The following is a 230,686-nucleotide window of genomic DNA, read 5'->3' on the forward strand; positions in this document are numbered from 1 at the left end:
AGGCCGGGACGGCGCAAGGGCTGCGACGCGGCGCACGTGCGGCGGCGACCGGACTGGCTGCGCGCGGGTGCTGGCCTGACGGGCCGGGGCGGCGCTAGGCCGGACGGTCTGTCGGCGACCCTGTCAGGGGGCTGCGTCACCCTGCCCGCCCCTCCCCCGCGGTCATCCCGCGACCGGAGACTCCGCGGTGCAGCCGCCGGCGTTCACCAGGCCCTCGGCACTCTGCTCCTCGATCACCTTGCCCTTGTGGATGATCTTGCAGGTGATCCGGGAACCTTCGGGGTCGGCGGCGACCGGCATGACCGCCGCGGGCATGATGCCGCGCAGCGTGACCGTCTTCTTCCAGGGCAGTTCGGGCTTCGACACCGACTCGATCTTCGGGTCCATGGCCTTGCCCCCGCCGCCGTGGAATTCGATCGAGTCGATGTTCTTCCCCGTCACCTCGTAGGTGACCTCGTACGTCTCGTCGACGGCCTTGTCGACCTGGTCGACCGCCTCGGAGCAGGCGGTGAGGCCGAGCGCGAGACCGGTGACGGCGACGGAACAGACGGCGGCGCGAAGGCTGCGCTTCAAAGGGATTCCCCCGGATCATGACGGTCGAGTCCCGCAGCCAACCGCAAAGGGAAGGCAAAGTCAACTCGCCTTGTCCACGGGCCTGTCGGGCGACCGCCGGTGACGTCCGGCCGTCACACCCGTGCCGTCGCCGGCGGAGGCGTTCCGGCACATCGCCAGGGACATCCGGCCCAGACCCCTGCCCCTGAGCCGTTTACATCTGTGCCGCCGGGCGCTAACTTCCGCAACAGCGGGGTGGGAGCGCTCCCATCACGGTGGACCGGAACCCGCCCTCGAGCCGCCCCCACCCCGCGCTTCCGCACCCGCGCATCCGCAGGTCCGTACCCCCACGAACGGATGGTGCTGTCATGATCGCGACAAACAGGCCGGGGGGATCCGCGATGCCCCGACCGGCGCTCCCCTCCAGGGCCAGAGCCCTCTTCCTCGTGCTGCTCTCCCTCCTCGTGACCGTCCCGGCCATCGGCCTGGTCATGACCTCCGGCGGCGAGGCGGAGGCGCACGGCACCCCCATGAAGCCCGGCAGCCGTACCTTCCTGTGCTGGCAGGACGGCCTGACGGACACCGGCGAGATCAAGCCGGTCAATCCCGCCTGCCGAGGCGCGCAGCAGGTCAGCGGCACCACGCCGTTCTACAACTGGTTCTCGGTGCTCCGCTCGGACGGCGCCGGCCGCACCCGGGGCTTCGTACCGGACGGCGAGCTGTGCAGCGGCGGCAACCCCAACTTCACCGGGTTCAACACGCCCAGCAAGGACTGGCCGCTCACCCATCTCACCTCGGGCGCGACTGTCGACTTCTCGTACAACGCCTGGGCGGCGCACCCGGGTTGGTTCTACGTCTACATCACCAAGGACGGCTTCGACCCGACCAGGACGCTCACCTGGAACGACATGGAGGAGCGGCCGTTCCTGAGTGTCGACCACCCGCCGCTGAAGGGCTCCCCGGGCACGGTCGAGGCCAACTACTCCTGGACGGGCAAGCTTCCCGCCGGCAAGTCGGGACGGCACATCATCTACATGGTCTGGCAGCGCTCCGACAGCCAGGAGACCTTCTACTCCTGCTCCGACGTCGTCTTCGACGGCGGCAACGGCGAGGTGACCGGCATCAAGGAGCCGGGCAACCCGACCGAGCCGGTGCCCGGCACCTGCACGGCGACCCGCAAGACCACGGGCACCTGGAACGGCGGCCACCAGTCCGAGGTGACCGTCACCAACACCGGCACGGTCCCGATGCTCGGCTGGATGGTCGACTGGCGGCTCCCGGCGGGCCAGAAGGTCGACAGCCTGTGGAGCGGCAACGCGACCTACAACGGCCAGGCGGTGATGGTCCACAACGCCGGCTGGAACGGCTCCCTCGCACCGGGCAAGAGCACGACGTTCGGATACGTCGTCTCCGGGGCGGGAGGTGACAGTACGAGCAGCCTGCCCTGCAGGGTGGGCTGAACCGCCGGACGGGCGGGCCCGGTGACCGGGGCGACGGTGACCGGGCCCGTCGCCACGGCACGCTCCGGGCGGGCCGGGCGGACGGCCGGTTCCCGCAACGGGTACCCGGCGGCGTAGGTTGGCGCCATGGTGGAGGGGGCGAAGGCCGCGAGCGACTCGGCGGCCACGGGCGGGCAAGCCGGAGAGCGACGGCCGGGGGCAGGCGGCCGGGGGAAGCGGGGCGGAGCGGCCCGCTCGTCCCTGCTGATGGCACTGGGCACGATGGCGTCCCGGGCAACAGGGCTGGTCCGGCAGGTGCTTCAGGCGGCGGCACTGGGCACGGGACTGCTGGCGAGCACGTACAACACGGCCAATACCGTGCCGACGAGTCTGTACACCTTGTTCATCGGCGGGGCGCTCAACGCCGTGCTGGTGCCGCAACTGGTCCGGGCGCGGGCCACCGAGGCCGACGGCGGCAGGGCCTACGAGCAGCGGCTCGTGACGCTCGTGGTGTGCGTCCTGGCCGTGGGGACGGTGCTGGCGGTGTGGGCCGCACCGCAGATCGTGGGCCTGTACATGCGCGACACCGCCGACGGCCACGAGGCGTTCGAACTGACCGTGGTCTTCGCCCGGTTCCTGCTGCCTCAGATCTTCTTCTACGGCCTGTTCGGCATCCTGGGGCAAGTGCTGAACGCCCGGGAGAGGTTCGGCGCGATGATGTGGACGCCGGTGCTGAACAACGTCGTGCTGATCGGCATGTTCGCCGCGTACCTGGGGCTGATGACGGTCCCGGACCGGGTGGCGGACATCACCGCGACACAGGTGCGGCTGCTGGGATGGGGCACGACGGCCGGCATCGCCCTCCAGGCCCTTGCGCTGATCCCCTTCGTGCGCGCCGCGGGTTTCCGGTTCCGGCCGCGGTTCGACTGGCGGGGCGCGGGCCTGGGCAAGAGCGTCCATGCGGCGAAGTGGACGTTGCTGTTCGTCCTGGTCAACCAGGTCGCGCTGACCGTGGTGACGAACTTCGCCAACGCGGCCGACCAGGAGCTGCCGGATGCCGGTGCCGGCTACTCGGCCTACATGTACGCGCAGACCATCTGGATGCTGCCGCAGTCGATCGTGACCGTGTCCCTGGTGACCGCGCTGCTGCCGCGGATGAGCAGGGCGGCCGCTGAGGGCCGGATCCCCGAGCTGCGTGCCGACCTGTCGCGGGCGCTGCGTGTCACCGGGGTCGTCGTCGTGCCGGCCGGGTTCCTCTTCCTGGCTCTGGGCCCTCGGATCTCGGCGCTGCTGTTCGCCCACGGTGCGGCCGACGCCGCGACCGCCCAGCCGCTCGGGCAGATGCTCCAGGCGTTCGGACTCGGGCTGATCCCGTTCTCGGCGCAGTACCTCCTCCTGCGGGGCTTCTACGCCTTCGGGGACACCCGCACCCCGTTCTTCATGGCGACGTGGATCGCCGCGGTGAACATCGCGCTGGTCAGCTGCTGCCACCTGCTGCTCCCCGCGCGCTGGGCGGTGACCGGCATGGCCGGCGCCTACACCGTGTCGTACCTGGCCGGGCTGGTGATCACGGCGCGGCGGTTGCGCGGCAGGCTCGGCGGCCGGCTCGACGACGGGGAGGTGCGCCGGACGTACACGAAACTGGTGTGCGCCGCCGCCCTCGCCGCGGCGCCGGGCTGGGGGGCCGCCCGCGCCTGCGCCGCGTCGCTGGGCGACGGCACCTTTCCCACCGCGCTGGGCCTGGCTGCCGGAACGGCCGTGATGGCGGCCGCGTACCTCGCCCTGTCCCGTGTGATGAGGATCGACGAGGTCCGCGGCCTCGCCCTGCGACGGTGACGGCAGCGGGATCGGTCGTGCGGCGCTGCGTCAGCCGAGCGGCGGCCCGGGCCCCGGTGACCGAACCGGCCGGGCCTGCGGAACGTACCAGGCCGGGCGCCCCATATGTCTCGGTTATCCAGGTGTGCGATTCTGTGTGTGGGTGCCCTGCCGCTCGTGTGCGGCGTGGATCCGCCATGGGAGGCGCGACCCCGCGCCGCCGCTCCCGTGCCCGCGTCGTCGTCGCCTGAGTTCCGGGGACTCCCACCTGCCGGTGGCTGCGGCATGGACGGGAGGTGGATGCGGACATGCCCCACTACGGCGATGCCCGGGCCGCGATCCCCGGTCTTCGGGCGCCGGGGGACGGGGGCGCCGGTCCGCCTCGCCCCGCTCCGGAACCGGCCGCGCGAGCGCGGCTCCTGGCGTTCGCGGGGGTGACGCTGGCGGCGGTGTACGTACGCGGCGAGGACGGGGCCGAGCTGCGGCTGGTGGAGGCTGTCGGCGCCGGGTCGGAGCAGCGGTACCGGTTGCCGGGGCGGGTGGCGGTCCCGCTCCCCGGGGGATCTCCTGGCGCGGGATCCGCCTCGCCGCACGTCGGACCCGGGCATCGCGCCCGAAGCGGTTCCGGCGGGCCGGCATCGAGCGGTCACAGCGGGCCGGCGCCGGACACCGACGCCCCCGGCGCCCCTTCCCCCGCCCCCTCCACCCGTGCCGGTCCCGGAGGCAGCCCTCCAGGCCCGGGGACGGAAGGCGGCGGCCCGGCCGTCGCCGAGGCCTATCTGCGGGGGCGGCCCGTGTGGCTCGCGGGTGTGGTGCTCCCCGGAGGGGAGGACGGTGTGCCCGCCTCCGCCCCGCTCGGAGCCCTGCCGCTGGGGGCCGCGGGCGGCTGGCTGGGGTGTCTCGTCGTGGTGGGAGAGGCCGGGGAGGGGTTCGGCTCCGAGCAGCGGGAGTTCCTGGAGCAGTACGCCGAGGCCGTCGCCGAGCGGCTGCGCGGCGAGGCCGACCGGACGGCGCCCTCACCGCTGCTGGATTCGGCCCTGCGCGCCATGGGAGTCGGGTCCTTCGCCCTGTCGCCCGGGACCGGGCTGGTCGAGACGGACCCGGCGCTGCTCGAACTCGTCGGCATCCCCGAGGGCGGTTTCGACGGCAAGACCGACACCCTGCTCTCGGTCAGCGTGCCGGAGGACGTCCCCGCGCTGATGTCGGTCATCGAGCCGTCCGCGCAGGCCCCGGGCCGCCGTGAGCTGGAATTCCGTATCCGCAGGCCCACCGGTGAACTGTGCTGGCTGCGGCTGAACTGCCGGGTGCTGAAAGGGCCCGACGGCGCTCCCGAACGGGTGCTGGGCGTGGTGAGCGCGGCGCCCGTGCTGCGCCGCAGTGCCAGCGACGTCGCCCGGATCCAGTGGCTCACGGCAGCGCTCGACGACGCCACGACCGTACGGGACGTCAGCCGGGTCGTCGTCGCCGCGTTGCGCGAGCCGCTGGGTGCCGACCGGGTGGCGCTCGCCGAACTGCTGGAGGACCGGCTGGCGGTCACCGTGCTCGACCCGCCGGGTGCCGGTGCCTGGCCGGAGCTGTGGCGGCGTGAGTGGCGCTCGGAGTGGCCCGACGCACCGGTGTCCGCCCTGCCCACGCTCCAGGCGGCACTGCGGGACGGGCGGATGAGCCTGTGGCCGGCGGGGTCCGCCCTCGAACCGGGGCTCGCCGGGGTCGGCCCCGGCGGGCTCGCGGTGCTGCCGCTGCCGGCCAGGAGCGGGGTGGCCGGGGTGTGCCTGGTCGGCTGGGACACCCCGCACGAGTTCGCCCCCGAGGAGCGGGCTCTGCTGACCGCCACCGCCGGCCTGGTCGGGCAGGCCCTCAAGCGCGCGCACGCCTACGACGCCGAGCAGGAGCTCGCGACGATGCTCCAGCGCAGTCTGCTGCCGCGCCGGCTCCCCAAGCTGCCCGGGGGCACGGCCGTGGCCCGCTATCTGCCCGCCCGGCGCGGTCTCCAGGTGGGCGGCGACTGGTACGACGTGATCGCGCTGTCGGAGAGCAAGGTGGCCCTGGTGATCGGGGATGTGCAGGGACACAGTGCCGGGGCCGCGACGATCATGGGCCAGATGCGTACGGCGGTCCGCGCCTACGCCGTGGAGGGTCATCCTCCCGACGTGGTCGTCGCCCACGCCAACCGGCTGCTCGTCGGCATGGAGACCGACCTGTTCGCCACCTGCTGCTACGTCGAGCTGGACATGGAGGAGGGCAACGCCCTGTTCGTCCGGGCCGGGCACCTGGCCCCACTGGCGCGGCACCCCGACGGCGGCACCGAGGAGATCGCGGTCGAGGGCGGACTCCCGCTGGGTGTCCTCGCGGAGGCGGAGTTCCCGCTGACGGCCCTCGCACTCGCGCCGGGATCGGTGCTCGCGCTGGTGACGGACGGTCTGGTCGAATCGGCGGACCTGCAGGTGGACGAGGGGATGCGGCTCGTGCGCCAGGCGCTCGCCGCGGCCGATCCCACCGACCCGGGGCGGATGGCCGACGAACTGCTCGGCGAGGCCGGGCGGCGTGAGGACGACGTGGCGGTGCTGCTGCTGCGCTACGACGGGATGCGAATACGGCCGGTGCGTGCGGGCTGGGTGGTGTGGCGGCTGCCGGACGCGGTGATGCACGCCCGCCGGTTCACCGCGCGCACGCTGCGTTCGTGGGGCATCGCCGCCGAGGCCGACACCGTCCTGCTGGTGGTGTCGGAGCTGGTCACCAACGCGCTGGTGCACACGCAGGGCGCGGTCCGGGTGGAGCTGACCCTGGCGGCGGACCGGCTGCGGGTGACCGTGAACGACTCCTCACCCCGGGCGCCGGCCAAACCGGTGGTCGTGGACTGGGAGTCGACGGGCGGGCGCGGGCTCTTCCTGGTCGAGGCCATGTCGGCGGCCTGGGGTTCGGTGCCGGTGGGCGGCGGCAAGCAGGTATGGAGCGAGATCGTCGTCACGCGCCGGGAGAGCGAGCCCGGTGAGGAGCCCGACGAGGAGCCGGAGAGCGAGCCGGAGGAGGAGCGCAGGCCTGGCCGCGGCTGGGGCCTGGGCCGCGACCGGACCTGGGGCCTGGGCCGCAACCGGGACCGCCGCAAGGCCCGTGACCAGGGCCCGCGGGGCACCGGGGAGCAGGCCGCGAACCGTACCGCCGAAAGGGCCGTCCGCGACCCCGGAACCCACCACGGAGGCCCCTGATGCGCGGTCTGGGTCTGCGCGGTGCCGCCGCGCTGCTGGCGGTCCTGCTGGCCGTGTCCCTCAGCTCGTGCGCGGACAGCGGCGGCGAGGGCGAGGGCGAGCTGACCATCGGGCTGTTGCTGCCGAGCCGGGCCGTGCCCCGCTGGGAGAAGTGGGACCGGCCCCTGATCGAGAAGCGGGTCGGGGAGCTGTGCTCCGGGTGCAGGGTCGTGTACGCCAACGCCGAGAACGACGCGGCCAGCCAGCGGCAGCAGATGACCTCCATGGTCACCCGGGGCGTCTCGGCCCTGCTCCTGGACGTCGTCGACCCCAAGGCCCTGCGCTCCTCGGTGCACGCGGCGCAGCGCGAGGGCATCCCGGTCGTCGCCTACGACCGCCTCGCCGAGGGCCCGATCTCGGGTTTCGTCAGTTTCGACGGCGCCGAGGTCGGCAGGCTCCAGGGCCAGGAGCTTCTGAAGGGCATGGGCGCCAGGGCCGACGGTGGCGGTGTCGTCATGGTGAACGGCGACCCCTCCAGCCCCAACGCCGCCTGGTACGAGGGCGGGGCGCGGGCCGTTCTGAAGGACGAGGTGCGGATCCTGAAGTCGTACGACACCGTGGGATGGCGTACGGAGAACGCGCACGACCACATGTCCGCCGCGATCAGCGCGCTCGGCCCGAGCGCGATCGACGGGGTGCTCGCGGCCAACGACTCCATCGCGGCCGGTGTCATCTCGGCCCTCAAGAGCGCCCGTGTCGCGCCGCTGCCCCCGGTCACCGGGCAGGACGCCGACCTCGACGCCGTGCAGCGCATCGTCAAGGGCGAGCAGTACATGACCGTCTACAAACCGTTCCGGCAGGAGGCCGAGGCGGCGGCCGCGATGGCCGTCGCCCTGGCGCGCGGCAACGACGTCGACTCGCTGGTCACGACGAAGGTGGACAGTCCCACGACCGAGGACGTCCCGGCGATCCTGCTCACGCCGACCGCCGTGACGCGCGAGACGATCGGCCGGACGCTCGTCCGCAACGGTGTCTACACACTCGACCAGATCTGCACCCCGAAAGACCGCTCGGCCTGTGTCCGCGCCGGGCTCACCCGGTGAGCGAGGTGGTCCCCGTGGCCCATCCCCCCGTCCTGGCCCTGCGTGGCATCACCAAACGGTTCGGCGGCGTGCAGGCGCTGGTGGACGTCGACCTGCAGGTCCGGGCCGGTGAGGTGGTGGCCCTGGCGGGCGACAACGGAGCGGGCAAGTCCACGCTGGTCAAGGTGATCTCCGGGGTCAGCCCGGCCGACCGGGGGGTCATCGAGTGGGAGGGGCGCCTCGTGCAGATCAAGCGCCCGCACGACGCTCACGCCCTCGGCATCGCGACCGTCTACCAGGACCTCGCCATGTGCGACAACCTGGACGTCGTCGGCAACCTCTTCCTCGGCCGTGAGATCGACCGGGTGGGCGTCCTCGACGAGGTGGAGATGGAGCGCCGCGCCCGTGACCTGATGCGCGCGCTGTCGATCCGCATCCCCGACGTGCGGGTGCCGGTCGCCACGCTGTCGGCCGGGCAGCGGCAGGCCGTCGCGATCTCCCGCTCGCTGATGGGCGCCCCCAAGGTGCTGCTGCTCGACGAGCCCACCGCCGCCCTCGGCGTGGAGCAGACCAGTCATCTGCTCGACCTGATCGAGGAGGTCCGCGACCGCGGTATGGCGATCATCCTCATCAGTCACAACATGGGCGACATCAAGGCCGTCGCGGACCGGGTCGCGGTGCTGCGGCTGGGCCGCAACAACGGTCTGTTCGACGTGAGCACCGTGACCCAGGAGCAGATCATCTCCTCCGTCACGGGGGCGGCTGACAACGCCGTGGCCCATCGAACCAAGGGCGACGAAGGGGCGTGGCCGTGAGCCGCGGCGGGCCGCACCCGGACGGCGGACCGGCCGGGGCGGGCAGCGCCGGGCCGGTCACCACCGATCGCGAACAGGCCGCCGCCCGCGGGTGGCGGGACGGTGTGCGCCAGTACGCGCTGGAGGTCCGCGGCAGCGTGCGGGGCGGGGAGCGGGGGCCGCTGCTGGTCCTGGCCGGGCTGCTCGTGATCTGGATCGTGTTCCAGGGTCTGGACGACAAGTTCCTCTCGCCGCGCAACCTGTCCAACCTCAGCGTGGACATCGTCGGGACCGGGCTGGTGGCCGTCGGGATCGTTTTCGTGCTGCTGATCCGGGAGATCGATCTGTCGGTCGGTTCGGTCAGCGGCCTGGCGGGGGCGGCGTTCGCCGTGCTGAACGTGAACCACGGGGTGCCGGAGTGGCTGGCCGTGGTCGTGGCGGTGGCCGCGGGGACGGCCGTGGGTGCCTTCCACGGGTTCTTCCACGCCTGGCTCGGCGTCCCCGCGTTCGTGGTGACGCTGGCCGGACTGCTGATCTGGAACGGCCTGACGCTCTACCTGCTGGGGGCGAGCGGCACCATCAACATCGACGAGGAGGGCCTGGTCGCCTCCCTGACCAGCCGGCACTTCGGCAACGACCTGGTGGCGTACGCGGTCGCCGCGCTCGGCACGGCCGGGTACTTCCTGGCCGCCCACCGCCGGCGCAGCCGCCACCGGGCGGCCGGGATGCCCTACCGGACGGAGGGCGACATCGGGATGCGCACCGGTCTCCTCGCGGTGGTCGCCTTCGCCGGTGCCCACACCCTCAACCGGTTCCAGGGGCTGCCGCTGGCGCTGCTGATCTTCCTGGTGGTCCTGGTCGTCTCGGACTACCTGTTGCGCCGTACCCGCTACGGGCGGCGGGTGTACGCGCTCGGCGGCGGGGTCGAGGCGGCGCGGCGGGCCGGTATCGGGGTGGAGCGGGTGCGGGTCGCGATGTTCATGGTGTCGGGGACGCTGGCCGCGTTCGGCGGGCTGTTCGTGGCGTCGGGACTGACCTCGGCGAGTCCCACGACGGCCCGGGCCGCCGGTTCGGGGATGCTGCTGATCAACGCCATCGCGGCGGCCGTCATCGGCGGGACCAGTCTGTTCGGCGGGCGGGGCTCGCCCTGGTCGGTGCTGCTGGGTGTGGTGGTGATCCAGTCGATCGCCTCGGGGATGGGGCTGCTGGGGGTCCAGGACGCGGTGCAGTTCATGATCACCGGTGGGGTGCTGCTGGCCGCCGTGGCGGCCGACGCGCTGTCCAGACGCGCTCAGGCGCGAGGAGGCCGACCGTGACCGCGGCCCGCGCAAGCCGACCTTTCCTGACCTTTACTAACCTTTCCTCCCTTTTCCCACGTAATGCCTAAGAAAGGGTAAAGGTGGGTAGGGGCGGAGGTGTCATGAAACGCAGCCGCCTCGCCCGGGCGGCCGTGGCCGTCGCGGTCGCGGCCGGTCTGGCTCTCGCCGGATGCGGGGACACCGATCTGCCCGGCGAGGAGGAGCGGGCCGACCTCAGCGTGCTCGCGACGGACGTGCCGCAGATCCAGACCCTGAAGAAGCTCACCAAGAGGCATTTCACGGCGGAGACCGGCATCACCGTCGATTACACGGTGCTCCCGGAGAACGAGGCCCGGGAGAAGATGAACCGCGAGTTCGCGACCCAGGCCGGCACCTACGACGTGGCGAGCGTGAGCGCGTACGAGGTCCCGATCTACGCGGACAACGGCTGGCTCGCCCCGCTCGATGCCTATGTGAGGGCCGACGAGGACTTCGACCAGGACGACGTCTTCGAGAACCTGGTGTCCTCGCTGACCGGCGAGGACGGCAAGCTCTACGCCGAGCCGTTCTACGGCGAGGGCTCCTTCCTGATGTACCGCAAGGACCTGTTCCGCAAGGACGGGCTGACCATGCCGGCGAACCCGACCTGGAAGCAGGTCGCCGACCTCGCCGCCCGGGTCGACGGAACCGACGGCGCGAGCGGCATCTGCCTGCGCGGCCTGCCCGGCTGGGGCCAGAACCTCGCCCCGATCAACACGGTCGTCAACACCTTCGGCGGCGCCTGGTACGACATGGACTGGAACGCCCGGCTGACCTCGCCCGAGTTCAAGGAGGCCGTCGCGTTCTACGTCGGCCTGCTCCGCTCCCACGGCCAGCCCGACCCCGAGCGGATGGGCGTACTGGAGATCCTGGACAGTTTCGTCGAGGGCGAGTGCGCCATGATGTACGACGCCACGTCGCTGGCCTCGTCGATCGAGGCCGACAGCTCCCCGGTCAAGGGCAAGGTGGGCTACGTCCCGGCCCCGCACGAGAAGACCGACAAGGCCGGCTGGGTGTGGACCTGGGCCTGGGGCATCCAGCAGGCGTCCGAGCACAAGGACGCCGCCTGGGAGTTCATCTCCTGGGCCTCCTCCAAGCAGTTCCAGGAACTGGTCGGCCGGGAGATGGGCTGGACCGCGGCCCCCGCGGGGAACCGCAAGTCGCTGTACGAGAAGCCCGAGTACCAGCAGGCGGCCGGTGCCTGGTACCGGCAGGAGTACACGGCGGCGACGGACTCCGCCGACCCGAAGGACCCGGGCGTGGGCCCCCGCCCGTACACGGGCATCGGCTTCCTCGGCATCCCCGAGTTCGCCGTGCTGGGCACGGCGGTCTCCGAGCAGATCGCGGCCGCCATCGCCGGCCGGCAGTCCGTGGACGCGGCCCTCGACAAGGCGCAGGACCTCGCGCAGGCCGCGGCGGCGAAGTACCGCGGCGAGTGAAGCGGCTTGCGCGGTGGATCCGGCGAACGGCGCGGGCCGCGCCCCCGGTCACCCGGGGACGCGGCCCTCGAACTGCCGTAGCGGTCCGCTTACTTGCGGATCAGGCTGCGCAGCACGTACTGCATGATGCCGCCGTTGCGGTAGTAGTCCGCCTCGCCGGGGGTGTCGATGCGGACGACCGCGTCGAACTCGACGCCGGTGTCGGTGGTGACCTTCACCGTGCGCGGGGTGGTGCCGTTGTTGAGCTCCTCGACGCCGGTGAAGTCGAAGGTCTCCTCACCGGTGAGACCGAGGGACGCGGCGGTCTGGCCCTCCGGGAACTGCAGCGGCAGGACGCCCATGCCGATGAGGTTCGAGCGGTGGATGCGCTCGTAGGACTCGGCGATGACGGCCTTGACGCCCAGGAGCGCGGTGCCCTTGGCGGCCCAGTCACGGGACGAGCCGGAACCGTACTCCTTGCCCGCGAGCACGACGAGCGGGATGCCCTGCTCGATGTAGTTGCGCGAGGCGTCGTAGATGAAGGAGACGGGGCCGCCGTCCTGGGTGAAGTCGCGGGTGTAGCCGCCCTCGGTGCCCGGCGCGATCTGGTTGCGCAGGCGGATGTTGGCGAACGTGCCGCGGATCATGACCTCGTGGTTGCCGCGGCGCGAGCCGTAGCTGTTGAAGTCGCGGCGCTCGACGCCGTGCTCCGTGAGGTACTGGCCGGCCGGGGTGTCGGCCTTGATGGCGCCGGCCGGGGAGATGTGGTCGGTGGTGACCGAGTCGCCCAGCTTGGCGAGCACCCGGGCACCGGAGATGTTCTCCACCGGGGCCGGCTCGTGGGCCATGCCCTCGAAGTACGGGGGCTTGCGCACGTAGGTGGACTCGGCGTCCCACTCGAAGGTGTTGCCGGTCGGGATCGGCAGCGCCTGCCACTGGGCGTCGCCCGCGAAGACGTCGCTGTAGGACTTGGAGAACATGTCCTCGCCGATGGCGTTGGCGACGACGTCGTTCACCTCGGCCTCGGAGGGCCAGATGTCCTTCAGGAAGACCGGGTTGCCGTCCTGGTCGGCGCCCAGGGCGTCCCGGGTGATGTCGACCTTCATGGAGCCGGCGAGCGCGTAGGCCACGACCAGCGGCGGGGAGGCCAGGTAGTTCATCTTGACGTCGGGGTTGATCCGGCCCTCGAAGTTCCGGTTGCCGGAGAGGACCGAGGTGACCGCGAGGTCGTGGTCGTTGACGGCCTTGGAGACCTCCTCCGGCAGCGGGCCGGAGTTGCCGATGCAGGTGGTGCAGCCGTAGCCGACGAGGTTGAAGCCGACCTTGTCGAGGTAGGGGGTCAGGCCCGCCTTCTCGAAGTAGTCGGTGACGACCTTGGAGCCCGGGGCGAGGGTGGTCTTGACCCACGGCTTGCGGGTCAGGCCCTTCTCCACCGCCTTCTTGGCCACCAGCGCGGCGGCGACCATGACGTACGGGTTGGAGGTGTTGGTGCAGGAGGTGATGGCCGCGACCGTCACCGCCCCGTGGTCGATCTCGTACGACGTGCCGTCGGGGGCGGTCACGGTGACCGGGTTGGACGGAACGGCGGCACCGGTGCCGTCGGCGTGCTGCGGCGCGCCGGCGCCGTTCTCCTGGCTGCCGTAGGCCGGGGCGTCGGAGGCCGGGAAGGACTCGGCGCTGGCCTCGTCGACCGGGGAGGCCGCGGTCTGCTGAGCGGCGGGCGCCTCGACGTAGTTGAGGACGTCCTTGGCGAACTGCTGGGCGGCCTCGGCGAGGACGATGCGGTCCTGCGGGCGCTTCGGGCCGGCGATGGACGGCACGACGGTCGACAGGTCGAGTTCGAGCTTCTCGGAGAAGTCGGGCTCGGCGGCCGGGTCGAGCCAGAGGCCCTGCTCCTTGGCGTACGCCTCGACCAGGGCGAGCTGCTGCTCGCTGCGGCCGGTGAGCCGCATGTAGTTGATGGTCTCGTCGTCGATCGGGAAGATCGCGGCGGTGGAGCCGAACTCCGGCGACATGTTGCCGATGGTGGCGCGGTTGGCCAGCGAGGTGGCGGCGACGCCCTCGCCGTAGAACTCGACGAACTTGCCGACGACGCCGTGCTTGCGCAGCATCTCGGTGATGGTCAGCACGAGGTCCGTGGCGGTGGTGCCCGGCTGCAGCTCACCGGTGAGCTTGAAGCCGACGACGCGCGGGATGAGCATGGAGACCGGCTGGCCGAGCATGGCGGCCTCGGCCTCGATGCCGCCGACGCCCCAGCCGAGGACGCCGAGGCCGTTGACCATGGTGGTGTGCGAGTCGGTGCCGACCAGGGTGTCCGGGTAGGCCTTGCCCTCGCGGACCATGACGACACGGGCCAGGTGCTCGATGTTCACCTGGTGGACGATGCCGGTGCCCGGCGGGACGACCTTGAACTCGTCGAAGGCGGTCTGGCCCCAGCGCAGGAACTGGTAGCGCTCCTTGTTGCGGCCGTACTCCAGGTCGACGTTCTGCTTGAAGGCGTCGTTGGTGCCGAACTTGTCGGCGATGACGGAGTGGTCGATGACCAGCTCGGCCGGCGCCAGCGGGTTGATCTTCGCCGGGTCGCCGCCCAGCTCCTTGACGGCCTCACGCATGGTCGCGAGGTCCACGACACAGGGAACGCCGGTGAAGTCCTGCATGATCACGCGGGCCGGCGTGAACTGGATCTCCTGGCTGGGCTGGGCCTGCGAGTCCCATCCGCCGAGGGCACGGATGTGGTCGGCGGTGATGTTCGCGCCGTCCTCGGTGCGGAGCAGGTTCTCCAGCAGGACCTTGAGGCTGTAGGGAAGGCGGGCCGAGCCCTCCACCTTGTCCAGCCGGAAGATCTCGTACGACTCGTCGCCCACCTGCAGCGTGCTGCGGGCGTCGAAGCTGTTCGCCGACACGACAGTCTCCTTCATTGATGTGCGCGTACCACCACGATCCTGCCGCCACGGCATCTCGGCCGATCCGCTAAGGTAAGGCTAAGTTAGGTATGCCTTACCGAGGGTGGCGGCTTGCGGTGCTCTCTCGGCAGATATCTCGATGTCGAGATAACTCTAGTACACGAGCGCCGGATGGTCATGCCCCGGCGCCCCTCGCGCGGTCATGCGCGCCCTTTTCCCGGGTATGCGAACGAGGTCCGCACACGACGGACCGGGTATCCACGCATGACGGAGAGGAGACAGGCATGCCGCTCACGTTCCGCAAGAGTTTCCGGATCCTTCCGGGGGTGCGACTGAACATCAACAAGCGCTCCTGGTCGATCACCACCGGCGGCGGAAAGAACGGCCCCCGTTACACCCGCAGCAGCACAGGACGCCGCACGACCTCGATGGATCTGCCCGGACCCTTCGGATGGCGGCGCACCACGAGGTCGCGTCGACACTGAGCGCGCCGGGCGGGGTTGACATCCCGTCACCCGTTCGGACCCCCCGGTCGGGGCGCATCTCATATCTGAGATAACCTCAGCCTCATGGCAGACGACTATCTCGTACGCATCGGCAAGCTCATCCGTGACGCTCGGCAGCACCGTGGCTGGACACAGTCACAACTGGCCGAGGCGCTGGGAACCAGCCAGAGCGCCGTCAACCGGATCGAGCGCGGCAACCAGAACATCAGCCTTGAGATGATCGCGCGCATCGGGGAGGCCCTCGACAGTGAGATCGTGTCACTCGGCTACGCCGGTCCGATGCATCTGCGGGTGGTCGGTGGACGCCGGCTGTCCGGCGCCATCGACGTGAAGACGAGCAAGAACGCGTGCGTGGCACTGCTGTGCGCCTCACTGCTCAACGAGGGGCGCACGGTGCTGCGCCGCGTCGCCCGGATCGAGGAGGTGTACCGCCTCCTCGAGGTGCTGAGCTCCATCGGCGTGCGCACCCGGTGGATCAACGACGGTGTCGACCTGGAGATCGTGCCGCCGGCCGAGCTGAACCTGGCGGCGATCGACGCGGACGCGGCCCGCCGCACCCGCTCCATCATCATGTTCCTCGGCCCGCTGCTGCACCGCGTGGACGCCTTCAAGCTGCCCTACGCCGGCGGCTGCGACCTCGGCACCCGCACGATCGAGCCGCACATGATCGCACTGCGCCGCTTCGGTCTGGACATCGCCGCCACCGAGGGCCAGTACCACGCCCGGGTGGACCGCGCGGTCAGTCCGGACCGCCCGATCGTCCTGACCGAACGCGGCGACACGGTCACCGAGAACGCCCTGCTCGCGGCCGCCCGGCACGACGGCATCACCGTCATCCGCAACGCCTCCTCCAACTACATGGTCCAGGACCTCTGCTTCTTCCTGGAGGCCCTCGGCGTCAAGGTCGACGGCATCGGCACGACCACGCTCACCGTGCACGGCGTGCCCACCATCGACGTCGACGTCGACTACTCCCCCTCCGAGGACCCGGTCGAGGCGATGAGCCTGGTGGCCGCGGCCGTGGTGACGGAGTCGCAGCTGACGGTCCGCCGCGTGCCCATCGAGTTCCTGGAGATCGAGCTCGCGGTCCTGGAGGAGATGGGCCTCGACCACGACCGCACGCCCGAGTACTTCGCCGACAACGGCCGCACCCGGCTGGTGGACCTCACCGTCCGGCCCTCCAAGCTGGAGGCGCCGATCGACAAGATCCACCCCATGCCGTTCCCCGGCCTGAACATCGACAACGTCCCGTTCTTCGCGGCCATCGCGGCCGTCGCCCAGGGCAAGACCCTCATCCACGACTGGGTCTACGACAACCGGGCGATCTACCTGACCGACCTGAACCGCCTCGGCGGCAGGCTCCAGCTCCTGGACCCCCACCGCGTCCTGGTCGAGGGCCCGACCCGCTGGCGCGCCGCCGAGATGATGTGCCCGCCGGCCCTGCGCCCCGCCGTGGTCGTCCTGCTGGCGATGATGGCGGCCGAGGGCACGTCGGTGCTGCGCAACGTGTACGTCATCAACCGGGGTTACGAGGACCTCGCGGAGCGGCTGAACTCGGTCGGGGCGCAGATCGAGACGTTCCGGGACATCTGAGCGACGTATACCGCCGCACCCTGTCTGTCCTGCGCTGACGCAGGCCTGAAGGGGGTGCGGTGGCACCTCTGGGACTTCTCTGGGACTTCGGGCCGGGACCGGGCTCCTGCCGGCCGTCGGGCTGTGCGAAGACCGCGTCGATGGCGGCGCTGCCGCGCGCACCGCGGGAGGGCTCACAGACACGGGGATCCGTCCGGAGCGCTCTCTTCCAGCGAGGCGACCGCCCCGGCCTCGGCCAAGGCGGGCTTCCAGACGCGGAGTTGAAGTAGTTCCGGTTGATCGCCTTGCGTGATGCCGCGCCGGGAACGGAACGGGAACGGACTCCGGGACAGTCGAGGCGTTCCTGGCCCGCGACGCGGGCCACCGCAGGAGTACACCATGTGAGGAGACAGTGCCGTGCCGGTGGTGACCGTGGACTGGTGGAAAGGCAACGACCGACAGAAACGAGCCGATCTCGTGAGCGAGTTGACCTCGACTCTGGCGCGAATCGCGGGATGCCCGAGGGAGGCTGTGACGGTCCTCGTGCGGGATGTGGAGCAGGATCACTGGGGCCGCGGCGGAACCCTCGCCGACGAACCGCAGGAGACGCCGGCGGTCGTGGCGAAGCCGCTCGCGCAGGCCGGCTCCGGGGCCCCGGACAGCCGTTGACAGGACCGCGGTGGGACACGGTCGGCGCCCCGCCGCACGACCGGTCCACCCGCGTCCGCGGACTGGGCACCGCGCGGCGCGGTGCCTCCTTCCGGGGGCCCGGGGCCGCACCCGCAAGCCCGGCCGGGTCCGCCGCGGAGCGGGACGACAACGCCGTGCTCCGGGGCGTGATCCCCACGGCGCGGGCACGCACGTCGGCGCCCTGGCGGGCCGGCGCGCGGCTCGCCGACGCCCCTCACACGTGCCATCGGCCACGCGCACACCCGACCTCCTTGTGTGAGGAACGACAGCTTCGTCTCCGCCGCGAGACCATGTCCGATGTCGGGCATCGCTTCCCGTCCGGCACCCTATGAAGACACGCCACACCGCAACGGTCCGTACACATCCGTGCTGCCAGAATGTGAGTGTTGCTCACGGCCGCCCCGATGCCGTTCCCTGTATGAGGTGAAGATGAAGACGGCCGCGGCCGGTCCGCCGTGCGGTCGTCTCATGCAGGCTCCCGGTTTTCGGAGCTGCCGCCCCGGAACCGGAGAGAGGACAGGTGTCAATGCCTCAGCCCCCGCCGATAGGCTTCCGTATCCTCGGCTCCGTCGAATGTTGGGACGCGGACGAGCGTGTGCCCCTCGGCGGTCCGGTCAACGAACGCGTCCTGGTGACACTGCTCCTCGAACCCCAACGCGTCCTGCCGGTGCACCGCCTCGTCGAGTCCGTCTGGGACGAGGACGCTCCCGCGACCGCTGCCCACCAGGTACGGAAGGCCGTCGCCGAACTGCGTCAGCGCATCCCCGGCGGGCGGGACCTGATCGTCACCGACGGACCCGGATACCGCGCCGCCGTCACACCCGAACAGCTCGACCTGCTGCGGTTCACCGAGGCGCTGCGCGGGGCCCGCGAACGCCAGGCCGCCGGCCAGTCCGCGGACGCCGCCGCGCTCCTGCGCGAGGCCATCGCGTTGTGGCGGGGACCGGTACTGTCCGGCAACGGTGGCGCGGTCGTCGACGCGGCCTCCGCCGCGCTGGAGGAACGGCGCATCACCGCCGTCGAGCAGCTCTTCGACCTCAGGCTGGAAGCCGGAGAAGGCGCCGAACTGGTCGCCGAGATCCGCGAGGCCATGGGCAGCAGCCCCCTGAGGGAAACGTTACGGGGTCAGCTCATGCTCGCCCTGTACCGCTCGGGCCGCCAGGCCGAGGCACTCGCCGAGTACAGCGCGATCCGCGCCGTACTCGACGAGGAACTCGGCATAGACCCCGGCGACGCCCTGCGCGACCTGCACCAGGCCATCCTGTGCAACGACCCGGCGCTGGCCGCTCCCGCCGAGCTCCCTGCCGTCCCGCCGGTGGTGACGGACAGCCGCTCCACCCTGCCGTACGACCTGCAGGACTTCACCGGCCGTGAGGAGGAACTGAACAAGCTCATCGGCTTCGTCGAAGGCGCCACCGGCCCCGGACCGCTCATCGTCGCCATCGACGGTATGGGCGGCAGCGGCAAGACCTCCCTCGCGGTACGCGCCGCGCACCGCCTCGCCGACCGGTACCCGGACGCCCAGCTCCACCTCGACCTGCGCGGCTACACCCCGGGAGAGGAACCCCTCACCCCGGCCGCCGCCGCCGAGGTGCTGCTGCGCATGCTCGGCGTGCCGAGTGAACGTATTCCCGACGACGCGGAGAGCCGTATCGCGTTATGGCGCTCGACCATGACCCGGCACAGGATGATCCTCCTCCTTGACAACGTAGTCGACGAGGGACAGGTGAAACCGCTGCTGGCCTCGCCGACCGGCACGGTCGTCCTGGTCACCAGCCGCGCCCTGCTCGTGGACCTCGACGCGGCGCACTCCGTCTCCCTGGGCACCATGGCACCACCGGACAGCGTCGCCCTGATCGTCAGCGTGATCGGGGAGCGGCGGGCGCAGGCCGAGGCGGAGGCCGTCGCTGAACTGGCCGACCTCAGCGGCCACTTGCCGCTGGCCCTGCGCATCGCTGCGGCCCGGCTGCGCAAACGCCCCCGCTGGACCGTGCGCTACCTCGTCGACCGGCTCCGCGACGACACCCAGCGCCTCGCCGAACTCAGCGCCGGAGAACGCAGCGTGGAAGTGACGCTGCGGCTCTCCTACGAGGGACTGGGCGCGGGGTACCGCAAGGCGTTCCGGCATCTGGGCCAGTACCCCGGCACCGACCTCGACGTCTACACGGCGGCAGCCCTCCTGGACACGGACGTCAGAGAGTCGGAGGAGGTCCTCGAGTACCTCCTCGACATGCACCTCGTCCAGCAGCACGAGCCGGGCCGTTACGCCTTCCACGACCTCGTGCGCAGCTTCGCCCACATGCTGTCGAGGGCCCGGAACTCCGGCGGCACCGGTGAGTTCAGCGACGAGGCGGCGGGCGCGGTGCGGCGGCTGCTGGAGTTCTCCCTCGCGGCCTCGGACGCCGCCTGTGACCTGATCTTCCCGGGCCGGGTGCGGATGGCGCGCCCGGAGTCGTCGTTCCGGCCGGGGCTCGCGCCGCTGTCGGGGCCGCAGGACGCCCGCGACTGGTTCGAACGTGAACAGGACAGCCTCCTCGCGGCGATCGCCCTCGCCTTCCGGCGAGGTCTCGACCGCGAGGTCGCCCTGCTCGCGGCGAACGTCGTGTTCCACCTGGACCTGCGGGGCCGGCTCGACGAGTTCCTCGGGCTGTGCCGCACCGCCGTCGCCGCGGCCCGCCGGCTGGACGAGCCCGTGCTGCTGCGGCTGAGCCTGTCCAACCTGGCGGTGGCCTGCTGGAAGCGTGGACAGTTCGAGGACGGCGTCACCGCCGCGGTGGAGGCCCACGGGCTGGCCGTCGACCTCGGCGACCGGCGCGGTCAGGCCAAGGACACCGGCATCCTCGGCCTGCTGCTCGCCACCACGGGCCGCTTCGACGAGGCGCTGCTCCGGCTGGAGAGGTCGATCGCCCTCAAGCGCGAACTGGGGGCCGAGCGCGCGGAGGCGGAGTCGCTGTCGAACATCAGCGGCGTCCACATGGAGCGGGGCGATTTCGAGGAGGCGGTGCGGGCGGCGACCCGTTCCGTGGAACTCGCCCGCAACATCGGCGCGGTGGAGAAGGAGCTGGTGGGGCTGAGCGACCTCGCGCAGATCCAGTTGGCGATGGGGGAGGTCGCGGCAGCGGCCGCGACGCTGGCAGAGGCCCGCGAGCGGGCTCCCGGGGTTCTCCCTCCGGCCGAACGGGCGCTGCAGCTGATCCTCTCCGCGGAGGCCGAGGGCCGGCTCGGCCGGCGGGAACGGGCCCTGCAGTGGGCGGAGGAGGCCCTCGCCACCAAGGGCCTGGAGGACGCTCCGGTGCGCGAGGCCATGGTCTGGAACATCGCCGGACGCTCCTTCCATCGCAACGGCGACCACCAGCGGGCCCTGAGCCTGCACCGGCAGGCCCACGGCTCCGCGGCCCGGCTGGGCCACCATGTGGAGGAGGCCTACGCCCTGGACGGCATGGCGGGCGCCCTGGCCGCACTGGATGACGCCGAGGGGGCCGCCGAGCAGGGCGCGGCCGCGGACGCCGCCTTCCGGGCCATGGGGATCCCCGGCCGGTACCGCCGCTGACCCCCGTCCCGCCGCCGTTGCTCCGTCGTGTCGATGCCCGCCGTGAGCGACGGCGGGCATCGGGAGCCCCGACGAGGGAGCAGGGCTCTCCTTACGGTCAGACAGTGGCGAAGTTCGGGCCTTCATCACCGTACGTCCCGGCGGTGACGGCGTTCGGGCCCTCATCGCCGTACGTCCCAGCAGCCACGATGTTCGGGCCTTCATCACCGTACGTCCCAGCAGCCACGATGTTCGGTCCCTCATCGCCATACGTCCCAGCAGCCACGATGTTCGGGCCTTCATCACCGTACGTCCCGGCGGTGACGGCGTTGGGGCCCTCGTCGGAGACGAGCGTGAGGCTCGAGATGCGGTTCGGGCCCTCGTCCAGAGTGGGAGCCGCGGTGGCCGTCCCGGAAGCGAGACCGACTCCCATCGCCAGGGCGAGCACAGAGGAAGCGAGGAAGCCCGTCGTCGTCCCGATGACCTTGCTGCTCATGATGTCTGCCTTCTGTCGTCGCGTCTGCGGTGCTGACAGGAAGAAGGTCGCGCCGAGCGCTCCCGCGCTGTTCCGCTTCCGTTACCGGCCGGCCGGGAGCGGAAGGGAATCGCTCGGGAACCCGATCCGCTCCACCGCGTCCCGCCCACGCCAACCGCCCGTACGGACACCTGCGGTCCGTACGGGCGGTTGGCGGCACGCAGGGGCGTGTGAGCCGCCGGATGGGCTCCGGTCTCAGATGGTCTCCGGTCGGCGGCTCACCTCGGCGCGCAGCAGCCGACCCGCCGCGGCGACGGTCCGCGCGGCGTCCTGAGCCGACTCCGCGGTCAGCGTCACGTAGCCCTCCGCTCCGTGCCCGGGGCGGGGGATGTCGTCTCCCGATGCGTAGGGGAAGTGGACCTTGTGCACGCCGGGCAGCTCGGAGACCGCTTCCAGCCCCGACACCGACAGCAGCCGTCCTGCCGGCAACCGGTAGGAGGCCGCGGCCGCGCACCGGTGGGCCGTGGGCGGCTGCACGGGTTTCCCGGCCAGCGCCTGGAAGAGTTCCGCCTCCGCGCGGAAGCCCGTGGCGAGCTCGATCAGTGAGGGCAGCGGTTCGTCCGGATACCGCGCCTGGGAACGCACCACGCGCGGCCCGTCCGCCGTCAGCACGACCACGGTGTAGGCGAAGCCGAACTCGTACCCGGCGAGGTCGAGGAGTTCCGTCGTGATCGCCCGCGCCTCCGCCTCTTCCCGTTCCCCGAGGGGCGCCGGGAACAGACAGCTGCTCCCCGGACACCAGGCACCGCCCAGCGCCGCGATGCCCACCACCCGGTGCATGCCGTCGACCGTGAGTGTGACGACGCCGAACTCGGGCCCCACCAAATGCTCCTCCACCAGATAGGAGTGCTCACCGACCGTTCCCCTCGGACGGAGGGCGGAGCCCTGGGAGAGGGGCGGCAACGGGCGCACGGTGACGGCGGTGCCGATCTGCTCGACGGCGGCCGGCAGTTCCTGCGCGGTGCGGACCCGGGCGGCCGCCACGTACGAGTGCCGGCTGCCGTTGAGCAGGGCGCGCATCGCCGCCCGCTCGCCCAACAGGCGTGCCGCGTCAGCGGGGTTGGGGCACAACCCCAGCCGGGTCGCGGTCTCCGCGACGGCGGGCAGCTCGGCCGAGCCCGCGAAGGCCAGCAGTCGCTCCGTACGGTGCGTCCGCGCCGACGTTTCGATCGCCTCGGTCAGGGCGGCGGCGTCCGTGAAGTCGACGAGCTCCACCGGCGCCTCGGACAGGATGCCTCCAGGGGGCCGGCGGGCATCGGCGAGTACCCGTACGGCGAATCCCGCCGCGACGGCCTCGTGCGCCAGCCGTGGCGAGGGACATACCAGCAGCAGCCGGTGCGGAGCACTGTCCGGAGAAGGGAGCTCTTGGGGCCGCTGGTCTGTCTCGCTCATGGGGGCTCCTCGTGTTGTCGGCGGTGGGCGGGGTCCGGTATGCGGCGCGCTGCCGGCCTGGCCCACGTGGCCCGGGCGGTTGTCGATGCCTAGGTGCTGTGGATGTCGCTCGTGTGTCACCGGATCGCTCCCGCGGATTCGCTTCCGCGAGCGCGCTCCTGCGGACGCGGTCCTACGGACTCGTTCCGGCGAGCGGAACCGCGGGTTGAGCCCCGCGGGTCCGCTCGCGCGGAGCGTTCTCGCGGAACCCTGTTGTGGAACGCGCCCGCGCGCGTCGGACCGGTGCTCGCCGGAATCGTCCTGCCGGCCGTTCCCGAATTCCTCCCCACGCGTTCCCGGCACCGGGGAACGGGCTCCCGGCCCCCATCGATGGCCGGGGAACCGTGGGGGAAGGGAACGGGAACGGGCTCCGCGAGGCTCTCTTCGAACCGCACCACGCCGGCGACCGTCAGGCTCTCCTTCCCGCAGGACGGCCTCGTCCGCCGGCTGCCACCTCCCCGCCGACTGGAGCAGCCATGAACGACACTTCCAAGGAGTCCGCCTCTGTCCTGCCCTTCAGGCCGTCCACGGGGGCCGGCGCGCGCCCGGCGACACCGACCGCCACCCCGCCCGACGCCACCCGTATCGGTCTGCTTCGCCTGATGCGCGAAGACCTGGACGTCGTCGTCGAGCGTGATCCCTCCGTCCGCAGCTGTCTGGAAGCGGCGCTGCACCCAGCGCTCACCGCCCTGTGGACGCACCGGGTCGCGCACCGCCTGCACGCCGCCGGCCGACGGCTCCCGGCCCGCGTGCTGTCCCGCTGGGCCCGGCGGCTCACCGCCGTGGAGATCCACCCGGGAGCGGTACTGGGCCGCCGTGTGTTCATCGACCACGGGGCCGCCGTCGTCATCGGCGAGACCTGCACGATCGGTGACGACGTGACCATCTACCACCAGGTGACGCTCGGCGCGGTCGGCTGGTGGAGCGACAACCGCAGGCCGGAGGGGGCACGCCGGCACCCGGTGGTGGGCCGCAACGTCGTCCTCGGCACCAACGCCACCGTGCTGGGCCCCGTGACCGTCGGCGACGACGCGGTCATCGGCGCCCAGGCGCTGGTCAACAAGGACGTACCCGAGGGGATGCGGATGCTGGCGGCGACCGCTTCCGGGCTCCCGCCGGGCCGCCGGGCCGACGACGTCATGGCGAGCATCGCCTCGGCAGGCTCCTGGTAGCCCGCCCCGCCCGGCATCCCCCACCCACCAGCACCGCTCACGACGAGGAATCAGGCCATGCGCACCCTTTCACCGCGTACGACCCGCCCCCTGCCGACCCGGCCGGCCGTCGCCGACGGCATCGACGACCTGGTGGGCGCCACCCCACTGGTCCGGCTGCGACTCGACGGTCTCGCACCGGGCGCCGAGGTACTGGCCAAGCTGGAGGCGGCCAACCCCATGTCCAGCAGCAAGGACCGGGCAGCGCTGTACATGCTCAAGGCGGCCGAGGGTCGGGGCGACCTGGTCCCGGGCGGCACGATCGTCGAAGCCACCTCCGGCAACACCGGCATCTCGCTGGCCGCGCTGGCGGCCGCACGCGGCTACCGCTGCGTCATCGTGCTGCCCGACAACGCCACCACCGAGCGGGTGCGTCTGCTGACGGCGCTGGGCGCCGAGGTGGTGCAGACCCCCGCCGACCTGGGGTATCCGGGAGCCATCGAGAAGGCCGAGGAGATCCACGCGGCCACCGACGGCTCCTGGTTCCCCTGCCAGCACGAGAACCAGGACAACGTCGAGGCGCACTACGCCACCACGGGTCCCGAAATCACAGCGGCCCTGGAAGCCACCGGGCGCCGCGCCGCCACCCTCGTGTGCGCGGTGGGCACCGGGGGGACCCTCACCGGCATAGCACGCCATCTGCGGGACCACGACGCGTCGTTGCGGGTCGTCGCGGTCGAGCCGGAGGGATCACCGATCCTCTCGCGCGGTCAGGCCGGCCGCCACCGCATCCCCGGGCTCAACGGAGGCTTCGTCGCCCCGACCACCGACGTCTCCCTGATCGACGAGGTCGTCGCCGTCTCCGACGAGGACGCCCTGCACACGGCCCGCCGACTCGCCTCCGGCCAGGGCCTGTTCGTCGGCGTCTCGGCCGGCGCGGCCGTCCACGCGGCACGCCAGGTGGCCGCCCGCCCCGAGTACCGGGACCGGACCGTCGTCACCGTCCTGCCGGACACCGGCGAGCGCTACCTGAGCATGTGGGACGGCGCGTCATGACCCTGCTGCACTCGACCCTGCGGACGTTCGGCGAGGCCGTCAAGGTCCGCATCGGAGAGACGACGACCACGCGGTTCATCGCGCTCGCCGACACCACCGACGGCCGGCTCGGCCTGTTCCACCACCACATGCTCCCGGGCGCCGCAGGCGCGGCCCCGCACTACCACACCCGCATCTCGGAGTCGTTCTACGTCATCTCCGGCGAGGTCACCCTCCACGACGGAACCGGCTGGCGCACGGCCCACACCGGAGACTTCCTGCACGTGCCTGAGAACGCCGTGCACGGCTTCCGCAACGACAGCGACGCCCCGGCGGAGATGCTGATCATCTTCACGCCCGCGGAGAACCGCGAAGAGTACTTCACGGGCCTGGCCGAGCTCCTGGCCGACGGCAACACCCCGACCCGGGCCGAACTGGTGGCCCTCATGGAGAAGTACGACCAGTTCGAGATCGACGAGCCCTGATCCCCGGACCCCCTGATCCACACGGGCTCGCCCGCCCCATCCGCTTTCGCTCCGTCCCCCGTTCGACAACTCCCGGAGGTACACCGACATGAATCCCGTCAACTGGGCCCGCTTCGTGCTGCTGGCCGCTCTGTGGGGGTGCAGCTTCGCCTTCATCAAGGTGTCGCTGGACGCCTTCGCCCCCCTCCAACTCGCCTTCGGGCGCCTCCTCGTGGGCGCGCTGGTCGTCGTGCTGATCGTCGCCGTGACCAAGGCCGGGCTCCCCAACCGCAAGGCCTGGGGTCACATCGTCGTCGCCTCGGTGTTCGGCAACGTCGTGCCGTTCACCCTCTTCGCCATCGGCGAGCAGCACACCACCGCCACCGTCGCCGGCGTCATCCAGGGCGCCACACCGCTGGTCACCCTGGGGCTCGCGGCCCTGGCGATCAGCACGGAGAAGCCCACGGCCCGCAAGGTGACCGGCCTCCTCATCGGCTTCATCGGCCTGGTCGTCGTGGTCGGGCCCTGGCGGACCGACGGTTTCGGTTCCGTCGGCGGCCAACTGGCCTGTGTCGGAGCCGCCGTCAGCTACGCGATCAGCTTCGTCTATCTGCGCCGCTTCATCGCGCCGTACAAGATCCCGGCCCTGGCCGTGACCGCCGGGCAGCTCACCTCCGCCACGGTCATCACCGGTCTGATCACCACCTTCACCATCGGCTGGGACCTGCCGGGCGAACTGACGGCCGGCCCGCTGCTGTCCCTCCTGGTGCTCGGAGGCGCCTCCACCGGTGTCGCCTTCGTCCTGATGAACCAGCTCATCGCGGACGCCGGCCCGACGACCGCCTCCGGCGTCAACTACCTCGTCCCGGTGTTCTCCGTGATCGTCGGCGCGGTCGCCCTGCGCGAGGCCGTCACATGGAACGTGCCGGTGGGCGGCGTCATCGTCATCGCCGCGCTCGCCCTGGCGGAGGGACGGCTGTCCCGGCCTGCGCGCCGTACCGAGGTACCGCCCGCGTCGGCGCCGCCCGCCGCCGGCCCCACGCCGGCCACGGCCGGCCGCAAGGCCTGCTGAGCGGCCCGTTCTGGCATCCGAGCGGCCCGTTCGAGGCCCGCGTACAAGTCCGTCCGCCGCCCTTCACGGTGCGTCCCGTTCCCGGGGACGCACCGTGCGGCGTTTCCAGGGGGAGGGGCCGAGAACAGAAGTCCTGTTCCGGCCCCTCCCCCAGACGCCGTCACCGTCCCTCCTCGCCGCCCCGCCTCGCGAGCGGCGTTCTCCGTTCCCGCTGCCTCCCTCGTCCCGGGAGCGACGCGGGATACAACCGGGAACGGCGCGAGCGAGCCTTGCGGAGCACGGGGAAAGACCACAGCGCTACCGGAAGACCCCGGCAGCGAGGCGGCCACAGCGCGCCCCGCCACCGCGAAAGCGGCCGGTTCACGGCTCGTGCGGGGCGGCAGCGCAGCTCGGCGCCGGCCTGGTCTTCCGTGCGACGGACCGCGCGGTGCGCGCCCGCCGCCCGCGGTCGGCCAGGTTGTCCGGTCTTCATGACCGAAGCCCACCGCCCGCCCGCCGCACAACGAACTCCCCTCCGCCAGCGATTCGCCAACCGGACCGACAGGCCGCACCGCGCGGCGGCCTTCGCACACAGAAAGAGCAACCGGCATGCCCCCCATCACCGCAGCCACCGCCCTCGGCGACGCCCGCATCATCACCGCGGCCGAGCTGGAGTTCCGTCCCCTCGAGGGCACCGGCCCCGCCGCCCGCACCACACTGGCGACCCCCGTCAGCCCGGCGGCGGGCTCCACCCACGTCACCCTCCATGTCGTCCGCATCGCCGGCGGCGAGTCCTTCACTCCCGACAACAGCTCGGCCGAGGAGAACACGGTCGTCGTCTTCGCGGGCTCCGGCACCGCCGCGGTCGGCGACCTCGGCCGCCCTGTGGAGCGCGGCTCCGCCGCCTACGCACCGACCGGCCGCACGCTCACGCTCACCGCCGACGAGGCCGGGATGACGGCGTACGTCTGGCGCACCCCGCTCGCCGGAGCCACCCCCGGCAGCGCCCCCGTCCTGCACTCCTCGCTGTGGGACGAGACCACCCAGCTGCGCGGCTTCAACGGAACCGGCCAGGTCGAGGCCGCCGAATCCCGCGCCACCATGAACTTCGTCTTCTGGCCCGGCAACGGCAGCAGCCGCCTGTGCCTGCACTGCGGCATCCAGCAGCCCGGCGAGACGTTCAACGTCCACATCCACCCCGACAGCGACGAGGCGTTCATCGCCTTCGAAGGCATCGGCCAGATGTACCTGCGCGACCGCTGGATCGACGTCGCGGCGGGAGACGTGCTGTACGCGGCCCCCGGGGTCCTGCACGGAGCCCGCAACCCGCACACCGGTCCCACCGCCCGCCGCTTCGTGACCTGCGGCGGCCCCAGCCCCTACGACCCCGCGCTCTACTCCGCCGCCGGTTACTCCTCCCAGGTCAGGTGAACGCCCCGTGTGCCGTATCTACGGAACCTTCAACGTCCATTCCGACGAGGCCGAACTGCGCCGGGTCGCCGACCTGCTGGAGCACGGCGGCCCCGACGCCCGGGGCGTCGCACACCAGCCCGACTGGGCGCTCGGCAACAACCGCCTGTCGATCATGGACCCCGAGGGCGGTGCCCAGCCGTACCGCCTCGGTCCCGTCACCGTCGTCTTCAACGGCGAGATCTACAACCACCGGGAACTGCGCGAGCGTCTCACCGGACTCGGCTTCCACTTCGCCGACCACTGCGACGGCTCCATCCTGCCGGCGCTCTACATCACCTACGGGGAACGGTTCGCCGAGCACCTGGACGGCATGTACTCGGTCGCGGTCATGGACCTGCGCGGCACCCCGCGCCTGGTCCTGGCCACCGACGACTCGGGCATGAAGCCGCTCTACTACCACTGGGAGCGCACCACCGGACGGTTCCACTTCGCCTCCGAGCTGCCCGCGCTCCTCGGCTTCCCCGACGTGCGCGCGGAGGAGGACGAGACGGGCCTGGACGCCTACCTCACCTCCAAGACACCGTTCGGCGACCGGACCATGTTCCGCGGCGTCCGCGTGCTGCCGGCGGCCGCCACCGCCGTCGTCAGCCACCGGGACGGACTGCGTGTCAAGCGCCGTCCGATGGCCCACGAGCAGGGCCTGCGCCCCGACCACGGGCGCACCCTGGACGAGGCCGGCGCGCAGTTGCGCGACCTGCTGTCCCATGAGGTGTCCCGGCTGCTGGTGGCGGACGCCCCCGTCGCCGCGGTCACCTCCGGCGGGCTCGACTCCAGCCTCGTCACGGCGCTCGCGGCCGAGGCGCGCCGCACCGGCGGCGGCGCGCTGCACACCTTCAACATCGCCTACACCGGCACCTGGCCCAGCGACGAACGCGCCTACGCCGCCGAGGTCGCCCGCAGTGTCGGCGCCCGGCACCATCAGGTCGAGATCGACCCGGCCACCTTCCCGGACCTGATGACCGACGTGGTGCGTCACCTGGGGCAGCCCAACGCCGACCCCATCACCCTCTCCACGTTCTCCCTGTTCCGCGCGGTCCGCGACGCGGGCTTCAAGGTCGCCCTCACCGGCGACGCGGCCGACGAACTCTTCAGCGGCTACAGCCGTATGACGCAGGCGGTGGGGGCCCACCACGGATCCGACTGGGCCGACGACTACCTCGACCACCTCGCCGCCGTCCCGCGGGCCCTGCGCGAGAGCCTCTACACCGACGCGTACGCCTTCGCCGTGAATGGCGCGGGCCCCGCTCTGCCGGCCGGTATCGGGCGCACCCTGCGGCGCGGGCCGGGCAGCCGGCTGGAGCGCATCACCGCGGTGGAGCAGCGCTACCGCCTGCCCGCCTACCACCTGCGCCGCGTCGACCACCTGTCGATGGCGAGCTCGGTGGAGGTGCGGCTGCCGTTCTGCCAGCCGTCGGTCGTCCGCTTCGCCGCCACTCTCACCGACAGCCACAGGCTCGTACCGGGCGTGGGCGTCAAACGCGCCCTCTACCGGGCCGCTGAGGGGCTGGTACCGCGCAGTGTGCTGGAGAGGCCCAAGCAGCCCTTCACCCTCCCGGTCACCGCGATGCTGGCCCCCGGTCAGCGGCTGTGGGCGATGGCCCGCGACGTACTGGCCCCCGAGACGCTGCGTGCCGACGGCCGTATCCGGCCCGAGCGGGTCGAGGCGCTCTTCGAGGAGCAGGCCGTCCGGCCCAGCGACACCGTCTCCCTGGCCCTGTGGTCGCTGATGTCACACCAGTTGTGGCGGCAGGAGTTCTTCACGGCCGCCGGTGGTCCGCTCCCCCTGGCCGCGCCGGCCCCGGTCCTCCAGGCGGCGGCATGACTGTCACCCTCGCCAGGGCGCACGGCACGCCCTGCCCCACCGCCGTTCTGGACGCGCGCACGCTGCCCGAGGCCGAGCCCGAACTGCTCGCCCGGCTCACCGAGTTGCGGTCGACCCTCGTCGAGCACGGGGCCGGAGACGTTCTGAAGAACGCGCTCGTCCAGCCCTCCCGGCACCCGCTGTTCGACCTGGACTACCGGTTCGTACAGTCCCTGCCGGACCGCATCGACAGCTTCGACCTGCGCGGCTCCTGCGGGCACTCCATCCTGGCCGCCGTGGAGGCCGCCGCCCGCACCGGCATGATCCAGCCGCTCGTGCCGGGCTGCCGGGTGCGGGTCAACGTCCTCAACAACGGCGACAACGTCGTGTGCGAGACCGAGGAGACCTCCGACGGGGGCACGCGCTTCACCGCGCACTTCCTGTGCTCCCCGCCCCGGCCGGTGCGGGAGCTGCTCATCACGGGCGACCCGGTCACCGGCATCCCCTTCGAGGGGCGGACGGTGCCCGTCTCCCTGGTCTCGATGGGCAATCCGTACATCTTCGTGCACGCTGTCGAGCTCGGAGCCCCCACCGTCGAGGACCTCTTCGCCGACGACGCCGCCCTCTTCGACCGGATGACCCGGCTGCGCCGCGCGGTCTGCGAGGCACAGGGCTGGGACACCGCGGGCGCCTTCCCGAAGGTCGCCGCGCTGCTCCCGGACGCCGCCGGCACGCTCGCGGTCCGGGCCGTCTCCGTGCCGTCCTGGCACCCCACGGTGGCGCTCACCGGCGCGACCTGTCTCGCCGCGGGCGCCGCCGTCGAGGGCACGGTGCCCCATCTGCTCTCCGGACACACGGAGCAGTCGCAGAGCGGCATGCTCGCGCTGCGCACGCCGGGGGCCACGATCCGCGTCTCGGCCCGCATGTCCGGCGGCCGGCAGGACCGTCGGCTCGCCTGGATCTCCGTGGCCGAGAAACAGGTCGACTACCGCGGCCACTTCCTGCCCGTCCGAACCTCCGAGGAGTTGTCTTGGCTTCCGCTGACAGCCTGACCGTGCCCGAATCGCCGGCCCTCTCGGACGCGCTGCTCGCCGTCCCGGGCCCCACGCTGACCGCGGCGGTCCGTGAGCGTCTCGCGGCCTGTGCCCAGGCCGCCGACGCGAGCGGCGAACCCGACCGGGATGCTGTGGCCCTGCTGCGCGAGAGCGGAATGCTCGGCCTGGCCCTGCCCTACGAGTACGGCGGCACGGCCGCCGACGCCGAGGGCCTGAACACCGCCGTCGAACAGGTGGCGCAGGTCAACGCCTCCGCCGCGATCATGCTCTTCCAGCACTACGCGGTCAGCAGGCGCGTCCTGGAGCACGGCAGCCCCGCCCTGCGCCGCCGGCTGCTTCCCCGGCTCGCGCGCGGCGACTGGCTCGCCGCCTCCGCGTGGAGCGAGACCGGCGCGGGCGCGAACAAGAAGCAGCTGTCCACCACGGCCCGCCGCACGCCCGACGGCGGCTGGGTCCTGGACGGTGCCAAGGCCTTCACCACCAGCGCCGGTCTGGCGGACGTCTACCTGGTGCTGGCCCAGACGGAGGAACCGGCGGCGGACAGCCGCGCCGGCGGCGGCTCCGACACCGGTTACGGTGCCGTGGGTCAGACCTTCTTCCTGGTAGCGGCGGACACGCCCGGTCTGGTACCTGACACGTCGCTACGGCTGACCGGCATGCGTGGTTCGGCGACCGGCTTCGTCTCCGTCCACGACTGCCAGGTGTCCGACGCGACCCGGCTGGGCCCGGTCGGCGCGGCCGCCTCGATCATCGCCGGCGTCCGGGACAGCGGCGCCACGCTCGGTGCCGTCTCCGTCGGTGTGGCCCAGGCGGCCCTCGATCTCGCCCACCGGCACGCCGAGCGGCGCGGACTGACGGCACTGCAGGCCGTCCGCCACCAACTGGTCGACCTGGCCACCGAGGTGGAGGCCGCCCGCGCGGTCGTCGAGCGCGCGGGACGGCGGAGTGCCGCCGACCCCGGCATCGCCACGCTGCACTCCAAGCTCTTCGCCTCCTCGGCCGCCGAACGGGTCGTCGCCGCCGTCGAACGGCTGCTCGGCTCAGCCGGCTACGTCGCCTCGCACGAGATCAACCGCTACGACCGCGACGCCCGCGCCGTCGCCCTGATGGGACCGACCAACGACCTCTGCAAGGAACTGGTGAGCCTGACATGGAACCGCTGAGCACCCTGCCTCCCGTACCCGCCGAGCCGACGGCCGACGGCGGTCCCGCCGAGCTGGTCGTCGAGGGCGGACGCCTCGTCACCCCCGATGGCGTCCGGAACGGAACCGTCGTGATCCGTGACGGCCGCGTGGCGGCCGTACTCGCGGCCGGGGAGCCCCTGCCGGCGGGCCCGCGCCTCGACGCCCGCGGCCGCTACGTCCTGCCCGGCCTGATCGACTCCCACGTCCACTTCCGCACCCCCGGCCTGGAGTACAAGGAGACGTGGGAGCACGGCAGTCGTGCCGCCCTCGCCGGGGGCGTGACCACCGTCATCGACATGCCCAACACCCGTCCGGCGTCCCTGGACGAGGCAGGGATCCTCGCCAAGGCCGACATGATCGAGGGCCGTTCCTGGGCGGACTACCGCTTCCACATCGGCGCCGATCCCGACCACCCGGAACTTCTGGCGGACATCGATCCGCGGATCGCCACCTCCGCGAAGGTGTTCATGGCGGGCCACCACACCGCGCCGGTCGTCTTCCGCGACGGCGAGCAGCTGCGGCGGGCCTTCGCCGCCGCCGCCCGCGGAGGTGTCCGGCTGGTCCTGCACGCCGAGGACCAGCACGTCTTCGACCTCCTCGACGCGGGATCGGGCACCCCCGACTCGTACGGCGGGTACGAGCCGCACCGGCCCCGCTCCGGCGGCATCGTCGCCGTCGCCCAGGTCGTCCGCCTGGTGCGCGACTACGGGACGAAGGCGCATATCCTGCACGTGTCCTCGGCGGAGGAGGCCGACCTGTTGTCGGCGGCGGCCGCCGAGGGACTGCCCCTCACCTTCGAAGTGACCGGCCACCACCTGTCGTTCACCCACGAGGACACCACCCGGCGCGGTCCGCGCACCCGGCTCTCCCCCGCCATCCGCGACGGCCGTGACCAGCGGCGCCTGTGGCGGGCCGTGCTGCACGGCCAGGCCGTCACCCTCGGCAGCGACCACGCCCCGCACACGGTGGAGGAGAAGAACCGCCCGCCCGCCGAGGCGCCCCCCGGCCTGCCCGGAGTCCAGGAGCTGGCCACGGCCGTCTGGACCGGACTGCGCGCACAGGACATCGCCCCCGACGAGGCGGCCGCGCACCTGGCCCGGCTCATGGGGGACGGGCCCGCCCGCCTCTTCGACCTGCCCGGCAAGGGCCGGCTCGAACCGGGCGCGGATGCCGACCTGACGCTGCTGGACCCGTCCGAGCGCTGGCAGTTCTCCGGGCGCGACGTGCTGTCGCTGTGCGGCTGGTCGGCGTACGAGGGCTGGACCTTCACGGGCCGCTTCACCACCACGGTGAAGGCGGGACGCGTCTGCTGGGACCTGCGTGCCGGGTTCGCGGGCCGGCCGCAGGGGCGTTGGCTGCGGGGCTCCGCCCGCCCGCTGGAGGTGGCACGATGACCGGGACCCTCCTCGCGTCCCAGCCCGCTCGCGGCACGGCGACCGAACTGGCAGACGCCTTCCGGGCGGCGATGTCCGCCCTGGCGGCACCCGTCACCCTCGTCACGTGCTACGACGACCGGGGCACACCGCGCGGTCTGACGGCCAGCGCCGTCACGTCCCTGTCGCTGAGCCCGCCGCTGTTCCTCGTCTGCCTCGACCGGGGCTCGCGTACGCACGACGCGCTGGTCGGTGCCGAGGCCTTCGCCGTCCACCTGCTCGGCACGGGCGACGAGCACCTCGTCAGGCGGTTCATGCGGCCGGCCGAGCAGCGCTTCGACGACCTCGCGCTGGTGCCGGACGCGCATCCGGCACCCGTCCTCCAGGACGTCGCCCTGACCCTCCGGTGCACGCGGCACGACGTGCTGGAGGGAGGGGACCACACGATTCTGGTGGGCCGGGTCACCGGTGTGGACGGCGAACCCGCCGACGGCGGCGGCCTGGTATGGCACCGGCGGGGTTTCGCACACGCGCGACGCCCGTGAACCAGCGCCCATGATCCGACGCCCGACCCGACGTTCGGCTGCCGCCGGCTCCACGGCGGCAGCCCGTCCGTCCTGGGGCCCGTCCCCGCGGCTGCCCGGACCGGCAGTGTTCCGCACACCCCCAGGAGAACCCTCATGGCGAAGCGCCCACGTCAGGTCTTCGACGATCTCGCGCGGCTCGGGACGCTGCTGTCGAGCAGCATCGACGCGCGTCTGCGCCGGGAGTGCGGCCTGCCCCTGAGCAGTCTCAGGGTGCTCCTGGCCGCCGCCGATCACACCCCCGCCTGCCGCGTGCAGGACATCGCCGACGCCCTCGTGATCACCGTGGGCGGAGCGAGTCAGGCCGTCGACCGCCTGGAGCAGCGAGGTTTGTGCGTACGCCGCTGCAACCCCGCGGACCGCCGTTCCTCCCTGGTCGACCTCACCCCGGCAGGCAGGAACCTGCTCGACGAGGCTGCCCCGGTGTACGACCAGGAACTCGACACCCTCCTGAGCGTCTCCCTGCCGGAAGCCTCCTTCACCGAACTCGCCCACGCACTGGCCGCCTTGCGCGGCGCGGTCGCCGTCGGCGTCCCCTCGAAGGGCGGCAGCCCCGACAGGGTCGGTCTCGGCTCAGCGGCGGGCTGAAGGGGAGGGGACGCAGAGGCTCCCGGACCGGGCGAGCAGGTAGCGGAAGGGCGGGTGGTGAGCCGACGCGGTGGCGCGGACAGGCCCCTCGGACGAGCGGCTCGTCGGGCGACATCACGTTGTCCGGACCCGCCTGGGAACGGAGGCGCTCGTGCGAGACTGCGCGACCGGGAAGTGATCGCCCTGGTCCGGAGAGGTGCTGAACAGCAAGATGCCCGTGAGGCGACCACGGGCGGACAAGAGCCGGCGTGCCGGCCCGCAGCGGCCCGTCGCGGCAGGTCACGGAGCCACCAGGTCTCTTCCGGGACATCTGACGAGCGGATGCCGCCGAACCCCGGCCGGCCCACCGGGGTGTCACGCGACGCGCGCCCCGTGGCGTTCCGAGTGGCGGGCACGGCGCCGTGCACGCGGTTCCTCCAGGGTGCCGGTGGCCTCGACCACGAGGCGGACGCCGCAGGAGAAGGCCGTGAGGAGCGCCGACGCGAGGAACGCCCCGTCCCAGACCACAGTGGTCATCACGAGGAGTGCCGCCGCCCACACCGCCGCGGCGGCGGCCCCCGCCCGGCGGTGCATCGGGAACAGCAGCCAGGGGACGACCGGGGCGAAGAAGAACATGGCGAAGCCTATGAGCAGTGCTGCGGCTGCCATGACGGGCACCTCGCTCGTCTCTACAAGGAGGGGTGACCCCCTGTCCACCTCGACTCTATCCGTCCTCCGCAGGTCACAGCGCCTGCCGGCTCCGCCGGGAGGTGTGGGCACGCCGAAACGGGAAAGTCCGCCCCTGTGGACGCGCTCCTGGTGACCTTCGGGCACAGCACCGCCGGCCGGGACCAGATCGGCGAGCTGCTGCGTGATGCCGGTGTGACGGCCGTCGTGGACGTGCGGACCGCTCCCGGGAGCCGCCGGAACGCCGATCTGCTGCGGGAGCGGCTCGCCGAGTGGATGCCGGCGGCCGGCATCGCCTACCGGTGGGAACGCGACCTCGGCGGGTTCCGCCCGCTGCCCGCGGACAGTCCGGACGTCGTCTGGCGCAACGAGTCCTTCCGCGGGTACGCCGCCCACACCCGCTCCCCCGAGTTCGTCACCGCCATGGACCGGCTGCTGCGGGAGGCGGCCGGCGCACGAACCGCCGTGATGTGCAGCGAGGCGGTCTGGTGGCGCTGTCACCGCCGTCTCATCGCCGACTTCGCGGTGCTGGCCCGCGGCGTCCCCGCCCGGCACCTCATGCACGACGGGCGGCTGAGTGCGCATGCGCCGACACCGGGAGCCCGTCTGCGCGACGACGGGCTCCTCGTGTACGACGCCCCCGTCGGGCCGCCCAGGGGCTGAGCCGTCAGTACAGCTTGTTCACCGCCGTCACCGTCGCCGCCTTGAAGTCCGCCACCTGGGCGTGCTGGAAGGTGCCCATCTGGCCCCAGCGGACGATCGTCACGGTCGCGCCGTCACGGCCGACCGAGAAGAGGCCGATGTCGGAGGAGCCCCAGGCGGAGACGGTGTGGATGCCGTAGACGTCGGCGCCCTCCTCGACGTTCAGCCGGCCGTAGTACTTCTGGGTGGCCGTGAGGTCGGGGTCCTGCTGCATCAGCTTCTTCGCGCAGCCGGCGAGGTCCTTGCGCAGCAGTGCCGCGAAGTCCTTCGCCCACTGCTCGCTGCGCCCCTCGACCGTGAGCTGCTGGGCGTTCGTGTCGTACTCCGTCCAGTACTCCCGGTGGGTGGTGATGGACGGCAGCGCGTCGCCCACGCACATCGGCAGCGGGTCGGGCCGGCCGGCGGTGACCGGACCGGCGTACCAGGCAGAGGCCGGGTGCGACGGCAGCTCGGCCGGCTCCAGGAACCGGGGCGTGTCGGAGGCCGGTGCGGTGGCCGCGACGGCCGGCACGGCGGCCGCGGCGACACCGGCGACGGCCGCCAGCGCGGCCACGGTGGTACGGATGCCTCGGTTACGGATCTTCATGGTCTCCCCCATTGGTTTCCCCCGGCGTTCCCGGTCGGATGCGCGGGCCTTTGCCCTTGCCCCCCGTATGACCCGCCACCCGCCGCGACCGTTGCCCTGTCGGCCTGCCACGGATCCGTCCCGATTGTCACCGGCCCGCTACACGCCGTCAGAGCCCCTCCCCGAGGGCGGCGACGGCGGCGGGGCCGTGGCCGGCGGCGAGGAGGGGGGCGCGGATGTCGTCCTCCGGGTCGGGCACGTAGCCGATCAGGACGTCGGCGGGGCCCTGGATGCGGACCTCACCGACGACGGCGGGCAGCAGAAGGGTGCGGGCGCGGTCCAGCAGGCCCGTCCAGGAGCCGGCGGTGACGGTGACGGGGGCGCCCGCGTTGGTGAGGATCCGCACGGTGGAGAAGCGGTACGACAGGGGCGCAGCCGGGCTGGCGGACCAGCGTTCGAGGGCGAAGTACGGGCCGGCGCAGAGCACGGTGCGTACGACGCCGTCGCCCTGACGGATACTCAGGCCGGGATGGAACTCGGGCCGGGGGCCTGGCCTCCACTCCTCGAGGAGACGGCCGAGGTTGCCGTGCCACTCGTGGTCGGGGACGGGCGAGCCGTCCTCCATGCGGTGGCGCATGGCGTGCTGCTGGATGTCGGACGTCTGCTCGATCTCGTACACGAGGGTGTCCGGGCCGAAGCTGTGCAGGGTGCCGCCGGGGACGTAGACGGTCTGGCCGGCGCGGACCGGCAGGCGGCGCATGACGGCGTCGAAGTCCTGGGCCAGCAGCGCCCGGTGCAGGGTGTCGCGGTCCACGCCGGTACGGACGCCGACCAGGGCGGTGGCTCCCGGTGCGGCGTCCAGGACGTGCCAGGCCTCCGTCTTGCCGTGGGGTTCGCCCTCCAGGCGGCGGGCGGTGGTGTCGTCGGCGTGCAGATGCACCGGGAGCGCCCCGCGGCCGTCGATGAACTTGGTGAGCAGCGGGAAACGGGGTCCGGGCGGGAGCCGTGGACCGAGCAGTTCGACCGGGTGTTCGGCCATGATCTGCCGGAGCGTGCGTCCGGCGAGGGGGCCGTCCAGGACGATCGAGGCATCGCCCTCGACGTCGCTGACCTCCCAGGTCTCGGCGACCGGCCCGTCGGGCAGCCCGGAGCGCCCCAGCCGCCCGGCGATGGCCCGGCCGCCGAAGACGTGCTGCTTGACGGGGGTGGTGAGCCGCAGCGGATGCCAGTCCACGTCCCTCCTCGGACGGGTCGGTTGCCGTTCCCGGCCCGGAGTACCCCCGGGGCGAGAGACACATGCGTGCGGCACCCGGCGCCCGTGACGAGCCTCCGACCGCGGATGCCGCCGCCTCGCGCCCGGCGCGCGCCGCTCCCCCGTCCGTGATCCGCTTCACACCGACCGAGGCCCGGGCCCTGGCCTTACAGGGCGTAAAGCGACCGAAGAATGGATAGGGGTCATACGGCGATACGCGAGGAGTGTCCGACGTGCCCGGATGCCGGGCGCTGCGGCTTCAGGGGAGGGAGCGCGCATGGACGGCCGGCCCTTGCACGTCGGACCGCAGCCGGAACCCTTGTACCTCGAACCGCGGCTGGAGCCCCGGCTGAGGTCGCTCATGGCGGCGCACGGCACGCTGCACTCGCTCGTCGACGCGCTGGGCTCACCTCTGCACGTCGTGGTGCCGGACCAGATCGCCGAGAACCTGGAGCGGTTCCGGTCGGTGTACCGGGCGCACCATCTGCCCGGGCAGGTCTTCTACGCCCACAAGGCCAACCGGTCCAGTGCGCTGCTGCGGCGGCTCGCCGCGACGGACGCGGGCGTGGACGTGGCGTCCCTGGGCGAGTTGCAGCACGCGCTGGGTGCCGGGTTCGACGCCGGCCGGATCACGGCCACCGGTCCGAAGAACCCCGAGTTCCTGTGGCTGGCGGCCCGTACGGGGGTCACGGTCAGCGTCGACGCCGCCGCCGAACTGGACCAGCTCGCCGCCCTGGTGCGCAAGCACGCGCTCGCGCCGGTACGGGTGCTGCTGCGGCTGTCGGGCTTCGAGACGGCGGGGGTGAAGGTGCTGAGCCGGCGCAGCCGCTTCGGCACTCCCGTACGGGAGTTGGAGCTGCTGCTGGAGGCGGTCGAGCGGCATGCCGACGCCGTCGATCCGGCGGGGGTGGCCTTCCATCTGGACACGACGAGTGTCTCGGAGAAGGCAACCGCCCTCGAAGGGTGTCTGGCCGCGCTGGAGTCGTGCCGGAGCCGGGGGCTGCGGCCGCGGGCCGTGGACGTCGGCGGCGGGTTCGGCGTGAGCTATCTCGCCGAGCGGGAGCAGTGGGAGGCGTACACGAGCGGGCTCACCGCGGCCGTGCTCGGCCGGCGTCCGCCGCTGACGTGGGGCGGGCACGGCTACGGGCTGCGCAACGAGTCCGGCACCCTGCGCGGCACGCTCGGCCTCTACCCGGCCCACCGGCCCGTCGCCGGCGCCGCCTATCTGGACGAGCTGCTGGCCCAGCCCGCCGCCTCACTGGGCGGACGCCCGCTGGCCGCGCTGTTGCTGGAGCATCTGTACGACCTGTACACCGAGCCCGGCCGGGCTCTGCTGGACCAGTGCGGCCTGTCGCTGGCGCGGGTCCTGGAGGTCCGCGGCCGGGAGACCGAAGGGCCCCTGCTCGTACGGCTGGCGGCGAAGGCGGACGACATCGCCCTGGAGGACCACGGAGTGCTGATGGACCCGGTCGTCCTCCCCCGCGGCGGAGCCGGGCCGGGCGGGGGGCCCGTGGCCGTGCACCTCTTCGGCAGTCTCTGTCTGGAGAGCGACCTGATCACCCGGCGCACGGTGTTCCTGCCGCGCCGCCCGGAACCCGGCGACCTGCTGGCCTTCGCCAACACCGCGGGCTACGCCATGGACTTCCACGCCACACGCGCCCAGCACCAGCCCGCCGCCCGCCAGGTCGCGGCCTGGCAGGACGGCGACGCCTGGCGCTGGTGCCTGGACGACCAGTTCTGGCCGATCACGCCCTCGAGGGGAGCTCAGTGAGGTACGACAGCATCACCGAGGCGATAGGCAACACCCCTCTGGTGCGGATAGACCCGGCCGTGCACGGCCTGCGCAACATCGACCTGTACGCCAAGCTGGAGATGCTCAACCCGTTCGGCTCGGTCAAGGACCGGGCCGCCTGGAGCATGGCGGGGCCCCTGCTCGCGGAGGCGGTCGAACACGGCAGCCAGGTGGTCGAGTTGTCCAGCGGCAACACGGCCAAGGCCCTCGCGGTCATCGCGGGCATGCACGGTCTGGGCTTCAAGAGCGTCACCAACCGGATGCGGGTGCCGGAGATCAAGGACCTCCTGCTGCTGCTCGGCGCGGAGATCGAGGAGCTGCCCGGGCAGAGCGAGTGCCTGGACCCGACCGCCACGGACGATCCGCTGACCCTGTTCCACCGGACGCTGTCCGCCTCCGGCAGCGCCTATCTGCACACCGACCAGTACTTCAACCCGCGCAACACCGAGGCTCATCTCACCGGCACCGGGCCGGAGATCGTCAAGGACCTGGACGGCCGGGTCCCGGACTGGTTCGTCGCCTGTGTGGGCACCGCCGGTTCCTCCACGGGCGTCGCCCGCGCCCTGCGCGAGGAGGACCCGTCGGTGCGGGTGGTCGGCCTCGTGGCGGCCAAGTCGGACTTCATCCCGGGGATCCGCACCATCGACGAGGTGCAGGAGGTCGGCCTGTTCGACCCGGACACGTACGACACGCTGGAGTCGGTCGGCGCGGACGAGGCGATCGAGGGGATGCTGACGCTGAACCGCCGTTGCGGCATCCTCGGCGGGCCCACCGGAGGGGCGGCCTACTTCGGTGCGGTCCGTCATCTGCGGGCGCTGGACGAGCAGTCGGAGGAGCGGCGGACCGCCGTCTTCATCGTCTGCGACCGGGTGGAGAGCTATCTGAGCTACGTCCGGCAGCGGCGCCCCGATCTGCTGGGCCGGCCGCCCCGGAAGAACTCGCCCGCCGACCTGTCCGACGCCGAGGTCGCCGGGGCGCCGTCGGTCACCGTGACGGAGGCCCGGCGCTGGATCGGCACCGGCCGGCCGCTCGTGGTCGACCTGCGCAGTCCGTACGCGTACGCGGCGCTGCACATCGACGGGTCGGTCAACATCGCCGACGAGCTGTTCGCCGAACTCGTCCGGGGCGGCCTGCCGTTCAGCAGGAGCCGGCCGGTGCTGCTGGCCTGCCCGGTCGGCGAGCAGTCGGCGCGGTACGCGGCACTGCTGACCCGGATGGGCCACCCCGACGTGCGCAGCCTGGCCGGCGGCGTCATCGCCTGGCGGGACGCGGGCGCGCCCCTGGTGCGGGACTGACCGGCATGACCGCACCGCTCACCCGCGAGGATCTGCGTCCGTGGCAGCGGGCGCTGCGCGCCCAGTTCCCCATCGTCACCGGGCATCCGGAGCTGGCGTACCTGGACAGCGCGGCCACGGCGCAGAAGCCGCAGGCCGTGCTGGAGGCCGTGCAGAGGTACCTGACGACGTCCAACGCCAACTCCGGGCGCGGCACCTACACCTGGGCCAACCGCACCACGGAGCTCGTCGAGCGGACCCGTGAGCGCGTCGCCCGGTTCCTCGGGGACGCGCGGCCGGAGCGCTCCGCCGTCCACTTCACCGCCGGCACCACCGAGGGGCTGCGGACCGTCGCCCGCGACTGGCTGCCGGGTTTCCTGCGCGACGGCGACGAGATCGTCGTCCCGGACGCCGACCACCAGGCCAACATCGTGCCGTGGCTGGAGGCCCAGCGGCTGCTCGCCCGCGAGGGCGTGCACGTGCGGGTGGTGCCGATGCCGTACCAGAGCGGCTCGGGGGACTACGACCACCGGGCGCTGGCGCAGCGGGCCGGGCCGCGCACGCGGTTCGTGGCCACCACCCATGTGCACCACGTCTACGGCGGCGACATGAACGTGCACCGCATCCGTGAGGCCGTCGGCCCGGACGCGGTCATCTGCCTGGACGCCGCGCAGAGCGTCGGCCATCTGCCCGTCTCCGTGGCCGAACTGGACGTGGACTTCGTCGTGTTCTCGGGCCACAAGGCGCTGGCCCTGCCCGGTTCCGGGGCGGTGTGGGCCCGGCAGGCGCGGGGGCCGGCGTTCGTGCCCGGCGGGTGGAGCGGCACCCCGAACACGGTGGGCATCGCCTCGCTCGAAGCGGCCCTGGACTGGCTGGAGGCGGCCGGTGTCGACCGGATCGAGCGCTGGACGGCCGACTTGGCGGTCCGGCTCACCGAGGGGCTGCGCCGGCTGGACGCCTACGAGATCCTCGGCTGCCCGCTCAGTCTCGCCGCCGACTCGACCGTGCAGCGCCGCCAGGGCATCGTGACGCTGCGGCACCACGCCATCGACTCCGGCGACCTGGGGTTCATCCTGTTCAGCCACGGGTTCATGGTGCGCTCCGACCATCACTGCCAGGGTGACGCGGGCGAGAAGACCGGTTCGGTGCGGGTGAGTCTGCACGTGTACAACACCGTTGAGGAGATCGACCGGCTGCTGTCGGTTCTCGCCTCGCTCTCCTGACACCCACCGTCTATGCGTAATGGGAACCGTTTCCACCTGTAGGCTCTGACCGTCGGGAGTCAGGTGCGATACGGCGAGGTGGCGCGACCGGATGGGGCTGAGTCTGGCGACGGCGGAGCGGTGGGTGGAGCGCTGGGAGCTCCAGCAGCAGCGGTACGCCGTCGACCGCGAGGAGCGGTTCACGGTGATCGCCGATGTCGTCGAGCACGTCATGGCGGGGCGCGCGACCCCGCCCCTCGTCGTGGACCTGGGCTGCGGGCCCGGGTCCCTCGCGGCCCGGCTGATCCGGCGGCTGCCGGACGCCGAGATCGTGGCCGTGGACCGGGACCCCGTCCTGCTGGAGCTGGGCCGCACCCACCACCCGGACGCGGCCCGCTACGTCGACGCCGAGATCGGCGCGCCCGGCTGGACGTGGGCCCTTGATCTGGACCGGCCCCTGGACGCGGCGGTCTCCACCACGGCCCTGCACTACCTCGACCGCGACACCCTGCTGGCGACCTACCGGCAGCTCGCCGTGCTGCTGCGCCCCGGGGGCGTCTTCGTCAACGGCGACCACTTTCCCCAGGGCCAGACGGGCCCGGCCGGGATCGCCGCCCACGTCGGGCGGTGCCGCGCCGAGCGGCAGCGCGTGTTCGCCCACGAGGACTGGAGCTCCTGGTGGGCGGCGGCCGGCGACGACCCGGAGCTGACCGACCTCCTCGCCGAGCGCCGCCGCCGCGAAGCCGCCCTCGGCACGGCGCGCCCCGCCGAACTCCCCCTCTCCGCCCACCTGGAGCTCGTGCGGCAGGCCGGCTTCGCCCAGGCCGGCCCGGTGTGGCAGTACGGCGACAGCTGCGTGGTCGTGGCGGTGCGCTAGACCGGGCGTTCACCCGTGCGCCCCGCCCCGGATGGCGGGTCGCGGCGGGTCCCCCGACAATACATGCAGGAATCGCTATATGTTAATGTCGCCACGTCCGGCCCGGGTCGCCAAGTCGCGGCCGGCACGTCGCGGCCGGCACGTCGCGGCCGGCACCAGCACACGCAAGGAGCTCCCCCATGACCACCGCCCAGCACATCACCCACGAGGACCACGCGCACGCCCACGGCGACGACTGCGGACACCTCGCCTTCACCCACGGCGACCACACCGACTACGCCCACGACGGCCACATCCACCGGACGCACGACGGCCACACCGACGAGTGCGCGACCGACGGCCACGCGGTGCACCAGAACCACGACCACGAACACGGCGACGACTGCGGCCACCTGGCCGTGCGGCACGACGACCACACGGACTACGTGCACGACGGCCACCGGCACGCCGCCCACGAGGGACACTGGGACGACCACTGACGGCAGTCGCCCCGGCAGGGCGAAGAGCAAACTGGGAATCGTTGTCATATGCTAATGTATGCATATGACAACGACGCCCTCTCCCTCGACGGACGAGCCGGATCCGACTCTGCAGGCGGCCGGCGAGCTGCTGCGCGCCCTGGCCTCGCCCGTTCGGCTGGGCATCGTGCGGGAGCTGTCCGGCGGCGGGAAGTACGTCCATGAACTGGTGACCGCCCTGGGCGTCAGCCAGCCGCTGGTCTCCCAGCACCTGAGGGTGCTGCGCACCTCCCGGATCGTCACCGCCCGGCGTCAGGCCCGCGAGACGCGGTACACCCTCACCGACGACCATGTGGCGCACATCGTCCTGGACGCCATCCGGCACGTGCAGGAGTAGCGCCTCAGGTCAGGCTGTCCCACTGGACGGTGCGGTCGCACCAGCGCCGGAGCAGGGCGCGGTCGTGGCCGACGGCCAGCAGGGCGGCGCCCGTCGAGGCCCGGTAGTCCTCGACGGCCGCGACCAGAGCGGCGGCCGTCGAGGCGTCGAGCATCGCGGTCATCTCGTCGCACACCAGCAGGCGCGGGCGCAGCACCAGGGCCCGGGCCAGGCAGGCGCGCTGCAGCTGGCCGTCACTGACCTCGTGCGGCCGCCTGGTGAGCAGATCGGGGGTGAGGCCGACGGCGGGGGCCAACTCGGCCACCCGCTTGGGGACTTCCCTGCCCCGGCCGGTGGCCCGCAGAGGCTCGGCGATCAGGTCGCTGAGCGGCAGCCGCGGGTCCGCGGAGAGCCTGGCCTGCTGGAAGACGACCCCGAACGCGGTGCGCAGGGCGCGTGGGGCGCGGTGGCGCCAGCGCCCTACGGGCTCGCCGTCGAGGAGGAGGGTGCCGGAGTCGGGGCGGTGCAGCAGGGCCGCCACCCGCGCGAGGGTGGACTTGCCGCAGCCGCTCGGGCCGAGCAGGCCGACGGACTCGCCCGGTGCGACGGTCAGGGAGACGTCCCGTATCACCGGGGCGTTCCTGGCGTATCCGGCGGTGATGGAACGCAGTTCAAGCACGGAGGTCCTCCGGCACATGCGGGTGGTGGCAGGCGACCGTGCCGGTGGGCGGCGGGGCGGCGCAGGTGGCGGTGGCCCGGTCGCAGCGGGCGGCGAAGGCACAGCCGGCCGGGAAATCCCCGAGTTCGGGCGGCATGCCCGGGATGGCGGTGAAGGCGCGGCCGGGCAGGGCCTGGAGCAGGCCGCGGCTGTAGGGGTGGCGGGGCCCGGCCGGGCCGAAGAAGGCGGCGGCGTCGGCGAGTTCGACGATACGCCCCGCGTACATGACCGCGACCCGGTCGGCGATGCGCTCGGCGGCCGCCAGGTCGTGGGTGATCATCAGCAGGGCCCGTCGGCGTCCGCCGCCCGGGTCGTCCACGTGCCGGCGCAGTTCGTCGACCGTGCGGTCCACCAGGTCGCGGTCGAGTCCGGTGGTCGGTTCGTCGGCGAGCAGCAGGGGTGCGTCGCCGACCAGGGCGAGGGCGGTGGCGGCGCGTTCTGCGAGGCCGCCGGAGAGCTGGTGGGGATGGCGGTCGAGGTGGTCGACGGGGAACGCGGCCCGTTCGGCGGCGGCCTCGGCGGCGGCCCGCAGGGCGGCGCGCCCCCGGGTCGCGGTCAACGCGGCGACCGTCTCCTCCAGCTGGGAGCGGACGGTGCGGACCGGGGTGAGGTGGGCGGCCGGGCTCTGCGGTACGAGGCCGATGAGCCGTCCGCGCACGGTGCGGGCGAGGGTCCGCTCGTCGGCCGCGAGCAGGTCCAGGTCGCCGAGCAGGGCCGAGCCGGCGGTCTGCGCGTTGCCGGGGAGCAGTCCGAGCAGGGCGGAGGCCAGCACGGACTTGCCGCAGCCGCTCTCCCCGATCAGGGCCAGGCACTCGCCGGGCCTCACGTCGAACCGGGCGTCGGTGACGGCGGCCACGCGGCGCCCGCCGGGCAGGAGGAACCGCACGGACAGTCCCCGGACGGACAGCACGGGGGTCACGGGGTCCATACCGGCGCTCACAGCATCAGCTCCGATCGGCGTCGGGGGTTGATCCGCTCCCGCCAGGCCCCGGCGAGACCGGCGAGGGCGAGAGTCGGGACGATGAGGAAGAGGCCCGGGAAGAGGGTCGGCCACCACTGGCCGGCGAGGAGGGAGCCGCGGGCGCTCTGGATCAGGGTGCCGAGGCTCGCCGTGTGGGTGGGCAGCCCGAGTCCGAGGAAGGACAGCGCCGACTCGTGCCACATGGCGTGCGGCACCATCAGCACGGCGGCGAGCGCGGCCTGGGGAAGGACGGCGGGCAGCAGGTGCCGTACGGCCACCCGCCACCGGGACGCCCCGCCGGAGACGGCCGCGTCGATGTACGGCCGCGACCGCAGCGACAGCACCTCGGCACGCACGATCCGGGCCGTGGAAAGCCAGTGGGTCAGCGCGACCGAGATCACCACCGGCCACACCCCGGGCCGGAACATGGCGACGATGAAGATGCCGAGCAGCAGGTGCGGCACCGACGAGAACGTGTCGACCACCCGCATCAGCGCCCGGTCGGCCCAGCCGCCGAGCGCCCCGGCGGCGGCGCCCACGGTCGTACCGACGACGGTCGCGGCCAGTGCCGCCGCGACTCCGACGAGCAGCGAGACGCGCAGGCCGTAGACGCAGCGCAGCAGCAGGTCACGACCGACGTCGTCGGTGCCGAACGGGTGGGACCAGGACGGTGGTTGCAGCTTGGCGGCGAGGTCGACGGCCTGCTGGTCGAGCTGCACCAGCGGCGGCACGAGCAGCACGGCGAGGACGGTCGCGGCCACCAGCACGGCGGAGGTGCGCACGCGCAGGGCACGGGTGGAGCGGCGTTTCGGGCCGTGCGACCGCCACGCCGGCTCGGCCGGGGTGCCGGCGGGCGCCGGTGCGTCACATGTCACTGAGTTTCACCCTCGGGTCGAACAGTCCGTAGAGCAGATCGGCGAGCAGGTTCCCGGCGAGTACGGCGGCGGTGGCCAGCGTCGTCAGGGCGGCGAGCAGCGGGAAGTCGACGGCGGTGGCGGCCTCGACGGTGGCGGCGGCGATGCCGGGCCAGCTGAAGACGCTCTCCACCAGCAGGGCTCCGGTGATGAGTTCGGGGACGCGGGAGCCGATGAGCGTGAGCACCGGAAGGAGCCCGGAGCGCAGGGCGTGGCCGAGCAGGACGGTGCGTTCGCTCAGGCCTCGCGCCCGGGCGCCGCGCACGGGGTCCTCCGCCAGGGCATCGCCGACGCCCTGGCGCACGTACAGGGTGAACCACGGCAGTTGGGACACGGCGAGGACACCGGCGGGCAGCACGAGGTGGGTCGTGACCTGGCCGGGTGTGACCTGTTCGCTGCCGGTGTCGGTCAGGCCGCCCGCCGGCAGGACGTCCCACTGGAGGGCGAAGAGCCAGACGGCGAGCAACGCGATCCAGAAGACCGGCGCCGCCTCCAGGGTGTAGGCGACGGAGGTGACGGTCCGGTCGGTGAACGAGCCGGGACGGCGGGCGGCGAGCACACCGAGGAGCGTGCCCACCAGCACGGCGACGGCGAAGGCGACGGCGCAGAGCAGCGCGGACCACACGAGCCGTTCGCCGATGACCTGGGCGACCGGCTGCCGCATGACGCTGGAGTGGCCGAGGTCGCCGGTGAGCGCGGAGGTCAGCCAGTGCCACCAGCGGGCGGTGAAGGGCTGGTCCACGCCGAGGTTCTCGCGCAGCCGGTCCAGGGTCTGCCGGTCGGCGCCGAGCGCGGCGGTGCCGGCGTAGGCCTTGACGGGGTCGAAGGGGGAGGCGGCGGCGATGGCGAACACACCGAAGGTGACGACGAGCAGGACGGGGACGGCGAACAGGGCCCGCCGGCCCGCCAGCCGCGCCATCGCTCCCCAGGGGAGGCGGGTCACCGCTTCGGCTGCCAGTCCTCGATGTTCCACCAGGGGCCGCTGGCGAAGCCGTGCTCGTGCGGCTCCAGTTGGGTGGTCAGTCCGTCCCAGCGGTCGGCCAGGACGTACAGGTGGTCGATGTGGGTGAGGAAGGTGTAGCCGGGGTCCTGCACCAGGGCCCGCTGGAGCTTGTCGTAGGCGGCCCGGCGGGTCTGCGGGTCCTGGCTGCGGCGGCCGTCGTCGAGGGCGCGGTCCACGGCCGGGTTGTCGTAGCGGGCCATGTTGTTGAAGCCGTCGCCGGCGAGGGAGGAGTGCAGCAGGGTGTAGAGGCCGAAGTCGGGGTCGCCGGTGCTGCCGAAGCCCGCGAGGACGGCCGTGTCCTTCATGCGGGGCTCGATGACCTCCCAGGTGGCGCTCTCCGCCTTCACTTCGATGCCGGCCTTCTTGGCGTCGGAGGCGTAGGCGAGGGCGTGGTCCTGGCGGACCTTGTCGCCGGAGGGGTAGAGCAGGGTGAAGGACGCCCGTTGTCCGTCCTTGGTGCGGATGCCGCCCTCGCCGGGCTTCCAGCCGGCCTCGTCCAGGATCTTGCCGGCCTCGCCGAGGTTCCTGGTGCGCTCGATGTCCTTGGTGAACGCCGGGTCGTCGACGGGCAGCGGCCCGTAGGCCGGGCGGCCCGCGCCGTCGAGGATCTTGTCGACCATGGCCTCGCGGTCCACGGCGGCGTCGAGGGCCCGGCGGATCGCGCGGTCGCCGGTGACCCGGTTCGCGGTGGGGAGGGTGACGGCCCGGAAGTCGTAGGACCGGGCCTCGTAGCTGCGCTTGGCGTCGTCGTTCTCGAACGTGGCGGCGAGGTTGGGCGGGAGGACCGCGCCGTCGAGGTCGCCGGAACGCAGGCGGGTGGCGCGCACGTTGTCGTCGCCGATGACCGCCATGGTGAAGGCCTTCACCTTCGGCTCGCCGCCCCAGTAGCGGGGGTTGGCCTTGAAGGTGAGCTTCTCGCCCTTGCTCCAGCGGCTGAGGACGTACGGCCCGGTGCCGACCGGCTTGGTGTTGAAGGAGCCGGTGTTGGGGTCCTGCTTCCCCGCCACGTGCTCGGGGACGATGGGCAGGACGGTGCGGGCGGCGAAGGGGGCGTAGGGGTACTTCAGCGTGAAGACGACCTGGTCGTCGCCGCTCGCCTCGACCCTCTTGACCGCGTCCAGCTCGCTCTTGAAGGTGTTGTTGGTCTTCGCGTCGAGGATCGTCCGGTACGTGTAGACGACGTCGGCGGCCGTCAGCGGTTCGCCGTCGCTGAACTCGACGCCGTCGCGCAGGGTGTAGGTGTACGTCCGGCCACCCTCGGTGATCTTCGGCAGTTCCGCCGCCAGCGCGGGCTTCAGCTCCAGGTCGGCGTCGCGGGCGAGCAGCCCGTCGAAGATCTTGGAGTTTCCGTCCTTGCCGTAGCCGAGCAGCGGGCTGAGGGTGTCGGGCTCGGAGGCCACCCCGAGCACGACCGGCCCTCCGGCCTTGCCGTCGCCCGAGTCGCCGCCTCCGGGGGCCGAGCAGGCGGTGACCGCCGCGGCCAGCGCCGCCGTGACGGCGGCCCCTCGTATCCGACGGGTCGACATGTGACCTCACACCCCTTGTTGCGCTGATCCTGTTGTTGCAAAGACTTCGCAATTTAACAGGATCGGCGGGCGCCCCGGAATCGGGACGCCCGCCGAACGGTTCACCGCCGCGCCGGGGCCTGCTGCAGGGTGACGTCCTGGTCCTTGACCGCGTGGAAGACGGGCAGCGGCAGGCCCCCGAAGCCGCGCAGCTCCATCACGGTGGCCTGGACATGGGCAGCCCCGGCCACCAGCGCGCCGGACCTGACCCGGCCCGAGTTCACCCAGCGGTGCTCGGCGCCGTCGCACACGGCCCGGGTGCCGCCGATGCCGTAGCGGGTCGTGGAGGAGCCCTGGCTCACGGAGGAGCTGACGAAGACCGGGCCGCTGGAGCCGGCGCAGCGGTAGGTGCCGGACAGGGTGACGGTGCCGTCGGCGGTGATCCGGCCCACGGCGTCGACCGTGACGGAGTCGGTGGGGGCGAGGGCGGACGCGGTGGCGGGCGCCGCGCCCGCGCCCGTGAGCAGGAGCAGCGCGGCACTGGCCGCCGCGCCGAGCAGGGGACGTACACGCATGGGGGAAACCTCCGGGAAGGCATGGAATCGGGGCTTCCACTCGTACCGGTCACACGGGCCGGGCGCCCGTCATGCTCACCCCTTCGGTGGCGAGTCCGCGCCGGCCGTCGTGGAACCGTCCTGGGAATGTCCGGGGCGTGTCACGCTTACCGCCGACCCGTTCCGCTGCAGCCGGGACGGGAGGATGGTCTGTCTGTACGCGTCATTCGAACCCTTCGGATGGCCCTGCCGACGTGGAGGTGCGCCATGTGTGCCCACCAGCCCCAGTGCCCCGCGACCGAGTCCCCCTCCCCCGCCGCGCACATCGTGGCGGCCCGTCCCGAGCAGGGCTGGAGCCTGCTGTGCGACGGGACGGTCGTCTTCGACGACACCGGCGAACTGCTTCCCGACGGGCGCGTGGTGCAGCCCCACCGGGCGACGGCGCAGGGACTGGCCGTCGCGGCCTGACCCGAGGCCGCCGCACGGCGGCCCGACATTCCGCTACGGCAGGACCGCGAAGCCGTCCAGTTCCACCATCGCCTCCGGGTCCCACAGCCGGACGACCTGGACGACCGCCATGGCGGGATAGTCGCGTCCGGCCACCTCACGCCACAGGCGGCCGAGTTCGCGGGCGTGCGCGCGGTACGCCTCGACGTCCGTGGCGTAGACGGTGACTCGGGCCAGGTCCGAGGGGGTGCCGCCGGCTGCGGCCAGGGCGGTCAGCAGGTTGGCGAGGGCCCTTCCGAACTGCTCGGGCAGCGTGCGGCCGACCACCTTGCCGTCGGCGTCGAGGGCGGTCTGGCCGGCCAGGAACACCACCCGTGACCCGGAGGCCACCACGGCGTGGGAGAAGCCGGCCGGCGGGGACAGCTCGGGCGGGTTGACGCGCTCGGTGCTCACCGGGCCTCCTGACGGGCGTACAACTCCTTGGCGATGATGCCGCGTTGCACCTCGCTCGCCCCTTCGTAGATGCGCGGGGCGCGCACCTCGCGGTAGAGGTGTTCGAGCAGATGGCCCCGTTGCAGGGCCCGGGCGCCGTGCAGCTGGACGGCCGCGTCGACGACGTACTGCGCGGTTTCGGTGGCGAGCAGTTTCGCCATGGCGGAGCGCCGGGGCACGTCGGGGGCGTCCGCGTCGTACGCCGACGCCGCCGCGTGGACCATCAGCCGGGCCGCCTCCGTGCGCAGGGCCATCTCGGCGACCTGGTGCGCGACGGCTTGCAGGTCCTTCAGCCTGCCCCCGAAGGCGTCCCGCCCGGCGGTGTGGGCGAGGGTCGCGTCGAGGGCCGCCTGCGCCATGCCGACGGCGAACGCGCCGACGCTGGGCCGGAACAGATTGAGTGTCCCCATGGCGACCCGGAAGCCGCGGTCGGCCTCGCCGAGCACGTCGTCGGCGGTCACCGGCACGGCGTCGAAGTCGAGTGCGCCGATCGGGTGCGGCGAGAGCATGTCGAGACCGCGGCCGGTCAGGCCCGGGCGGTCGGCGGGCACGAGGAAGGCCGTGACACCGCGGGCCCCGGCGCCCGGGGTGGTGCGGGCGAAGACGGTGTAGAAGTCGGCCTCGGGGGCGTTGGAGATCCAGCACTTCTCACCGGTGAGCCGCCAGCGGGCGGGGCCGTCGGGGACGCCGGTGAGGACAGCACCCTCGGCCGACCACCCTTCCCGCGAAGCACCCTCTGCCGACCGCCCGTCCCCCGCAGCACCCTGAGCCGGCCACCCCTCCCCCGAAGCGCCGTCCGCCGCCACCCGCGGCCCCCGCGCCACCGCGTCCATCGCCCCGCCACCCCGCAGGTCGCCGTCCGCCGCCACCCGCGGCCCCCGCGCCACCGCGTCCATCGCCCCGCCACCCCGCAGGTCGCCGTCCGCCTCCGCCCGAGGCGCCTGCGCCACCGCATCCGGCGACCCGCCACCTTGCAGGCCCCCGTCCGCCTCCGCCCGCGGCTCCCGCGCCGCCGCGTCCGTCGCCCCGCCACCCCGCAGGTCGCCGTCCGCCGCCACCCGCAGCCCCCGCGCCACCGCGTCCATCGCCCCGCCACCCCGCAGGTCGCCGTCCGCCGCCACCCGCGGCCCCCGCGCCACCGCGTCCGACGAGCGGCCACCGCGGCCGCCGGGGTCCGCCTCCGCCCGGAGTTCCAGCGCCGCCGCGTCCGATCCCGCGCCGGGCTCGCTCAGGGCGAAGGCCGCGATCGCCGTGCCGGCGGTCACCCGGGGGAGCCAGTGGTCGCGTTGGGCCTGTGTGCCGTACGCGTGGACCGGATGGGCGCCGAGGCCCTGGAGGGCCAGGGCCGTCTCGGCTTCCGTGCAGGCGTAGGCCAGGGACTCGCGCATCAGGCACAGGTCGAGCGCGCCTGCGGTGAACAGCCGTCCGAGCAGGCCGAGGCTGCCCAGTTCGGCCACCAGGGCGCGGTTCACCCGCCCCGGTTCGCCCTTGTCGGCCAGCGGGCGGAGCCGCTCCGCGGCCAGGGCGCGCAGTTCGGCACACCAGGCGAGTTGTGACGGTTCGAGTGAGAATGCGGTCATCGCCGGTCCCTTCTCCGCCACCCTGCGTTCCGGCGGGGCCACTGAGAGGCTATCGCGGACCGTTGACTGCCGTCACCAACACGATACGCTCCAGAGGCGAGCCCACCACGCCAAGGGGGCGAACCGTATGAATCCACGGGGCACGGCCCACGTCGACACCTTCGCCCGGGACCACCTCCCACCCCCGGACCAATGGCCCGAGCTCCGCTTCGACTTGCCGGAGCTGCACTACCCCGAACGGCTCAACTGCGCCGCCGAGCTGCTGAACGGCCCGCCCGACGAGCGCCCGGCGTTCCTCACCGGCACCGGCGAGCCGTGGACGTACGGCGACCTGCGCGCCCGGGTGGACCGCATCGCCCATCTGCTCACCGGCGAACTCGGCGTCGTCCCCGGCAACCGGGTGCTGCTGCGCGGCCCCACCACCCCGTGGCTCGCGGCCTGCTGGCTGGCGGTGCTGAAGGCGGGGGCCGTGGCGGTCACGGTGCTGGCCCAGCAGCGCCCCCACGAGCTGAGCACGATGTGCGAGATCGCCCGGGTGCGGCACGCCCTGTGCGACATCCGGGCCGTCGACGACCTCGCCAAGGCGGAGGTCCCGGGCCTGCGGATCACGACCTACGGCGGCGACGCCCCGGACGACCTCCTGAAGCGCCCTGCGCCCGGCACCCCGTACGAGACCGTCGCGACCGCGGCCGACGACGTGGCGCTGATCGCCTTCACCTCCGGCACCACCGGCCGCCCCAAGGGCTGTCTGCACGTCCACCGGGACGTCCTGGCGATCGCCGACACCTTCTCGCGGCACGTCCTGAGGCCGGTGCCCGACGACGTGTTCACGGGCAGTCCCCCCTTGGGCTTCACCTTCGGCCTCGGCGGGCTGGTGGTCTTCCCGCTGCGGGCCGGGGCGAGCGCGCTGCTGCTCGAACAGGCCGGGCCCCGGCACCTGCTGCCCGCCATCGCCCGGCACCGGGTCTCCGTGCTGTTCACCGCCCCGACGGCGTACCGCGCGATGCTCGACGAGCTCGACGGGCACGACCTGTCGTCCCTGCGCCGCTGCGTCTCCGCCGGCGAGAACCTGCCCGCGGCGACCTGGCAGGCCTGGCACGAGCGCACGGGCCTGCGCGTCATCAACGGCATCGGCGCCACCGAGCTGCTGCACATCTTCATCTCCGCGGCCGACGACCGGATCCGGCCGGGGACCACGGGCGTTCCGGTGCCGGGCTGGCACGCGCGCGTGCAGGACGAGGACGGCGAACCCGTGCCCGACGGGCAGCCGGGACTGCTCGCCGTGCGCGGACCGGTCGGCTGCCGCTACCTCGCCGACCCTCGGCAGCGGGACTACGTGCGCGGCGGCTGGAACGTCACCGGCGACACCTACGTCCGCGATCCCGACGGCTACTTCCGCTACGTCGCCCGCGCCGACGACATGATCATCTCCGCCGGGTACAACATCGCCGGCCCCGAGGTGGAGGAGGCGTTGCTGCGGCACCCGGACGTGGTCGAGGCGGCGGTCGTGGGCCGGCCCGACGAGGCCCGCGGACAGGTCGTGCTGGCCTTCGCCGTCCTCAAGGAGGGCGCGGAACGCGACGCCGAGGCGCTGCGCGCCTTCGTGAAGGGCGAGCTGGCGCCGTACAAGTGCCCGCGGGAGATCGTCTTCCTGGACGCGCTGCCGCGCACGGCCACCGGCAAACTGCAGCGGTTCAGACTGCGCGCCCCGGGGGTACCGGAACGCGACCGCGAATGATCCGTACGACCTAAGATGATCAACGTGTCCGACCAGCATGCACCACGGTCTCTCATCGTCACGCTCTACGGCGCGTACGGCCGCTTCGTGCCGGGCCCCGTGCCGGTGGCCGAACTCATCCGGCTGCTGGCCGCGGCCGGCGTGGACGCCCCGTCCGTACGCTCCTCGGTGTCGCGGCTGAAGAGACGCGGACTGCTCGTTCCGGCCCGCACCGCCCAGGGTGCGGCCGGTTACGAACTGTCGCCGGACGCACGCCAGTTGCTCGACGACGGCGACCGCCGCATCTACGCCTCGGCCCCGCCCGAGGACGAGGGCTGGGTGCTCGCGGTGTTCTCCGTGCCGGAGTCGGAGCGGCAGAAGCGGCACGTGCTGCGCTCCCGGCTGGCCGGGCTCGGTTTCGGCACGGCCGCCCCGGGGGTGTGGATCGCGCCGGCGCGGCTGTACGAGGAGACCCGGCACACGCTGCAGCGGCTGCGGCTCGACGGGTACGTCGACTTCTTCCGCGGTGACCACCTCGGTTTCGCCCCGACCGCGGAGGCCGTCGCCCGGTGGTGGGACCTGGCGGCCATCGCCAAGGAGCACGAGGCGTTCCTCGACCGCCACGCGCGCGTGCTGCGCGACTGGCAGAAGCGTGAGGACACTCCGGCCGAGGAGGCCTACCGGGACTACCTCCTCGCGCTCGACTCCTGGCGCCACCTCCCCTACACCGATCCGGGCCTGCCGTCCGAGCTGCTTCCCGCCGACTGGCCGGGGGTCCGCTCGGCGGCCGTGTTCCGGGGGCTGCACGAGCGGCTGCGGGACGCGGGCGCGGCGTTCGTGGGGCTCTGACCCGCGCGGGCGCCGCCCGGTTCGCCGGGTTTGCTCCGTCGCGGAACGGTCAACGATGTCCGCGAGCGGACGGAGCACGGAGCGGGAGGCGGACCGAGGCATGACCGTCACCACACCACCGGGCACGGCGGGCGCCCGCGCGGACCGGCTCCGGTGAGGCGGCTGGGCCGCTCGGTGCACGGCGGGTGGAGGCGGGCCGGTGCGCACACCCTGGTGCGGCGGGGCCGCGACCTGGAGCTGATGCACCGGGCCACGGGGTTCGCCACGCTCGCGCTGGTCACACTGGCGCCGCTGCTGATCGTGGTGGCCGCCGCCGACCCTCTGGGGCGGGGCGGCTTCGCCTCGTGGCTGGCCGACGGCATGGGGCTGTCCGGGCGGTCCGCACGGCTGCTCACGGACATCATCAGCCCGCCGCGCAAGGTCATCGGCACCACGAGCGTGCTCGGCGGGGTGGCGCTGGCCGTCTTCGGTGTCGCCTTCGGCGGGAGTGTGCAGAACGGCTACGAGCGGATCTGGGGCCTGCTCTCCGGACCGTGGCACCGCATCTGGCGGCAGGCCGTGTGGATGATCGCGATGACCGCGTACCTCTACCAGGAGGTGCAGACGCGCAGCCTCGTCTCGGGAGCCGAGCGGATCGCGCTGAGTTCGGCGTCCGGGGTGCTGTTCTTCTGGTGGGGGCAGCACTTCCTGCTGGGCGGGCAGGTCCGCTGGCGTGATCTGCTCCCGGGGGCGCTGGCCACCATGCTGGGGCTGGGCGGCCTGCGCATGTTCTCCTACTTCGTCTTCAGCCCCCTCATCGTCACCAACGCGATCAGCTACGGAGCGGTGGGTGTCGTCCTCGTGGTGGAGTCCTGGCTCATCGGCGTGGGATTCGTCGTCTACGGCGGGGCGCTCCTCGGCCGCTGGGCCCTGGAGCACCACGGACGCCGGAACCACATCGAATAGACCGGCGCCTGCCGTAGAAACGCACATGCCGCCCGAGCGGATCAAAGTCCTGGCTCATGCGAATCGACAGGGGCTCTCCCCCTTGCATCTGCGGCATTATCATCGGCGCATACCCACCAGAGGGAGAAGACCCGTGATGACCCGTACAGCGCGCCGGATCCGCCGCCCGCTCCAGGTGGCCGCCGCTGGAGCCGCCGCCCTGCTGGCCCTGAGTGCCTGCTCGTCGTCCGGCTCGGATTCCTCGGCGAAGCCGGACGCGCGACGGTCGGGCAAGCTCTCCGGTGAGGTGACCGTGTTCGCCGCGGCCTCGCTGAAGGAGAGCTTCACGGCGCTGGGCGAGCGGTTCGAGAAGGAGCACCCGGACACGAAGGTCACCTTCAGCTTCGGCGGCAGCGACTCCCTCGCCGCGAGCATCACCGGCGGCGCCCCGGCCGACGTCTTCGCGGCGGCGAGCCCCAGGACGATGAAGATCGTCACGGGCGCCGGGGACGCCTCGGGGGCGCCCGCGACCTTCGTCCGCAACAGGCTGGAGATCGCCACCCTGCCGGGCAACCCGCACAAGATCACCAGCCTGGAGGACCTCACCGGGCCGGACCTGAAGGTCGTGCTCTGCGACAAGGAGGTGCCGTGCGGCGCGGCCGCCGAGAAGGCCCTCGGCGCGAGCCGGCTGAAGCTCACCCCCGTCTCCTACGAGCAGGACGTCAAGGCCGCGCTGACCAAGGTCGAGCTGAAGGAGGCCGACGCCGCCGTCGTCTACCGGACGGACGTGCGCGCGGCGGGTGACAAGGTGGCGGGAGTGGAGTTGCCCGAGTCGGCCGACGCCGTCAACGACTACCCGATCGCCCTGCTCAAGGACGCGCGGAACGCCGAGGCCGCCAAGGCGTTCATCGCGCTGGTGCGATCCGCCGAGGGCCGGAAGGTCCTGAGCAAGGCCGGATTCCTCAAGCCGTGAGCCACCAGACCGACCGGCCCCGCGCCACGGACGGCACCCTCCGGGGCGGTCCGCGGCGCCGCCGCGTCCGCACGGGCGTCCCGCTGCCGCTGCTGATCCCCGCGCTGACCGGCCTGGCCTTCCTGACCGTGCCACTGGTCGCCCTGCTCGTGCGGACCCCGTGGCAGAGCCTGCCCGGGCAGCTGACCAGCCCGGATGTGTGGCAGGCGCTCAGGCTGTCCCTGCTCTGCGCCACGGCGGCGACCGCGGTGAGCCTGGTCGTCGGCGTGCCGCTGGCCTGGCTGCTGGCCCGCGTCGACTTCCCCGGCCGCGGACTTGTACGCGCCCTCGTCACCCTGCCCCTCGTCCTGCCCCCGGTCGTCGGCGGTGTGGCGCTGCTGATGGCGCTCGGCCGCAACGGCATCGTCGGGCGGTGGCTGGACTCGTGGTTCGGGATCACACTGCCCTTCACCACGACCGGGGTCGTGATCGCGGAGGCGTTCGTGGCGATGCCGTTCCTCGTCATCAGCGTCGAGGGCACCCTGCGGGCCGCCGACCCCCGCTACGAGGAGGCCGCCACCACGCTGGGCGCGTCCCGCTTCACCGCGTTCCGCCGGGTCACGCTGCCGCTGATCGCACCGGGCATCGCGGCGGGCGCGGTGCTGGCCTGGGCCCGGGCGCTGGGCGAGTTCGGCGCGACGATCACCTTCGCCGGCAACTTCCCCGGCCGTACCCAGACCATGCCCCTGGCCGTCTACCTGGCCCTGCAGAGCGACCCGGAGGCCGCGATCGCCCTCAGCCTGGTGCTGCTGGCCGTGTCGATCGCGGTGCTGGCGGGGTTGCGCGACCGTTGGCTGCGTGGTGCCGGATGACCGGGACCCACGCCCAGGACACGCACGCCGGCACGGCGGCGGACGGGCTCGACGCCCGGCTCGTCGTGGACCGCGGCGGCTTCCGCCTCGACGTGGCGCTGACCGTCGCGCCCGGCGAGGTCGTCGCCCTGCTCGGGCCGAACGGCGCCGGCAAGACCACCGCGCTGCGGGCCCTGGCCGGTCTGACCCCGCTCACCGACGGCCATCTGCGGCTGGACGGCACGGAGCTGGACCGTACGCCGCCGGAGGCCCGCCCGGTCGGGGTGGTCTTCCAGGACTATCTGCTCTTCCCGCACCTCACGGCCCTCGACAACGTGGCCTTCGGGCCGCGCTGCCAGGGCGCGACCAAGGCCGATGCCCGGGCGCAGGCCGCCGAGTGGCTGGACCGCCTGGGCCTCGCGGCGCACAGCGGTGCCAAGCCGCGCAGGCTCTCCGGCGGACAGGCCCAGCGCGTCGCCCTCGCCCGCGCCCTGGCGACCCGGCCCCGGCTGCTGCTGCTCGACGAGCCGCTGGCAGCGCTGGACGCCCGTACCCGCCTGGAGGTGCGCGCCGGGCTCCGGCGGCATCTGGCCGAGTTCGAGGCGGTGGCCGTGCTCGTCACCCACGATCCGCTCGACGCGATGGTGCTGGCCGACCGGCTGGTGGTGGTGGAACACGGCCGGGTCGTGCAGGAGGGCACCCCGGCCGACATCGCCCGCCACCCCCGCACGGACTACATCGCGCGGCTGGTCGGCCTGAACCTCTACCGGGGCGAGGCGGACGGCCACGCCGTCCGGCTGGCCTACGGGCCGTCCCTCACCACCACCGAGGTCCTGTCCGGCCCGGTCTTCGTGGCGTTCCCGCCGAGCGCGGTCACCCTCCACCGCGAGCGGCCCTCCGGCTCCAGCGCCCGCAACCTGTGGCGCTGCGAGGTGGCCGGTCTGGAGACCCACGGCGACCAGATCCGGGCCGACCTCACCGGTGAACTGCCCCTCGCGGCCGACCTCACGACCGTCGCCGCGGCCGAGCTCGGCCTCCAGCCGGGCGCGGAAGTCTGGGCCACCGTGAAGGCGGCGCAGACCCACGCGTACCCGGTCTGAGACGGCCGGCCTCCCCACGGGTCAGGCCGCCGTCCCGACCGGCGCGCCCTCCGGTGCGACGGCGGTCTCCCGCACGACGCGGCGGCGCCGCACCGGCAGGACCGTCGGATGGGCGACACCCCAGGCCGCGCCCTTGCAGATGATCTCCTTGTAGAGGGCGGCGAGCCGGCCGGTCAGGGCCGCGGGCTTCGCGCGGTCGTCGGCGGTGACGAACTGGATCAGGCCGTCCTTGCGGCCCAGCGAGATGCACTGGTTGAAATAGCGCACCGGCACGTTCGGGACCTTCCGGCCGGTCAGGCGGGCCGCGATGGCGTCGGCGGCCTGCCAGGCGGTGGGGACGCCCGAGGCGCACGACATCCGCAGCGGCTTGTCCCCGGGGCCCGTCGCCAGGGCCGCGTCGCCGACGGCGTACACGTCCGGATGCGACACCGAGCGCATGGTCCGGTCGACGACGATCTGGCCGGTGCCGGAGACCTCGAGAGCGGTGGCCCGCGCGATCGGGTGGACCGCGAAGCCCGTGGTCCACACGGTGACGGCGGCCGGGAGGACCGTGCCGTCGGCGGTGGTGACGCGGTCGGCGTCGACGGCGGTCACGGCGGTGTGCTCGTGGACGGTGATGCCGAGCCGCTCGAAGGTCTTCCGCAGGTGCCCGCCGCCCTTGGGCGAGAGCCAGTCGCCGAAGCCGCCGCGGACGGCGAGGGCGACGTCGAGGTCCGGCCGGGCCTCGGCGATCTCGGTCGCCGCCTCCACCCCGGTGAGGCCGCCGCCGACCACGACCACGGACTCCCCGGCGGCCAGGCCGGAAAGGCGCTCACGCAGCCGGAGCGCTCCGGGGCGGCCGGCGATGTCGTGGGCGTGCTCGGCGCTACCGGGCACGCCCTGGTCGTTCCAGCGGCTGCCGAGGGCGTAGACCAGGGTGTCGTACGGCAGGACCTCGTCCTCCCGCCGCCCCGCGCCTTCCGGGGCGGCGACGGTGACGGTCCTGCGGTCCACGTCGACGGCGGTGACCTTCCCCTGCTCGACTGCGACGCCGGTGCCCTCGAACATCTCGCCGAAGGGCCGGGGCGCGAGGTCCTGGCCGGCGGCGAGCTGGTGCATCCGGACGCGCTCGACGAAGTCGGGCTCGGCGTTCACCAGGGTGATGGCGACGTCTTCTCGGTGCAGTCGCCTGGCGAGGCGCCCGGCGGCGGTGGCTCCGGTGTAGCCGGCTCCGAGGACGACGATGCGGTGCTGCATGGCGTGGCTCCTGTCATGACGGCTGTCTTCAGCGGGTTCGCCTCTTGAACCGGACGGCCCGCCGTTTCCTGACAGGAGTGCGATGTGATCCACGTCACATCACGGGAGGCCGGGTCAGAAGACCCTGAGCAGGGGCTCCCCGTGGTCGCCTGCGGCCCACAGCCGCGTCGCGCGTTCGAGCTTGTCGGGGTTGACCTGGTTGCGGAAGGCGGCGATGCCGTCCGCGGCGACCTCCAGGCACATGACGCCGACGACCCGGCCGTCGACGACCACCACGAGGGCGGGGTCGCCGTTGGCGCTCCAGGCGTAGACGTCGGGCGAACCGCCGACCAGGGCGCGCTTGGCCGCGCTCGGCTTGAACAGGCCCCGCATGAACTTCGCGACCGCGAGGGCGCCCTCGAACGCCTTGGCACGGGCCGGGACCTTCCCGCCGCCGTCGCCGATCGCGACTGCGTCCCCGGTGAGCAGCTGGACGAGCGGCTCGGTCCGGCCACTGGAGGCGGCCGCGAGGAACTCGTCGATGATCCGCCGGGCCGCGGTCTCGTCGATCTCGGTGCGGGTGCGGGCCCTGCCGTCCGCGACGTGCTTCTTCGCGCGGTGGAAGATCTGCTGGCTGGATGCCTCGGTGATGTCGAGGATCTCCGCGATCTCGCGGTGCGGATAGTCGAAGGCCTCTCGCAGGACGTAGACCGCCCGCTCGTTCGGGGAGAGCCGCTCCAGCAGGACGAGCACCGCGTACGAGACCGACTCGCGCTGCTCGGCGGTGTCGGCGGGCCCGAGCATCGGGTCCCCGGCGAGCAGCGGCTCGGGCAGCCACTGCCCCACGTACGTCTCGCGCCGCGCCCGGGCCGAGGTGAGCTGGTTGAGGCACAGGTTGGTGAGCACCTTCGTCAGCCAGGCCTCGGGGACCTCGATGCGGTCGGTGTCGGCGGCCTGCCAGCGCAGGAACGTCTCCTGGACGGCGTCCTCGGCCTCACTCGCCGACCCGAGCATCCGATAGGCCACGGCCTCCAGGCGCGGTCGGGAGGCTTCGAACCGGTCGACGTCGTCCAGCGTCAGGGGCATGCCACGGATCCTAACGGCCGCGGGCGTCACCGGCTCCGAGATCGAGCCGCGGTTTGGGGGCGTCCAGGCGGCCCGTCCGGGGGCGGCGGCTGCCCGCGCGGTACGGGGCCGGCCAGGGCGCGCCGGGGCCCGTGTAACCCTGTTCGGCCGCGGCGTGCAGGGTCCAGTTCGGGTCGTAGAGGTGGGGGCGGGCGAGGGCGCACAGGTCGGTGCGGCCCGCGAGGATCAGGGAGTTCACGTCGTCCCAGCTGGAGATCGCGCCGACCGCGATCACCGGGATGCCGGTGGCGTGGCGGATGCGGTCCGCGAACGGCGTCTGGTACGACCGCCCGTACTCCGGCCGTTCGTCCGCCACGACCTGCCCCGTCGACACGTCGATGGCGTCGGCGCCGTGCGCGGCGAAGGCCCGGGCGATCTCGACGGCGTCCTCGGCGCTCGTGCCGCCCTCGGCCCAGTCGGTGGCGGAGACACGGACGGTCATGGGCCGCTCCCCCGGCCACACGTTCCGTACGGCGTCGAAGACCTCCAGGGGGAAGCGCAGCCGCTTCTCCAGGGAGCCGCCGTAGGCGTCGGTGCGCCGGTTGGTCAGCGGGGAGAGGAAGCCTGACAGCAGGTAGCCGTGCGCGCAGTGCAGTTCGAGCAGGTCGAAGCCGGCCCGGGCGGCGCGGACCGCGGACGCCGTGAACTGCTCGCGGATGTCCGTCAATTGGGCGCGGGACAACTCGCGCGGCGTCTGGCTGAACGGCTTGTACGGGAGCGCCGAGGGGGCCACGAGTGGCCAGTTGCCCTCCTCCAGCGGCTCGTCCATGCCCTCCCACATCGGTTTCGTGGAGCCCTTGCGGCCGCTGTGGCCGAGCTGCACGCCGATCGCGGTGCCGGGCGCCTGGGTGTGCACGAAGTTCGTGATCCGCTTCCATGCCTCGGCCTGCCGGCCGGTGTAGAGGCCGGCGCAGCCGGGCGTGATGCGGCCCTCCTCGCTGACGCACACCATCTCGGTCATCACCAGTCCGGCCCCGCCCAGCGCCCGGGCCCCCAGGTGGACGAGGTGGAAGTCACCGGGGACACCGTCGAGGGCCGAGTACATGTCCATGGGCGAGACGACGACCCGGTTGCGCAGGGTCAGGCCGCGCAGCCGGAACGGCATGAACATGGGGGGCGTGCCGGGCGGGCAGCCGAACTCGTCTTCCACCTTCCGCGTGAAGCGGGGGTCGCGCAGCCGCAGGTTGTCGTGCGTGACGCGGCGGCTGCGGGTGAGCAGGTTGAAGGCGAACTGACGGGGCGGCCGGTCCACGTACAGGGGGAGGTTCTCGAACCACTCCAGGCTGGCCCGGGCCGCGCGCTGCGTGGAGGCGACGACCGGTCGCCGCTCCGCCTCGTAGGCGGCCAGGGCCTCGGGCAGCGAGCCCTGCTCCTCCAGGCAGGCGGCCAGGGCGAGCGCGTCCTCGACGGCGAGCTTGGTGCCGGAGCCGATGGAGAAGTGGGCGGTGTGGGCGGCGTCCCCGAGGAGGGCGACGTTGCCGTGCGACCAGCGGTCGTTGACCACCGTGCGGAATGTCGTCCAGGTGGAGTTGTTCGACGTCAGGGGACGGCCGTGGAGCGCCTCCGCGAAGATCTTGGCGCAGCGCCCGATCGACTCCGCCTCGCCGAGCTCGTCGAATCCCGCCGCGTGCCAGACCTCTTCGCGCATCTCGATGATCACCGTCGAGGCGTCGGGTGCGTAGGGGTAGCCGTGCAGCTGCATCACGCCGTGCTCGGTCTCGGCGATCTCGAAGCGGAAGGAGTCGAAGGGGAAGTCGGCGGCGAGCCAGATGTAGCGGCAGCGGTGGGTCGTCACCCGGGGGCGGAAGACGTCCGCGTGCCTCTCGCGGGTGGTGCTGTGGACGCCGTCGGCGGCGATGACCAGGTCGTGGGTGTGCGGCAGGTCCTGCGGGGCCTCGGTGTGGAAGCGGAGGTCGACGCCGAGGTCGCGACAGCGGGTGTGGAGGATCTCGAGCAGCCGTTTGCGCCCCAGGGCCGCGAAGCCGTGTCCTGAGGAGGTGTGGCGGTTGCCGCGGTGGACGATGTCGATGTCGTCCCAGCGTACGAAGTCGTGTCGGAGGGCCTCGTAGACCTCCGGATCGGCGTGTTCGATGCCGCCGAGGGTCTCGTCGGAGAGGACCACGCCGAAGCCGAAGGTGTCGTCGGGGGCGTTGCGTTCCCAGACGGTGATCTCCCGTGCCGGGTCGAGGCGTTTGAGCAGGGCGGCGGCGTAGAGCCCTCCCGGGCCGCCGCCGATGATGGCGACGCGTAGTGGTTCATCGGGCTCGGTGTGCGGGTGCGGGTTGCCGGTGGCTGTTCGCGCCCGCGCGGCGGTAGCCGCAAATTCAGCACAGCCCCGCGCCCCTGAGGGCGTGGCCGTCACCGTCCGCTCCATTTGGGAGGCCGCTTCTCCGTGAACGCCGCGTGGAACTCGGCGTAGTCCTCGCCCGTCATCAGCAGGGCCTGGGTCGAGGCGTCGAGTTCGATCGACGCCGCCAGGGGCATGTCCAGCTCGGCCGTCAGGAGTGCCTTGGTCTGGGCGTACGCCAGGGCCGGGCCCTGCGCCAGGCGGTGGGCCAGTTGCCGGGCCGTCTCGTCCGCCCGGCCCTCCTCCGTCAGTTCGCTGATCAGGCCGATGCGCTCCGCCTCCAGGGCGCGGACCGGGTCGCCCAGCATCAGCAGGCGGGTCGCGTGACCCAGGCCGACGACCCGGGGCAGGAGGTAGGCCGCGCCCATGTCACCGCCGGAGAGGCCGACGCGTGTGAAGAGGAACGCGAAGCGGGTGGTGGGGTCGGCGATCCGGAAGTCCGCGGCCAGGGCAAGGACCGCTCCGGCGCCCGCCGCCACACCGTGCAGTGACGCGATCACCGGGAACGGGCACTCCCGGATCGCGCGGACCACCTGGCCGGTCATGCGGTTGAAGTCCAGCAGCCGCGCGGTGTCCATGCCGAGTGTCGCGCCGATGATCTCGTCGACGTCGCCGCCGGAACAGAAGCCGCGGCCCTCGCCGGCCAGCACCAGAGCCCGTACGGACCGCTCCCGTGACAGTTCCGCGAGCAGGTCGCGCAGGTCGGCGTAGGCACCGAAGGTGAGCGCGTTGAGCTTCTCGGGGCGGGCGAGGGTGACGGTCGCGACGCCGTCGTCGGTCTCGACGCGCAGATGCTCCCAGCCGGGGGTGCGGGCGGCGGAGCCGGTGAAGGGACTCATGACGTGCGGCCTCCTCGGGCGGGCACTGCCTCACTGAGCTCTACCCCATGAAGCTATCACCCATTCGTGACTGTCGTCATGAGTGCGCGATAGGCCGTACGGGTAGGACTTCGGTGACCGGCCCTGCGCGATCCGGCCCGGTCACATCCGTCACAGGTCGTCCACACCGGCGTAACGGCGGGAGCAGCGGTGCGCGGCGGCGCGTTCACCTGGGTAAGCCGTCCGGCACGGAGGCAAGGGCGCCTCCGACGGTGCCCCTCGGACGCCTCCGGAGAGCGGCGCCGTACCATTCATCAGGTTGAAAGCAGGATGTCCTGCTCCATGAACGGACCCGCCTTGTACGAACTCCCCTCAGCCCCCGCCTCCTGGCGCATCGCGCTGCCCCACACCGCAGCGGCGGTGCCCGTGGCCCGTGCCCTGGTCCGTACGGCGCTGACCGAGCTGGACCACGGGGCGGACTGCGACACCGCGGAGCTGCTGACGGCGGAGCTCGTGGCCAACGCCGTGGAGCACACCACGGGCGGGACGCCGATAGAGCTGGTCGTGGAGCTTATGCCGTCGGGCTGCCAGGTCGAGGTGCACGACACCGACCCGGCCCCGCCCGGCGACCTCACGTGTCCGGCCGGCGGACCGCCCGACCCCTGGCAGGAGCACGGGCGCGGGCTGCTGCTGATCCGCACCCTGAGCTCCTCCTGCGGGCACCGGCCGACCGAGTCGGGCAAGGCGGTCTGGTTCAGGCTGTCCGCGGTGCCGGCTCAGCGGCGCCGGACGGTGTGACGCTCGGCGCCGGGCCCGTTCAGGCCAGGGTCGCCACCATGACCGCCTTGATGGTGTGCATCCGGTTCTCCGCCTCGTCGAAGACGACCGAGTGGGCCGACTCGAAGACCTCGTCGGAGACCTCCAGGTACTCCAGCCCGTAGGCCGCGTGGATCTCCTGCCCGACCCTGGTGCCGAGGTCGTGGAAGGCGGGCAGGCAGTGCAGGAACTTCACGTCCGGGTTGCCGGTGGCGCGCAGGACGTCCATGGTCACGGCGTACGGGGCGAGAGCGGTGATGCGCTCGGCCCAGACCTCCTTCGGCTCCCCCATGGAGACCCAGACGTCCGTGGCGACGAAGTCGGCGCCACGGACGCCCTCGTCCACGGTCTCGGTGAGCGTGATGCGGGCACCGCTGGTCACGGCGAGCGCGCGGGCCCGGTCGACGATCTCCTCGGCCGGCCAGTACTCCTTCGGCGCGACGAGCCGTACGTCCATGCCGAGCAGGGCGCCGGTGACCAGGTAGGAGTTGCCCATGTTGAAACGGGCGTCACCGAGGTAGGCGAAGGAGACCTCGCCCAGCGGCTTGGCGCAGTGCTCGGTCATGGTCAGGACGTCGGCGAGCATCTGGGTGGGGTGCCAGTCGTCGGTGAGCCCGTTGTAGACGGGGACACCGGCGTGCGCCGCCAGCTCCTCCACCTTCTGCTGACTGTCGCCCCGGTACTCGATCGCGTCGTACATCCGGCCCAGCACCCGCGCGGTGTCCTTGACCGACTCCTTGTGCCCGATCTGGGAGCCGAAGGGGTCGAGGTACGTGGTCGAGGCGCCCTGGTCGGCGGCCGCGACCTCGAACGCGCAGCGGGTGCGGGTGGAGGTCTTCTCGAAGATCAGCGCGATGTTCCGGCCCTGGAGGTACCGGGGTTCGATCCCGCCCTTCTTGGCGGCCTTGAGGTCGGCGGCCAGCTCGACGAGAGCGCGGAACTCGTCCTCGGTGAAGTCCAGCTCTTTGAGGAGATGGCGGCCGGCGAGGGCGGTCGGGACAGTCGCCATGGGGGCGCTCCAGGGATACGGGGACACGAAACTGCTGGAATACTATACGAACCTCGGCATGTATATACGAGGGCCTGGCGGGGCAGGGTTCAGGGCACTGGCCCCGGGGCCCTGCTACACGGGGTCACGTTCGACCGGGCAGCTCATGCACCGCGGCCCACCCCGGCCCCGGCCCAGCTCGCTCCCGGGGATCTCTATCACCTCGATGCCCTGTTTGCGCAGGTGGGTGTTGGTGGTGGAATTCCGCTCGTAGGCGACCACGACCCCGGGTTCGACGGCGAGCACGTTGCAGCCGTCGTCCCACTGCTCGCGTTCGGCCGCGTGCACGTCCTGGGTGGCGGTCAGCACACGGATCTCGTTCAGGCCGAGGGCTGCGGCGATCGCGCGGTGCATGTGCTCCGGCGGGTGGTCGGTGACCTTCAGCTCCTTCTCGCCGACCCCCGGCTCGATGGTGTACGAGCGGAGCATCCCGAGGCCCGCGTACTGGGTGAAGGTGTCGCCGTCGACCATCGTCATCACGGTGTCGAGGTGCATGAAGGCACGCCGCTTGGGCATGTCGAGGGCCACGATCGTCTCGGCGGACCCGGCGGCGAACAGCTTGTGCGCGAGCATCTCCACGGCCTGCGGGGTGGTGCGCTCGCTCATGCCGATGAGCACGGCCCCGTTGCCGATGACCAGCACGTCCCCGCCCTCGATGGTCGACGGGTAGTCGGCCTGGCCCTTCGACCACTCGTGGAACGTCTCGTCGCGGAACAGCGGGTGGTGCCGGTAGATCGCCTCGAAGTGCACGGTCTCGCGCTGCCGGGCCGGCCAGCGCATCGCGTTGATGGACACCCCGTCGTAGATCCAGGCGGAGGTGTCCCGGGTGAAGAGGTGGTTGGGCAGCGGGCCCAGCAGGAAGTCGTCCAGCTCCATGACGTGGAAGCGCACCGAGGTCGGCTCGGGGTTCACGTCCAGGAACTCGCGTTTGGTCATGCCGCCGATCAGGACCTCGGCCAGGTCGGGCGCGGGCAGGTTCTCGAAGGCGGCTCTGAGCGGGTCGGTGGCCAGCGGGCCGTACTCCTTCTCGTCGAAGACCCTGTCCAGGACGAGGGATCTGGCCGCCGGGACCTCGAGCGTCTCGGCCAGCAGGTCACCGAAGAGGTGGACGGCGACACCGCGGTCGCGCAGCACGTCGGCGAACCCGTCGTGCTCGGCGCGGGCCCTGCGCACCCACAGCACGTCGTCGAAGAGCAGCGAGGTCTTGTTGCTGGGGGTGAGCCTTTTGAGCTCGAGATCGGGCCGGTGCAGGATGACGCGGCGCAGCCGCCCGGCCTCGGAGTGGACGTGGTATGCCATGCCTCCATCCTGACCGCCCGGGCCCGGGTTGACGCGCACCCCGCATGTTTCGGCGCACTTCTGTTCGTGTCCGGATGACGACAACGGGCGGGGTGGGGTGCGCGGTGACAAGCGGGAGTGGGCGACGGCCACACCGTCGCCCACCCGTTCACAGCCGCGGGTCCACCGGCTCCGACTCCAGTGCCAGCACCCCGAACACCGCCTCGTGCACCCGCCACAGCGGCTCGCCCCCGGCCAGCCGGTCCAGGGCCTCCAGGCCCAGGGCGTACTCGCGGATCGCCAGGGACCGCTTGTGGTTGAGGAACCGCGAGCGCAGCCGGGCGAGGTTCTCCGGGCGCGTGTACTCCGGGCCGTAGATGATCCGCAGGTACTCGCGGCCGCGGCACTTGATGCCCGGCTGCACCAGCCGGCCCTGGCTGTCGCGGACCACCGCGCCGACGGGCTTGACGACCATGCCCTCGCCGCCGCGGCCGGTCATCTCCAGCCACCAGTCGATGCCGGCCCGGACCGACTCCGGGTCGGCGGTGTCGACGTAGAGCCTGCGGGGGGTCTGCAGCAGGCCGCTGCCGTCGTGCTCGACGAGCCGGTCGAGCAGGGCGAGCTGCTCGTCGTGCGGCAGGCCGGCGAGGTTGCGCCCCTGCACGGCGAGGATCTGGAACGGCGCCAGGCGCACGCCGTCCAGGCCGTCGGTGGTCCAGCAGTAGCGGCGGTAGGCCTCGGTGAACGCGGCGGCGTCCGTGGCGCGTTCACCGGTGCGGGACAGGAGGTCTGCCACGTCCACGCCGCGCGCCGCCGCACCCCGGAGGGCGGCCAGCGCCTGCGGGAGCACCGCGCCGGACGCGGCGCCCACCGCGGCGTACTGCGACCGCAGCAGCCCGGAAGCCTTCAGCGACCAGGGCATCAGCTCGGCGTCCAGCAGCAGCCAGTCCGTCTCCAGCTCCTCCCACAGACCGGCCTCGCCGATCGCCGCGCGCACCCGGTCCAGGATCTCCTCGGTGAGGGCCTCGTCGTCGAGGAAGGGGCGGCCGGTGCGGGTGTAGAGGGACCCCGCGGGGCCGTCCACGCCGAAGCGCTTGCGCGCCGCCTCCGCGTCGCGGCACACCAGGGCCACCGCCCGCGAGCCCATGTGCTTCTCCTCGCACACGACCCGCGCGACGCCGTCCTCCTTGTACTGGGCGAACGCCTCCGCCGGGTGCTCCAGGTAGCCCTCCACGTGCGACGTGGCGGTCGGGGCCATGGTCGGCGGCAGGTACGGCAGCAGACGGGGGTCCACCGCGAAGCGGCTCATGACCTCCAGGGCCGCCGCCGCGTTCTCCTCGCGGATCGCGACGCGTCCCTGGTGCCGGGTCTCCACGACCCTGCGGCCCCGCACGTCCGCCAGGTCCAGCGGGCGGCCGTCCTGCCCTCCGGGTGCCTCGGAGCGCAGCGGCTTCGTCGGCTCGTACCAGACCTGCTCCGCCGGGACGTCGGCCAGCTCGCGCTCCGGCCAGCGCAGCGCGGTGAGCTTGCCGCCGAAGACCGCGCCGGTGTCCAGGCAGATGGTGTTGTTGAGCCAGGTGGCCTCCGGTACGGGCGTGTGGCCGTAGACGACCGCGGCCCGGCCCCGGTAGTCCTCCGCCCACGGGTAGCGCACCGGCAGCCCGAACTCGTCGGTCTCCCCGGTGGTGTCGCCGTACAGGGCGTGGCTGCGGACCCGGCCGGAGGTGCGGCCGTGGTACTTCTCGGGCAGACCGGCGTGGCAGACGACCAGCCGGCCGCCGTCGAGGACGTAGTGGCTGACCAGACCGTCGAGGAACTCCCGTACCTCGGCGACGAACTCCTCGCTCTCGCCCGCCATCTGCTCGATGGTCTCGGCGAGGCCGTGGGTGTGCTGGACCTTGCGGCCGCGCAGGTGGCGGCCGTACTTGTTCTCGTGGTTGCCGGGCACGCACAGTGCGTTGCCGGACTTCACCATCGCCATCACGCGGCGCAGCACGCCGGGGCTGTCCGGGCCGCGGTCGACCAGGTCGCCGACGAAGACGGCCGTGCGGCCCTCGGGGTGGACGCCGTCGGCGTAGCCCAGCTTGGCCAGCAGCGCCTCCAGCTCGGCGGCGCAGCCGTGGATGTCGCCGATGATGTCGAACGGGCCGGTGAGGTGGGTGAGGTCGTTGAAGCGCTTCTCGGTGACGACCGTGGCGTGCTCGACCTCCTCCACGCCCCGCAGGATGTGCACCTTGCGGAAGCCCTCGCGCTCCAGGTGCCTGAGGGAGCGGCGCAGTTCGCGGGTGTGGCGGTGGATGACCCGGCGGGGCATGTCGGCGCGGTCCGTGCGGGCCGCGTTGCGTTCGGCGCACACCTCCTCGGGCACGTCGAGCACGATCGCGATCGGCAGCACGTCGTACTGCTTGGCCAGGTCGATCAGCTGACGGCGGGCGTCGGACTGCACACTGGTCGCGTCCACGACGGTGCGGCGGCCGGCGGCCAGGCGCTTGCCCGCGATGTAGTGCAGGACGTCGAAGGCGTCCTTGGTGGCGCTCTGGTCGTTCTCGTCGTCCGAGACCAGACCGCGGCAGAAGTCGGAGGAGATGACCTCGGTGGGCTTGAAGTGCCTGCGGGCGAAGGTGGACTTGCCGGAGCCGGACGCCCCGATCAGCACCACCAGGGACAGGTCGGTGACGGGCAGCACGCGCCCCTGCGTCTCGTCGGTCATGCCGCCTTCGCCTCCTTCGGGGTGGTCATCGTGAACACGGCCATCTGGGTGGGCGGGCCCACCTCGGGGTCGTCGGGGCCCACGGCGACGAACTCGACGCCGTAGCCGTGCCGTTCGGCCACCGCCTCGGCCCAGGCGCGGAATTCGGCGCGGGTCCACTCGAAGCGGTGGTCGCCGTGCCGGACGTGGCCGGCCGGGAGGGATTCCCAGCGCACGTTGTACTCGACGTTCGGGGTGGTCACGAGGACCGTCCTCGGACGCGCCGAGCCGAACACCGCGTACTCCAGAGCGGGCAGCCGGGGCAGGTCGAGGTGCTCGATCACCTCGCTGAGCACGGCGGCGTCGTATCCCTTGAGCCGGACGTCGGTGTAGGCGAGCGAGCCCTGGAAGAGCCGGACGCGGGACGCCATCCGCTCGCCCATGCGGTCCAGCTTGAGGCGCCGGGAGGCGAGGGTGAGCGCCCGCATCGACACGTCCACGCCCACGATCTCGGTGAACGCCGGGTCCTTGAGCAGCGTCTGCACCAACTGGCCCTGGCCGCAGCCGAGGTCGAGGACCCGGGCGGCTCCGGACTGCCTCAGCGCCATGACGATCGCCTCGCGGCGCCGCACGGCCAACGGGGTCGGCTTCTCCTCGGCCTCGGTCTCCGCCTCGACGGCGTTGTCGATCTCCTCGACCTCGCTGTCGTCGGTCTCCGCGAGACGCACCAGCTCCAGGCGCTCGGTGGCCTGCCGGGTCAGCGACCAGCGGCGCGAGAGGTAGCGACTGGTGATCAGCCGCTGCTCCGGGTGGCCGGGCAGCCAGCCCTCTCCGACGCGCAGCAGCTTGTCGACCTCGTCGGGGGCGACCCAGTAGTGCTTGGCGTCGTCCAGGACGGGGAGCAGGACGTAGAGGTGGCGCAGCGCCTCGGCGACGGTGTGCGTGTCCGCTTCCAGGACGAGGCTCACGTACCGGGAGTCGCCCCAGTCGGGGAACTCGGTGTCCAGTGCCACCGGTTCGGCGGTGACGGTCCAGCCGAGCGGCTCGAAGAGCTTCGCTACGAGGTCCGGGCCGCCCCGGGCGGGCAGCGCGGGCACCTCGACGCGCAGCGGCCTGGCCTGGCCGGGCAGCTCCGGCCGGGCGTTGCAGACGCCCTTCATCGCGCTGGAGAAGACGCTGCTCAGCGCCACGGCGAGCAGGGAGGAGGCCGCGTAGGGACGGTCGTTGACGTACTGCGCGAGTGCCGCGTCCGGGGCGCCGCCGCGGCCCTTGCCCTTGCCGCGCCTGACCAGTGCCACCGCGTCGACCTCCAGCAGCAGCGCCGCCGTGCAGCGCCCGGCCTCGGCCTCGGGGTAGAGGACGTGGGCCGTGCCGTAGGAGGTGGAGAACGCCTGCGCCTTGTCGGGATGCTTGTGCAGCAGGTAGCCGAGGTCGGTGGCGGGGCGTTCCGGCGTGCCGGTGGTCGTGATCGTCAGGAACATGCGGAGGGCCTCTCCGGCTGGGTGGACGGTGTCGGCGCCGTACGCGCGAGAGCCCCCAGGAAGGGTGATCCTGGGGGCTCGGCAGGACGACGTCCACAGCTTCGCACACCTGTGCCCACCAGCGCCTTCGGTTATCGAGGGCGGCTCGGCGGGGCCGGTTACGCCAGCTGCGACTGAACCTGAGCGGAGATCAGCTCCAGGTGGTCGAGGTCGTCGAGGTCGAGGACCTGGAGGTAGATGCGGCTCGAGCCGATCTCGGCGTAGCGGCCGATCTTGTCGACGACCTCGGCCGGGGAACCGGCCAGGCCGTTGAGCTTCAGCTCGTCGACCTCACGGCCGATCGCGGCGGCCCGGCGGGCGACCTCCGCGTCGTCCCTGCCGACGCAGACGACGAGGGCGTTGGAGTACGTCAGCTCGTCACCGCTGCGGCCCGCCTCCTCGGCGGCGGCGCGGACCCGGCCGAACTGGCGCTCGCTGTCCTCGACGGACCCGAAGGGCATGTTGAACTCGTCGGCGTACTTGGCGGCCAGCCGCGGGGTGCGGGACGGGCCGTGGCCGCCGACGAGCACGGGGATCTTCTGCTGGGCGGGCTTGGGCAGGGCGGGAGAGTCCGCCAGGTCGTAGTAGGTGCCGTGGAAGTCGAAGGTCTTGCCGGGGGCCGTCCCCCACAGGCCGGTGACGACCTCCAGCTGTTCCTCGAGCCGGGCGAACTTCTCCTTGGGGAAGGGGATGCCGTAGGCCTTGTGCTCCTCCTCGAACCAGCCGGCGCCGAGGCCGAGTTCGACGCGGCCGCCGGACATCTGGTCGACCTGGGCGACCTGGATGGCGAGCACGCCGGGCAGCCGGAAGGTGCCGGCGGTCATCAGGGTGCCGAGGCGGATGCGCTTGGTCTCGCGGGCGAGTCCGGCCAGGGTGATCCAGGCGTCGGTGGGGCCGGGCAGGCCGTCCACGTTGCCCATGCGGAGGTAGTGGTCGGAACGGAAGAAGGCGTCGAAGCCGAGGTCCTCGGTGGCCTTGGCGACGGTGAGCAGAGTGTCGTAGGTGGCCCCCTGCTGGGGCTCGGTGAAGATGCGCAGATCCATGCTTCCATCCTGCACGCCGGGGTGTGCGATCACGCCCTCGGTCCCCCTACCGTCCGGTCCCCGGTCGGGTGAAATTACGTCCGTACCGCGGGGCGCGGGTGGCCGGGCCAGTGACCGGCCCCGATGGTGATCGTTGGCTCGGGCGGAGCCGGAGCCCCCGGCTTCCGCACCGGGGGGTGGACCGCCGGGGCGTCACCCGCGTCGGCCTCCCCGGGGGCCGGGGGCCGAGGAGGCCGTCATGTCCGAAGAGACCGTGCCGCAGCAGGGCGGGGCCGGGCAGCCGAAAGGGCTGCTGCAGCAGATGGAGGAGCTGATGGCGGCGTTGAACGCGGATCTGTCGGCGTTGGACGCGGACCTTCAGGCGGCGGGCCATGCCGAACGGCATGTCGTCGAGGAGGGGCCGGCGGGTTAGGGTCTCGCGCGCGGCCGGCCGCCCCCCGCGCTCGGGGCGGTCCTCGCGCGTCCCCCGCCTGCCTGACCCGTCCCCCTATCCCGCTTCCCTCTCCGGCAGCGCCAGTTCCCGGTCGGCGAGTCTGCGGAGCATCTCCAGGACGCGGTCGCGGGACTCGTCCGCCGCGTCGATGGCCTCCATGCACTGCCAGTACGTGCCCTCGTCGTCGGCGGCGCTGGCCAGGGCGACCAGGGCGATGCCGACCTCGCCGAGGAGGCCGCCGAGGTACATCAGGGTGTGGCGGGCGTCGCCCAACTCGGTGAGCTGACCCGCCAGCAGCTCGCCGGGGGCCAGCACCGGTGGGTCGAGGACACCGCAACCCCGGCCCGCCAGCTCCGTCAACCCCAGTGCCTCACCGCGCAGTTCCGGTGGTCCGGCGACCGCGAGGCGGCTGCCGATGGCTTGCGCGAGGGCCTGGGCCTGCCACACCTCTGCCAGGGTCTCCCGCGCGTCGCCGCCCGCCGCCAGGGACCGCCTGCTCGTCACGATGAGCCGCACCGCGTCCATGCGCTGCCCCCGTCTTGTCCGACGCGCTGCGCGCGTCCGTCCGCCCACACTCCCTTGTTCACTACCCAGCGTGAGGGGGTGTGAGACGAAAAGCCAGAGGAAGGCGGAAAATTGCGGACAACGATTCGGATTCGGGCCGCTATTCGATTACTCAGAGTACAAGTGGACTTTTTCCCTCCAGCCGACTGGGCGTACGTCAGATCGGGAACCTCCGCTCGTTCCGGTCGATCTTGGCGTTCAGCGCGGCGAGCGGATCGATACCGAGCACCTCGCACAGCTGGAGCAGATACGCGAGCACGTCGGCGACCTCGTCGGTGACGCGGTGCGCGGTGTCCGGATCGGCCATGACCCGGGCCGACTCCTCGGGTGTCAACCACTGGAAGATCTCGACCAGTTCGGAGGCCTCCACGCTGAGCGCGGCGACCAGGTTCTTGGGGGTGTGGTACGGCTGCCAGTTCCTCGCGGCTGCGAAATCGGCCAGGCGACGTTGCAGTGCCGCCACATCGAGGGGTTCGCCGTGGGGGCCGGGCTGCGATGCGTCCAGTGGATCAGTCACGGTCCAGATGTACCACCGTGGCCCCCTCCGTCCCGGTGGCCCACGAACCGTCGCTGACCGCGCCGACCAGCCGGATGTGCCCCCGCTCGCACATCCGGGCCGCGAGGCTCAGCAGTTCCCGCCGTTGCCGCGGGTCCAGGCCCCGGTCGAAGCCGTCGGCGAGGATCGTGAGCGACTGCAGGGCGGCGGGCACCTCGCCGGCCGGGTCGACCTCCAGCACACCGGGTCCGGTGAGGAGGACCAACGCGAAGGCGAGGTAGCGCAGTTCGCCGTGACCGAGCCGGCCCAGGTCCGTGTGCAGGCCGTCGCCCCGGTCGACGGCGGCGGCGACCCTTCCGTCGCCCTCCAGCCGGGCGACCACGTCCGCCACCGGCCCGCTGCAACCGGCCCGCACCGCCGCCACGAGCTGCGCGTGCCGGCGCCCGCACTCGGCCCGCGTACGCCACAGGACGTCGGCGAGATTGCCGCAGCCGCCCCGGAGGCGGCCGGAGCCGGCCGCCACGGGGTCGCGCATACGGGCGGGTTCGGGGTCGCAGGCGAAGGCCGAGCGCAGGGCGACGACCATCTGCTCGGCCGCCGCCAGCACCCTGCGCTGCCCCGGTGTCCTGCCGGCGACGCGCAGGGGCAGCAGGGCGGTGCCGAGCCGGTCGTCCGGGAGCGGGCCGCGGGTCACGGGCGTCGGCCCGGCCGTGTGCCAGGCGGCCTGCACGGCGCGCTTGCCCGGGTCGCGCAGGGCGGTCTCCAGGAGGACCAGCCCGCCGGACGTCAACCGCTCGCCCACGACACGCAGTTCCGGCTCGGCCTGCACGGCCACGTCGAGACGGACCGGGCCGTAGGGGCCGTCGGCGGTACAGCCGATGCGGAAGCCGCGGCGGCGCTGCGCGTCGGGCCGGGCACGCTCCGGCACACAGGCGACCGGGTCGGGGAACGCCTCACCGAGCTCGGCGCCGCCCCCGAGCCGGGCGAGGGCCTCGTACGCCCGCAGCACGCTGGTCTTGCCGCAGCCGCTTCGGCCGGCGAGCAGGGTGAGGGGCCCGAGCGGGAACGCGGCGCGGCGGTGGATGGTGAAGGCGGCCAGGCGCAGCTCGGTGACGCTCGGGCGGTCGTGGTGGACGGGGCGAGCGGATGCGCCGGGGGCGGCGGACTGGTCGGGGGGAGCCTGCCGGCCGGAAGAAGCGGGCCGGCCGGACGAGGCGGGCCGGCCGGAGGGAGCCTGCCGGCCGGGAGGGTCGGACCGGGAGGGAGCCGGCCGGCCGGAAGGGGCGGGCCGACCGGAAGGACCGGGCCGGTCGGGGAGGGTGGGCTGGGTCATAGCCGGACGGTAGGCCTCCGCCAAGGGGACGAACCGTTCCGTCTTCGAGGGCTTCCTACGAACGGGCTACTGTCACACCCCGGGGAGCCCCGCGCCTTCCATCAGCCCCGTCACCTCGGTCCCCGCCGGGGTCAGCAGGAACACGTTGCGGTCCACCCGGTGCATCCCGCTCGCCAGCCCGAAGACCACACCCGTACTGAAGTCGAGGACCCGCTTGGCGACCTCCGTCTCCGCCCCGGTGAGGTCGAGGAGGACGGGGACGCCCGCCATCAGCCGCTCGGCGACGTCCCGCGCGTCGGCGAAGACGTTCACGCGCAGGACGACGAAACGGCGGCGGGTCTCCGTCTCGGCCTCGGGTATGGACCGGTGGCCGACGGCGGACGGCCAGGCGTCCCGGCCCCGCAGCGGCACGACCTGGGCGAGCCCCTCCCACTGTTCGTCGGTGACATCGTGGCTGTTCACCGGCATGCTCCGTCCTGGCTCGCGCTCGCTGTCTGCATCGGGCAATTCTTGCGCAGAGTCACCCGTTCGGCCCAATGCGACACGCTCCGCGACCTCATTGCACCTCACAACGGCCGGAAGGCGGCTGTGTGACGGGCGTAACCCCCGATGATCAAGCCGTGTGACAGAGGCGTAACGGGCGATTCGTACCGTCGGGGGTATGACCACGACCCCCTCGGACCGGCCGGACACGCGGCAGGTGCGCACCGTCTGCTCGTACTGCGGTGTCGGCTGCGGCCTCGTGCTCGATGTGGGGACCGGCCCGGACGGGCGGCGCACGGTGCTGAAGGCGTCCGGCGACAAGGCGCATCCGGCGAACGCGGGGCGGCTGTGCACCAAGGGTGCGACCACGGCCGACCTGCTCGCCGCGCCCGGGCGGCTGACCGGCGCGCTGGTGCGGGACGTCCGGGGCGAGGAGGCGGTGCCGGCACCCGTGGCCGACGCGATCGCCGAGACGGCGGCGCGGCTGCGGGCGATCGTCGACGAGCACGGGCCGGACGCGGTCGCCTTCTACGTGTCCGGGCAGATGAGCCTGGAGGCGCAGTATCTGGCGAACAAGCTGGCCAAGGGCTTCGTGGGCACGAACCTCATCGAGTCGAACTCGCGGCTGTGCATGGCGAGCGCGGGCACCGGCTACAAGCTGTCGCTGGGCGCGGACGGGCCGCCCGGGTCGTACGAGGACTTCGACCGGGCGGACGCCTTCCTGGTCATCGGGTCCAACATGGCCGACTGCCATCCGATCCTGTTCCTGCGGATGATGGAGCGGGTCAAGGCGGGCGCCAAGCTGATCGTCGTCGATCCCCGCAGGACCGCGACCGCCGCCAAGGCGGATCTGTTTTTGCAGGTCAGGCCGGGGACCGACCTCGCGTTGCTGAACGGCCTGCTGCATCTGCTGCATGAGGGAGGGCACACCGACCCGGAGTTCGTGGCCGGCCACACCGAGGGCTGGGAGGCGATGCCCGGGTTCCTCGCCGACTACCACCCGGCGGCCGTCGCCGGGATCACCGGCCTGGCCGAGGACGACCTGCGCGAGGCGGCCCGGATCATCGGTGCGGCGGGCACGCGGTGGATGAGCTGCTGGACCATGGGGCTGAACCAGTCCACGCACGGCACCTGGAACACCAACGCCCTGGTCAATCTGCATCTGGCCACGGGGGCGATCTGCCGTCCGGGCGCCGGGCCGTTCTCCCTGACCGGGCAGCCCAACGCCATGGGCGGGCGCGAGATGGGCTACATGGGGCCGGGGCTGCCGGGGCAGCGGTCGGTGCTCGTCGACGAGGAGCGGGCGTTCACCGAGGAGGTGTGGGAGCTGCCGCCGGGCACCCTGCGCGCCGACGGGGCCGGGCAGGGCACCGTCGACATGTTCCGGCGGATGGCCGAGGGAGAGATCAAGGCCTGCTGGATCATCTGCACCAACCCGGTCGCCTCGGTCGCCAACCGCCGCACGGTCATCGAGGGTCTGGAAGCCGCCGAGTTCGTCGTCACGCAGGACGTGTTCACGGACACCGAGACCAACGCGTACGCCGACGTCGTCCTGCCCGGCGCGATGTGGACCGAGGCGGAGGGGGTGTTCGTCAACAGCGAGCGCAACCTCACCCTGACCCGGCAGGCGGCGGACCCGCCCGGGGAGGCGATGGCCGACTGGCGCATCATCGCCGAGGTGGCGTGCGCGATGGGGTACGAAAAGGGGTTCTCCTACGACAGCGCCGAGCAGGTCTTCGAGGAGATCCGGCGGTTCTGGAACCCGAAGACCGGCTGGGACCTGCGCGGGGTGACCTACGAGCGGCTGCGCGAGACGCCCGTGCAGTGGCCGGCCGCGCGGGAGGACGGGCCGCAGCGCAATCCGATCCGCTACGTGGGTGAGGAGGGGCTGCGCTTCCCCACGGCTTCCGGGCGGGCCGTGTTCTTCGCGCGGCCGCATCTGCCCGCCGCCGAACTCCCCGACGACGACTATCCGTTCGTGCTCAACACCGGACGGGTGCAGCACCAGTGGCACACCCTCACCAAGACCGGGAAGGTCGCCAAGCTCAACAAGCTGAATCCGGGGCCGTTCGTGGAACTGCACCCGGAAGACGCCGCGGCGCTCGGGGTGGCCGAGGACGACCTCGTCGAGGTGGCCTCCCGGCGCGGGCGGGCCGTGCTGCCGGCCGTGGTGACGGACCGGGTGCGGCCGGGGTGCTGCTTCGCGCCGTTCCACTGGAACGACCTGTTCGGCGAGTACCTGAGCATCAACGCGGTGACGAGCGACGCGGTGGATCCGCTGTCGTACCAGCCGGAGTTCAAGGCGTGTGCGGTGTCGCTGGCGAAGGTGGCGGCGCCGGCACGTCAGGCAGCGGCGCCCGCAGCGGAGGCACCGCCCCTGGTACCCACGGCGGTCACGCCGGGCCCCGCGAACCCCTTCGGCCTGGAGCCCTCCCCTCCCCCGGTGCTCTCCGCCCAGGAGCGGCAGTACCTCACCGGTTTCCTCGCCGGGCTCGGCTCGGGCGCCCCCGGGGTGCCGGTGCTGCCGGCCGACGCGCCCTTCTCGCCCGAGCACGCGCTGTGGGTCAACGGGGTGCTGGCCGGGATGTACTCACGCACCGGGGAGGCCGCGCCGCAGGACCGCCCCGGGCGCGAGGTCGTCGTGCTGTGGGCCTCGCAGACCGGGAACGCGGAGGAGTTCGCCACCGCCACCGCCGAGCGGCTGACCTCGACGGGGCACCGTACGACTCTCGTCGGCATGGACGACGCCGACGTCGGCACGCTCGCCCGCACGGCCGACCTGCTGTTCATCACCAGCACCTTCGGGGACGGCGACGCGCCCGACAACGGCTCCGGCTTCTGGGACGCGCTCTCCGGCGAGCTGGCCCCGCGGCTGGACGGGGTGCGGTACGCGGTGCTGGCCTTCGGCGACTCCTCGTACGACGACTTCTGCGGCCACGGGCGGCGGCTGGACGCGCGCCTCGGTGAACTGGGCGGGGTGCGGCTCGCCCCGCGCACGGACTGCGAGCCGGATTTCGAGCCGTCCGCCGGGCAGTGGCTCGACCAGGTGCTCTCGGCGCTGGGGCAGCAGTCCGCGGCGCCGGCTGAGGAGTCCGCGGCCCCGGCCGCGAAGCCCACGGCCACGTGCAAGCCGGTCACCACGGCCCGGCTCGTCGGCAACCGGCTGCTCAGCCGGGCCGGGGCGGGCAAGGAGGTACGGCGGTTCACCTTCGACACGAGCGGGACGGACCTGGCGTACGAGGCCGGGGACGCCCTCGGTGTGCGGCCGGTCAACGCGCCCTCGCTGGTGGAGGAATGGCTGGCGGTGACCGGGGTGGACGCCGGGGCGGCCGTGACGGTCGACGGTGTCGGCGAGGTGCCGTTCGGGGAGGCGCTGCACCGGCATCTCGACATCACCCGCATCACCCCCGACCTGCTCCGCTTCGTCGCCGAACGCGCGCGGGACAAGCACGAGTTGCGCAGGCTGCTGCGGCCGGACAACAAGGACGGGCTGGCGCAGTGGAGCTGGGGGCGGCAGGCCGTGGACGTGCTCGCCGAGTACGCGGTGCGGGCGGGCGCCGAGGAGTGGGCCGGGGTGCTGCGCAGGCTCCAGCCGCGGCTGTACTCCATATCGTCGAGCCCGCTGGCCGACCCGCACCGGGTGTCGCTGACGGTGTCCGTGGTGCGGTACGAGAACCTGCACGGCCGGGCGCGCGGCGGGGTCTGCTCGCCGTACCTCGCGGACGCCGAACCGGACACGGAGGTACCGGTGTTCGTGCAGCGCTCACCGCACTTCCGGCCCCCCGCCGACGCCTCGACCCCGATGATCATGGTCGGTCCGGGGACCGGTGTGGCGCCCTTCGTCGGCTTCCTCGAGGAGCGGCGGGCGCTCGGCCACCGGGCCCCCTCCTGGCTGTTCTTCGGCGAGCAGCACCGGGCGACGGACTTCTACTACGAGGAGGAGCTGACGGCGCTGCTCGACGAGGGCAGCCTCACGCGGCTGGACACCGCCTTCTCCCGGGACCAGCGCAACAAGGTGTACGTGCAGGACCGGATGCGCGAGCACGGGCCGGAGCTGTGGCACTGGCTGCGCGACGGGGCCCGCTTCTACGTCTGCGGCGACGCCTCCCGGATGGCGAAGGACGTGGACCGGGCGCTGCGGGACATCGCGATGGCGCACGGCGGGCTGGGCGAGTCCGAGGCCGCCGCGTACGTGAAGCAGCTCGCGGCGGACAAGCGGTACGTGCGGGACGTGTACTGAGCCGTGTTCCGAACCGAGCCGTGTACGGAACCGAGCCGTGTGCCGGCCGAACAGGGCCCTTACCCGGAGCACACCGGAATCTTCACCTCCCTCCGGGCCCCGCTCACCGGCGGCGATTAGCGTCCGGCGGCGTGTATTCGGCAGAAACGACGCTGCTGGTGCCCGGCCCGCGCACCCAGTCGGCGCTCTCCGCACCGCCGGCTCCCCCGGCCCAGTGGCACCGCGTCCTGACCCTGCTCGCCGACATCGGGTTGCTGATCGGCACGCGCGCGGTGTGGACGTCGGCGGCCGGTCACCGTCCTGCGGTGGCCGCCGTGATCTCGCTGTGCTACGCGTCGATCCTGACGTGCGGGGTGCTGGCCCTGGTCGTCCGACGGGTCCGGTCGCTGGCCCGGGTGGACCTGTGCGTGCTGGTGACCGGCGTGACGCTCACCCTGTGCGCGTGGATCATGATGCACAACGGCTCCGACGAGGCCCTGCTCACCACCCAGGCGGCGCGGGAACTGGCCGCGGGGCGCCCCGTGTACGGGCAGCCGTGGCCCTGGCTCTTCGGCCACGGGGTGGCCCTGACCCCGACGGTGACCGGCGGCTACGACTTCACCTACGGTTACCCGCCGCTCGCCCCGCTGCTGACGGTGCCGCTGCTGTGGCTGGGCCACGGCGGCACTCCGGCGACGGCGGTGAGCACCGGCGCGCTGATCACCGGGACGGTCGTGCTGTGGCGGATGCTGCCGGCGCCGTGGCGGTCGGCGGTGACCCTGGTGTGCCTGGGCTTCGGGATGCTGCCGTCGTACGGGCGGCTCGGCTACCCGGCGGTCGTGGCGCTGGCGCTGCTGGTGCCGGTGGTGGTGCGCTGGCCCCGTACCGGGGAGGGCGGGCGGCTCGGGGCCGCGGGACTGGGACGGGCGGTGTGTCTCGGTGTGGCGTGCGCGGCCCAGCAACTCCCTTGGTTCCTGGCGCCGTTCCTGCTGGCCGGGATCTTCGCGGTGCGGCGCGGTGAGCTGGGCGGCCGGGCGGCGGCGCTGGTGGTGCTGCGGTTCGCCGGAGCCGCGGCCGGCGGGTGGCTGCTGATCAACGCCTACTTCGCCGTGAGCGAGCCGGGGCGCTGGCTCACGGGGATCGCCCTGCCGCTCACCCAGGGGGCGGTGCTGCACGGCCAGGGCGTGGTCGGCATCTCGCTGTACCTCACCGGCGGCAGCGACCGGATCGGCTGGTACTCCCATGCGAGCCTGCTGCTCTTCGCCGGGCTGCTCGCGTTGTTCACGCTGTTCGTGCGGCGGCTGGGGCCTGCCGCGACCGTGCTGCCGTGGTGCGTCTTCTACCTGGCGACCCGGTCGCAGGACGGCTACTACCTGCTGATGACGCCGCTGTGGCTGGCGGCGGTGGTGACCGCTCCGGCGTCGGCGTTCGTCCGCGCCTGGCAGCCCCGTCCGGGCCTCCTGGCCGGGGCGCACGGGCGTCCGGCGCGGGTCACCGCGACGATCCTGCTGCTGGCACCGGCCCTTGCCTGCGCCGCCGTGGCGGCGACGGGCACACCGCCCCTGCGGATGCGGGTCACGGCGGTCCGCCACCCCACCGCGGCGACCGTCTCCCGCCTCGCCCTGCAGGTCACCAACACCGGCGACAGCCCGCTCACCCCGCACTTCATGCTGACCACCGGCCAGGGCATGGCCGCGTACTGGCGGGTCGTCCGGGGCCCGCGCACCCTGCCCGCGCACGACACTGCCCCGTACGAACTCCGGCCGCCCACGGGCCGCTTCCCGCTGCCCCGCCCGGGGGTCCGCATCCGTCTGCGCGCGTTCACGGCGTCGCCGCAGACGCTGTCGAGCGCGGACGTGCAGGAGGTCGTGCGCCCCGGCTGACAGGACAGCCCCTGGCGAACCGCACGGTCCGCGGCCGTTTCATCTACACGGCCGTAGAATCCGGGAACACCGGGGCGACGGCGAGCGTTGAACCGGATGACACACCACCCGTCCAAGGAGCACCTTCTTGTCCGCCAGACCGACGGACCCTCCGGGGCACAGTCCCCGACCATCCCGCCTCGGAACCAGTGATCGCGGCACACGGCGGGGTGGTGTCGGATGAGTGCCGCGGAGGCCCTGCTGGGCCTGCTCGCCGTGTTCGTGCTGACCGCCGGCACCGGCTACTTCGTCGCCCAGGAGTTCGCCTACGTCTCCGCCGACCGGCTCACCCTCGCGCGTGAGGCCGAGGCCGGGGACCGCGGGGCCGCCCGGGCCCTCACGGTGCTGGAGCGGCTGTCCTTCATGCTGTCCGGCGCGCAGCTCGGCATCACCGTCACCGGCCTGGTGGTCGGCTTCATCGCCGAGCCGTCGGTGTCCGCGCTGCTCAGGCCGGCCCTGTCGGGTCTCGGCCTGCCCGGCGCGGCCGTCGGCACCGTCGCCGTCGTGCTCGCCTTCGTGCTGGCCACGGTCGTGCAGATGGTGCTGGGCGAACTGGCCCCGAAGAACCTCGCCATCGCCGTGCCCGAGCGGCTGGCGAAGGCGCTGGCCCCGTCCACCCTGGCGTATCTGAGGGTCGTCGGCCCCGTCGTGCGGGTCTTCGACGGCGCGGCCGACCGGCTGCTGCGCAAGGCGGGGATCGAGCCCGTCGAGGAGCTGCACCACGGCGCCACCCTGGAGGAGCTGGGCCATCTGATCGGCGAGTTCCACGAGCGGGGGGAGCTGCCGGAGGACACCGCCGCGCTGCTGGACCACGCGCTGGAGTTCTCCGAGCGCACCCTGCACGAGGTGATGGTGCCGCGCGCCGACGCCGTGTTCGTCCGCAAGGACGCCGGTGCCGAGGAGGCGATCGGCCTGATCGCCCGGCACGGCCACTCGAACTACCCGGTGCTCGGCGACCACCCGGACGACATCGCGGGCGTGCTGGGCGTGCGCGAGCTGATGGCGCTGCCCGCCGCCCGACTGGCCGGGGCACGTGCCGCAGAGGTGGCCCGGCAACCGCTGCTGCTGCCGGACACGCTGCCGCTGCCCGACGCGGTGACGCGGATGCGGGAGCACGACGACGAGTTCGCGGTCGTCCTGGACGAGCACGGCGGTGTGGCGGGCGTCGTCACGTACGAGGACATCGCCGAGGAGCTGGTCGGTGACATCGCCGACGAGTCCGACAAGGTCACCGTGCTCGCCCTCGCGGACGGCGACGGCTGGCTGGTGGACGCCGGCCGCCGGGTGGACGAGGTGGCCGAGGCGACCGGTGTCCGGCTTCCGGAGGACGACGACTACGACACCGTGGCCGGACTGGTCGTGGACCGGCTCGGCCGCTTCCCGACGGTCGGCGACCGGGTCACGGTCGAGCTGCCCGAGGGCGGCCGGGCCGTGATCGACGTCCGCACGCTGGACCGGCACGTGGCCGACCGCGTCCGGATCGGCCTGCTCGTGGAGGCCGCGGAAGCCGAGGAGATGGCGTGAGTTTCCCCATGGCGGTCTTCGTGACCGTGCTGCTGCTGATCGGCAGTGGCTTCTTCGTCGCCGCCGAGTTCGCCCTCGTCGCCGCCAAACGGCACCGCATGGAGAAGGCGGCCGCGCAGGGGCGGCGCGGCGCCGGGGCCGCGCTGGCCGGGATGCGCGAGCTGTCGCTGATGCTGGCCGGCGCCCAGCTGGGCATCACGGTGTGCACCCTGGGCCTGGGCTCGGTGTCCAAGCCGGCGATCTCGCACGAACTCGACCCGCTGCTGCACACCCTGGGCCTGCCCAGCGCTGTGAGCTACGGCGTGGCCTTCGCCGTGGCGATGGTCGTGGTGGTGTTCCTGCACATGGTGGTCGGCGAGATGGCGCCCAAGTCGTGGGCGATCGCCCACCCCGAGCGTTCGGCGATGCTGCTGTCCCCGCCCTTCCGGGCCGTGGTGCGGGCCGTACGTCCGCTGATCCGGCTGCTCAACCGGGTGAGCAACGCCCTGGTACGGCTGTGCCGGGTGGCCCCGCGCGACGAGCTGGCCTCGGTGCACAACCGGGAGCAGCTGACGCACCTGGTGGAGGAGTCGGAGCGGCTGGGTCTGATCAGCGCGACCGACTCGGAGCTGCTGACCCGCTCGCTGACCGAGCCGGAGACGCCGGTCGCCGCGCTGCGGATCCCGGCCGCCGAGATCACCTGGGTCGAGGGGGCCGCCGGCCTCGACGCGCTGCTGCGCTTCGCCGCCGAGCACGACCGCACCCGGCTGCTCGTCCGGGAGAACGGCACGGTCCTCGGCTCGGTGCACGCCCGGGACGCCCTGGTGGCCCGGGCCCGCGGCCGGGCCACGACCGCGCGGGACCTCGCCCGTCCGGTGCCCGAGCTTGCGGAGACCGCCACGGTCGCCGACGCCATCGAGGTACTGCGCCGCCGCCGCTCTTCCCTGGCCGTGGTCCGCGACGACGCCGGCGGGCTCTCCGGCCTGGTCACCCTGGACGACCTGCTGGCCCGGCTGCTGCAGCCGACGGGGGTGACCTGAGGGGGCGGGGCCTGCTGCTGAGGGGCGGCCCCGTGGTCGCGAGGGGGCGACGCTCGCGGTGGGGCAGGGTCCGTGGCCCGGCACAAGGCGGAGCCCGCGCCTCCAGGAGGCAGGCTCGTCGCCCGACACGAGGGAGAGCCCGCGGCCCAGGGGGCCCGTGGCCGCGGGCTGCCCCGGGGACCGAGCCCGTCGCCTTACGCGTACCGGGTCCGAACATCCAGCACATCTGCACACCGTGCGCCGGGAGGTCGCGCGGCGCCCGGGGTGTGGCCGCGCCCCGGCCGCGACCTGGGGATTTGGGGGTGAAGTGCCCGCTTCGGAAATCGGGGCGCAAGAGTCCCGCGCGCGGCCGGGCGACGGGCTGTGTGAAGGAATGGGCGCATCCCGTGACCCGGAGGTCACAGCGGTGAAGGCGGTGGCCGCGAGGAGGTACGCGGCGCCGGCGGGCGGTTGGATCTCTGCTCCGGGGGGTGCTTTGATCCTGCGCACGGCGGGAGCGGCCGGGGCGGAATCCCGAACTCCGGATCCCGCGGGCACCCGCGCTCACCGCCACTGCGAGACATTCACGCGAAGGGAAACACCCCCATGAACCTCACCTCTCGGGTCGACACCGCCGAGCTCACCGACGCCGACCTGGACGCCGTCGCCGGCGGCAACGCGGGCGGCGTCGATGTCTCCGCGGGCCTCGTGGGCGGCCTCTCCGCCGGCCTGGTCGGCCCCCTGGCCGGCGAGGCCTGCGCCGCCGTGCAGGCGGCCGTCTCGCCGCAGGGCGCGGCCGCGGGCGGCCACGCGGGCATCCACACGACGTCTCTCTGACGCCATCCGCGCGAAGGGCCCCGGGAAGCGATTCCCGGGGCCCTTTCGCATGCGCAGCGCACGCGGCCACGGCATCCCGCTTCGCGCGGAAGCACGGAAGCAAACGTGAGGAATTCGCGAAACACGTGACGGAAATCTGGACATCCCGGGGGTGAGTAACACGGTGAGAGGGCGTGACGCAGACTTACTCGGACCCCCCGGATCCCGTCTGCAAAGCGAGAGGAACAGCACCGTGACACCTGACGCGACATCGACCGGAGAGCTGCCGATCTACGAGAGCCTCATACGCGAACGCGGTGACGTCGTGGAGGAGGCCCGTGTGGTCGCCGAAGAGACCCAGCACCAGATGAGCCAGGCGCTGAACGGGGTCGCGGTGGCCCCGCAGGAGACCGGCGCGGCGTGACTCCCGGGGGGCATCGCGCCTCCTGGGGATCCGCGCGGGCGCTCCCGCGCCGGGCCGTCACCCCTCGAGCGGGTCGTGGCCCCAGTTCATCAGGGAGTACCGCCATCGTGAGTCCCGTACGTCCCCGGAGGGCCGCTGAGCCAGGTGACGGCGGACATAGCCGACGACCTTGCGCATGTGCCGGTAGTCGTCGTCCGTGAGGTCGCCCTTCCTGGTCCGCAGGATCTCCACGATCCGACGGCCGGAGGCGTGTCCGGTGGACTCGCCCCCGTCCTGGTGCTGCCCCGCGTTCTGCGAGTCGTCGGACTCCAGCCACTTCTCCAGACCGGCCGGGGTCATGTTCACCAGCTCACGGAAGTCGTTCCAGGTCTCCTCGCGTTCCCCGCCGTCCACGGCGCCTCACTTCTTCTTCTTGAGCGCGGACGGCTTGTGCACCGCGGTCCTGCCGGACTTGTCACTGCGCACCTCGTACTGCGGGTCGTCCGGCGAGGCGTCGACCGTGCGGCCGGACGCCTCTGTCCGTTCGGTGATCTCCCGCTCCACCTCGCCCTCGGTGCGGCTGCCGTGAGTGCTCCAGGTGACCTTGTCGCCCTTCTTCGGCTTCCCGCCCTCGCTGCGGCCCTTCGCCATGCCGGTACTCCCTCGCCGAGACGTGTGCTGTCCTTCCAGCGTGCGGGCCGGACGGTCAGGGCGCAGCTCGGCGGATTCCGGCCCGGCCGGTGTCCGTGCCGCGGAAGGCCCACGCCATCCGGGGCTCCGTCACCCGGCGGAAGGCCCGCCGTACGGGCGGTGCGCACAGCGTGGTGACGACCACGGCCGCGACCAGGGTGGCGGCGATCACGCCGAGGGGCCCGCGCACCCAGGCCGGCTCGTACCAGCCCCAGTGCTTCGCGGCCTGCGCGACGAAACCGTGCAGCAGGTAGCCGGACAGGGTCCCGGCGCCCAGCACCGTGAACCAGGTCCGCCGCCCGGGCACCCAGGCGAGGAAGCAGCCCACCAGGACGAGGGAGCAGCCGAAGACGGCCAGGGTCATCAGGGGCCCGTACGGGACCGGGACGCCCAGTTCCGGGGCGCTGTCCGCGTGGAAGAACCAGGCGTAGTCCATCCGGGGCACCGCCCAGTACGCCAGGCCCAGGGCGCAGGCGGCCACCGGCACGGCGAGGGCCCGCGCCGCGCGGCGTCGCACCAGCCGGAAGTGCTCCGGCCGCAGCAGCAGACCGCACACGAAGTACGGCAGGAACTGCAGGACGCGCTGCAGATCGAGGTCGTGCCCGATGGACGGCGCGGTCGTCGCCGCCATCGCGATGACCAGGGCGAGCGGGAGCGGCCACCGCACCAGCCGCCACAGCGGCGTGGTCAGCCGCCAGACGAACAGGGCCGCGAGGAACCAGGTGAGGTACAGGGGGTCCAGCAGGCTGACCGGGCGGCCGGGGTCCTGGCTGGACCAGCGGGTGAACAGGGTGTACGCCGTCTCGAACACCACGTACGGGACGGCGACGCCGGTGACCAGACGCCGGAGCCGGGCCGGGCTGCCGTCGAACGTACGTGAGAAGTAGCCGGAGATGAGGACGAACGCCGGCATGTGGAAGGCGTAGACGAGGGTGTAGAGGGCGGTGACGGTCCTGCTGTCCTGGCGCAGGGGCTCCCAGGCGTGCCCCACGGCCACGAGCACGATCGCGAGGTACTTGGCGTTGTCGAAGTACGCGTCCCGCTGCCGGGCCGGGCGGGTCGCGGCGGCGGGCTCTTCCGTGCGCGCACTCCGGGTCGTTTCCGCGCCCGGGCGGACCGCGGTCATCGTGTCACTCACGGGCCCTCCCGAAGCGGCTCGAGGCGTGGTCGCCTCTTCCGGCAGGGAGTAAAGGAAGGGAGTGTGCGCAGAACATCGCCCGCACCCTAATCACAGGGCCGTGCGTTCGTTCAACTCGTAACGGACATGGCTCGCTTCGGTTCATGCCCGCGTGTACGTACCGGGACGGGCGATCGTCTCCCGCAGGGCCGTGGTGAGGGGGTGCCGGGGTGCGGTCAGGATCTGCTGGGCAGGGCCCTGTTCGACGAGTTCACCGGCGTCCAGTACGGCGATGCGGTGGGCGAGGGCCGCCGTGTCCAGGTCGTGGGTGATCAGGACGAGGGCGAGGTCGCCGCGGTCGCGGACCAGGCCGGCGAGCAGGTCGAGGAGGCCGCGGCGGCTCACGGTGTCCAGGCCGGAGGTGATCTCGTCGCACACCAGGACCCGGGGCCGGGCGAGGAGGGCGCGGGCGAGGGCGGCGCGCTGGAGTTCGCCGCCGGACAGCTCGCCGGGGCGGCGGCGGGTGAGCTCGTCCGGGAGGCCGAGGCGGGTGAGGGTGGCGCGGGCCTCGTCCGTGGCCGTGTCCTCGGCGGTGCCGCGCAGCCGGACGGCGGTGCGGGCGACCTGGGCGAGGACGGGCCGGTGCTCGTCGAAGGAGGCCAGGGCGTCCTGGAACACGTACTGCACGGCGGCGAGTTGTGCCCGGCCGCGGCGGCGCAGGCTGCGCGGCAGTGCGGTGCCGTCGAGCAGGATCTCGCCGTCGTGGTTGCGGTGCAGTCCGGCCAGGCAGCGGGCGAGGGTGGTCTTGCCGCTGCCGGAGCGGCCGACGACGGCGAGGCAGGTGCCGGGGTGCAGGGCGAGGTGCGGGACGCGCAGGACGGTGGTCCCGGGGTCGTGCACGGCGGTCAGACTCCGTACCTCGAGGACGGGTTGACCGGGGTCGACGGGTGCGTCGACCCGCGGTGCCGGGCGCTGCGCCTCCAGCAGCCGGCGGGTCCACTCGTGGCGAGGTGCCTTCCACAGCCGCTCCACGGGGCCCGACTCCACGACCTGACCGGAGCGCAGGACGAGGACGTCGTCGGCGAGCGCGCGGACGACGTCGAGGTCGTGGCTGAGCAGGACGACCGCGATACCGCGGGCGGCGACCGCCGCCAGCCGGTCGACGACGGCCCTCTTGGTGAGCACGTCCTGCCCGGTGGTGGGTTCGTCGGCGACGATGACCCGGGCGCCGAGGAGGAGGGCCTGGGCGAGGACGACACGCTGCTGCTGGCCACCGGAGAGCTGGTGCGGGTAACGCCGCAACAAGTCCGCGGGACCAGGGAGTTGTGCCTCCGAAAGGGCTCGCAGGACCAGTCGTCGAGCCGCGCCACGGCGTTCGGGGCGGGGCAAATGGCGCACCTGCGGGCGGGCGATGTCGTCGAGCAGGGCGCTGATGCGACGGGCCGGGTTGAGCACGGCGGCCGGGTGCTGGGGCACGTAGCCCACCGGGCCTTCTCCCGGCCGGCGCACCTCCCCCGTGACGCGGGCACCGGCCGGGTACTCCCCCAGCAGCGCCAGCCCGATGGTGGTCTTGCCGCTGCCGGAGGCACCGACCAGGGCGGTCACCCGGCCGGGCAGCACCCGCAGGCGCACTCCGTCGACGATCGCCCGGCCGTCGATCTCCACCCGCAGGCCGTTGATCTCGGCGGCGGGTTCCGCCGGGTCCGTGGCGTCGTTCACGGCCGCCGTCCCTTCCTTCTCGGGCTCTTCTCCAGTGCGGCGTCGAAGAGCAGGTTGGTGCCCGTCGTCAGGGCGACGATCAGCAGTGCGGGGACGACGACCGCCCAGGGCTGCACGAGGAGTCCGGTGCGGTTGCGGTCGACCATGACCGCCCAGTCGGCGGCGTCCGGGGCGACTCCCACACCGAGGAACGCGGCGGTCGACACCAGGTACAGCACACCCGTCAGCCGGATGCCGGCGTCGGCGGCCAGGGTGCGCAGGGCCGAGCGGCCGACGTAGCCGACGGCGACGCGCCACCACGTCTCGCCCTGCATGCGCAGCGCCTCCACGGCGGGCCGGGAGGCGGCCTCGGCCGCGGCGGCCCGGACGATCCGCGCGGCGTCGGGCACGTTCACCAGCGCGACGAGCAGCGCGAGACCCGTGGCGCCGGGCGAGAACACGGATGCCACCAGCAGGATCAGCAGCAGCGACGGTACGGCGAGCAGCACGTCCAGGGGGCGCATCAGCAGGTCCTCCAGGCGTCGCGCGTGGGTGAGCGCGCCGGCGAGTCCGACCGGCAGCGCGACGAGGTAGGCGAGGGCCGTCGCGGCGAGCGCGGTCAGCACGACCGTGCGGCCGCCGTGCAGCACCTGCCGCGAGACGTCGCGACCGACGAAGTCGGTGCCGAGCCAGTGGCCGCCGCCGAGGGTGAAGGAGGCGGCGCGGGGGCCGGGCGCACCGGCGAACAGGGGTCCCAGGAGGGCGAGCAGGACGGGGGCGGCGACGATCACGAGGCCGAGGAGGAACCGGCGCGTCACCCTCACGCCGCCACGCCCGCCCGGCGCGTCAGCCGTCACGCCGCCACCCCCGCCCGGCGCGTCAGCCGTCACGCCGCCACCCCCGCCCGGGGCGTCAGCCGGTACGCCAGCGCGTCCGCGCCCAGGTTCAGTACGACGGTCAGCACGCCGAACACCACCGCCAGCCCCTGCACCACGGGCACGTCCCGCTCGGCGACGGCGTCGAGGAGGACCGTGCCCAGGCCGGGGATCACGAACAGCGCCTCCACGACGATGACCCCGCACAGCAACCAGTCGACGGTGCGGGCGAGTTGCTGCGCAGCCGGAGCGAGGGCGTTGGGCAGCGCGTGGGCGTAGCGGACGCGGGCGCCGGGGACACCGTAGCGGCGGGCGTGGGCCGCGTACGGCGAGGCGAGGGCGTCGACCATGCCGGCGCGGACCAGCCGGGACAGGGAGCAGACCGGGCGGGACAGCAGGACCAGCACGGGAAGCACCAGCACGGCGGGGTGGCCGAGCAGGTCCGTGCCGAAGCCGACCGCCGTCGGCGGCAGCCAGGTCAGTTTCAGCGCGAAGACCGTCACCAGCAGCACGCCGAGTGCGAACTCGGGAACGGCGTACACGGCGAGCGTCGCCGAGCTGATCAACCGGTCGACGAGCCGCCCCTCGTGGCGGGCGGCGAGCACGCCGAGCCCGAACCCCAGAGGGACGAGCAGGGCGAGGGTGAGGGCGGCCAGCAGCAGGCTCGGGCCGAAACCGTCGGCGATGTATCCGCTGACCGGGCGGCCGGAGGTCAGGGAGGTGCCGAAGTCGCCGTGCAACATGCCCGTCGCCCAGTCCGCGAGGCGTTCGTGGGCGGGCCGGTCCAGGTCCATGGACGCGCGGATCGCGGCGATGCGGGCGGGGTCGGGCTGGTCGCCCGCGAGGGCGACCGCGGCGTCGCCCGGCAGCGCCTCGGTGAGCGCGAAGACCAGCAGCACGACGGCCACGGTCTGCACGGCACCGAGCACCAGCCGCCGGGCGACGAACGAGCGCGGACCGCTCCGCTTCACGCCAGCCACACCGTGTCGAAGCGGGCCCAGTCGAGGGTGTTGGCGGGGGCCTTGGTCTCCACTCCCCTGACCTTGCGTGCCGTTCCGATGATCCAGTCCGCGAAGCCCCAGATCAGGAAGCCGCCCTCGGTGTACAGGCGGCGCTGCATCCGCGTGTAGACAGCGGTCCGTTCGGTCTTGTCCCGGGTGGACTGGGCCTGCTGGTAGAGGGCGTCGAAGTCCTTGTGGTGCCACTTGGTGGCGTTGGTCGTGGAGTTCGTGAGCAGGCGCTGGGAGATGTGGGCCTCGATGGGCATGGCACCGGAGCGGTAGCAGCACAGGGTGCCGCCGTCGAGGATGTCGCTCCAGTAGGAGTCCTTGCTGCCTGTCTTCACGTCGATGGTGACGCCGGCCTCGGCGGCCTGGTCGCGGAAGATGCTCGCGGCCTCGGTGAAGCCCGCGGCGACGGCCGAGGTGTCCAGGGTGACCTTCAGCTTCTCGGCGCCGGCCTGCTTGAGCAGGGCCCGGGCGCGGTCGAGGTCCCGCTCGCGCTGCGGCAGTGCGGAGGCGTAGTACTCGTAGCCCTTGCCGAACAGGTCGTTGCCGACCTCGCCGGCGCCGGACAGGGCGCCGTCGACGAGTTCCTGCCGGTCGGCGATGAGGAAGAAGGCCTCGCGCACCCGCTTGTCGTCGAAGGGCGGCCGGTCGGTCTTCATGCAGAACGCCTGCATGGCGCTGTTGCGCAGCCGCACGATCTCGATCTGTCCCCGGCCTTCGTGGGCGCGGGCGGTGGTGGGGTTGAGCTCGTGCGCGTACTCGACCTGTCCCGCGAGGAGGGCGTTGACGCGCGCGGACTCCTCGTTGGCGACGACGAACTCGATCTCGTCGAGGTGCGGGGCGCCGTCCCAGTAGTCCTCGTAGCGGCGGAAGACGGCGGAGCGGCCGGGGGTGAAGGACACGAACCGGAAGGGGCCGGAGCCGATGGGCTTGTCGTCGAAGCCGGTGGCGTCCTCGGGGACGATGTACGCGCCGAACGCGGCGAGGATGTTGGGGAATTCGGCCGTGGGGCGCTTGAGGACGAACTCGACGGTTCGCTCGTCCGTGGCGCGGCTGGCGTCGAGGTCGATGGGCTCCAGGGACGCCTTGGCACGGAAGGCCTTCTCGGGGTCGGCGATACGGCGGTAGCTGTACAGGACGTCCTTGGCGGTGACCGGCTTCCCGTCGTGGAAGGTGGCCTGGCGCAGCGTCACCCGCCAGTGGTCCAGGTTCTTGTCGGACTCCCACTTCTCGGCGAGGCGGGGCCGGGCGGAGAGGTCGGCGCCGTAGTCGGCGAGTTTGTCGTAGAGGGCCTTGGCGCGGGCGACGTCGGCGAACAGGTTGGCCAGGTGCGGGTCGAGGGTTTCGCTCGCGCCGCCGCCGGCGAAGGCCGCGCGCAGGCGTCCGCCCCGCCGGGGCGGTCCGTCGCCGCTGCCGGCCGCCTTGTCGTCGGTGCCGCCGCAGCCGGTGAGGGCGAGGGCGGCGGCGCCGGTGGTCGCGGCGAGGAAGCCGCGGCGGTGCAGGCCGGAAAAGGGTCTGTCGTCCATGACTGGTCCTTCGTGTCAGGGGGTGTGCAGCCGCGCGACGAGGTGCAGCCGGTCGCCGTCGGTGGCCGTGCCGGGCGAGGTGGCCTCCGGCCAGGGGGGTTCGGTGCGCGGGCCGGGGCCGTCGTGGAGTTCGAGCACCTCGAATCCGTGCGCGGCGAGGAAGTGCCGCAGTTCGTGCGGGAACAGCAGGCGCCAGGCGGAGTGCTGCCTGACGGGCGGGGAGGAGTCGCCGGTGGTCCATGTTCGGGTCCGGCGCAGGAGCTGGGCGGCGCGGTCGAGGGTGAGGGTCGTCGTGGACCGGTAGGTGATGCCCTGCCAGGTGAACGCGTCGACGACGGGCCGCTCCAGCAGGCCGGTCCGGCCCAGGAAGTACGCGCCGTTGCGCATCTCCGCGACGAGCAGTCCGCCCGGGGCGAGGGCGTGGCGGCAGGAGGCGAGGAAGCCGTCGAGCTGGTTGTTGGTGTGGCAGTACAGCAGGGAGCTGTCCAGGCAGACGACGGCGTCGAACGCCGACCGGCCGAGATCGAAACCGTGCAGGTCGGCCCGGACGTACCGGGGTCCGGGATGGTGGGCGCGGGCGTGGGCGAGCATCGCGTCGGAGAGGTCGGCGCCGGTGACGGTCCGGCCGGCCCGGTGCAGTCCGGCGGCGTCGCGGCCGGTACCGCAGCCCATGTCCAGCACGCGTGGCCCGGCGCCGTGGTGGCGCAGGCGGTCCTCCGTCCAGCGGGCGGCCCGTCGTTCGGCGTCGGGGAAGCGGGCCTCGTACAGCGCGGGGTGGTCGGTGAGCAGGTTGCCGCTCGTCATGCCGTGCTCCTCTCCCCGGCCGGGGCGGCGGCCTGGGGGGCGCCGCGGGCGGGCAGGGCACCGAGCCGGTGCAGCCAGGCCACGCCGAGCGCGGAGACGAGGCCGCAGAGCGCGCAGCTCACCCAGGGCAGCCATACGGCGTTCCGCGCTCCGGTGTCCATGGCCCAGCCGACGGCGGCGTTGCCGAGGGCGGCGGCGACGCCGGAGACGACGTAGAAGATCCCGAAGTACGTGCCCGTCAGTTCGGGGCGGCCGAAGCCGGGGATCAGCTCCATGACGAACGGCTGGGCGGCCATGAGGCCGAGGTAGAGCAGCAGGGCGCAGGCCAGGAGCGGCAGCAGGCCGGGGCCGAAGGCCGGCAGCAGGAAGGCCAGCCCCATCACCGCGAGACCGCCGGAAATCCAACGAGCCCTGCTACCACGGGACTTGAGTATTCGGGTGATCCTCAGCTGGAGCGCCAGGTTCGCCACGGTACCGACGAGGAAGACCACGCCTGCCGCCCCGTCCCAGCCGGTGGCCTGCCTCGCCCTGTCCGGCAGCAGCAGATACAGCTGGCTCTCCAGGGTGAACAGGCCGACCACGGCGATCGAGAAGGCCAGGAACGCCCGGTTGCCGAGCACCTCCCGCCAGTCCCCGAGGACGCCACCCGCACTCGGCTCGGCCTTGCGCACGGGCAGGACGAGGGCCTGGGCCACGGTGAGCACCGCGAAGATCCCGGCGGCGGTCAGGGCGGACGTACGGAAGTCGACGAGGAGCAGCACGCTGCCCAGCAGCGGCCCGACGAGCGCGCCGGTCGTCGCGAACACGTTGAACAGGGCGAACGCCTCGGCCCTGCGCTCCCCCGCCTCCTGCGCGAGATAGGCCCGCACGGCCGGGTTGAACAGCGCCCCGGCGACGCCGCTGAGCACGGCGGCGGCGAGCAGCACCGCGAGCCCGTCGCCGAGCGCGAACAGCGCGAACCCGAGGGTGCGCAGGGCGCATCCGGCGATGATGACGCCGCGCGCGCCCAGCCGGTCGGAGGCGGAGCCGCCGATGATGAACAGGCCCTGCTGGCTGAGGTTGCGCACGCCGAGGACGACGCCGACGACCGCCGCCGACAGGCCGAGGTTCTCGGTGAGGTGGGTGGCGAGGTAGGGGATGAGCAGATAGAAGCCGGTGTTGACGCCGAACTGGTTGACCAGCAGCAGCCGCACGGCGGGTGGGAAGCGCCGTATCTCATGCCACGTCCTCACGTGCCGCCACCTCCTCGACGCCCAGCCCCGGAGAGCCACTCGCCCGTACGACGCCGTCGCCTCCGCCGATGCCCCTCCACGGGTCGTGGGCGAGCAGCAGGTGTCCGTCGAGGTCGGCCCAGCGGGCGCGGCCGGCCAGGTGGACGGCGGGAGCCAGGCCGAGCGTGCTGGCGGTGAGGCAGCCCAGCATGAGTGCGGTGCCGCTGCCCTCGATCGACTCGGCGATGCGCAGGGCGGTGTGCACGCCGCCGCACTTGGCGAGTTTGACGTTGACGCCCTGGACGCGTCCGGCGAGGCGGCGCACATCGTCCAGGTCCACGGCGTCCTCGTCGGCGATGACGGGCAGCGGTGCGCGTTCCGCGAGGGCGCCCAGGGCGTCCGGGTCGCCGGGGGCGACGGGCTGCTCCACGGCCTCCACCCCGAGGTCGGCGAAACGCGGCAGCAGGGCGGCCGCCTGCGCCATGGACCAGGCGCCGTTGGGGTCCAGGAGCAGCCGGGCCCGGGGTGCGGCGCGGCGGACGGAGCGGACCCGTTCGATGTCGTCCTGGGGGTCGGGGGCGCCGGCTTTGACCTTGATGATCTCGAAGCCGCTCGCGGCGAGACGGCGTGCCTGCGCCGCCGCCCGGCCGGGGGTCGTGATGCCGATGGTGCGTGCGGTGGCCGCGACGGGCGGTTCGGCGGCCCCGAGGAGGCGGTGCACGGGGACACCCGCCCGCTTGCCGGCCAGGTCGAGCAGCGCCGACTCGACGGCGGCGGTCACGGCGGCCGGCACGTCGATGCCGGGCCACTCCCCCGCTCGCAGCGCCTCCAGGGCGCTCTCCGGATCGGCGAAGCGGCCGGGGTCCGCCGCGGTGAGGAGCCGTATCAGCCGGTCGGTGCCGAGTCCGTAGTAGACGCTGGTGACGGCCTCGCCGTGGCCGCGCAGTCCGTCGTGCTCGACGGTCAGCCAGACGGCGTCGCGTGCGGCCATGACGGAACGGGAGATGCGCAGCGGCTCGGTGAGTTCGAGGCGCACGGTGCGCAGACGGGACTTCACGGGCGCTCTTTTCGGCGGCCGGGGGCGGCGAGCGGGTCGGTGACCCTGGTGCAGCGGACCCAGCCGGCGGCCTCGGCCGCGTACGGGTGCGGGATCTCGACGGGCCGGGTGGCCGCGGTCGACGGATCGAGGCCGTGAGCGGTGGTGAAGTCGTCGTCGTAGACGGTGCCGAGGTAGCGGTGCGGGCCGTCGGGGAAGACGGTGGCGACGACCGCCCCGGGGTGGACGCGGGCCGCCCAGGCGGCGACCCGGGCCGCGGCTCCGGTGCTCCAGCCGCCGCTGACGAAGGCGCCCCGCGCCAGCCGCCGGCAGCTGTCGACGGCCTCGGCGGGGCCGACCCAGTGGACCTCGTCGAAGGCGTCGTAGGCGACGTTGCGCGGGTGGATGCTGCTGCCCAGGCCGCGCATCAGCCGGGGCCGGGCGGGCTGGCCGAAGATGGTGGAGCCGGTGGAGTCGACGCCGATGAGTCGCAGGGCGGGCCAGTGCCGGCGCAGCGGGCCGATGATGCCGGCGCTGTGCCCGCCCGTGCCGACGCTGCACACCAGGATGTCGAGGTGGTCGAGCTGCACGGCGAGTTCGGCGGCCAGGGAGGCGTAGCCGGCGGTGTTGTCGGGGTTGTTGTACTGGTCGGGCCAGTAGGCGCCGGGCAGTTCGGCGAGCAGGCCGCGCAGCAGGGCGAGGCGGGCGGCCTGCCAGCCGCCCCGCTCCGCCGGACGGCCGGCGATCTCCAGCCGCACCCCGTGCGAAAGCAGCAACTGCCGCATGGAGGGTTCCAGTTCGCGGTCGCCGACCAGCACGATGGGATGGCCGAGTGCCTGTCCGGCGAAGGCGAGGCCGATGCCGAGCGTGCCGGAGGTGGACTCCACGACCGGTGCGCCGGGCAGCAGTTCGCCGCGGTCGCGGGCGCCCAGCAGCATGGACACGGCGGCCCGGGCCTTCATCCCGCCCGCCGCCAGTCCTTCGAGCTTGGCCCAGAAACCGGGGTGCGGGCCCGGCAGGTCGGCGGCGATCCGGGCCAGCGGGGTTCTGCCGACCAGCGAGAGCAGCTCGCGGCGGGCGTCGGGCAGGACGGCGGTCGTGGTCATCGCCGGCCTCCCGGACAGGAGCCGTCGTAGTGGTGGAGGACGCCGGGGCCGCCGTCCAGCCAGAAGAAGGGGTACGGCTCCGCGCACACCGCGGTGACGCCCTGCCCGAGGAGGCGGGGCAGCACGGCGCTCCCGGTCTGGGCGAACATCACCAGCTGCTTGCCGTGGGCGAGCGCGTGCCGCCGCAGCGGTTCGAAGGTGCCGTTGCCCAGGGTCATGCCGGAGACGAGCAGGGCGTCACACCCTTCCGCCGCGGCGAGCGCGTCCGTGACGACCGGCTCGCCCCACTCGGTGCGCTCGCCCTTGAGGTCGCAGGGCACGTAGCGCAGTCCGCGCGAACGCAGCGCTTCGAGCAGGGAGTTGACCACCCCGACCACGAGGACGGTGGCGCCGGGCGGCAGGTCGAGCAGATCTGCGACGGCGTTCGCCCGGGCCCGGGACTTCTCCAGCGACGACCCGCCCGGCAGCGCGACCGGCGTGGCCCCGTGCTCCGGGGTGTGCGGCAGGACGTGCATCAGGTAGGCGTCGAGGGCCGCCACCCGCACCGGTGGCAGCGGGTGCTCCAGCAGCCCGGCCACGTCCGCGCCCACGCACTCCTCGACGGCGCTGTCCGGCAGTGTCCCGGGCTCGACCGCGCAGGAGCCGACGGCCGCGGCCAGACGCAGGCTGAGGACCTCGTTGCGGTAGCCGGTGCCGCGCCCGTCGTGCCGGACGGCCTGGCGGGTGGTGAACGCGACGGCGATGCGCAGGGCGCCCGGGTCGGGCCCGAAGACCCCGGCGCGCACCAGGCCCACCAGGTCCTCGTACGACCGGCAGGTGCCGGTGAGGGCGGTGGTCACCGGATCACCAGCCCGGCCCGCAGTCCGTCCAGCAGCGTCTCGACGCGGGCGCGGGCCCCGAGCCCGTCGGGGTCGCCGGCCATGACGTGCCCCAGGTACTCGTTGTTGCTGCCCGCGGCCTTCACCGCCCGTCCCGGCTCGGCGAGTTGCACTTCCAGAACCCCGGGCAGGTCTTCGGTCCCGCGGCCGTCGAGCGCTGCGAGGGTGCCCGACGATCCCGGTACCAGGAAACCGATGGCGGCGCTGCGCAGCCCGGTGTCCGTGTGCCGCAGGTCGGGCGCGCGGCCCAGGGCGACGTCCACGCAGGCGGCGGCGAGGTCGATCCCGGTGACGTGCCGTACGAGTTCGGTGATGCGGTTCCCGGCCGGCCGGGGGTTGACCTCGACCACGCGTGGTCCGGCGGAGGTCAGTTTGATCTCCGTGTGCGCCACGACCCCGTCGGTCAGCCCGAGGGCCTTGAGCGCGGCCAGGGCGGTCTGCTCGGCGGCCTCGGCGTCGGCGGACGGGAGGGCGGCCGGGAACATGTGCCCGGTCTCGACGAAGGCGGGTGCGCCGGCGACGCTCTTGTCGGTCACGCCCACCACCTGGACCGCGCCGCCGTACGACACCGTCTCGACACTCACCTCGGGCCCGTCCAGCAGCTCTTCGAGCAGCACCACGGGGGTGCGCCGCTGGCCGCGGGCGTTGAGCGGGAAGCCGTCCAACTCGCGGCAGACGGCAGCCAGTTGGGCCTCGTCGTCGACCCGGCGCACGTACATGCCCGCGCACAGGTCGACCGGCTTGACGACCAGCGGATAGCCGATGCCGTGTGCGGCCCGGGCGATGCCGGCCCACTCCTCCGCCACGGCGAAGCGCGGTCCGGGCACCCCGGCGTCCTGCAGGACGCGGCGGGTGGCGTCCTTGCGGCAGGCGTCGCCGACCGCCTCGGCCCCCGGGCCGGGCAGGCCGAGCCGCTCCGCGATCCGCGCCACGGCGGGCAGGTAGTAGTCGCAGGAGGTGACGACCCCGTCGAAGCCGAGCACGCCGTGCAGCCGCTCGGCCTCCGGGAGCAGCGCCTCGATGTCGTTGGTGTCGGACGTGATGATGTGGCGGGCCCCGAGCAGCGGATGGGCCGTCCCCTCCGGTGCCGAGCGCAGGTAGTGGTGCAGATCGCGGGTGAGGAACGTGAACGCGTGCCCGTTCTCCCGGATCGCCCTCGGCAGCAGTCGGCTCATGGAACCGACCCAGCTCTCGACCACCAACAGATGAGCCACGACTCCCCTTTCTTCACGATGAGTTCGAGGCATGCGGGCAGCCCGGCGGGCCCTCGACGGGGAGGACGCGGGGTACCGCCGGAGACGCTACCGATAACCATTTTCATTGTCATCTGATTGGGCGAAAGATCTTCCGGAGGACCCGCGAAACCCCGCCCCCGCGGCCCGGCCACCCCACCTCGCCGCCTCACCGCCTGCCGAACGCGTCGAGGGCGAGGGGCTCCCAGAGCCCCTCGCCCTCGTCACGACCCTCCGGCGCTCAGGTCTCCTTCCAGACCAGCACGGTCAGTACGGCGCTGACGACGGTGACCGGTACGGCGCCCTGGTTCAGCAGCCGCACCCGCATGCTCCGGCCCGACGCGACCCGCTTCGTCACGGGCACGACCACGAAGGTGCCGCCGCCCGTCCCGACGATCTCGTGGATCGGGTGGTCCACGCGCTGCTCGTCGTCCTCGTACTCCGTCATGCGCGCCTGGACGACGGCACCGGCCGGCAGTCCGTCGATGTGCAGGCTGAGGGTTCCGCCGAAGCGGGCCGGGCCGCGGGCGAAGACGCTTCCCCCGGCGGCGTGGTCGCCGGTCTCGTCGGTCCATTCCGCGGTGAACTCGACCGAGTCCCACGCGCCGGGCGCGAGGTCGTACGGCTCGGCGGCACCGAGGTTGACGTACTGGGGCATGGGGTCCTCTCCTTCCCACCGGCCCGCCGGGAGGGCCAGGGCATCGGCGACGTCCCGGCGGAAGCCGGCCATGTCGAATCCGCGCGGGTCGACCTTCCAGTCGCTCCATTCCAGGTGGCCGATGGCACTCTTGGGGCCCCAGCCGTGCGCGCGGCAGACCGCGGCGGTCGCCTTGACCATCGCGAGGTACTGGGCGGGCGGCCACGGGTCCCTGCCGTCGCCCTTGTTCTCGCACTCCCAGCCGTAGAAGCGGGCGTTGCCGTCGACCGAGCCGGCCGAGCCGTCGTGCTCGTGCGTCGGGGGCGGATACGTGCCGTACGACTCGCCGATGACGGCGTCGAGGACGTCGCCGTCCCCGCCGCCGGCGTGGTTGGCCCGGCCGTTGCCGGTGAGGTGGACGACGCCGTCCTTGGTGATGCACCCGGTGGCGAGCGGGCCGGGCAGAGCACTGTGGCCGTGGAAGATCAGCCCGACGACGTCCGTGCCGGGGCCGGTGACGGTGTGGTGGATCACCACGCCGTGTACGGGACCCCAAGGTCCTTTGTGGTTGCGGTTGTTGGTGCGCCAGCCGGCGACTTCGCGAACGGTGCAGCCCTCGGCCTTCAACGCGGCGACGAGCCGGGCGGCGGTGAGCGGGGTGGCCATGAGTCAGTCCTCCGTTCCGGCGCGTGCGTGCCGGTCTGAAGACGGTCCGATCACATGTGGGGGGCGGCCTGATGTCGGAGCAGGCCTGACACTCTGGCAGCTGCCTGCTCTCGCAGTGCCGCTGTCAGGCACTCACCATTCTCCCGCCGCGCGAGCCGTCGCTCACCTCGCCGTACGCCACGTACCGAAAACGGCGCGATTGCGACGTCTTGTCACCGGGGGGAGAGGCGTCGGGCGGCACCGCCTCGCCCCCGTCCGGTGCGCCCGGCGTGCCGCGACGGGGCCGCCCGGCCGTGCGGGCGTCCGGTTCGGCAGGCCGCCCACGACCGGACCGTGGGCCCGGCCGGAGCCGCGGGCGACCGGATCGCGACCGTCCGCGAGCCGGGACGAGGCTTGTCAGACCGGGTCGGTGGTGGGTTCGGCGCGATAGGGGTCCAGGGCCGCGGCGCGTTCGTGGTAGGGAATGCGGGAGAGCCGGGACACCATCGTCCACATGGCGCGTTCCGCGGCGAGGGTCTGCGGGAGGGCGAGACCGAGCGAGGCCGCGAGGGGTTTGCGACCGGTGTTGACCAGCGCACGGACGGCCGCGGCCCACTCGTCGGTGGCCGTGACGGCCGACCGGTACCAGACCGGAACGAGCCCGGTGAGGACGACGAGGGTGCTCACCAGGGCGAGCCGGTCGGGCCGGCTCCCGACCGCCAGGGCGAGAGCAGCCGCCAGGGCCACGGCGACGTGGCCGGACAGCAGGGCCACGAAGAAGTCGACGCTGGCGCGGGCGAGTTCGCTCTGGCGGCGGATCTGGTCCGGGACGCAGCCGGTGAGTTCGTTCCACAGCAACTGGGTGTCGAGGCGGTAGCGGTCCCAGCCGTACTCCTCGAAGCGGCGGATGGCGTTGCCCAGCCGGGTCGGGGCGATCTGGTCGTCGGCGATCGGGAACCGGGCGAACCGCTCGCGCAGCAGCCCGCGCTGCACAGCGGTGCGGCGCCGGTCCCGCCGGGCGGCCCGGGCGAGCCGCGGGTCGGCCAGCAGCCCGGCGAGCTCCTGCGCGTCCCCGGGCCCCAGCGCTCCCTGCTCGGCCGCGCGGCGTTCCAGACGGAGCACGGTCAGCCGGTCCGCGAGGTACGCCCTGGTCCGGCGGCTGCGGCGGCAGCCGGCCTCGAAGGCCCGGGCCGGCCACAGCAGGTACCCCTCCAGGACCCGGTAGAGCGCGTTCTGGCAGGCGTTGGCGACGAGGCCGAGCAGCAGCGCCCCGATCAGCAGGGTGATACCGGTGCCTGGTCCGTTCGCGCCGCGCAGCCGTTCGAGCGGGCCGAGGCCGCGAAGGCTCGGGGCGACGGCGAGCAGGAAGACGGCCAGGTTCAGCGCGGTGGGCAGGATCCAGCCCACGAGCAGGGTCCAGGCCCCGCCCAGCACCCCCTTGGCGATGTCACCCATCGGCGGGGTCGGGCCATTCGTCGTCGTCGGAGCCGGTGCTGGGTCCGGGTGGGGTGTGACCGGCCGGGGTTCCGTACCCGCCGGGGCGTGCGCGACCGGCGGGCCGGGCCCGGCTCATCTGCTCCTCGGCGAGGCGCGGCGTACGCAGGCGGCCCTCCACCCGGTCGAGGGTCAGGGCGAGAGCGGCACCGGAGGCCAGGACCGACCGGACCGGCTCGGCTGCCGCGAGACGGTCCCGGAGCCGGGCGACGAGGTCGAGCGTGACGCGACCGGTCCGGGAGATCTCGTCCACGGCCGCGTCGCACTGGTCTCTCAACGCGCTGATCTCGTCCGCATCCTGCAGGCGCGCGAGGTCGGACCGCACCTCGGTGAGCACGTCGAGGAGTGCGCCGGCGTCCTCGTCCGTGCGCGGAGCGGGCATCGGGGGCCACGCGCCGCCACCGGTCGTGAAGTGTGCGGCCGCCTCCCCGGTGTGGCCCGTGGACGTGCTCTCCGGCCGCTCCCCCTCTGCTGCCATCAACTCTCCTCGGATCACTGTCTCGTTCAGCCGGTTCGGTGATCCAACCGCATCCCGGGAGGGCGGGGCAATGCGGGGGTGCGTCATCGGGGAGCGTCGCCAGTCCGGCCTGCGGCGTGCGCGGCGCCCGCGGGTGTCAGTGGCTCGACGGCACGGGAAGGGGCCGGTAACGGCGGTGAAGCCGCGACCGGCCCTTCGTCAAGGGTGCAGCCGATACCGGGCCCGCTGCCTACCGGCTGGGGCGGCGGTACGCCTTCACGACGCTGGCGTAGCTGTTCCTGGCGTGCCCCTGGGCGATGATGCCCTCCATCAGCGCCTCGGAGTACTTGGGCAGTCCGGTGTCGACGCCGAGGGCCTCGGACTCCTCGACGAGGTGCTTGAGCGCGCCCAGGTGCGTCTCCAGGGTGGCGTCGTTGGCCGGGAACCTCTCGTCGCCGGCGTCGATCTGGGCGGCGTAGTCGGCCGTGAACATCTTGATGGCGTCGAGCCACATGTGGGCCCAGGGCAGGAACTCCTGCGCCTTGACGCCGCCGGTCTCCACGATGGCCACGCCGTGCAGGAAGCTGTTGAGGGCACCCCACATCAGGCCGAGCAGCGACACGTCGAACAGGGCGGGCTTGCCGTGGTCGGTACCGAGGTAGGTGGTGCCGCCGCCGAGGAGCTTCAGCACGGGCTCGTGGGCGTCGAAGACGGCCCGGTCGCCCGCGTAGAAGAGGACGGAGGTCTCGGCGCCGATGCCGGGCGGGGTGATCATGATGGCGCCGTCGAGGTACTGCGCGCCGTTCTTCGCCGCCCACGCGGCGGTCTGCCGGGCCTGCTCCGAGGAGCCCGTGGTCAGGTTGACGAGGGTCTTGCCGTGCAGGGCGTCCCCGAGCGAGCCGATGACGTCGTGCACCACGTCGTACGTCGAGACGCACACGATCACCAGGTCGCTCGCGGCCACGGCGTCGGCGGGGGTCGCGGCGAGGACAGCGCCGTCCTCGACGAGGCCGTCGGCCTTGTCCGCCGAACGGTTCCACACGGTGGTGGCGTGACCCGCCTTCAGGAAGGCGGCCGCCAGGGCCTGCCCCATCAGGCCGAGGCCGAGCACCGACACCGCGGTGTGGTTGTCACCCATGAATCAGTTCCTCCAGTACGAAGTGGCTGTGCTGAGCGAACCGGCACGCTGAACGCGCCGGTGAGAAAGAGGTCCAGGGCGCCGTCTCAGAGGCTCCTTGGCCGGTTGGGCGGCGAAGCCGGTCGGGCCGCACACCACGGCCTTCCCCCCTCCGGCGGACGTCACGTCGGCCGGCCGGGCCGTGGCGAGGTCTACGACGTCCACGTCCGAGTCGGGGCGCAACCGGGCCCGTGAGGCCGGCCATTCCGCCGCGACGTGCCCGAACCGGCCCCTCCTGATGCCGCCGATGATGCTCGCCGGCCGCAGTCGTGCCTCCTCAACCACCTGCCCCCGCCTCCCGCGCCGGCGCCGAACCGCATTCCTCTCGAAAACCTTGGCGTCTGCCCCTTCGGATTCGCTTCGGACGACTTCGGAAACGCTGCGGGAAAGCCCTTCGGGACGGTGGTCGAGCCCTTTTCGTCGCACGTCGGCGCCGGTCGTCGGCCGGTTACGCTGAGATCATGGAATTCGGGGTGCTGGGGCCGCTGGAGGTGCGCACGGACGGAAGTCGTTTCGTGCGGGTCCCCGAAGTCAAGGTGCGCCTGCTCCTCGCCGATCTGCTCGCCCACCGCGGGCAGGTCGTCCCGGCGGCGCGGCTCATCGAGGACCTGTGGGGCGGCTCGGCCTTCACGGCCCGGCCGACGGCGTCGCTCCAGGCCAAAGTCTCCCAGCTGCGGCGCGTGTTGGAGGACGCGCAGGCGGGGGGCCGGGAACTGATCGTCCACCGGCCGCCCGGATACGTCCTGGACATCCCGGCCGGTGCGCTCGACGCCGGGCGGTTCCGCGAACTGGTCGGCCGGGCCAGGTCCGGCGCGGACCCGGTGAAGCGGGCGGCGCTGTACACCGAGGCGCTGGCACTGTGGCGCGGCCCCGCCTTTTCCGAGTTCGCGGACCGGCCGTCGGTGCGGCCGACGGCGGCGAGCCTGGAGGAGGAGCGCCTGACGGCGGTGGAGGAACACACCTCGGTGCGGCTGGAGTTGGGGGAGCACAGCCCGCTGCTGGGCGAGTTGACGGAGCTGGTCGAGCAGCATCCGCTGCGCGAGGGCCTGCGGGGTGCGCTGATGTGGGCGCTGTACCGGGCGGGGCGCTCCTCCGACGCCCTCGACTGCTTCGACGACCTGCGTCGCCGGCTCGACGAGGAGCTGGGGCTGACACCGGGGCCGTCCCTGGAGGCGCTGCAGCGGGCCATCCTGCGCCATGACCCGCTTCCGGCCCGGCCGGAGCCGCTCGCGCCGTCCGCGGCGGTGACGCGGGCGGGCCCGGCGCCCACGGGTTCGGCTCTGGTGGGCCGCGAGCAGGACGTCCCGGCGATCCGGGCCCTGCTCTTACAGCGCCGCCTGGTGACGCTCACCGGCCCGGGCGGGGTCGGCAAGACGCGTCTGGCCCAGGCCGCTGCGGAGAGTCTGGCGGGCGCGTTCGGCGAGGGCACCCGGCTGGTGGAGCTCGCGGACGCCGGGGGCCCGGAGCGGTTCGCCGGCGCGGAGGCGCTGGCCGAACAGGTGATGGCGGCGCTGGGCATCCGGGAGAACCCCGCCGACGACGCCGAGGGCCCGGTGGACCGGCTGGCGAACGCGCTGGCCGGGCGGCGGCTGCTGCTCGTGCTGGACAACTGCGAACACGTCGTGGAGGCCGTCGCGCACCTGACCGGCCTGCTGCTGAGCCGGGGCCCGCACCTGCACATTCTGACGACCAGCCAGGAACCCCTGCGAACCCGTGACGAGACGGTGTATCCGGTGGCGCCGTTGTCGCTGCCCTCCAGGAACGAGCCGGATCTCGACGCCCTGACGAGCGCGGGAGCCGTACGTCTCTTCGTGGACCGGACCAGGGCGACGGACCCGGACTTCGCGCTGGACGCCACCACCGCCCCGCTCATCGCGGATGTCTGCCGCCGCCTCGACGGCATCCCGCTCGCCCTGGAACTGGCCGCCACCCGCGTGCGGTCGCTGGGCATCTCGGAGCTGCACGACCGGCTCGACGACCGCTTCAGGGTGCTCAACAGCGGTTATCGTGACGCCCCTTCGCGCCACCGGACGCTGCGGGCCACGCTCGACTGGAGCTGGAGCCTGCTCGACGACCGGGAACGGACCGTGCTGCGCAGGCTGTCGGTGTTCGGCGAGGGCTGCGGGCTGCGCGCCGCCGAGGACGTGTGTTCCGGCGGCGGCGTGTCCCCCGCCGACGTCCTCGACGCGCTGAGCCTGCTCGTGGAACGTTCCCTGGCCGTCCGCACGGAAGGGCCGCAGGGCCCGCGCTACCGGCTGCTGGAGTCGGTCGCGCTCTACGCACGTGACCAGCTCGCCGAGTCCGGTGAGCACGGCGAGACCGCCGCCCGGCACCTGCGCCACTGCGTCCGGCTCGCCGAGCGGGCCCGGCCGCATCTGCACGGGCGGGAGCAGGCCCGCTGGCTGCAGTACCTGGACCTGGAGGGGGCGAACGTGCAGCGCGCGCTGGCCGAGGCCGGCCGGTCCGGGGCCGCGCAGGAGGCGCTGCGCCTGGTCAACTCGCTGACCTGGTACTGGTACGTCCGCGGCCGGCTGGGCGAGGCGCGCAGGGCGCTGGCGACGGCCCTGGACACGCCGGGCGAGGCCGCGCCCGGGGAGCGTGTGGAGGCGGAGTTCTGGTACACGGGCATCCGTCTGCTGCTCGGCGAGCACGACCGGGAGTGCGACGCCCCGCAGGAGCGCCCGCCGGAGCCGACCCTGGAGTCGGCCAGGGCCCAGTGGTTCCTGGCGCACGCGCAGTGGACGGTGGGGGCGCTGGCCGAGGGGGAACAGCGGGTCGAGCGGGTCCTGGTCCGCTTGCGCACCCTGCGTGACGCGTGGGGCACCGCCGCGGCGCTGACCACGCGCGCGTGCTTCGCCCTGGCCCGCGGGGACCTGGAGTCGCTGCGCGGCAACGCCGAGGAGGCCCGCGCCCACTTCGCCGAGCTGGGCGACCTGTGGGGCCGGCTGCAGACGACCGACGTGCTCGGCAGGCTCGCCGAGATCAACGGTGACTACGGCCTGGCGGGCCGGCTGCACCGGGAGAGCCTGCGGATCGCCCAGGCCCTGGAGACCTGGCCGGAGATGTCCGCGAAGCTGTCGGGACTCGGCCGGCTCGCCCTGCTCACCCGGCGCTACGACGAGGCGGACGACCTGCACACGCGCGCGCTGCGGATCGCGGTCGGGCAGGGCAACCAGCCGGCCCGGCAGTTCGCCGCGCTGGGCCTCGCGCTGAGCGCCCGCCGCCAGGGCCGGCTGGACGCCGCCGAGGAGGGGCTGCGGCCCTGGCTCGCCTGGAACCGCCGCCGCGGGGACGGCCCCGGCCTCGCGCTGGTCCTGGCCGAGCTGGGCTTCATCGCCGAACAGCGCGGCGACGCCGACCGAGCCCTGGCCTGTCACCGGGACGGCCTCGCAGCCGCCGCGACGACCAAGGACCCCCGCTCGATCGCGCTGGCCCTCGAGGGCCTGGCAGGCGCGTACTCCCTGTCCGGGGCGACGCGACGGGCGACCCGCCTCCTCGGCACGGCAGCGGCGGCCCGCGAACGGGCCGGCGCCCCGCACCCCCCGGCGGAGCGGGGGGACGTGGAGCGCATCGCGGCCCGGCTGCGCGCCACGATGGACGAGGAGACGTACACGAGCGAGTTCACGGCGGGCACCCGGCGCAGCCATGAGGCGCAAGTCCTGGCGGAGGGGCACCCGCCGACACCGTGAGCCGGCAGCCCTCCGCCGGCCCCCGCCCGGGCACGTCGTGATCGTCGCGGATGCCGGTCCCCGCCGGCGCCGGCACCCGCGTGCGTGACAGCCGCGCCCGCGCGAACGGTGCCACACTGGATTGCGTGGCCAGGACGGATCGGCAGCTCACCCTGCGGCTGGAGCAGGTCATCATGGACCTGCTGGAGCGACGTGCGCCCACGTCCTCGATCTGTCCGTCCGACGCGGCCCGCGAGGCCTACGAAGGCGACGACGAAGGCTGGCGGGCTCTGATGGAACCGGCCCGCAGAGCGGCCTGGCGTCTGGTGGCGGCCGGCAAGGCCGAGGTGACCCGGGCAGGCCGGCCCGTCGCGGAGTCCGAGGCGCGCGGCCCCATCCGTATCCGCCGCACGGGCCGGTGACGGCCCGGCCGCATGACCGGGTCGGGGATTCTGCTACCCGAGATCGCCCCGGTCGGCTTCGGTATCCGTCGCCGCCGGCACCGCGACCCGGGTCCGGTCGGCAACGAGTACGGCGAAAGCCACGTCCGAGGTGTCGTGGTGGAACCAGTCCGTGAACGCCATGAACCGCAGCCACCGGTGATCCGCCGCGCGCCGCACGGCTTCCAGGAGCGGTACCTCGGCGGGCAGCCCCATGAGCGCGTAGAGACTCCCCAGAGGAACCGCTGAGCCGGGTCGAGGTGAGCCACGTCGACCAGCTGGCCCTGCGCCTCGTCCGCGAGGCAGAGCCCGGCAGCGGCACTCGGCGCCCGCCCGAAGCCCGGATCGGGCTGCGGTGCCCCCGCCGACCGGAGGGTGCTACCCCGCCGGGCGGCTGGAGCCGCCGTGCGAGGGGCCGCTGGCCCTTCCTCCGCGTTCTAGAGTCGAGGCGGACATCGGCAGGCGGCACGGACGAAGGTGAGGCGGAGGACACGTGATCCGAGTGGTGGTGGTGGACGACGAGGCCCTGGTCCGCTCGGGTTTCGGGCTCATCCTGAGCGCCTCCGACGACATCGAGGTCGTCGCCACCGCGAGCGGTGGTGAAGCAGTGGAAACCGTCCGCCGCGAGCGGCCCGACGTGGTCCTGCTGGACATCCGGATGCCGGACGTCGACGGGCTCACCGTGTTGCGCGAGGTACGTACGATGCCGGATGGTCCGGTCGTGGCGATGCTCACCACGTTCGACGCCGACGAGTACATCCTGACCGCGCTGCAGTCGGGCGCGGCCGGTTTCCTGCTCAAGGACACCGAGCCGGAGCAACTCGCCCAACTGGTGCGCACTCTGGCCGCCGGCGGTGTGGTGCTGTCCCCGAAGGCGTCGCGGACCCTGCTGCACAGCCACCCCGGCACCCAGGTGGCCGTGGACGAGGAGGCGGCCCGGGTGCGGCTCCTCACCCCCCGCGAACGCGACGTCCTTCTCCTGGTGGCGGAGGGTCTGTCGAACGCGGACATCGGGGCACGCCTCCACCTGGGCGCCGGCACGGTCAAGGACCACGTCAGCGCCATCCTCACCAAGCTCCGCGTGGCGAGCCGGGTGCAGGCCGCGCTGCTGGCACAGCGAGCCGGCCTGCTCGACGAGCACCCGCGGTCGGAGGCCGGCCGATGAGCCGTGCCCGTGCCCTGTGGGAGCGGGTTCCCGCGCCGGTCGTCGACCTCGTCGTGGTGGCGGCGGCAGCGGTGGACGTAGGGGTGGTGAGCATGGGGGAGCACACGCCTCTCGGGGTGGCCCTGGCCGCGGTCGGCTGCGCCGCGTTGGCGTTCCGGCGCAGGTTCCCGCTCGGCGTCTTCCTGCTCACCCTGCCCATCGCGCTGATGCAGGACGTCGCCGTCGCCGTGCTGGTGGCGCTGTTCACGCTGGCCGAACGCTCCCGCAACCGCCCTCTCCTCGCGGTGTGCGTCGCCCTGGCCGCCGTCGCGAGCAGTACTCCGTGGCCCCTGGCCGAGGTCGACCGCACCATGACACTGGTCTTCTTCGTGTACGGCCTGGCAACGAGCGCCGCACCGGTCCTGTGCGGCCAGCTTCTCCAGGCACAACGGGACTTGGCGCGGCGGCTGGCCGAGATCGAGGAGGCCAGGGAGCACGAGCGGGCCCTGCACGCACAGGCCGTACTCGCCCGGGAACGCGCCCAGCTGGCCCGCGAGATGCATGACGTGGTCTCCCACCAGGTCAGCCTGATCGCCGTACGGGCCGGAGCCCTTCAGGTCGCCGCCAAGGACGCGGACGCCGAGGAGGCCGCCCGCACGATCCGTGCGCTGAGCGTGACCACGCTCGACGAACTGCGCACCATGGTCACCCTGCTGCGCGCCTCCGGCGGCCACGCCACCGAGCTGACCCCTCAGCCCACCCTGGCCGACCTGCGCAAGCTGGTGGAGTCCAGCGGCACCCAGGCCGAGTTGACGGGTGAGCTTCCGCCCGCCGTGGGCACCCCCGCGCAACGGGCCCTCTACCGTACGGTCCAGGAAGCGCTGACCAACGTCCGCAAGCACGCCCCCGGTGCCACGGCACGCGTCGAGCTGTGGCAGGACGGCGACGGCATCGGAGTGACCGTCACCAACTCCGCACCGACCCGCCCTTCCCTCTCCCTGCCCGGCTCGCAGCAGGGCCTGGTCGGCCTGCGCGAACGGGCCGACATCCTGCACGGCACCCTCGACGCGGCTCCGACCGCGGAGGGCGGCTACCGGGTGCGGCTGCGGATTCCCCTCAGCGCGAGCTGACGCCCTCCCTGTGATGGACACCCTGATCCGTCGGCTGACGGATGGTGGGTCATGGCGCGGGCACCAGGAGCTGGGTGGCCGCCAGTCGCGCGTACAGCCGGTCCCTGGCCACCAGTTCCTCGTGCGTGCCCACGGCCCGGACGTGTCCGCCGTCCATGACGACGATCCGGTCGGCGCCCGTCACCGTCGACAGGCGGTGGGCCACCACCAGCACGGTGGTCTCGCGGGCCAGCTCCGTGATGACGTCTCGCAGCGCGAGCTCGTTGACGGCGTCGAGTTGCGACGTCGCCTCGTCAAGCAGAAGCAGCCCGGGCTTGCGGAGCAGGGCGCGGGCAAGGGCGATGCGCTGCCGCTCGCCGCCCGACAGCTTCGAGCCCCGGTGTCCGACGAGGGTGTCCAGACCCTGGGGCAGGCGCTCGACGAGGGTGTCGAGTCGCGTCCGGGCCAGGACGTCGCGGATGTCGTCGTCCGTCGCTTCGGGGGCCGCGAAGACGAGGTTCTCCCGCAGCGTGCCGGCGAGCACCGGCGCGTCCTGCTCCACATGGCCGATGGCGGAACGCAGCCCGGGCAGCGGCCAGTCCTGTACGTCCGTGCCGTCGACCAGGACCCGGCCGCCCGTGGCCTCATAGAACCGCTCGATGAGCGCGAACACCGTCGACTTGCCCGCACCGGAAGGTCCGACGAAGGCGGTCATGCCGGTGCGCGGCACTTCGAAGCTCACCTGCCGATGGGTGTACGGCTGGTCCGGGCGGTAGCGGAAGGACACGTCCTCGAAGCGGACCGACACCGGCTCCTGCACCGCTGCCGGCCGACTGGGCCGGGCCGGCCGCCGGGCGGTCGGTTCCGTCGACAGGCGTTCCACCTGCGTGATCCGGGAGATCGCGGCCGCCCCTTCCTGATAGGAGGTCACGGCGTCGATCAGCTTGGACACCGGCTCTATCAGATAGAAGAGGTACAGCAGGAAGGCGATGAGGGTGGACACGGGAATCTCCCCGGACGCCACCCGCGCCCCACCGACGCCGAGCACCGCCAGGAAGGCCAGCTGGACCGCGAGTTCGTCGGCCGAGCCGGCCACGGCCTCCCACTTCGCGCTCTTCACACCGTGCTGCCACGCCCGCTGTGCCGCCGCCTCCACCCGGGCGCTCTCCCGCTCCTCGGCACCGGACGCCTTCACCGTACGGAACGCCCCGAGCGCCCGTTCCAGCACGATGGAGATCTCCCCGACCGCCTCCTGCGACCGCTCGGTGGCCCGCGCGATCCTCGGCATCACGAGCATGACGGCCCCGCCGACCACCACGACCACACCGAGCGTCACACCCAGCAGCACGACGTCCAGGTACGCCATCATCACGATCGCCGCCACGAGGGCCACCGCTCCGGTGGCGGCGGAGACGACCGCGTGGGTGCTGACGGCCCGCAGCAGCGTGGTGTCCGAGGTGACCCTGGACATCAGATCGCCCGGCGGGATGCGCTCCCACTCCGCGATCCGCAGCCGCATCAACCGCCCCGCGAGGGTGCGCCGCGCGGCCAGGACCACCGATTCCGCCGTCCGCTCCAGCACGTACGCGCCGAACGCCTCGACAGCGGTGCCCAGCAGCACCAGCACGGTGAGCGCGACCAGGATCCCGGTGATGGTCTCACCGGAGGCGAGCCGGTCCACCAGGGCCTTCGTGGCCAGTGGCTGCAGCAGTCCCCCGGCTGCCCCGGCCAGGGCACACAGCAGGCCCAGCGCGACGGCCCACCGGTGCGGCCGGACGTAGGCGCCCAGTGCCTTGACCGTCTCCCGGACGGACAGGGACGTTTCGTCCGTCGTCAGGGCGGATGCGGTGTTCACGAAGTTCCTTTCCTCTGCGGTCGCCGGGCACCGCATGAGCGGTCCGGCGCACCACGGGTGTGATCAGGTGCCGGCACACCGCGGACGTGAGCCGGTGTCGGCTCACCACGGGCGCCGGCCGGTGTCGGCTAGCCGACGAAGACGGCCGCCCTCGCGGCGAGGGCGTGCGCCAGCCCTTCGGAGACCTCAGGGCGCAGGACGAACAGGACGAACACGCCCGCCGCAGCCGTCAGACAGAGAAGCTCCAGGAGTTCGCCCCTGCCCGGGACGGCGTCACGGCCGGGTACGTCGACCGGTGTTCCCGGGAAGTCCCGGCGGTCGTCGCGTAGCGCACGATGTGTCATGCCGCCAGCCTCTGAGCCCTTCCGGCCGGCGACCATCCGGCACCTGTCGGGTCCACCCCCGCCGAGTGGCTGGAGAAGGCAGCCGTCCGGTCGCGCCGGACCGGGCCGGAGAGGAGCCTCCGCCGATCGGCAGGGCGGTACCCGCCGACCGGCGGGGGCGGGACCGATGACTGCCGGATGGTCCGCTCCATGGCGCCCACGCGAGGTTGTCCGTATGACACAGACGCAGCCGCCACAGGAGACGCAGGCGCCGCAGGAGAACCCGCCTCCGCCGCCCCGTACTTCCCCCGAGCCCGCCGTGCCGGACTCGCCAGGTCCCCCGATGGGCCGCCTCGTCGGGGTGGATCTGGCCCGCGCACTGGCGGTGTTCGGCATGTACGTCGTGCACATCGGTCCCCCGCTGTCGGCCACGACCGGCGTCGCCGCCGGGATCCGGTACCTGGCGGACGGTCACTCATCGGTCCTGTTCGCCACCCTCGCCGGGTTCTCACTGATGCTGCTCGCGGGCCGCCGTGAGCCGAAGACCGGCGTGGCCGGCCGGCGGGCGAAGGCCCGCATCGCGATCCGCGCCGTGATCCTGCTGGCGCTGGGCACCGTGATGGCGATGGAGTACGGGGGCGTGATCATCCTCGGCTTCTACGGGGTCTACTTCCTGCTGGCCCTGCCCTTGGTGCGACTGCGCGCCAGGACGCTCGCGATCATCGCGGCGGCTCTCGCCCTCGTCACTCCGCAGCTGGCGTTCGCCCTGAACGCGCTGCTGACGCCGTCGGCCCAGCGGAGCATCAACGCCTACGACCCACTCCACCGCCTCAGCGACGTAGGACTGCTCGATCTGCTGCTCACCGGTTTCTACCCGGCGCTCACGTGGATGTCGTTCGTGACGGCGGGCATGGCGCTGGGCCGCCTCGACCTGTCCTCCGGCACCGTCCGGCGGCGCCTGGCCGCGCTGGGTGCCTCCCTCACCGTGGCCGCGTACGGCATGTCGTTGCTGCTCGCCGGCAAGGGCGCGTTGCGGAGCATGGCGGAGGACGGGTCGTCGTCCGGGAGCTCCGGTTCGCTGCCCGCGGGCAGCGGGTCGGTGCCCCTCGACGGCGGGTCGTTCCCCGACATGCCGGCGTCGTCACTGCTGATGGCAGGGCCGCACAGCGGCACCACGTTCGACATCATCGGCAGTGTCGGAGTCGCGATCCTCGTGATCGTGGGCGCGACGGTGGCGATGGACCGCCTGCCGCGACTGCGCCGCCTGGCGAAGCCGGTCATCGCCGTGGGCACCATGTCGCTGACCGCCTACGTCGGCCACTTCCTCGCACAGTCCGCGCTGTCCCTGCCGGCCGGCACCAGCACCCAGCAGTCTTGGGGACCGCTGCTCATGTTCGTCCTCGGAGCCACCCTGTTCGCCGCCGTCTGGTCCCGCTTCTTCCGCCGCGGCCCCCTGGAGTACCTGCTCAACACCGCCACCAAGCCGGCGAAGCACATCCGATGAGACCGGGCCGGGGTGGAGCGCGGAGGCGTTCCACCCCGGCCCGAGCCGCCCCGGAGAGGTGAAATCGTAATGAAATCCATTTTCATGTATCGTCTGCCCCGCCCACCGATCGCATCCGGAGGTCCTCATGGCCGTGCCCGAATGCTCCACACCGGAGGCTGGTCCCCGCATGACTCACGCCCCCTCGCCGCGCCTTCCGGTCACCGTCCTGTCCGGCTTCCTCGGCGCCGGGAAGACCACCCTGCTCAACCATGTCCTCACCAACCGCGAAGGGCTGCGCGTCGCCGTCATCGTCAATGACATGAGCGAGGTGAACATCGACGCCGCCCTGGTGCGCGGCGGCGAGGCGGCGCTGTCGCGCACCGAGGAACGCCTGGTCGAGATGACCAACGGATGCATCTGCTGCACCCTGCGCGACGATCTGCTGGAAGAGGTGGACCGGCTGGCACGCGAGGGGCGTTTCGACTACCTCCTCATCGAGTCCTCCGGCATCTCCGAGCCCATGCCCGTGGCCGCCACCTTCGCCTTCGCCCGCGACGACGGTGCCACCCTCGGCGACCTGGCCCGGCTGGACACGATGGTCACGGTGGTGGACGCCGCCAACTTCCTCCCCGAGCTGGCCGGCGGCGACGAACTGGCCGAACGGGGCCTGGACCAGTACGAGGACGACGAACGCACGGTCAGCGACCTGCTGATGGACCAGATCGAGTTCGCCGACGTCATCGTCGTCAACAAGCTCGACCTCGTCGACGCCGCGTCCGCCCGCCGACTCCGGGCCGCCCTGGCCCGCCTCAATCCCGCCGCCCACGTCGTGCCGGCCGTGCGGGGCCGCGTACCGGTCGGCGAGGTCCTGGGCACGGGCCGCTTCGACCTCGAGCGAGCACAGCAGGCTCCGGGCTGGGTCAGGGAACTGAACGGCGACCACGTCCCCGAGACGGAGGAGTACGGCATCTCCTCGGCCGTCTTCCGATCCTCGGCTCCCTTCCATCCCGGGCGGCTGTGGACGTTCGTGACGGAGACACTGGACAGCGGCGCCCACGGGCAGGTCCTCAGGTCCAAGGGATTCTTCACACTGGCCAGCCGGCCCCGTGTGACGGGACTGTGGTCCCAGGCCGGTTCCGTGGCACGCTTCGAGCCTTCCTCCGCCCGTGACACCGACAGCCCTCACGCCCAGGAGCTCGTGTTCATCGGCACCCGCTTGGACGCGGGATCCCTGAAGGCGGCTCTGGCCGACTGCCTCATGCGGGAGGACGAGGCTCCGCCCGCCACCGACCCCTTTCCCGTCTGGGACACCTACGGCTTCGACGAGAGCTGCGCACACGAGCACGACCCTCTCGCCGCCGTGGCGGGGCACTGAGACTCCGGGCCGGACGGCGACCTCGCGCGGGCCCCCACCACACTGCCCTGCTCCTCCGGTTGCGGCCGGCGCCGCGCGCCTTGTCAGCCCGGTACTCCCATGCTTGACGCGACGTCAGAGGCGTGAGCCGGACGAAACTCGCAAGTAGCCAAGTATTCCGTGTCGCGAGACTAGACAGGAGCAACGTCCGTATCCGTTAATCCATCCCATGTATCCCTCGAGAGAGTTGATCGAACCGAGACCCCGACGCATGAGCACGTGACGCGTCGCGCCCGACCGCCCGACCTGTGAGCGAACGCACCGAAGACCAAGCAGTCACCTTCCCCACCGAAAGGTGCGAGATGTCTTCCTCCGTCAGCAGACGGCGTCTCCTGCAAGCAGCCGGGGCCACGGCCGCCGCCTCTGCCACCGGTTCCTTCATCGGCGCATCGCCCGCCCACGCGGCCGCCCCTCAGGCCAGGGCCGATATCGGGGTGTCCGCGCATCCCTTCGCGCTCGGCCAGGTCCGGCTGACCGCGAGCCGCTGGCTGGACAACCAGGACCGTACCCGGAACTACCTGCGGTTCGTCGATGTCGACCGGCTGCTGTACAACTTTCGCGCCAACCACCGCCTGTCCACCAACGGCGCGGCGGCGAACGGCGGTTGGGACGCGCCGACGTTCCCCTTCCGCACCCATGTCCAAGGGCACTTCCTCACGGCCTGGGCACAGCTCTACGCGGTCACCGGGGACACCGTCTGCCGGGACAAGGCAACCCACATGGTCGCGGAGTTGGCCAGATGCCAGGCCAACAACAGTGCTGCCGGTTTCGGCGCCGGGTATCTCTCCGGCTACCCCGAGTCGGACTTCACCGCTCTCGAGCAGCGGACCCTGAGCAACGGCAACGTGCCGTACTACACCATCCACAAGACCCTGGCCGGCCTGCTGGACGTGTGGCGCCACATCGGCAGTACACAAGCCCGTGACGTCCTGCTCTCCCTGGCAGGGTGGGTCGACCGGCGCACCGGCCGGCTGAGCGGCCAGCAGATGCAGGCCATGCTGCAGACGGAGTTCGGCGGCATGAACACCGTGCTGACCGATCTCTATCAGCAGACAGGCGACGCGCGGTGGCTCACCGTCGCCCAGCGGTTCGATCACGCCGCGGTGTTCGACCCTCTGGCGGCCAACCAGGACCGGCTCAGCGGACTGCACGCCAACACGCAGGTACCCAAGTGGATCGGAGCCGCCCGGGAGTTCAAGGCCACCGGCACCGCTCGGTACCGGGACATCGCCACCCATGCCTGGAACTTCTGCGTCGACAACCACACGTACGCCATCGGCGGCAACAGTCAGGCGGAGCACTTCCGGGCCCCGAACGCCATCGCCGGCTACCTGAACAAGGACACGTGCGAAAGCTGCAACACCTTCAACATGCTCACCCTCACCCGGGAGCTGTTCGCGCTGGACCCGAATCGGGCCGCCCTGTTCGACTACTACGAGCAGGCGTGGCTGAACCAGATGATCGGCCAGCAGAACCCGGCGGACGAGCACGGCCACGTCACCTACTTCACCCCGCTCAACCCGGGCGGCCGACGCGGTGTGGGCCCGGCGTGGGGCGGCGGCACGTGGAGCACCGACTACGGCACCTTCTGGTGCTGCCAGGGCACGGGCCTGGAGATGCACACCAGGTTGATGGACTCCCTCTACTACCGCAGTGACAGCACGCTGATCGTGAACATGTTCGTGCCCTCGGTGCTCAACTGGCCGGAGCGCGGCATCACCGTCACCCAGACGACGAATTATCCCGTGAGCGACACCACGACCCTGCGGGTCAGCGGGAACGCCGGCGGAACCTGGGCGATGCGCATCCGCATCCCGAGCTGGACCTCCGGGGCCACCGTCAGCGTCAACGGCGCGGCGCAGAACATCACCACCACGCCCGGCAGCTACGCCACCCTGACCCGCTCCTGGGCCTCCGGCGACACGGTCACCGTCCGCCTGCCCATGCGGGTCGTCATGCGGGCGGCCAACGACAACGCGAACGTCGCCGCGATCACCTACGGCCCGGTGGTCCTGTCCGGCAACTACGGCGACCGGGCGCTCACCTCCCTCCCGACGCTGGACACGTCCTCGATCACACGGACCAGCAGCACTGCGCTCGCCTTCACCGCCAGGGCCAACGGCTCCACCGTCAGCCTGGGCCCGTTCCACGACGCGCACGGCCACAACTACACCGTCTACTGGAACACCAGCGGTACCGGCACCGTCCGTCTCGCCAACGTGGGCAGCGGTCTCGTGCTGGGCATCCAGAACATGTCCACGGCCGACGGCGGCCGCGCCCTCCAATGGAACGACTCGGGCACCGCCGACCACGACTGGCACATGATCCCCGACGGAAACGGGTTCCGCTTCCGCAACGCCCACAGCGGCAAGGTGCTCGGTGTCCAGGACATGTCCACGGCGGACAACGCGACCGTCCTGCAGTGGGCGGACAACGGCACCGCCGACCACCGCTGGACGCTGCTCGAGCAGGGAGACGGGACCTACAAGATCCGCAACGTGCACAGCGGCAAGCTGCTCGCCATCGCGAACGACTCCACCGCTGTCGGCGCGTTCGCGGTGCAGGACTCGGACGACGGCACCGCCGACAACCGCTGGCGCCTCGTGCGGAACTGACGCCCCCCGGAAGCAGACCCTGATCACTCTCCCCACTCCCTTGCGCGACACTTCGACCATTGTTCGACATGACGAACATCGTCGTTCGTCAGGGCGAGCGTCAAAGGCCGGGTCGTAGCGCATCACCAGTCCGGCCGGGGCCTGTGACGAGGCCGACCGGAACCGCTCCCTCAAGGAATGAGACCCCCATGCGCAGACGTGGTTTCAGCGCCCGGCATCTGTCCGTGGTGCTCGCGGCCCTGGTCGCTTCGGCGGCGACACTCGTCGCCAACCCGGCTCAGGCGGCCACCAGCGGCGCGCTACGCGGCGCCGGTTCAGGGCGGTGCCTCGATGTGCCGAACGCGGGCCAGACGGACGGCACGAACCTGCAGCTCTGGGACTGCACGGGCGGGACCAACCAGCAGTGGACACTGACGGACGACAACCGGCTGACCGTGTACGGCAACAAGTGCCTGGACGTGCCCGGCCACGCCACCACGGCCGGTACGCGGGTGCAGATCTGGGCCTGCCACGGCGGTGCGAACCAGCAGTGGCGGGTGAACTCCGACGGCACGATCGTCGGTGTGGAGTCCGGGCTCTGCCTGGACGTCAGCGGCGGCGCCACGGGCAACGGCACGGCGGTGCAGCTCTGGAACTGCCACGGCGGCAGCAACCAGAAGTGGACGGGGCTGTCCGCACCGCCGGGCGACACGTGTGCTCTCCCGTCGGCGTACCGGTGGTCGTCGACCGGCCCGTTGGCGCAGCCGTCGAACGGCTGGGTCGCGCTGAAGGACTTCACCACCGTGCCGTACAACGGCAAGCAGCTGGTCTACGCGACCACCTCTGACGGGTCGTCCTGGGGCACGATGGCGTTCCGTCCCTTCACCAACTGGTCGGACATGGCGACGGCCACCCAGACCGGGATGAGCCCGGGCCTGGCGGTGGCGCCCAAACTGTTCTACTTCGCGCCCAAGAACATCTGGGTGCTGACCTCCAACGGGTGGGGTACCGCCTGGCCCTTCACCTACCGCACGTCCTCCGACCCCACCAACCCCAACGGCTGGTCCGCCCCGCAGCCGCTGTTCACCGGCAGCCTGCCCGAAAGCGGCCCGATCGACCCGACCATGATCGCCGACGACCAGAACATGTACATGTTCTTCGCCGACGACAACGGCAAGATCTACAAGTCGACCATGCCGATCGGGAACTTCCCGGCCAGCTTCGGCTCGTCGTACACCACGGTCATGAGCGACACGAAGGAGAAGCTGTTCGAGGCGCCGGAGGTCTACAAGGTCAAGGGCCAGAACCAGTACCTCATGATCGTCGAGGCGATGGGCGCGAACGGCCGCTATTTCCGCTCCTTCACCGCCGCCGGCCTGAACGGTCCGTGGACAGTGCAGGCCGGCAGCGAGAGCAGCCCCTTCGCCGGCAAGGCCAACAGCGGTGCCACCTGGACCAACGACATCAGCCACGGTGACCTGGTGCGCACCACCGCCGACCAGACCATGACCGTCGACCCCTGCAACCTGCAGTTCCTGTACCAGGGCAGGACCCCCGCGTCGGACGGCACGGACTACCTGAAACTGCCGTACCGGCCGGGTCTCCTCACCCTGCGACGCTGACCCGCGTGCACGTGATCACACACTCCTGACCCGCCGATCAGGCCCGCACGGCGGCTACCGCTGTGCGGGCCGGGAAGGAAACCCCCCATGGTTTCCCTGCACAGACGACTGCTGCGGCTCCTCACGGCCACCGCACTGACGCTGAGCGCCTGCGCCACGGCCTCCGTCGGCACGACCGCCCAGGCCGCGCCGGGCAGCCCCGCGCTCACCCCGCCGCTCGGCTGGAACAGCTGGAACAGCTTCGGATGCGGGATCACCGAGGCGCAGGTCCGCCAGGCCGCCGACGCGATGGTGTCCTCGGGCATGAAGGCCGCGGGCTACCAGTACGTCGTCGTCGACGACTGCTGGTTCGACCCCCAGCGCGACGCGGCGGGCAACCTGCGGTCCAACCCGACCAAGTTCCCCAGCGGGATGAAGGCGCTCGGGGACTACATCCACAGCAAGGGCCTGAAGTTCGGCATCTACCAGGCGCCCAACGAGAAGACGTGCGCCCAGGGCGTGGGCACCTACCCCGGCGCCACCGGCAGCAAGGGCCATGAGGCCCAGGACGCCGCCACGTTCGCCTCCTGGGGTGTGGACTACCTCAAGTACGACTGGTGCTCCGGCAGCGGCACCCTCAGCGAGCAGGTCGCGCGGTTCACGACCATGCGCGACGCCCTGCGTGCCACCGGCCGTCCCATCGTCTACAGCATCAACCCCAACAGCTTCCACGCCCCCACCGGCGCCACCTACGACTGGGGACAGGTCGCCGACCTGTGGCGGACGACCGAGGACCTGCTCGACATCTGGCAGAACGGCAACACCAACAGCTACCCCATGGGCGTCGGCAACGTCCTGGACGTCAACGCGCCACTGGCGGCCCAGTCGGGCCCGGGACACTGGAACGATCCCGACATGCTCGTCGTCGGCCGCCCCGGTCTGTCACTGACCGAGTCACGTTCCCACTTCGCGCTGTGGGCGCTGATGGGCTCCCCTCTCATCGCGGGCAACGACATCCGCACCATGTCCGCCGACGTGAGCGCGATCCTGCGCAACCCGCGTCTGCTGGCGGTGAACCAGGACCCGCTGGGCGCGGGCGGGCGCCGGGTGCGCGACGACGGCGCCACCGAGGTGTTCGCCATGCGCCTGTCCGACGGCTCGGTCGCCGTCGGCCTGTTCAACCGCGGGAGCAGCACCGCGACCATCACCACGACGGCCGCCCAGGTCGGCCTGACGGGCGGCTCGTTCACCCTCACCGACCTGTGGACCGGCGGCACGTCGAGCACCTCCGGCCAGATCTCCGCGAGCGTCCCGGCACACGGTGTCGCCGTGTACAAGATGACCGGCGGCAGCCCGCTGGCCTCCACCACCGGGCGCCTGCGCGGTGGCGGGTCCGGCCGCTGCCTGGACGTGGACAACGCCTCCACCGCGGCCGGGGCGAAGACGCTGCTGTGGGACTGCCACACCGCCGCCAACCAGCTCTGGACCAGCTGGGCCGGAGGCGAGATCCGCGTCTACGGCGACAAGTGCCTGGACGCCTCCGGCCGGGGCACCACCAACGGCACGCCGGTCGTCGTCTGGCCCTGCAACGGCCAGGACAACCAGAAGTGGACGGTCGGCTCCGACGGGTCGGTCCGCAACGTCCGCGCCGGGCTGTGCCTCGACGCCAAGGAGGCCGGTTCCGCCAACGGGACCCCGGTCATCCTGTGGACCTGCAACGGCCAGAACAACCAGAAGTGGACCACCCTCCCGTAACGACGTCGGTCATGGCGGGGCCGCAGGCGGTAGTGCCTGCGCCTGCGGCCCCGCTTCGGGTGTCGAGGTCAGGACGGGTCGCCGTACTGCAGGCCGCGTCCGTTGGTGCCGACGTAGACGCGGCCGTAGGTGTCGGGGTCGCCGGTGATGACACCGACGCCGCCGATGGCGCCCCACTGGTGAGCCTTGTCGTTGACGCGGAGCCAGGTGGCGCCCTTGTCGGTTGAGCGGAAGACTCCGGTGACGCCCTTGACGGTGCCGATCAGGTAGAGGGTCTGGTAGCGGGCGCCCGGCTTGGCCTTGCCGAAGCCGAGGGCGGAGGCGGACTCCACCGTCTTGAGCGTGCTGAAGGTGCGGCCGCCGTCGGTGGAGTGCAGCAGCCCCTTGCCGTAGCCGGAGATCCACAGGTCACCGGCGATGCCGGGGGCAGCCGTGAGCCGGCCGTCGGGCAGGCCTGTGGCGCGGGCGGTGAAGGTCGCGCCGCCGTCGGTGCCGGCGTAGAGCGTGCCGCCGGACAGGGAGTAGAAGGTCCTGGCCGAGGAGCGGTCGGCGATGACCACGGCGTCGTCGCCCAGGCCACCGACCCTCGACCAGCTCGCCCCCCTGTCGGTCGACCGGTACGGGGCCTGGCCCGCCTGGGTCCAGACGAGGGTGGAGCCGTCCGCCGCGAGCGCGACATGCCCGTCCTGGGCACTGGCCACCGGCTCTGCCTTGAAGCCGTTCCAGTTGCGGCCGCCGTCGGTGGAGTAGGCGCCGTCCTGCGCGCCGCCCCGGCCGACGCGGACCATCATCGAGGGCTTGGACTGGGCGAAGTCGATATCGGTGCTGTTGGTCATCAGCGGGTTCTTCAGCCGCCCGGAGGGCACCTTGGTCAGGGAGTCGTGCCGGAAGCCGCCCTGGTCGCCCATGGAGGTGATGACGGTGGCGCCGCCGGGAGGGGCGATCGCGTCCAGCAGCGCGGTCTCCTCCAGACCTCGGGCGCCCATGCTCCAGTGGCTGGTCCCGCCGCTGTCGGACGCATGGGCGTCCTTGCTGCGCAGGATGCCGTTGCCGGTGCCGTACAGCACGTGCCCGGAGTTGAAGGGGTCGATGGCCAGGGCGGTCATCCAGTGCCCGGTGTGGGTGCCGACGTACGGCGCGGCGGAGGCGTTGCGCTTGGACTTGCCGGCCAGTGCCTTCCAGGTCGTGCCGCCGTCGGTGCTGCGGTAGATCTCGTCCTCGGGGTACCAGCGGCCGAGGGTGGTGACCATGACCGTGGAGGGCTTGCGCGGGTCGACGGCCAGGCCGGAGAACCCGTAGTTGCCCTGGGACGGGGAGATGTTCTTCCACGCCCCGCGGCTCGGCGTGTACCTCCACACCGAGCCCGCCGTCACGCCGTTGGGTCCGAGGTTGTCGGTGTACGTCAGGTACAGCGAGCCGTCACCGGAGAGCACCCCGTGCTGCGGCAGCTGGCCGGTGGGCTGTCCGGAGACGGCCTGCCAGCTGCTGCCGCCGTCGGTGGAGCGGTACAGGGAGGTGGACTTGTCGCCGACACCGACGTAGATCGTCTTGCTGCCGGCCGGGCCGTACGTCACGAAGGAGATGCCCGCGCCGCTGCTCGCCCCGTCCTTGACCGGGAACGAGGGGACCTGGCGCCATGTCACGCCGTAGTCGGTGCTGCGCCACAGACCGTTCTTGCGGCTGCCCAGCAGCAGATTGCGGTTGTCCGCGGGGTCGACCACGAGCCGCTCGCCCGCCCCGCGCCCGTCCTCGTTGCCGCCCACCTTGAACGGCAGGCTGGTGCGCTTGAAGGTGCGGCCCCGGTCCGTGGAGCGCAGGATCGCGCCGTTGCCCGCCCACTCGTTGGTGTACGTGCCCGCCATGAGGTAGAGCCGCTTGGGTTCGACGGGGTCGGTGGCCACCGAGTCGATGCCCAGCAGGTTCCAGTCCTTCTCGCCGATCCAGTCGGTCAGCGGGATCCACTGCTCGGCACCGGTGTCCCAGCGGTAGGCGCCGCCCATGTCCGTGCGCGCGTACAGCAGACCCTTCTCCCGCTGGTTGAACACCAGCCCCGTGACGTAACCGCCGCCCACCACCTGGGCGTTCTTCCACACATACGGTCCTGCCGCGGCCGTGGTCCGCGCGGTGGCGGATCCGGACGCCAGGGTCCGGTCCGCCTTCACCAGCTTCCACTGCTGACCAGAACCGCCCCCGCTCGGATTCTGAACGACCGCCGCGCCCTGGGCCGTTGAGCCTCCCGCGACGTCCAGGACCTGCCCGCTCCCGCGGGAGGTGAGGATGACGGCGTCGGAACCGCTGACCTCGCTGATGCGCCATTCCTGGGACGTGGCGGAGCTGTCGGTCTGCTGCTCGGCGGCGGCCCCCTGAGCGTTGGAGTTGCCCGCTATACCCAGCACCTTGCCGCTGTTGCGGTTCACCAGCTCGTAGTGGCCGTCGCCGGTGGGCCGCAGCCTCCACTGCTGGTTGGCGGTGTTCTCGTCGGTCCACTGCTGGATGCGGGTGCCGTCGGCGGTGGAGAAGCCGTTGACGTCCAGCACCTTGCCGCTGCGCACGGAGACCAGCCGGTAGTAGGCATCGCCGTCGACGGTCGCGGCCTGCGAGTCCTCCTGCGCGAACAGGAGGTACGGCACGAGGACGGCGGGCACACCGAGCACCAGACCGGTGGCGGTCCAGCGGCGGCGGTGACGCCCGCGGCGCCCGCCGTTCGTGGGGTGGTTCATGGGGAGGCGTTCTCCTTGCATGCTGTACACGTGGAAATCCGGACCCGGGCCACCGAACTGGCCGGATCCGATTCCTTGTGGTCACAGGCTGCGCAAAGGGTTGCCGTGATCCTGGAGCTCTCTTCGGGTCGCCGTCTCGTGGTGCGGCGGGAGGGGGTGTTCCTCCGGGATCCGAACCCCCGGGAAGGGCGCAGATCCCGGAGCGGGGTCATCCTGCGGTCAGGGTGGTCCACTTCTGGTTGGAGCCGCCGTTGCAGTCCCACAGGTGGAGCTGCGTGGCGTCGGCCGTGGAGGAGCCCGGAACGTCGAGGCAGCGGCCCGAAGCGGGGTTGCGGTAGCCGCCGTTGTAGGGCTGCCAGACCTGGTTGGCGCCGCCGTGACAGGACCAGAGCTGCACCTTGGTTCCGTTCGCGGTGCCATAGCCGGCGGCGTCGAGGCACTTGCCCATGGAGCGCAGCGTGCCGTCGGTGTAGGCGGACCACAGCTGGTTGGCACCGCCGCCACAGCTCCACGTCTGGACGGCGGTCCCGTCGGCTGTGGCGGCGCCCTTGACGTCCATGCACTTGCCGGCGATGCCGGACTGCACGCGTGCGGGGGCGGGGGCGGGGTTCTTCAGCCATCCGGCGCTGTCCGCGGCCCGGACGCCACGGTGGAAGGCGTCGGCCATCTTCCGGTAGCCCGAGTCGTTGGGGTGCAGGGGGTCGGCCAGGTCGGCCGTGGTCAGGCTGCTCATGTCCACGTAGCCGACGTGTTTGCCCGCCGCTTGTGCGTCGCTGACGATCTGGCGGGTGGCCTGGTTGTACGCGCCCCGGAACCGCTCCTCGGAGCTGCTGGTGGACACGACCAGGGAGGCGACGAGGACCGTTGCGTCGGGGACGTCGGCGGTGATCTGGTTGACCAGCGACTTCAGCCGGGCGATGGCGGTGTTGACCTCGGAGGCCCCCTGGAGGTCGTTGGTGCCGATGTGCAGCGTGACGACATTGGGCCGGTAGCGGGTGAGCGAGGCGTCGGCGAGGGCGGCGATCTGGTCGATGCGGTACCCCGAGTGGCCCTCGTTGTCGGGATCGGACATCGAACCGGCCCGCCCGGTGCCCACGAAGTCCAGCGGGTGGCCGTCCGCAGCGAGTCTGTCCCACAACGGCGCCCGGTAGCCGTTGCCCGTACTGCTTCCCACACCCCAGGTGATCGAGTCGCCCAACGGCATGACCCGCAAAGGCGTGTCGGAGGCGGCGGAGGCAGGGGTCACCCCTGCCGCTGTCAGTCCGAGCACGGCGGAGACAAGCGTGGCCAGGGGCAGGATCCGGGACTTTTTCATGGAGTTCCTTCTCTTCTGCGAGTGATTGCTGTTCAGCGGGGCTGACCGCCGCCCGGCGGACATCGGGGTGCGGTGCGTCACGGCGATCCGCTCGGCATGCGGACCGCCGAACACGAGGGCGCCGTGCCGGCCCCTGCCACTGAGGAAGGCGGTTTCCCACCGGGTGGATGCCGCTGTCGCGCGTCAGGCGGGCTCCCCGTACTGCACGCCGCGTCCGTTGGTGGCGATGTAGACCCGTCCGTACACGCGGGGATCGCCGGTGATGGCGGCTCCGGTCCAGCCCCACTGGTGACGGTCGTCGTTGATCCGTGTCCAGGTCTTCGCCTCGTCGTCGGAGCGGTGTACGGCGGTGACGGTGTCCGTGGCGCCGACCATGTAGAGCGCCGGGTAGGAAGCACCCCTGGCGGCCTTGCCGAAGCCCAGGGTGTGTGCGGCGTGGCAGCTGCTGACCTTGGTGAAGGTCGCGCCGCCGTCGGTCGAGCGGTGAAGCCCGTCGCCCTTGAGGCTGAGCCACAGGTCGCCGGTGCGGCCGGGTGCCGCGACCAGCTGGAACTCGGTGTCGCCCGAGCTGAGGCCGGTGGCCCGCGCGGTGAAGGTCTGTCCGCTGTCGGTGCTGGCGAAGAGGGTGCCGGTGGTGGTGTCGAAGGCGTAGCAGCGGGTGGGGTCGAGGGGGTCGGCGACGGGTGCCGCTCCCTTGGGGAAGGTGGGTATCTCGGTCCAGGTGGCGCCGTTGTCGGTCGAGCGGTGGGCGGGGTTGGCGGTGCCGAAGGACCACAGCAGCACGCCGGCGTCGGCGTTGGTGGCGATCGGGCCGGGTGCGCTCTTGGCGGGGTCCGGCTGGGTCTCGAACGGGGTCCAGGTCTTGCCGCCGTCGTGGGAGGAGGCGCCGTTGCCGTGGTCGCCCCAGCCGGCCCGGACCACGTAGGAGGGTTTGGCGGTGGCGAGGGACAGGCCGGTGCTGGTGCCGAAGACGGGGTTGGACGCCATGCCACGTGAGGGCGAGGCCGTGAGCCGTTCGTGGTACATCACGCCGATGTCGCCGGAGCCGCTGAGCAGGTGGGCCTGCCCGGTGGGGGGCGAGATCAGCTGGCGTACGGACGCTTCTTCCACCCCACGGATCTCGGGGGCGAAGTGCTTGAGGTCGCGAGTGCCGTAGAGGGTGGTGCCGGTGCCGTGGACGACGTGCCGGGAGTCGAACGGGTCCAGTCCGACGGCCTGGATCCACCAGCCGAACTTCGGCTTGTCGGCACCCCACTTGAGGTAAGGAGTCTCGGACACGTCGAGGACGGCCCCGTCCTTCAGGGACGTCCAGGTGCGGCCGCCGTCGGTGGTCCGGTACAGGGTGTCCACCAGCGACCAGCGGTTGTTGGTGGAGACGACGAGCGTGCCCGGGCGACGGGCGTCGACGGCGACACCGCCGTAGCCGAACGAGTCGGTGGAGCCGTCGGCCGTCGTGCCCCCGGGCTTCACCGGGGTGACCTCGGTCCACTTCCCGCTCGTCGTGCGCAGCTTGTGCACACTGCCGTCGGACTGCCCGTTCGGGCCCGGGGCGTTGGCGTACGTGACGTACAGCTCACACGTGTGCCGGTCGTAGGCGGCCCGGATCGGGACCTTGGCGGCGGTGCCGGCCGGCTGCCCCGGGACGGCCTCCCATGTGACGCCGTCCGACGTGCGGTAGAGGTTCGCGGAGGTGCCGTCGGAGTCGCCCCAGCCGGCGTAGACGCTGCGGCCCACGGCGAGCAGGAGCGTGACGCCCTGACCGGTGGCGCTCGGGGCGGCCGGGAAGCTCACGGCCTTCCATGTGGCGCCCCGGTCGGCGGACTTGAGCAGCCCGTCGTGCCGGGTGCCCAGCCACAGGGTGTCGCTGTCGCGCGGATCGACGAGGAGGCGCTCCCCGCAGCCCCGGCCGTCCTCGTTGGCCCCGAGCTTCACGCCGAGATCGGTGCGCTTCCAGGTCGCACCGCGGTCGTCCGAGCGCAGCACGGCCCCGTTTCCCGCCCAGGACTGCGTGTACGCGCCCAGGGACAGATACACGCGGTTCGGATGCGCCGGGTCGACGGCCATGGCCTCCACGCCCAGCAGATTCCAGTCGTCCCAGCCCAGGTGGTCGGTCAACGGGATCCAACGGTCGGCCCGGTCGTCCCACCGGTAGGCACCGCCGATGTCGGTCCGCAGGTAGGCCAGCCCGCGCACGGAGGGATGGAACAGCACCCCGGTGATGAACCCGGTGCCGCCCTGGACCACGTTGCGCCAACGGTATCCACTCTTCGCGGGAGTGGCGGCGGCTTGCGCACGTCCCTGGCCGAGCGGCAGGGAGACGGCCGCGGCTGCGGCAGCGGTCCCGGCGAGTACGGCTCTTCTGCTGATGCGACGCGTGCGCATGACATACCTCTTCCTCGTGCGAAGGAGACGGAGAGAGCGACGCCCTCGAGGGGCGCGGGAACCGTGCCGGTGCAGCCGGCCACCGAGCCGTTCTCCGGCGGATGGCCCGGCTGTGCCACACCGCCCCCACGGCGCGCCGGGAGCAGCCTGTCGGCGGCCTTGCCCTAGCGCGCGAGGGAGCCGCTCGGGCTCGGTCCGGAGCAGGCGGAAGCGGCATTCGGCGTCATCGCGTCAACCCTTCATGGCGCATCAGGACACCCGGCGGAGAGCCGTCGGCTGCGGTGTCGCTGGAATCGGCTGAGCTGAAAAGCAGACATCCCATTACTGCGGCGTGATGCACAGTCGAAGCGCTTCGACGTTGCTGCGAGGTTAAGTGAAGGCATGAGGGCGCACAAGGGTGCGCTCCAAGATTGCTCAGGGGTGCAACATCCGAGCCCCCGGGCTCTGGTCAACGCGGCGTGACTGATCCCTTGACACCGCCCTGGAGCTCTGACGAGCATCGAAGCGCTTCACTGTTCCATGCCGGTCCGCCTCAGGGGATTCCATGCGTCTGCCCACATGCCGTACGCACCACCGTCGTCGCGTGGTCGCAACGACGGTTGCCGAAGCGCGTCGGCACCCCTCCGTCGCGGCTCCGCCTCCCCGAAAAGATGGGATCCCTGCACCAGCCGGCCTGACGTCATAGACCGGAGCGACCCACCGCCGGACCAGGCCGATTTCGCGGGGCGATATCCGGCCGAAGCCGTTCACCGAGCCTGCTTGCAGCACGTCGAAGCGCTTCGCCTACCGGGTGGATTCCTTGAGGATTCTTCGTCGAAACCAGAGGCAGGAAGGCACCTCTGCCTTGCTTCACCCGAGTCATTGACACCGTATCCAGCCCAATGGGAGCGTCGAAGCGCTTCACCGTCTGGTCTTCTCCCCGGCCGCGCCGGATTCCAGAAAGGACAGCGTCATGTCCCCGAAGTCCAAGAAGAGAAGCGTCAAGGATGTGCTGACAGTCCTGCTGATGGGGATCTCGCCCCTGATCGCGGCGCTCCTACTGACCGGCACCTCGGCCACCACCGCATCGGCCGCGTCACTGAAGGAGGTGACGAACTTCGGCAACAACCCGGGCAACCTGCGGATGTACACCTACGTGCCCGACAGCGCTCCGGCACGCCCGGCGGTGCTGGTGGCGGTGCACTACTGCACCGGCACGGGGCCCGCCTTCTACTCCAACACGGAGTTCGCCCGACTTGCCGACCGGTACGGATTCATCGTCGTCTACCCGGACGCGAACGTCAGCGGACAGTGCTTCGACGTCTCCTCGCCCCAGGCGCTCAAGCATGACGGGGGCAGTGACCCCACGAGTATCGCCTCGATGGTCCGTTACACCGTGCGGAACATGAACGCCGACGCCGACCGGGTCTACGTCACCGGTGCCTCGTCCGGCGCGATGACGACCAATGTCATGCTCGGCGCATACCCCGACGTGTTCAAGGCGGGTGCGGCATTCATGGGCGTGCCGTTCGGCTGTTTCGCCACCACCGACGGCTCCGGCTGGAACAGCGCCTGCGCCACCGGCCAGATCACCAAGACCCCGCAGGCGTGGGGCGACCTCGTCCGGGCCGCCTACCCCGGGTACACCGGCCCCCGGCCGCGGATGCAGCTGTGGCACGGCACCGAGGACGATGCGCTGTACTACGCGAACTTCGGTGAAGAGATCAAGCAGTGGACCAATGTGCTCGGGGTGAGCCAGACGCCGGCCCTCACCGACTCCCCGCAGCCCGGCTGGACCCGCACCCGCTATGGCTCCACCACCGCACAGGCACCGGTCGAGGCGATCAGCGTCCAGGGTGTGGGGCACGCCCTGCCCTCCAGCGGTATGGCGGCCCGGGCCATTGCCTTCTTCGGACTCGACGGATCGGGAGGTTCCGGGGGCACCACCACAGGTCCTCTCCACGCCACCGGTTCGGGCAAGTGCCTGGACGTCCCCGGCTTTTCGCAGACCAATGGCGCCCAGACGCAGATCTGGGACTGCAACGGCCAGACGAACCAATCCTGGACCAGTACGCCGGCCAAGCAGCTCACCGTCTACGGCGGCGCGAAGTGCCTCGACGCGGCCGGCACCGCGGCCGGTGCGAAAGTCGCGATCTGGGACTGCAACGGCGGCGCCAACCAGCAGTGGAATCTCAAATCCGACGGCACTGTCACCGGCGTCCAGTCAGGGCTGTGCCTGGATGTGACCGGTGCCTCCACCGCCAACGGCGCACCGGTCACACTGTGGGCGTGCCACGGCGGCAGCAACCAGCAGTGGCGCCTCGGCTGACACCATTGCCCCAGGGCTGAGGGCTGCTCGAAATCCCTCTCGGTTCGAGCAGCCCTCCAGGCTCACGCCCTGCGCGATACACATCGGCGTCCGGCCCCGGGCATCCGCCGGTCCGTGGCTCAGGCGTCGATGACGACGGGGATGATGAGGGGCTTGCGGCGGTGGGTGCGGAACGCCCAGTTCGCCACGGCACGGGCGATGAGCTGTTCGAGCTGCCGCGCGTCCCCGACGCCTTCCTCGGCCGCGGTGGCCAGGGCCTTCTCGATGACGGGGACGACCGGTTCGAAGGTGGTGTCGTCGTGGACGAAGCCGCGGGCCAGGAAGTCGGGGGCCTCGGTGAGGGTACCGGTGTCCGCGTCGACGATCGCCACCACCGTGACGACGCCTTCCTCCGCGAGGGTGAGGCGGTCCTTGAGGGACGCTTCGGTGGCGCCGCCGACTTCCATGCCGTCCACGTAGACGTTGCCGGCGGGGACCTTGCCGGTGATGGACGCGCGCCCGTCGACGAGGTCGACGACGACGCCGTCCTCGGCGATGACGACCCGGTCGGGGTCGACGCCGGTACGGATGGCGAGGTCGCCGTTGGCCCGCAGGTGGCGCCATTCACCGTGCACCGGCATGACGTTGCGCGGTTTGACGATGTTGTAGCAGTAGACGAGTTCACCGGCGCTGGCGTGCCCTGAGACGTGCACCTTGGCGTTGCCCTTGTGGACCACGTGGGCGCCCCACCGGGTGAGTCCGTTGATCACCCGGTAGATGGCGTTCTCGTTGCCGGGGATGAGGGAGCTGGCGAGCAGGACGGTGTCGCCCTTGCCGATGCGGATCATGTGGTCGCGGTTGGCCATCCGCGACAGCGCGGCCATCGGTTCGCCCTGGGAGCCGGTGCACACCAGAGTGACCTTGTGGTCCGGGAGCTTCTCCAGCTCCTTCGTGCTCACGACCAGACCGGAGGGGACCTTCAGATAGCCCAGATCACGGGCGATGCCCATGTTGCGGACCATCGACCGGCCGACGAAGGCGACCTTGCGGCCGTGCTGGTGGGCGGCGTCCAGGACCTGCTGGATGCGGTGCACATGGCTGGCGAAGCTGGAGACGACGACCCGGCGCGGCGCGGTACGCATCACCTGCTCGATCGCCGGGTTCAGCTCACGCTCGGAGGTGGTGAAGCCGGGCACTTCGGCGTTGGTGGAGTCGGTGAGGAACAGGTCCACGCCCTCCTCGCCGAGTCGGGCGAAGGCGCGCAGATCGGTGATGCGGTCGTCGAGGGGGAACTGGTCCATCTTGAAGTCGCCGGTGTGCAGCACCATCCCGGCCTGGGTGCGGATCGCGACCGCGAGGCTGTCGGGGATGGAGTGGTTGACCGCCACGAACTCGCAGTCGAAGGGCCCGAAACCGCGCCGGTCGCCCTCCCGCACCCGGACCGTGCGCGGCCGGATGCCGTGCTCCTTGAGCTTGGCCTCCAGGAACGCCAGTGTCAGCTTGGAGCCGACGACGGGAATGTCGGACCGCTCGCGCAACAGGTACGGCACGCCGCCGATGTGGTCCTCGTGGCCGTGGGTGAGTACGACGGCCACGACATCGTCCAGCCGGTCCCGGATCGAGGTGAAGTCCGGCAGGATCACATCCACCCCGGGCTGCGTCTCCTCGGGGAACAGCACGCCGCAGTCCACGATGAGCAACTTGCCGGCGTGCTCGAAGACGGTCATGTTGCGGCCGATCTCACCCAGACCACCCAGGGCGATGACCCGCAGCCCTCCCTCGGGAAGGGGCGGGGCGGCTCTCAGTTCGGGGTGCGGATGGCTCATGCCTTCACGGTACCCGGAGAGTGGGGCGGCATGATCCATCGCCTGTGCGATCTCTTCTTCCCGGCAGTCCGGGGCACCCGCGCCTCGGAAGAAGTGCGGCACCGGGCGACCCGTGTGCGCCTGTCCCGGCCAGTGGTGCCACCGCCCGAGGCGCCCGGGCGGGCCGACGCATAGAATTCGATCTCATGCCGAAGCCTGACGAGCTGATCGTTGACATCGCTGCCCTGGTGGAGTCCGGGCAAAGCAATCAGATGTCCCTGACCGTGGTCACCGGTGGTGCTGTCATCACCGGCCGCCTGGCTCCCGAAGCCGTATGGCGGCAGAGGGTGTCCGAGGTGCTGACGGACTCCGCGCACCTGGGCGATTTCTCCGCCGTCTTCGACACCCCCGCGAAGAAGGACGGGCCGCCCACGCATCTGCACTTCCACGTCGCGCGGATCCTGCAGGGCACGGTGGGGATCCCGGAGACGGGCGGGATGTACCGCATCGCGATCGAGGACGTCAGCGCCTGGACCGTGGGCGACTTCAGCTACTCCGACCACTGACCCACCACCGCGCCGGGAGCGCGGCACGCAGTGAGGGCTCTGCCGGCGTGCCGGTAGAGCCCTCGGTTCCGTGTTCGGCTCCCGCGTGTCCCGTCGGTCGGTCGGCCGGACAGGGGTGCCGTGCGTTGCGGACGCCCGCCGCAACGACCTGTCCGCGCGCACGTACGGCCCCGGGTAGGGCGGCGCGCGACAGGCCGTCGAGCGCCTCGCACATCCACCACGTCCTGGGCGCACCGCACCGTCCACCGGCGGACGCCGTCCAGAACAACCGGGCAGAACGAGCGGGCAGAGGCGTCGCTTCCGCGCCGGCCTCAGCGGTGGGTGAGCATCCCTTCACGCAGGCGGGCCAGGGTCCGTGACAGGAGTCGGGAGACGTGCATCTGGGACACGCCCAGGTGCTCGCCGATCTGGGCCTGGGTGAGTTCCTCCACGAACCGCATGTGGATGATCTGCCGGTCCCTCTCATCGAGTTCGGCGAGCAGCGGGGCGAGGGCGTGGAAGTCCTCCACCAGTTCCAGCGCCTGGTCTTCGGCGCCGATGAAGTCCTGCAGGGCGCTCTCGCCGTCTTCGCTCCCGCCGATCGCGGCGTCCAGGGAAGAGGAGTTGTAGCCGTTGGCGGCCAGACGGGCCTCCCGCACCTCTTCCTCGGACAGGCTCATCAGCTCCGACAGCTCCTGGACCGTGGGCGTGCGGCCGAGCCGGCTTCGCAGTTCCTCGGTGGCGCGGGCGAGTTCGACGCGGGCTTCCTGCAGCCGGCGCGGCACATGCACGGCCCAGGTGGTGTCGCGGAAGAACCGCTTGATCTCACCCACGATGTAGGGGATCGCGAACGAGGTGAACTCCACTTCTCGGGTCAGCTCGAACCGGTCGATGGCCTTGATCAGGCCGATCATGCCGACCTGGACGATGTCCTCCATCTCCTCCGCGCCGCGGCTGCGGAAACGACCGGCCGCGTAGCGGACCAGGGACATGTTCATCTCGATGAGCGTTCCGCGGGCGTAGCTGTACTCCGGGGTGCCCTCTTCCAGGACCGTCAACTGTTCGAAGAAGAGCCGGGAGAGCTGGCGAGCGTCCTTGGGCGCCACCCGGGAGGGGTCGGCGACCTCCGGCAGCTCGCTCGTTCGTGCGTCCAGTGCCGCCGGAATGCTCATGAGCGTCATGCTGTGCCCTCCCCAGGTTCGAGCCGACCGCCACCACCTGCAAAACGGCCGACGACCGGCGCGTACCCCGTCCTCCCGCACGTATGCCCGTGCTGTGTCGAGCGGGCGCGCCACCTGGTCGTGGTCAGCTGGGGAGGTAGCAGCGAATGGTGGTGCCATCGGGGCCGGTGTGGACGCGGACGAGGTCGGCGAGTTGGTGGACGAGCAGGAGTCCGCGGCCGCCGGGCAGCGTGGGATGCGGCGGGCGGCGGCCGGCCAGGGGATCGGTCAGCTGTCCGCCGTCGTGGACCTCGCAGACGATCCGGCCGCTCTCGGCCCAGATGCGCAGTGTCCCCGTGCCGGCGCCGTGGATGACGCTGTTGGTGGTCAGCTCCGCCACCGCGAGTTCCAGATCCCCCAGGCTCACGCCGGACATGCCCAGGGACCGCGCCTGGGACACGGCGAAGTCGCGGGTGTCGGGCAGGGTCTGGGCGGCGAACGCGCGGGCCGCGGCTTCGCGGGGAGCGAGCAGTGGCTCGTTGTAGCGGGCGATGATCTGCTCGGGACCATAGGCGGTGGACGGCGTCTGGCCATCGGCGTCGATGACGACCGGGTGCGTCGCCAGGGCGTCGCTGAGGGCCTGCTTCTCCAGCTGCCCGGCGTCGTAGGGGCACAGGATGGTCACCGCACGCCCGGTGAAAGCGACGTTGATCAACGCCTCGTGCTGGACGCACGCCGGGTACTCGACGGCGGAACGACCCAGCCAGATCGGCTCGCCGATGATGCGGACCCGGCGGTCGCTCGGCTGCGCGTCGGCGAACCGGCGCAGCACGCTGGGGATGATGCGGCCGGGGTTGCGGCCGGCCCGGGTCATGTCGATGAAGCGCACCTTCGCCGCTTGCTCGCCCAGCCCCTCGCGGATCAGCTCCAGGCGATCCGGCGGAGCGGCGACGGCTGCGGGCTCACCGGCGTCCAGCCCTTCCCGCAGGAAGGGAACCGTTCCCGCGATGTACTGGTCCGTCCCCTCGTAGAAGAGCGCCGGATGAACGAACGGCTCGTGCGAGGTGGCTGTGCTCATCACGCAGCCACCTCGATCGCGGCAAGCCCGGGCCAGAAAAGGTCGAGCATGCGGGGCAGCTGCGCCGGAGGGCGGTGCAGCACGATCCGCCGGCCCTCGGGGAGGCGCTGGGCGGTGACCACCAGATCCGTCACGCCGGCCACGTCCACGAACCGCACCCGGGACATGTCCACGTGCAGGTCGTCCGTGCGACGCTCGACCAGTCGCTTCAGCGCCTGCTGCCAAACGGTCCGTGTGTTCATGCTGATCTCCCCGATCGCCCCCAGCCCCGAATTGTCAGGCAACGGATTGATCTGCAGTACCGCGTAACGTGGCGGCGCGACGGGGGGCCCGCCGACGCCAGGTGCGACATCCACGCTCTTGCCCCCAGTCCCCCGGGCTCGGCCGCACGGCGGCTCACATCGATCAGCTTGCACGATACCCGGTCGGCCAGCGCGGAACGCCCGGTCGCGCCGAGCGAGGGAATCGGGCCGAACCCGGCCTGCGTGGTCACCGGTGAGGCGAGCTGGTGGAGCTCGTACGACCGAGTAGGTGCCCTCTCGTGGTGGCGCCCCTGCTGTCTCCTCCCAGGGCGCGGGCGAGCTCAGGGCGCGAGGCTGAGTTCGGCCCAGACCGTTTTCCCGGGGTGGCGCGGGGTGACGCCCCAGCGGTGCGCGAGCCGTTCGAGGAGCTGCATGCCGAAGCCACCGGGCTCGGTGTTCTTGGTGACACGCATGCGCGGCCAGCGGTCACCGCAGTCGCTGACCGCGATGCGTAGCAGCAAGCCGTTCCAGCTGAGTCGGATCAGAGGCGGACCGGCGCCGTGGCGGATGGCGTTGGTGATCAGTTCCGAGACAAGCAGTTCGGCGGTCTGGATCATCCGGTCCTGGCGCAGCGGGCCGCCGAAACCTTCCACACAGTCGCGGACCCAGTGCCGGGCGGCCGCGATGCTCGCCGTGACAGCGGGGAAACGCGACTCGCAGGACGGGATGGTCGGTTCGCCGTTCACGAGGTTCCTCCAGCCTGGGATACGGCCCTGCCCTGCCGCCGGCCGGCGCCGCGTACAGCAGGTCGCAGGCGTCTGCCGGGTACCCCTGCCTGCCTGGTGAACCATCTGTGTCCGTCGGGTGACGGGCTGATCCTGTGAAGGGTTGGCCGTCGCTGTCCACCGGACTGGTGGTGGTGGGCTGGAGGACGCTGGCAGAATCATCCCGTCACACCACATGAGGCGACGCCGGTCGCGCTGCCACCGGCGCCCGAGGGCGAGGACGCCGGCATGGCACAGGTTTCGGATGTCGAGATTCCCCTCGACCGTGATGTGTTCCTGCGGACGTTGGTACGCGAGCTGGCGACGTCGCTCGAGTCGGTGATCGGCCTGGAGGAGGCGTCCGGCTACGTCAGCCTCGTGGGGCAGGCCGTCGGCACGCAGATCGACGAGATGTATCTCAAGGCACTGGGAACCGACCGGCTCACGGCTGAGCAGGTCGCCGAGGCGCTGGTGGACCTCAAGCGCCGCATCAACGGTGACTTCTACGTCATCGAGCACGACGAGACGAGGATCGTGCTGGGCAACCGGGTGTGCCCGTTCGCGGAGAAGGTGGTGGGCCGGGAGTCGATGTGCATGATGACGTCCACCGTCTTCGGCACCATCGCCGCCCGCAATCTGGGCTACGCGAGGGTGGAGCTGGAGGAGACCCTCGCCCGCGGCGACGCGGGCTGCCGTGTGGTGGTGCACCTGGTCCCGCACGTGGACGTCGAGACGGTGAGCGGCCGTGAGTACTTCGGCGACGGGGCTGTGACGCCATGACCCTTGGCCTGTTCAGGGCCATCACCAGACCGCTGCCCCATGCGGTGCTGCTGTGCGGGGCCGACGGCCGCGTGCTGGCCGCCAACCCGGCTGCCGGCCGCTGCGACGACCGGCTGCGTCCGGGCGCCAGCGTGTTCGATCTACGGCCCGACGACATCCCGCTGCTGCGTCAGCAGCTGGCTGGGTGGCTGCGCAGCGGCAGTCCCGTGCCCGGCGCGCTGGTCCTCAAGGACGCCGACGGCCGCACGCGGCGCTTCCGCTGTCACGGGGCACGGGCCACCTGGTGGGACGGCCCGCAGCCGGCCGTGCAGCTGCACCTGGTCGAGGCCGGTGCGTCCGACCGGTTCGTCGTGCTCAGCCAGCAGGTGGAGGCGCTGAACCGGGAGGTGGCCTTCCGCCGAGCCACCGAAGTGGACCGGGCGCGGCTGCTGACCGCCGAACAGGCCGCCCGGGCCCAGTTGCAGCACCTGTACGACCTGACTGCCGCCCTGGCCGCCGCGATCACCCTCGCGGAGGTCTCCCGTGCCGTCAGCGAGGTGGCGCCGGCCGCCCTGGGGGCCACCGCGGCGGAGCTCTATCTGCACTCGGCGCGGCTGGTCCCGCCCCTGCAGCCGGAGGACAACGGCCTTCCGGCCCGCGCGGGCGGCTGGACCGATCTGGACCGGCCGTCTTCCTCGGACCGCCCGCTCGTCGGTGAGGCAGCAGACGCGGTTCCCTCCGCCCTGTCACTGGAGGCGGACGGCGTCCACCTGGGCATGCTGATCGTCTACGGCTCGGACGGCTCCACCGCTCCCGAGCATGTGACTGCCGTGGCCCAGCAGATCGCCCAGGCCCTGCGCCGAGCGGGCCTGCACGAGCACGAGCACCGGGTCGCCGAACGCCTGCAGCTCAGCCTGCTGCCCCGGCTGCCACGGCTTCCGGGCCTGGAGACGGCCACCTGCTACGCCCCGGGCGGTGACCTGCTGTCGGTCGGCGGCGACTGGTACGACGTCTACGACGTGGACGCCGATCACATCGGCCTGAGCATCGGTGACGTCGCCGGGCACGGACTGCACGAAGCGACCGTCATGGCCCAGGTCACCGCCGCTCTTCGCAACATCGTGCCGCGCTGCGGCACCGACCCGGCCGCCGTCCTCGATGAAGTCAACACCTTCCTCGGCCGCTATCACCCGGAGCGGATGGCCACCGCCTGCTACCTGGTCTTCGATCGCCGCACCCGCACCCTGACCTACGCCACCGCCGGCCACCCGCCGCCGCTGCTCATCCACGCGGACGGCTCCAGCATCTACCTCGACCAGGCCACCTCTCCGCCCCTCGGCCCCGTCCGCGGCGTCCGCTACCGGCAGGCCGACACCGCCGTGGCCGAGAACGACACACTGCTGCTGTACACCGACGGGCTGATCGAGCGCCGTCGCGAAGACCTCGCGGTAGGAATGGAACGGCTGACCGAGTTCGCCCGCACCACCAGCGGCCTGGACATCGCCGAGCTGTGCGACCGATTCCTGCACCACCAGCCCGAAGCGGCGTTTCCCGACGACCGGGCCCTGCTCGCCGTCCGCTTCTCCCACCGGCCTGGCCGCCCCTCCCCCCGGCGACAGCGAGGCGCGGGAGCGCCGAGGACGGCATGAGCTCCTGCTCTCGGCAGGTCGGCGCTCGGCAGAACGACAACGCGAGCCTCCGTCGGCACAGCGCAAGAACCAAAGCAGCGCAGGTCAGGAGCCCTCTCCGGCGGCTCCACATCGCCACGCACTCCACAAGAATGCGTCATCGCAAGGATGTCCGCCTGCACCGCGTACGGAAAGCACAGGTCACGTCCATCTCATCGGCCTTGCCCGGCTTGTCGGCGTCCAGAGCGTCACACGAGCGCCCGACCCGGATTCCTCCCCCACCGCACGACGCCGGACGTCAGGAGATGGGGAACCAGACCGACAGGCGCTTGGCGATGGCCGGTACGTCGATGTCGTCCTGTGCGACTTCCTCGACGAACGGGCCGGCCACGGAGACGGGCGGCGGGACGGTACTGGCGCTGACGCCGTTGAACCGCAGAAAGACACGCATGCCGAGCCAGGCGGTGCGTTTGTTGCCGTCGATCAGCGCGTGATTGCGGGCGACGGAGTGCAGCAGCGCCGCAGCCTTCTCGTGCAGCGCGGGATACAACTCCGCCCCGAACACGTTCGTGCGGGGCCGCTCGATCGCCGACACCAGAAGGCCCATGTCACGCACGCTGTGCTCGGTGCCGTTGACCGTGCGGGCGATGGCCAGGATCTCGTCGATCTGGATGTAGCGCACGTCCGTCACTTCAGGTAGTCCAGGATCTCCGCATCGCTGTCCATGAGCTCGGCCAGGACGTCGTCGACCTTCAGCTCGGCCCGGTTCTGGGCGTCACGAATGGCCTCGATGGCGAGTTCCTGCTTACTGCGGCCTTCCCGACGAGCCCGCTCGGTGAGCTTCGCGTCAAGGTCGTCGGGGAGTCGGAGTGTCATCGCCATGCGGAAATGATACCAGGCAGGTATCAAGGTGCGGGGTCGAGAGCAGCGAAGCGCAGGTCAGGCACCCTTGCCCGCAGGCTCGAGAATCGCCCCGCACGCCACGTGATGCGTCATCGGAATGACGTCGACTTGAGCGCGCTACGGAAACCAACAGGTCAGCGCCGTTTTCTCGGCCAACCGACCGGTGTGCGGACATCCCGAGCGTCAAACGAGCGTCATGAGATCGACCGGTGGAAGGAGCAGATGATCGTCCGACGGGGAGGGGGCTATGTCGAGTCCGATCGGTGTCGTGCGCCCGGCCAGGCGGCCATCGCCGCGTCGACCACTCGCTCCAGGGTCTGCCGTGTCGCCCCGTCGCACGCTTGCTGGTTCATCCCCTGGATGACCGCCGCATAGAAAGCCGCGAGACCATCGGCGTCCACGTCGGCGCCGAGTAGTCCTGCGTCGATGTCAGCGCGGATGCGGGCGGCGATCGACGCCTTGGTCTCCTCGCGCATCGCGCGCAACTTGTCCTTGACGTCGTGCGAGCCGGGGGCGCAGTTGGTCGCGCCGGTGATGATGAGACAGCCCGGCGGGTGGCTCGGGTCCGTGTAGTCGACGGCGAGATGCCGCAGCAGCGTGGCGAGGGCCGAGCGGGCGTCCGAGCCCTGCCCCAGACGGGCTCCGTAGGTGCGCATGTACAACTGGACTGCCTCGTCGAACAGTTGCCGCTTGTCACCGAAGGCGGCGTACAGGCTCGGTGGGTTGATCCCCATCGCCTGGGTGAGCGAGGCGACCGACGTCGTGTCGTAACCGTGGGTCCAGAACTCCCGCAGGGCGGCAGCCAGAGCCTGATCGCGATCGAAGGATCGCCGGCTCCGCCTGGATGCGGTCCTGGCCGGGGTGGGTCCGCTGCTCATGAGCACAGCCTACCCGAGTCTGTAGCGATCGCTAAAGGAACTCTGTTACGGTCGGCATCATCGTCAGCCTTAGCGATCACTAAAGCTAGTTGCCGGGCCGAGCCGTCCGGTGCCACGAAAGGGAATCCGATGACCACGCCCACACGCACCGCCTTCGCCCGCACCGTCCGCGGCACCGGCCCAGGCCTCCTGCTCGCCCATGGCGCAGGCGGCGGCATCGAGGCCAACTACGGACCGATCCTCGACGGACTCGCCGCACAGCACACCACCGTCGGGGTCGACTACCCCGGCACCGGCACCACCCCGAAGGCCCAAAACCCCCTCGACATCGACGAGCTGGCCGAACGGCTGGTCGAGGCTGCCGACGCGGAAGGACTCGACACATTCGCGGTCAGTGGGTACTCACTCGGAGGCCCCGTCGCGATCCGCCTCGCCGCGCGTCATCCGGAGCGAGTCAGCTCACTCATACTGAGCGCGTCGTTCGCGCATGCCGACACCCGCACCAACCTCGCGGCCTCCGTCTGGCACCAGCTGTTCGCGTCCGGTCAGCACACGCTGCTCGCGGAGTACCTGAACCTGATGGGGCTCAGTGAAGCGGCCTTGAACTCCCTTACACCGGACCAGGTCCACGCCATCGCCGAGCAACTCGCTCCCACCCTCCCCTCCGGCACCGGTGACCAGCTCGACCTGGTCCGGAGGGTCGACGTCCGCGGCGACCTCGCCGGTATCGCCGTACCGACACTCGTCGTCGTCACCACCGCCGACCCCCTGATCTCCCCCGCCCTGCAACGACAGCTCGCCGCCGCCATCCCCACCGCCGAGACGGCAGAGCTCCCGACCGGACACCTGCCGTTCGTCGAACGCCCTCAGGAGTGGCTGGAGCTCATGACTGCTTTCCTCGCACGGAAGTGAGGACCGAAAAAGACTCACCCACCCGGAAATCCGCATCCAGGGGAAAATTTCTTCCCCCTCACCACACGTGGACATCATCACGGCCTCGAAGAACCATGGAGCGAGGCCCACCCGTCGGCGGGTCACGGACTGCAAAAAGGAACAGGCGGCCATGATCGAGAACGTTTCTTTCAGGAACAAGGCCGTGGAAATCGCGGCACACCTTCACCTGCCGGACGACTTCTCGGAGGACAAGAAATACCCGGCCCTCGTCGGGATACACCCGGCGGGTGGTGTGAAGGAACAGACAATAGGTCACTACGCGAAGCGGCTGGCCGCGCACGGATTCGTCACCGTGGTCTACGACTCCTCCTACCAAGGAGAAAGCGGCGGCGAGCCTCGCCTTCTGGAGGACCCGACGGCGAGAGTGGAGGACGCCCGCTGCGCAGCGGACTTTCTCACCACTCTCCCGTTCGTCGACACCGAACGGATCGGCGTCTTCGGCATCTGCGCCGGCGGCGGTTACGCGATCAGCGTGGCGCAGACCGAACGCCGCTTCAAGGCGGTGGCCACCGTCAGCGCGGCTCCGATGGGCGAGGGCTCCAGAGGCTTCCTGGGATACCTGTCACCGGTTTCCGAGCAGATCAAGACACTGGAAATGGTCGCCCGGCAGCGCACGGCGGAGGCGAGGGGTGCCGACCCGGTCTACGCACCGTTCGTCCCGGAAAAGCTGGAAGAGATCGACGACAACACCCCGGACCTCCTGCGCGAGGGATACGACTATTACCGGACACCCCGTGGCCGGCATCCCCGCTCGAAGGGCCGTTTCCTGCTGAGCAGCATGGACAGGATGTACGCCTTTTCGGCATTCGATCAGATTCCGGAACTGCTGACCCAGCCGATGCTCCTCATCGCGGGGAGCAAGGCGGACACCAAAATCTTCAGCGATCAGGCGTACGAGCTTTCCAACGGTCCGAAGGAGCTGTTCGTCGTCGAAGGGGCAACGCACATCGCCATGTATGACGTACCGGAGTACGTGGACCAAGCGATCAACAAGATGGTGGCGTTCTTCGCCGTCCTGTAACAGTGCACTCTTCCGACGCACAGCTCGGTTCACCCCGACAAACAAATTCACGAGGAGCACGACACGCATGTCCCCTTCCGGCCCTCCCGGCATCGCCATCGCCTTTCATTCGGGCTACGGTCACACGGCCGTCATCGCCGAAGCCGTGGCACGTGGCGCGGTGAACGCCGGTGCCGAGGTCGTCTCGATCTCCGTCGACACGATCACCGACGAGCAGTGGGCCCAGCTGGACGCTGCTGACGCGATCATCTTCGGTTCCGCCACGTACATGGGCACCGCCTCGGCAGCCTTCCACGCGTTCGCCCAGGCCAGCAGCAAGCGCTGGTTCCCCCACGCCTGGGTGGACAAGCTCGCCGCGGGTTTCACCAACTCCGGGGCAAAGAGCGGCGACAAGTCCTCCACTCTGGGCTACTTCGCCACCCTGGCGGCCCAGCACGGCATGCACTGGATCAGCCTCGGCCTCCTGCCGGGCTGGGATTCCACCCGGGGCAGCGAGGACGACATCAACCGGCTGGGCTTCTTCCTCGGCGCCGGCGCCCAGAGCCCGACCGACGCGGGTCCGGAAGCGGTCCACCGCTCCGACATCGCCACCGCCGAGCACCTGGGTGCGCGCGTCGCTCACCAGGCGGCGATCTTCCGCGCCGGGCGCACCGCCCTCGCCGCCTGATCACACGGTCTTTCCTCAACCACCCCATGCCCCCACGTCCACAAGGAGTGAACCGTGTCCGAATCCCCGAGCCTGGCCCTCATCCGCCGGGTGTACGAATCCCGTATGGCCCCTGAGGTCACCAGCGAGGTCATGGCGCCGGACCTCGTCTGGGACATCACCCCCGGCTTCCCGAACAGCGGCGTCTACCACGGCTGGGGCGACGTGGCGAAGCACTTCTTCGGCGCGACGATGCCGGATTACGAGTCCTTCGGCGCGGTGCCCGAGGAGTTCTACGCGGACGACGAGGGCCACGTTTTCGTATTCGGGCACTACCACGCCGAGACGAAGACCGGGAAGAAGGCCGACGTCCGCTTCCTCCACCTGTGGACCGTCCGCGACGGCAAGGCCGTCAGCATGCGGCAGACCGCTGACAGCCACGTCCTCCAGGAAGCCCTCAAGGGCTGACACCACCATCGGGAGAAAGACCCCCATGACGAAGATCCTTTTCGTGATCACCGCCTCCGACCACTGGACGCTGGCCGACAGAACCCGCCACCCGGCCGGTTTCTGGGCAGAGGAGGCGATCGGCCCGTACCAGGTCTTCAAGGAGGCCGGATACGAGATCGCCGCAGCCACCCCCGGCGGCGTGCCTCCCACCGTGGACGCCCTCAGCCTCACTCCCGACTTCAACAGCGGCGAGGAGGGCGCCGAACGCATGCGCTCGGCGCTGCGCGAGGCCACCGAGCTGGCACACCCCATGCGGATCGAAGACGTGAACATCGACGGCTACGACGCCGTCTTCTACCCCGGCGGCTGGGGCCCGATGGAGGACCTGCCCGACGACGCCGCCTCCGGCAGGCTGCTCACCGACTGGCTCGCCTCCGGCAAGCCCGTGTCCCTGGTGTGCCACGGCCCCGCCGCCCTGCTCGCCACCATCGGCCCCGACGGGACTTCCCCGTTCGCCGGCTACCGCCTGACCGGTCTGTCCAACGCCGAGGAGAAGCAGAACGGTCTCGCGGACCGCGCGAAGTGGCTGCTCCAGGACCGGCTCGAGAACGAGCTCAGGGCCGACTACCGCGAGGCCGACCCGTTCACCCCGCACGTCGAGGTCGACCGCACCCTGTACACCGGCCAGAACCCCTACTCGGCCGTCCCTCTGGCCCAGGAACTCGTCAGGGCACTGAGCTGACACCACACAGCACCGCATGATCCAGGCCACCCGGTACACCCGCGGCGCGTACCGGGCCCGCATCTCACCTCGTGTGGCCAGGCGGGCGGGAGATTTGATTCCCGTGCGCCGGCAGCCGAAATCCAGGGGAGGATTACCTCCCCTTTACGTACAGTGCCGGGCCCTTGTGCGAGGCTGGAGTTCATGCACCGCGACCCGCACCTGAACGAGCTGGGCGAGTTCCTCAAGGCCCGCCGTGCCGAACTCAGCCCCTCCGAAGTCGGGCTCCACGGCGGGCAACGGCGGCGTGTGAGTGGGCTGCGCCGCGAGGAGGTGGCTCTCCTCGCCTCGATCAGCACCGAGTACTACACGCGCATCGAGCAGGGCCGTCTCCAGGCATCGGCCGCTCTGCTGAACGACATCGCCCGGGTGCTCCGGCTCAACGAGGCTCAGCAGACCTACCTCTTCGATCTCGCGACCAGGCAGAGGGTGCGCCCGCCGGTCTCGGGCGACCGCCAGCAGGTGGATCCGCAGTTGCAGCGCATGCTGGACGATCTCACGGCCACTCCTGCCTTCGTCATCGGCCGGCGGACCGACATTCTCGGCTGGAACCAGCTCGCCGCAGGGCTGTGGACCGACTTCGGCCGCTACCCGGAAGAAGAGCGTGTGTTCATCCGGCTGCTGTTCACCGAGCCCTGGATGCGCGAGTTGTACGCGGACTGGGAGGAGGTCACCCGACTGGCCATCGCTCACCTGCGCATGGAGAGCGCACGGTATCCCGGCGAACCGCGTCTCGCCGCTCTGGTCGAGACCCTCTCCGCCCGCGACGCCCAGTTCCGTCAGTGGTGGGCCGAACATGACGTCGCCATGCGGGAGAAGGGCACGAAGAAGCTCCGTCACCCCGTGGTGGGCGAGTTGACGCTCGACTGGAACACGCTCACGTGCGGGACGGACCCTGAGCAGCACATCATCGTCTGGAACGCCGAGTCCGGTTCCCCGTCCCACGACGCCCTGCGCGTTCTGGCCTCCTGGGCGGCGGACCAGAAGCGGACGGCGTCCGACAGCGTCGCGTGACTTCTCCGGCCTCTCCATGGCCGGAGGGCGCATGCAACGACGCGTGGCCGTCCTGACCGGTGCTGCCCCTCCGGCCGAGCCGGACCTCAAGGCGGTATTCCTGGTCGTTTCCGGGCCCCTCGACGCGAGGAGGCACGGTCCGTCATGGGACGGAGTCCGCGATCTCCAGCGTTCCTTCCCCGGGTGAGCCGTGTCGGATGCCGGTGCTCGGACGGTCGTCCTGCTGTTGGTGCCCGCATGCCGATGACCTCTGTGCGGCGCGTCCCAGGTGTGCGCCGACGTGTCCTTCACCCAAGGGGGGTATGGATTTCTCCCCTGGATGAGCGCTCCCGCGGGTGGAACTCTCCCCTTTGCGAGGTCGTGCGGAGACGGCAGGGTCGATGAAGTCGGCGAAACAGAAGCAAGCGCCCTCGGGCGCGGCAGAAATCGTTCCCCGGCTTGCCCCGCATTCCGCATTTCCGCATTTCACGCGAACGGCGAAGTTGACGACCGGCACGTACACACCCCAGGAATCCCCGGCCGAGCGCCGAGCGACCTGATCCGAGACACCCGCCAGGAGCACCACCTCATGACCGACCGGAAGAAGTTCGCGCCGCCGGCGATCCAGGAGTTCGCCCCGAAGCTCGCCGAGGTCACCGACACGGTCCTGTTCGGTGACATCTGGGAGCGGCCGGGCCTGTCCCCGCGTGACCGCAGCCTGGTCACCGTCACGGCGCTCGTCGCCCTCCACCGCACCGACCAGCTCGGCTTCCACCTCGGCAAGGCGCTGGAGAACGGCGTGACCAAGGACGAACTCGTCGAGGCCATCACCCATCTGGCCTTCTACGCCGGGTGGCCCAACGCCATGTCAGCGGTGACGCAGCTCAAGGTGATCGTGGACAAGGCAGACGACTCAGCCTGAGGTCCGCCCCACCGCCCGCCGCTCCCGGGGCGTGGGCCCCGCGTCTGCCCCGCTCCCACGCCTGGCCTCCGCAACCCGACCCATCGAAGACCAGAGGCACGCCATGCGAGCAACCGTCATTCACGCGCCCGGCGACATCCGGGTGGAGAACCGTCCCGAGCCGGAGATCACCGCACCGACGGACGCCGTCATCCGCACCGTCGCCACCTGTGTGTGCGGCTCCGACCTCTGGAGCTACCGCGGCGTCATGCCGGTCGACGAGCCGCAGCCGATCGGCCACGAGTACGTCGGCGTCGTGGAGGAGGCCGGCAGCGAGGTGTCGGGCGTCAAGCCCGGCCAGTTCGTCATCGGGTCCTTCGCCGCATCCGACAACACCTGCCCGGTCTGCCGGGCCGGTTACCACACCTCCTGTCAGCACGCGGAGTGGGTCACCGGCTGCCAGGCCGAGTACGTCCGCGTCCCCCTGGCCGACGGCACTCTGGTCGCCGTACCGGAGCAGCCGGCCGAGGAGCTGATACCGAGCCTGCTGACGCTGTCCGACGTGATGGGCACCGGCTGGTACGCGGCCAAGGCCGCCGGGGTCAGGCCCGGTGCGACGGCCGTGGTGGTCGGTGACGGGGCAGTCGGCCTGTGCGCTGTCATCGCCGCGAAGGAACTGGGTGCCGAGCGTGTCATCGCCATGAGCCGGCACGCATCCCGGCAGAAGCTGGCTCTCGAGTTCGGCGCTACCGACATCATCACCGAGCGCGGTGATGAGGGGGTGGCACGCGTCAAGGAGTTGACCGACGGCATCGGCGCCGACTCGGTCCTGGAATGCGTGGGCACCCAGCAGTCGATGCACCAGGCCCTACGGTCCACCCGCCCGGGCGGCGACGTCGGCTTCGTCGGCATGCCGCACGACGTGCGGATCGACGGGCAGGAGCTGTTCTTCTCCCACGTCGGCCTGCGCGGCGGTCCCGCGCCCGTGCGGGCCTATCTGCCCGACCTGATCCACCGCGTCCTGTCCGGCCGTATCGACCCCGGCAGGGTCTTCGACCTCACCCTGCCCCTGGGCGAGGCAGCCGAGGGCTACAGGGCCATGGACGAGCGTCGCGCCATCAAGACGTTGCTGCGTCCGTGACCTCGCGCCCGACGGAGAACCACCGATGACGACATGGACGAGCGACGAGCTCCAACGCATCGCCGACGCGGAGGAGTTGGAGATGGCCCCTCTGCGGCATGACGGCACGTTGCGCGCGCCGGTGCCGGTCTGGGTCGTCCGCGACGGTGACGACCTGTACGTCCGCTCCTTCCGGGGCACGGACGGCGGCTGGTGGCGTACGGCCCGCGCCGGCCGTGCGGGGCACATCCGCTCCGGCGGCGTCGACAAGGGCGTCACCTTCGTCGACGTACGAGACGACGAGCTCAACGACCGTATCGACACCGCCTACCGCACCAAGTACGGCCACAACGGCTGCGCCTACGTCGACCCCATGGTCGCCTCCCGCGTCACGACGCTGCGCCTGGTCCCGAGATGAGCGGGACGATCCGGTGGGAGGCCGCCGAGCCCCCGCCGGCACCCGATCTCTCACAGGAGTAAGTCCCATGCTCGGTCTCGAACTCGTCGTACTCCTCGGCGTGGCCGTGCTGGCGGGCAACGTCCTGGCGCAGCGTCTCGGCGTCGCGCCGCCCGTCGTCCTGCTCGCCCTGGGCGCCCTGCTCGGTCTGGTCCCGGCCGTCCGCCAGACCCAACTACCGCCCGACGTCGTACTGTTGCTCTTCCTTCCCGTGCTCCTGTACTGGGAGAGCCTGACGACGTCGAGCCGGGAGATCCGCTCGAACCTGCGCGGCATCGTCCTGATGAGCACACTCCTGGTCATCCTCACCGCGTGGGCCGTTGCGGCCGCCGGGCACGCGCTCGGGCTGCCGTGGGGGCCCGCGTGGGTGCTGGGCGCGGCGGTGGCTCCCACCGACGCCACGGCAGTCGGTGCCCTGGCGCGCGCGCTGCCGCGTCGCCAGGTCACGGTGCTGCGCGCGGAGAGCCTCGTCAACGACGGCACCGCGCTGGTCATCTTCGGCCTGGCGGTCGGTCTGACCGTCGGTGAGGAGCACCTGACCGTCCCCCACGTCGGGGCGCTGTTCCTCCTCGCCTACGGTGGTGGGGCCGCCGTGGGCGTGGCGGTCGCCTTGGTCAACATGAATCTGCGGCGCCGCCTCCACGACCCGTTGCTGGGCAATCTCGTCATGATCCTGGCACCGTTCACGGCCTATCTGCTCGCCGAGCTGGTCCATGCCTCGGGCGTCCTCGCGGTCGTGGTGAGCGGGCTGATCATGGCTCAGGTGGCGCCCCGTCTCATCCGCGCCGAGCATCGCAGGCAGGCCCTGGCGTTCTGGCCGCTGGCCACGTTCATCATCAACGCCACGCTGTTCGTCCTGGTCGGTGTGGAACTGCAGTATGCGCTGCGGCACATGAGCCGACCGGACCTCACAGACGCGTTGATCGCGATCGGTGTGGTCAGCGTGGTGCTGGTAGTCGTACGGTTCGCGTTCCTGTTCGCCTCCGCCTACCTGATCCGCGCGCTCGACCGGCGACCGGAGCAGCGGATGCGGCGCATGAGCAACCGGGCTCGCACCGTCAGCGGGTTTGCGGGCTTCCGAGGGGCGGTATCCCTGGCCGTGGCCCTGTCAGTACCGGAGATCCTGGACTCCGGTGCGCCTTTCCCGGACCGTGACTTCATCGTCTTCGTCACCTCCGGCGTCATCGTGGTGACGCTCGTGGGGCAGGGACTGCTGCTGCCAGGGGTGGTGCGCTGGGCCCGGCTGCCGCGGGACACCTCCGTCGAGGAGGAAGAACTTCTGGCCGAGACCAAGGCCACCGAGGAGGCCCTTGACGCACTGCCTCGGCTCGCCGCCGGTCTGGGCACGTCCCCACGGGTCGCGGAGTGGCTGCGCCGGGAGTACGAGGCCCAACTGGCCGCCGTGCGGGCTCGGGGCGCGGGCGCCGATGGTGATCCCGCCCTGCTGCACAACCGTCACTACAACGCGCTGCGGCTCGCCCTCATCGCCCACAAGCGCGGGACCGTCGTCCGGCTGCGCGACGAGCAACGCATCGATGACACGGTTCTGCGCCGGCTCCAGACCACCTTGGACTACGAGGAGGTGCGGCTGGCCGGAACGGAGGTGGAGTGAGCCGGCGCACATACGACTCGAACAAGGCGCCCTGCGTGAACGCATCGTCCTGACCTTCGACCACGGCAACTGACGGTCCGACTCGGCAGGACAGACCCCCTCGGCTCATCGAGCGGGTTCACCGGCAAGGAGGAAAACAATGCACACACGAACGCTGGGGCGGGACCTGTGCGTCTCCGCGATCGGGCTCGGCGCCATGGGCATGTCTCAGAGCTACGGCCCCAATCCCGGTGACCGTAAGGAGATGGTCGCCGTACTCCGCGGCGCCGTCGAACGCGGCGTCACGTTCTTCGACACCGCGGAGGTGTACGGCCCGTACGTCAACGAGGAACTCGTCGGAGAGGCCCTCGCACCGCTGCACGACCAGGTGGTGATCGCCACCAAGTTCGGCTTCCACATCGAGAACGGCGCGCCCGCCGGGCTCAACAGCCGCCCCGAGCAGATCCGCGCCGTGGCCGACGCCTCCCTCAGGCGCCTCGGAGTGGACACGATCGACCTGTTCTACCAGCACCGCGTCGACCCGGACGTACCGATCGAGGACGTCGCGGGCACGGTGGGCGAACTGGTCCAGGAGGGCAAGGTGCGCTGCTTCGGGCTCTCGGAGGCCGGCGCGCAGACCATCCGCCGTGCCCACGCGGTACATCCTGTTACGGCGGTGCAGAGCGAGTACTCACTGTGGACCCGGGACCCCGAACCGGAAGTGTTGCCCATCTGCGCGGCCCTCGGCATCGGCTTCGTGCCGTTCAGCCCGCTCGGCAAGGGATTTCTGACCGGGACGGTCGACGCGTCCACGTCGTTCACGGACGGCGACGTCCGCACCACCATCCCCCGGTTCACTGCCGAGAACCGCGCGGCGAACCAGGCTCTCGTGGACCATGTCACGGCGCTCGCCCAGGCCAAGGGCGCCACCCCCGGACAGGTCGCCCTCGCTTGGCTCCTCGCCCAGCACCCGTCGATCGTCCCGATCCCCGGGACACGACGCCTGTCCCGCGTCGAGGAGAACATCGACGCCACTCACCTTCCGCTCTCCGCCGACGAACTGGCCGACCTGAACGATCTGGCCGGCCGCATCAGCGTGCAGGGCGACCGCTACAACGAGCACCACATGTCCCTGGTCGACAAGTAGCAGAGACACGTAAGGCTTGCGGGCGGGCGGTACCGGGTGCCGGTGCCGCCCACCCACACCACTCCTCCTGACCATCGACGACGCCCCCGACGGCACCCACAACCGCCCCGACGGCGAGCGCACCACCGACGGCACCGACCCCGTCGACCTCGCTTCGGGCCGGATGTTCCTGCCCCAGACCGACGTCGAGATACCCGGCATCCTGCCGCTGGTCTTCACCCGCCGCACCGAATCCGGCTGCGCGGTCGGCCGCTTCCTCGGCCCCTCCTGGACCTCCACCGTCGACGAAATCTGCGCATCGACGCCATCGGAGTCGTCCACATCACCGGCGACGGCCTCCTCATCCCCTACCCGCACCCGGCCCCCGGCGTGCCCACCACCCCGTCATCGGGCAACGCCCGCACCCTGCTGGCCCGCGACGCCGACGGCAACTACACGCTCACCGACCCCGACAGCGGCCTGATCTTCCACTTCACCGCCCCGCCCGACAGCGAACCGGGCGGCGACGGCGCCGCATGGCTGTCCGCCATCACCGAACGCAACGGCCACACCATCACCATCGACCGCACCGAGGACGGCCTGCCGCTGGCCCTCGTCCACTCCGCGGGCCACCAGGTGAACCTGACCACCGCCGACGGCCTGGTCACCGCCCTGTCCCTGGCCGGCGCGGGAGAGGGCGGCGCGGACCTGCCCCTGATGAACTACGACTATCAGGACGGCAACCTCACCACCGTCACCAAACCCTCCGGTGCCACCACCACCTTCGTCTACGACGACCGCCGCCGCGTCATCGCCTGGATCGACTCGAACGGAAGCCGCTACGACTACGTCTACGACGACCGCGACCGCGTCGTGGCGGAGGGCGGCGAGGCCGGCCACGTGCAGATCGCCCTGGCCTACACCGAGCCCGACCCCGAGACGGGCCACCGCACCACCACGCTCACCACCGCCGGCGGGCACGAGACCCGCCACGTGTTCGCCCGGGCCGGCTACAGGTGCAGTCCCACATGGTTCACGATGAACCGCTTCTCCTCGGAGTCGAGGGCGAAGTAGATGCGTCCGACCTCATTGGGCGAGACGGCGTCCCGGACCTTTATGTGCGGCAGTCCGTCCCAACGCTTTCCGTTGAACGTGAAGTAGCGCTTGTCCTTGTCCTTGCTGAGCTTCTCGTCGTTGGGCGCGAATTTCAGTCCGTGGTTGTCGTAAAACCCGGTCGGTCATCTCCTGGGGGTACGGGTAACGGGAGTCCTTCCAGGCGCGCGCCGCTCTCGCCGTGAACACGATGTGCTCCTCCGATGCCTTAACGAGAGCTTCGAAAGTGGGGACGGCGTCCGTTCCCAGAGGAGGGATCTCGCTCCAGGCGTCGAATGTGGCCGCCTGCCCGCTCCCGCCCTTCGACAGGTTTAAGTACTCGTTCTTCCAGTAGTCCCGGTCCTTACGCAGGGCCTCCGCAGTGGCGGCATCGTCTCGCGCCTTGTCACGTTCCTCCATGCAGCTCTGTGCCATGTCCTCCCAGGATGTGGCGTCCTCTTCGAGCTGCCGGACACGCTTCTGCAGCGCTTCGAGCTCGGCGGTCGTGTCTCCGGCGGCCTGGGCGCGCGACAACTGCTCCGCCGCCCTGCGGGCTCCCGCGCGGTACGACGCCTGTCGCGCACGCTCCCACACCGTGTCACTGCCGCGGGCGATGACAGAGAGATGGGCGAGCGACGGCATCAGCCGCCGTTCCACTAAGGGCGTCTGAGACACCTCCTCCCGTGAGTAGGCGGGGTGCTCCAGGCCAAGGTCAGGCCAGACCAACCGGGCGCCACCGCTGGGTACGGCCACCTGCTCGTGGGCCCGGCGGACGGCCTGTGCGGTCACGTAGTTCAGCGTCACCACCTGGGCCAGGCCCGCGAGTTGTCCCGACGCTTCGGCCGCAGTGCTCCATCCCGCCTGGTTCCTGGGGTGCATCAGGACAATGGGGAGGCGCGTGCGCAGGGCCAGGACGTCGAGGAGTACGTCAGCGTGCGTCTCCTCCCGGATCCTCTCGTATCGCCCCGTGGCGAGCTGGCTCAGCACCCTCACTTCAAGTTGCTGGTCGCCGAGCACCGCCCGCAACAGGTTGGGGCGCTTGAGCGGCGGATCCTGCACCGGCGCTATCCAGCCGTCGGGGATCTCCCTGCCCATGACGATCCTGAGCCCGCCGCCTTCCCCCGATCGGGAGACCGTTACCCAGGTGACAAACTGGGCCGGTCCCGTAGACAGCGGCTGGTGGATGGTCATGCGCAGGGCTCGGGTGAGTTCGTCGCCCGCCACGCTCCAGCTCACTGTGCGGTCACCATGGTCGGGAATCTTGCCGGCGATCACCGACCTGCCATCCCTGTTGAGTTCGGTCGCCGACGGTGCCCGTACACGTCCGTGGTGGCCGAGCCAGTCGGCGAGATAGCCGCGAAGGCTCTCGTAGACGCGGCCCGGCTGCTCCTGGGCGGACCGGATGTCGAAACTGACGGCATACAGCGCCTGCACGGCGGCTCCCCTCACCCACGATGCCCTGCGCGACACCGTTTCCCCCTCGAAAGCGGTCAGGGCACCGCTCGGAGAGCAACCGCAATACCGCCACGCCCAGGTCCGTAATGCCTAGAGCGTGACTTCAGGGGCCGACCGTCCGGTCAATCGAACGCCATAGCTGCTGGCCCCGACGGGCCGATGAAACGGGGAGCCGTCGTGCACTCCGCCAGACCGCCTTGCCGGGCCGGGGCTGTCGCGTGCGCCCCAGTCGGCGGCGAGCGCACCGACGAGGAGCAGTCGCTGCCCGGTGTGGTGCGAGATGCCGAGATCATCCCGTGATGGCCCCAGTAACGCCCAGAGCCCCGAAGCGAGCGTCAGCCGAGCGTCAAGATTCCTCGACGGAACCCCTGAAAGCGCCGCCGAAGCGACCGTCTGCCTCAAGAAGTCGCAGGTCAGGCAACCGTCAAGGATCGATCCATCCATTCGACCCGCTGCATGGAGAGGAACAGGTCGGTCGAACCGCCTGCGACACAAAGCCGCAGGTCAAGCGCCCTTCACGGCAGGCTCAAGGATTGCCACGCACTCCACGTGCGACGTCATAGGAAACAGATCGAACGCCCGCAGCGTCCGCACCCGGTACCCCCCGTCCCGGAAGTACCCCAAGTCCCGCGCCAGCGCAGCCGGGTCGCAGGCCACGTACGCGATCCGCCGCGCCCCCAGCGACGACAGGTGCTCCACCGTCTTGCGGCCCGCCCCCGCCCGCGGCGGGTCCAGGACGATCAGGTCGACCTCCTCGATGCCCGTGCGCGGCAGCACGCTCTCGACCTTGCCCTGCTCGATCCGCACCCGCTCGAAGTCCGCGAGGTTGTGCCGCGCGTCCTCCACCGCCCGCTTGCCCGACTCGATGCCGAGGACCGCGCCCTGGTCGCCGACGCGGTCGGCGAGGGCGCCGGCGAAGAGGCCGACGCCGCAGTAGAGGTCGAGCGCCATGTCGCCCTTTCGGGGCAGCAGGCCCTGCATGACCGCGGTCACCAGCGTGTCCGCGGCCTTCGGGTGGACCTGCCAGAAGCCGCCGCCCCCGACCCGGTGCGTGCGGCCGTCGGCGCGTTCGCGGACGAAGGGGCGGCCGTGGACGCGGTGGACGCCGCCGGAGCGCTCGTCCACGCGCAGGACCGATACCGGCCGGTCCAGTTCGACGAGCGGGAGGCGCGCGCCCGGCTTCGGCGTGAGGACCACCTGACGGTCCTGGGAGCCCGTCGCCGCGATCGCCTCGACGGAGTCCATGCCCGTCCAGACCCGCTTCTCGATGCCCAGCTCGCTGACGCCCTCCGCCGCGATCATGCAGTGGTCGATCGGCTCCACCTCGTGCGAGCGGTGCCGGCGCAGGCCCGCCCGGCCGTCGGCGGTGACGGCGTACTGGACGCGGGTGCGCCACGCGGGGACCTGGCCCGCGGGGACCTTGTCGCCCTCGGCGGGCAGCACCGTGCCGTCCCAGCCGGCTTCCTCGGGGGTGAGTCCGGCCAGACGCTGGAGCTGTTCGGCGATGACGTCGGCCTTGAGGCGTCGCTGCGCGCCGGGCTTGGCGTGCTGCCAGTCGCAGCCGCCGCAGCGGCCGGGGCCGGCGAACGGGCAGGGCTCGTCGATGCGGTCCTTGGAGGCGTCCAGCACCGTCACGGCGTCCGCGCGCAGGAAGCGCGCGCCCTCCTCGCCCTCCGTCACCCGCGCCACGACCCGCTCTCCGGGCAGCGCGTGCCGTACGAACAGCACCTGGCCCTCGGACGTGCGGGCGATGCAGTGGCCGCCGTGGGCGACGGGGCCGACCTCGACCTCGTACTCCTCCCCCACCAGCGACTTCCTCGGTTCTGCCTGCATGGCGGAGTGACTCCAAAACACGTGAGGGGGAAGGGCCGAACGGAAACGGCCGGACAACAGCCCACCAGTCTACGTGGCTGCCGTCCGGCCGTTTCACACGAGCCGTCGCCTCAGGGAAGCGCTCAGGACTTGGGCTCGGAGGACTCCTTCGGCCGCACCTGCGCGGGGCCGCGCCGCACCGAGCCCGGCGCGTTCCAGTCCTGCTGCCTGCGGGCCCGCCGCTTGGCCGCCTCGGAGGACTGCAGCTGGTACGGCACCGAGGTCACCATGATCCCGGGCGTGAACAGCAGCCGGCCCTTCAGCCGCAGGGCGCTCTGGTTGTGCAGCAGGTGCTCGTACCAGTGGCCGACGACGTATTCGGGGATGATCACCGACACAGCGTCGCGCGGCGACTCCTTGCGCAGGCTCTTGACGTACTCGATGATCGGCCGCGTGATCTCGCGGTAGGGCGAGTCCAGGACCTTCAGCGGTACGTCGATGCCGCGCCGCTCCCACTCCTCGCGCAGCGCCTTGGTCTCCGTCGGGTCGACGTTGACGCTCAGGGCCTCCAGGGTGTCCGAGCGCATCAGCTTGGCGTAGGCCAGGGCGCGCAGCGTCGGGCGGTGGATCTTGGAGATCAGCACGACCGAGTGGACGCGGGAGGGCCGCACACTGTCGTCGCTCGGGCCCTCGGGGGCGGCGATCTCGGCGGCGACCCGGTCGTAGTGCTTGCGGATGGCGGTCATCGTCGCGTAGAAGATCACCATGCCGAGGAGGGCGACCCAGGCGCCGTGGGTGAACTTGGTGACGAGGACGACCACCAGCACGAGGCCGGTGAAGAAGGCGCCGAAGGCGTTGATGGCCCGGGAGCGGATCATGTGGCGGCGCTTGGCCTGGTCCTTCTCGGTGGCCAGGTGGCGGTTCCAGTGCCGGACCATGCCGGTCTGGCTGAGCGTGAAGGACACGAACACGCCGACGATGTAGAGCTGGATCAGGCGGGTGGAGTCCGCACCGTAGATCCACACCAGCAGTCCGGCGGCGCCGGCCAGGAGCACGATGCCGTTGGAGAAGGCCAGGCGGTCGCCGCGGGTGTGCAGCTGGCGCGGCAGGTAGCGGTCCTGGGCGAGGATCGAGCCGAGCAGCGGGAAGCCGTTGTAGGCGGTGTTCGCGGCGAGGAACAGCACCAGCGCCGTGGCGGCGGCCAGGATGATGAACAGGAAGCTGTCCGCGCCGAAGACGGCCTCGGCGACCTGGGCGATCACCGGATGCTGCACGTAGTCCGGGCCGAGTGGGACGCCGTTGTGGACGAGGTCCCTGGCCGGGTTCTCGGCCATGCGGACATCGGTCGCGGCGGCCAGCGCGATGATGCCGCAGAACATGGTCACGGCCAGCAGACCCATCATGGCGAGGGTGGTCGCGGCGTTCTTCGACTTGGGCTTGCGGAAGGCCGGGACGCCGTTGGAGATCGCCTCGACGCCGGTGAGGGCGGCGCAGCCGGAGGAGAAGGCGCGCAGCAGCAGGAAGACCAGGGCGAAGCCGGCCAGGCCCTGGTGCTCGGGCTTGATGACGTAGTCCGCCGTCGGTGCCCGCATGGTGTCGTCCAGGACCAGTCCGCGGAAGGCGCCCCAGGCGATCATGGTGAAGACGCCCGCGACGAACACGTAGGTCGGGATCGCGAACAGCGAGCCCGACTCCCTCACCCCGCGCAGGTTCATCAGGGTCAGCAGCACGATCACGCCGATCGCGCAGAGCACCTTGTGCTCGACCACGAACGGGACGGCGGAGCCGAGGTTCTCGATGCCGGAGGAGATCGACACCGCGACGGTGAGGACGTAGTCCACGAGCAGCGCGCTCGCGACCGTCAGGCCGGCCTTGGGCCCGAGGTTGGTGTTCGCCACCTCGTAGTCGCCGCCGCCGCTGGGATAGGCGTGCACGTTCTGCCGGTAGGAGGCGACCACGGTGAACATCAGCACGACGACCGCGACGGCGATCCACGGGCTGAAGTGGTACGCCGTCACGCCCGCGATCGACAGGACCAGCAGCACCTCGCCGGGCGCGTACGCCACGGAGGAGAGCGGGTCGGAGGCGAAGACGGGGAGTGCGATGCGCTTCGGCAGGAGCGTTTCGCCCAGCCGGTCACTGCGCAGTGCGCGCCCGATCAGGATCCGTTTGGGCACGTCGGTCAGTTTGGACACAACAGAGGATCGTAGGCGTTCGATTGCGGGGGCGCCCACCCGCCACCCCCCATCGGCGTTCCGTCTGCTCTCCGAGTGAATTCAGAGGCGCATGCGGCTGAGGATTCCGCAGGTCACCCGCTTCTCATGCCTATATGACTAAGCCCTGTCCGCTTTCCGGCCGTTGCCGCCCCTGGAGGTCCCATGCACACGCCCGCCCAGCTGATCGGCGCCGCGGCCACTCTTGTCGCCCTCGGGATCCTGACGCTGGCCAGCGTGCGCAGCATCAGCCGCCGCAAGGACGTGTCGCCGGGGGCGCGCTAGCCGTTCGGGGCCCCGGCCGCTCGGACCGCGGTGCGGCTCCCCCGCCGCCGGCCCCTTCAGCTCCGGATCTCATGGCTCATGACTCATGGCGGGTTTCCCCGGCCCCGGGGCCTTGCAGGGCCTCGGCAACGCCCTCGGCTTTGCGGATACGTTGGTGTCGGGCAGCCGAACATGGCGGCGCCCCCGGAGGGCATCATGGCGTGATTCCACCGGCATGATGTTGCCCGGCGGCCCGCACGCAGGCCGCGACGTGATGCCCGGCGAGCCGAGAGAGAGACATGAGCACGACATTCATGAAGCCCCGAGGGCCGGCAGGAAGCGCGGTGTGACGCGATGCATATTGTGATCATGGGTTGCGGAAGGGTGGGTTCCGCGCTGGCCCAGAACCTGGAGCAACAGGGGCACACGGTCGCCGTCGTCGACCAGGACCCCACGGCCTTCCGCCGGCTGGGCTCCTCGTTCGGCGGCCGCCGGGTCACCGGTGTCGGCTTCGACCAGGACACCCTGCGCGAGGCGGGTATCGAGGAGGCCGGCGCCTTCGCCGCCGTCTCCAGCGGTGACAACTCCAACATCATCGCCGCCCGCGTGGCCCGCGAGATGTTCGGCATCGAGAACGTCGCCGCCCGCATCTACGACCCCCGCCGCGCGGAGGTCTACCAGCGCCTGGGCATCCCCACCGTAGCGACCGTCCGCTGGACGGCCGACCAGATGCTGCGCCGGCTGCTCCCCTCCGGCGCCGAGCCGCTGTGGCGCGACCCCACCGGCGGCGTCCAGCTCGCCGAGGTGCACACCTCCACCGCCTGGGTCGGCCACAAGATCAGCCGGATCCAGGAGGAGACCGGCGTGCGTGTCGCGTTCCTGACTCGGCTCGGTGAGGCGGTCCTGCCCACCTCGCAGACGGTGCTGCAGGAGGGCGACCTGGTGCACGTGATGATGCGCACCGACGAGGTCGACAAGGTCGAGGCGGCGTTCGCCAAGGGTCCCGAAGAGGAGGGCGGTCACTGATGAGGGTCGCCATTGCCGGAGCCGGCGCGGTCGGCCGCTCGATCGCGGGCGAACTGCTGGAGAACGGCCACGAGGTCCTGCTGATCGACAAGGCGCCGACCGCCATCTCGGTCGAACGCGTCCCGCAGGCCGAATGGCTGCTCGCCGACGCCTGCGAGATCACGTCCCTGGACGAGGCGGCGCTCCAGCGCTGCAACGTCGTCATCGCCGCGACCGGCGACGACAAGGTGAACCTGGTGGTCTCGCTCCTCGCCAAGACGGAGTACGGCGTCCCGCGCGTCGTCGCCCGCGTGAACAACCCCAAGAACGAGTGGCTGTTCAACGAGTCCTGGGGCGTGGACGTGGCCGTCTCCACCCCGCGTCTGATGTCGGCCCTGGTCGAGGAGGCGGTGAGCGTGGGCGACCTGGTCCGCCTGCTCCGCTTCAGCCACGGCGACGCCAACCTGGTCGAATTGACCCTGCCGGAGGAGTCGGCCCTGGCCGGTACGCAGGTCGGTGACGTCGACTGGCCGCAGGACACGTCCCTGGTGACGATCATCCGCGGCAACCGCGTGCTGACCCCCTCCCGGGAGGACTCCCTGGAGGCGGGCGACGAGCTCCTCTTCGTGGCCGCCCAGGCCCGCGAGGAACAGCTGGAGGACCTGCTGTCGGTACGGCGGAACGCGGCGGGCTGAGCGCGTCCCGGACTCGGCGGAAGGGGCGTCCCGTGTGCTCGGGACGCCCCTTCCGTTTCCGCCAGCGCGGGAGGATCGACGGGCGAGGGAGGGTCAGCCTGCGCGGCGGGATCAGCCTCCGCCGGAGATCACTGCTCGGCGGACCGGGCGGCGGCCTGCCGCTCCCGCTCCTCGGCCGCCTTCTCCTCCGCCTCCATCTCCGCGAACACGTCGATCGGCGCGGGTGCCTTCGCGAGGAACACCCACGTCAGGTACACCGCGAGCAGGAAGGGCGGGATCTTCAGGGCGACCAGGACCCAGCCCAGCTGCGTGGTGTCGGCCCACCAGTACAGCGGGAAGAGGATCGCGCACTTGGCCAGCAGGATCGTGCCCCACGCGTAGCTGGCCTTCGCGTACGCCTTCTTGCGGCCCGGATTCCGGGTGCGCCAGGAGAGGTTCTCCTTGAAGACCGGGCCGAGGATCAACCCGATCAGCGGCACGCCGCACAGGGTGGTGACGATGTAGGCGAGGCCCAGTCCCAGCGTGTAGAGCATGCCGGGCAGGTAGAAGTCCTTGGCGTTCCCGGTCATCATCGCGAAGACCACGCCGAAGGCCACGCCGAAGACTCCGCTGAAGGCGTGCTTGACGGTGTCCTTCATCACCAGCCGGACCGCGACCAGCACCAGCGACACGGCGAGCGCCGCGATCGCCGACAGGTGGAGGTCCTTGTTGATCGTGAAGATGGTGACGAAGAGGAGGCCGGGAACCACCGTCTCCACCATGCCCCGCACGCCGCCGAACGCCTCGAACAGGGCGGCCTCGGTCACCGCCCGGGCGTCGTCCGCAGATGTCTCTTCGGTCGGCTTGTCGAGCGACGTCACCGGCTACTCCCGTCCGAGGGGTCTCAGTTCGTACTTGGGGTTGAACAGCACCCGGCGGCCCCGGCTCATCGAGATCCGGCCCGACGCGATCAGCTTGCGCCCGGGCTCTATCCCCACGATGGAGCGCCTGCCGAGCCACACCACGTCCAGCGCGGCGGAGCCGTCGAACAGCTCGGCCTCCAGGGCGGGGACTCCGGCGCGCGGCCGAAGGGTGACCGTGCGCAAGGTACCAGTAACCGTCACTATCTGCCGGTCCTGACAGTCTCCGATCCGGATGCAGCCGGCCGTCTCGGTGTCCTCCCGCAGTTCCTCGGACTCCAGGTCCTCCTGCGTCGAGGAGAGCCGGTCGAGCATGCGCCGGAACCGGCCCACCGGCTTTTCGGAACGAGGAACAGCACTCATATCTGAAGCGTACCGGGGCGTACTGACGAAGGGCGAGGAGCCTGTTTCGCCAAGCGACGCCCCTCACTTCTCGAACCGATACCCCATCCCCGGCTCCGTGACGAAGTGCTTCGGGTGGGAGGGGTCCGCCTCCAGCTTCCGCCGCAACTGCGCCATGTACACGCGCAGATAGTTGGTCTCCCTCCCGTACGCGGGCCCCCACACCTCCTGGAGCAGTTGCCTCTGCCCGACCAGGCGGCCGCTGTTGCGCACGAGGACCTCCAGCAGGTGCCACTCCGTGGGCGTCAGCCGTACGTCCTTGCCGGCGCGTTCGACCTTCTTGGCGGCCAGGTCGACGGTGAACTCGCCCGTGTCGACGACCACGTCGCCGTCACCGCCGGCCGGCTCGGCCCTGCGCACGGCGGCCCGCAGCCGGGCCAGCAGCTCGTCCATGCCGAACGGCTTGGTCACGTAGTCGTCGGCGCCCGCGTCCAGCGCCTCGACCTTCTCGTCGGAGGAGTGCCGGGCGGACAGCACCAGGATCGGCACCCTGGCCCGGCCGCGCAGGCCCCTGATCACCTCGACGCCGTCCATGTCCGGCAGGCCCAGGTCCAGGACGACGACGTCGGGGTGGCGGGCGGCGGCGAGCCGGAGGGCTGTGGCGCCGTCGTGGGCCGCGTCGACCTCGTAGCTGCGTGCCTTGAGGTTGATCACGAGGGCGCGCACGATCTGCGGCTCGTCGTCGACCACCAGGACGCGGGTCATGAGGCCTGCCTTTCCGGTTCTGCGGTGGGGTGCGGCGCCGGGCGGGTTCCCACCGCGCGGAGGGAGACGACCATGGTGAGCCCGCCGCCGGGGGTGTCCTCGGCGTTGAGGGTGCCGCCCATGGCCTCGGCGAAGCCGCGCGCCACGGCGAGCCCCAGACCCACCCCCGCACCGCGCGGGGCGTCGCCGTGGCGCTGGAAGGGCTCGAAGATGCGGTCCTTGGCCTCGTCGGGGACGCCGGGCCCCCGGTCGACGACCCGCACCTCGACCCGGTCGGCCAGCGCGCTCGCGGCGACCAGCACCTGCGCGCCGGGCGGGCTGTACTTGACGGCGTTCTCGACGAGGTTGGCCACCACCCGCTCCAGCAGCCCTGGGTCCACGGCGACCATGGGCAGGGTCTCGGGCACGTCCAGGCAGGCGGCGCCCTCGGGGACGCCGCCGAGCGCCACGGGCACCACCTCGTCGAGGTCGATCTCGCGGATCAGCGGGGTGACGCTGCCGGTCTGGAGGCGGGACATGTCGAGGAGGTTGCCGACGAGGTGGTCGAGGCGGTCGGCGCCCTCCTCGATTCCCTCCAGCAGCTCGGCCCGGTCCTCCTCGGACCAGTCGACGTCCACGGAGCGCAGGGAGGTCACGGCCGCCTTGATCCCGGCGAGGGGGGTACGGAGGTCGTGGCTGACGGCCGCCAGCAGGGCCGTGCGGATGCGGTTGCCCTCGGCGAGTGCGCGGGCCCGGTCGGCCTCCTCCCGGAGCCGGCGGCGGTCCAGGACGACGGCCGCCTGGGCGGCGAAGGCGGCCAGGACCCTGCGGTCCTCGGCGGGCAGCACGCGGCCGGTCAGCGCCAGCGCCATGTGGTCCCCGACGGGCATGTCCACGTCCGCCTGGTCGGGCCGCTCGACGGGACGCCCCCGCCCGACGCGTCCGGCGCAGGTCCACGGCTCGACGTCGCTCGCCCGTTCCAGCAGGGCCGCCGACTCCATACCGAAGGTCTCCCGGACACGTTCCAGCAGGTCCTCCAGGCCCGTCTCGCCGCGCAGCACGTTGCCGGCGAGGAAGGAGAGGATCTCGGACTCGGCCCGCAGCCGGGCCGCCTGGTGGGTGCGGCGGGCGGCGAGATCGACCACGGAGGCCACCGCCACGCCGACCGCCACGAAGATCATGAGGGCGATGATGTTCTTCGGGTCGGCGATGGTCCACCGGTGCAGGGGCGGTGTGTAGAAGTAGTTCAGCAGCAGGGAGCCCACCGCCGCCGACGCCAGGGCGGGCAGCAGCCCGCCGAGCAGGGCGGCCGCCACCGTCAGCGCCAGGAACAGCAGCATGTCGTTGGCGAGGCCGAGGTCGACGGCGTTGAGCAGCGCCGCGAGCAGGGGCGGGCCGGCGACACCGGCGATCCAGCCCCCCACGCGTCGGGAGCGCCCGAGCCGCGCGCCCCGGGCCGCCGGCAGTCCTCGGCCCTTGGCGACCTCGCCGTGGGTGACGATGTGGACGTCGAGGTCGGGGCCCGACTCCCGGGCGACCGTCGCGCCGACACCGGGTCCGAAGACGTACTGCCAGGTCTTGCGGCGCGAGGAGCCGAGCACGATCTGGGTGGCGTTCACGCCCCGGGCGAAGGCGAGCAGCGCGGCCGGTATGTCGTCACCGACGACATGGTGGAACGTTCCGCCAAGGTCTTCGACCAGCGTGCGCTGCCGCGCCAGTTCCTCGGGCGAGGCGGAGGTCGGCCCGTCGCTGCGGGCTATGTGGACGGCCAGCACCTCACCGCCGGCGCCCTTCTCGGACAGCCGTGCGCCCCGGCGGATGAGCGTGCGGCCCTCGGGACCGCCGGTCAGACCGACCACGATCCGCTCGCGCGAGCCCCAGATCCTCGAGACGCCGTGCTCGCTGCGGTACTCGGTGAGGCAGGCGTCGACCCGGTCGGCGACCCACAGCAACGCCAGCTGTCGCAGGGCGGTCAGGTTGCCGGGACGGAAGTGGTTCGACAGGGCGGCGTCGACCTTCTCGGGCCGGTAGACGTTGCCGTGCGCCACCCGACGCCGCAGTGCCTCGGGCGACATGTCGACCAGCTCGATCTGGTCGGCGCGGCGCACCACCTCGTCGGGCACGGTCTCCCGCTGCCGCACCCCGGTGATCGACTCGACGACGTCGCCGAGGGACTCCAGGTGCTGGATGTTGACGGTCGAGACCACGTCGATCCCGGCGGCGAGCAGTTCCTCCACGTCCTGCCAGCGCTTTGCGTTGCGGGAACCGGGGACGTTCGTGTGGGCGAGTTCGTCCACCAGCGCGACCTGGGGACGGCGGGCGAGGACGGCGTCGAGGTCCATCTCGTGGAAGAGACCGCCGCGGTACTCCAGCTCCCTGCGCGGCAGCTGCTCCAGGCCGTGCAGCATCACCTCGGTGCGGGGCCGGCCGTGGTGCTCGACGAAGGCCACGACGCAGTCGGTGCCCCGCCCGATGCGGCGGTGGGCCTCGGACAGCATCGCGTACGTCTTGCCGACGCCCGGTGCCGCGCCGAGGTGGATCCGAAGCTTGCCGCGTGCCATGGCCCCATTGTCTTCCGGTGGTCTGCCGAGTCCGGGCCCGCCGACGGACCGGCTGCGTCGGCCGACGCGAGGCGGACTCCGTCGCCCGGCCCTCCGCAGCGTCGACCTTACGACCGGAGGGCGCCCCCTCCGGGGGCGGGCGGGGTTGCGGACCGAACCTTGACGCACCCTGACGCGTACGGTCCGCGGTCGGACCGGGCGCCGGGGTCCCGCCCGGCGCCCGGTCGGTCACGGGCTCACGCGGGGTCGGCGCCGTGGGTGAGGGTCTCCCGGGCGACGAAGAGGTGGTTGGTGCCCGCGGGGCGGTTCTGCCGGGTCGGCGTCGTGGTGTTGGTCATGGCGTGCCCGAGGCGGTTGGCCAGGGCGTTGTGCCCGACTTCTGCCCACGTCAGAGGCGTAGAGGTCCTGCCCCTGGATGCGGCTGGTCTCGGCGACCTGCGAGATGGCCGAGAGGCCGTAGCCGGTGTGGGTGAAGTCGCGGCAGGTCTCCTGGCTGAGTCCGTTCACGGAGGTCGACTGCCCCTGCCAGTACGTGACGATCTTCTCCCGGGTGTCGAGGTGCCGGCTCGGCACGGTCTGGTGGACGTAGGCGGCCGTGCGCGTGCGGAACCTCGCCATGGCCTTGTCGTACGACGTCCTGTCCTCCAGCAAGACCGAGATGCCGACGGCGGCCTCCGTCATCGACGACTCCCAGTTGCCGTTGGAGTTCGAGTCGTTGATGATCTCGGGCAGGTGGACGGTGCGGAGCATGGTGGCGAAGCGGCCGGAGTGCGCCCGGCTGCCGGTGTACGTGTACTTCATGATCTCGGCGGCCCTGGGCCAGGAGGATCCGGCCCAGCCGGTCTGCAGGGGCGCGTTGCTGCCGGTGTGGTCCCTGATCACGGCGGACCAGGCGTCCATCAGCTCGATGGCCTTGCGGTAGTGCCGTTCGTCGCGGGTGATGTACCAGGCCAGGGCCTGCGTGTACGCGGCGATCGCATCCTCGCGCTCGTCGGTGCAACCGAGGTCGGGGCGGGAGAGCTCGGAGCGGGTGAAGTCCGTGAATGTGCAGCGCCTTTATGAACAGACGCGTTGGTCGGGGACGGTAGGTGCAGACCAACGCGCCGTCAAGGTTCCGCACATGAGAAAGGGCCGCACCCGGCGGGGTACGGCCCTGGTGTTCCCGTGCGCTCAGCGGACCTCGGTGATCTCCGGTCCGCGCTGGAGCTGGCCCATTCCGCCCGCGAAACGGGAGCCCTCCTCCTGCTGGACACCCTCGGGGACCATCTGGGCGTCGTTCGGCAGCTTCAGGACGATCGGGTCGCGGGGCGCCATGGGGCCCTCGCCGCGGACCACGACGGTGTCCCGGAAGATCTGCTCGAGCAGCCCTGCCGCCTGCGGCTGCACGGCGCCCTGGCCCGAGATGACCCCGCGCAGGAACCAGCGGGGGCCGTCCACGCCGACGAACCGCACGACCTGGAAGCCGCCGGTGCCGTCCGGCAGCTGTACGGGCACCTGGGCGCGCAGCTCCCAGCCCAGCGGCCCCTCGACCTCGTCGACGATGCCGCCCTGCTGGGTGATGCCGGTGCCGATCTCCTCACGCACCTCGCCCCAGATGCCCTCGCGCTTGGGCGCGGCGAAGCCCTGGAGCTGGATGGCGCTGTCGCGCAGCACGACCGTGGCCGCCACGATCGCGTCGCCCGCGACCTCGACCCTGAGCTCCATGCCGTCGACGCCCGGCACGAACAGACCGCCCAGGTCGACCCGGCCTTCGCCCGGGTCACGGACCTCGGAGCTGTCCCACGGGCCGTCGGGGCGCGGCGCGGGCTCCAGCCTCAGGCGCTCGCGCTCTTCGTCCGCCTCGGTGTCGACACCGTCGACGACCTGCTCGGCCTCGCCGGCCGCGTCCTCGGCGGCATCCCTCTTCTTGCGACGTCCGAACACGTCACTGTCCTTCCCGGTCGGATACGACCGAAGCGTATCGATTCCCACCCGCCTGACCGCCCACGGCGGCCTGACCGCTTGTGCCGCTCGTCCCGTCCACCGCGGCATGGCCTCCGGTGGACCCGAAGCCCCCTTCGGCCCGCGCGGAGCCGGGAAGTTCCGCCACCTCCCGGAAGCGGATCCTCTCGACCTGCTGGACCACCAGTTGGGCAATCCGGTCGAAGCGCTCGAACCGCACGGCCTCGCGCGGGTCGAGATTCACCACGATCACCTTGATCTCCCCACGGTACCCGGCATCAACCGTCCCCGGGGCATTCACCAGGGCGACGCCGCAGCGAGCGGCCAGACCGGATCGCGGGTGCACGAAGGCTGCGTACCCCTCCGGCAGCGCCACAGACACTCCGGTGGGCAGCACGGCCCGCTCGCCCGGCTCCAGTCGGCACGCCTCGGTGGTGCGCAGATCGGCCCCGGCGTCCCCGGGCTGCGCGTACGACGGAAGCGGCACGTCCGGATCGACGCGCCGGATCAGCACGTCCAGCGGCGGCCGGACCCCGGAACTCACAGGATGTTCCGCGCTCACGGGTTCACCTCGAAGGCACGGACACGCCGGACCTGGTCCGGGTCGTTCATGGCCGCCTGGATCTCCTCCTGGCGGCCGTGGTCGACGAAGTGGTCGACCTTCACCTCGATGAAGAGGGCGTCGGCGCGCACGGCGACGGGACCGTCGGGACCGCCGACGCGGCCGGTCGCGGTGGAGTAGATCTTCCGCCCCGCGACGGCCGTCACCTCCGCCTCCAGGTGCAGCATGGTGCCGACGGGCACAGGACGCACGAAGTCGGTCTCCAGCCGTCCGGTCACCGCGATCGTGCGCAGCAGCCAGTTCAGCGAACCGAGGGTCTCGTCCAGCGCGGAGGCGAGCACACCGCCGTGCGCGAGGCCCGGGGCGCCCTGGTGGGCGGGCTGGACGGTGAACTCGGCCGTGAGCGACACGCCCTCGCCGGCCCGCGCCTCCAGGTGCAGCCCGTGCGGCTGGTCACCACCACAGCCGAAACACTCGCCGTAGTGCGCGCCGAGGAGCTCACCGGGCGCGGGCGCGTCCGGGTGCCGCACCGGTTGCGCGGCGTCGGCCGGGGGTCGAAGAGCTGGGGAAGTACCACTCACAGCCGGAGACCTTACCCGCGCGTCGGCCCTTTCCGGACACCGTGTCAAGCTAGGCCTCATGCAGCTCTCCGCCGCTCCGTACGAAGAACGCCTGACCGCCCCGCGGACCTGGTGGGTGATCTCGTTCCTCGTGGGCGTCTCGATGGCCCTGATCCTGCTCCCGTTCGGCACCCTGCCGATGCTCGGCGGCCTGGCCGGAGGCACCGCGGTCGCGGCCGTCGCCGCGAGTTCGTACGGCTCGGTGCGCATCCGCGTGGTCGGCGACTCGCTGATCGCGGGCGAGGCGAAGATCCCGCTGGCGGCCCTGGGCGAGGCGGAGGTTCTGGACGAGGAGGAGGCCCGCGCCTGGCGCACCTACAAGGCCGACCCGCGCGCCTTCCTCCTGCTGCGCGCGTACATCCCCACGGCTCTGCGCGTGGAGGTCACGGACCCGCAGGATCCGACTCCGTACCTGTACCTGTCCACGCGCGAGCCGGAGCGCCTTGCGGAGGCGCTGCGGACGGGGAAGCCCGAGTAGCACACCTGGGCGAGGCATCACCCGGCCGCCGCGCCGACGGGCCGGCCTCAGCGCCCGTCGCCGTGCGTGCCGTCCTGCCGGTGGTCCGTGTGGCGGCCCAGGGGATCGTGCGTGATCTCGCCCATCTCCAGGGCGTCCGCCGGGCGTTCCAGGGCGGGGAGCGCCTCCAGGGCCTCCCAGGGCACCTGGATCTTGCGCAGGTCCTCCCGGATCCGGCCGGCGAGCTTCCTCGTCTCGCCGCGGTTCATGACCGCCCCCACGGCGGCTCCCACCAGGAACGGCATCAGGTTCGGCATGTTGCGGACCATGCGCTTCATGATGCGCTGCCGCAGTTCGCGCTTCATGCGGCTGTTCAGCGCCGTGCTGACGGTCGACGGTTTGGACGCGTCGATGCCGCGCTCCCCCGACCATGAGTCGAGGTACGCGGTGCTGCGCTGCTTGAGATTGCCGGGCGGCCGTACGCCGTAGACCTCGTGGAGTTCGGCGATGAGCTTCAGCTCGATCGCCGCGACGCCGGTGACCTCCGCGGCCAGTTCCGTCGGCATCGCCGGGGGCACGGGGAGCATCGCGGCCGCGCCGACACCGGCTCCGACCGTCGCCGTCGCCTTCGCCGCGCCCGCCACGAGCTTGTCCGCCAGTTCCTCGGGGCCGAGGCCCGGGAACTGTCTGCGCAGTGTCGCCAGGTCCCGTACGGGGACGCGCGGGGCCAGTTCGATGATCCGGTCGGCGAGGTAGGCGATTCCGGCCCGCGCCCGGTCGCCGCCCTTGCGGGCGCCTTCTCTGGCCCGCTCGCGGATCGTCCCCGCCCGCCGTCTGGCGACGGGCGCGGGGACGCCCACGGATGCCGGGAGGTCACCCCGGTCCGCTGCCGGTTCGAGCGAGGCCGTCTCCGGACCGGTTGGGCCTCGCTCGTCGTCACGCACGCCGTGCCGAGGGCCGTCGATCGGCCCTTCGTCCGCTTTTCGCTTGGAGAAGCGGCGCTTCCAGGGAGGGGTCGAGCCAGTCACGGCCGACCCGCCCTCAGTCGCAGTCGCGGCAGATCGGCTGACCGTTCTTCTCCCGGGCCAGCTGGCTGCGGTGGTGCACCAGGAAGCAGCTCATGCAGGTGAACTCGTCCTGCTGCTTCGGGAGCACCCGGACAGCCAGCTCCTCGTTCGAGAGGTCGGCTCCGGGCAGTTCGAGACCTTCGGCGGCCTCGAACTCGTCGACGTCCACGGCGGAGGCCGACTTGTCGTTCCTCCGGGCCTTCAGCTCTTCGAGACTGTCCGAGTCGACGTCGTCGTCGGTCTTGCGTGGAGTGTCGTAATCGGTTGCCATGGTCGCTCTCCCCCTCTGGGTGTCTGCGGTGTCTCCAGCGCACGTAACGCGTGAGAGGCCGGACTTGTGCCCGACCTGAGGCGGAGATTTTGCCTCACATCAAGGTCTGTTACTCAATCGACACCCAACCGGACTCCTGACGAGTGATCGGCTTGGATGGCGATGGGGACCGTACACGGTCCGAATGCTGCACGCCAAAGGCGTCTCACCGTGTACTTCCCGTGATCAAGACCCCCGAAAACCGGGATTTTCCCGGCTTTACGGCAGCGCGCATGATCACGGAGAGTAGATGGCCGGAAAGGCGCCCCTGTGATCGATCACACACGGTGCACGCGCGGTGAAGGCTCAGAAATTCCGCGCAAAGCGAACATCCCCGAGTGCCGCCGAGTTGATCGGCGACATGATCTCAGATGGGCAGGGTGACGCGCATGACGAGTCCACCCCCTTCACGCGGCTGGGCATAGATGTGCCCGCCGTGCGCCCGGGCCACGGACCGGACGATGGACAGCCCGAGTCCCACGCCCTTGTCGCTGCCCGTCCGCTCCGTGCGCAGCCGCCGGAACGGCTCGAAGAGGTTGTCGATCTCGTACGCCGGCACCACAGGACCCGTGTTGGAGACGACCAGGACCGCCTGGCCGTGCTGGACGTCTGTGGTGACCTCGACCCAGCCGTCCTCCGCCACGTTGTAGCGCACGGCGTTCTGCACGAGGTTGAGCGCGATCCGCTCCAGCAGCACGCCGTTGCCCTGCACGACCGCGGGCTTGCGCTCGCCCCGGATCACGACGCCCTTGCTCTCGGCCTCGCCGTTCACCTGGTCGATGGCCTGCGAGGCGACCTCGGCGAGGTCCACGGGCCCCCGCTCGACGACCTGGTTGTCGCTGCGGGCGAGCAGCAGCAGCCCCTCGACGAGCTGCTCGCTGCGCTCGTTGGTGGCCAGCAGCGTCTTGCCGAGCTGCTGGAGTTCCACCGGCGCGTTCGGGTCGGACAGGTGCACCTCCAGGAGCGTGCGGTTGATCGCCAGCGGCGTCCGCAGCTCGTGCGAGGCGTTGCCCACGAAGCGCTGCTGGGCCGTGAAGGCGCGCTGCAGCCGCTCCAGCATGTCGTCGAAGGTGTCCGCCAGCTCCTTGAGCTCGTCGTCCGGGCCGTCCAGCTCGATCCGGCGAGACAGGTCCGAGCCCGCCACCGCCCGGGCGGTACGGGTGATCCGGCCCAGCGGCGACAGGACGCGGCCGGCCATCGCGTAACCGAAGGCGAAGGCGATGACGGCCAGGCCGAGCAGGGCCAGGAGGGAGCGGCTGAGCAGATCGTCCAGGGCGTGCCGACGCTGCTCGTTGACGCACGCGTTCATGGCGTTGTTGAACTCGCTCGGCGAGGCCTGGTCGGGCAGGTTGCAGATGTCGCTGGTGACCTTGCCCTCGACGATCTTGAAGGGCAGGTCGCTGCCCACGTGCAGCGCCTGCGCGGCCAGCAGGTAGATGATCGACAGCAGCAGGATGCCGGCGATCAGGAACATACCGCCGTAGAGCAGCGTGAGCCTTATGCGGATGGTCGGGCGCAGCCACGGGAAGGGCGGCACGGGCCGCCGGGGGTCCCAGGTGGGCTTGGGGGGTGCCTGCGGGGGCGCGGGAGTCGTTGCCACGGGGTATCAGATCCGGTAGCCGGAGCCGGGGACGGTGACGATGACGGGGGGCTCGCCCAGCTTGCGGCGCAGGGTCATGACGGTCACGCGCACGACGTTCGTGAACGGGTCGGTGTTCTCGTCCCAGGCCTTCTCCAGGAGCTGCTCCGCGGAGACGACGGCGCCCTCGCTGCGCATCAGCACCTCCAGGACCGCGAACTCCTTGGGAGCGAGCTGGACCTCCTGGCCGTCGCGGAACACCTCGCGCCGGTTGGGGTCGAGCTTGATCCCGGCACGCTCCAGGACGGGCGGCAGGGGCACGCTGGTGCGCCGGCCGAGGGCGCGCACCCGCGCGATGAGCTCACTGAAGGCGAACGGCTTGGGCAGGTAGTCGTCGGCGCCGATCTCCAGTCCCTCGACCCGGTCGCTGACGTCACCGGAGGCCGTCAGCATCAGCACGCGCGTGGGCATGCCCAGTTCGACGATCTTGCGGCAGACGTCGTCACCGTGCACCACCGGGAGGTCGCGGTCGAGGACGACCACGTCGTAGTCGTTGACGCCGATGCGCTCCAGGGCGGCCGCGCCGTCGTACACGACGTCGACGGCCATGGCCTCCCGGCGCAGCCCGGTGGCCACCGCATCGGCGAGCAGCTGCTCGTCCTCGACGACGAGTACGCGCACGTTGCTGGTCCTTCCTCATGTCCACCCGCGTAGCCCTTCACCGGGCACACGTGGGCAGGGGTCTTCGACAGTGCTTGGTGTGTTGCCCTCCATCCTGCCCTTTTCGGCCATAAGTCGGAGGTAAGGCGGGTGAGGGCTCCCGCTCCCGGGAGGGAATACCAGATTTTCTCCCCCGGTTAGGTTTCCACGGAAGGGAGCTTGGGGAGGACGGCTTTACATCCCACGATCACGCTCTGCTGGCGCCGCACCACCATGCGGTGCGCATCAATCCGCTTTCCGCAGGGCGGGCGTGGGTGTCCGGCACCGTCGCCGCCCGGCCGAGCGGCGCTGGGCATCCACATGCGGCGTGATCGTCCCTTCCGAACGGCACACCCCTGTGCCATCGACCCACGACCCAGGACGAGGGGGCGCAGCATGGACGCTTTCACCGCAGGACTTCTGCAGCGCATAAGGGCGACCGAGTCCGATCTGTCCCGGGCTCGCGACGAGGGCGACGAGTTCCTCGTCGACGTGGAGCAGGGCGAGCTCGACGACCTGCGCCGGCTCGCCGCCGAGCACGGTGTGCACGTAGGCGCGACGAGCGTCTGATCACGCAGTACGGCGGGCCCCGGCGAATCCAGCGCCGGGGCCCGCCGCGTTGCCACGGGGCAGTTTTCACCCGGTGTTCATCACGCCGTCGGCCGGTGTCGGGCAGCCCCGGTCTCCTCAGTCGTGCCAGGCTCCGAACTCCTCCAGGAGCCGCTGGAGAGGCTCGAACACGCCGGGGGTGCCCGCTACTGTCAGATCGCCCGACGGGCGCTCTCCGGGGCGCCCACCGGTCAGGGCGCCCGCCTCCCGGGCGATCAGGTCCCCCGCCGCGAGGTCCCACGGGTGCAGACCGCGCTCGTAGTAGCCGTCGAGGCGCCCCGCGGCCACGTCGCACAGGTCGACCGCGGCCGAGCCGCCGCGCCGGATGTCCCGCAGCAGCGGGATCAGCCGCTGGGCCACGTCGGCCTGGTGGGCGCGGACGTCGGCGACGTAGTTGAAGCCCGTCGACACCAGCGCCTGCTCCAGGGGCGCCGTGGGGCGGCAGGCCAGCCTGCGCTCGCCGTCCCAGGCGCCGGTGGCCCAGGCGCCGCGGCCGCGCACGGCGTGGAACGTCTCCCCGCGCATCGGGGCCGTGACGACTCCGACGACGGTCTCGCCGTTCTGCTCGGCGGCGATGGAGACGGCCCAGGTGGGCAGTCCGTACAGGTAGTTCACCGTGCCGTCGAGCGGGTCGATCACCCAGCGGACGCCGCTCGTGCCCTCCGTGGCGGCGCCCTCCTCGCCGAGGATGCCGTCGTCCGGGCGGTGCTCGGCGATCAGACCTGTGATCAGCTTCTCCGCCGCGATGTCCATCTCGGTGACGACGTCGATGGGGCTGGACTTGGTCGCGGCGACCGCGAGGTCGGCCGGGCGCCCGTCCCGCAGCAGAGCGCCGGCGCGGCGGGCGGCCTCCTGGGCGAGGTCGAGCAGGTCCGTGTGCAGGGGGTCGGTCACGGGGCTCCTCAGGCGTAGGTGCTGTCGGCGCCCGCGGCGGCGGGCCGGGGGGCGCGGGCCGGGCAGCAGCCGACCGGGCACACGTGGTGGCTCGCCCCCAGGGGGCCCAGGGCGCACGGTGTGACGTCCTGTCCGCGTTCGACGGCGGCACGCTCCACGACGAGCTCGCGGATGGCGGCGGCGAACCTCGGATCGGCGCCGACGGTGGCGGAGCGCCGCATCGGCAGACCGAGCTCCTCGGCCCTGGCCCGGGCCTCCGTGTCGAGGTCGTAGAGGACCTCCATGTGGTCGGAGACGAAGCCGATGGGGGCGATGACGACGGCCGGGACGCCGGCCGCGTGCCGCTCGTCGAGGTGGTCGCAGATGTCGGGCTCCAGCCACGGGATGTGCGGGGCGCCGGAGCGGGACTGGTAGACGAGCTGCCAGGGGTGGTCGACGCCGGTGCGCTCCCGGACGGCGTCGGCGATCTGCTGCGCCACGTCCAGGTGCTGCTGCACGTACGCGCCGCCGTCGCCGTGCCCTTCCACGGGGCCGGAGGTGTCGGCGGAGGCCGTCGGGATCGAGTGCGTCGAGAAGGCGAGGTGCGCCCCGTCCCGGACGTCCTCGGGAAGCTCGGCGAGGGACTGGAGCACGCCGTCGATCATGGGCTCCAGGAAGCCCGGGTGGTTGAAGTAGTGCCGCAGCTTGTCGACCTTCGGCAGCTCCAGGCCCTCCGCCTCCAGGGTCGCGAGCGCGTCGGCGAGGTTCTCGCGGTACTGGCGGCAGCCCGAGTAGGAGGCGTAGGCGCTGGTGGCGAGGACCAGGATGCGGCGGCGGCCGTCGCGGACCATGTCGCGCAGGGTGTCCGTCAGGTACGGCGCCCAGTTGCGGTTCCCCCAGTAGACCGGCAGGTCCAGGCCGTGGTCGGCGAAGTCCTTGCGCAGGGCGTCCAGCAGGGCGCGGTTCTGGTCGTTGATCGGGCTGACCCCGCCGAACAGGAAGTAGTGCTGTCCGACTTCCTTGAGGCGTTCCTTGGGGATGCCGCGCCCACGCGTCACGTTCTCCAGGAACGGAACCACGTCGTCCGGGCCTTCCGGGCCGCCGAACGAGAGCAGGAGCAGGGCGTCGTAGGGGCTGACATCGCGCGCGTCTGGCATGAGTCGATCCTGCCACTCTGCACCGACAGCCCGGAAACGGCGGGGTGGCACCGGCGCGGCCGCCGGGCCCGGAGGCGACGCGACGCAAGCCGTGCCGGCCGCCTAACGCAGGGGCCAAGTGGTGCCCGGCCCGACCGGAGCGCCCGGCCGGAAGTGCCGAGGCGATGTGGTGCCCGGCCGGCGGAGCGCCGGGGCCAAGTGGTGCCCGGCCGAACCGGAGTGCCGAGGCAGGGTGATGCCGGGCCGGACGGGTGCATCGGGGCGTTTCCGGGACGTAAGCTGTGTCGACTGCGTTCGCAGCTTACTGAGCCTCTCGGAGACCCCGTTGCCCAGCCCCTACCGCGCCCTGTTCGCAGCCCCAGGCTCCAAGGGTTTCTCCGCTGCGGGCCTCCTCGGCCGGATGCCGCTGTCGATGATGGGCATCGGCGTGGTCACGATGATCTCGCAGCTCACCGGGCGGTACGGGCTGGCCGGTGCCCTCTCGGCGACCATCGCGCTGGCCGCCGCGCTGGCCGGGCCGCAGGTCTCCCGCCTGGTGGACCAGTACGGGCAGCGGCGGGTGCTGCGCCCGGCCACGCTGATCTCGCTCACGGCGGCGGCCGTCCTGCTGTTCGCCGCGCACTACGGGTGGCCGGACTGGGTGCTGTTCGTGGCCTGCGCGGGCATCGGCTGCGTGCCGAGCGTCGGCGCGATGATCCGGGCCCGCTGGGCGGCGCTGTACCGCGGCACCCCGCACCTGCACACCGCGTACTCCTTCGAGTCCGTGGTGGACGAGGTGTGCTTCGTCTTCGGGCCGATCATCTCCATCGGTCTGTCCACGGCCTGGTTCCCGGAGGCCGGTCCGCTGCTCGCCGCCTGCTTCCTGGCCGCCGGGGTGTTCTGGCTGTCCGCTCAGCGCGCCACCGAGCCCGAGCCGCACCCGCGCGAGCGCAAGGGCGGCGGCACGGCGTTGCGCGCGCCGGGACTCCAGGTTCTGGTGGCCACCTTCGTCGCCACCGGGGCGATCTTCGGGGCGGTCGACGTGGTCACCGTGGCCTTCGCCGACGAGGAGGGCCACAAGGCCGCGGCGAGCGTCGTCCTCGCGCTGTACGCGGGGGGTTCCTGTGTCGCGGGGATGGTCTTCGGGCTGCTGCACTTCGCCGGGGCGCCGGAACGTCGGTGGCTGTTGGGCGTGTGTGCCATGGCCGTGAGTATGATCCCCCTCCTACTGGTCGGAAACTTGCCGTTTCTGGCCGTGGCGCTGTTCGTTGCGGGTCTGGCCATCGCTCCGACGATGATCACGACGATGTCCCTCATCGAAGAGCACGTACCACGCGCGCAGCTCACCGAAGGCATGACCTGGGTGAGCACCGGGCTCGCGGTGGGGGTCGCACTCGGCTCCTCCGCGGCCGGCTGGGTGATCGACGCGGCCGGGGCGCGAGCGGGGTACGGGGTTCCGGCGGTGGCCGGGGCCGTCGCGGTCGCGGTGGGTTTCCTCGGGTTCCGCCGGCTCAAGCGACCGGCACCGGGTCGGGGAGGCTCCGTTGAGCAGCACAGCGAACGGAAAGAACGGCACGTGGCGTAACTGGGGCGGCAACGTCTCGGCTCGTCCCGCGCGAGAGGTCACCCCTGCCTCCGTCGACGAACTGGCCGCCGAGGTGCGGCGGGCCGCCGAGGACGGTCTGAAGGTGAAGGCGGTCGGCGCCGGGCACTCCTTCACCTCCATAGCCGCGACGGACGGTGTGCTGATCCGTCCTCAGCTGCTGACCGGCATCCGCCACATCGACCGGGAGAACATGACGGTCACGGTGGAGGCCGGCACCCCGCTCAAGAGGCTCAACGTGGCGCTCGCGCGTGAGGGCCTGTCGCTCACGAACATGGGCGACATCATGGAGCAGACGGTCTCCGGGGCCACCAGCACCGGTACGCACGGCACAGGCCGTGACTCAGCTTCGATCGCCGCCCAGATCAGGGGTTTGGAGCTGGTCACCGCCGACGGTTCGGTCCTCACCTGCTCCGAGAAGGAGAACCCCGAGGTCTTCGCCGCCGCCCGCATCGGCCTCGGCGCCCTGGGCCTCGTCACCGCGATCACCTTCGCGGTGGAGCCGGTCTTCCTGCTCACGGCCCGCGAGGAACCCATGCCGTTCGACCGGGTCCTCTCCGACTTCGAGGAACTCTGGGCCGAGAACGAGCACTTCGAGTTCTACTGGTTCCCGCACACCGGCAGCACCAACACCAAGCGCAACAACCGCAGCGCGGGGCCGGAGAAGCCCGTGCCGCAGTTCCAGAGCTTCATCGAGGACGAGTTCCTCTCCAACGGGGTCTTCCAGGTGGCCAACTGGGTCGGCCGCGCGGTGCCCGCCACGATCCCCGCGATCGCCCAGATCTCCAGCAAGGCGTTGTCCGCGCGGACCTACACGGACATCCCCTACAAGGTGTTCACGTCGCCGCGCCGGGTGCGCTTCGTGGAGATGGAGTACGCCGTTCCGCGCGCGGCAGTCGTCGAGACGCTGCGCGAGCTGAAGGCGATGGTCGACCGCTCGGGCCTCAGGGTCAGCTTCCCCGTCGAGGTGCGCACCGCCCCCGCGGACGACATCACCCTGTCCACCGCCTCCGGCAGGGACAGCGCGTACATCGCCGTCCACATGTTCCCGGGCACGCCGTACCAGCGGTACTTCACGTCCGCCGAGCGCATCTTCACCGCCCACGAGGGCCGTCCGCACTGGGGCAAGATCCACACCAGGGACGCCGAGTACTTCTCCCGGGTGTATCCGCGCTTCGGCGAGTTCACGGCGCTGCGGGAACGTCTCGACCCCGACCGGCTCTTCCAGAACGACTACTTGCGCAGGGTTCTGGGGGCGTAGGGGGCGCACAGGGGTTGCGCTTCCCGTGCCCGCGCTCTCCGTGACGCTCGGAGTCGGGGCGGGGCGGGGCATCGCACGCGATGCGGTGGGGCGGCGACCGCGCACCCCGGCCCGACCCCTTGGTTCCGATTCTGGTGATTACGTGAAGTACCCAAGGTTCAAGATCGCGAGTCGGGGGCAGGAGAAGTCAAGTCCCACCCCTTGGCAGAACTTGGGCGGCGCGCCAATCCACGCACGTGGCCCGAATGGAGTACTGTTGCGAGCCCTGGGTCCGGTCTCCCGTCAGGGTGTACAGGGCCTTAAGGACCGCCGGGAGGGGGCTAGTTGCACAGCGTGACAGAGTTCGTCACTTAGCGTTGCGAATAGGTAACCGTGCCATAACGGCGATCCTGGGCCCGCGCCCGACACGCCGGGCAACTCGGCAAGGTTGTGGCAGGCTGCACCCGGGCAGGCCACACTCGACTAGCGGAAGCAGCGACGCACGTGACGTCGGCAGGCACCACCCGGGAGGTCCCCATGCCCGAACTGCGTGTCGTGGCCGTCTCGAATGACGGCACACGGCTGGTGCTGAAGGCTGCCGACTCTACGGAGTACACGCTTCCGATCGACGAACGCCTGCGCGCTGCCGTGCGCGGCGACCGTCCGCGTCTCGGCCAGATCGAGATCGAGGTCGAGAGCCACCTCCGCCCCCGCGACATCCAGGCGCGTATACGCGCCGGCGCGACCGCGGAAGAGGTCGCGCAGATGGCCGGCATCCCCGTCGACCGGGTGCGCCGCTTCGAGGGCCCCGTGCTCGCCGAGCGTGCCTTCATGGCCGAGCGGGCGCGCAAGACCCCGGTCCGCCGCCCCGGCGAGAACTCCGGGCCGCCCCTCGGCGAGGCCGTGCAGGAGCGGCTGCTGCTGCGCGGTGCCGACAAGGACACCGTCCAGTGGGACTCGTGGCGTCGCGACGACGGCACGTGGGAGGTCCTGCTGGTCTACCGCGTCGCCGGCGAACCGCACTCGGCGAGCTGGACGTACGACCCGCCCCGGCGGCTCGTCCAGGCCGTCGACGACGAGGCGCGCTCCCTGATCGGCGAGACCGACGACCTGTCCGCACCCGAGCCCAGCTTCCCGTTCGTCCCCCGGATCGCCCGGCTGCCGCGCGACAGACCGCTGGACCGCCCCGAACGCGAGCGGCCGAGCCTGCCCGCCCAGGCGTCCGAGCCGATCGAGGAGACCACCGGCGAGCGCGACTCGCTGACCAGCCTGCTCGAGGCGGTGCCGAGCTTCCGCGGCGACCTCGTGGTTCCGGAACTCCCCCCGGCGGAGACCGAGGAGGAGCCCGTCGTCGTCGCCGAGGTCGAGGAGGAGGAGCCTCCGGCTTCCGCGGCCTCGGCCGGTTCCGCCTACGCGGACGTCCTCATGCCGCGCAGCGTGGGCAGCCACCGTGACCGGCTCATCGGCGCCACCGACCGGCAGGCCGAGGCGGACGGCGTCCGCCCCGGCCGCAGGGCGGCGGTCCCGAGCTGGGACGAGATCGTGTTCGGCACGCGACGCAAGAAGCAGGAGTAGCCGGGCCGGCTCTCGAACGAGTCATCACGGGGAGGGGGCCACGCCGAAACCGGGCGTGGCCCCCTCCCCGTGTCGGATCACTGCGGGTCCGGACCCACGGCCACCGGCCGGTCCAGGGCCGCGGACCACTCCGACCAGGACCCCACGTACAGCTCGGCCGGAATGCCCGCGGCCGCCAGTGCCAGGACCTGGTGGGCGGCGGAGACCCCCGAGCCGCAGTACACGCCGACCCTCGAACCCTCGCTCACACCCAGCCCCTTGAACCGCTCCCGCAGTTCCCCGGCGGGAAGGAGACGCCCGTCGGCCCCCACGTTCTCCGTGGTGGGCGCCGACACCGCGCCCGGGATGTGCCCGGCCACCGGGTCGATCGGCTCCACCTCACCGCGGTACCGCTCCCCCGCCCGCGCGTCCAGCAGCACACCGGACCGTGCCAGCGCCGCGGCGGCATCCGCGTCGAGCAGCCCCGTCGCTCCCGGCTCGGGCACGAAGTCGCCCTCCTCCGGAGTCGGCACGGACGTCTCCAACGGGCCTTCCCAGGACGGCAACCCGCCGTCGAGGACTCGCACATCCGGGTGACCTGTCCAGCGCAACAGCCACCACGCCCGGGCCGCCGCCCATCCCTGGCCGCCGTCGTAGACCACCACCGGGGTTCCGGCGAAGACGCCCGCCCTCCGCATCGCGGCGCCGAAGCGCGCGAGGTCGGGCAGGGGGTGCCGGCCACCGGCGCCCGGCGCGGAGGCCAACTCCCGGTCCAGGTCGACGTAGACGGCTCCGGGCAGGTGCCCTGCCTCGTACGCGGCCCGGCCGTCGAACGGCGGCTCGCCGGCCGCCTTGGCCGCGGTGAGCTGCCAGCGGACGTCGAGCAGGACCGGCGGGCGGGTGCCGGTGAGATCCCTGGCGAGGTCGGATGCGGAGATGATGGCGTTCATGACCCCATCCTCGCGCACGGGGTGGCCGAGCCGTCCCTGTCCGGCTACTCTGCTCGGCCGGAGCAGGGCGATCACGCGGCGTACGGGAACAAGCACATGCTGTACAGCTGAGCGACACCCGCCGACAAGCGCGCCGTGTGCCCGGGTGCCCGTACATCGGGCATTCTCCCGGAACGGGACGCCCCACAGGGCCGCCCCACCAGGCTGCGGAGAGCACGGCCACCGCGAGGCCGAGAAGAGAGTGACGATGACCGACGCACGGGGGCCTTCCGGGCCGAGCAGCGACACACCCGCTCGGCACGCGCCCGGCGCGCCCTGCTGGGTGAGCCTCATGGTGCACGGCCCGGACGCGACCGAGGAGTTCTACGGAGCGCTGTTCGGCTGGGAGTTCCAGCCGGGCCCCCAGCAACTCGGGCCCTATGTGCGGGCGCTGCTCGACGGGCGCGAGGTGGCCGGGATCGGACGGCTGCCGCCGGACCGTCATCTGCCCATCGCGTGGACGCCGTACTTCGCCTCCAAGAACGTGGATCTGACGGCCGAGACGGTGCGCAGCCGCGGCGGCACGGTCGGCGTGGGCCCGCTGGACGCCGCCGACGCCGGCCGCATGGCGATCTGCTCCGACCCCGCCGGCGCGGTCTTCGGTATCTGGCAGGCCGCCGCGCACTTCGGCACCGCCGTCCACGGCGTTCCCGGCACCCCCGCCTGGAACGAGCTGCTGACCTCCGAGTCGGCGAGCGTCGCCAAGTTCTACCGGCTGGTCTTCGGCTACGAGGAGGAGCCGGTGGTCTCCGCCGACCTCGACTACGTGTCCCTGCACCTGGGCGGTGAACCCGTGGCCGGCATCCACGGCCTGGGGCACACCCTGCCCCGCGACCGGGGGCCGCACTGGGTCACGTACTTCCAGGTGGCCGACGTGGACGACGCCCTCGACCACCTGGTCCACCTGGGCGGGCAGGTCCTCAAGCCGGTGCACGACACCGCCCACGGGCGGGTGGCGCAGGTGTCGGACCCGGAAGGGGCACGGTTCGCGTTGGTGCAGCGCCCGAGCTGAACCCGGCGCGCCGGCCGCGGATCAGGCGGACGTCACCGGCAGCACGTCCGGGGACAGGGCCGCGGCGCGGGACGTCGCCGCCGTCATCCTGCGGCGGTGATGACGCCGGCACAGGACCTCGTAGCCGACCTCGTCGGCGGAGTGGGTGACATCGCCGACGACCACCTGGGCACCCTCGACCACCATCACCCCGCCTATCGTGCGGGCGTTGTGCGTGGCGCGGGCTCCGCACCAGCACAGGGCCTCCACTTGGAGCACCTCGACCCGGTCGGCCAGTTCCACCAGCCGCTGCGAGCCGGGGAACAGCTTGGAGCGGAAGTCGGTCGTGATGCCGAAGGCGTAGACGTCGAGGCTCAGGTCGTCGACCACACGCGCGAGCTGGTCGATCTGCTCCGGCGCGAGGAACTGCGCCTCGTCGGCGATCACGTAGTCCGCGCGGCCGCCCTGCGAGAGGTGGTCGACGAGATGGCCGTAGAGGTCCTGCCCGTCCCCGACCTCCACCGCGTCCGTCACCAGGCCGAGGCGCGAGGACAGCTTGCCCTCGCCGGCGCGGTCGTCACGCGAGTAGATCATGCCCTGCAGGCCGCGTGCCGAGCGGTTGTGCTCGATCTGGAGAGCCAGCGTCGACTTCCCGCAGTCCATCGTTCCGCAGAAGAACACCAGCTCGGGCATGTGGAGTTGAGCACCTTTCGGCGTGGGAGGACAGGCGGGGCTTGGGGTGGGGCTGTCTCAGGAGCGTACTTCGAGCAGGGGGACGAGCTGCTCGGCGGGGGTCATCGAGCCGTGGTTGCCGACCATCGCCGACTCCTTCGGCTCCCGCTCGGAGGCGATGAGCAGGACGTCGTCGCGGGCGGCCGCGACCACGTCGCCGATCCTGCCGTACACCCGTTCGTCGATCCGCGGGCCGAACCAGCCCGCCGCGATGGCCTCGTCGCGTGAGGCCACCCAGAACTGCTCGCCGAGGACCTCGCGCCAGCAGGTCAGGACGTCGTTCGCGGCGCCGGGCACCGCGTAGACGTGGCGGGCACGGCCTTCGCCGCCGAGCAGGGCGACACCGGCGCTCAGCTCCCAGTCCTCGTCGAAGTCGATGCGGTGCTGCTCGTCGAAGGGCACGTCGATCATGCCGTGGTCGGCGGTGACGTAGAGGGCGCTGCGCGGCGGCAGTTGCTCGGCCAGGCGCTGGACCAGGCGGTCGGCGTACATGAGCTGACCGCGCCAGGTGTCGGAGTCGACGCCGTAGCGGTGGCCGGCGCCGTCGACCTCGGCGAAGTACGTGTACACCAGGGAGCGGTCGCCCGCGGCCAGTTGCTCGGCCGCCAGGTCCACGCGGTCCTCGCCGGACAGCCGCCCGAGGAACGTTCCTCCACTGAGTGCGACCTTGGTCAGCGGGGTGTTCTCGAAGGTCGGGGACGACACCTGCGCGGCGTGCACCCCGGCCGCGTGCGCCAGTTGGAAGACCGTGGGGTACGGCTGCCAGGGACCGGGCGGGGACCAGGGCTGCCAGCGTAGCTGGTTCATCAGCTCGCCGGTGTCCGGGTTGCGGACGGTGTAGCCGGGCAGGCCGTGTACGCCGGGCGGCAGGCCGGTACCGACGGAGGCGAGGGAGGTCGCGGTGGTCGCCGGGTAGCCGGCGGTGAGCGGGCGTCCGGTGCCGCCGCGGGAGGTGGCGAGCAGGGACGTCATGAAAGGAGCGTCCTCGGGGTGCGCCCTGAGCTGCTCCCAGCCGAGGCCGTCGATCAGGAACACGCAGTTCCGGTCGGCGGGGGTCAGCTCGGTGATCGCGGCGCTCATGTCCGGTACGCCCAGACCGGCGGCCAGAGTCGGCAGAAGGTCGGCGAGCGATCCGCTGCCGTACTCGGGGACCGGCGCGGACGTGATGGAGAGCGGTTCGGGGTGCTGGTCCCAGGCCGTGTCGAGCTGCGCCATCAGCGGGTCGTGTCCGCGGTCGCCTCGGAGAGGGCCTGCGCGAAGGCGAGCGCCTCCCGCACGGTCTCCGGTCCGTCCCCGGCCTCGCTGACGCGAAGGCTGAGGTCGTCCGCCGTGGAGTTGCCGGTGTAGCCGTGGTCCGCCTCACAGTTGGGGTCGCCGCAGGCGGCCGGCTCCAGGTCGATGCGCGAGACGGCGCCCCAGCCGATGGTGAGGACCACTTCGCGGGGCAGGGTCCCCGGCTTGTACGACTCGGGGTTGGCGACCACGCGGCTGACCACGACCGACGAGATGCGGCCGATCTTCACGGACTCCGTCGACGTCGTGGCGTACGGCGTCGGGGAGGTGCTGTCGGCGGCCTGCTCGTCGGTGTGGCTGACGATGAAGCGGGTGTCCGTGAGGACGAGCACCGTCACGTGCCGCCGTACTTCGTTCTGGTCGAACGTCGTCTCCTGATGGACCAGGTACGACCGCATGGGCTCGCCGCCCACGGCGGCCTCCACCGCCTCGGCCACGAGGGCCGGGTAGTAGCCGCTGCGCTCGATCGCCGCCCGCAGCCCCTGGGTCGTCGTACTGGTCTTGGCCATGACGCCCATCCTACGGGGGACCACTGACTGCGAGGGACCGCTCGCCCCCGGTCAGTACGCGGGGAGCGTGCGCGGGCCGAGGTCGTCGCGGGCGGGAGGGGGCGCGAGACGGACGGAGGCGCCGAGCACGCTCAGGCCGTGCGAGGCGACGACGACCGGCTCCAGGGTGACCGCGACGACCTCGGGGTGGTCGTCGACCAGCCGGGACACCCGCAGCAGCAGCTCCTCCAGGGCCCGGGTGTCGGCCGGTGCGGAACCCCGCCAGCCGAACAGCAGCGGGGCGGTGCGGATCGAGCGCACCAGCGAGGTCGCCTCCCGGTCGGTGACCGGGATGAGCCGGTGCGCGGTGTCCCCGAGCAGTTGCGAGGCGGCCCCGGCGAGCCCGAAGGAGAGCACGGCTCCCGCCGCGGGGTCGATGACGGCGCGTACGACGACGTCCACGCCGCGCGGCGCCATCCGCTGCACCACCGGCCGCAGCTCCTCCGGCGCGCCGAACAGGTCGGTCAACTCGGCGTACGACCTGCGCAGTTGGTCCTCGTCCGCGAGGTCGAGACGGACGCCGCCCAGGTCGGCGCGGTGCCGCAGGTGCGGGGCGGTGGCCTTGAGCGCGACCGGGTAGCCCAGGGTGCGGGCGGCCTCGGCGGCGGCGTCGGGGGTCGGGGCGGGCAGGGCGCGATGGACCTGGACGCCGTAGTGGCCGAGGAGGTCGCAGGTCTCGTCCGTGCCGAGGGTGAGGCCCTGCCCGCGCGCGAGGAGGCCGCCGATCAGCCCGGCGGCGCCCCTCTCGTCGATGTCGTCGTACTCGGGCACCCTGCCGGGGTCGGCGGCGTCGCGTCGCCACTGCGCGTAGGTGACAGCTTGACCGAGGGCGCGGACGGCGCGCTCCGCGGCGGGGTAGGCGGGGATGAGGTGGGTGTCTTCGGGCGCCTCGGCGGCGGGGGGCTGCGTCGCGGCGGTGGGCTGCGTCGCGGCTGGGGCCGGAGTGGGGGCTTTTTGCGGTGGATTGTCCGGCCCGGCCTGTGGTGCCGTGCTCGCCGCCGCCGACAGGGCCTCCGCCAGGCCGCCGAGTTCCACATGGACCACCAGGACCGGCTTGGCCGGAGCCGCGGCCGAGGCCGAGCGCAGGGCTTGTGCGAGGGCCGCGTCCCCGACCGAGCCCTCCCCCACCGACGGTATGGCGGTGACGACGACGGCGTCGCACCGGTCGTCGCCCAGCGCGCGGGACAGGGCCGCGTGGAAGTCGGCCGCGGACGCCGCCGTGGTCAGGTCCTGCGGAGGGTGCGGCCGCAGGCCCTCGGCGAGGCACGCGTCGTAGGTGAGCAGGCCGAGCGACTCGGAGTTGCCGAGGATCGCCACCCTGGGCCCGGCCGGCAGGGGCTGGCGGGCGAGCAGCAGACCCGCGTCCACCAGCTCGGTGATGGTGTCGACGCGGATGACGCCGGCCTGCCTCAGCAGGGCCGACACGGTCGCGTGCGGGAGCCGGGTGGCCCGTACGGCGTGCCCCTGGGGGGCGGCGCCGTGCCGCGCGCCCTGGACGACGACCAGGGGCTTGGCGGCGGCGGTCCGGCGGGCGAGGCGGGTGAACTTGCGGGGGTTGCCGATGGACTCCAGGTACATGAGGACGACGTCGGTGTCGGGATCCTCGTACCAGTACTGCAGGACATCGTTGCCGGAGACGTCGGCGCGGTTGCCGGAGGAGACGAAGGTGGAGACTCCGGTCACACCCGTGACGCCGCCGCCGCGCCGGTGCAGCCGGGACAGCAGGGCGATGCCGATGGCGCCGGACTGGGCGAACAGGCCGATCCGTCCCGGGCGTGGCACCTCGGGGGCGAGGGAGGCGTTGAGCCGCACCCGGGGGGAGGTGTTGATGATGCCGAAGGCGTTCGGGCCGATGATCCGCATGCCGTACGTGCGCGCGTGCCGCACGAGGGCGCGCTGGCGTTCGCGCCCCTCGGGGCCGCTCTCGGCGTACCCGGCGGAGACCACGACCAGCCCCTGCACGCCGTGTTCGCCGCACTCGGTGACGACCTCGGGGACGTGTTCGGCCGGGACGGCGACGACGGCGAGGTCCACGGGGCCGTCGATGTCGCGCACCGAGCGGTGGGCGGGCACCCCGTCGAGCTCCTTCTGCTGCTCGGGAAGGGCCTTGTTCACGGCGTAGAGGCGGCCGGTGTACCCGGCGTCCCGGATGTTACCGAGGACACTGCGGCCCACGCCGCCGGGTGTGCGGCCGGCGCCGATGACGGCGACCGAGCCGGGGGCGAGCAGCCGCTGCACGGACCGCGCCTCGGCGCGGTGTTCCCGGGCGTACTGCACGGCCAGGGAGCGGTCGGTGGGTTCGAGGTCGAACTCCAGCCGGACGACACCGTCCTCGAAGCTGCGTTTCTGGGTGTAGCCGGCGTCCGTGAACACCTTGATCATCTTGGTGTTGGCGGGCAGCACCTCGGCGGCGAAGCGGCGGATGCCGCGCTCGCGGGCGACGGCACCGATGTGTTCGAGCAGGGCGGAGGCGACCCCGCGGCCCTGGTGGGCGTCCTGCACGAGGAAGGCGACCTCGGCCTCGTCGGCGGGTGCGGACGCGGGCGTTCCGTCCGGGCCGATCCGGTCGTAGCGTACGGTGGCGATGAACTCGCCGCCCACTGTGGCCGCGAGTCCCACCCGGTCCACAAAGTCGTGGTGCGTGAAGCGGTGGACGTCCTTGGCGGACAGGCGAGGGTACGGCGCGAAGAAGCGGTAGTACTTCGACTCGTCGGAGACCTGCTCGTAGAAGCTGACCAGGCGATCGGCGTCATCAACGGTGATGGGCCGGACGCGCGCGGTACCCCCGTCGCGCAGCACCACGTCGGCTTCCCAGTGGGCGGGATACTCGTGCCGGTCCGGCGAGGTCTGCATGGGCCCCAGAGTACGGCTAGCGCCTGACAACGGCGCGAGGCAGTCTGTGGAGGGCGTCAGTCGGGTCGAGGCCGCGACCCGACGGCACCCCCGGAGCGGAACGAGAGGACCGCTCCGGGCGGGCTTCACGATATGGGAAACTGGTCTAGACAACCCTGAACACCGAAGGGCAGCAACACATGGCTGAGCGCCGCGTCAACGTCGGCTGGGCCGAGGGCCTCCACGCCCGCCCCGCCTCCATCTTCGTCCGAGCCGCCACGGCCGCAGGCGTCCCGGTGACGATCGCCAAGGCTGACGGCAACCCCGTCAACGCGGCCTCGATGCTGGCCGTCCTGGGCCTCGGCGCCCAGGGGGGCGAGGAGATCGTCCTCGCCTCCGACGCCGAGGGCGCGGACGCCGCCCTCGACCGGCTGGCGAAGCTGGTGTCCGAGGGTCTCGAGGAACTGCCCGAGACCGTCTGATGTACCGAGCGCCCGATGCGGCGCACAGCGAAGGGCTCGTCCGAATTCACCGGGCGGGCCCTTCGCCATTCCCGGCTCATTCGGGGCGGGATTTCCCGTGTCCGGGCACAGGAATTTCCCGGTCCGGGCAGCGGAAATAAGCCCCCGCGAATTCGCCTCTCTTTGTATACGGCTGCCGTGTTAATGCCGCAGGCTCGCCGTGTTTACGGGATGTTGCGAGTTCCTCACACGGTCGGCGCGTTCCTCGGCCGAGCCGAGCCGCAGGCGGTGCGCACCGGTCGCCCGCTCGGTGTGCAGCGCCGTGACCGCCCGCGCGCGCTCGCCGTCCCCCCGCGCCACCGCGTCCACGATCGCGCCGTGCTCCGCCCAGGACTCCACCGGGCTGAGCGGCGCCTCCACGGCGTACATCCATGTGATCTTGTGGCGGAGCTGGGTGAGCATCGAGGTCAGGGCGGGGCTGCCGGAGGCCTGGGCGAGCGTCTCGTGGAACCAGGCGCCGAGGGAGCGCAGGTCGTCGCTGTTGCCGCGACGGGCCCGGTCCTGGCCGAGCCGGACCAGTCCGCGCAGGACCTTCAGATGCGCCTCGGTGCGGCGCTGGGCGGCGCGGGCCGCACCGAGCGGCTCCAGGAGCATCCGCATCTCCAGCAGGTCACCGGCCTCCTGCTCGGTGGGCTCCGCCACACACGCGCCCGCGTGCCGGCGGGTCACCACGAAGCCCTCGGCCTCCAGCGTGCGCAGCGCCTCGCGGACGGGCACCCGCGAGACGCCGTAGCGGCGGGCGAGCAGTTCCTCGGTGAGCCGGCTGCCGCGCGCATGGACTCCCGCGACGATGTCGTCCCGGATGGCGGTGCACACCGAGTGCGCGGGAATACGCATGACCGACCTCCGCTTAATCCCCGTGAAACGCCGGCGAGCGGCGCGTGATTCTGTGACTCTATTGCAATGAGCCGGAATTTCCGACGGCAGGCGGGAATCCAGGGATATTTTTTGGACAGCGGGCATCCGGGACGCATCCCGAGGGGCGTCCGGAAACACCGAAAGCCCCGGCTCGGGGAGCCGGGGCTTCGGGAAGGGCGGAGGGGTTCCGGTCAGAGGCTGACGCCGTGCGAGCGGAGGTAGGCGACCGGGTCGATGTCCGAGCCGTACTCGGGGCTCGTGCGCGCCTCGAAGTGCAGGTGCGGGCCGGTGACGTTGCCGGTCGCGCCGGACAGGCCGATCTGCTGGCCGGGGGTGACCTTCTGACCCACCGAGACGCCGATGGAGGACAGGTGGCCGTACTGGGTGTACGTGCCGTCGTTCATCTTGATCACGATGTTGTTGCCGTAGGAGCCGCCCCAGCCGGCCTCGACGACCTCGCCCATGCCGACCGCGTGGACGGAGGTGCCGGTGGCGGCGTGGAAGTCCACGCCGGTGTGGCTGCCGGAGGACCACAGGCCGCTGCTGGCCTTGTAGCCGGTGGAGACGTACGAGCCGGAGATCGGGGCCACGTAGGCGTTGAGGCGCTTGCGCTCGGCCTCGCGGGCGGCGCGCTCCTTGGCCTCGCGGGCCTTCTCGGCCTCTTCCTTGGCCTTCTCGGCCTTCTCGGCGGCCCGCTTGCGGGCGGCCTCCTCGGCCTTCCGCTTGGCGGCGGCCTCCTCGGCGGCCTGCTGCTGCGCGACGGCCTGGGCGTCGATCTGCTGGGCCACGGTGTCGCCCATGGTGACGACCGGGGTGAGGCCGGTCTGCTCGGCGCTGGGCTCGGCGGCGAAGGCCGCGGGGGCCGCCACGGTGCCGATCACGCCGGTGGTGGCGAGGGCCGCGACACCCGCCGCGCGGGCGGTGCGGCGCTGGATCCTGCTGGGACGACGGTGCTTCCCGGTGGCGCGAGTGAACGCCATGTGGTGGCTGGTCCTTTCCTTCCCTCTCGCCTACCGGGTTAGCTGACGGGTTCGGAGCAGGAAGGTCTCCTACGGACTCCCTCGCGGCATGCGCGGGCGTCCGATTCACCCCAGGGACTGCGGTGGGTCCCCGGCTCCCCTGGCTCGCGCCGTACGGGGACTCGGCGATGACTGTCCGGTGCCGCGGGCGCGGCGCACTGCCTGACGAACAGCCCGGACGACGCTAAGCGGCGCCACTTTCAATTCCCAAACGGATCCCGACTTTTGTAGCGCATCCCACAGGGCAGACAGGCAACTCCCATCCCAATTCGGGCATAAAGGGGCCCTGGTGCCTTCGAAGACATCCAGGGCCCCTCAGCACGCGTGCCGCTACTCGGCGGCGACGACGCTGACTTCGCCGATGCCGAGGGCCTCGACAGGCGCCTTGATCTGCGCCGCGTCACCTACGAGGACGGTCACCAGCCGGTCCACCGGGAAGGCGCTGACGGCCGCCGCGGTGGCCTCCACGGTGCCGGTCGCGGCGAGCTGCCGGTACAGCGCGGCCTGGTAGTCGTCGGGCAGATGCTGCTCCACCTGGTCGGCCAGCGTGCTCGCGACCGCCGCCGCCGTCTCGTACTTCAGCGGCGCGACACCGACCAGGTTCTGCACGGCGACGTCCCGCTCCGCATCGGTGAGCCCCTCGGCGGCGAGGGTGCGCAGCACCGTCCAGAGGTCCTCCAGCGCGGGGCCGGTGTTGGGCGTGTCCACGGAGCCGCTGATGGCGAGCATCGCCGCACCCGTGCCGTCGGGGGCGGACCTGAGGACCTGGCCGAACGCCCGTACGCCGTAGGTGTATCCCTTCTCTTCGCGCAGGACGCGGTCCAGGCGGGAGGTGAGGGTGCCGCCGAGGCAGTACGTGCCGAGCACCTGCGCGGGCCACACGCGGTCGTGCCGGTCCGGGCCGATCCGGCCGATCAGCAGCTGCGTCTGGACCGCGCCCGGGCGGTCCACGATGACGACCCGGCCGGTGTCGTCGGCGGTCACCGGCGGCACGGGACGAGGCTCGGCCGGGGAGCCCGTCCAGGCGCCCAGCGTGTCCCCGAGCAGGGCGTCGAGGTCGATGCCGGTGAGGTCCCCGACGACCACGGCGGTGGCCGTGGCGGGGCGGACGTGCTTCTCGTAGAAGGCGCGTACGGCCGCGGAGTCGATGGCGGCGACGGTCTCCTCGGTGCCCTGCCGGGGCCGCGACATGCGCGAGTCCGCCGGGAACAGCTGCCGGGACAGCTCCTTGGCGGCCCGGCGCGAGGGGTTGGCCAGCTCGTGCGGGATCTCGTCGAGACGGTTGGCGACCAGCCGCTCGACCTCGCTGTCGGCGAACGCGGGCGCCCTCAGGGCGTCGGCGACCAGGCCCAGCCCCTTGGCGAGCCGGGAGGCCGGAACCTCCAGGCTGAGCCGGACGCCGGGGTGGTCGGCGTGCGCGTCGAGGGTGGCGCCGGCGCGCTCCAGCTCGGCGGCGAAGTCCTCGGCGGAGTGCTTGTCGGTGCCCTCGGAGAAGGCCCGCGCCATGATCGTGGCCACACCGTCCAGGCCGGCCGGCTCGGCGTCCAGCGGGGCGTCGAGCAGCACCTCCACGGCGACGACCTGCTGGCCGGGGCGGTGGCAGCGCAGCACCGTGAGGCCGTTGTCGAGCGAGCCGCGCTCGGGGGCCGGGAAAGCCCACGGCTTGGCGTCACCCGCCTGCGGCCGGGGGTGGAAGTCCATCGTGGCGAGCTCGGTCACCGGGCCGCCTCCTCGTTCTCGTCCTGGTCGGCGGGGGCTTCGGGGGCGGTCGGCTCGTAGACGAGCACCGCGCGGTTGTCGGGCCGCAGGCGGGCCTTGGCGACCTCCTGGACCTCCTCCGGCGTGATCTCCAGCACGCGCTGCACGGCGGTCAGGGCGAGCTGCGGGTCGCCGAAGAGCACGGCGTACCGGCACAGTTCGTCGGCGCGGCCCGCGACCGTGCCGAGCCGGTCCAGCCACTCACGCTCCAACTGGGCCTGGGCGCGCTCCATCTCCTCGGCCGTGGGGCCCTCCTCGGCGAACCGGGCGAGCTCCTCGTCGATGGCGCTCTCGATGACCGGGACCTCCACGTCACCGGACGTCTTCACGTCCAGCCACCCCAGGGAGGGCGCCCCGGCGAGCCGCAGCAGGCCGAAGCCGGCCGCCACGGCCGTACGGTCGCGGCGCACGAGCCGGTTGTACAGCCGGGACGACTCGCCGCCGCCGAGGACGGTGAGGGCCAGGTCGGCCGCGTCGCACGCGCGCGTGCCGTCGTGCGGCAGCCGGTAGGCGGCCATCAGGGCACGGGCCGGGACCTCCTCCTCGACGACCTCGCGCAGCTGCTCGCCGATGGTCTCCGGCAGCGAGCCGTCGCGCGGGGCGGGCTTGCCGTCGTGACCGGGGATGGAGCCGAAGTACTTCTCGACCCAGGCCAGGGTCTGCTCCGGGTCGATGTCGCCGACCACGGAGAGCACGGCGTTGTTCGGCGCGTAGTAGGTGCGGAAGAACGCCCGCGCGTCCTCCAGGGTCGCCGCGTCCAGGTCGGCCATCGAGCCGATCGGGGTGTGGTGGTAGGGGTGGCCCTCCGGGTAGGCGAGGGCGGTCAGCTTCTCGAAGGCGGTGCCGTAGGGGACGTTGTCGTAGCGCTGGCGGCGCTCGTTCTTGACGACGTCCCGCTGGTTCTCCATCGACTCGTCGTCGAGCGCGGCCAGCAGCGAGCCCATGCGGTCGGCCTCCAGCCAGAGGGCGAGCTCCAGCTCGTGGGCGGGCATGGTCTCGAAGTAGTTGGTCCGCTCGAAGCTGGTCGTGCCGTTCAGCGAGCCGCCCGCGCCCTGGACGAGCTCGAAATGACCATTGCCCTTGACCTGGGCGGAGCCCTGGAACATCAGGTGCTCGAAAAGGTGAGCCAGGCCGGTACGCCCCTTGACTTCGTGACGTGAGCCGACGTCGTACCAGAGGCACACCGCCGCGACCGGGGTCAGGTGGTCCTCGGAGAGCACCACGCGCAGACCGTTGGCCAGGCGGTGCTCGGTCGCTGTCAGGCCCCCGGAGCCTGCCTGGGCTGTGGCCGTGTGACCCATGGGCATGTACGTCCCTTCGCTCGCGGAGCGGTTGTTGTTGTCACCGCGGATTTCTGCCGGTCCTGCCACTGTATGCAAGCGTGCGGAGCCCTGGTGAAGTTCCCGGCGGCGACCCGGGCCCGAGAGCGCGGGTTGCGGCCCGGACCGGGTCCTGGGTCCCGGTTGTCAGTGCGGCGGTCCACAATGGTCGGCGTCAGATCCGGATCGCAGCAGCACGAGCGAGCCGCAGGGGCGGTCGGTGACGAGAGGGCGAGCGCGCGCAGGCCCGCAGGGCTGAGTACGGTCGGTGTCTCGTCAGCGCACGAACGCCTTGTAGGCGAGCGACCAGTAACAGGAGGAGCCGGCAGCGATGGCCCGCCGCAGCACGAAGACCCCGCCGCCCGACGACGCGTACGAGGAGCGGATCCTCGACATCGACGTCGTCGACGAGATGCAGGGCTCCTTCCTCGAGTACGCGTACTCGGTCATCTACTCCCGCGCCCTGCCGGACGCACGCGACGGCCTCAAGCCGGTGCACCGCCGCATCGTCTACCAGATGAGCGAGATGGGCCTGCGCCCCGAGCGCGGGTACGTCAAGTGCGCCCGGGTCGTCGGCGAGGTGATGGGCAAGCTGCACCCGCACGGCGACGCGTCGATCTACGACGCCCTCGTGCGCATGGCCCAGCCCTTCTCGATGCGGGTCCCCCTGGTCGACGGCCACGGCAACTTCGGTTCCCTGGGCAACGACGACCCGCCCGCCGCCATGCGGTACACCGAGTGCCGGATGGCCGAGGCCACGAGCCTGATGACGGAGTCCATCGACGAGGACACCGTCGACTTCAACCCCAACTACGACGGCCAGGAGCGGGAGCCGGTGGCCCTGCCCGCCGCCTTCCCGAACCTCCTGGTCAACGGCGCTTCGGGCATCGCCGTCGGCATGGCCACGAACATGGCGCCGCACAACCTGCGCGAGGTCATCGCCGCCGCCCGCCACCTGATCCGGCACCCCAACGCGGATCTCGACGCCCTGATGAAGCACGTCCCGGGCCCCGACCTGCCCACGGGTGGCCGCATCGTCGGCCTGTCCGGCATCCGGGACGCCTACGAGTCCGGCCGCGGCAGCTTCAAGATCCGGGCGACGGTGTCGGTGGAGCCGGTGACGGCCCGCCGCAAGGGCCTCGTCGTCACGGAGCTGCCCTTCACGGTCGGACCCGAGAAGGTCATTGCCAAGATCAAGGATCTGGTCGGCTCGAAGAAGCTCCAGGGCATCGCCGACGTCAAGGACCTCACCGACCGTGCGCACGGCCTGCGCCTGGTCATCGAGATCAAGAACGGCTTCGTGCCGGAGGCCGTCCTGGAGCAGCTCTACAAGCTGACGCCGATGGAGGAGTCCTTCGGCATCAACAACGTGGCCCTGGTCGACGGCCAGCCGCTCACACTGGGCCTGAAGGAGCTCCTGGAGGTCTACCTCGACCACCGCTTCAACGTCGTACGGCGGCGCTCGGAGTTCCGCCGCGGCAAGAAGCGCGACCGGCTGCACCTGGTGGAGGGCCTGCTGACGGCCCTGCTGGACATCGACGAGGTCATCCGCCTGATCCGCTCCAGCGAGAACTCCGCGCAGGCCAAGCAGCGCCTGATGGAGCAGTTCTCGCTGAGCGATGTGCAGACGCAGTACATCCTGGACACGCCGCTGCGCCGTCTGACCAGGTACGACCGCATCGAGCTGGAGACGGAGAAGGACCGGCTCAACGCGGAGATCGAGGAGCTGACGCGGATCCTCGACTCGGACGCGGAACTGCGCAAGCTGGTCTCCTCCGAACTGGCCACGGTCGCCAAGAAGTTCGGCACCGACCGGCGTACGGTGCTGCTGGAGTCGGGCGGTGCCCCGGTGGCGGCCGTGCCGCTGCAGGTGGCCGACGACCCGTGCCGGGTGCTGCTGTCCTCCACGGGGCTGCTGGCCCGCACGGCGAACGGCGAGCCGTTCGCGGAGGACGCCGGCGCCAAGCGCGTCAAGCACGACGTGATCGTCTCGGCGGTGCCGGCCACCGCCCGTGGCGAGGTGGGTGCGGTCACCTCGGCGGGCAGGCTGCTCCGGCTGAACGTGATCGACCTGCCGCAGCTGCCGGAGTCGCTCCCCTCACCGAACCTCGCGGGCGGTGCCCCGCTGGCGGAGTTCGTCTCCCTGGAGGACGACGAGACGGTGGTCTGCCTGACCACGCTCGACGAATCGTCGCCGGGCCTGGCGCTCGGCACGGCACAGGGCGTCGTCAAGCGCGTGGTGCCGGACTATCCGGCCAACAAGGAAGAGCTCGAGGTGATCAGCCTCAAGGAGGGTGACCGGATCGTCGGCGCGATCGAGCTGCGCACCGGGGAGGAGGACCTGGTCTTCATCACCGACGACGCGCAGCTGCTGCGCTTCCAGGCCTCCCAGGTCCGCCCGCAGGGCCGGCCGGCCGGCGGTGTGGCGGGCGTCAAACTCGCCGAGGGCGCGAAGGTCATCTCGTTCACGGCGGTGGACCCGGCCGTGGACGCCGTCGTCTTCACCGTCGCGGGCTCGCGGGGCACGCTGGACGACTCCGTCCAGACGACGGCCAAGCTGACCCCGTTCGACCAGTACCCGCGCAAGGGCCGGGCCACCGGCGGCGTCCGCTGCCAGCGGTTCCTGAAGGGCGAGGACTGCCTGTCCCTGGCCTGGGCGGGCCCCGCCCCGGCCCTGGCGGCGCAGAAGAACGGCACTCCGGCCGAGCTGCCGGAGGTCGACCCGCGCCGGGACGGTTCCGGGGTGTCCCTGGCGAAGACGGTCGCCGTGGTGGCCGGGCCGGTCTAGGCGGTAGTGGCCGGGCCGGTCCGGGCGGTGGAAGCCGGGCCGGTCAGGCCGGGTCGGCGTCGCCGTCCTCCTCGGGGTCGCGCACATACCGCAGGACGCCCCACATGCCGTGCTCGTCGGCGTGCGGGGCGTCGCTCTTGCTCGCCTCCAGTTCCTTGCCGAGCGCGGTGGTATCGATGTCGGAGCCGATGAGGACGAGCTGGGTGAGGCGTTCGGCGTCAGCCGGCCAGGGCTCCGGGTAGAAGCGCAGGAAGCGCCCGACGGCGTGGACGGCGTAGCGGTTGCGGACGTCGTGCGGCCCGAAGTCGACGTAGCCCTTGATCCGGTACAGCCCCTCGGGCCGGCTGTCGAGGAACGTCATCAGCCTGCGTGGGTCGAGGGGCACGGGCGAGGCGAACGACAGGCTGTCGTAGGCGGTGTGCAGGTGACCGGTGTGGTCCTCGTCCCCGGCGGAGTCGTGTGCGTGCAGGTCGTCGAAGGACAGCTGCCCGATGCGCTCCTCGCTGGGCCGGCAGTCGAAGAGGAACTCGGGGTCGATCCGGCCGTAGGTGGCCGGGACGACGGCGGCGCGGTCGACGAGGGACCGGACCAGCCCGAGGACGCGTTCGCCGTCCGTGGCCCGGTCGAGTTTGTTGACCACGACGAGGTCGGCCAGCGCGAGGTGCCGGTCGATCTCGGGATACGTGACCCGTGTGTCGTCGAACTCGGCGGCGTCGACGACCTCGACGAGCCCGCCGTAGACGACCCCAGGGTGCTCGCTGGCCAGCAGCATCCGCACGAGCTCCTGCGGCTCGGCGAGGCCGCTGGCCTCGATGACGATGACGTCGATGCCGACGGAGGGCTCCGCGAGCCGCTCCAGGTACTGGTCCAGTTCACTCGCGTCGACGGCGCAGCACAGACAGCCGTTGCCGAGGGACACCGTCGAGTCGCCGAGCGCTCCCGCGACCGCCATCGCGTCGATCTCGATCGCCCCGAAGTCGTTGACGAGGGCGCCGATACGGCTGCCGCCGCTGCGGTGCAGAAGGTGATTGAGCAGGGTGGTCTTCCCCGAGCCGAGGAATCCCGCCAGGACGACGACCGGGATCTGCTGCGTCAGCGGGCTCGGCTGGCTCACCGTGCGACCTTTCTCGCGCCGACGCGTGCACCGGCTCGCGTTCCCGGCACACGTGGGGGATGGGATGCCGCCCCAGGATACGAGCTGGGAGATCCACGCCGGGGCGAACGGGTCGGCAGCGCGCCTCACGACGCTTCGGTCGCGCCCCCTCAGCCGACCCGAACTCTCAGGCGGGCAGGGGCGCCGGCGCCTGCGGCCCCACGTACCGGGCCACCGGCCTGATGATCTTCGTGTCCTCCGCCTGCTCAAGGATGTTGGCGCTCCAGCCCACCGCCCGCGCGGCGGCGAAGGTCGGGGTGAACATCTCGCGGGGCAGGCCGCAGAGTTCCATGACCACGCCCGCGTAGTACTCGACGTTGGTGTGGAGTTCCCGGCCGGGCTTCAGCTCCGCCAGGATCGCCTCGATGTGACGCTCGACCTCGACGGCGAAGTCCACCCGCGGCCCGCCGAACCCCTGGGCGACCTCGCGCAGCATCCGGGACCGTGGGTCCTCGGTGCGGTAGATCGCGTGCCCGAAGCCCATGATGCGCTCACCGGCGAGGACCCGCTGACGCACCCAGGGCTCGATCCGGTCCGGGGTGCCGATCGCGTCCAGGGTGTCCAGCGCGCGGCTGGGCGCACCTCCGTGCAACGGGCCCGACAGCGCGGCCACCGCCCCCGCCAGGCACGCCGCCACGTCCGCGCCCGTCGACGCGATGACCCGGGCCGTGAAGGTGGATGCGTTGAATCCGTGATCAATGGTTGAGATCAGGTACTGCTCGATCGCTCGTGCGTGCGACTCGGCCGGCGCGGAACCGGTCAGCATGTAGAGGTAGTTCGCCGCGTAGGACAGGTCCTCGCGCGGCTCCACCGGTTCCAGCCCGTTGCCCAGCCGGTGCAGCGCCGTGAGCAGCGTGGGCACGGCCGCGGCCGCCGCGATGGTGTCCTGTCGGCGCCGTTCGGCGTCGATGTCGTACACGGGGCGGAACCCCTTGGCCGCTCCCAGCAGCGACAGGGCCGTACGCATCCCGGCGAGCGGCCCGGAGCGGCCGCCGGCCGCCGCGAGGGCGGGCAGTGCCGCTCGCACCTCGTCGGGCAGCCGCCGCAACGCCGCGGTCTGGGCCGCGAAGGCCGCGCTCCGTCCGGCGTCCGGAAGTTCTCCGTGCACGAGCAGATGCCAGACGTCCTCGAATCCGCGGGTGCGTGCGAGGTCGACGGCCGAGTACTGCCGGTAGTGGTAGAAGCCCTCCCGACCGCGGACGTCACCGACGCGGGTGTCGGTGACCACGACTCCGGCGAGCCCCCGGGGGGCTTCGAGAAGAGTTGCTGCTGACCTGTTGACGGACATGGCTGCCTCCCTGAACTTGATTCGACTGTCTATGATTGATTGAAAGCATGTCAATATTGATTGGATCGATATTGCAGTCAATGGTCCGGCAGACGGATACGGTGACTCCCATGCGCGATCAAGACCCCGCCCCCCTCGGCGTGGAACGGCGGCTGAGCACCAAGGAGGCCGCCGAGCTTCTCGGCGTGAAGCCGGAGACCGTGTACGCGTACGTGAGCCGCGGCCAGCTCAGCAGCCGACGGGTGAGTGGCGGGCGCGGCAGCACCTTCGACGCCCAGGAGGTCGAGGCGCTCGCCCGGCGCAACAGGCGGGAGGGCGCGGGCGGTTCCGGTTCCGGTTCCGGCGGCGAGTTGTCGGTACGCACCCGGATCACGCTCATCGGGAACAACCGCTACTTTTTCCGTGGTGTCGACGCGGTCGACCTGGCCACACGCCACTCCTACGAGGAGGTCGCCGAGTGGCTGTGGACGGGCCGGATGATCCCGGGCCGCACCTTCACCGCGCCCGCCGCCTCCGTCGCCGTCGCACGCCGGGCCGTCGAAGCCCTGCCCGGACACGCCGCTCCCGCGGACCGCTTGCGGGTGGCGACGATCGCCGCCGCGACCGCTGACCCGCTGCGGTTCGACCTGTCCGAGGAGGCCGTGCTCGGCACCGCGCGCACCCTCATCCCCACGCTCGTCGACGCGCTGCCCCCTGCCGGGCACCACCGCCGCGACGAGGGGCCCCTGGCCCACCGCCTGTGGAGCAGGCTGTCAGTGCGCGAGGACCCCGACGAGGCATCCCTGCGCGCCCTGGACGCCGCCCTCGCCCTCCTCGTCGACCACGACCTGGCCGCCTCCACCCTCGCCGTACGTGTCGCCGCGTCGGCCCGTGCCCACGCCTATGCGGCGGTCTCCGCCGGTCTGGGCGTGATCGAGGGCCCCCTGCACGGCGCGGCCGGCGGGCTGGCCCACCGGCTGCTGCAGGACGTGCTCGAACAGGGAGCTGCGGCGCCCGTGATCGCGGCCGAGCTGCGCGCCGGACGCCGGGTCCCGGGGCTCGGCCACCGGCTGTATCCCGGTGAGGATCCACGCGCACGTGCCCTGTTCGCCCTCCTGGAACGGATCCCGCGTGCGGAGCCGGCTCTCCTCGCCGCCCGCGACATCGTGGAGACCACCGCCCGCCACGCCCCTCTGCATGCCAACGTGGATCTGGCCCTCGCGGTGCTCACCGCGTCCAGCGGCATGCATCCGACCGCGGGCGAGACGATCTTCGCCGTGGCCCGGACGGCGGGCTGGATCGCCCACGCCCTGGAGGAGTACGGCGAACGCCCGCTGCGGATGCGGCCGAGCGGTGTCTACGCAGGCCCGAAGCCTCCTCAGCCCCTACCGGAGTAAAGCGGGAGGGGGCCGAAGGCCGCCCCGACCGAAGTCAGGTTAGGCTCACCTCTGTGAGTACGTGCTCTAGCGTCTCCCGGGACTTCGACGAGCCCGTTTCGGGAACCGCGGCCACCGCGAGGACCTGGCTGTTGCTGGAACAGCCCGGTCCGTGGGGTGCCAAGGCGCTCACTTCGAGCCACCTGGACCCCGCGCTGGGACGTGCCCTGGAGACGGCCGCGAGGGACACCGGCGTTCGGATCGCGCTCATCCGCCGCCCCGGACGCCACGCGGACCGCCGCATGCCCGCCACGCGCCGGGTGTACGTGGCGCACGTCGTCCCGGGGAACATCTGGCTGCACAGCGCCTCGACCTCGGACCCCGGGCAGCTGCTCGGCCTCGACTTCGCGGCACTCGGCCGGGGCGACCACCGCACGTTCGACGTCCTGCTCGGCGGCCGGCCCCACGACGGCGACCCGCTGGCCCTCGTCTGCACCAACGGCAAGCGTGACCGCTGCTGCGCGCTCCTCGGCCGTCCTCTCGCGGCCGAACTGGCGACGTCCGGCGTCGAGGGCGTCTGGGAGGTCACCCATCTGGGTGGCCACCGCTTCTCCCCCACCGTGCTCGTGCTGCCGTACGGATACGCGTACGGCCGGGCCGAGGCCCACTCCCTCAAGCAGGTCCTGCACAGCGCGCGCGAGGGGCGGATCGTCATGGAGGGGTGCCGGGGCAGCTCCGCCTGGGAACGGCCCGGTCAGGCTGCCGAGCTCGCCGTGCGCCGCAGGGCCGGGGAAGACACGGCGGAGGTGCTGAGCGTCGTCCGGACGGTCGGTGCGGCACCGCGCTGGGAGGTGACCGTCGCCCACACCGACGGACGCCGCTGGCAGGTCGACGTGGCCCAGGCCGCGGGCCTGCCGCCCCGCCCGGAGAGCTGCGGGGCGTCCGTTCTCGGTTCCCCCGCGCGGATGGACGTGGTGGCGGTGCGCGAGGTGCGGGTCGCGACGGCCCTGGCCGGTTGAGCAACAGGCTCGCCCCGGGCCGCGCCGGCCCGACCGCATGGATGCCGGCACTTCGGGCCTCGGCACCGCTCCGCACCCGGCAAGCGGCTCACCCTCACATTGATCTGGAGATACACGCCACACCCGTCTAGGGCGGGTAGCCGTCCGCACGTACGGTCTTGGGTATGAGCCCCACTCCCCCCGCGCGCCGCCTGCGCCTCGGCCTGCCCCGGCGGGTGTTCTCGCAGGTGCTGCTGATGCAGGTCGTGATCGCCGCGGGAGTCGCGGTGCTCGCGACCGGCTTGTTCCTCGCTCCCCTCAGCAACCAGCTGGACGACCAGGCGATGCGCCGTGCGCTCGCGATCGCGCAGACGACCGCACAACTGCCGGACCTCGCCGAGGACGTGCGGGACACTCCTCCCACGCCCAACGGCCCGGTGCAGCGGGAGGCGGAGCAGATCCGGAAGGCCACCAAGGCCGAGTACATCGTGGTGATGGACTGGCGGGGCGTGCGCTGGTCGCACACGGACCCGAAGCAGATCGGCGGCATCGTCTCCACCGACCCCGGCCAGGCCCTGGCCGGCAAGGAGGTCATGGAGATCGACAGCGGCACCCTGGGCCGCTCCGCCCGGGGCAAGGTGCCGCTGCGCGACAACGACGGCCATGTCGTCGGCGCGGTCTCCGTCGGCATCGCCTACGACAGCGTCCGGGCCCGTCTGATCCACGCGATCCCGGGGCTGCTCGCGTACGCCGGGGGCGCCCTGGCCGTGGGCGCGCTGGCCGCATGGGTCATCTCACGGCGAGTCCAGCGGCAGACCAGGGACCTGGCCTTCTCCGACATCGCGGCGCTCCTGGCGGAACGCGAGGCGATGCTGCACGGCATCCGGGAAGGCGTCGTGGCGCTGGACCGCACCGGCCGCATTCGCCTCGTGAACGACGAGGCGCAGCGCCTGCTGGGCATCGGGGAGACGGTCGTGGGCCGCTCCCCCGACGCGGCGCTGGGCGCGGGCCGTACGGCCGACGTGCTGGCCGGACGCGTCACCGGCACGGATCTGCTCACCGTGCGCGGCCAGCGGGTACTGGTCGCCAACCGCATGCCCACCGACGACGGCGGCGCCGTGGCCACCCTGCGCGACCGCACCGAACTGGAGCAGCTGGGCCGCGAACTGGACTCCACCCGCGGCCTGATCGACGCCCTGCGCGCCCAGGACCACGAGCACGCCAACCGGATGCACACGCTTCTCGGGCTGCTCGAACTGGAGATGTACGACGACGCCGTCGAGTTCGTCGGCGAGGTGGTCGGTGACCACCGGGCCACGGCAGAGCAGGTCACCGAGCGGATCGAGGACCCGCTGCTCGCCGCCCTGCTGGTCGGCAAGGCGACCGTCGCGGCAGAACGGGGCGTCGCCCTGGGGATGTCGGACCGGACCCGGCTACCCGACCGCCTGGTCGACCCGCAGGGTCTCGTCACGGTCGTGGGAAACCTGGTGGACAATGCCCTCGACGCCGTCGCCGGCAAGCCGCACGCGCGCGTGGAGGTCGAGCTGCGCGCCGAGGGGCGTACGGCGATCCTCCGGGTGCGGGACACCGGGCCGGGCGTCCCGCCCGAACACCGGGAGTTGATCTTCACCTCGGGATGGTCTACGAAGAAGCCGCCCGCTCACCGTGAGCGGGGTATCGGACTCTCCCTGGTACGCAGGCTGGCCGAGCGGCAGGGGGGCAGCGCGACCGTCGGCGAGGCACACGGCGGCGGCGCGGAGTTCACCGTCGTCCTGCCCGAGGCACTGGCCGAGCCGGGTTCCGAACCGGCCGTGCCGACCGTGCCGTCAGCTCCGCACACCGCCGAGAAGGAGTCGTGATGATCGAGGTCCTGGTCGTGGACGACGACCTGAGAGTCGCGAAGGTCAATGCCGCCTACGTCGAGAAGGTGCCGGGCTTCCATGTCGCCGGAGTGGCCCACAGCGCGGCGGAAGCACTGCACCGGCTGGAGACACCGCCCCGGCTCGACCTGGTGCTCCTGGACCACTACCTGCCCGACGCCACAGGGCTCGCGGTGGTTCAGGAGATGCGACGGCGTGGCGACCAGACCGACGTGATCATGGTGACGGCGGCCCGGGACGTCTCCACCGTGCAGGCGGCGATGCGGCACGGCGCGCTGCAGTACCTGGTCAAGCCGTTCGCCTTCGCCGGCCTGCGCGCCAAGCTGGAGGCCTACGCGGATCTGCGCCGCACCCTGGACGGCGGCGGGGAGGCGGAACAGGCCGAGGTGGACCGTATTTTCGGGGCCCTGTCAGCGCCTTCGGAACCCGACCTGCCCAAAGGACACTCCCCCACCACCGCTGAGCTGGTCCGCCAGTGCCTCATGCACGCGAACGGGCCCCTGTCCGCCCAGGAGATCGCCGAGCGGACCGGGGTGAGCCGCCAGACCGCCCAGCGCTATCTGAAGCTCCTCGAGCGCACGGGTCGGGCCCGGCTCACCCTCAAGTACGGCGACGCGGGCCGCCCGGAGCACCGTTACGTGTGGGCGACCCGCGGCTAGGTGTGCTGATCGGAGAGGTTGGTGAGGCGGCTGGCCGGTGTCTGGCCGCTTGATGCCGGAAGCATCGATGACGGGTCTCGCCGTCCTGGCCACGGCACCACAGGCCAGCACCCCTACGCCGCTCCCGCACCCGTCAGCGACCGCACCTCGGTCTCCGCGTGCTTGGCCTCGTCCGGGACCTCCGCCGAGGTGGCCGTGCCCAGCCAGCCCGCGAGAAAGCCGAGGGGAATCGAGACCAGGCCCGGGTTCTGCAACGGGAAGTACTGCAGGTCGATGCCCGGGAAGAGCGAGTCGGGGCTGCCGGAGACCACCGGGGACAGCATCACGAGCACCACCGCCGGGATCAGACCGCCGTAGACGGCCCAGACGGCGCCCCGCGTGGTGAAGCCCGGCCAGAAGAGGGAGTAGAGCAGCACCGGCAGGTTCGCCGACGCGGCGACGGCGAAGGCCAGGCCCACGAGGAACGCCACATTGAGATCCCGCGCCAGCAGACCGAGCGCGATCGCCACCGCGCCGACGCCGACGGCCGCGACACGGGCCACGGCCACCTCACTGCGCGGCTTACCGCCCGGCCGCCGCAGGGAGGCGTACAGGTCGTGAGCCACGGAAGCCGAGGACGCGAGCGTGATACCGGCGACCACGGCGAGGATCGTCGCGAAGGCGACCGCGGCGACGACTGCGAAGAGAACCGTCCCGCCCGTCGACCCCGCCCCACCCCCCAGATCGAGCGCCAGCAGCGGAACCGCCGTGTTCCCGGCAGCGTTCGACCCGCGCACCGCTTCCGGTCCCAGGACGGCGGCCGCGCCGAACCCGAGCACGATCGTCATGAGGTAGAAGCCGCCGATGAGCCCGACGGCCCAGACGACCGAGCGGCGGGCAGCGCGCGCCGTCGGCACGGTGTAGAAACGCGACAGGATGTGCGGAAGCCCCGCCGTACCCAGCACCAACGCCAGCCCCAGACTGATCAGGTCGAAGCGGGCGGTCCAGTCCCCGCCGTACTTCAATCCCGGTGCCAGGAACGCCGCTCCGTGCCCGCTGCGCTCGGCCGCCGTGATCAGCAGCCGGTCCACGTCGCCGTGGAAGCGCACCAGCACGAGCACCGTCAGCACGACGGTGCCCCCGAGCAGCAGGACGGCCTTGACGATCTGGATCCAGGTGGTCGCCCGCATCCCTCCCATGGACACGTAGACGATCATGAGCGCGCCCACCCCGATGACGGTCCAGGACCGTGCCGCGTCGCTCGTACCGCCGAGCAGCAGCGCCACCAGACTCCCCGCGCCGACCATCTGCGCCACCAGATACAGAACGGACACCGTGACCGAGGAGGTTCCCGCCGCGATCCTCACCGGCCGCTCCCTCATCCGTGACGCCACGACGTCGGCGAGTGTGAACCGGCCGCAGTTGCGGACCAGTTCGGCGACCAGGAACAGCACGACGAGCCATGCCACCAGGAACCCGACGACGTACAGCAGCCCGTCGTAACCGAACAGCGCGATGAGCCCGGTGACTCCCAGGAAGGAGGCGGCCGACATGTAGTCGCCCGCGATGGCAAAACCATTCTCCATGGGTGAGAAGAGCCGCCCGCCGGCGTAGAACTCCTCCGCCGAGCCGCGCCTGTTGCGGCTGACCCAGGTGGTGATCCCCAGTGTGACCGCGACGAACGCGCTGAAGAGCAGCAACGCCAGCGTCTGGTGTTCCTCCGTCACGACCTACCACCGTTCACACCACGCGTCAGTTCCTGTGTGTCCCATCGCAGTTCGAGCGCGGCCCGGTCCCTGCGCAGCCGCGCGTGCCGTGCGTACGCCCAGGTGAGCAGGAACGTCGACAGGAACTGCCCCAGCCCCGCCACCATCGCCACGTTCACCGCTCCGGCGACGGGCCGTGCCATCAGCTCCGGCACCGTCGTGGCGGCCACGACATAGCCGACGTACCAGGCGAAGAAGGCCACGAACGCCGGTACCACGAACCTCCGGTAGCGCCGTCGCACCTCCTGAAAGGAGGCACTGCGCTGCACTTCCAGATACACGTCGGCCGCCGCGGTCCCCGTCACGCCCTCTCCCCCCGCAGGCGGAACCAGCGCCTGGACCTGCGCCCCGCCCCCGGCCGACTCGCCCCAGCCGGAGGCGAGGGCGTCATACCAGGGATCGTCGTACCTGAGCTGCCCGGCCTCCTCGGGCGGGACCGGATCATGACCGTGGAGGGGCTCGGCCCGACTCTCCTGGCCCGCTCCGCCGCCGCGGGGACGGCCCTTGCTTTGCTGCATGTCCAAGGATGGACAGACCAGGAGGATCCCCGACTCTTCTTCCCTTCCCTCTTCACCCCATCAGGTGACTAACCCGCTGGTGGCCGCACGAGTCCCTTCCCGAAGGCGTAACGCACCGCCTGGGCACGGTCCTTGAGTCCGGTCTTGGTGAAGAGGTTGTCGATGTGGGTCTTCGCGGTCGCCGTGGAGACGTGCAACCGCCGGGCGATCTCCGGTTTGCTGAGCCCCCCGGCGATGAGGAGCAGCACCTCCGCCTCCCGGGCGGTGAGCCCGTCCGGGGGCTCGGGAGGCGCGGCCGGCCCGGTCTCCGGCTCGGTGAGGCGCTCCAGCAGGCGTCTCTGAGGCCCGGCGAGAGGCCCGCGTCGCCCGACAGCCCGCTGTGCACGGCCCGCACGCTCTCGTCCCCACCCGCGTCCTTGGTGAGATAACCGCGCGCCCCCGCGGCCAGCGCCGGGAACAGCGACTCGTCGGGCGTGGAGACACGCCTTCGGCTTTCACGACCGAACGGGAAGCGGAGGTTCCGGACACGACCAAGCACTCGGCACGGCGACCAGGCACACCCCACGACCGACCAGGCACTCGTGACGGTGGCCAGGTGCCTCACTCGCACCGGACGCAGGCACCTACCTGGTCGTCGCACTCACCCGGTCCGTACCGGCTGCTTCCCGACTCGGCGGCTACGCGTCGATGCGTGAGCGGTCCAGCGTGGCCGCCGAGTTGGAGATGAACTCCTTGCGCGGCGCCACGTCGTTGCCCATGAGGAGATCGAAGACCTGCTCGGCGGCCTCGAGGTCGGAGAGGTTGATCCGGCGCAGGGTGCGGTGGCGCGGGTCCATCGTCGTCTCGGCCAGCTGGTCGGCGTCCATCTCGCCGAGGCCCTTGTAGCGCTGGATGGAGTCCTTGTAGCGGATGCCCTTGCTCTGCAAGTCCATCAGCGTGTCGCGCAGTTCGCGGTCCGAGTACGTGTAGACGTACTTGTCCTGACCCTTCTTCGGCTGGACGATCTCGATGCGGTGCAGCGGCGGCACCGCCGCGAAGACCCGGCCGGCCTCGACCATGGGCCGCATGTAGCGGTGGAACAGCGTCAGCAGCAGGGTGCGGATGTGCGAACCGTCGACATCGGCGTCGGTCATCATGATGATCTTGCCGTAGCGCGCCGTGTCGATGTCGAACGTCCGGCCCGAGCCGGCTCCTATGACCTGGATGATCGCGCCGCACTCGACGTTCTTCAGCATGTCCGTCACGGACGACTTCTGGACGTTGAGGATCTTGCCGCGGATCGGAAGCAGCGCCTGGAACTCGGAGTTCCGGGCGAGCTTCGCCGTGCCGAGCGCGGAGTCGCCCTCGACGATGAACAGCTCACTGCGGTCGACGTCGTCGCTGCGGCAGTCCGCCAGCTTGGCCGGCAGCGAAGAGGACTCCAGGGCCGTCTTGCGACGCTGCGCGTCCTTGTGCTGCCGGGCGGCGATGCGCGTACGGGCCGCGGCCACGGCCTTCTCCATCACGACACGGGCCTGCTGCGCGGCATCCCGCTTCGTGGACGTCAGGAAGGCCTTGAGTTCCTTCGTGACCACGTTGTTCACGATGCGGCGAGCCGCCGAGGTCCCGAGGACCTCCTTGGTCTGGCCCTCGAACTGCGGCTCGGCGAGGCGCACGGTGACGACCGCGGTGAGGCCCTCCAGGGCGTCGTCCTTGACGATGTCGTCCTCGGCGACGCGAAGGAGCTTCTTGGTGCGCAGCACTTCGTTCATCGTCTTGGCGACGGCCTGTTCGAAGCCGGCGACGTGGGTACCGCCCTTGGGCGTGGCGATGATGTTGACGAACGACCGGAGGGTCGTGTCGTAGCCCGTCCCCCACCGCAGGGCGATGTCGACGCCCAGTTCGCGGGTGACCTCGGTGGGCGTCATCTGGCCGTGGTCGTCGAGGACGGGGACGGTCTCCTTGAAGGTGCCCTGCCCAGAGAAGCGGAGCACGTCGCAGACCGGCTTGTCGTTGGCCAGGTACTCGCAGAACTCGCTGATGCCGCCGTCGAAGCGGAAGGACTCCTCGCCCTTGCTGCCGCCCTCGCCGAGCCCGTATTCGTCACGCACGACGATGGTCAGGCCGGGCACCAGGAACGCCGTCTGGCGGGCGCGCTGGTGCAGGGTCTCCAGGTTGAGCTTGGCGTCCTTGAGGAAAATCTGGCGGTCGGCCCAGTACCGCACGCGCGTGCCGGTGCGGGTCTTCGGGATCTTCTTGGCCTTGCGCAGGCCGCTCTTGGGCTCGAACTTGGCCTCCGGGCCGTTCCCGGCGAAGGCACCGGGCACCCCGCGCCGGAAGCTGATCGCGTGGGTGTGACCACCGCGGTCCACCTCGACGTCCAGCCGGGCGGACAGCGCGTTCACGACGGAGGCGCCGACGCCGTGCAGACCGCCGGAGGCGGCGTAGGAGCCGCCTCCGAACTTGCCGCCGGCGTGCAGCTTGGTCATGACGACCTCGACACCGGAGAGGCCGGTCTTGGGCTCGACGTCGATCGGGATACCCCGGCCGTTGTCACGGACCTCGACCGATCCGTCGTCCTGGAGGATCACCTCGATGTGGTCGCAGTACCCGCCCAGGGCCTCGTCGACGGAGTTGTCGATGATCTCCCAGACGCAGTGCATCAGACCACGGCTGTCGGTCGACCCGATGTACATGCCCGGGCGCTTGCGTACGGCCTCGAGCCCCTCGAGGACGAGCAGGTGCCGCGCGGTGTAGTTGGATCCGTCCCGGTCTGCTCCTGCCAGCAGAGCTGTGGACGGCACGGACGTCTCGGCGGTCACGCGGTTCGCTCCTCGCTGAATTTCGGATGGGGCCCTTGTGGGTAAGGGCGCGGCGTCAGTCACCGGTGAGAGGGTACCGAGGCCTGGTAGAGCCGTTGTAACGCCACCCTCGTCGAAAACTCACACTAGTCCACACTCGCATGAGTGTTCGATCCCTCGATGGAGTGAAGTACACATCACGTTCCCTTCCAGGCATGAACCATTTAGGCTCCGGGCACGTCCTCATGAACAACCGGCAACCCAGCCGGGAGGACCGACCACCGATACAACGCGAAGCCCCGTAAGACACATAGACACGCAATACGGCACATTCGCCGCCAACCGGCAGCAGACAGCCGCCTCGCAAGATTCTTTCGAGGAAAAGCCACGAGCGGGAACGTTTTGGGGCTGGTTGGATGTTGACCCTGGTACGACAGCTCGTCGAGCTAGAGAAGAGGCGACGTGACTACTGTTCTGACCCCCGCGAGCCCGCTGACGGCCGCTGATCGCTGCGACCGCTGCGGCGCCCAGGCGTACCTGCGCGTCGTCCTGCTGAGCGGCGGAGAACTGCTCTTCTGCGCCCACCACGGTCGCAAGTTCGAGCCGGAACTCAAGAAGATCGCCGCTGAGATACAGGACGAGACGGAGCGGCTCACGTCCGTTCCCGCGAACGCCGCCGAAGAAGAGCGCTGACACCTCGCGTCCGACGACGAGCCAGCCCGGCACAGGCCGGTGGACGGGCGGCTGCCTCTGGTCACCAGAGGCAGCCGCCCGTCCTCGTCCGCCGACCCGGCGCAGGCTCGGTCGGGCGCCTCAGACGCCTGCGGAAGCCGCCTGCGTCCAGCCGAGCGTCCGCATGATGTCGGACACACGCATGTACACCCCGGGGTTGCCCGCCTCACCACAGCCGATCCCCCAGGACACCAGTCCGATCAACCGCCCCTTGGCCACCAGCGGCCCTCCGCTGTCGCCCTGGCAGGCGTCCCGGCCTCCCTTCGTCTCCCCGGCGCACACCATGCTCGTGCCGTCGTAGGCGCCTTCGGCACCGCCCGGGTACGCCTCCTCGCACATCGCATCGGGGAGCACGCGCACCCGTGCCGCCCGCAGACTGTCCGGGTATTCGCCGGCGCCCGTGGTGTCACCCCATCCGTAGACCGTCGCTGTCCCGCCCGGCGTGTACGCAGGGTCACCGTCGGCAGCCATGGTGATGGCCGAACCTGCTTGCAGGGGTTCGGCGAGAGTGAGCACGGCGAAGTCCCCGTCGTTGCCGTCCCCGCCATAGGCCGGGTTCACCCATGCCCGGCGCACGGCAACCTCCTGGCCGTCGCCCGTAAGCAGGTTCGTGCGTCCGGCTATGACTTTGAGGTCCCGTACGCGCTCCGACGGCACGCCCAGCGTGCTCTCGTCCAGGCAGTGGGCGGCCGTGAGGACGGTCGTGCGGCCGACCGCCACACCGCCGCAGAATTGACCCGCTCGCGTACCCCCGAACCGGTCACGACTGGACAGCGCCACCGTCCACGGGCTCTGGGATATCTCGACGGGGAATCCGCCTATGACGATGCTGTCGGCGGCGACAGGGGCACTGGAGCCCATTGACAGGGCGGGTACCGCGGCCGCCAGGGCCAGCGGCAGGAACAGAGCTCGTGCCAGACGACGCATTCGCGCTCCTCACTCCGTGGTGTCCATGAGACACCCAGAGTGATTCACCGCGCTGCACCCTGCACCCGCGGCAAGGCAGCACGGCGAAGGTCCGGTCCCCGTCGGGGAACCGGACCTTCCGCGTGTACGACCTCGCTCAGTCGAGGTAGTCGCGCAGCACCTGGGAACGGGACGGGTGGCGCAGCTTCGACATGGTCTTGGACTCGATCTGGCGGATGCGCTCACGCGTGACGCCGTAGACCTTGCCGATCTCGTCGAGGGTCTTCGGCTGGCCGTCGGTGAGGCCGAAGCGCATCGAGACGACGCCCGCCTCGCGCTCCGACAGGGTGTCCAGGACGGAGTGCAGCTGCTCCTGCAGGAGCGTGAAGCTGACCGCGTCGGCCGGGACGACTGCCTCGGAGTCCTCGATGAGGTCACCGAACTCGCTGTCGCCGTCCTCGCCGAGCGGGGTGTGCAGCGAGATCGGCTCGCGGCCGTACTTCTGGACCTCGATGACCTTCTCGGGGGTCATGTCGAGTTCCTTGGCCAGCTCCTCCGGCGTGGGCTCGCGACCCAGGTCCTGAAGCATCTGGCGCTGCACGCGCGCGAGCTTGTTGATGACCTCGACCATGTGCACCGGGATACGGATGGTGCGGGCCTGGTCGGCCATGGCACGGGTGATCGCCTGACGGATCCACCAGGTGGCGTACGTGGAGAACTTGTAGCCCTTGGTGTAGTCGAACTTCTCGACCGCGCGGATCAGACCGAGGTTGCCCTCCTGGATGAGGTCCAGGAACAGCATGCCGCGGCCGGTGTAGCGCTTGGCCAGGGAGACCACCAGACGGAGGTTGGCCTCCAGGAGGTGGTTCTTGGCGCGGCGGCCGTCCTCGGCGATGATCTCCAGCTCACGCTTGAGCTTCGGGGCCAGCTTGTCGGCGTTCGCCAGCTTGTCCTCGGCGAAAAGACCCGCCTCGATGCGCTTGGCGAGCTCGACCTCCTGCTCGGCGTTGAGCAGGGGAACCTTGCCGATCTGCTTGAGGTAGTCCTTGACCGGGTCGGCAGTGGCACCGGCGGCGGCCACCTGCTGGGCGGGCGCGTCGTCCTCGTCCTCGTCGGAAAGCACGAAGCCCGCGTTCTCGGGAGTGGCCTCGGGCTCCTCGCCGGCCTTGCCGGGGGCTGCCTCCTCGAGCACTTCCTCCTCGAGGATCTCGGCGTCGTCCTTCTTGGCGCTGGTCTTCTTGGCCGCAGTCTTCTTGGCGACGGTCTTCTTCGCGGCCGCCTTCTTGGCGGTCGTCTTCTTGGCAGCCGCCTTCTTGGCGGGTGCCTCCTCCTCGACGGCGGGTTCGGCGGCGGGTGCCGCCGGCGTGGCGGTGGCGGTGGCCTTCCGGGTGGTCACCGCCTTGGCCGCGACCGTCTTGGTGGCGGTGCGCTTGGCGGGACTCTTCGCTGCGACGCTCTTTCGGGTGCGCTTGGGCTCTGCGGCACTGACCATCAGCGTCACACCCTCTTCCTCGAGGATCTGGTTGAGGCTGCGCAGTACGTTCTTCCACTGAGTGGCCGGAATCTGGTCAGCTTCGAAGGCCCGACGCACGTCATCGCCGGCGATCTGCCCCTCAGCCTTTCCCCGCTCAATGAGCGCCATGACAGAGACGGACTCGGCGATCTCCGGCGGGAGCGTACGGGATGTGCTGGCCGACACGAACAACCTCTCGGAACGTTGGAAAACGGCTTCCGGCCCCGTCCAGTGAGGACAGGAGCCGACCGCCGGCTTGGGGATGGGCCGACGGCGCGGGCGGGGGCCGGGAAGATGCACAGCGCCGTGAACGGCGTCCGTATTCCCTCCGCGGCTGTCACCTCTTAGGTCATCGCGTTCTTCCCGCGAGCGTTACGCCGAATCTGCGTGGCCCGAGTCACACCCCGTAAGCGAACAGAAACGGTCGAACCTGGACAGAACGGGTCACAGACCGTGTCGCCCCAGCCACGTCACCGGAGATCGGCCCCTTCGCGCCGTCGGACCCCGCAGGATCACCAGGATCCCACGGGGTCCGACGGGAGGCGGATCACCGATCAGGCACTGCCACAGGAGGGGGGTGGCACACCCGGCCGCGCCGCCCGCGGAACGCGGTCAGTGCTCGCGCGGGGCGGGCACCACCCGTTCCACCTCGGGGTGGACCGTGAGGAGTTGACGCATGGCCGCCTCGGCCGCCGCTCCGTCACCGGCGGCGAGGGCGTCACAGATGCGGCCGTGGTGCGCCAGGGAGGCCTCGTTCGGCCGGTCACAGCCCGTGACCGGGCCACCCGAGACCTGGAGGGCCGCGGACACGATGCCGGACAGGTGTTCCAGCATGCGGTTGCCCGCGACCTGGATGAGCAGCGAGTGGAACTCGGCGTCGGCGCGGGAGAACGTGAGCGCATCGCCCTGAGCCATCGCGTGCCCCATGATCTCGACCATGTCCGCGAGGCGCTGCTGGACGTCCTCCCGGCCGTGCCCGGCGGCGAGGCGGGCTGCGAGCGGCTCGATCGTCCACCGCAGCTCGCTCAGCTCGCGGCGCTGGTCGTCGCGCTGGGGCCCGAAGGCCCGCCACTCGATGATGTCGGGATCGAGGAGGTTCCAGTCGCTGACGGGGCGCACGCGCGTGCCGACGTTCGGACGGGCGCTCACCAGACCCTTGGCCTCCAGGACGCGCAGCGACTCGCGGACGACGGTACGGGAGACCTCGAATCGCTGACCGATCTCCTCGGGCACCAGCGGCCGGTCGGCACCCAGGTCGCCGGAGACGATCATCTGGCCCAGCTGTTGAACGAGTTGGCCGTGCAGCCCGCGTCCGCGGCTGCCCGCGGCGCGGCGGCCCACCCGGCCCAGCTCGGGGTCTCCGCCGTCCCAGGCAGGGATCCCGACGCGGTCGACGGCGGGCGCCTCCGCGTACGGGTAGCGGTCGAGTTCGCCCGGGCTCGCGAGGCCGGAGTCAGCGGAGCGGGCGGCGGTCATCATGGTGTGCGCAACGGTACTCACGCATCATTTGTCGGCGCCGCCTCCAACTCCCTTGAGGTCTTTGGTGAAAAGCACACGAAAGGGTGATCGCTCACCCCGTCGCAATTGACGCCTTATCGGAAAGAAATGGGCGTTCTGCGGGGAGTTGTGCGCATGGCCGAACTAAGGGTTACGGACAGTCGTCACCGGAATCTGCCACGCAGGGTGGTGAGCAGATACGCGCAGAGCAGCACGGCCAACGACAACGTCAGTGCGCCGCCCACGGGTTGGGACATCATCTCGAGCGCGGCCTCCAGGTGGCGCTCTCCTCCGAAGGGCCACCTCGGCAGAAGCGTCTCTCGCAGCCGGACGGGGAGACCGGCCGCGGTTCGCACAGACTGTCCGTTCACGAGCCTGTGCACGACGGGTACGACGAGGAGGGGGACGGCGACCACGGCGGCGAGCCCGGCCGTGGTGGACCGGAAGACACCTGCGGCGAGCACACCGGCCCAGGCGCAGCCGACAACCAGCCCGATCCAACCCGTCATCAGCGGAAACCAGTCGGCGGGAACCTGTGCGAGCTGTCGTCCGTAGACGAGACGGAGCACTTCGGCGTCGCATCCGAGGGTGAGGACGGCCAGCACCAGCGCGGCGGTCGAGGAGACGAGCAGTTTGGCGGCCAGCAGCCCCAGCCGGCGGGGGACGGTGCCTCGGTCCGCGGCCAGGGCGGGGTGGCGGAACTCGTCACCGGAGGCCAGCGCGCCGAGCAGTCCCGCGCCGAGCGCCGCGGGCGGCAGGGGCAGCTCTCGCGGCCAAGCGGCCAGCAGACGCGGCTGCGGGGTGTGCCCGATGCGTGCGAGCACTACGGCGGTCACGACGGACACGGCGAGCACGACGGCCCCGGTCCGGAACCCGGTGCCGGTCCCGGTGGCACGGCGGATCTCGTAACGGAGGGGGCGGAGCGGGCTGGGGGCAGGACGGACGGAGATGGAGGGCGGCAGAGGAGGCAGCACGTCGAGCGTGTGGGCGGTCAGGGTTCCGGCCGGGTGCGGCGCCCGGGGCCGGGACGGCGCGGTCGCTGCCTGCAGGCCCCCGTCCGATGGGCCGGCCGGGGAGAGCTCCAGGAGCGTGCGCGCCTGAGCCTCGGGCAGTTGCGGTTGCCCGAAGGACAAGGTCGGCCCGCTGGTGACCGGCTCCCCTGCGTCGGACGAGGGCCCCGGATCGGGCGCGGATCGCGGCTCGGCGGTGGGGGCGGGGGCGTCCGTCGCGAAGTGCCCCGACGGGCCGGAGGACGATGGCGGCTCTTCGGACCTGGCCGTGAGGGCCGTCCCGTGCGGGTCCGTGACGCACACCGGCTCGGCCAGGATTCGATCACGCGGCCCGGTTGCGGGAGCGAGATCCGCACCGGGGCCCATATCGCCGATCTCGTCGGCGAGTTGGTGGACGACGATGCCGTGGCGAAACGCGATCTCGCCGATCTCCGCACAGGTACCGCCGTACACCGAAAGGCGGTTGCCGCTCTCTCGGACGACTTCGAGGGAGCGCTGCGAGGTGCGGGCCTGTCTGGCCAGGAGAACTGCCAGACGGGCCGCGTGCGGACTGCGCACTGCGACACGGGGACGCAGGCGCGTACGCGCGAATTCCGCTGCCTCCTGGTCGGCCACGAGCCTGCCCTGTTCCAGGGTGACGACGCGGTCGGCGATGCGCGCGGCCTCCTTGGGGTCGGCGGTGGTGAGCAGGACCGTTCCGCCCTGGGCGGCGTGAGCGCGCAACATGCCGTGCAGCCAGGCGCTCTCACCGGTGGACAGGCCGCCGGCCGGGTCGTCGAGGACGAGGGTGTGCGGATCGGCCAGGAGGACACAGGCCAGGCCGAGGCGCCGGTCCATGCCGCGGGAGAGCGTGCCGAGGCGCTCCTCGCGCAGGCTCACGATCCCGACCGCCTCGAGCATTTCGTCGGCACGCCGAACCGGAACCCCGGCGGCTGCGCAGAGCATGCGCAGATGGCCTCGGACCGTGCGGGCGGGATGCCCGGGCACGTCGCCCAGCAACACCCCGACCTCGCGCGACGGGTGGGCGATACGGTGCAGCGGACGGCCACGGAAGTGAGTGATGCCGCGACCCTGTTGGAGTTCGAGCATCAGTCTGACAACCGTCGTCTTGCCGGCGCCCGGTGCGCCGAGCAGCGCGGTGATGCGGCCCGCCCGCGCTTCGAACGAGACGTCGTTCGCTGCGGGTGGAAACTCTTTGCGCGGGTTGCTGGTCAGTCCGATGGCCTGGATCACTTACAGCAAGATAGCGCGCTATGTCCGATTTTCCGGGCACCCCTGGCTTTGCCGAGATCGCCTCGGCAGAGCCGGACGCAATGACCGGACTGCCGACAGCACGAGTTCTTGCCGGGGCGCCGACCGCGCCCGGCCGACCACTCACACCTCGGGACGCAGCATCGGCGGGTTGAGCAGTGTCGCTCCACCGGCGCGGAAGAGCTGGGCCGGGCGTCCCCCCTGGCGAGTCGTCGTCCCTCCGGTGGGAACCAGGAAGCCGGGCGTCCCCGTGACCTTGCGGTGGAAGTTGCGCGGGTCGAGCGCCACGCCCCACACCGCCTCGTAGACGCGGCGCAGTTCCCCGACGGTGAACTCGGGTGGGCAGAAGGCGGTGGCCAGTGATGAGTACTCGATCTTGGAGCGGGCGCGCTCCACTCCGTCCGCCAAGATCTGCGCGTGGTCGAAGGCGAGCGGCGCGACCGGCTCGGTCTCACGCCCGTAGCCGCCCAGCAGTTCCTCGACCGGGGCCCAGCGCGCGTTGCTGGCGTCTCCGCCCGCCCTGGGCGGAGGCAGATCGGGGGCCAGGGCGAGGTGGGCGACGCTGACGACCCGCATCCTGGGGTCCCGCTTGGGATCTCCGTAGGTGGCGAGTTGCTCCAGGTGTGCGCCGTTGTCCTGGGCCGGGACGGACGGGTCGTGGACACGCAGCCCCGTCTCCTCGGCCAGCTCGCGCGCCGCGGCCTGCGCCAGGTCTTCGTCGGCCCGTACGAAGCCGCCGGGCAGCGCCCAGCGCCCCTGGAACGGCGGTTCACCCCTGCGCACCGCCAGCGCACACAGGGCATGGCGGCGCACGGTCAGCACGACCAGGTCCACGGTGACGGCGAAGGGCGGAAACGCTGACGGGTCGTAGGGCATGCGGCGATCATAGTCGTCTGCCTGACGATAAACACCTCCTTCGCCGGTCCGCCCACCCAGTGATCCACGTCGGTCCACGGATGGACTCGGCGGCCTGCACCTCGTCGGGAAACGACACGTCGCTGCACGTTAAACCCCCAGTTGCAGTCCGTCGGCCGCCTCCTCGACCATGGCCAGGCCCAGTCGGCCGACCCGCACGGAGAACCGGGCACCCGCGACGCGCAGTCCGGTGAACCCGATCTCCCCGAGGGGCGCGCTGCGCACGGGGCGCAGGGTGACCGTGCCCGCCGGGGCATCGGGACGGATGCCTGCGAGAGTGGTCAGCAGCATGACTCCGGCTGCCGCCGCGGTGGCCGCGGGACGGCAGGCGGCCGGATGCGGGAGCGGAGCGCTTCCTTCCGTGCGCTGCTCCCCCGCGTACATCTCGGGTAGCCGGTAGGCAAAGGACTCGGCGGCGGCGAGCACGCCGCGCACCAGTGAGCTTGCCTCTTTCTCGTAGCCCGCGGCGGCGAGTCCCGCGGCGGCGACGGCCGTCTCATGGGTCCGTACGGCTCCTGCGCGGTGGCCGAACGGATTGAATCCCGCTTCCTTCGAGCCCAGTCCGCGCAGGCCCCAGCCCGAGTCCATGACGGGACTGCCCAGCAGGCGGGCGAGGTGCTCGGTCCGGACCTTGTCGAGCAGCCCGGGCGCCAACTCGCCACCGCCCAGCAGGCCTGTGTCGAGGAGGTGCACGGCAGCGGCGCCCAGGTGGGGCACCGGACTGCCGTCCGGCGCACGCGCCGCCGCGGGTCGGCCGCCTCCCCGGTCCTCGACCCAGAAGTGCTCCCGGAAGGCGGTCCGCAAGGTCTGCGCCCATTCCCGGAGCGCCGCTGCCCCTGCCCGGCCACAGGCGTCGAGCAGGTCGGCACCGAGCAGGGCGGCGCGGTGGGCGTGGGCCTGTATCTCGCAGCGGACGGGCCCGCCCGGGTTCGGGTCGCGCAGGTAGGTGCCGTCGCCGACGGTGTCGCGCAGCCAGTTCAGGCAACGCTCGGCGGCGGGCAGCAGCGCTTCCGTCTCCTGGTCGGAGAGGCCCCAGCGGCGGGCCTCTGCCAGCAGGGCGGGGAAGAGCAGCGTGGCCTCCGTGCCCGTGCACTGCGGCGGAAGGTGCGGTCCCGCGTCCCGTATGGGGCCGGGAATTATCCCGGACTGCGCACCAGGGCCGGTGAGTTGGGTCCGCGCGAGGATCCGCAGCGTTCCCGCGGCGAGGCCGGTGCCCAGCGGAAGCACCATCCGGGCGGCGGCCAGCGCATCGGCGGGCGCCAAGCCGCAGCGCCAGGGTGCCCCGGCCGCGAGGTGCGTGTCGGCGGGGTGCGCGGAGTCACGCAGGAGGAGGGCCTGGAGGTCCTCGATGCTCGTCCGCAGGAGGGTGGGAACCCTCGGGTCGTCGCCCTCGGCACACGCGGCGGCCAGCGGGCTGGTCGCCGCTCGTCCCACGGCTCGGAGGGGCCCCGCGCCGTCCGGCCGTACCCGCAGTTCGACGGTTCTGCTGCCCCCCGGCGGCAGATCGAGCTCCCACCGCAGCAGCCCGGCCGAGGCCAGGGCGTCCGAGGGGGGCGGTTCGGCCGTGACGGAGGCGTTGCCGGTGGCGCAGGACCAGCGCAGGCCGGGGCCATGGACGCTTGCAGGGAGTTCGGGACCCGCGCTGCCGGAGGCGATCGCGCCGAGGTCGGCCAGATCGGTGCCCAGGGCGATCTCGACCGGCAGCCGCAGGATGCGCGCAGCCGCGCTGTGCAGGGTGATCCGCTCCGTGCCATCGGCGAAGCGGTTGCGCTCCACGATCACGTCGGGATCCGGGCCTGTCTGCGGTGACGTGCGGAGGGTGCCCACGAACCGGGCGCGGTCGGCCGAGGCCATGCGGGCCTGTACCGCGAGCGGTTCCCGTCCGGCGACGCGGATCTCGCACCGGGAGAGCACGCGGCGGCCGGCCCGGTAGAAGCCCTCCAGTCCGCGGCCGGCCAGCTGTCCGTCCTCGGTCGAGATGGCCAGACCGGGAAGGGCGACACAGATCATCGCCGTGTGGGCGGGGGGCAGGCCGGCGGACCAGCGCAGCCCGGGGATCGTGGCACGCCGGGGTGGGGGTGTGTGCCCGGAGGGTGACGGTGCCCGCCCTTGAGCGACGGGCGATGCGGCTGGTCCGCGTCCCGGACCCGTGCCGGGACGACGGCTCTGGCCCGCCCCCCGTGCGGAGGACCGGCCCTGGCCCGACGACGAGGGCGGACGGGAGTCGCCGCCGGGAGGTGCGGAGAAGGAGGACGTGCTGCCGGGGGACCACGGCGCGTAAGCGTCGCCATGTGCGGCCGGCCGGGGAGAGACGACCGGTTCCCCTGCTCTCGGTACCCGGGCCCCCGGCGGGGCAAGGCCCGGCCCGAGGGGCAGTGGCCGGCCACCCCGGGGGCGACGGTCGTCGGCGGCGGGCGGAGTCGGCTGGTGCATGGGACGGCTTCCTCTGCGCTCGGGCGCCGAGATCGGGTTCAGCGCGGGTGCCGGACGGCTTCGACGGGGCAGGGGCAGTGCGGCCTCACGGCCCGTGCGGCCGTTCCGCCACTCAGGTGAACGCTGTGAGCGTCCTCCGGGTCACGCCCCCGGTCCGGCCCGATGCGCCTTGAGGCCTCCGCAGCGAGCTCACTCCCCACCGCTCACGCCGCGCCCGGACTGCGCGTCTTCCTCGCTCCTGTCCCGGCAGGGCGCGGCTGCCTTCTTCGGCGCACGCGTACGCCCGCCGCCCGTTCGTCCACTTCCGGGCCGGATGGGGCCCGCCGTTGCCGCAAGGCCCGGGCGAGCGCCGGGCTCGTCGGTAGTGCCCGCAGGGCGTGTGTTGGAGGAAGGGGATGTGGGGCCAGCCGGCCTTGGACTGCCAGCCGGGCGTGTGGTGCCGGCAGGGCGTGTGGTGCCGGCAGGGCGTGTGGTGCCCGTCGGTGTGCGTCGGCCTGGGGTGTGGGCTTCGCCCGCACGGTCGTCCGGGCGGGCACCGCCGGATGACGCACCCGTGGATGCGGCCGGACGAATGCGGCGGCGGCGGGACGGCGCCGCTGGCCGGGACGGCCTTTCGTGCGGCTGGACCTCTGGCGGCACCGTTGCCGGTGAGGAGTCGCCGGATGGTCCGACCCGGGGGGCGGCTGCTTGTGAGGAAGTGCCGTATGGCTCGATCTCGCCCGCCGCGGTGGCATCACGTTCGGCGGAGTCGGCACGGTCCGCCCGCCTTCCCTGGTCAGGGGCCGCACACCCACCGTCTTCCCTCCCCGCCCGAAGGCACCTGCGGATCGACTCGGGGTCGAGGCCTTCGTTGCAGGCCTGGTGCAGGAGGCGGGCGAACAGGTAGTCGGGGTCGGCCGCCAAGGCCATGGCGAGGGCTTCGCGGGCCTCCAGTTCGTCACCGACGGACCAGGCGACCCAGCCGGCGAGGGTGAGTGGCGCGGCGGCATGTTCGCCGTAGGACCCCACACAGCGGCGGGCCAGGGTCCGCCAGAGGCGAAGGGCGCGTCCGGCTTCGTCGCCCTCCATCCATACGGCCGCGCGGTCGCGGGTCGCTCGGTCCTGGAGACCGAGGATCAGCCGGGCGGCCTCGTCACAGCCGAGCAGTTCGTCGTCGCGAAGATCAGCGAGGAGCATGCCGGAAACCGGCTGTGCCCCAGCGAAGCGGTCCAGGATCCTGCCGGCGAGTTCCAGCGTCTCGTCGGCCACGGCGGCGCGGCCCGAGTCGTCCAGAATCCTGGGCACCAGCGCCATGCTGGCGGTGTCCAGGGCGGCCTCCTGCTCGAAGGCCGCGGCGTTCTCCCAGGGCAGCAACCGGGCCCGGAGCTCCCGCAGTGTGCCGCGCACCTGGATGCCGGCGTAGGTGGCGGCTGCCGCCAGCACGGATGTGCCGGGGAGGCCCATGGGGGCTCCCTCCGAGGAGCAACATGCCTCGTTGTCACAGCAGTACGACCAGTAGCGGCCCTCCGAGATGCACAGCGCCTCGACGACCACCACATCCAGGGAACCGCACTCGACGCGCAGGCTCTGGGCCAGGGGCCGCAGCCGCTCCATCACCTGGCGGCCGGTCTCCCCCTTCCCCGGTTCCTGGCACAGGAAGGCGACCATCGACTCGGGCCGGGCCCCTCGGCGCTCGCTGCCCGTCACGAGGCCGTGGGAGAGTTGCCGGGCGGCTGACGGCCAGTCGTCCGCGTTCGCGGGGATACCGAGCCGGGCCCGGCCTCCGAACCGCCCGCGTCCGTTGCTGTCGTGGAGCGCGACCAGGACGATGCTGTCCTCGGGGCGGTATCCGAGCAGGTAGGGCAGGGCGTCGGCCAGTTCGGCCGGCGTCCGCAGGGTGACCTGGTGCTCGCTTCCGTGACCGGCGTACGGCGGACTGGTGGCGTGCAGCCCGGACGGGGCGTCTCCCTTCTTCTCCTGCTCGCTGTCCTTGTGCCCGCTCGGCGTCTGGGGCCCGGTGATGTCACCGTTCTCAGGGGATCCGGTCGTTTCGCTGTGGTTCGTCATGCGAAGACGATCTCGCGGAATCCAAACCTCCGCTTGGGCCTGTGGATAAGTCTGATCAGGGACGCGTCATCCACAGCCGTTGCGTCCACAGGTCTCGGTGCGGGGCTCCGGATGTCAGTGCCGTCCTGTTGTATGGAACGCATGGAGCACACGAGCAACGCGGAACTCCGGGCGGCCGCCGACGCCGTCCTCACCCGTCTCGTCGGGGACGTCTCGGGAGAGGCCCGGCTGCGCGAGGACCAGTGGCTGGCGATCGAGGCGCTGGTCGCCGACAGACGCCGCGCCCTTGTCGTCCAGCGCACCGGCTGGGGCAAGTCCGCCGTGTACTTCGTGGCGACCTCGCTGCTGCGGGCGCGGGGCAGCGGCCCCACCGTGATCGTGTCCCCGCTGCTCGCGCTCATGCGCAACCAGGTCGAGGCGGCGGCTCGGGCCGGCATCCACGCCCGGACCATCAACTCCTCCAACACCGAGGAATGGGATGCGGTGCAGGACGAGATCGCCGCGGGCGAGGTGGACGTCCTGCTGGTGAGTCCCGAACGGCTCAACAACCCGGACTTCCGTGACCAGGTGCTCCCTCGGCTCGCGGCCGCCACGGGGCTCCTGGTGGTGGACGAGGCCCACTGTGTCTCCGACTGGGGTCACGACTTCCGCCCGGACTACCGCAGGCTGCGCACCATGCTCGCCGATCTCCCGCCCGGTGTGCCGGTGCTCGCGACCACCGCCACGGCCAACGCGCGCGTCACCGCCGACGTGGCCGAACAGCTCGGCACCGGTGGCAGCTCGGACGCCCTCGTCCTGAGGGGCCCGCTGGACCGGGACAGCCTGAGCCTGAGCGTGCTGCGCCTGCCGGACTCCGCGCACCGGATGGCCTGGCTCGCCGAGCACCTCGACGAGCTGCCGGGGTCCGGAATCATCTACACCCTCACCGTGGCCGCCGCCGAAGAGGTCACCGCCTTCCTCCGGCAGCGCGGCCACACGGTCTCGTCGTACACGGGCAAGACGGAGAACGCCGATCGCCAGCAGGCCGAGGAGGACCTTCTCGGCAACAAGGTGAAGGCGCTGGTCGCCACCTCGGCGCTCGGTATGGGCTTCGACAAGCCCGACTTGGGCTTCGTGGTGCACCTCGGCTCGCCCTCGTCCCCCATCGCCTACTACCAGCAGGTGGGCCGCGCGGGACGCGGTGTGGAGCATGCCGAGGTGCTCCTGCTCCCGGGCAAGGAGGACGAGGCGATCTGGAAGTACTTCGCGTCGCTCGCCTTTCCGCCGGAAGACCTCGTGCGCCGTACGCTCGACCTCCTCGCGCAGGCGGAGAAGCCCCTGTCGTTGCCGGCCCTGGAGCCCCTGGTGGAGCTGCGCCGCTCCCGCCTGGAGACCATGCTCAAAGTTCTCGACGTGGACGGGGCGGTCAAGCGGGTCAAGGGCGGCTGGATCGCCACCGGGCAACCGTGGACCTACGACACCGAGCGGTACGCCTGGGTGGCGCGTCAGCGCGAGGCCGAACAGCAGGCCATGCGCGCGTACACGTCGACAACGGATTGCCGTATGGAGTTCCTGCAGCGCCAGCTGGACGACGAGGCGGCGAAGCCGTGCGGTCGCTGCGACAACTGCGCCGGTCCGCGCTTCACCGCCGACACCTCCGAGGAGGCGCTCGACGCCGCGCGCGTGGACTTGGGCCGGGCAGGTGTCGAAGTGGAGCCCCGGCGGATGTGGCCCACCGGGCTGCCGGCGATCGGAGTGGAGCTCAAGGGGCGCATCCCCGCCGGCGAACAGGCCGCGCCCGGGCGCGCGCTGGGACGCCTGTCGGACATCGGATGGGGCAACCGACTGCGGCCCATGCTCGCGCCCCAGGCCCCCGACCTTCCCGTGCCCGACGACGTGGCCAGGGCGGTGGTGGACGTTCTGGCCGACTGGGCCAAGGGCCCGGGCGGCTGGGCCCCGGGCGCACCGGAGGGCCACTCGCGCCCGGTCGGCGTCGTCACCATCGCCTCGCGAACGCGACCGCAGCTGATCAACTCCCTGGCGGCGCACATCGCGGACATCGGCCGGCTGCCGCTGCTGGGCACCGTCGAGTACACCGGCGACGCCTACCCGGGCTCCCGGAGCAACAGCGCCCAGCGACTCAAGGCGCTCGATGGAGCACTGACCGTGCCGCCCGCCCTGGCCACCGCTCTTGCCCGGGCCCAGGGGCCGGTCCTCCTGGTGGACGACTTCACGGAGACCGGCTGGACTCTGGCGGTCGCGACCCGCATGCTCCGGCGCTCCGGCGCACAGGGGGTGTTGCCGCTGGTGCTGGCTGTGCAGGGTTGACGACGCCCGGGGCTGTCGTCCCGGCGCACCCTCTAGACGCCGCCCCTCCCCATGCCGTACGAACGTGTCGTGCCCGAACGCTCCCGTGGCTGGTCCGGCGACACCCACCGCGGGGATATTAGCCGCGCATCATCTGATAACGGTCGGCTGCCTCAATTGCTCGTTGCCGCATTCAAGTTCGACAGGAAGAATTGAGGTCCGCTCCCCGCACGGCTCGCCTGCCGCTCCGGTAGGGCTTTGCCGCGGTGCGCGCTCCCAGAATCCGACCCCGCCCGCAGTGTGGGCGCGTAGCCGAAGGGAGGACCGTGACCTTCGGATTCGCTCCGGCCTCGGCAGCGGCGTCGACGTCCGTCGCTTCCGCCAACCGCCTGCTCGAACCCGCGGAATGGGCCGCCGCCGGGATCCCACTCCTGCGCAACCCCCGTGAGATCGTCAGCGGGCTGCACGCTCGGCACCACCCTCAGCCGGCGACCGCTGTCGTCGCCGTGCTCGACTCGGACGAGCGGCTGCGGGCGAGCGCCTCGTTCGTGCGCCGTTCGGCTCCGGCCGACGGCTGGATGTTCCGCAACGCGCTGCTCGCGCAACTGCGGCGGGTCATCCCGCACGATCTGCGCCGCCGGACACCGGTACGCACCGCGGTGCTGCTCTACTGCCGTGAGGGCGACGCGCGTTGGACGGAGGAGGACGGCGCGTGGATGTGGGGGCTGCGCGACGCCTGCACCCTGCACGGGCTGCGGTGCGGGGCGTACATCACGCTGACCGGTGACGGCTGGCAGGTCCTGGGCGAGGGCCGCGGTGGACGCCGCCCTCACTCGGCCTCGGCACCGGAGCCGTTCGCCACGTCGGAGGCACCGCCGCCCATACCGCGCACCGGTGGCGCCTCCGAGGTACTGCGCCGCGCGGCGGCGGCACGCTGAGCCCCGGCCGACCACTCAACAGGTGCCGGCGCGCCCACGGCGCCTTGCCGCCCGGCACACACCGAGGTCCCGACGACGGGCAACAGGAACGAGCACTCTGAACCTGTGCCCGAGTCGCACGCAGAGTCGTCCGCCGCGGCCAGGGGTGCTCCGGACGGGGCGAGGCCGCGCACGGTCAAGGTCTCCCATGCAGTCGGGCAGGTGGAACCGCCCGCCGTGCGGCGCCGCAGCAGCGGCGTGCGGAGTCGCACGGCGCCCTGCCGGGCGCTACGGCACCGGCTCAGACGCCCGCGCCCAGCACCGAGTTGATCCGCTGCGGGTCACCGCAGACGATCAGCAGGGCGCCGGCCCGGGAGTGGGCCGAGGACAGGGCACTCACGGCCGCGGCCTCGGGACCACCGTTGACGGCGACCACGACCACCGGACGCGACCCGGCGCGTTCCGCGATGGTGGCATCCGTGTAGAAGACGTCGTCGCCGGCATCGTGCTGGGCCCAGTAGGCGGTTTCACCGAAGGACAGCTCGTGGGCGGCCCACGGGTGCTGCTCCCCGGTCGTGATCACCAGCACGTCACCAGGGGCACGACCGGAGTCCAGGAGCAGGTCCACGGCTTCCTCGGCGGCGTCGAGCGCCCCCTCCGCTGAAGCCGGAATCAGCTGGATCTGCGGGGTGACCGGAGCGACGGCACCGGCGGCAGGGCCCGACGGAGCGGGCTTGGCGGCCACATCGCGCGGCGTACGTTGCACCGGCGGGGCCGGCCGGAGAGGGCCGGGGCGACCGGGACGCGACGGGGCCGCGGGACGGGGGCCTGGTACGGGACGGGGGGTCGGCGCGATGCGGCCGCTGGCCGGAGTGGCGCGGGGACCCTGGGCACTCTCGTGAATCTGAGGCTCCTCGGGAATGAGAGGCATGAGTTGATATTTATCAAACGCTAGTACGGCCCGCTTCGGCGGGTGACGCATGTGCGCGAACGAGACCGTCAGAAATCGAAGCCGAGCTGACCCTCGATCTCCGGAACGTTTCCGTCCGCCCAGCTGCGGACCTTCTTGAGGTGCCGCCACTGGGGCAACGCATCAAGATACGCCCACGACAAGCGGTGGTGGGGGGTGGGGCCCCGCTCCGCCAGTGCGGCCTTGTGCACGGGTGAGGGATACCCGGCGTTGTCCGCAAAACCGAAGTCTGCATGGTCGAGACCCAGTTCGGCCATCATTTTGTCGCGCTGGACCTTGGCGATCACCGAGGCCGCTGCGACCGCGACGCAGGACTGGTCCCCCTTGATCACCGTACGGACCCGCCAGGGGGTGCCGAGGTAGTCGTGCTTGCCATCGAGGATGACCGCGTCGGGACGGACCGGCAGCGCTTCCAACGCACGCCCCGCCGCGAGCCGCAGCGCGGCCGTCATACCCAGGTCGTCTATCTCCTCCGGAGAGGCATGACCCAAGGCGTACGACGTCACCCAGGTCCGCAGTTCCTCGGCGAGGGCGGTGCGTCGTTTGATGGTGAGCAGCTTGGAGTCCGTGAGCCCCTCGGGTGGACGGCGCAGTCCGGTGATCGCCGCGCAGACGGTGACGGGACCGGCCCACGCGCCGCGTCCCACTTCGTCGACACCTGCAACGATCTTCGCTCCGGTCGTGGCTCGAAGGGAGCGCTCGACGGTGTGAGTAGGCGGTTCGTACGGCATGGCGCACCTAGATTACGCCGCCCTTCTGGGTCCGCGACACCCTGGTCCGCCACAGCGGGCTCGCCACCCTCGCAAGCCCCCGCCGGGCACCGTGCAACACGTGCGCGGCGCGCCGTTCGACGCGAGCATGGCCCGCCGTCCCACGCGACGGTGGCTCACCTCCCGCAGGGGCGACAGACCTCTCGGCCGGGACGTCAGGGGCCGTGCGGCCGCAACAGCGGAACCATCAACTGGTCGATCATCTCCTCGACTTCACGATCCTGCCATTCACATCCGCACATCTTGGAGCGGTACATCATCATCGCCGGTATGGCGTCGTAGACATAACCGTTCGCCGCTTCCGGACGCACCTCTCCTCGCTTGACACCTCGGTCGACAACCTCGCGCAGCATCTCCATGGTGGGCTCGACAACCCCCTCGAAGATCACGGCATGGAAGCGTTCGGCCTGCGCCGTGTCGCACTCGTGAATCACTGAGCGAAGCGCGGAACCCGGACGGGAGAACATCGCGTCACGGGCTCGCAGGCACAGCACCAAGAGGTCGTCACGCACACGCCCTTCGTCCGGGACCGCATCGAACTGCGGCAGCCCGGCACGCAAGGCGTCGGCGACGAGATCCTCCTTGGACGGCCAGCGCCGGTAGACCGCGGCCTTGCCGGTCTGGGCGCCGGCGGCGACGCCCTCCATGGTCAGGCCGTTCCAGCCCACGGTGCTGAGCTGATCCAGGGCGGCTTCGAGAATGGCGCGTTCGAGGACCGCGCCTCGGCGGCGAGCGGCCGTCCGAGCGGGAGCGTCCGCCCAGCGGGGGGTAACCATCTGACTCTCTCTCCAACGAGCAGAGGAAGCGGGCATTTCGGGGACGGGAGACGCGCCGGACGGCCACACAAGGGGGACGTGCCGAACGACGGCGTCACAAGTGAACGCTTGCGTTCACTGTCGCGGAGTCACTACCGTTGACGCGGCAGTGAACGCCAGCGTTCACTAAAGCACTCGTGGGGGACCCATTGTGACCACCTCTCCATTGCTCCAAGATCGCAAGCCGGGCACGGCACGCCGGGAGGGACGCCCCGGTATCGCGCTCACCGTCATCGCGGCCTGCCAGCTCATGGTGGTACTCGACGCGACGATTGTGAACATCGCACTCCCGCACATTCAAGACGCGCTCGAGTTCAGCACCACCGACCTCACCTGGGTCGTCAGCTCCTACACGCTCACCTTCGGCGGCCTGTTGCTCCTCGGTGGCCGCGCCGGTGACATCCTCGGACGGCGCCGGGTCTTCATGACCGGCATCCTGCTGTTCACCTTCGCCTCGCTGCTCGGCGGGCTGGCCCAGGAGCCGTGGCAGTTGCTGGCCGCCCGGGTCCTGCAGGGAGTGGGCGGTGCGATCGCCTCGCCCACCTCCCTCGCGCTCATCACCACCACGTTCCCCGAGGGTCCGGAGCGCAACCGGGCCTTCGGTGTCTTCGCCGCGGTGTCCGCCGGTGGTGGTGCCATCGGACTGCTCGCGGGCGGCATGCTCACCGAGTGGCTCGACTGGCGCTGGGTGCTCTTCGTGAACGTGCCGATCGGCGTGCTGATAGCCGTGCTCACTCCGCTGTACATCAACGAGTCCGAACGGCACACGGGCCGTTTCGACATCGCGGGCGCGGTGACCTCGACCGCGGGCATGGCGTTGCTCGTCTACGGCTTCATCCGCGCCGCGGACGAGGGATGGCGGGACGGCCTCACCATCGGGTCCTTCGCCGCAGCCGTGGTGCTGCTGCTGGCCTTCGCGATCATCGAGTCCCGGGCCAAGGAGCCGATCACTCCGCTGCGGATGTTCGCCGACCGCAACCGCTCGGGCACGTACGTGATCATGCTGAGCCTGGCCGCGGCGATGTTCGGCATGTTCTTCTACATCGTGCTGTTCGTGCAGAACGTGCTCGGCTACAGCCCGATCGAGGCAGGACTCGCCTTCCTGCCCGTGACGGTCGTGATCGCACTCGGCGCGGGCCTGTCGCAGCGGTTCCTGCCGGTACTGGGACCCAAGCCCTTCATGCTGGCGGGCTCGGCTCTCGCGATGACCGGACTGGCCTGGCAGGCACTCATCAGCTCCGACAGCTCGTACGCCGGCGGGGTCCTCGGCCCGATGCTGGTGTTCGGCTTCGGTATGGGGCTGAACTTCGTGACGCTGACGCTCACCGCGGTCTCCGGCGTCGCTCCGCACGAGGCGGGTGCGGCGTCCGGACTGCTGAACACGACGCAGCAGGTGGGCGGATCGCTGGGCCTTTCCATCCTGACCACGGTCTTCGGCACGGCGACCAAGGACGAGGCGGAGAGGCAGATTCCCAAGTTCATGGCCGACGGATCCGCCGAGCAGAAGGCGGAGTTCGCCAGGACACAGCAACTGCCCGCGCCATGGGGACACGAGGTGTTGGCGCAGGGCATCTCGACGGCCTTCACCCCGGCCGCCGCGATGGCCCTCCTCGCTCTGGTCACGGCCTGGCTGGTGATCCGGGTCCGCAAGAGCGACCTGGAGGCCCTCTCCGGCTCCGCCGGTCCGGGCCTCGGCTGATCGCAGGCCATCTCGAACCGGTTCCGGCGGCCGGCCGGCGGGCACGGCACACACTCGCCAACGGCCGTCGAGCCGGTTCCCAGCCGCCTGCGGATGCGCGGGCCACATCGCGGGAAGGGCGGGCGAGGTCGGCAGCGCAGCCAACCGCACACCTCCGGTACGAGGCGCGACAGCTCCCCACCCACGGATCAGCATCGCGAACAGAAGCTCCATGACACCCCTCCCTGGCGCTCACCGGACATCCGGCGCGCGCCCCGACGGCCGACACAGCGGATACCAGGACAACGGGCGGGTGATTACGGAGAGTTCCCGAGATGTACGGAGAGTACGGAGGTTTTTTCGGCTGGGTGAGAGTCCTGGCCCTCAGGCCGACAGGGGCACCCAATCCGGAAGCGGCTCCGTCCGCTCGACCCAATCGGCGGGCGGCGCCCCCGCCTTCCCCGCGGCGACCACACCACCGACGATGGCGCACGTGGTGTCGACGTCCCCGCCCACCTGGGCGGTCGTCCAGAAGGCCCGCTCGTAGTCGCCGAGGCTCCTCGCGGCCGACCAGAGGGCGAAGGGCACGGTGTCATGGGCGGTCGTTCGCCGCCCACACCCCAGCACCGCCGCGACCGTACCCGGGTCGTCGTAGTCGAGCATGTCCCGGGCCCGGCGGAGCCCCGCACCCACGGCGCTCTTCGGCACCAGATCGATGACCCCGTCGAGGAGCGCTTCGGCGCCGGGCGGTCCATCGGGAGCGGCGGCGAACGCGGCCGCCGCGGCGACGGCCATGGCCCCGACGACCGCCTCGCGGTGCTGATGGGTGGTGTAGGCCGAGATCTCCGCCTGGTGCGTCGCCTGCTCGGGATCCCCGGCGTACCAGGCACCCAGGGGAGCGATACGCATGGCGGCGCCGTTGCCCCACGATCCCTGTCCGTTGAAGAGCGCGGCGGCCAGTTCCCGCCAGTCGCCGCCCTCCCGGACGAGGCGCAAGAGGCGATTGACGGCGGGGCCGTACCCTCGGTCGAAGTCGTGGTGCTCGGCGAAGGAACGGGCCAGGGCGTCCTGGTCGATGCGGTGGTGGGCGGCCAGGACGGCGACGACCGAGGCGGCCATCTCCGTGTCGTCCGTCCACTGCCATGTCCCGGACGGCACCTCGCGCCGCTTCAGCAGCGGGTAGTTCACCGGGACGAAGTACTGGGAGCCCAGGGCGTCCCCGACGGACAGTCCGCGCAGGCAGGCCAGGGCGCGGTCCAGGCGCACGTCGGGGGAGGAATCAGCGGTCATCGCCCTGCCACTCTATCCGGTGATCTCGTACGGCTCGGGGTCTCGCCAGCGGTCGAAGGGCCGGTCGAGCGTGTACTTGCCGTCGTCCCCCAGAACGAGCATCCGCACCTCGCCGTTCCCCGGGTTCGACAGCGACTCGAACTCCGCGACGGTCCAGTGGAACCACCGCATGCAGAACAGCCGCATGGCCAGGCCGTGCGTGACGATGAGGACGTTCGGCGGGTGGTCCGGGTCCTCGAAACTGCGGAAGAGGCTTTCCAGGAAGCCTCCCACCCTGTCGTAGACGTCGGCGCCGGACTCGCCCTGGGCGAAGCGGTAGAAGAAATGGCCGTAGGCGTCCCGGTAGGCCTTCTGCAGGCGGACCTCGTCCCGGTCCTGCCAGTTGCCCCAGTCCTGCTCGCGCAGCCTGGGTTCCTCGCGCACCCGTATGAGACCGGTGTCCAGGCGGAACGCGCGCAACGTCTCGTGCGTACGGCGGTACGGGGAGACGTAGACGCTGACGCGCTCGTCGCCGAAGAGCTCGCGCAGCTGCTCGCCCGTCGCCGCAGCCTGCCGTCGGCCGCGCGCGGTCAGTGCCAGGGCGTGGTCGGGTTCACGCTCGTAGACGGAGTCATCAACATTGCCCGTTGACTCGCCGTGCCGGACAAGGACGATGCGCCGTGGTCGTGCCATGCCAAGACCCTAGATCGAGTGAGGGCCCGTGGAGCACTCACACCGCACCCATACCGCGTAGGTCACACGATTCGTGCACCACAGATCACTTCGATCGCACGCTTGTCCGATCGGAAGTCCTGTGTCCGGCACCCAAAGGGAAAAACCGGAGTCGCGCCCTCACGCCTCGAGGTCATGCCCCCTCGGGTCACACCACCGGAGTCGCCCCCCCACCGGGATCACACCGTCCAGCTTGACTCCATGTCCACGACGTCCCCGGTGAGCGCCGCCACGTCCGCGTCCGTCTGGGCCCTCAGGGCGAGCCGCTCCACGCGTTCCGTGCGGTACTTGCCGTGCTCTGCGGCCGAGCGCCACATCGACAGCACCATGAACTCGTTCCCGGGCGCCTCGCCGAAGAGCCCACGCACCATGCCGGGCGAGCCGGCCATCGCCGGGTTCCAGACCTTCTCCTGCATCAGCACGAAGTGCTCGGCCCGCGCCTCGTGGATGCGGCAGAGCGCCACCCGGAGCAGGTCGGCGTCCGTGAACCGCGGTTCGAAGCCGGTCTTCACGTCGAAGCGGTAGTCGAAGAGTCTGACCTGGGCGTCCTTGAACGTGCCCGCCTGGGACGATGCGAGCCGGTCGTGGGACCGTGCCATGAACGAGTCGTAGAAGGCGCGGCTCTCCCAGAACGCGAAGATGTGCGCCACGTCCGGCCGCCCCCTGCTCCAGCCACCCCCCTGCCCGCGAAACCCCGGCTCCCCCAGAAGCCCCGCCCACTTCCGCTGCCCCCGCTCGAAACCGCGGCGGTCCACCACGGTGCAGCGAATCCACTTGACCAGCACCGCGCCATGGTAAGGCCACCGAGCGTGGCGCCGGTCACTCTCCACTGGACCGCTCCTCCCCGCGCGTGCTCCCGTGCGTGGCAGGATGGACAAACAGTCATGCGCGCCCGGCAGTTGGGCCGGCGGACGGTCGGTACGGGGAAGGGGACTCTGGTGGACGGGCTCAGCAAGGGGCTTCGCAAGGTCGAGATCGCGGTGCGGTGGGATCCCAGCTTGGCGGGGCAGCCGTCCACCGACCTGGACCTGGTCGCCGCGACCTACCCCGCGGACGCCCCGCACGGCGATCCCGCGTACGTGGTGCACTTCGACAGGCGCTCCCCCGACGGCACCATCACTCTCAACCGGGACAGCAAGGACGGCCAGGGCTTCGGCTACGACGAAGTCATGACGCTCGAACTGGACCGGCTCGACGTCCGCTACGCGCGCGTGGTCGTAGGTGTCGTCATCCAGCAGCGGCCGGCGGAACGCACGTTCGTCAGTGTGCGCAACCCCGGACTGCGTATCCGTGAGGGGTACACCGTCCTCGCGGAGGATGACTTCGGCGGTGTCCTGGGTGCGACCGCGGCGACGGTCGCGGAGTTCGCCCGGGACGGCTCGGGCCCGTGGGAGTTCCGCGCCGGCCTCCGGGGCTTCGAGGGCGACCCCGTGGACTTCACCGGCACGATGGGTTCGGCACACCGTCCCTGACCTCCACACCGACGAGCACCCACGACGAGAGGGGCACCGCCCGCAGGCGGTGCCCCTCCGTCATCGGCTCACGTGCTCGGCGTCAGCTGCAGCCGCTGGTCGAGCCGCATCCCTCGCAGATGTAGCAGGACCCGGCACGCTGCATCTTCGTGCCGCAGGAGAAGCAGAGCGGGGCGTCAGCCTGGATGCCCAGCTGCATCTCCACCAGTTCGGCGCTGGTGTGGGCCTGCTGCGGGGCGGGCTTGACCGCCTCCTCGGCCTTCGGAGCTGAAACCGCCTTCAGCTCCTGGGCGCGCGGCGCCGACTGGGCCAGCCCCTCGACGTCGACCTCGTCCTCGCTCGGCTCGTAAGAACCGGTCTCGAGGTGACGCTGACGCTCCTCGGCGGAGTGGATGCCGAGCGCGGAGCGCGTCTCGAAGGGCAGGAAGTCCAGCGCCAGGCGGCGGAAGATGTAGTCGACGATCGACTGCGCCATCCGCACGTCCGGGTCGTCCGTCATGCCGGCCGGCTCGAAGCGCATGTTGGTGAACTTCGAGACGTACGTCTCCAGCGGCACGCCGTACTGGAGGCCGACGGAGACCGCGATGGAGAAGGCGTCCATCATGCCCGCGAGGGTCGAGCCCTGCTTGGACATCTTGAGGAAGACCTCACCGAGACCGTCGTCCGGATAAGAGTTGGCGGTCATGTAGCCCTCGGCACCGCCGACGGTGAAGGACGTGGTGATGCCGGGACGTCCCTTCGGCAGACGCTTGCGGACCGGGCGGTACTCGACGACCTTCTCGACCGCGGTACGGATCGTCTCCTCGGCCTTCTCCGTGATCTCCGCCTTCTCCTTCTCCTTGGTCTTGGCGGAGAGCGGCTGGCCGACCTTGCAGTTGTCGCGGTAGATAGCGAGCGCCTTGACGCCGAGCTTCCAGGCCTCGAAGTAGATCTCCTCGACCTCCTCGACGGTCGCCGTCTCCGGCATGTTGACCGTCTTGGAGATGGCGCCGGAGATCCAGGGCTGGATCGCGGCCATCATGCGGACGTGACCCATCGGGGAGATGGCCCGCTCGCCCATGGCGCAGTCGAACACCTCGTAGTGCTCGGGCTTGAGACCGGGGGCGTCGATCACGTTGCCGTGGTCGGCGATGTGGGCGACGATCGCCTCGATCTGCTCTTCCAGGTAGCCCAGGCGGCGCAGGGCCTGCGGGACCGTGCCGTTGACGATCTGCATCGAGCCGCCGCCGACCAGCTTCTTGAACTTGACCAGCGCGAGGTCGGGCTCGACACCGGTGGTGTCGCAGGACATCGCCAGGCCGATGGTGCCGGTCGGGGCGAGCACGGAAGCCTGCGAGTTACGGAAACCGTTCTTCTCACCGATGCGCAGGACGTCACCCCAGGCCTCGCTGGCGGCGGCCCACACCGGGGTGTCCAGGTCGTCCATACGGACGGCCTTGTCGTTGGCGTCGGAGTGCTGCTTCATGACGCGGTTGTGGGCGTCGGCGTTGCGGGCGTACCCGTCGTAAGGGCCGACGATCGAGGCGAGTTCGGCGGAGCGCCGGTACGCCGTACCCGTCATCAGGGAGGTGATGGCTCCGGCGAGGGCACGGCCGCCGTCGGAGTCGTAGGCGTGACCGGTGGCCATCAGCAGGGCGCCGAGGTTGGCGTAACCGATGCCCAGCTGACGGAACGCGCGCGTGTTCTCGCCGATCTTCTGCGTCGGGAAGTCCGCGAAGCAGATCGAGATGTCCATCGCGGTGATGACCAGCTCGACGACCTTCTGGAAGCGCTCGGCCTCGAAGGACTGGTTGCCCTTGCCGTCGTCCTTGAGGAACTTCATCAGGTTCAGCGAGGCGAGGTTGCAGGACGTGTTGTCCAGGTGCATGTACTCGCTGCACGGGTTCGACGCGGTGATCCGGCCGGACTCGGGGCAGGTGTGCCAGTTGTTGATGACGCCGTCGTACTGGATGCCGGGGTCGGCACAGGCCCACGCGGCCTCGGCGATCCGGCGGAAGAGCGCCTTGGCGTCGACCTCCTCGATCACCTCTCCGGTCATCCGCCCGCGCAGGCCGAACTTGCCGCCCTGCTCGACAGCCTGCATGAACTCGTCGTTCACGCGGACCGAGTTGTTGGCGTTCTGGTACTGGACGGACGTGATGTCGTCGCCGCCCAGGTCCATGTCGAAGCCGGCGTCGCGCAGGACGCGGATCTTCTCTTCTTCCTTGACCTTGGTCTCGATGAAGTCCTCGATGTCCGGGTGGTCCACATCGAGGACGACCATCTTGGCGGCACGGCGGGTGGCGCCACCGGACTTGATCGTTCCTGCGGAGGCGTCGGCGCCACGCATGAAGGAGACCGGACCGGAGGCGTTGCCGCCGGAGGACAGCAGCTCCTTGGAGGAGCGGATCCGGGAGAGGTTCAGGCCGGCGCCGGAGCCGCCCTTGAAGATCATGCCCTCTTCCTTGTACCAGTCGAGGATCGACTCCATGGAGTCGTCGACGGACAGGATGAAGCAGGCGGAGACCTGCTGGGGCTGCGGCGTGCCCACGTTGAACCACACGGGGCTGTTGAAGCTGAAGATCTGGTGCAGGAGGGCGTAGGCCAGCTCGTGCTCGAAGATCTCGGCGTCGGCGGGCGAGGCGAAGTACTTGTGGTCCTCGCCGGCCTTCCGGTACGTCTTCACGATGCGGTCGATCAGCTGCTTGAGGCTGGTCTCGCGCTGCGGGGTGCCCACGGCACCGCGGAAGTACTTGCTGGTGACGATGTTGACCGCGTTCACCGACCAGAAGTCGGGGAACTCCACGCCGCGCTGCTCGAAGTTGACCGAGCCGTCGCGCCAGTTGGTCATGACGACGTCACGACGCTCCCAGGCCACCTCGTCATAGGGGTGGACCCCGGGGGTGGTGTGGACGCGCTCGACACGCAGGCCCTTGCTCGCCTTGGCGCTCTTGGCGCGGGAACTCCGTGCCGGACCGCTCGCCGTCTCTGTCATGCCGCCTCCCTGTACGGGCGAAAACGCCCTGAAGTGCCCCGCTGTTCCCGGTGCACGGTGTTCTGTCTGGTGTTGCGGGCAACCACTCACACGCCCGCAACAGGTCTTCTCACGCCGCCGCCCGGCCGGGCCCCGGAGCTGCCGTTCCGGGTCCGGCCCGCCGGTCAGTCGGCGGCGCCTGCGGGCTCGGGAACCTGCCTGGTCCCTCCGGGCCCGCGGTCGTCTTCCTGGCTCCCCGCAGCCGCCCCCTTGCGGTCCGGGTCGTCCGTGCCGGTGGGTCCCGTCTGCGCC

The 230,686-nt window shown here is 71.7% G+C and carries 191 protein-coding genes, 4 pseudogenes and 1 riboswitch (1 of these 196 running past the window's edge); of the genes and pseudogenes, 88 read left to right on the plus strand and 107 right to left on the minus strand.

What is annotated here, in order from left to right:
• Positions 1 to 162: 162 nt before the first annotated feature.
• Positions 163 to 573, minus strand: coding sequence for an MmpS family transport accessory protein (locus AB0F04_RS17395; protein ID WP_362042392.1), 411 nt, complete (start codon positions 571 to 573; stop codon positions 163 to 165).
• Positions 574 to 953: 380 nt separating this feature from the next.
• On the opposite strand from AB0F04_RS17395, the gene AB0F04_RS17400 reads away from it, so the two are divergent.
• The 7 genes from AB0F04_RS17400 to AB0F04_RS17430 all read left to right on the plus strand — a co-directional run bounded on the left by AB0F04_RS17400 (position 954) and on the right by AB0F04_RS17430 (position 11,643).
• Positions 954 to 2,012 (plus strand): lytic polysaccharide monooxygenase, encoded by a 1,059-nt coding sequence (locus AB0F04_RS17400; RefSeq protein WP_362042393.1) that lies wholly within the window; start codon positions 954 to 956, stop codon positions 2,010 to 2,012.
• A gap of 126 nt (positions 2,013 to 2,138) precedes the next feature.
• Positions 2,139 to 3,827 carry a murein biosynthesis integral membrane protein MurJ gene (murJ, locus tag AB0F04_RS17405; RefSeq protein ID WP_362042395.1) on the plus strand — a complete coding sequence of 563 codons (1,689 nt, stop codon included), beginning with the start codon at positions 2,139 to 2,141 and terminating at the stop codon, positions 3,825 to 3,827.
• 773 nt (positions 3,828 to 4,600) lie between these two features.
• Entirely contained in the window at positions 4,601 to 7,012 is a 2,412-nt protein-coding gene (locus tag AB0F04_RS17410; protein WP_362042814.1) for a SpoIIE family protein phosphatase, read from the plus strand.
• The gene (locus tag AB0F04_RS17415) at positions 7,012 to 8,094 is read left to right on the plus strand and encodes a substrate-binding domain-containing protein (protein WP_362042397.1); all 1,083 of its coding nucleotides are present in this window, start codon (positions 7,012 to 7,014) and stop codon (positions 8,092 to 8,094) included. The genes AB0F04_RS17410 and AB0F04_RS17415 overlap by 1 nt, the downstream gene beginning before the upstream one ends.
• Before the next feature lie 14 nt (positions 8,095 to 8,108).
• Complete coding sequence (locus AB0F04_RS17420; protein ID WP_362042399.1) at positions 8,109 to 8,888, plus strand: ATP-binding cassette domain-containing protein; 780 nt, start codon at positions 8,109 to 8,111, stop codon at positions 8,886 to 8,888.
• Positions 8,885 to 10,183, plus strand: coding sequence for a sugar ABC transporter permease (locus AB0F04_RS17425; RefSeq protein WP_362042401.1), 1,299 nt, complete (start codon positions 8,885 to 8,887; stop codon positions 10,181 to 10,183). The genes AB0F04_RS17420 and AB0F04_RS17425 overlap by 4 nt, the downstream gene beginning before the upstream one ends.
• Before the next feature lie 104 nt (positions 10,184 to 10,287).
• The gene (locus AB0F04_RS17430; protein ID WP_362042403.1) at positions 10,288 to 11,643 is read left to right on the plus strand and encodes a sugar ABC transporter substrate-binding protein; all 1,356 of its coding nucleotides are present in this window, start codon (positions 10,288 to 10,290) and stop codon (positions 11,641 to 11,643) included.
• 89 nt (positions 11,644 to 11,732) lie between these two features.
• Here AB0F04_RS17430 and AB0F04_RS17435 read toward each other — a convergent pair whose 3' ends face one another.
• Positions 11,733 to 14,525, minus strand: coding sequence for an aconitate hydratase (locus AB0F04_RS17435; RefSeq protein WP_362042405.1), 2,793 nt, complete (start codon positions 14,523 to 14,525; stop codon positions 11,733 to 11,735).
• A 284-nt stretch (positions 14,526 to 14,809) separates the two neighbouring features.
• Here AB0F04_RS17435 and AB0F04_RS17440 point away from each other — a divergent pair, with 284 nt between their 5' ends.
• From AB0F04_RS17440 to AB0F04_RS17455, 4 genes are all read left to right on the plus strand, one after another.
• On the plus strand, positions 14,810 to 15,010 hold the full coding sequence (locus AB0F04_RS17440; protein WP_362042407.1) for a DUF4236 domain-containing protein: 201 nt from the start codon (positions 14,810 to 14,812) through the stop codon (positions 15,008 to 15,010).
• Positions 15,011 to 15,094: 84 nt separating this feature from the next.
• Positions 15,095 to 16,624: a UDP-N-acetylglucosamine 1-carboxyvinyltransferase gene (locus AB0F04_RS17445; RefSeq protein WP_362042409.1), complete on the plus strand. Its 1,530-nt coding sequence runs from the start codon at positions 15,095 to 15,097 to the stop codon at positions 16,622 to 16,624.
• A 396-nt stretch (positions 16,625 to 17,020) separates the two neighbouring features.
• The gene (locus tag AB0F04_RS17450) at positions 17,021 to 17,272 is read left to right on the plus strand and encodes a 4-oxalocrotonate tautomerase family protein (RefSeq protein WP_362042411.1); all 252 of its coding nucleotides are present in this window, start codon (positions 17,021 to 17,023) and stop codon (positions 17,270 to 17,272) included.
• Positions 17,273 to 17,819: 547 nt separating this feature from the next.
• The gene (locus AB0F04_RS17455; protein ID WP_362042413.1) at positions 17,820 to 20,843 is read left to right on the plus strand and encodes a BTAD domain-containing putative transcriptional regulator; all 3,024 of its coding nucleotides are present in this window, start codon (positions 17,820 to 17,822) and stop codon (positions 20,841 to 20,843) included.
• A 97-nt stretch (positions 20,844 to 20,940) separates the two neighbouring features.
• Here AB0F04_RS17455 and AB0F04_RS17460 read toward each other — a convergent pair whose 3' ends face one another.
• Together AB0F04_RS17460 and AB0F04_RS17465 are read right to left on the minus strand one after the other, a co-directional pair.
• Complete coding sequence (locus tag AB0F04_RS17460; RefSeq protein ID WP_362042415.1) at positions 20,941 to 21,318, minus strand: hypothetical protein; 378 nt, start codon at positions 21,316 to 21,318, stop codon at positions 20,941 to 20,943.
• A 234-nt stretch (positions 21,319 to 21,552) separates the two neighbouring features.
• Positions 21,553 to 22,749: a hypothetical protein gene (locus AB0F04_RS17465; protein ID WP_362042417.1), complete on the minus strand. Its 1,197-nt coding sequence runs from the start codon at positions 22,747 to 22,749 to the stop codon at positions 21,553 to 21,555.
• A 641-nt stretch (positions 22,750 to 23,390) separates the two neighbouring features.
• Here AB0F04_RS17465 and epsC point away from each other — a divergent pair.
• The 11 genes from epsC (at position 23,391) to AB0F04_RS17520 (ending at position 34,547) form a co-directional block, all read left to right on the plus strand.
• Complete coding sequence (gene epsC / locus AB0F04_RS17470; protein ID WP_362042815.1) at positions 23,391 to 23,960, plus strand: serine O-acetyltransferase EpsC; 570 nt, start codon at positions 23,391 to 23,393, stop codon at positions 23,958 to 23,960.
• A gap of 57 nt (positions 23,961 to 24,017) precedes the next feature.
• Positions 24,018 to 24,995 (plus strand): cysteine synthase family protein, encoded by a 978-nt coding sequence (locus AB0F04_RS17475; RefSeq protein WP_362042419.1) that lies wholly within the window; start codon positions 24,018 to 24,020, stop codon positions 24,993 to 24,995.
• Positions 24,992 to 25,459, plus strand: coding sequence for a cupin domain-containing protein (locus AB0F04_RS17480; RefSeq protein WP_362042421.1), 468 nt, complete (start codon positions 24,992 to 24,994; stop codon positions 25,457 to 25,459). The genes AB0F04_RS17475 and AB0F04_RS17480 overlap by 4 nt, the downstream gene beginning before the upstream one ends.
• An 88-nt stretch (positions 25,460 to 25,547) precedes the next feature.
• Positions 25,548 to 26,510 carry a DMT family transporter gene (locus AB0F04_RS17485; RefSeq protein ID WP_362042422.1) on the plus strand — a complete coding sequence of 321 codons (963 nt, stop codon included), beginning with the start codon at positions 25,548 to 25,550 and terminating at the stop codon, positions 26,508 to 26,510.
• A gap of 588 nt (positions 26,511 to 27,098) precedes the next feature.
• Positions 27,099 to 27,920, plus strand: coding sequence for a cupin domain-containing protein (locus AB0F04_RS17490; RefSeq protein WP_362042424.1), 822 nt, complete (start codon positions 27,099 to 27,101; stop codon positions 27,918 to 27,920).
• A 7-nt stretch (positions 27,921 to 27,927) separates the two neighbouring features.
• The gene (gene asnB / locus AB0F04_RS17495) at positions 27,928 to 29,784 is read left to right on the plus strand and encodes an asparagine synthase (glutamine-hydrolyzing) (RefSeq protein ID WP_362042426.1); all 1,857 of its coding nucleotides are present in this window, start codon (positions 27,928 to 27,930) and stop codon (positions 29,782 to 29,784) included.
• Positions 29,781 to 30,815, plus strand: coding sequence for a PrpF domain-containing protein (locus AB0F04_RS17500; protein WP_362042428.1), 1,035 nt, complete (start codon positions 29,781 to 29,783; stop codon positions 30,813 to 30,815). Before asnB ends, AB0F04_RS17500 begins: the two co-directional genes overlap by 4 nt.
• 56 nt (positions 30,816 to 30,871) lie before the next feature.
• Positions 30,872 to 31,981 carry an acyl-CoA dehydrogenase family protein gene (locus tag AB0F04_RS17505; RefSeq protein WP_362042817.1) on the plus strand — a complete coding sequence of 370 codons (1,110 nt, stop codon included), beginning with the start codon at positions 30,872 to 30,874 and terminating at the stop codon, positions 31,979 to 31,981.
• On the plus strand, positions 31,969 to 33,396 hold the full coding sequence (locus AB0F04_RS17510; protein WP_362042430.1) for a dihydroorotase family protein: 1,428 nt from the start codon (positions 31,969 to 31,971) through the stop codon (positions 33,394 to 33,396). The genes AB0F04_RS17505 and AB0F04_RS17510 overlap by 13 nt, the downstream gene beginning before the upstream one ends.
• Positions 33,393 to 33,920, plus strand: coding sequence for a flavin reductase family protein (locus tag AB0F04_RS17515; RefSeq protein WP_362042432.1), 528 nt, complete (start codon positions 33,393 to 33,395; stop codon positions 33,918 to 33,920). The genes AB0F04_RS17510 and AB0F04_RS17515 overlap by 4 nt, the downstream gene beginning before the upstream one ends.
• 135 nt (positions 33,921 to 34,055) lie before the next feature.
• Positions 34,056 to 34,547 carry a MarR family winged helix-turn-helix transcriptional regulator gene (locus AB0F04_RS17520; RefSeq protein WP_362042434.1) on the plus strand — a complete coding sequence of 164 codons (492 nt, stop codon included), beginning with the start codon at positions 34,056 to 34,058 and terminating at the stop codon, positions 34,545 to 34,547.
• Positions 34,548 to 34,901: 354 nt separating this feature from the next.
• Here AB0F04_RS17520 and AB0F04_RS17525 read toward each other — a convergent pair whose 3' ends face one another.
• Complete coding sequence (locus tag AB0F04_RS17525) at positions 34,902 to 35,195, minus strand: hypothetical protein (RefSeq protein ID WP_362042436.1); 294 nt, start codon at positions 35,193 to 35,195, stop codon at positions 34,902 to 34,904.
• Positions 35,196 to 35,330: 135 nt separating this feature from the next.
• On the opposite strand from AB0F04_RS17525, the gene AB0F04_RS17530 reads away from it, so the two are divergent.
• Positions 35,331 to 35,876 carry a DUF488 domain-containing protein gene (locus AB0F04_RS17530; RefSeq protein ID WP_362042437.1) on the plus strand — a complete coding sequence of 182 codons (546 nt, stop codon included), beginning with the start codon at positions 35,331 to 35,333 and terminating at the stop codon, positions 35,874 to 35,876.
• Positions 35,877 to 35,880: 4 nt separating this feature from the next.
• Here the strand turns inward: AB0F04_RS17530 and AB0F04_RS17535 are convergent, their stop codons facing one another.
• Both AB0F04_RS17535 and AB0F04_RS17540 read right to left on the minus strand, forming a co-directional pair.
• Positions 35,881 to 36,513, minus strand: a complete 633-nt coding sequence (locus AB0F04_RS17535) for a hypothetical protein (RefSeq protein ID WP_362042439.1) — start codon at positions 36,511 to 36,513, stop codon at positions 35,881 to 35,883.
• 136 nt (positions 36,514 to 36,649) lie between these two features.
• Complete coding sequence (locus tag AB0F04_RS17540) at positions 36,650 to 37,714, minus strand: mannose-6-phosphate isomerase (RefSeq protein ID WP_362042441.1); 1,065 nt, start codon at positions 37,712 to 37,714, stop codon at positions 36,650 to 36,652.
• Between the two features lie 295 nt (positions 37,715 to 38,009).
• Here AB0F04_RS17540 and AB0F04_RS17545 point away from each other — a divergent pair, with 295 nt between their 5' ends.
• The 6 genes from AB0F04_RS17545 to AB0F04_RS17570 all read left to right on the plus strand — a co-directional run bounded on the left by AB0F04_RS17545 (position 38,010) and on the right by AB0F04_RS17570 (position 43,732).
• Complete coding sequence (locus AB0F04_RS17545) at positions 38,010 to 39,503, plus strand: alanine racemase (protein WP_362042443.1); 1,494 nt, start codon at positions 38,010 to 38,012, stop codon at positions 39,501 to 39,503.
• Positions 39,500 to 40,819, plus strand: coding sequence for a pyridoxal-phosphate dependent enzyme (locus tag AB0F04_RS17550; protein WP_362042445.1), 1,320 nt, complete (start codon positions 39,500 to 39,502; stop codon positions 40,817 to 40,819). Before AB0F04_RS17545 ends, AB0F04_RS17550 begins: the two co-directional genes overlap by 4 nt.
• Before the next feature lie 5 nt (positions 40,820 to 40,824).
• Positions 40,825 to 42,021, plus strand: coding sequence for an aminotransferase class V-fold PLP-dependent enzyme (locus AB0F04_RS17555; RefSeq protein ID WP_362042447.1), 1,197 nt, complete (start codon positions 40,825 to 40,827; stop codon positions 42,019 to 42,021).
• Between the two features lie 91 nt (positions 42,022 to 42,112).
• Positions 42,113 to 42,877, plus strand: coding sequence for a methyltransferase domain-containing protein (locus AB0F04_RS17560; protein WP_362042449.1), 765 nt, complete (start codon positions 42,113 to 42,115; stop codon positions 42,875 to 42,877).
• Between the two features lie 179 nt (positions 42,878 to 43,056).
• Complete coding sequence (locus tag AB0F04_RS17565) at positions 43,057 to 43,356, plus strand: hypothetical protein (protein WP_362042451.1); 300 nt, start codon at positions 43,057 to 43,059, stop codon at positions 43,354 to 43,356.
• A gap of 64 nt (positions 43,357 to 43,420) precedes the next feature.
• On the plus strand, positions 43,421 to 43,732 hold the full coding sequence (locus tag AB0F04_RS17570; RefSeq protein ID WP_362042453.1) for a metalloregulator ArsR/SmtB family transcription factor: 312 nt from the start codon (positions 43,421 to 43,423) through the stop codon (positions 43,730 to 43,732).
• 4 nt (positions 43,733 to 43,736) lie between these two features.
• Here the strand turns inward: AB0F04_RS17570 and AB0F04_RS17575 are convergent, their stop codons facing one another.
• The 6 genes from AB0F04_RS17575 to AB0F04_RS17600 form a co-directional block, all read right to left on the minus strand.
• Positions 43,737 to 44,390, minus strand: coding sequence for an ATP-binding cassette domain-containing protein (locus tag AB0F04_RS17575; protein ID WP_362042455.1), 654 nt, complete (start codon positions 44,388 to 44,390; stop codon positions 43,737 to 43,739).
• On the minus strand, positions 44,383 to 45,357 hold the full coding sequence (locus tag AB0F04_RS17580) for an ABC transporter ATP-binding protein (protein WP_362042457.1): 975 nt from the start codon (positions 45,355 to 45,357) through the stop codon (positions 44,383 to 44,385). The genes AB0F04_RS17575 and AB0F04_RS17580 overlap by 8 nt, the downstream gene beginning before the upstream one ends.
• 8 nt (positions 45,358 to 45,365) lie before the next feature.
• The gene (locus tag AB0F04_RS17585) at positions 45,366 to 46,265 is read right to left on the minus strand and encodes an ABC transporter permease (RefSeq protein WP_362042458.1); all 900 of its coding nucleotides are present in this window, start codon (positions 46,263 to 46,265) and stop codon (positions 45,366 to 45,368) included.
• Positions 46,255 to 47,223, minus strand: a complete 969-nt coding sequence (locus AB0F04_RS17590) for an ABC transporter permease (protein ID WP_362042819.1) — start codon at positions 47,221 to 47,223, stop codon at positions 46,255 to 46,257. The genes AB0F04_RS17585 and AB0F04_RS17590 overlap by 11 nt, the downstream gene beginning before the upstream one ends.
• A 20-nt stretch (positions 47,224 to 47,243) precedes the next feature.
• Positions 47,244 to 48,833, minus strand: a complete 1,590-nt coding sequence (locus tag AB0F04_RS17595) for an ABC transporter substrate-binding protein (protein WP_362042460.1) — start codon at positions 48,831 to 48,833, stop codon at positions 47,244 to 47,246.
• A gap of 101 nt (positions 48,834 to 48,934) precedes the next feature.
• Positions 48,935 to 49,387 carry a DUF6299 family protein gene (locus AB0F04_RS17600; RefSeq protein WP_362042462.1) on the minus strand — a complete coding sequence of 151 codons (453 nt, stop codon included), beginning with the start codon at positions 49,385 to 49,387 and terminating at the stop codon, positions 48,935 to 48,937.
• 246 nt (positions 49,388 to 49,633) lie between these two features.
• Here AB0F04_RS17600 and AB0F04_RS17605 point away from each other — a divergent pair, with 246 nt between their 5' ends.
• Entirely contained in the window at positions 49,634 to 49,834 is a 201-nt protein-coding gene (locus AB0F04_RS17605) for a DUF5999 family protein (RefSeq protein WP_362042464.1), read from the plus strand.
• Between the two features lie 33 nt (positions 49,835 to 49,867).
• Here AB0F04_RS17605 and AB0F04_RS17610 read toward each other — a convergent pair whose 3' ends face one another.
• The 3 genes and pseudogenes from AB0F04_RS17610 to AB0F04_RS17620 all read right to left on the minus strand — a co-directional run.
• Positions 49,868 to 50,266, minus strand: coding sequence for a RidA family protein (locus tag AB0F04_RS17610; RefSeq protein ID WP_362042466.1), 399 nt, complete (start codon positions 50,264 to 50,266; stop codon positions 49,868 to 49,870).
• Positions 50,263 to 51,369, minus strand: a complete 1,107-nt coding sequence (locus AB0F04_RS17615; protein ID WP_362042821.1) for an acyl-CoA dehydrogenase — start codon at positions 51,367 to 51,369, stop codon at positions 50,263 to 50,265. Before AB0F04_RS17615 ends, AB0F04_RS17610 begins: the two co-directional genes overlap by 4 nt.
• A 114-nt stretch (positions 51,370 to 51,483) precedes the next feature.
• Positions 51,484 to 51,885, minus strand: a pseudogene (locus AB0F04_RS17620) (acyl-CoA dehydrogenase family protein); the annotation flags it as partial.
• Positions 51,886 to 52,012: 127 nt separating this feature from the next.
• Between AB0F04_RS17620 and AB0F04_RS17625 the strand changes: the two are divergent.
• The 6 genes from AB0F04_RS17625 to AB0F04_RS17650 all read left to right on the plus strand — a co-directional run bounded on the left by AB0F04_RS17625 (position 52,013) and on the right by AB0F04_RS17650 (position 58,278).
• On the plus strand, positions 52,013 to 53,623 hold the full coding sequence (locus AB0F04_RS17625; protein WP_362042467.1) for an AMP-binding protein: 1,611 nt from the start codon (positions 52,013 to 52,015) through the stop codon (positions 53,621 to 53,623).
• Positions 53,624 to 53,638: 15 nt separating this feature from the next.
• Positions 53,639 to 54,451 carry a PaaX family transcriptional regulator C-terminal domain-containing protein gene (locus tag AB0F04_RS17630; RefSeq protein WP_362042469.1) on the plus strand — a complete coding sequence of 271 codons (813 nt, stop codon included), beginning with the start codon at positions 53,639 to 53,641 and terminating at the stop codon, positions 54,449 to 54,451.
• 162 nt (positions 54,452 to 54,613) lie between these two features.
• Entirely contained in the window at positions 54,614 to 55,396 is a 783-nt protein-coding gene (locus AB0F04_RS17635) for a ribonuclease BN (RefSeq protein ID WP_362042823.1), read from the plus strand.
• Positions 55,397 to 55,532: 136 nt separating this feature from the next.
• Complete coding sequence (modA, locus tag AB0F04_RS17640) at positions 55,533 to 56,348, plus strand: molybdate ABC transporter substrate-binding protein (protein WP_362042471.1); 816 nt, start codon at positions 55,533 to 55,535, stop codon at positions 56,346 to 56,348.
• Positions 56,345 to 57,199: a molybdate ABC transporter permease subunit gene (gene modB, locus AB0F04_RS17645; protein ID WP_362042473.1), complete on the plus strand. Its 855-nt coding sequence runs from the start codon at positions 56,345 to 56,347 to the stop codon at positions 57,197 to 57,199. The genes modA and modB overlap by 4 nt, the downstream gene beginning before the upstream one ends.
• On the plus strand, positions 57,196 to 58,278 hold the full coding sequence (locus AB0F04_RS17650) for an ABC transporter ATP-binding protein (RefSeq protein WP_362042475.1): 1,083 nt from the start codon (positions 57,196 to 57,198) through the stop codon (positions 58,276 to 58,278). The genes modB and AB0F04_RS17650 overlap by 4 nt, the downstream gene beginning before the upstream one ends.
• Before the next feature lie 21 nt (positions 58,279 to 58,299).
• Here AB0F04_RS17650 and AB0F04_RS17655 read toward each other — a convergent pair whose 3' ends face one another.
• The 4 genes from AB0F04_RS17655 to AB0F04_RS17670 all read right to left on the minus strand — a co-directional run bounded on the left by AB0F04_RS17655 (position 58,300) and on the right by AB0F04_RS17670 (position 63,804).
• Positions 58,300 to 59,514 carry an FAD-dependent oxidoreductase gene (locus AB0F04_RS17655; protein ID WP_362042477.1) on the minus strand — a complete coding sequence of 405 codons (1,215 nt, stop codon included), beginning with the start codon at positions 59,512 to 59,514 and terminating at the stop codon, positions 58,300 to 58,302.
• A gap of 114 nt (positions 59,515 to 59,628) precedes the next feature.
• Complete coding sequence (gene sigJ / locus AB0F04_RS17660) at positions 59,629 to 60,579, minus strand: RNA polymerase sigma factor SigJ (RefSeq protein WP_362042481.1); 951 nt, start codon at positions 60,577 to 60,579, stop codon at positions 59,629 to 59,631.
• Between the two features lie 10 nt (positions 60,580 to 60,589).
• Positions 60,590 to 62,992, minus strand: coding sequence for a bifunctional salicylyl-CoA 5-hydroxylase/oxidoreductase (locus AB0F04_RS17665; protein WP_362042483.1), 2,403 nt, complete (start codon positions 62,990 to 62,992; stop codon positions 60,590 to 60,592).
• On the minus strand, positions 62,977 to 63,804 hold the full coding sequence (locus AB0F04_RS17670; protein WP_362042485.1) for an enoyl-CoA hydratase family protein: 828 nt from the start codon (positions 63,802 to 63,804) through the stop codon (positions 62,977 to 62,979). The genes AB0F04_RS17665 and AB0F04_RS17670 overlap by 16 nt, the downstream gene beginning before the upstream one ends.
• Positions 63,805 to 64,113: 309 nt before the next feature.
• On the opposite strand from AB0F04_RS17670, the gene AB0F04_RS17675 reads away from it, so the two are divergent.
• A complete protein-coding gene (locus AB0F04_RS17675) occupies positions 64,114 to 64,581 on the plus strand; it encodes an ATP-binding protein (RefSeq protein ID WP_362042487.1) in 468 nt (155 codons plus the stop codon).
• Positions 64,582 to 64,600: 19 nt separating this feature from the next.
• On the opposite strand, the gene argF is transcribed toward AB0F04_RS17675, so the two are convergent.
• The 5 genes from argF to AB0F04_RS17700 all read right to left on the minus strand — a co-directional run bounded on the left by argF (position 64,601) and on the right by AB0F04_RS17700 (position 72,177).
• Entirely contained in the window at positions 64,601 to 65,608 is a 1,008-nt protein-coding gene (gene argF / locus AB0F04_RS17680; protein WP_362042489.1) for an ornithine carbamoyltransferase, read from the minus strand.
• Between the two features lie 114 nt (positions 65,609 to 65,722).
• Positions 65,723 to 66,946 carry an arginine deiminase gene (locus AB0F04_RS17685; protein ID WP_362042490.1) on the minus strand — a complete coding sequence of 408 codons (1,224 nt, stop codon included), beginning with the start codon at positions 66,944 to 66,946 and terminating at the stop codon, positions 65,723 to 65,725.
• A 148-nt stretch (positions 66,947 to 67,094) separates the two neighbouring features.
• Positions 67,095 to 69,635 carry a polynucleotide kinase-phosphatase gene (locus AB0F04_RS17690; protein ID WP_362042492.1) on the minus strand — a complete coding sequence of 847 codons (2,541 nt, stop codon included), beginning with the start codon at positions 69,633 to 69,635 and terminating at the stop codon, positions 67,095 to 67,097.
• Complete coding sequence (locus AB0F04_RS17695; RefSeq protein ID WP_362042493.1) at positions 69,632 to 71,095, minus strand: 3' terminal RNA ribose 2'-O-methyltransferase Hen1; 1,464 nt, start codon at positions 71,093 to 71,095, stop codon at positions 69,632 to 69,634. Before AB0F04_RS17695 ends, AB0F04_RS17690 begins: the two co-directional genes overlap by 4 nt.
• 158 nt (positions 71,096 to 71,253) lie before the next feature.
• The gene (locus tag AB0F04_RS17700; RefSeq protein WP_362042494.1) at positions 71,254 to 72,177 is read right to left on the minus strand and encodes an LLM class F420-dependent oxidoreductase; all 924 of its coding nucleotides are present in this window, start codon (positions 72,175 to 72,177) and stop codon (positions 71,254 to 71,256) included.
• 238 nt (positions 72,178 to 72,415) lie between these two features.
• On the opposite strand from AB0F04_RS17700, the gene AB0F04_RS17705 reads away from it, so the two are divergent.
• Positions 72,416 to 72,589: a hypothetical protein gene (locus tag AB0F04_RS17705; protein ID WP_362042496.1), complete on the plus strand. Its 174-nt coding sequence runs from the start codon at positions 72,416 to 72,418 to the stop codon at positions 72,587 to 72,589.
• A gap of 75 nt (positions 72,590 to 72,664) precedes the next feature.
• Here the strand turns inward: AB0F04_RS17705 and AB0F04_RS17710 are convergent, their stop codons facing one another.
• The 4 genes from AB0F04_RS17710 to AB0F04_RS17725 form a co-directional block, all read right to left on the minus strand.
• On the minus strand, positions 72,665 to 73,135 hold the full coding sequence (locus AB0F04_RS17710) for a DUF6099 family protein (protein ID WP_362042498.1): 471 nt from the start codon (positions 73,133 to 73,135) through the stop codon (positions 72,665 to 72,667).
• Positions 73,136 to 73,331: 196 nt separating this feature from the next.
• The gene (locus AB0F04_RS17715; RefSeq protein WP_362042499.1) at positions 73,332 to 73,691 is read right to left on the minus strand and encodes a nucleotide pyrophosphohydrolase; all 360 of its coding nucleotides are present in this window, start codon (positions 73,689 to 73,691) and stop codon (positions 73,332 to 73,334) included.
• Positions 73,684 to 75,003: an ATP-binding protein gene (locus AB0F04_RS17720; RefSeq protein ID WP_362042501.1), complete on the minus strand. Its 1,320-nt coding sequence runs from the start codon at positions 75,001 to 75,003 to the stop codon at positions 73,684 to 73,686. The genes AB0F04_RS17715 and AB0F04_RS17720 overlap by 8 nt, the downstream gene beginning before the upstream one ends.
• Before the next feature lie 72 nt (positions 75,004 to 75,075).
• Positions 75,076 to 75,471, minus strand: a complete 396-nt coding sequence (locus tag AB0F04_RS17725) for a cell division protein SepF (RefSeq protein ID WP_030838486.1) — start codon at positions 75,469 to 75,471, stop codon at positions 75,076 to 75,078.
• Positions 75,472 to 75,664: 193 nt separating this feature from the next.
• Between AB0F04_RS17725 and AB0F04_RS17730 the strand changes: the two genes are divergently transcribed.
• From AB0F04_RS17730 to AB0F04_RS17755, 6 genes are all read left to right on the plus strand, one after another.
• Entirely contained in the window at positions 75,665 to 79,726 is a 4,062-nt protein-coding gene (locus AB0F04_RS17730) for a bifunctional nitrate reductase/sulfite reductase flavoprotein subunit alpha (protein WP_362042502.1), read from the plus strand.
• Between the two features lie 131 nt (positions 79,727 to 79,857).
• Positions 79,858 to 81,588 (plus strand): hypothetical protein, encoded by a 1,731-nt coding sequence (locus AB0F04_RS17735; RefSeq protein ID WP_362042503.1) that lies wholly within the window; start codon positions 79,858 to 79,860, stop codon positions 81,586 to 81,588.
• Between the two features lie 219 nt (positions 81,589 to 81,807).
• A complete protein-coding gene (locus AB0F04_RS17740; protein ID WP_362042505.1) occupies positions 81,808 to 83,151 on the plus strand; it encodes a hemolysin family protein in 1,344 nt (447 codons plus the stop codon).
• Entirely contained in the window at positions 83,148 to 84,170 is a 1,023-nt protein-coding gene (locus AB0F04_RS17745) for a hemolysin family protein (protein WP_362042506.1), read from the plus strand. Before AB0F04_RS17740 ends, AB0F04_RS17745 begins: the two co-directional genes overlap by 4 nt.
• Before the next feature lie 585 nt (positions 84,171 to 84,755).
• The gene (locus AB0F04_RS17750; RefSeq protein WP_053667924.1) at positions 84,756 to 84,986 is read left to right on the plus strand and encodes a hypothetical protein; all 231 of its coding nucleotides are present in this window, start codon (positions 84,756 to 84,758) and stop codon (positions 84,984 to 84,986) included.
• A gap of 232 nt (positions 84,987 to 85,218) precedes the next feature.
• Positions 85,219 to 85,389, plus strand: coding sequence for a hypothetical protein (locus AB0F04_RS17755; RefSeq protein ID WP_362042508.1), 171 nt, complete (start codon positions 85,219 to 85,221; stop codon positions 85,387 to 85,389).
• Between the two features lie 57 nt (positions 85,390 to 85,446).
• Here the strand turns inward: AB0F04_RS17755 and AB0F04_RS17760 are convergent, their stop codons facing one another.
• From AB0F04_RS17760 to AB0F04_RS17840, 17 genes are all read right to left on the minus strand, one after another.
• Positions 85,447 to 85,782 (minus strand): DUF3140 domain-containing protein, encoded by a 336-nt coding sequence (locus tag AB0F04_RS17760; protein WP_362042509.1) that lies wholly within the window; start codon positions 85,780 to 85,782, stop codon positions 85,447 to 85,449.
• 6 nt (positions 85,783 to 85,788) lie between these two features.
• On the minus strand, positions 85,789 to 86,019 hold the full coding sequence (locus tag AB0F04_RS17765; protein ID WP_362042510.1) for a DUF2945 domain-containing protein: 231 nt from the start codon (positions 86,017 to 86,019) through the stop codon (positions 85,789 to 85,791).
• Between the two features lie 55 nt (positions 86,020 to 86,074).
• Positions 86,075 to 87,196 carry an acyltransferase family protein gene (locus tag AB0F04_RS17770; RefSeq protein WP_362042512.1) on the minus strand — a complete coding sequence of 374 codons (1,122 nt, stop codon included), beginning with the start codon at positions 87,194 to 87,196 and terminating at the stop codon, positions 86,075 to 86,077.
• A 141-nt stretch (positions 87,197 to 87,337) separates the two neighbouring features.
• On the minus strand, positions 87,338 to 88,894 hold the full coding sequence (locus AB0F04_RS17775) for an ATP-binding cassette domain-containing protein (protein WP_362042514.1): 1,557 nt from the start codon (positions 88,892 to 88,894) through the stop codon (positions 87,338 to 87,340).
• Entirely contained in the window at positions 88,891 to 89,730 is an 840-nt protein-coding gene (locus AB0F04_RS17780) for an ABC transporter permease subunit (RefSeq protein ID WP_362042516.1), read from the minus strand. The genes AB0F04_RS17775 and AB0F04_RS17780 overlap by 4 nt, the downstream gene beginning before the upstream one ends.
• 29 nt (positions 89,731 to 89,759) lie before the next feature.
• Complete coding sequence (locus AB0F04_RS17785) at positions 89,760 to 90,719, minus strand: ABC transporter permease (RefSeq protein WP_362042518.1); 960 nt, start codon at positions 90,717 to 90,719, stop codon at positions 89,760 to 89,762.
• Positions 90,716 to 92,281 (minus strand): ABC transporter substrate-binding protein, encoded by a 1,566-nt coding sequence (locus tag AB0F04_RS17790; protein ID WP_362042519.1) that lies wholly within the window; start codon positions 92,279 to 92,281, stop codon positions 90,716 to 90,718. The genes AB0F04_RS17785 and AB0F04_RS17790 overlap by 4 nt, the downstream gene beginning before the upstream one ends.
• A gap of 15 nt (positions 92,282 to 92,296) precedes the next feature.
• Complete coding sequence (locus AB0F04_RS17795; RefSeq protein ID WP_362042521.1) at positions 92,297 to 93,085, minus strand: class I SAM-dependent methyltransferase; 789 nt, start codon at positions 93,083 to 93,085, stop codon at positions 92,297 to 92,299.
• Positions 93,082 to 94,317: an MFS transporter gene (locus tag AB0F04_RS17800; protein ID WP_362042523.1), complete on the minus strand. Its 1,236-nt coding sequence runs from the start codon at positions 94,315 to 94,317 to the stop codon at positions 93,082 to 93,084. The genes AB0F04_RS17795 and AB0F04_RS17800 overlap by 4 nt, the downstream gene beginning before the upstream one ends.
• Entirely contained in the window at positions 94,301 to 95,353 is a 1,053-nt protein-coding gene (locus AB0F04_RS17805) for a dipeptide epimerase (RefSeq protein ID WP_362042525.1), read from the minus strand. Before AB0F04_RS17805 ends, AB0F04_RS17800 begins: the two co-directional genes overlap by 17 nt.
• On the minus strand, positions 95,350 to 96,438 hold the full coding sequence (locus AB0F04_RS17810) for a pyridoxal-phosphate dependent enzyme (RefSeq protein WP_362042526.1): 1,089 nt from the start codon (positions 96,436 to 96,438) through the stop codon (positions 95,350 to 95,352). Before AB0F04_RS17810 ends, AB0F04_RS17805 begins: the two co-directional genes overlap by 4 nt.
• Complete coding sequence (locus AB0F04_RS17815; RefSeq protein WP_362042528.1) at positions 96,435 to 97,277, minus strand: DUF364 domain-containing protein; 843 nt, start codon at positions 97,275 to 97,277, stop codon at positions 96,435 to 96,437. Before AB0F04_RS17815 ends, AB0F04_RS17810 begins: the two co-directional genes overlap by 4 nt.
• Positions 97,274 to 98,530 (minus strand): ATP-grasp domain-containing protein, encoded by a 1,257-nt coding sequence (locus tag AB0F04_RS17820; protein ID WP_362042530.1) that lies wholly within the window; start codon positions 98,528 to 98,530, stop codon positions 97,274 to 97,276. Before AB0F04_RS17820 ends, AB0F04_RS17815 begins: the two co-directional genes overlap by 4 nt.
• Before the next feature lie 259 nt (positions 98,531 to 98,789).
• Positions 98,790 to 99,851 (minus strand): N-acetylmuramoyl-L-alanine amidase, encoded by a 1,062-nt coding sequence (locus AB0F04_RS17825; protein ID WP_362042532.1) that lies wholly within the window; start codon positions 99,849 to 99,851, stop codon positions 98,790 to 98,792.
• Between the two features lie 396 nt (positions 99,852 to 100,247).
• Complete coding sequence (locus tag AB0F04_RS17830; protein ID WP_362042534.1) at positions 100,248 to 101,285, minus strand: hypothetical protein; 1,038 nt, start codon at positions 101,283 to 101,285, stop codon at positions 100,248 to 100,250.
• Entirely contained in the window at positions 101,278 to 101,802 is a 525-nt protein-coding gene (locus AB0F04_RS17835) for a hypothetical protein (RefSeq protein ID WP_362042536.1), read from the minus strand. The genes AB0F04_RS17830 and AB0F04_RS17835 overlap by 8 nt, the downstream gene beginning before the upstream one ends.
• A gap of 229 nt (positions 101,803 to 102,031) precedes the next feature.
• A complete protein-coding gene (locus AB0F04_RS17840; RefSeq protein ID WP_362042538.1) occupies positions 102,032 to 102,919 on the minus strand; it encodes an NAD(P)-binding domain-containing protein in 888 nt (295 codons plus the stop codon).
• A 500-nt stretch (positions 102,920 to 103,419) separates the two neighbouring features.
• Here AB0F04_RS17840 and AB0F04_RS17845 point away from each other — a divergent pair, with 500 nt between their 5' ends.
• Positions 103,420 to 106,647, plus strand: coding sequence for a BTAD domain-containing putative transcriptional regulator (locus AB0F04_RS17845; protein ID WP_362042540.1), 3,228 nt, complete (start codon positions 103,420 to 103,422; stop codon positions 106,645 to 106,647).
• A gap of 125 nt (positions 106,648 to 106,772) precedes the next feature.
• Positions 106,773 to 107,048 (plus strand): DUF3253 domain-containing protein, encoded by a 276-nt coding sequence (locus AB0F04_RS17850; RefSeq protein WP_362042542.1) that lies wholly within the window; start codon positions 106,773 to 106,775, stop codon positions 107,046 to 107,048.
• Positions 107,049 to 107,081: 33 nt separating this feature from the next.
• Here AB0F04_RS17850 and AB0F04_RS17855 read toward each other — a convergent pair whose 3' ends face one another.
• Positions 107,082 to 107,372 carry a DUF6183 family protein gene (locus AB0F04_RS17855; RefSeq protein WP_362042825.1) on the minus strand — a complete coding sequence of 97 codons (291 nt, stop codon included), beginning with the start codon at positions 107,370 to 107,372 and terminating at the stop codon, positions 107,082 to 107,084.
• Between the two features lie 199 nt (positions 107,373 to 107,571).
• Here AB0F04_RS17855 and AB0F04_RS17860 point away from each other — a divergent pair, with 199 nt between their 5' ends.
• Complete coding sequence (locus tag AB0F04_RS17860; RefSeq protein ID WP_362042827.1) at positions 107,572 to 108,231, plus strand: response regulator transcription factor; 660 nt, start codon at positions 107,572 to 107,574, stop codon at positions 108,229 to 108,231.
• Positions 108,228 to 109,340 carry a histidine kinase gene (locus AB0F04_RS17865; protein WP_362042544.1) on the plus strand — a complete coding sequence of 371 codons (1,113 nt, stop codon included), beginning with the start codon at positions 108,228 to 108,230 and terminating at the stop codon, positions 109,338 to 109,340. The genes AB0F04_RS17860 and AB0F04_RS17865 overlap by 4 nt, the downstream gene beginning before the upstream one ends.
• Before the next feature lie 49 nt (positions 109,341 to 109,389).
• Here the strand turns inward: AB0F04_RS17865 and AB0F04_RS17870 are convergent, their stop codons facing one another.
• The gene (locus tag AB0F04_RS17870) at positions 109,390 to 111,174 is read right to left on the minus strand and encodes an ABC transporter ATP-binding protein (RefSeq protein ID WP_362042546.1); all 1,785 of its coding nucleotides are present in this window, start codon (positions 111,172 to 111,174) and stop codon (positions 109,390 to 109,392) included.
• 128 nt (positions 111,175 to 111,302) lie between these two features.
• Positions 111,303 to 111,518 (minus strand): hypothetical protein, encoded by a 216-nt coding sequence (locus AB0F04_RS17875; RefSeq protein WP_362042548.1) that lies wholly within the window; start codon positions 111,516 to 111,518, stop codon positions 111,303 to 111,305.
• A 214-nt stretch (positions 111,519 to 111,732) separates the two neighbouring features.
• On the opposite strand from AB0F04_RS17875, the gene AB0F04_RS17880 reads away from it, so the two are divergent.
• The 5 genes from AB0F04_RS17880 to AB0F04_RS17900 all read left to right on the plus strand — a co-directional run bounded on the left by AB0F04_RS17880 (position 111,733) and on the right by AB0F04_RS17900 (position 120,347).
• On the plus strand, positions 111,733 to 113,001 hold the full coding sequence (locus AB0F04_RS17880; protein WP_362042550.1) for a DUF418 domain-containing protein: 1,269 nt from the start codon (positions 111,733 to 111,735) through the stop codon (positions 112,999 to 113,001).
• Positions 113,002 to 113,170: 169 nt separating this feature from the next.
• Complete coding sequence (locus AB0F04_RS17885; protein WP_362042552.1) at positions 113,171 to 114,358, plus strand: GTP-binding protein; 1,188 nt, start codon at positions 113,171 to 113,173, stop codon at positions 114,356 to 114,358.
• Between the two features lie 341 nt (positions 114,359 to 114,699).
• Positions 114,700 to 117,012, plus strand: a complete 2,313-nt coding sequence (locus tag AB0F04_RS17890; protein WP_362042554.1) for a beta-L-arabinofuranosidase domain-containing protein — start codon at positions 114,700 to 114,702, stop codon at positions 117,010 to 117,012.
• A 188-nt stretch (positions 117,013 to 117,200) separates the two neighbouring features.
• Complete coding sequence (locus tag AB0F04_RS17895) at positions 117,201 to 118,613, plus strand: non-reducing end alpha-L-arabinofuranosidase family hydrolase (protein ID WP_362042556.1); 1,413 nt, start codon at positions 117,201 to 117,203, stop codon at positions 118,611 to 118,613.
• A gap of 87 nt (positions 118,614 to 118,700) precedes the next feature.
• A complete protein-coding gene (locus AB0F04_RS17900) occupies positions 118,701 to 120,347 on the plus strand; it encodes a ricin-type beta-trefoil lectin domain protein (protein WP_362042558.1) in 1,647 nt (548 codons plus the stop codon).
• A 68-nt stretch (positions 120,348 to 120,415) separates the two neighbouring features.
• Here the strand turns inward: AB0F04_RS17900 and AB0F04_RS17905 are convergent, their stop codons facing one another.
• The 3 genes from AB0F04_RS17905 to AB0F04_RS17915 form a co-directional block, all read right to left on the minus strand.
• The gene (locus AB0F04_RS17905; RefSeq protein WP_362042560.1) at positions 120,416 to 123,067 is read right to left on the minus strand and encodes an RICIN domain-containing protein; all 2,652 of its coding nucleotides are present in this window, start codon (positions 123,065 to 123,067) and stop codon (positions 120,416 to 120,418) included.
• A gap of 208 nt (positions 123,068 to 123,275) precedes the next feature.
• Positions 123,276 to 124,382, minus strand: coding sequence for a ricin-type beta-trefoil lectin domain protein (locus tag AB0F04_RS17910; protein WP_362042562.1), 1,107 nt, complete (start codon positions 124,380 to 124,382; stop codon positions 123,276 to 123,278).
• Between the two features lie 183 nt (positions 124,383 to 124,565).
• Positions 124,566 to 126,764 carry a 1,4-beta-glucanase gene (locus AB0F04_RS17915; RefSeq protein WP_362042564.1) on the minus strand — a complete coding sequence of 733 codons (2,199 nt, stop codon included), beginning with the start codon at positions 126,762 to 126,764 and terminating at the stop codon, positions 124,566 to 124,568.
• A gap of 952 nt (positions 126,765 to 127,716) precedes the next feature.
• On the opposite strand from AB0F04_RS17915, the gene AB0F04_RS17920 reads away from it, so the two are divergent.
• Complete coding sequence (locus AB0F04_RS17920; protein ID WP_362042566.1) at positions 127,717 to 129,072, plus strand: PHB depolymerase family esterase; 1,356 nt, start codon at positions 127,717 to 127,719, stop codon at positions 129,070 to 129,072.
• Positions 129,073 to 129,191: 119 nt separating this feature from the next.
• Here the strand turns inward: AB0F04_RS17920 and AB0F04_RS17925 are convergent, their stop codons facing one another.
• Entirely contained in the window at positions 129,192 to 130,877 is a 1,686-nt protein-coding gene (locus tag AB0F04_RS17925) for a ribonuclease J (protein WP_362042567.1), read from the minus strand.
• A 185-nt stretch (positions 130,878 to 131,062) separates the two neighbouring features.
• Between AB0F04_RS17925 and AB0F04_RS17930 the strand changes: the two genes are divergently transcribed.
• Entirely contained in the window at positions 131,063 to 131,422 is a 360-nt protein-coding gene (locus tag AB0F04_RS17930; RefSeq protein WP_362042568.1) for a hypothetical protein, read from the plus strand.
• A gap of 311 nt (positions 131,423 to 131,733) precedes the next feature.
• Here the strand turns inward: AB0F04_RS17930 and AB0F04_RS17935 are convergent, their stop codons facing one another.
• The 4 genes from AB0F04_RS17935 to AB0F04_RS17950 all read right to left on the minus strand — a co-directional run bounded on the left by AB0F04_RS17935 (position 131,734) and on the right by AB0F04_RS17950 (position 134,627).
• Positions 131,734 to 132,582 carry an RNA polymerase sigma factor SigF gene (locus AB0F04_RS17935; RefSeq protein WP_362042569.1) on the minus strand — a complete coding sequence of 283 codons (849 nt, stop codon included), beginning with the start codon at positions 132,580 to 132,582 and terminating at the stop codon, positions 131,734 to 131,736.
• A 124-nt stretch (positions 132,583 to 132,706) separates the two neighbouring features.
• The gene (locus AB0F04_RS17940) at positions 132,707 to 133,639 is read right to left on the minus strand and encodes an anti-sigma factor RsbA family regulatory protein (RefSeq protein WP_362042570.1); all 933 of its coding nucleotides are present in this window, start codon (positions 133,637 to 133,639) and stop codon (positions 132,707 to 132,709) included.
• On the minus strand, positions 133,639 to 133,881 hold the full coding sequence (locus tag AB0F04_RS17945) for an STAS domain-containing protein (RefSeq protein ID WP_362042572.1): 243 nt from the start codon (positions 133,879 to 133,881) through the stop codon (positions 133,639 to 133,641). The genes AB0F04_RS17940 and AB0F04_RS17945 overlap by 1 nt, the downstream gene beginning before the upstream one ends.
• Positions 133,882 to 134,222: 341 nt before the next feature.
• Positions 134,223 to 134,627, minus strand: a complete 405-nt coding sequence (locus AB0F04_RS17950; protein WP_362042573.1) for an ATP-binding protein — start codon at positions 134,625 to 134,627, stop codon at positions 134,223 to 134,225.
• Between the two features lie 267 nt (positions 134,628 to 134,894).
• Here AB0F04_RS17950 and AB0F04_RS17955 point away from each other — a divergent pair, with 267 nt between their 5' ends.
• Together AB0F04_RS17955 and AB0F04_RS17960 are read left to right on the plus strand one after the other, a co-directional pair.
• Complete coding sequence (locus tag AB0F04_RS17955) at positions 134,895 to 135,425, plus strand: methanogen output domain 1-containing protein (protein WP_362042575.1); 531 nt, start codon at positions 134,895 to 134,897, stop codon at positions 135,423 to 135,425.
• On the plus strand, positions 135,422 to 137,053 hold the full coding sequence (locus tag AB0F04_RS17960) for a SpoIIE family protein phosphatase (protein WP_362042576.1): 1,632 nt from the start codon (positions 135,422 to 135,424) through the stop codon (positions 137,051 to 137,053). Before AB0F04_RS17955 ends, AB0F04_RS17960 begins: the two co-directional genes overlap by 4 nt.
• A gap of 277 nt (positions 137,054 to 137,330) precedes the next feature.
• On the opposite strand, the gene AB0F04_RS17965 is transcribed toward AB0F04_RS17960, so the two are convergent.
• The 3 genes from AB0F04_RS17965 to AB0F04_RS17975 all read right to left on the minus strand — a co-directional run bounded on the left by AB0F04_RS17965 (position 137,331) and on the right by AB0F04_RS17975 (position 138,813).
• Positions 137,331 to 137,723 (minus strand): Fic family protein, encoded by a 393-nt coding sequence (locus AB0F04_RS17965; protein ID WP_362042578.1) that lies wholly within the window; start codon positions 137,721 to 137,723, stop codon positions 137,331 to 137,333.
• Positions 137,720 to 137,914 (minus strand): ribbon-helix-helix protein, CopG family, encoded by a 195-nt coding sequence (locus tag AB0F04_RS17970; RefSeq protein ID WP_037672007.1) that lies wholly within the window; start codon positions 137,912 to 137,914, stop codon positions 137,720 to 137,722. Before AB0F04_RS17970 ends, AB0F04_RS17965 begins: the two co-directional genes overlap by 4 nt.
• Before the next feature lie 266 nt (positions 137,915 to 138,180).
• Entirely contained in the window at positions 138,181 to 138,813 is a 633-nt protein-coding gene (locus tag AB0F04_RS17975) for a TetR/AcrR family transcriptional regulator (protein ID WP_362042580.1), read from the minus strand.
• A 129-nt stretch (positions 138,814 to 138,942) separates the two neighbouring features.
• Here AB0F04_RS17975 and AB0F04_RS17980 point away from each other — a divergent pair, with 129 nt between their 5' ends.
• From AB0F04_RS17980 to AB0F04_RS18035, 12 genes and pseudogenes are all read left to right on the plus strand, one after another.
• Positions 138,943 to 139,725: an alpha/beta fold hydrolase gene (locus tag AB0F04_RS17980; protein ID WP_362042582.1), complete on the plus strand. Its 783-nt coding sequence runs from the start codon at positions 138,943 to 138,945 to the stop codon at positions 139,723 to 139,725.
• 151 nt (positions 139,726 to 139,876) lie between these two features.
• Positions 139,877 to 140,788: an alpha/beta hydrolase gene (locus AB0F04_RS17985; protein WP_362042584.1), complete on the plus strand. Its 912-nt coding sequence runs from the start codon at positions 139,877 to 139,879 to the stop codon at positions 140,786 to 140,788.
• A gap of 67 nt (positions 140,789 to 140,855) precedes the next feature.
• Positions 140,856 to 141,455, plus strand: coding sequence for a flavodoxin family protein (locus AB0F04_RS17990; RefSeq protein ID WP_362042586.1), 600 nt, complete (start codon positions 140,856 to 140,858; stop codon positions 141,453 to 141,455).
• A gap of 54 nt (positions 141,456 to 141,509) precedes the next feature.
• Positions 141,510 to 141,902: a nuclear transport factor 2 family protein gene (locus AB0F04_RS17995; RefSeq protein WP_362042587.1), complete on the plus strand. Its 393-nt coding sequence runs from the start codon at positions 141,510 to 141,512 to the stop codon at positions 141,900 to 141,902.
• Between the two features lie 25 nt (positions 141,903 to 141,927).
• Positions 141,928 to 142,626 (plus strand): type 1 glutamine amidotransferase domain-containing protein, encoded by a 699-nt coding sequence (locus AB0F04_RS18000; protein ID WP_362042589.1) that lies wholly within the window; start codon positions 141,928 to 141,930, stop codon positions 142,624 to 142,626.
• Between the two features lie 183 nt (positions 142,627 to 142,809).
• On the plus strand, positions 142,810 to 143,679 hold the full coding sequence (locus AB0F04_RS18005) for a helix-turn-helix domain-containing protein (protein ID WP_362042591.1): 870 nt from the start codon (positions 142,810 to 142,812) through the stop codon (positions 143,677 to 143,679).
• Positions 143,680 to 144,247: 568 nt separating this feature from the next.
• A complete protein-coding gene (locus AB0F04_RS18010) occupies positions 144,248 to 144,580 on the plus strand; it encodes a carboxymuconolactone decarboxylase family protein (protein WP_362042593.1) in 333 nt (110 codons plus the stop codon).
• A 103-nt stretch (positions 144,581 to 144,683) separates the two neighbouring features.
• Positions 144,684 to 145,700 carry a zinc-dependent alcohol dehydrogenase family protein gene (locus AB0F04_RS18015; protein WP_362042595.1) on the plus strand — a complete coding sequence of 339 codons (1,017 nt, stop codon included), beginning with the start codon at positions 144,684 to 144,686 and terminating at the stop codon, positions 145,698 to 145,700.
• 25 nt (positions 145,701 to 145,725) lie between these two features.
• Entirely contained in the window at positions 145,726 to 146,097 is a 372-nt protein-coding gene (locus AB0F04_RS18020; protein ID WP_362042596.1) for a DUF2255 family protein, read from the plus strand.
• A gap of 67 nt (positions 146,098 to 146,164) precedes the next feature.
• Positions 146,165 to 147,748: a Na+/H+ antiporter gene (locus AB0F04_RS18025; RefSeq protein ID WP_362042598.1), complete on the plus strand. Its 1,584-nt coding sequence runs from the start codon at positions 146,165 to 146,167 to the stop codon at positions 147,746 to 147,748.
• A 139-nt stretch (positions 147,749 to 147,887) separates the two neighbouring features.
• Positions 147,888 to 148,874 carry an aldo/keto reductase gene (locus AB0F04_RS18030; RefSeq protein WP_362042599.1) on the plus strand — a complete coding sequence of 329 codons (987 nt, stop codon included), beginning with the start codon at positions 147,888 to 147,890 and terminating at the stop codon, positions 148,872 to 148,874.
• Between the two features lie 76 nt (positions 148,875 to 148,950).
• Positions 148,951 to 149,849 (plus strand): annotated as a pseudogene (locus AB0F04_RS18035) (DUF6531 domain-containing protein); the annotation flags it as partial.
• A gap of 90 nt (positions 149,850 to 149,939) precedes the next feature.
• Here the strand turns inward: AB0F04_RS18035 and AB0F04_RS18040 are convergent.
• The 3 genes from AB0F04_RS18040 to AB0F04_RS18050 form a co-directional block, all read right to left on the minus strand.
• Positions 149,940 to 151,379, minus strand: a complete 1,440-nt coding sequence (locus tag AB0F04_RS18040) for a hypothetical protein (protein WP_362042600.1) — start codon at positions 151,377 to 151,379, stop codon at positions 149,940 to 149,942.
• Between the two features lie 525 nt (positions 151,380 to 151,904).
• Complete coding sequence (locus AB0F04_RS18045; protein ID WP_362042602.1) at positions 151,905 to 153,233, minus strand: TRAM domain-containing protein; 1,329 nt, start codon at positions 153,231 to 153,233, stop codon at positions 151,905 to 151,907.
• Positions 153,234 to 153,355: 122 nt separating this feature from the next.
• Complete coding sequence (locus AB0F04_RS18050; RefSeq protein ID WP_362042603.1) at positions 153,356 to 155,407, minus strand: APC family permease; 2,052 nt, start codon at positions 155,405 to 155,407, stop codon at positions 153,356 to 153,358.
• Positions 155,408 to 156,043: 636 nt separating this feature from the next.
• Here AB0F04_RS18050 and AB0F04_RS18055 point away from each other — a divergent pair.
• Together AB0F04_RS18055 and AB0F04_RS18060 are read left to right on the plus strand one after the other, a co-directional pair.
• A complete protein-coding gene (locus AB0F04_RS18055) occupies positions 156,044 to 156,715 on the plus strand; it encodes a TrkA family potassium uptake protein (RefSeq protein ID WP_094053911.1) in 672 nt (223 codons plus the stop codon).
• Entirely contained in the window at positions 156,715 to 157,389 is a 675-nt protein-coding gene (locus tag AB0F04_RS18060) for a TrkA family potassium uptake protein (protein ID WP_053670967.1), read from the plus strand. Before AB0F04_RS18055 ends, AB0F04_RS18060 begins: the two co-directional genes overlap by 1 nt.
• Positions 157,390 to 157,517: 128 nt before the next feature.
• Here AB0F04_RS18060 and AB0F04_RS18065 read toward each other — a convergent pair whose 3' ends face one another.
• From AB0F04_RS18065 to AB0F04_RS18100, 8 genes and pseudogenes are all read right to left on the minus strand, one after another.
• A complete protein-coding gene (locus tag AB0F04_RS18065) occupies positions 157,518 to 158,249 on the minus strand; it encodes a DUF3159 domain-containing protein (protein WP_362042605.1) in 732 nt (243 codons plus the stop codon).
• 3 nt (positions 158,250 to 158,252) lie between these two features.
• A complete protein-coding gene (locus tag AB0F04_RS18070) occupies positions 158,253 to 158,651 on the minus strand; it encodes an OB-fold nucleic acid binding domain-containing protein (protein ID WP_362042607.1) in 399 nt (132 codons plus the stop codon).
• 63 nt (positions 158,652 to 158,714) lie between these two features.
• Positions 158,715 to 159,395, minus strand: a complete 681-nt coding sequence (locus tag AB0F04_RS18075; RefSeq protein WP_362042608.1) for a response regulator — start codon at positions 159,393 to 159,395, stop codon at positions 158,715 to 158,717.
• Positions 159,392 to 161,935 carry an ATP-binding protein gene (locus AB0F04_RS18080; RefSeq protein WP_362042610.1) on the minus strand — a complete coding sequence of 848 codons (2,544 nt, stop codon included), beginning with the start codon at positions 161,933 to 161,935 and terminating at the stop codon, positions 159,392 to 159,394. Before AB0F04_RS18080 ends, AB0F04_RS18075 begins: the two co-directional genes overlap by 4 nt.
• Before the next feature lie 236 nt (positions 161,936 to 162,171).
• A pseudogene (locus tag AB0F04_RS18085) lies at positions 162,172 to 162,946 on the minus strand (alginate lyase family protein); the annotation flags it as partial.
• Positions 162,947 to 163,105: 159 nt separating this feature from the next.
• Positions 163,106 to 163,858 (minus strand): DUF3710 domain-containing protein, encoded by a 753-nt coding sequence (locus tag AB0F04_RS18090; protein ID WP_053670971.1) that lies wholly within the window; start codon positions 163,856 to 163,858, stop codon positions 163,106 to 163,108.
• A 1-nt stretch (position 163,859) separates the two neighbouring features.
• Positions 163,860 to 164,396, minus strand: a complete 537-nt coding sequence (dut, locus tag AB0F04_RS18095; protein WP_362042829.1) for a dUTP diphosphatase — start codon at positions 164,394 to 164,396, stop codon at positions 163,860 to 163,862.
• Between the two features lie 38 nt (positions 164,397 to 164,434).
• On the minus strand, positions 164,435 to 165,019 hold the full coding sequence (locus AB0F04_RS18100; protein ID WP_362042612.1) for a PaaI family thioesterase: 585 nt from the start codon (positions 165,017 to 165,019) through the stop codon (positions 164,435 to 164,437).
• A gap of 58 nt (positions 165,020 to 165,077) precedes the next feature.
• On the opposite strand from AB0F04_RS18100, the gene AB0F04_RS18105 reads away from it, so the two are divergent.
• On the plus strand, positions 165,078 to 165,536 hold the full coding sequence (locus AB0F04_RS18105; RefSeq protein WP_362042614.1) for a DUF3093 domain-containing protein: 459 nt from the start codon (positions 165,078 to 165,080) through the stop codon (positions 165,534 to 165,536).
• Between the two features lie 47 nt (positions 165,537 to 165,583).
• Here AB0F04_RS18105 and AB0F04_RS18110 read toward each other — a convergent pair whose 3' ends face one another.
• The 4 genes from AB0F04_RS18110 to AB0F04_RS18125 all read right to left on the minus strand — a co-directional run bounded on the left by AB0F04_RS18110 (position 165,584) and on the right by AB0F04_RS18125 (position 169,152).
• Complete coding sequence (locus AB0F04_RS18110) at positions 165,584 to 166,543, minus strand: hypothetical protein (RefSeq protein WP_362042616.1); 960 nt, start codon at positions 166,541 to 166,543, stop codon at positions 165,584 to 165,586.
• A 13-nt stretch (positions 166,544 to 166,556) separates the two neighbouring features.
• Positions 166,557 to 166,853, minus strand: coding sequence for a DUF4193 domain-containing protein (locus AB0F04_RS18115; protein ID WP_003993510.1), 297 nt, complete (start codon positions 166,851 to 166,853; stop codon positions 166,557 to 166,559).
• Between the two features lie 406 nt (positions 166,854 to 167,259).
• Positions 167,260 to 168,492, minus strand: a complete 1,233-nt coding sequence (locus AB0F04_RS18120) for a HAMP domain-containing sensor histidine kinase (RefSeq protein ID WP_362042618.1) — start codon at positions 168,490 to 168,492, stop codon at positions 167,260 to 167,262.
• 6 nt (positions 168,493 to 168,498) lie between these two features.
• Positions 168,499 to 169,152 carry a response regulator transcription factor gene (locus AB0F04_RS18125; protein WP_053670977.1) on the minus strand — a complete coding sequence of 218 codons (654 nt, stop codon included), beginning with the start codon at positions 169,150 to 169,152 and terminating at the stop codon, positions 168,499 to 168,501.
• 414 nt (positions 169,153 to 169,566) lie between these two features.
• Here AB0F04_RS18125 and AB0F04_RS18130 point away from each other — a divergent pair, with 414 nt between their 5' ends.
• The gene (locus AB0F04_RS18130) at positions 169,567 to 169,740 is read left to right on the plus strand and encodes a hypothetical protein (RefSeq protein ID WP_362042620.1); all 174 of its coding nucleotides are present in this window, start codon (positions 169,567 to 169,569) and stop codon (positions 169,738 to 169,740) included.
• A 117-nt stretch (positions 169,741 to 169,857) separates the two neighbouring features.
• Here the strand turns inward: AB0F04_RS18130 and AB0F04_RS18135 are convergent, their stop codons facing one another.
• Positions 169,858 to 170,673 carry an inositol monophosphatase family protein gene (locus AB0F04_RS18135; protein WP_362042622.1) on the minus strand — a complete coding sequence of 272 codons (816 nt, stop codon included), beginning with the start codon at positions 170,671 to 170,673 and terminating at the stop codon, positions 169,858 to 169,860.
• A gap of 8 nt (positions 170,674 to 170,681) precedes the next feature.
• The gene (locus AB0F04_RS18140; RefSeq protein WP_362042624.1) at positions 170,682 to 171,809 is read right to left on the minus strand and encodes a ferrochelatase; all 1,128 of its coding nucleotides are present in this window, start codon (positions 171,807 to 171,809) and stop codon (positions 170,682 to 170,684) included.
• A 325-nt stretch (positions 171,810 to 172,134) separates the two neighbouring features.
• On the opposite strand from AB0F04_RS18140, the gene AB0F04_RS18145 reads away from it, so the two are divergent.
• The 3 genes from AB0F04_RS18145 to sepH all read left to right on the plus strand — a co-directional run bounded on the left by AB0F04_RS18145 (position 172,135) and on the right by sepH (position 176,206).
• Entirely contained in the window at positions 172,135 to 173,373 is a 1,239-nt protein-coding gene (locus AB0F04_RS18145) for an MFS transporter (protein ID WP_362042626.1), read from the plus strand.
• Positions 173,333 to 174,652 (plus strand): D-arabinono-1,4-lactone oxidase, encoded by a 1,320-nt coding sequence (locus tag AB0F04_RS18150; protein ID WP_362042628.1) that lies wholly within the window; start codon positions 173,333 to 173,335, stop codon positions 174,650 to 174,652. Before AB0F04_RS18145 ends, AB0F04_RS18150 begins: the two co-directional genes overlap by 41 nt.
• A gap of 516 nt (positions 174,653 to 175,168) precedes the next feature.
• Complete coding sequence (gene sepH, locus AB0F04_RS18155) at positions 175,169 to 176,206, plus strand: septation protein SepH (protein WP_362042630.1); 1,038 nt, start codon at positions 175,169 to 175,171, stop codon at positions 176,204 to 176,206.
• A 77-nt stretch (positions 176,207 to 176,283) separates the two neighbouring features.
• On the opposite strand, the gene AB0F04_RS18160 is transcribed toward sepH, so the two are convergent.
• Positions 176,284 to 177,135, minus strand: a complete 852-nt coding sequence (locus AB0F04_RS18160) for a sulfurtransferase (RefSeq protein ID WP_362042632.1) — start codon at positions 177,133 to 177,135, stop codon at positions 176,284 to 176,286.
• Between the two features lie 247 nt (positions 177,136 to 177,382).
• Here AB0F04_RS18160 and AB0F04_RS18165 point away from each other — a divergent pair, with 247 nt between their 5' ends.
• Positions 177,383 to 178,186, plus strand: coding sequence for a VOC family protein (locus AB0F04_RS18165; protein ID WP_362042634.1), 804 nt, complete (start codon positions 177,383 to 177,385; stop codon positions 178,184 to 178,186).
• A gap of 21 nt (positions 178,187 to 178,207) precedes the next feature.
• Here the strand turns inward: AB0F04_RS18165 and AB0F04_RS18170 are convergent, their stop codons facing one another.
• From AB0F04_RS18170 to AB0F04_RS18185, 4 genes are read right to left on the minus strand one after another with little or no spacing between them, the layout of a single operon-like run.
• Positions 178,208 to 178,858, minus strand: a complete 651-nt coding sequence (locus AB0F04_RS18170) for a thymidine kinase (protein ID WP_362042636.1) — start codon at positions 178,856 to 178,858, stop codon at positions 178,208 to 178,210.
• A 57-nt stretch (positions 178,859 to 178,915) separates the two neighbouring features.
• On the minus strand, positions 178,916 to 180,112 hold the full coding sequence (locus AB0F04_RS18175; protein ID WP_362042638.1) for a nucleotide pyrophosphatase/phosphodiesterase family protein: 1,197 nt from the start codon (positions 180,110 to 180,112) through the stop codon (positions 178,916 to 178,918).
• On the minus strand, positions 180,112 to 180,699 hold the full coding sequence (locus AB0F04_RS18180) for a DUF5998 family protein (protein WP_170320912.1): 588 nt from the start codon (positions 180,697 to 180,699) through the stop codon (positions 180,112 to 180,114). Before AB0F04_RS18180 ends, AB0F04_RS18175 begins: the two co-directional genes overlap by 1 nt.
• Before the next feature lie 51 nt (positions 180,700 to 180,750).
• The gene (locus AB0F04_RS18185; RefSeq protein WP_362042640.1) at positions 180,751 to 183,591 is read right to left on the minus strand and encodes a GNAT family N-acetyltransferase; all 2,841 of its coding nucleotides are present in this window, start codon (positions 183,589 to 183,591) and stop codon (positions 180,751 to 180,753) included.
• A gap of 179 nt (positions 183,592 to 183,770) precedes the next feature.
• Between AB0F04_RS18185 and AB0F04_RS18190 the strand changes: the two genes are divergently transcribed.
• Positions 183,771 to 184,052 carry an HPr family phosphocarrier protein gene (locus tag AB0F04_RS18190; RefSeq protein ID WP_003993478.1) on the plus strand — a complete coding sequence of 94 codons (282 nt, stop codon included), beginning with the start codon at positions 183,771 to 183,773 and terminating at the stop codon, positions 184,050 to 184,052.
• Positions 184,053 to 184,232: 180 nt separating this feature from the next.
• Here AB0F04_RS18190 and AB0F04_RS18195 read toward each other — a convergent pair whose 3' ends face one another.
• The 4 genes from AB0F04_RS18195 to AB0F04_RS18210 form a co-directional block, all read right to left on the minus strand.
• Complete coding sequence (locus AB0F04_RS18195) at positions 184,233 to 184,928, minus strand: GntR family transcriptional regulator (protein WP_362042642.1); 696 nt, start codon at positions 184,926 to 184,928, stop codon at positions 184,233 to 184,235.
• Positions 184,929 to 185,140: 212 nt separating this feature from the next.
• Complete coding sequence (locus tag AB0F04_RS18200; RefSeq protein ID WP_362042644.1) at positions 185,141 to 185,929, minus strand: M23 family metallopeptidase; 789 nt, start codon at positions 185,927 to 185,929, stop codon at positions 185,141 to 185,143.
• A 12-nt stretch (positions 185,930 to 185,941) separates the two neighbouring features.
• Positions 185,942 to 186,106, minus strand: a riboswitch (cyclic di-AMP (ydaO/yuaA leader).
• A 192-nt stretch (positions 186,107 to 186,298) separates the two neighbouring features.
• Positions 186,299 to 187,687 carry a pitrilysin family protein gene (locus AB0F04_RS18205; RefSeq protein WP_362042646.1) on the minus strand — a complete coding sequence of 463 codons (1,389 nt, stop codon included), beginning with the start codon at positions 187,685 to 187,687 and terminating at the stop codon, positions 186,299 to 186,301.
• A complete protein-coding gene (locus AB0F04_RS18210) occupies positions 187,684 to 189,033 on the minus strand; it encodes a pitrilysin family protein (protein WP_362042830.1) in 1,350 nt (449 codons plus the stop codon). The genes AB0F04_RS18205 and AB0F04_RS18210 overlap by 4 nt, the downstream gene beginning before the upstream one ends.
• 343 nt (positions 189,034 to 189,376) lie before the next feature.
• On the opposite strand from AB0F04_RS18210, the gene AB0F04_RS18215 reads away from it, so the two are divergent.
• Positions 189,377 to 191,833 (plus strand): DNA topoisomerase IV subunit A, encoded by a 2,457-nt coding sequence (locus AB0F04_RS18215; protein ID WP_362042648.1) that lies wholly within the window; start codon positions 189,377 to 189,379, stop codon positions 191,831 to 191,833.
• Positions 191,834 to 191,876: 43 nt separating this feature from the next.
• Here AB0F04_RS18215 and AB0F04_RS18220 read toward each other — a convergent pair whose 3' ends face one another.
• Complete coding sequence (locus AB0F04_RS18220) at positions 191,877 to 192,947, minus strand: GTP-binding protein (protein WP_362042650.1); 1,071 nt, start codon at positions 192,945 to 192,947, stop codon at positions 191,877 to 191,879.
• A 166-nt stretch (positions 192,948 to 193,113) separates the two neighbouring features.
• A complete protein-coding gene (locus tag AB0F04_RS18225) occupies positions 193,114 to 194,274 on the minus strand; it encodes a citrate synthase (RefSeq protein ID WP_362042652.1) in 1,161 nt (386 codons plus the stop codon).
• Positions 194,275 to 194,384: 110 nt separating this feature from the next.
• Here AB0F04_RS18225 and AB0F04_RS18230 point away from each other — a divergent pair, with 110 nt between their 5' ends.
• The 4 genes from AB0F04_RS18230 to AB0F04_RS18245 all read left to right on the plus strand — a co-directional run bounded on the left by AB0F04_RS18230 (position 194,385) and on the right by AB0F04_RS18245 (position 199,166).
• A complete protein-coding gene (locus tag AB0F04_RS18230) occupies positions 194,385 to 195,650 on the plus strand; it encodes a citrate synthase (RefSeq protein WP_362042654.1) in 1,266 nt (421 codons plus the stop codon).
• Between the two features lie 53 nt (positions 195,651 to 195,703).
• Complete coding sequence (locus tag AB0F04_RS18235; protein WP_362042656.1) at positions 195,704 to 196,648, plus strand: sucrase ferredoxin; 945 nt, start codon at positions 195,704 to 195,706, stop codon at positions 196,646 to 196,648.
• 164 nt (positions 196,649 to 196,812) lie between these two features.
• Positions 196,813 to 198,486 carry a sensor histidine kinase gene (locus AB0F04_RS18240; protein WP_362042658.1) on the plus strand — a complete coding sequence of 558 codons (1,674 nt, stop codon included), beginning with the start codon at positions 196,813 to 196,815 and terminating at the stop codon, positions 198,484 to 198,486.
• Positions 198,486 to 199,166, plus strand: a complete 681-nt coding sequence (locus tag AB0F04_RS18245; protein ID WP_362042660.1) for a response regulator — start codon at positions 198,486 to 198,488, stop codon at positions 199,164 to 199,166. Before AB0F04_RS18240 ends, AB0F04_RS18245 begins: the two co-directional genes overlap by 1 nt.
• Positions 199,167 to 199,279: 113 nt before the next feature.
• Here the strand turns inward: AB0F04_RS18245 and AB0F04_RS18250 are convergent, their stop codons facing one another.
• The 4 genes and pseudogenes from AB0F04_RS18250 to AB0F04_RS18265 form a co-directional block, all read right to left on the minus strand.
• Positions 199,280 to 200,872 (minus strand): cation acetate symporter, encoded by a 1,593-nt coding sequence (locus AB0F04_RS18250; protein ID WP_362042662.1) that lies wholly within the window; start codon positions 200,870 to 200,872, stop codon positions 199,280 to 199,282.
• Entirely contained in the window at positions 200,869 to 201,429 is a 561-nt protein-coding gene (locus AB0F04_RS18255) for a DUF485 domain-containing protein (RefSeq protein ID WP_362042664.1), read from the minus strand. The genes AB0F04_RS18250 and AB0F04_RS18255 overlap by 4 nt, the downstream gene beginning before the upstream one ends.
• 68 nt (positions 201,430 to 201,497) lie before the next feature.
• Positions 201,498 to 201,949: pseudogene (locus tag AB0F04_RS18260) on the minus strand (response regulator transcription factor); the annotation flags it as partial.
• A gap of 157 nt (positions 201,950 to 202,106) precedes the next feature.
• Positions 202,107 to 204,230: a DNA topoisomerase IV subunit B gene (locus AB0F04_RS18265; RefSeq protein WP_362042666.1), complete on the minus strand. Its 2,124-nt coding sequence runs from the start codon at positions 204,228 to 204,230 to the stop codon at positions 202,107 to 202,109.
• A gap of 441 nt (positions 204,231 to 204,671) precedes the next feature.
• Between AB0F04_RS18265 and AB0F04_RS18270 the strand changes: the two genes are divergently transcribed.
• On the plus strand, positions 204,672 to 204,902 hold the full coding sequence (locus AB0F04_RS18270) for a hypothetical protein (protein WP_053671005.1): 231 nt from the start codon (positions 204,672 to 204,674) through the stop codon (positions 204,900 to 204,902).
• 120 nt (positions 204,903 to 205,022) lie between these two features.
• Here the strand turns inward: AB0F04_RS18270 and AB0F04_RS18275 are convergent, their stop codons facing one another.
• The 7 genes from AB0F04_RS18275 to AB0F04_RS18305 form a co-directional block, all read right to left on the minus strand.
• A complete protein-coding gene (locus AB0F04_RS18275) occupies positions 205,023 to 205,868 on the minus strand; it encodes a serine protease (RefSeq protein ID WP_362042667.1) in 846 nt (281 codons plus the stop codon).
• 136 nt (positions 205,869 to 206,004) lie between these two features.
• Positions 206,005 to 207,546 (minus strand): RNA polymerase sigma factor, encoded by a 1,542-nt coding sequence (locus AB0F04_RS18280; RefSeq protein WP_362042669.1) that lies wholly within the window; start codon positions 207,544 to 207,546, stop codon positions 206,005 to 206,007.
• Between the two features lie 426 nt (positions 207,547 to 207,972).
• On the minus strand, positions 207,973 to 208,860 hold the full coding sequence (locus AB0F04_RS18285) for an FCD domain-containing protein (RefSeq protein WP_362042671.1): 888 nt from the start codon (positions 208,858 to 208,860) through the stop codon (positions 207,973 to 207,975).
• Between the two features lie 161 nt (positions 208,861 to 209,021).
• On the minus strand, positions 209,022 to 211,100 hold the full coding sequence (locus tag AB0F04_RS18290; protein ID WP_362042673.1) for an ATP-binding cassette domain-containing protein: 2,079 nt from the start codon (positions 211,098 to 211,100) through the stop codon (positions 209,022 to 209,024).
• A 141-nt stretch (positions 211,101 to 211,241) separates the two neighbouring features.
• Positions 211,242 to 211,994, minus strand: coding sequence for an NUDIX domain-containing protein (locus AB0F04_RS18295; protein ID WP_362042675.1), 753 nt, complete (start codon positions 211,992 to 211,994; stop codon positions 211,242 to 211,244).
• 129 nt (positions 211,995 to 212,123) lie between these two features.
• Complete coding sequence (locus AB0F04_RS18300) at positions 212,124 to 214,043, minus strand: glycogen debranching N-terminal domain-containing protein (RefSeq protein ID WP_362042677.1); 1,920 nt, start codon at positions 214,041 to 214,043, stop codon at positions 212,124 to 212,126.
• Between the two features lie 612 nt (positions 214,044 to 214,655).
• Positions 214,656 to 216,512, minus strand: coding sequence for a DUF4192 family protein (locus tag AB0F04_RS18305; RefSeq protein ID WP_362042679.1), 1,857 nt, complete (start codon positions 216,510 to 216,512; stop codon positions 214,656 to 214,658).
• Between the two features lie 141 nt (positions 216,513 to 216,653).
• Here AB0F04_RS18305 and AB0F04_RS18310 point away from each other — a divergent pair, with 141 nt between their 5' ends.
• A complete protein-coding gene (locus AB0F04_RS18310) occupies positions 216,654 to 218,819 on the plus strand; it encodes a RecQ family ATP-dependent DNA helicase (RefSeq protein ID WP_362042680.1) in 2,166 nt (721 codons plus the stop codon).
• Positions 218,820 to 219,124: 305 nt separating this feature from the next.
• Positions 219,125 to 219,736 (plus strand): hypothetical protein, encoded by a 612-nt coding sequence (locus AB0F04_RS18315; RefSeq protein ID WP_362042682.1) that lies wholly within the window; start codon positions 219,125 to 219,127, stop codon positions 219,734 to 219,736.
• A 280-nt stretch (positions 219,737 to 220,016) separates the two neighbouring features.
• On the opposite strand, the gene AB0F04_RS18320 is transcribed toward AB0F04_RS18315, so the two are convergent.
• From AB0F04_RS18320 to AB0F04_RS18330, 3 genes are all read right to left on the minus strand, one after another.
• Entirely contained in the window at positions 220,017 to 220,646 is a 630-nt protein-coding gene (locus AB0F04_RS18320) for a hypothetical protein (RefSeq protein WP_362042684.1), read from the minus strand.
• Positions 220,647 to 220,714: 68 nt separating this feature from the next.
• Positions 220,715 to 221,416, minus strand: coding sequence for a ribonuclease HII (locus AB0F04_RS18325; RefSeq protein ID WP_362042686.1), 702 nt, complete (start codon positions 221,414 to 221,416; stop codon positions 220,715 to 220,717).
• A 194-nt stretch (positions 221,417 to 221,610) separates the two neighbouring features.
• Positions 221,611 to 222,231, minus strand: coding sequence for a TetR/AcrR family transcriptional regulator (locus AB0F04_RS18330; protein WP_362042688.1), 621 nt, complete (start codon positions 222,229 to 222,231; stop codon positions 221,611 to 221,613).
• Positions 222,232 to 222,421: 190 nt separating this feature from the next.
• Between AB0F04_RS18330 and AB0F04_RS18335 the strand changes: the two genes are divergently transcribed.
• On the plus strand, positions 222,422 to 223,969 hold the full coding sequence (locus AB0F04_RS18335) for an MFS transporter (protein ID WP_362042690.1): 1,548 nt from the start codon (positions 222,422 to 222,424) through the stop codon (positions 223,967 to 223,969).
• Between the two features lie 363 nt (positions 223,970 to 224,332).
• Here AB0F04_RS18335 and AB0F04_RS18340 read toward each other — a convergent pair whose 3' ends face one another.
• The 3 genes from AB0F04_RS18340 to AB0F04_RS18350 all read right to left on the minus strand — a co-directional run bounded on the left by AB0F04_RS18340 (position 224,333) and on the right by AB0F04_RS18350 (position 226,734).
• Positions 224,333 to 225,238 carry an ADP-ribosylglycohydrolase family protein gene (locus AB0F04_RS18340; protein WP_362042692.1) on the minus strand — a complete coding sequence of 302 codons (906 nt, stop codon included), beginning with the start codon at positions 225,236 to 225,238 and terminating at the stop codon, positions 224,333 to 224,335.
• Positions 225,239 to 225,250: 12 nt separating this feature from the next.
• Positions 225,251 to 225,910 carry a histidine phosphatase family protein gene (locus tag AB0F04_RS18345; protein WP_362042694.1) on the minus strand — a complete coding sequence of 220 codons (660 nt, stop codon included), beginning with the start codon at positions 225,908 to 225,910 and terminating at the stop codon, positions 225,251 to 225,253.
• Between the two features lie 218 nt (positions 225,911 to 226,128).
• The gene (locus AB0F04_RS18350; protein ID WP_362042696.1) at positions 226,129 to 226,734 is read right to left on the minus strand and encodes a YdbC family protein; all 606 of its coding nucleotides are present in this window, start codon (positions 226,732 to 226,734) and stop codon (positions 226,129 to 226,131) included.
• 153 nt (positions 226,735 to 226,887) lie between these two features.
• On the opposite strand from AB0F04_RS18350, the gene AB0F04_RS18355 reads away from it, so the two are divergent.
• The gene (locus AB0F04_RS18355) at positions 226,888 to 227,421 is read left to right on the plus strand and encodes a TerD family protein (protein WP_362042698.1); all 534 of its coding nucleotides are present in this window, start codon (positions 226,888 to 226,890) and stop codon (positions 227,419 to 227,421) included.
• A gap of 82 nt (positions 227,422 to 227,503) precedes the next feature.
• Here the strand turns inward: AB0F04_RS18355 and AB0F04_RS18360 are convergent, their stop codons facing one another.
• On the minus strand, positions 227,504 to 230,395 hold the full coding sequence (locus AB0F04_RS18360; protein ID WP_362042699.1) for a vitamin B12-dependent ribonucleotide reductase: 2,892 nt from the start codon (positions 230,393 to 230,395) through the stop codon (positions 227,504 to 227,506).
• Between the two features lie 164 nt (positions 230,396 to 230,559).
• Positions 230,560 to 230,686 carry the 3' end of a transcriptional regulator NrdR gene (gene nrdR / locus AB0F04_RS18365; RefSeq protein WP_362042701.1) on the minus strand. The gene runs 434 nt beyond the window's last position, so only the last 127 of its 561 coding nucleotides appear in the window; its start codon lies off the right edge, out of view; its stop codon occupies positions 230,560 to 230,562.

The organism is Streptomyces sp. NPDC029041 (genome assembly GCF_040637515.1).
Lineage (GTDB): Bacteria > Actinomycetota > Actinomycetes > Streptomycetales > Streptomycetaceae > Streptomyces.

Bases quoted from the DNA above. Each gene is read 5' to 3' on its own strand.
- AB0F04_RS18015 (WP_362042595.1), top strand. From the start codon at position 144,684: ATGCGAGCAACCGTCATTCACGCGCCCGGCGACATCCGGGTGGAGAAC.
- AB0F04_RS18005 (WP_362042591.1), top strand. From the start codon at position 142,810: ATGCACCGCGACCCGCACCTGAACGAGCTGGGCGAGTTCCTCAAGGCC.
- AB0F04_RS17485 (WP_362042422.1), top strand. From the start codon at position 25,548: ATGAATCCCGTCAACTGGGCCCGCTTCGTGCTGCTGGCCGCTCTGTGG.
- AB0F04_RS18275 (WP_362042667.1), bottom strand. From the start codon at position 205,868: ATGCGTCGTCTGGCACGAGCTCTGTTCCTGCCGCTGGCCCTGGCGGCC.
- AB0F04_RS17480 (WP_362042421.1), top strand. From the start codon at position 24,992: ATGACCCTGCTGCACTCGACCCTGCGGACGTTCGGCGAGGCCGTCAAG.
- AB0F04_RS18020 (WP_362042596.1), top strand. From the start codon at position 145,726: ATGACGACATGGACGAGCGACGAGCTCCAACGCATCGCCGACGCGGAG.
- AB0F04_RS18245 (WP_362042660.1), top strand. From the start codon at position 198,486: ATGATCGAGGTCCTGGTCGTGGACGACGACCTGAGAGTCGCGAAGGTC.
- AB0F04_RS17825 (WP_362042532.1), bottom strand. From the start codon at position 99,851: ATGGCCACCCCGCTCACCGCCGCCCGGCTCGTCGCCGCGTTGAAGGCC.
- AB0F04_RS18320 (WP_362042684.1), bottom strand. From the start codon at position 220,646: ATGCCTCTCATTCCCGAGGAGCCTCAGATTCACGAGAGTGCCCAGGGT.
- AB0F04_RS18130 (WP_362042620.1), top strand. From the start codon at position 169,567: ATGGACGCTTTCACCGCAGGACTTCTGCAGCGCATAAGGGCGACCGAG.
- AB0F04_RS18240 (WP_362042658.1), top strand. From the start codon at position 196,813: ATGAGCCCCACTCCCCCCGCGCGCCGCCTGCGCCTCGGCCTGCCCCGG.
- AB0F04_RS17880 (WP_362042550.1), top strand. From the start codon at position 111,733: ATGACACAGACGCAGCCGCCACAGGAGACGCAGGCGCCGCAGGAGAAC.
- AB0F04_RS18140 (WP_362042624.1), bottom strand. From the start codon at position 171,809: ATGCCAGACGCGCGCGATGTCAGCCCCTACGACGCCCTGCTCCTGCTC.
- AB0F04_RS18030 (WP_362042599.1), top strand. From the start codon at position 147,888: ATGCACACACGAACGCTGGGGCGGGACCTGTGCGTCTCCGCGATCGGG.
- AB0F04_RS17565 (WP_362042451.1), top strand. From the start codon at position 43,057: ATGACCACCGCCCAGCACATCACCCACGAGGACCACGCGCACGCCCAC.
- AB0F04_RS17555 (WP_362042447.1), top strand. From the start codon at position 40,825: ATGACCGCACCGCTCACCCGCGAGGATCTGCGTCCGTGGCAGCGGGCG.
- AB0F04_RS18185 (WP_362042640.1), bottom strand. From the start codon at position 183,591: ATGCAGACCTCGCCGGACCGGCACGAGTATCCCGCCCACTGGGAAGCC.
- AB0F04_RS17910 (WP_362042562.1), bottom strand. From the start codon at position 124,382: ATGAAAAAGTCCCGGATCCTGCCCCTGGCCACGCTTGTCTCCGCCGTG.
- AB0F04_RS18170 (WP_362042636.1), bottom strand. From the start codon at position 178,858: ATGCCCGAGCTGGTGTTCTTCTGCGGAACGATGGACTGCGGGAAGTCG.
- AB0F04_RS17445 (WP_362042409.1), top strand. From the start codon at position 15,095: ATGGCAGACGACTATCTCGTACGCATCGGCAAGCTCATCCGTGACGCT.
- AB0F04_RS17675 (WP_362042487.1), top strand. From the start codon at position 64,114: ATGTCCTGCTCCATGAACGGACCCGCCTTGTACGAACTCCCCTCAGCC.
- AB0F04_RS17490 (WP_362042424.1), top strand. From the start codon at position 27,099: ATGCCCCCCATCACCGCAGCCACCGCCCTCGGCGACGCCCGCATCATC.
- AB0F04_RS17665 (WP_362042483.1), bottom strand. From the start codon at position 62,992: ATGGAGCGGACGGTGACGGCCACGCCCTCAGGGGCGCGGGGCTGTGCT.
- AB0F04_RS18310 (WP_362042680.1), top strand. From the start codon at position 216,654: ATGGAGCACACGAGCAACGCGGAACTCCGGGCGGCCGCCGACGCCGTC.
- AB0F04_RS17705 (WP_362042496.1), top strand. From the start codon at position 72,416: ATGTCCGAAGAGACCGTGCCGCAGCAGGGCGGGGCCGGGCAGCCGAAA.
- AB0F04_RS18180 (WP_170320912.1), bottom strand. From the start codon at position 180,699: ATGGCCAAGACCAGTACGACGACCCAGGGGCTGCGGGCGGCGATCGAG.
- AB0F04_RS17905 (WP_362042560.1), bottom strand. From the start codon at position 123,067: ATGAACCACCCCACGAACGGCGGGCGCCGCGGGCGTCACCGCCGCCGC.
- AB0F04_RS18230 (WP_362042654.1), top strand. From the start codon at position 194,385: ATGCGCGATCAAGACCCCGCCCCCCTCGGCGTGGAACGGCGGCTGAGC.
- AB0F04_RS17845 (WP_362042540.1), top strand. From the start codon at position 103,420: ATGGAATTCGGGGTGCTGGGGCCGCTGGAGGTGCGCACGGACGGAAGT.
- AB0F04_RS17500 (WP_362042428.1), top strand. From the start codon at position 29,781: ATGACTGTCACCCTCGCCAGGGCGCACGGCACGCCCTGCCCCACCGCC.
- AB0F04_RS17955 (WP_362042575.1), top strand. From the start codon at position 134,895: ATGGCACAGGTTTCGGATGTCGAGATTCCCCTCGACCGTGATGTGTTC.
- AB0F04_RS17650 (WP_362042475.1), top strand. From the start codon at position 57,196: ATGACCGGGACCCACGCCCAGGACACGCACGCCGGCACGGCGGCGGAC.
- AB0F04_RS17935 (WP_362042569.1), bottom strand. From the start codon at position 132,582: ATGACGCTCATGAGCATTCCGGCGGCACTGGACGCACGAACGAGCGAG.
- AB0F04_RS17570 (WP_362042453.1), top strand. From the start codon at position 43,421: ATGACAACGACGCCCTCTCCCTCGACGGACGAGCCGGATCCGACTCTG.
- AB0F04_RS18210 (WP_362042830.1), bottom strand. From the start codon at position 189,033: ATGCCCATGGGTCACACGGCCACAGCCCAGGCAGGCTCCGGGGGCCTG.
- AB0F04_RS17630 (WP_362042469.1), top strand. From the start codon at position 53,639: ATGATCAACGTGTCCGACCAGCATGCACCACGGTCTCTCATCGTCACG.
- AB0F04_RS17885 (WP_362042552.1), top strand. From the start codon at position 113,171: ATGACTCACGCCCCCTCGCCGCGCCTTCCGGTCACCGTCCTGTCCGGC.
- AB0F04_RS18195 (WP_362042642.1), bottom strand. From the start codon at position 184,928: ATGCGTATTCCCGCGCACTCGGTGTGCACCGCCATCCGGGACGACATC.
- AB0F04_RS17430 (WP_362042403.1), top strand. From the start codon at position 10,288: ATGAAACGCAGCCGCCTCGCCCGGGCGGCCGTGGCCGTCGCGGTCGCG.
- AB0F04_RS18105 (WP_362042614.1), top strand. From the start codon at position 165,078: ATGCAGCTCTCCGCCGCTCCGTACGAAGAACGCCTGACCGCCCCGCGG.
- AB0F04_RS17795 (WP_362042521.1), bottom strand. From the start codon at position 93,085: ATGACGAGCGGCAACCTGCTCACCGACCACCCCGCGCTGTACGAGGCC.
- AB0F04_RS17400 (WP_362042393.1), top strand. From the start codon at position 954: ATGCCCCGACCGGCGCTCCCCTCCAGGGCCAGAGCCCTCTTCCTCGTG.
- AB0F04_RS17710 (WP_362042498.1), bottom strand. From the start codon at position 73,135: ATGGACGCGGTGCGGCTCATCGTGACGAGCAGGCGGTCCCTGGCGGCG.
- AB0F04_RS17890 (WP_362042554.1), top strand. From the start codon at position 114,700: ATGTCTTCCTCCGTCAGCAGACGGCGTCTCCTGCAAGCAGCCGGGGCC.
- AB0F04_RS17975 (WP_362042580.1), bottom strand. From the start codon at position 138,813: ATGAGCAGCGGACCCACCCCGGCCAGGACCGCATCCAGGCGGAGCCGG.
- AB0F04_RS17600 (WP_362042462.1), bottom strand. From the start codon at position 49,387: ATGCGTGTACGTCCCCTGCTCGGCGCGGCGGCCAGTGCCGCGCTGCTC.
- AB0F04_RS17535 (WP_362042439.1), bottom strand. From the start codon at position 36,513: ATGGGGGAGACCATGAAGATCCGTAACCGAGGCATCCGTACCACCGTG.
- AB0F04_RS18340 (WP_362042692.1), bottom strand. From the start codon at position 225,238: ATGACCGCTGATTCCTCCCCCGACGTGCGCCTGGACCGCGCCCTGGCC.
- AB0F04_RS17750 (WP_053667924.1), top strand. From the start codon at position 84,756: ATGAACCTCACCTCTCGGGTCGACACCGCCGAGCTCACCGACGCCGAC.
- AB0F04_RS17465 (WP_362042417.1), bottom strand. From the start codon at position 22,749: ATGAGCGAGACAGACCAGCGGCCCCAAGAGCTCCCTTCTCCGGACAGT.
- AB0F04_RS17925 (WP_362042567.1), bottom strand. From the start codon at position 130,877: ATGAGCCATCCGCACCCCGAACTGAGAGCCGCCCCGCCCCTTCCCGAG.
- AB0F04_RS17520 (WP_362042434.1), top strand. From the start codon at position 34,056: ATGGCGAAGCGCCCACGTCAGGTCTTCGACGATCTCGCGCGGCTCGGG.
- AB0F04_RS17830 (WP_362042534.1), bottom strand. From the start codon at position 101,285: ATGGGTGACATCGCCAAGGGGGTGCTGGGCGGGGCCTGGACCCTGCTC.
- AB0F04_RS17900 (WP_362042558.1), top strand. From the start codon at position 118,701: ATGGTTTCCCTGCACAGACGACTGCTGCGGCTCCTCACGGCCACCGCA.
- AB0F04_RS17725 (WP_030838486.1), bottom strand. From the start codon at position 75,471: ATGCCGGTGAACAGCCACGATGTCACCGACGAACAGTGGGAGGGGCTC.
- AB0F04_RS17960 (WP_362042576.1), top strand. From the start codon at position 135,422: ATGACCCTTGGCCTGTTCAGGGCCATCACCAGACCGCTGCCCCATGCG.
- AB0F04_RS17525 (WP_362042436.1), bottom strand. From the start codon at position 35,195: ATGGCAGCCGCAGCACTGCTCATAGGCTTCGCCATGTTCTTCTTCGCC.
- AB0F04_RS17590 (WP_362042819.1), bottom strand. From the start codon at position 47,223: ATGGCGCGGCTGGCGGGCCGGCGGGCCCTGTTCGCCGTCCCCGTCCTG.
- AB0F04_RS17670 (WP_362042485.1), bottom strand. From the start codon at position 63,804: ATGAGTCCCTTCACCGGCTCCGCCGCCCGCACCCCCGGCTGGGAGCAT.
- AB0F04_RS17840 (WP_362042538.1), bottom strand. From the start codon at position 102,919: ATGGGTGACAACCACACCGCGGTGTCGGTGCTCGGCCTCGGCCTGATG.
- AB0F04_RS18080 (WP_362042610.1), bottom strand. From the start codon at position 161,935: ATGGCACGCGGCAAGCTTCGGATCCACCTCGGCGCGGCACCGGGCGTC.
- AB0F04_RS18305 (WP_362042679.1), bottom strand. From the start codon at position 216,512: ATGACGAACCACAGCGAAACGACCGGATCCCCTGAGAACGGTGACATC.
- AB0F04_RS17835 (WP_362042536.1), bottom strand. From the start codon at position 101,802: ATGGCAGCAGAGGGGGAGCGGCCGGAGAGCACGTCCACGGGCCACACC.
- AB0F04_RS17460 (WP_362042415.1), bottom strand. From the start codon at position 21,318: ATGAGCAGCAAGGTCATCGGGACGACGACGGGCTTCCTCGCTTCCTCT.
- AB0F04_RS17875 (WP_362042548.1), bottom strand. From the start codon at position 111,518: ATGACACATCGTGCGCTACGCGACGACCGCCGGGACTTCCCGGGAACA.
- AB0F04_RS17690 (WP_362042492.1), bottom strand. From the start codon at position 69,635: ATGACCGACGAGACGCAGGGGCGCGTGCTGCCCGTCACCGACCTGTCC.
- AB0F04_RS17730 (WP_362042502.1), top strand. From the start codon at position 75,665: ATGACCACGACCCCCTCGGACCGGCCGGACACGCGGCAGGTGCGCACC.
- AB0F04_RS17945 (WP_362042572.1), bottom strand. From the start codon at position 133,881: ATGAACACACGGACCGTTTGGCAGCAGGCGCTGAAGCGACTGGTCGAG.
- AB0F04_RS18255 (WP_362042664.1), bottom strand. From the start codon at position 201,429: ATGCAGCAAAGCAAGGGCCGTCCCCGCGGCGGCGGAGCGGGCCAGGAG.
- AB0F04_RS18200 (WP_362042644.1), bottom strand. From the start codon at position 185,929: ATGGCGTTCACTCGCGCCACCGGGAAGCACCGTCGTCCCAGCAGGATC.
- sigJ (WP_362042481.1), bottom strand. From the start codon at position 60,579: ATGCCCCTGACGCTGGACGACGTCGACCGGTTCGAAGCCTCCCGACCG.
- AB0F04_RS18330 (WP_362042688.1), bottom strand. From the start codon at position 222,231: ATGGTTACCCCCCGCTGGGCGGACGCTCCCGCTCGGACGGCCGCTCGC.
- AB0F04_RS18045 (WP_362042602.1), bottom strand. From the start codon at position 153,233: ATGCAGGCAGAACCGAGGAAGTCGCTGGTGGGGGAGGAGTACGAGGTC.
- AB0F04_RS18325 (WP_362042686.1), bottom strand. From the start codon at position 221,416: ATGCCGTACGAACCGCCTACTCACACCGTCGAGCGCTCCCTTCGAGCC.
- murJ (WP_362042395.1), top strand. From the start codon at position 2,139: ATGGTGGAGGGGGCGAAGGCCGCGAGCGACTCGGCGGCCACGGGCGGG.
- AB0F04_RS17415 (WP_362042397.1), top strand. From the start codon at position 7,012: ATGCGCGGTCTGGGTCTGCGCGGTGCCGCCGCGCTGCTGGCGGTCCTG.
- AB0F04_RS17985 (WP_362042584.1), top strand. From the start codon at position 139,877: ATGATCGAGAACGTTTCTTTCAGGAACAAGGCCGTGGAAATCGCGGCA.
- AB0F04_RS17920 (WP_362042566.1), top strand. From the start codon at position 127,717: ATGTCCCCGAAGTCCAAGAAGAGAAGCGTCAAGGATGTGCTGACAGTC.
- AB0F04_RS18300 (WP_362042677.1), bottom strand. From the start codon at position 214,043: ATGATCTGTGTCGCCCTTCCCGGTCTGGCCATCTCGACCGAGGACGGA.
- AB0F04_RS17560 (WP_362042449.1), top strand. From the start codon at position 42,113: ATGGGGCTGAGTCTGGCGACGGCGGAGCGGTGGGTGGAGCGCTGGGAG.
- AB0F04_RS18190 (WP_003993478.1), top strand. From the start codon at position 183,771: ATGGCTGAGCGCCGCGTCAACGTCGGCTGGGCCGAGGGCCTCCACGCC.
- AB0F04_RS17605 (WP_362042464.1), top strand. From the start codon at position 49,634: ATGTGTGCCCACCAGCCCCAGTGCCCCGCGACCGAGTCCCCCTCCCCC.
- AB0F04_RS17515 (WP_362042432.1), top strand. From the start codon at position 33,393: ATGACCGGGACCCTCCTCGCGTCCCAGCCCGCTCGCGGCACGGCGACC.
- AB0F04_RS18010 (WP_362042593.1), top strand. From the start codon at position 144,248: ATGACCGACCGGAAGAAGTTCGCGCCGCCGGCGATCCAGGAGTTCGCC.
- AB0F04_RS17545 (WP_362042443.1), top strand. From the start codon at position 38,010: ATGGACGGCCGGCCCTTGCACGTCGGACCGCAGCCGGAACCCTTGTAC.
- AB0F04_RS18075 (WP_362042608.1), bottom strand. From the start codon at position 159,395: ATGACCCGCGTCCTGGTGGTCGACGACGAGCCGCAGATCGTGCGCGCC.
- AB0F04_RS18160 (WP_362042632.1), bottom strand. From the start codon at position 177,135: ATGAACGCCATCATCTCCGCATCCGACCTCGCCAGGGATCTCACCGGC.
- AB0F04_RS17700 (WP_362042494.1), bottom strand. From the start codon at position 72,177: ATGGATCTGCGCATCTTCACCGAGCCCCAGCAGGGGGCCACCTACGAC.
- AB0F04_RS17475 (WP_362042419.1), top strand. From the start codon at position 24,018: ATGCGCACCCTTTCACCGCGTACGACCCGCCCCCTGCCGACCCGGCCG.
- AB0F04_RS18165 (WP_362042634.1), top strand. From the start codon at position 177,383: ATGACCGACGCACGGGGGCCTTCCGGGCCGAGCAGCGACACACCCGCT.
- AB0F04_RS18360 (WP_362042699.1), bottom strand. From the start codon at position 230,395: ATGACAGAGACGGCGAGCGGTCCGGCACGGAGTTCCCGCGCCAAGAGC.
- AB0F04_RS17695 (WP_362042493.1), bottom strand. From the start codon at position 71,095: ATGTTCCTGACGATCACGACCACCGGCACGCCGGAACGCCCCGCCACC.
- AB0F04_RS18055 (WP_094053911.1), top strand. From the start codon at position 156,044: ATGCATATTGTGATCATGGGTTGCGGAAGGGTGGGTTCCGCGCTGGCC.
- AB0F04_RS18295 (WP_362042675.1), bottom strand. From the start codon at position 211,994: ATGCCCTACGACCCGTCAGCGTTTCCGCCCTTCGCCGTCACCGTGGAC.
- AB0F04_RS18070 (WP_362042607.1), bottom strand. From the start codon at position 158,651: ATGAGTGCTGTTCCTCGTTCCGAAAAGCCGGTGGGCCGGTTCCGGCGC.
- AB0F04_RS17510 (WP_362042430.1), top strand. From the start codon at position 31,969: ATGGAACCGCTGAGCACCCTGCCTCCCGTACCCGCCGAGCCGACGGCC.
- AB0F04_RS17895 (WP_362042556.1), top strand. From the start codon at position 117,201: ATGCGCAGACGTGGTTTCAGCGCCCGGCATCTGTCCGTGGTGCTCGCG.
- AB0F04_RS17720 (WP_362042501.1), bottom strand. From the start codon at position 75,003: ATGACCCAGCCCACCCTCCCCGACCGGCCCGGTCCTTCCGGTCGGCCC.
- AB0F04_RS18345 (WP_362042694.1), bottom strand. From the start codon at position 225,910: ATGGCACGACCACGGCGCATCGTCCTTGTCCGGCACGGCGAGTCAACG.
- AB0F04_RS17990 (WP_362042586.1), top strand. From the start codon at position 140,856: ATGTCCCCTTCCGGCCCTCCCGGCATCGCCATCGCCTTTCATTCGGGC.
- AB0F04_RS17865 (WP_362042544.1), top strand. From the start codon at position 108,228: ATGAGCCGTGCCCGTGCCCTGTGGGAGCGGGTTCCCGCGCCGGTCGTC.
- AB0F04_RS18215 (WP_362042648.1), top strand. From the start codon at position 189,377: ATGGCCCGCCGCAGCACGAAGACCCCGCCGCCCGACGACGCGTACGAG.
- AB0F04_RS18175 (WP_362042638.1), bottom strand. From the start codon at position 180,112: ATGGCGCAGCTCGACACGGCCTGGGACCAGCACCCCGAACCGCTCTCC.
- modA (WP_362042471.1), top strand. From the start codon at position 55,533: ATGACCCGTACAGCGCGCCGGATCCGCCGCCCGCTCCAGGTGGCCGCC.
- AB0F04_RS18115 (WP_003993510.1), bottom strand. From the start codon at position 166,853: ATGGCAACCGATTACGACACTCCACGCAAGACCGACGACGACGTCGAC.
- AB0F04_RS17625 (WP_362042467.1), top strand. From the start codon at position 52,013: ATGAATCCACGGGGCACGGCCCACGTCGACACCTTCGCCCGGGACCAC.
- AB0F04_RS17580 (WP_362042457.1), bottom strand. From the start codon at position 45,357: ATGGACCCCGTGACCCCCGTGCTGTCCGTCCGGGGACTGTCCGTGCGG.
- AB0F04_RS17685 (WP_362042490.1), bottom strand. From the start codon at position 66,946: ATGGCATACCACGTCCACTCCGAGGCCGGGCGGCTGCGCCGCGTCATC.
- sepH (WP_362042630.1), top strand. From the start codon at position 175,169: ATGCCCGAACTGCGTGTCGTGGCCGTCTCGAATGACGGCACACGGCTG.
- AB0F04_RS17595 (WP_362042460.1), bottom strand. From the start codon at position 48,833: ATGTCGACCCGTCGGATACGAGGGGCCGCCGTCACGGCGGCGCTGGCC.
- AB0F04_RS17980 (WP_362042582.1), top strand. From the start codon at position 138,943: ATGACCACGCCCACACGCACCGCCTTCGCCCGCACCGTCCGCGGCACC.
- AB0F04_RS17740 (WP_362042505.1), top strand. From the start codon at position 81,808: ATGAGTGCCGCGGAGGCCCTGCTGGGCCTGCTCGCCGTGTTCGTGCTG.
- AB0F04_RS17440 (WP_362042407.1), top strand. From the start codon at position 14,810: ATGCCGCTCACGTTCCGCAAGAGTTTCCGGATCCTTCCGGGGGTGCGA.
- AB0F04_RS17790 (WP_362042519.1), bottom strand. From the start codon at position 92,281: ATGGACGACAGACCCTTTTCCGGCCTGCACCGCCGCGGCTTCCTCGCC.
- AB0F04_RS17915 (WP_362042564.1), bottom strand. From the start codon at position 126,764: ATGCGCACGCGTCGCATCAGCAGAAGAGCCGTACTCGCCGGGACCGCT.
- epsC (WP_362042815.1), top strand. From the start codon at position 23,391: ATGCGCGAAGACCTGGACGTCGTCGTCGAGCGTGATCCCTCCGTCCGC.
- AB0F04_RS18000 (WP_362042589.1), top strand. From the start codon at position 141,928: ATGACGAAGATCCTTTTCGTGATCACCGCCTCCGACCACTGGACGCTG.
- argF (WP_362042489.1), bottom strand. From the start codon at position 65,608: ATGGCGACTGTCCCGACCGCCCTCGCCGGCCGCCATCTCCTCAAAGAG.
- AB0F04_RS17970 (WP_037672007.1), bottom strand. From the start codon at position 137,914: ATGGCGATGACACTCCGACTCCCCGACGACCTTGACGCGAAGCTCACC.
- AB0F04_RS18225 (WP_362042652.1), bottom strand. From the start codon at position 194,274: ATGTCCGTCAACAGGTCAGCAGCAACTCTTCTCGAAGCCCCCCGGGGG.
- AB0F04_RS17930 (WP_362042568.1), top strand. From the start codon at position 131,063: ATGCCGAAGCCTGACGAGCTGATCGTTGACATCGCTGCCCTGGTGGAG.
- AB0F04_RS18060 (WP_053670967.1), top strand. From the start codon at position 156,715: ATGAGGGTCGCCATTGCCGGAGCCGGCGCGGTCGGCCGCTCGATCGCG.
- AB0F04_RS17940 (WP_362042570.1), bottom strand. From the start codon at position 133,639: ATGAGCACAGCCACCTCGCACGAGCCGTTCGTTCATCCGGCGCTCTTC.
- AB0F04_RS18025 (WP_362042598.1), top strand. From the start codon at position 146,165: ATGCTCGGTCTCGAACTCGTCGTACTCCTCGGCGTGGCCGTGCTGGCG.
- AB0F04_RS17455 (WP_362042413.1), top strand. From the start codon at position 17,820: ATGCCTCAGCCCCCGCCGATAGGCTTCCGTATCCTCGGCTCCGTCGAA.
- AB0F04_RS17765 (WP_362042510.1), bottom strand. From the start codon at position 86,019: ATGGCGAAGGGCCGCAGCGAGGGCGGGAAGCCGAAGAAGGGCGACAAG.
- AB0F04_RS17810 (WP_362042526.1), bottom strand. From the start codon at position 96,438: ATGACCACGACCGCCGTCCTGCCCGACGCCCGCCGCGAGCTGCTCTCG.
- AB0F04_RS17655 (WP_362042477.1), bottom strand. From the start codon at position 59,514: ATGCAGCACCGCATCGTCGTCCTCGGAGCCGGCTACACCGGAGCCACC.